The organism is Paenibacillus kribbensis, from assembly GCF_001705305.1.
GTDB classification, from domain to species: Bacteria; Bacillota; Bacilli; order Paenibacillales; family Paenibacillaceae; genus Paenibacillus; species Paenibacillus kribbensis_B.
On sequence record NZ_MCBP01000005.1, the window covers coordinates 115,344 to 346,029 of the forward strand.

The following is a 230,686-nucleotide window of genomic DNA, read 5'->3' on the forward strand; positions in this document are numbered from 1 at the left end:
AAGGCTATTTGCATACGAGCGAATCGGAGCCGATTCGTGATTAGTGACCTATCATCATCGCGGGGTCCGGATTATCCTCGCCAGCGGTTCCGTCTTCTTCCTGCTGCTTCGGTTTACGCAGAAGGAGCGACAGTGCGACACCTGCGGTCACGATGCGTACGGACAGGAAGAACGTGTCGCCGTAACCCGCGCGACGGCGTTCAGCGGATTCGATGTCCGCTCCCGCGCTTGCGGCGTGGGAAGTGATTTGCGACGTCGCCACCGATCCGTCAATATGGCGCTTTCTCGTACAAATTCGCAGGCAATGCCTGCACGAACGGCGACCAATCGCCCGTCGTGTAAAGATGGAGCCGGTGCATAGCCCGCGTACACGCCGTATAAAGAAGCTTTCGTTCATTGCCCCGGCCGTAAGATTCAGGCGAAGCATTATAGACCAAGACTGCATCGAACTCGACACCTTTGGCGAGATACACGGGAACGACCATCACTCCTTTTTCAAAGCCTGACGTCTCTTTCGTAATGAGCTGCAGACCTTCGCCTCCATGAATCCGTAACGATTCATAGGCCTCACGGCTTTCGGCTGCGGTCTTCGTAATAACGGCGATGGAATCGAAGCCCTCGGCCCTGAGCGCTGCAATGTCTGCCAGAATTTGCGCATCACGCTTCTCCCCGCCGTCCAGTCTCGTGAGAAGCGGTTTTGGGCCTCCCCTTTCAAAGGGTACAATTTCTTCCCCGCCTGAAAGCATCGATTTCGTAAATTCAACAATCTCTCTGGTTGAACGATAACTGCGTACCAGGCGGACAAGGCTTGTTTCGTCTTCGCCGAAAAGGCGGACAAGCGGCGAATCGGATGCGTCCAGACTTGTGGCTTGCATGAAGATCGCTTGCCCGAAATCGCCGAGCACTGTCATCCGGGCACGGGGAAACAGTTTTTTTAGATATTTATATTGAAACGACGAATAATCCTGACCCTCATCAACGAAAACATACCGGATGTCCGTGTTCGTCCGGACGCCTTCGATCAGTTCTTTTACATACAAATATGGAGTCGCATCCTCGTAGAATAACTCGTTCCGGAGCAGCGCTTCCTTGGTTTGCCTGCATATTTCAGGCCACAGCAGGGGGATGACGGCCCCATTCGTTTTCTCCCGATAAGCAGCTTCGTCAACAAACAATTGGCCATATATGCCTTTGATATCTACAAACAAGAGTTTCTTCACGATTTTCCTTAGCGGTTTAAAGCTTTCTTTCACGATCCTGCGGCGGAGCAGATCTTCCTCCCTCCGGGCGAAGTCAAAATCGCCTTCATCTTCCCGGCGCTTATTGTTTATTTTCTCGCGAACTACGGCGTATTGTTCCGCAACGTCGAATACTTCCTTCTCTTTATGCAGCATTCCGAAGACTTCCGCGTACTGCTCGGTGTCGAGATAATTCAACTCTTCCTCTACCCAAAGCGTGTCCCGTTCCATGCGTTCCAGCGAGACCAGTTCATTCAGCAGCCATTCTTGCAAGAGAACGACACGATTGAACAACGGCAGTGAACGGTCATAACCGTAAAATTTCGCTCTCATTTGCTCCGCGGTAATCAAATCGCGGTCCCGAAACCGAATATCGTTGAATCGCATGCCTTCCCGTCCCAACCACATTCCATAGTTCTGCAGGGCTTGCAGGAAGGCCTCGGAAGCTTTATACTCGATCCCCTGAAGACGAGCCTCATATCCCGGTGCTCCTTGTGCGGTCAGTACGTATTCGATCTGATCAAAAGAATCCTCCGGCCGTAACGAGGAACCTGACCAATAGTCGAGATATTCTTGAAAAGTCGTCTGCTGCATATTCTCTTCACCGAGCTCCGGAAGAACGGTGGAGATATAACTGGCAAACATCGGATTCGGTGAGAAAAGAACGATCTGATCGGCTCTGATCGTCTGGCGGTGTTTGTAGAGCAAGTACGCCACCCGCTGCAATGCCGCGGAAGTCTTACCGCTGCCGGCCGCCCCCTGTACGATAAGCATCCGGCTTTTGTCATTGCGGATGATGGCGTTTTGTTCCTTCTGAATGGTTGCCACGATACTCTTCATTTGCGAGTCTGCACCTTTGCCGAGCACTTGCTGCAGCAATTCGTCTCCGATCGTTTCGCTCGCGTCAAACATGTTGCGGATTTGCCCGTTTTGAATCTGAAACTGCCGTTTGAGCTCCATCATCCCTTCGATTCGTCCGCCCGGCGTGACATAAGACGCTCGGCCGGGGGAGTAGTCGTAGTACAGGCTCGCGATTGGCGTACGCCAGTCATAGATCAGAAAGCTCAATCCGTCTTCGTCGACGAAGGAAGATACGCCGATATAGATCTGCTCGCTGGGGTCCAGGCCATCCTCCTGAAAGTCGATGCGTCCGAAATAAGGAGACGGGAGTAGACGGTTCATGCTTTTCCATTGCTGTGTCAACAGCTTGTGACCGCGCTCCCGTTCGGCCAAGACCGCCGACTGCTGGTTAATCGTGTAGAAGGTCTCTTCGAAATCTTCATGCGTGCTTGTGTTGATCGTAACATCTTCCCAAAACCGCTTGCGGATGTCCGCAGCCTGATCGCGCAGTCCGGCAACCTCCGGCTCCAGTTCGGCGATTCTCGCCTGCAGCTTGTTCCTGACCCGTTCCAGCCGCTCCTGTTCCTGCTGCCAATCCTTCGTTTCCTTCATCTCTCCTTGAACACACTCCTTTTTCCGTTTTCTGGGACAAAAAAGAGCATTGACAAATCAAAGTTCCAGATGTACTATTAAAATAGGAATAAAAATGAATATATTCTTTATTTTAATTTGTCAATAACGCTATCGATTATATCATAGCGTTAATTTGTGTTCAATTTATTTTTTGTTGTTACCCTCCGACAGCGCTGAACACTGGCCCGGATTGTGGACTGTTTAAACAAACCACCGCGAAGTAACTCTCGTTAGTTCAATAAAAAAGACGCCCTCGCGCCTTCGCTTGGGCTACGTCCTCCTCATTATATTCCATTTCCAATTATTAATTGAAGTACATACGCGAGTAGCATGTATTGCTTTAAAAATAGCCTTGTTCTAATCTAAGCACTACTGGATTTAATTATTTTGGTTTTTGGTCCCCCACTCACATAGCCCTTCCAAAACAGGTAATAGTGTTTCCGCTTTATCTGTGAGACTGTACTCGACTTTAGGGGGAATTTGAGGATACTCTTTCCGATTCACCAGACCATCCGCTTCCAATTCTTTTAGCTGTGAACTCAATGTTTTATAAGTAATAGCTCCTATCTGTCTTTTCAGATCATTAAAGCGAACCGTTTGGTTTTCTGCCAGAAGGTAAATAATAACCATTTTCCATTTACCACCAATAACTGACACGGTATAACCAAAAGGTGTATCTTGAATATTTTTAACTTTACCTTTAAATTCAGCCATACTCATATTTACACTATCCTTTCGGGTAGTACCTTTCAAAAAAGTGCGTACTACGTTTTTATTTGTGTTCAGTTTATACTAGCCTTACTTTTGAAGTAAAGGAGAGAATAACATGACTAAAAAAACAATACGCCTGTTAATGCCACAATGGCAAGGGGGTTATAACCCTAACTACTCTTTTGGAGCTGAACTGCTTGCTTGGCTAGCTCCGGACAATGATCAACCCCTTATTCATGTTCCAGTTCAAGCTTATGATGGAACTCCGCTTGAAAACGAGAACGGTATGAATGGGAGAAAACAGCTAATTGAACAATTAGAGGCTGCTCAGCATATCATTAATGCTCATAAGCCAGATCGCATTGTAATGTTTGGTGGTGACTGCTTGGTCGAGCAAGCCCCATTTGCCTATTTAAACGAACGGTACGGTGGGGAATTAGGTTTAATTTGGATCGATGCTCACAGTGATCTAGTTAGATATGTGGGCTATGATAACGGACATACATTACCGCTCGGAAATCTGTTGGGAGAAGGAGATGAGGAGTTCGCAAAACATGTGAAGATACCTCTAAAACCTGAAAATGTTTTTATCGCGGGATTAGCAGCTCCTACAGAGCAAGAAATAGAAGTGATTTCAGAAGCGTTTCAAAGTCTAGGTATTGCTCCTACAGAATCAGATACAGAAGTGATTCAAAGACTAGGGATTAGAACTGCAGGAACCCAAGAGTTAACGAACAGTACTGAATCTATAAAAGAGTGGATTAAAGAAAGCGGCATTAAGCACCTGGCGATTCACCTTGATTTAGATGTGCTTGACCCAAAAGCATTTCGTTCTTTATTATTCGCCAACCCTGAAGCACCTTATAATTATTCTCCTGCGGGAACCATGCAAATGCCTCAACTACTTAATCTGATTAAAGAACTATCTGAAGAAACAGATGTAGTTGGATTAGGTATAACGGAGCATATGCCATGGGATTCTATTAACTTGAAGAATCTGCTGGGAGAGATACCTATTTTAAACCAATAAATTGACTATAAAGTAAAATCCACACCCCGAATCTTGGATGAATATATCATGTGTCTAAAATTCGGGGTGCGGCTCATTTAAGTGGTCGCTCGCTCAACTAATGCGAACTCCAAAGGATGTAATCCTTCATGAAGCCCCTCAAGGGCATTTCGAATCATAATGAACGCATTTTCCGCTTGCTTGTCAATCGGGTAATGAATGGTGGTTAAATCAAGCAAATGCGAAATTTCGGTATTATCAAAGCCCACCACTGCAACATCACTCGGTACAGAAACACCAAGCCTATGTGCTTCGGTCAAAAGCCCTGCAGCCAAGTAATCGGTAGAGCAAGCGAAGGCATCTGGTTTGTTGGGCTGTTCTCCCCACCAGTGAGCAATTTGTTCACCTGCTTCTATAGAATTCAAGTCATAAAAATGCGGGAAGGCATCAGCATCCAGATCATATTTTTTGCAAAAATCATGATAGGCCCGGATGCGCTCCTTCGTATTCAGTCCCCTCATATTCCCATATACATTCACAATGCTACGATAGCCTCTGGCATACAGATGCTCTAGCGCAAGCATGTACCCCTGATACTGATCCATAAATACGGACGGAATTGTCTCGATGTTCACACGCTGCCATGTCACAATCGGGCCATATTTGGTGTAGTGCTCAATCACACTCCACTCATTGACACGAATCATGCAAACCAAAGCATCCAGTTGCTTTCTCCGCAACATTTCCAGTGCCTCCAGCTCCCGATCCTTTACTCCATTCGTAATAAACAGCGCTATATTAAAACCATGCTCCTGAGCATACGTTGTAAAGCCACGCACAAATAAACCCAATGAATCATTAAAAGAAATTGAAATAATTCCTATGAGCTTGGTCATGCCCTTTTTTAATGAAACCGCATTTAAATTAGGAACATAATCCAGTCGGTCGATGACCTCCTGCACACGCTGTCTTGTCGGTTCACTTACGTACGGATGGTTATTAATGACACGGGACACTGTAGCCGAGGATACACCCGCGAGCTTTGCAATTTCATGAATATTCGCCACATTTCTCACCTCGTTCTTTCTATTTTAGCATGTTCGTGTTGAGCATGTTCGTGGTCCCGCCCTATAATTATCACCTTCCCCAAATAAGTTTTTTAAAAACGCTTGACCTGTAATGCATTACAGGGATTACAGTGAAATTGAGCTTAAGAAAGCGGTTTAAAAAAACATACTCAGGAGGCACTAACCATGAAAAAAGGCATAAAGATTGCAACCATTGGCGGAGGCTCCAGCTATACACCAGAATTAGTAGAAGGCTTCATCAAACGCTATGCAGAGCTTCCCATTCGGGAATTGTGGCTGGTAGACATTGAAGCAGGACGCGAAAAGCTGGAAATCGTAGGGGCTATGGCCAAACGGATGGTGAAGGCCGCAGGCATTGATTGCGAAGTACATTTGACGCTGGATCGTCGGGAAGCCTTGAAGGATGCCGATTTTGTAACGACACAATTTCGGGTAGGCTTGCTCGAAGCCCGGATTAAAGATGAAAGTATTCCGTTAAAACACGGTATGATCGGTCAGGAAACCAATGGCGCCGGCGGGATGTTCAAAGCCTTTCGTACCATTCCCGTTATCCTTGGTATCGTCGAAGATATGAAGGAACTGTGTCCGAATGCATGGCTGATTAATTTCACCAATCCTGCTGGTATGGTCACCGAGGCGGTGCTTCGGTATGGTCAATGGGATAAAGTCATCGGATTATGTAATGTTCCGATTGGCGCAATCAAGAGTGCAGCAGCCGTGCTGGACAAACCGGAAGAAGAGCTGTTCTTCAAATTTGCAGGCATTAACCACCTTCACTGGCACAGAATTTTTGACAAAACAGGGGCCGAATTAACGGAGCAAGTCATAGAAGGACTGTACGCGCCCGGCGCAAAACCGGAGAAGGTCGTTGAAAATATTAGGAACATGCGCTTCCTGTATGATCAGGTTCGTCAATTGAAAATGCTGCCTTGTCCATATCATCGGTATTACTACATGACGGATAACATGCTGAAGGAAGAATTAGAGGAAGCCAAAAACGAAGGAACTCGGGGTCAGGTCGTCAAACGTCTCGAAGAAAGTCTGTTTGAACTGTATAAAGATCCGAATCTGGACCACAAACCTGAGGAATTATCCAAACGCGGCGGTGCGCATTACAGCGATGCAGCCTGTGAAATTATTAATTCGATCTATAATAACAAAGGCACGCTGATGGTGGTGAGCACACGGAATAACGGTGCGATTGATGATGTTCCTTATGACAGCGCTGTCGAAATTACCAGCGTGATTCGCGCGCATGGTGCGGAGCCTGTAAACTTTGGCAAATTCCCACCAGCACAGCGCGGCTTGCTGCAAGTCATGAAGGCGATGGAGGAGCTGACGATTGAAGCAGCAGTCACTGGCGACTACGCAACCGCACTGCAAGCCTTCACCCTGAATCCGCTCGTTCCAAGCGGCGACATTGCCCAAACGGTGCTGGATGAATTGCTGGAAGCACATAAAGAGCATTTGCCGCAATTCTTTGCCAATAAAGCAAAGGCGACAGTGTAAATCTATAAAAGAAGTTGTCTATGCTGGACGTACGGAAAAACGGTCGTCTCCCTCCGCTTCGGATGGGGTCACGGCCGTTTTTTTGTTATCCATGTCGGATTAAATAAATATAAATTAAAAAGGCTCAAAACCAAAATCAGTGCTTGACGAAATCATCAAGTGTTAAAAATGGAAAAGCATCTGCAAGCTGTAGATCATTTCGATTACATAGCTCCCATATTAGAGGCTTTTAATCCTAAGTCTTTGTGGCATAAAAAATCCCCTCCGGCCAACAGTGTTGAGTCCATCATAGACTCTTTTTTCACTGTCTACCGTAAGGGGAAAATACCAACTTCTTTAGATGATCATTTCTTCTTTGTCTTCGTGTTAATGGTTCCGCTGTTAGATACTACGCCTGCCTTGTTTCTAGCAGTAATAGAAATCTTATAGCGCTTGTTTGCAGATAGATTGGTTAACGTATTTTCCAAATCGGTTATCCATCCACTGTCATAACCATTGTTCGTCGTAACACGGTACTCGGTTTCATTTGAGTTCCCATTCGCTGTCCAAACTACCTTAATCTTTGAAGCAGTGATGTCTTTGGTTTTTATTTTATCCGGACTGTTCGGATTTGTTACGAGAATAACAGATGACTGACTGCTGTCATTTCGGCTCCAAGCTACCAATGTATACGTGTACGTCTTTGAAGGGGTTAATCGCTTATCTGTGAACCATGTAAGTTTCCCTTTATAAATGCTTTTTCCGTCTCGTAACAATTCATAGGTGTCAGCATTTACAACCTTTTTCCATGTGAGTGTAGTACTCGTTGATTTTACCAGTTTTCTCACGAATTTGGGTGATTCTAAATTGTGACTCTTCGTTGCTATCTGAATAACTTGTGGGACGCTTTCTCCCGCATTATTTTTAGCCACCAATGAGTAAACGTAGGTGGTTGACCGCTCCAATCCAATATCGTTAAAGCTGGTGTCCACACCGCTGTAGATGATTACGCCGTCACGCTTCAGTTCATAGCTCACCGCTTGCGCAACCGGAGCCCAAATGAGAAGAATACTTCTCTCATTCCTTGTGCCAACAAAGTTGATTGGGGCCGTTGGCGGCTGCGTTACTGGAATCGATGGTGGTGGCGTGGTCGGTGGTGTGGTTGGCGCCGGATCGGCTGTCTTTACTTGCACCGATGCCGGACTGCTTTCTCCTGTTCCATTCTTGGCTACCAATGTGTACGTATAGCTCGTGGACGCCGTCAAGCCTGTATCCGTATAGGTTAGTTCGTTTCCGCTGTAGACCAGTTGACCGTCTCGTTTCAACTCGTAGCTCTCGGCGTTGTCTGCTGCATTCCAGCTGAGCTTAATGCTCGTTGTAGTGGCTGTGCCTGTCAGATTCGTCGGAGTCGCTGGAGAGTGGTGTCGCCGGGACTGCGGCGTCGGATCGGCTGTCTTTACTTGCACCGATGCCGGACTGCTTTCCCCTGTTCCGTTCTTGGCTACCAATGTGTACGTGTAGCTCGTGGACGCCGTCAAGCCTGTATCCGTATAGGTCAGGTCGCTCCCCGTGTACACCTCTTGGCCATCGCGTTTCAACTCGTAGCTCTCGGCGTTGTCTGCTGCATTCCAGCTGAGCTTAATACTCGTTGTAGTGGCTGTGCCTGTCAGATTCGCTGGAGTTGCTGGAGTCGCCGGGGCTGGAGTGGTCGGCGTTGGATCAGTCGGCGTCGGATCGGCTGTCTTTACTTGCACCGATGCCGGACTGCTTTCCCCTGTTCCATTCTTGGCTACCAATGTGTACGTATAGCTCGTGGACGCCGTCAAGCCTGTATCCGTATAGGTCAGGTCGTTTCCGCTATAGACCACTTGGCCGTCTCGTTTCAACTCGTAGTTCTCGGCGCTGTCTGCTGCATTCCAGCTGAGCTTAATGCTCGTTGGAGTGGCTGTGCCTGTCAGATTCGTCGGAGTCGCTGGAGTCGCCGGGGCTGGAGTGGTCGGCGTTGGATCAGTCGGCGTTGGATCAGTCGGCGTCGGATCGGCTGTCTTTACTTGCACCGATGCCGGACTGCTTTCTCCTGTTCCGTTCTTGGCTACCAATGTGTACGTGTAGCTCGTGGACGCCGTCAAGTTTGCATCCGTATAGGTTAGTTCGTTTCCACTGTAGACTACTTGCTCGTCTCGTTTCAACTCGTAGCTCTCGGCGTTGTCCGCTGTATTCCAGCTGAGCTTAATACTCGTTGTAGTGGCTGCGCCTGTCAGATTCGTCGGAGTCGCTGGAGTCGCCGGGGCTGGAGTGGTCGGTGTCGGATCAGCTGTTTTTACCTGCACCGATGCTGGACTACTTTCTCCGACACTGCTCTTAGCTACCAATGTGTACGTGTAGGTTGTTGCTGCCGCCAAGCCTGTATTGTCGGTAAGTTTGGATTCGCTTCCGCTGTAGACGGTAATACCGTCACGCTGCAACTCATAAAATGTAGCCCCAGCAACATCATCCCAATCCAGCGTAATAGACGAGGTTGTAGCGGTGGTTACGATGATTGCCGGAGTTGGTAATACCAATGCATTCGTTTTCTCGATTTTTTCAACCGCACTGGTTTCCCCATTTTTATTCCGGGCAATAAGCGTGTACTTATAATCGGTCAATGGAGACAACCCTGTATCTGTAAAAGTAGAATCCGCTCCTTGGTAAATGATTGAATCATTTCGTTTGAGAACATTGGTTTCTGCATTTGCAATTTTATCCCAGGTTAGTACCATTTTCTGATCTGTTTTTTCTGTGATCTGCAAGTTAAAGAGCGGAGCAGCAAAACCTGTAGCAACTCCATTATTTCTCTTGGTAACATCATAAACAATTCCCGTTGTCAACGAATCTGGGTTCCATGCCCCAATTAAACCAGCTTCATCTCCACTGAGAGATCGGTTCATATCAGACTGAATATCTTCAGCAGTCCGGGCATAGTTCCAGATACGCACTTCCGCTAACTTACCCGCGAATTTATTGTTTGAGTTGACCCCCCATCCAGATATGACGGCCATTGGAGTAACAGATTTAGATTCAGTCTGTTGCGTGAGAAATAAACTAATGGATTGTTTCTCTCCGTTGATGTAAAGCTCATTTGTATCAGCCGTTGGAACACCATTCGTGAAGACTGCTGCTACATGAACCCATTTGTTCTTCAATTCAGCAGAAGGAATTCCTAAGATACTTCCATCAGCTTGATTAAATCCAAAGTATCCATTGGCAAAAAAAAGATTAGAGACATACCAACCAAACGGCTTGACAGAATTCGTCCCATTCCAATACATCCAGAACTCTACGGTAGTCTTGGCTCCCGGTGTCGTATTAACAGGAAGATTGGTTATTTTGATTGTGTCATCTGACCCATCAGTAGTAATGAAGTTTATAGGTTCCACAGGAGTAAACGTTTTAGTTGTTGCAGGGTCAAGCACTCCATTTGCAGCACGTACCAAACTTGTTGGAATAAAAATAGGCAGTATGATCCCCAAAAACATAATTAAGGCTAAAGAAGCGTTTGCTATTTTATTGCATTTCATATTTTCCTTCCCCTGTTCCGTCTAGCATTCTCTGCAAAAACAACTCGTCGTCTATCATAAAAGTTGATGGTCGCTTGCAGTCAAGCATGTTTCAATCCCCTGACGTTTCAGTCCCCCGATGAGAGGGGCTGAGAGGGGGAAACGGTCCCGCCGAAACCATAAGACCGTTTTTTATGTTGCATATTTTAAACAAATAAAAGAATTGTTTTGGCATCCAGCTCTTTCAAAAAGATAAAGCCCTCCATCACCCTTTCGTATCTCAACCTAGAGAAGCATTTTCGAACTGCCAAAAACCCTGATAGATTGAAACAATTTTACACAGAAATTCCCCTCTCTCTTCCCGTTTTGTAAATGTTAATTTCAGATATTCCTTCTGAACGGAAAATTCGACAAAATAATCTCTTTATCATTATCGGATAAGAAATCTTTTATTTTAGGCTCAAAACCAAAATCAGTGCTTGACGAAATCATCAAGGGTTAAAATGGAAAAACATCTGTGTGGGCATACGATTTTGTTGGTCCCAAACAGCGTTACAGCAAGCTCTTTCGCTCCCGTACTGTTGAACAAGCGCTCGGTTCTACAGCAGCGCATAGCGCCCGCATGCAGCAAGCGCCGTCCAGTTCCGTACAGCGTATGCATAACGAGGCGATTCCGGCCGAGTATGAACGGATCTACGAGCAAGTGTGGGAAGAAGCGAAACAAACGCAAGATCTGGTTTTAGGCGTCGATGACTTTGCGATCAAGAAAGGCCATACGTATAACACGGGCATTCATAACCTCAAAGGCGAGACCATGCTGGACCTGCTGCCGGGTCGAAAGTTAGAGGAACTGCGGGCGTATGCCGGGAACACCCTTCATTGGATAACATTGGCGTCCTGATAAGTTAAATTTCTTTTGTCAGAACAAGAAAAGCTGCTTTCTCCAGCGTCCCCCAAGGGGTTCTCTCCCACTGGAACACAAAAAAGCTTCCTAACATGTAGGAAACTTTTTGCAGTACGTCCCAGGAGGGATTCGAACCCCCGACCGACGGCTTAGAAGGCCGTTGCTCTATCCAGCTGAGCTACTGGGACAAAATGGTATTCAATTAAACCTTATGTATTCAGTGCATTAATTATTATATCACATTTCGGGTAACTGTCAAAAGCATTTTTTCATCCTGCATGGAAACCACCGAGAAAGGAATCATTTGGACGCTAACGGGGTATTATGTACAAAAGGGCATGCTATTACAAGGAGGGGTTGATCCGTGAAGGGTCTATTGTCGTCGCTTTGTTATTTCAGCATTTTCTTTGCACCTTTTCTGCTGCCTATCATCGTGTGGATTGCAGTACGAGACGAATATGTACGGGGACATGCCAAAAAAGCCATTTTATCGCACATTTTCCCCATTATTGCGGCGATTCCGCTGTTTTATTTTATTGTAACAGCCAATCATGCGGGTTCTGTGGTCGGGTTTGTACTGCTGTTCGTAGTGGTTTATCTCGGGGTGTTTGTATACAACATCTACAAAGGGATTATGACACTGCGTGAAGCTGCGTAGCTCCAAAAAAGCCTCCTGCATTCCGCTGGTTAAGCCGGAAGTGGAGGCTTTTTCGGATTACTGATCATCAAACCTTATTCTTCCCGTTTATTTATTGCCGAAGCGTCTAGGACTTCTACGTACTTCATGTCTTACGTTTTTCTCCAGCATTTCTTCCGCAAACTCATTGTTATGAATATAACTGCTGCTTTTATTCTTCTTGTATTTCGTTTTGCCGTCTATGATTTCCCCCTCCTTTCACGCTGATTCTGCGATGATGCCGGAGTCCAGATCAACAGAAGCCGAGGCATAGCACACCAAATTCTCATCCCCCGAACTCCTTGGCAAACTCCGTACTGAGCTGCCCGTAGGAGAGCAATTCCCGTTTAAACTTGTCCCGTTCCTCACCAGCGGTAATGTGTGTGGAATCGGTAAAAGCCTTGTCTGTCACTTCTTCAAATGCGGAGTGCAGATTATTGTCGTACCAATCCAGTTCCAAATCGGCGTCATTGCGAATGATCCGTACCATGTCATAGTCATTCTGACCGTCCTGCTGATTGTTCGCTGTGATATACACCAGCAATTCCGGATCATCTGCCGCGCCGGGCCGCACCTCTACCTCTGCGCAGCGCACACCGTCAATTTCAGTGAAGCGACGGATTTTGGCGTCCTTGATGTAGTACATTGGTCTCCCTCCTTTCTTGCGAGTAGACGGGTTGCCCCATCTGTAGTTTTCGGAACGGACAGACATTTTATGCTTCTTTTCGGCATATATACTGATGAACTGGGGATTTAGTTTTTAATTCATTCCAACACTGGATGAACACGACAAAGAGAGGATGAACAGACATGTGCGGAATTACAGGTTTCATACAGTGGAACGGAGACTTAATGCATCAGTCGGAGCTGCTGCTGAATATGACGCAGACACTCTCCAATCGCGGACCTGATGCTGCAGGCACCTGGATATCCAACCCGTGTGCCTTCGGACACCGAAGACTGAGCGTAATGGACCCGGAAAATGGCGCCCAGCCTATGATTCGGCAGCTTGAGGATATCACCTATACGATTGTATATAACGGAGAAATATATAACGCGCCTGAGCTGAAAAAAGAATTGCAGCAGCGCGGGCATTTTTTCCGTACACAATGCGACACGGAGGTGCTGCTCGAAGCCTATATCGAATGGGGCCCCGAATGCGTGGACCGATTAAACGGCATTTTTGCGTTTGCTGTCTGGGATAGCGGGCGGCAGCAGGTATTTCTGGCGCGGGATCGTCTGGGCGTAAAACCGCTATTTTATAGCCACAATGAGGATGTGTTCGTATTCGGCTCAGAGCCCAAAGCGCTGCTGCAGCACCCTGCTGTCGAAGCGACCGTTGACGCCGAAGGATTGGCAGAAATTTTTATCATCGGGCCTGCACGTACCCCCGGACACGGCGTCTATTCGTCCATGAAGGAGCTGCGCCCCGGGCATACGCTGACCTACGACCGCGACGGCATGCATATTCAGACCTACTGGAAGCTGGAAAGCATTGCGCATGAGGATGACACGGAACAAACAGCGCTTAAGGTACGTGAGCTGTTGCTGGATACGGTGGAGCGGCAGCTCATTTCGGACGTCCCGGTGTGCACCTTGCTGTCTGGCGGTCTGGATTCAAGCGCACTGTCCGCATTAGCTGTCGATTATTACAAGCGTACCGGGCAGGGACAAGTTGATACGTATTCGGTCGATTATGTGGATAACGACAAGCATTTTAAAGCCCATGCATTCCAGCCCGGAGCCGATGCCCCCTGGATTCAGCGCATGGTGGATGAACTGGGCACCAACCATCACTGGATCGAATTCGATACACCCGAGGTCGTAGAAGCTCTGAACAACTCCACGCTAACACGGGATTTACCGGGGATGGCGGATGTAGATTCGTCGCTGTATCTCTTCTGCCGGGAGATTAAAAAAGGAGCAACCGTTGCCATTTCCGGTGAGGCGGCGGATGAAGTGTTTGGCGGATATCCGTGGTTCCATCGTGAGGATATGCTGAACTCAGGCACGTTCCCGTGGGCGGTCGCTCCCGATATGAGAGCCAGCCTGCTGTCTCCCGAGGTGCGTGACTGGATCAAGCCGCTGGAGTATTTGAACGACCGCTACTCTGAGGCCATAGGAGAAGTGCCGAAGCTGTCGGGGGAAACAGGTAAAGCTGCGCAAATGCGTGTTATGTCCTATTTGAACATCACTCGCTTTATGCCTACGCTGCTGGATCGCAAGGATCGGATGAGTATGGGGGTCGGACTCGAAGTACGGGTGCCGTATTGCGATCATCGGCTGGTGCAATATGTATGGAACATCCCTTGGAGCATTAAGACGACAGGCGGACGTGAAAAAGGTATCTTGCGAAAGGCGCTGGAGGGTGTATTGCCGGATGATGTGCTGTACCGTAAAAAAAGCCCATACCCCAAAACACATAACCCTTCCTATCTTGCCGTTGTGAAAAAGCAGGCGCTGGAGCTGCTGGATGATTCCTCTTCCCCGCTGCTTAAGCTGATTGATGCGCAAAAGGTGCGTGATATCGCGGCCTCGCCAGAAGCATCCAGCAATCTGCCCTGGTTTGGTCAGCTGATGTCGGGACCTCAATTGTTTGCATACCTGACCCAGGTAGATAACTGGCTGCGCACCTACAAAGTAGCAATTCGATAGGTTTACAAAAAAATGCAAAAAGTCTACCCGCAATTGATGAGCTGCGGATAGACTTTTGTTGTTATAGGCCTAATCTGATAGTTGAACATGCTACTACGAATTTTAAGCCTGCGAATTCCCCAGCTTGGTCGCCAAATTACGCAGGGCTATCCCTCGATGGCTGATAGCCTGCTTTTGTTCCAACGTCAGCTCGGCCATCGTCTTCTCGAACTCAGGCAAATAAAACAACGGATCATAACCAAATCCGCCGCCGCCTGCGGTTTCCGTTGTAATCCAGCCATCCACCGAGCCGGTCGATTCCAGCGTCTCCCCGGTCTGAGGATTATACAGAATTAAGGTACAGACGAATTGAGCCGGACTTAGCAAAGGCTGTCCTGTATCATCACCAAGCTGCTTCGATTCCAAAACATCGAGCAGCTTAATATTGTTCTCGTGATCGCTGGCACCTTCTCCAGCATAACGGGCCGAGTATACGCCCGGTGCACCGTCCAGCAAGTCCACGCACAGACCCGAATCATCGGCCAGCACGGGCAGTCCCAGCGCATCTCCGACCGCTTTGGCCTTTTTCAGCGCATTCTCGGCAAAGGTTTTGCCATCCTCAACGACATCAGGAATGTCGGGGTAATCGTACATGCTTTTGACTTCCTTGCCCAGCGGAGCAAAGGCATGTGCAAATTCACGTATCTTCCCTTTATTCTTGGTAGCGACAATGACAATCGGGCCATCCAGTCGCATTAGACTCCAGCCCCCGTGCGTCCGGCTCCGATCTTATCAGCAATCGGTCCGAGTACTTCCTTTTGACGCTCGATCATTTGTAAGATTCCTTGTTCGCCCAAGCTAAGCAGCTGATCCAATTCGTTACGGTCAAATGGACTTTCTTCTCCAGTGCCTTGCAGCTCGACATATTTGCCGCCGCCAGTCATCACCAGGTTCATATCGACTTTGGCCTTGGAATCCTCTTCATAGTTCAGATCCAGTAATGCTTTCTCACCAACAACCCCTACGCTGACAGATGCCAGAAAATCCGTAATGGGGAAAACAGGCAGCTTGTGCTGGGTGGCAATTTTATTGACCGCAATCGCTAACGCCACGAATGAACCGGTAATGGAGGTTGTGCGTGTCCCGCCGTCCGCCTGAATAACGTCACAGTCCAGCGTAATGGTCCGTTCACCAAGCGCCTGCAAATTTACAACCGAACGCAACGCTCTTCCGATCAGACGCTGAATTTCCATCGTACGGCCCGTCAGCTTGCCACGCGCGGCTTCGCGCTGATTACGGCTATGAGTCGCCCGCGGAAGCATGGAGTACTCTGCGGTCACCCAGCCCTTTCCTTGTCCCTTCATGAAGGGTGGAACGCGTTCTTCCACAGTAGCCGTGCAAATGACTTTCGTCTCGCCAACCTCTATAAAAACAGAGCCCTCCGCGTATTTATTTACTCCTGCTGTCAATTTCATCGGGCGCAGCTCATCACCGTTTCGTCCGTTAGATCTACTCATGCTTTTTCCTCCTACGTCGTATGCAACCTGTTCTTATATTGTTTATTTTACCAAAGTGTGCAGGCAAAAGCACCCCAAGGACGATTCCCCGTCCTTAAAGAGGAATTTCGTTAATGTGCTGCGGCTTGGCTACAGGTTCTCCATAGTTCTGATTATTTTGTCCAATAACACTTTTCTCGCCATTCAGTTCAATCCGAATTTTCGTTTTGGCCGCATCCCCCGAATTGTCTGCTGCTGTCAGTACGACCGATTCCAGAAATTCCGCAGGTACAGCTTCTCCCTTGGCGAACATATCATCCGAGAGTGACACCGTAATTACGTTGTCTTTGGACCGTTCTATTGATTTTAGCGCCGTCTCCCCTGTCATCACTTCCTGTAATCCGTCCTTCGTCTGCGGCCCTTGAATCAATTGATGCAGCGCGGACTGGATACGATCTTTTTCCGGGTTGACCAGCCGTGTGACGGGCACATAATATTGAACTCCGGCAGGAGATGACGATGAAAAATATACCGTGACCGGACTGGAATCCAGCGGTGTCGCACCCTGACCGACCTCCAGATTAATGCCCACTGCGCGTGTCAACGGATGATCCAGCGGCGTACCGTCAACGGGCATTTCGTTTAGTCTTTTGCCATCCATCCAAATCTGTACGTTTTTAATGTCGGGGCGGTCGGTCAGGGTCCAGGTCAAGCTTTCCATTAATTTGCGTTCTTCCTGCGGCTTATAGTTGGCAAAAGATTTGTTGAATTCAACGACAGCCAGCTTGCTGTTCTTGTCCACTGTCACACTCTTCACTTCTGTACCTTGAGGTAATACGCCTTTAAAGCCCTCTGGCAATAGTCCGGCATACGGCCCACCCTCAACCAGTGTTTCCAGCGCCGACTTGGCATCTGCCTGTACATCACCTGTAGCAATCGGCAAAGATACCGGAGCCAGCAAACCGTTATGATCTTGCAGAAAGACAGCCCTCAGCTGCCCGGTGCTCACAGGTGCTTTTCCGCTTACGGCCTTGATCATGGATTGCTCTAACGTGGACGGCGGGGGATCAATAGATGCTGACTCATTGCCGAAAAGACTGCATCCGGACAACAACAGGGGTAGCGACAGCAGCCCTGCTACAGAGGTCATACGCCATGGGTGTTTTAGGTTCATAAGTGAAGTTCCTCCCTAACAATTTTGTACAGATTGTACTAATATGTATACGAGCCCCGCGTAAAAAATAACTACTTTTTCAGCAGACTGGACACACTGGTCATAATCGCAACGAAAATCAGAATCTATACAAGGAGGGGAACTACAGCTTTATGGATAAGAAAAAAGTACCTTATAGCCTGAATAGTAAAAAGGTGGCTGACGCCACCCGTGAATTGCTGCACAAGCGTGGTGTAAGCATGACTGAAATCGCAGAGCTGGTCATGCTGCTACAGAATAAATATTACCCAAACCTGACGATGGAAGAATGCATTGAAAATGTAGACAAAGTGCTGATGAAGCGCGAGGTTCAAAATGCAGTGCTCACCGGCATCCAACTGGATATCCTTGCCGAACAGGGCGCCCTTCTTCCCCCATTGCAGGATATGATTGAGAATGATGAGGGACTGTACGGGGTGGATGAAATTCTGGCCTTCTCCATCGTGAATGTGTACGGCAGCATTGGATTTACCAATTACGGTTATGTTGATAAACTCAAACCGGGTGTGCTGGAACGTCTGAATGATAAAAGCCTCGGGCCAATCCATACGTTTTTGGACGATATTGTAGGCGCTATCGCAGCATCAGCCAGCAGCCGTATCGCCCATCGCAAACAGGAAGAGCGTGAACAGGAGCTTGGGGAAGAAAGCGCACCGAATACTACACGCTAAAGAACAACAGAGATATGCACAGCAAGAGGAGATAGGACATGGCAAACGTAGCTGAAAAAGCAAATGAAAAATATGTAATCCGCATGATGAAGGCTGATGATTACGATCAGGCTTTTGCACTGTGGAGCAGCTTGGAAGGATTGGGATTAAGCGAAGCCGACTCGCCGGAGCGAATTACACGCTTTTTGCAGGGGAATGAAGGAATTAGCTTGGTCAAGGAATTGCCCCGTTGCTGGTGAATGAAGCATTGTCTGCTTTGCTGCGAGAGGGCATAGATAAATGTCATCTTTTGGTGATGGAGCATAATGAAGCAGGGCAACGCTTCTGGTCGGCCAACGGCTGGGAGAAACGGGATGGAATTTTACTATACTCCCGAGGGCTGGATTCCCGAGGACTGGATTCCAAAGGGCTGGAGTAGCAAGCGCTTATTCATGTAAACAGGAATACCAGGTCTGATGCAGTTTAGAACCGATCAGACCTGGCACATGAAGTGTGTCTGACGTATTACTTTTGCGGTCGCAGCGTACGTTCTACAATTCCCAATGTAGCTTGACGGGAGAAAAATCTGGAAACCTGGGCGACCCAATAGTTTTGGCGACCGGATATCAGGTGACTCCTTCCCTTTTCAAATGCTTTCAGTGCGTTCTGTACCACTTTTTGAGGGGTTTCTCTGGAACCTACGGAAGCTTCATTGGAGCCCACCACATCAAAAAATGCGGTTTCAGTGGCACCCGGACAGAGGGCGAGCACATTTAGCCCCCGTTTCCGATTTTCGGCCCACAGCGCTTCGCTAAAGGAAAGCACAAATGCTTTGGTTGCTCCATACACGGCCATATACGGATCAGGCTGAAATGCGGCTGTGGAAGAGACGTTAATGAGTCCCCCATCCCGGTTGCGTAATAAATCAGGCATAAAAGCATGTGTAATATCCACTAAAGCAGCCACATTGAGCATGATTTCCTCATGCTGCCGTTCTCTTGAAACCTGTTCAAAGTACCCATAGGTAGCAAAGCCTGCATTGTTGATTAAAAGATCCACCTTAAGTTGCTGTTTTTGAACCTCCTGATGCAATATTTGTGGTGCTCCTGCTTCCGAAAGATCAAGTGCAATCACGGTTGTCCTTACGTTATATTTCGTGGAAAGCTCTTCGGCCAGCGCCTTTAATTTCGTTTCATTGCGTGCCACCAAAATAAGATTACATTTCTTGGCCGCAAGCGAATAGGCGAACGCCTCGCCAATACCGGATGAAGCCCCCGTGATGAGAGCGGTTTTGTTTGCATACATAAACATGATGATGACCTCCATAGTATCGTTGTTTTATTTCAGAAACATTGTTACCACTACTCTATAATGAACTGAAGTCATCCACTATGACGACCTCAGTACATTTCAAATCCTATACTTACAATGAAGGGGCCTTGCATGCAGCCAGCGTCTGCTTTATCGTAAATGCATAAATCTCTTGGGCCATAGCTGCATCCGAAAAATGACCTGCAAATTGCAGGTGTATAACCCCGTGTAAGGCAGACCACAGCATTCGGACGACCAGCAACGGATCTTGCTCTGCCAATTGACCCTGCTCCATAGCGTGTACGACGGTTTGCAGGATTCGGGACAGGGCCGTAGTCGTACCTTCCAGGCTCTGTTCATCCGGCTTGAAATCAGATAAGGCCCCGCCAAACATCATTTTGTAATAGGCTGAATGAAGCTGTGCAAATTCCCAGTACGCCCAGCTTAAGGCTTCCAAGTCAGCGAGTATGTTTTCGGTGACGGGTACTTGCTGAAAGGCTCCTGCCAGCAGTCGGCATCCATCCAAGTACATCTCGTTGGCCAGACCATCTTTGCTGCCGAAGATACTGTAAATAATTTTGGTTGAACAGCTTAATTTCTGCGCAACCCGTCGCACGGTCACGGCCTCAGGCCCTTCCTCTACAAGAAGGAGGCATGCGGCATCAATAACATTTTTACGGAGCAATTGCTGCTGCTGAAGCTTCACTTCCGAATAGGTTTTATAGGGCTGCGATGACTTGGACATGATTCAATACACTTCCTTTTGCTTATTAAAAGACGATGACTACTTTGAAGATAATGCCGTCCTCAATGTAAAACCTTACTCACTTTTCAGAAACATCGTTTCCTACAAGAACCATAGTATTCTAATCCTGATGGTTTGTCAAATAAAAGGCCAGGCATAATCATGGCCTGACCAAGCTAGAACTTAGTATTCTAGCATGAGGATGTCATGGTTCACGGTAGGTGCTCGCCAGCCCCCGTACGGGACTTTCACCCTAGAGATGGCGCCTATGCTGGGCGTACACAAAAAAAGCTCTGCCGACCATAAGGTTAACAGAGCTTTTTACTAATAATATTGGAAAGGAAGCTCCAGCATTTAAGACACGCTAAACCCCCTTAAAATTCCCCCTAATATAAAATCTAACCTATAAAAAATCAGGTTTATATTAGGTAGCTTTATTATTCATAAGTATTAATAAGTACTAGTTTAGAGCTATTTCCGTGAACTACTATCTCAGCTTCAGTTATTACCCCTATCATTGATTTGAAAAGCCCTCTCTGCCCTAATGCAACTGGTTTCCAACCATATTTTAAAGTGTGATTAAAAGTACCAGGACCAGCGCCTAAAGCAAAGCCTTGTGATTGAGAATCTGTAGGGCCATTTCTCATCATACCATTTTGTCCAAGTCTAAATTTTTTTGCAGTTATTGAAACTGGAGTGGTATGGTCATTTATTCTCCAGCCTCCATTTGCGCTTACTAGACTACCATACAGCACACCATTTTCATCAGTAGATTTTGCCATATAAAAAGTCGAATAAGTAGTTACTGATATACTTTCATCTGATTTTGATTCAGATCTTGAACTATCATACACTGCAGCGGCAGAAATAGCGTAGATGTTCAACTCATTACTATCATTTACATTGGAAATCCTTAACGATTGGTTAACTTCTCTTCCTACCAGCTTAGCAGTTCTGTATATTTTGACATCAAACTCTTTTCCATCAATATTGTAAGTAGACTCTGTTACAGTGTTTCCAATATCCAAGTCACTGATTCCTTTTTTAGCGCGATCAATGACTTCTTCTACATTTAAAGCTTTGTCAACCTGGTATGTAGCTTTTCCCTCTGGGTCGACTACATTAGAACTTGAGTCTGCAAAAGCAAAAGCTGGTGCTAGTAAAAGAGCGCCTACAACTGATAAAAGAATTAGTTTTTTCTTCATTAATTTTCCTCATATTGTATGTTATGATACTATTATTAAGAAATTGTATAAATAAAACAACCTTTTTGGAGGAAAAATAATGAAAAAAATATTAATTTTTGCCTGGATTATGGGATTAATGTTATTTTTGAAATTAATTAATCTATTTGATGAATATCTCCAAAATAAAATGTCAATTACTTTCAAATATCAACCGTATTTAACTTATGAGTGGATTTTATATCTATTACTAGGAATATACTTTTCGTTAATTTTCACTGGAAGTTTGAAGCTTGTATTCAAAAAAAATATTTTTATCTTTGCCTTCATCCCCTCCCTTTTAGTCATAATTTATTATTTAGCAGGAAATTATCTATCTTCAAATCTTAACTTAATATTTATGTTGTCTGGCTCCTTATTATCGTACAGCTTGTTAGGGGAAAAGAAATAACTTTCAAAAAAAGGACTCATACCAGTTCAAGAAGCTGGTATGAGTCCTTATCATTATTTCACTATGAATCTTACCATTGTTCCATCAGCATATTTATCTAGCTGATGACTTACCCATGATCCTGCCCCTCTATTATCTTTAGGGCTTATGTATCTAATATCAGCACCTGCACCACCTTCATCACACATCGGCCATTCGTCGCGGTCATATCCTTTTTTAGTGGGATAGCCCTTCAAAGACTCCCTGTTTCTGGCTGACCTAATAATACGAAAAAGAACGCAAATAAGTAGGTACACTTATCGCGCTCTGACTCATGTTAAAAATGAAGCTTGCAGCTATGTTTGCGTTTTACGATCAATAGGCAATGCCTACACGTGCATGTATAAATTCGTGACTCTTCCATTGACGATAGGTAAAATCAGCTGTATCAGCGGTGGAAATTTGTGAGCCGCCTTCGGGCAAAAAGTCTTTTTCCACACGATAAATGCCTGTCCGCGCACCGTCCGGCAGATAGGTTGGACAGACAATGGTCCAGTCCAGCGCCGAAGTACGCAGCAATTCGTACACCCGCCGGTGTTCCTCTGCCGCACGGGTACTACGTCGCCGGGTCTCAGAGGACTCATACCGATACAAGCCCGGTTCGGTGCGGCTTTGCAAAATCCCTGCTGTCCCTACCGTAATAAGACGGGCAACCGACTGCTTCTGCATGTGTCGGATCAGCAGGTCGATATTCACGGATAAGGTAGTGGTTCCATCCGTATTCAGTGCGCTGATAACAGCCGCCACTCCGCCCGCCAGCGCTCGTGCTACATCCTCGGCATCGGTAGCATCCCCTTGTACCATTCGGAGCTGTGTCCCGTATTTTAAAGCGTATTCCTCCAGCTTGTCCGTTGAACGGACAAGGGCCGTAACGGTATGACCATCCGCCAATGCATACTCCAATATATACCGCCCTACGCGTCCGGTAGCTCCCAGCAGCAGCAGATCCATAAAAGCCTCTTTCCCGGCATGCATGCCGCTTGATCATGTTGCTATGTCATGTTGCTATGTCTTGTTGGCTATATTCGGTAAACTATTCCCGGCCAAGGGCATGGAAGCGCATATTCTGCTCCGTATCGCTTATCCAAGCCCGATCACGGCGCACCAGTTCCACCAGATGAGCCAGCGTCTCCGACATAGCAAATCGCAGTTGGTGAATACCCAGCTTGTCACCGAACACGGCTATACATAGCTCGTAGGCGGTGCTCCCTTCCGGCTGAATCAACTGCTCGAACTTCTCCAGCCGTTCTTCATGATGCGCCAGCAACGCTTGCGTCCGTTCATGAAAAGTACCAAACGGATTGCGGTGCCCCGGATACGCCCATGCCACCTCCAGCTCGCCCAGACGCTGCAAGCCGTCTATATAAGACTGCAAGGGCTGGGCATCACTTCCCGGCAGCAGGCTGATATTGGGCGAAATCTGCGGCAAGACCGCATCACCGCACAGGATCACGCCGCTATTCGGCTCATACAAGGATACATGCCCGGCTGCATGTCCTCCTGTCTCAATAGGCAGCCAGCTGCGTCCGCCCAGCTCCAAACAGGCATTCTCCCTAACAGGAATGACTGTAATTTCAGGCTGTGGATTCACTTGCGCATACGCCTGCAGCATATGGGCTACCAAGTCGGGCACCTGCTCCAAAGGGAAGCCATGCCGGACAAAAAAAGCGGGAAGCGTATGCTCCATCGCAGCAGTTGATGCCTGCCCACCCCACATCATCATCGCTTCCTGATGGCTTCGAGCTGACATATGTACACGTGCCTGACTTTGCTGCTGCATCCAGCCAGCCAATCCGTAATGATCCGGGTGATGATGGGTCACCACAATGTCCGAGATATCCGCAAAGGACATCCCCAGCTGCTGGAAGACATGCACCCATTCCGCCTCTGTGTCCAAATTGCGCGGACCAGGGTCTACAATCGTAAAGCCGTGCTGCCCCTTGAGCACATAGCTATTCACCCAACGCAGCGGAAAGGACATCGATATTTTGACCTGAAAGCCTCCATCTATCCCTTCACACGGTGTAAGCTCTGGCCATTTCATGGCTTTCCATCCGCCTTTCCGTTTCAAGCCCGCATGCCGACAAAAATCATTCGGGGCGAAGCATCCTCGATATATTGATCTTCATTATAGCTTCCGTGCACCTGTTCTACAGACAGCCCGGCTTGTTCCAGCAATGCGCGGAACTTTTCATATGGATAGAGCTTTACACGCTCGTGATACACACGTGTTGATTCCTCTCCTGCGGCAGTCGTATCCAAACCAGCAGCGGCTTTAGCAGTCGCAGCCGATGCGGATGAACGAATTGCGATCTGTTTTTTCACAAATCCATCTTCAATCACCCGATGCTCCTCAATCCAATTCCCTTCATCCTCGCGTGACGAATGCGGCACCAGATGAAGGGCCACGTAGGCCGGGTTCAAATAATCTATGATAAAGCGTCCTCCCGGCTTCAATAGCCGATAAATTTCCTTTAATACTTTAAGCTGCTCTTCATCCTGCTCAAAATAGCCGAAGGAGGTGAACAAATTCACCACCGCGTCAAAGCTCTCATCCAGCGGCACCGCTCTCATATCCCCTTGATGCCAGCTTACCCGCCCTTCGGGATCAGCAGCATGCGCCTCTCTCAACAGCACACCGGACAAATCCACACCTGTCACCTTATAGCCCGCATCGGCGAGTGCAAGGGAATGACGTCCCATACCACAGCATAAATCCAATACACTGGAGCCTTGCGGTAATTTGACCCAGGAGATCATTTTCTGCACTTCCTGATAGGCTCCCTGAAAGTCGCGGTGCTTATATACCAATAAATAATCTTCCCCAAAGCTTTGTTCGTACCATTCTGCCATATCGTTTCTCCTCCATGAGCTCATTTCACTCTATTACATATTATATTAGCTTTTTCAAACTGGAAACTCCAAAGCATTACGAATAAGGATTTTGTAAAAATCCTGAATAAGGAACATGTTACAATAATCATACTTAAGCTAAAATTTTCATAGGAACTTCATACCAGCTTCATGCGATTCACTCCATTTTATCATTAAAATGTATCGTGGGAACGCCTTTTGAACGTATTTATGAAGGAAAGGAGCAGCGAATCCTCCAAATATTGACATACATAAACGGCCATTAGGTATTTTCATTATAGTTTCGGTTTCTCGGAATGGCCCGACTTACGAGACTTGGATAGATAAGGGAATGACACCTTTAGAGTGATTGTCGTATAAGAGCGGACGATTTTGGGAAAGGGGATTGGACTATGACGAAAGTGGACAACATGTTATCGATCCTCTTGGATGCTTCGCTCGGGCAAGTGGACAGGAGCAGGTGCTAAATGAGTTGTGCCAGCATTGCAGATCGAGTCGGAGCTACTGGTCGGGAAAATGGTTGAGGCCAGTGCTCGAATGTTCGCACATTATGATTAGCGCATTATGAAACGATGTTATCGGATCGCACAAAGAAGAAAGGGGAATGGACAATGAGTAAATACGCCATGTTCGGAAAATTGACAACCCACCCGGGGAAACGGGAAGAACTCGCGAAAATGATGCTGGAATCCGTAGAAACGCTGAACAATATGGAGGGCTGCATCTATTATATCTTGCACGCGGCTCAAGACGATCTGGACGATCTGTGGATCACGGAGCTTTGGGAGAGCCAGGAAGCGCATGCTGCTTCTCTGAAAAACGAAAAAGTGCTTGAACTCATCGGGCGTTGCCGCCATTTGATTGCGGAGGCCAGTACTATAAAGGTTCAGCCGCTCGGGGGAAAAGGGTTTTAGATCTCGAGGCGTGTCGGCAGGAAAACTGCTTCCCGATATATCCGCTGCGAATACAGCTAGCACTACAGGTATAAGAAGAAACAAGCTTAGTTGAGTAAAAATGCTAGGATGTCCACAGAGCATCCTAGTATTTTTATTGTACCAGTCTTTTATATTGAGCATATAAATGCACAAAACTGGAAACTCAAAAGCATTACAAATAAGGATTTTGCAAAATTCTGAATAAGGAACATGTTACAATAATCGTAATTAAGCTTAAATGTTCATAGGAACTTCATGCCAGCTTCATGCAGTTCACCCTATTTTATCATTAAAATGTATCGTGGGAACGCCTCTTGAGCGTATTTATGAAGGAAAGGAGCGGCAAAGCCATGATTCAAATTGGACTGACGGGTTGGGGCGATCACGATGACCTGTATCCGATCGGCACCAAAGCTAATCAAAAATTAAGCGTCTATGGAAGTCATTTTCCGGTGGTGGAGATGGATAGTTCTTTTTATGCGGTGCAGCCCACGGATCGCATGGAACGCTGGGCGGCCGAAACCCCTGACTCCTTTTCATTTCTCGTCAAGGCCTATCAAGGCATGACCGGACATACACGCGGCAAGCAGCCTTATTTTAAAACAACCGATGAAATGTATGAAGCCTTGCATGCATCCATACAGCCTCTCCGCGAAGCGGGCAAGCTCAAGGCGGTGCTGTTTCAGTATCCCCCCTGGTTCGACTGTACACGCGAGAATGTAGCCGTATTGCGAGACACGAAAAAAAGGATGGGAGAGGTCCCATCCGTACTTGAATTCAGACATCAAAGCTGGTTTACACCCGATTTTCGGAAACGAACGCTGGCATTCATGCACGAGGAAGGCTGGATACACAGCGTATGTGACGAGCCGCAGGCCGGACCGGGCTCTGTTCCCATTGTGCCGCAGGCTACAGACAGCAACCTGACGATCGTACGTCTCCACGGACGAAATGGTTCCGGCTGGAATCAAAGCTCTGCGCCCAACTGGCGGGAGGTTCGTTATCTGTATCGGTACAATGAACAGGAATTGACCGAATGGAGAGACAGATTGCTGGAGCTGGAGCAGCAGAGCCGTGAGATTTGCGTTATTTTCAATAACAATTCGGGAGGAGATGCCGCCGCTAACGCCAAGCAGCTGATGACGCTGCTCGGCATGGACCCCAAGCCTTTTCCACCCCGCAAACCACCTCAGGAGAATGAAGGACCGGAACAGCTTGAATTATTTTAAAGGAGGGGCGGTGGAAGATGGATCGGGAATCGCCTCCCTGAGCTTGCGCTCATTAGCCAGCAAATGCGGATCGTCAGGCAAATAACGTAAAGCGGTCCGGTTATGCTCATACGATGCGTTCAGCTTACCCAAATGGGCGTAGCAATGACTGAGCCGCACGTGGGGCAACCAGGAGTAGCATGGCCTTGGAACAGGTCTTAAATCAGTAGCATGCTGCTGCTGCTCCAGTGCTTTTTCGTACCAGTACGCCGCAGTGCTCCATTCGCTGCGCGTGAAAAACCAGTCACCGATCATGCAGCATAAATCTGCTTGCGGCACACCGTATCGGAAGGAGTGCAGCAGACTATCCAGCTGTTGCTCCGGCTTCCCGAGATGGAGATAGCATTCCGCCAATCGCGCGCAAGCGGTAATCCGATCCTCCCGGTAGCCGCTCGGCTCCGCCAACAGACGGTTGAACGCCTCTGCCGCCTCGGCATATTCCTTGCGGTCAAAGCATTCATTCGCGTGAAAATACAGCAATCGCCCCTCCAGCTTGCCACTTTCGCTGATCCAGCGGGCGAGGATACGTTGATTACGGAGCGTGTGGTTGTCCATTCGGCGGTGCGTCACAGCCACGTCCGAATGGACGATTCGTCCCGCGGGTATCACCAAATCCTCATGCAGCCGCCCTTCCCAGCGGTATTGTCGCTCCCGCTTCACGAGACGGATACGGCGTGAGGTGAACAACAGTTCACCCTGCTCCCCCTCTGCCAGATGAAGCGGCATCAACACGGCGTCGATATCCACAGACAAACGCTGCTTCAAGGAACGCAGGCGCTCACGATCGGGTCCCAGCAGTACATCGTCCGCATCCAGCCACATAATATAGGAGCACGTCGCCTGATCGAACGATTCGTTGCGGGCGGCTGCAAAATCATCGTCCCAATCGAACGTATACAGCCGATCCGTATAACGGGCGGCTATCGTCTTCGTCCGATCCGTCGATCCCGTGTCCACAATGATGATTTCATCCATCAGGCCCGCGACCGAGTCCAGACAACGTGCAAGTGTCTGCTCCTCGTCTTTCACAATCATACACAAGCTGATGGTCATCGGTCGTTCAATCATGGTGTGTTCGGTCACTTTGCACCATCCCCTCTCCCTTCTGCCTGCGCCTTGTCCATCTGTTCTGTAAGTGGATACCTTCCCTGCGAAAAAAATTGTTCCTCCATCTGTCGGATTCGCTGTACTGCCTTGTCCAGTGCAGCCTTGCGTTGGTTCATTTTACGAACATGCTGCTGCTCCACCAGACGAAACTGCTCCTCGTCCAGCTTCATCCAGCGGGTCAGATGCTCTGCCCCCGGCTGGACGTCGCGCAGTTTTTTTGGCTTTTTGCAGCCTGCGAAGCACAAATATTTGTGATGGACCTCCAGCGCTTTTTCATCAAAATAAGGATACAGCACTCGGGACAGACTTCCAGCATAATAGGTCCGCTTGTGATCGTGAAACGGATGGTATCCGTAGGGTACGGAAAGGACAAGCGTTCCTTTTTTATTCAACAACCGGTAAGCATGGGTCAGCAGGGGATGAGGATGTGCAAAATGCTCCAAAACTTCGCCTAAAATAATCGTGTCAAAGCCGCCGGGAGGACGTTCAAATTGTGAAATGTCCTTTAACTGAAAGTGAACTCTTCCCCGGACAGGTGCAGATTCCTGACGAAGTTCTTTTTTGGCATATGAAATACTGTCCTCTTCCAAATCAATAGCCGTCACCTCAAAGCCTTCCCGTCCGAGCAAAATGGACGTTATCCCCTGACTGCACCCGACATCCAGCACGGTACGGCCCTGCACATGGCGGCAAATCCAGTGGATTCTATGGCGGGTGGCCTCATGTGATTCCTCCGAATTGATCTGTCCGTAATAACGTTCATTCACCTGATCACGGTTAGCCAACAGCGGCGCCCCCTCCATCACCGGGATGACCCAGTATCACGACGTGTCCACCCGTGCAATGCGCAGTCGCATTGCGTGTGTCGAAGACCAGTGGAGCATGGTCCACCAACTGCTGGTAGTCCAGCACCGAGTGGTCTGTCGTAATGACTACGATATCTGCGCTTTCCCATAGCTGGGCATTGGCCGTCCGAGATCGGATCACCTCACCGTTCAGCTTAAAGCTTGCTACATACGGGTCGGTAAAACTTACCGAAGCGCCCTCTTCCTGCAGGTGCTCAAACAGAACAAGAGCCGGGGATTCGCGCACATCATCAATGTCTTTTTTATAGGCTACGCCCGCCAAAATGACTTTGGCCTTGTTTATAGCTTTCCCTTTCTGCGCGAGCATCGCTTCGATTCGCTCCGCGATATACATCGGCATACGCCGGTTCATGCGGTCTGCCAAATTCACGAACTCCAGCGGAAACCCATGCTGCTCGGATTTCCACGACAAGTACAACGGATCGACCGGGATACAGTGCCCACCGATGCCAGGCCCCGGATAAAAAGGCATGTAGCCAAATGGTTTGGTTGCCGCTGCATCCAGCACCTCCCATATATTGATACCCATTTTCTCACAAGCTGCTGTCAGCTCATTGACCATTCCAATATTGACGCTACGAAATGTATTCTCAAACAGCTTGGCGGCTTCCGCCACCGTTGTTGAGCTAACCGGGACGATTTGATCCAGAAAGGAGCCGTAAAAGCTTGCTCCTGCGGCCAGACAATCCGGTGTACAGCCACCGATCACCTTTGGTGTGTTGCGAATATTAAAATAAACACTGCCCGGATCGACACGTTCCGGTGAAAAGCACACATAAAAGTCCTTCCCCACCGTCCAGCCCCTGCGCTGCTCAATCACCTGCCGAATCAGTTCCTCGGTCGTTCCCGGATAGGTGGTACTTTCCAAAATCAGCAGCGCTTGTCTGCGTAAATGTGGTATCGCCTGATCAATAGCCGTTTCGATATAGGATGTATCCGGCTGATGTCCGGCTGTCAGCGGCGTAGGCACGCAGATGACGACAATATCCACATGCTCCAGCACCTTAATATCCGTAACCGGATGCAGCTGCTGACCGATCAGGCCTTCCAATGCATTATCGTCAATGTCTATGATGTACGACTGTCTTTGAAGCAGCTTGGCTACTTTGACAGGATCGGAATCCACACCGTATACATCATAACCGGCCTTTGCCATTTCCACTGCCATAGGCAGCCCTACATAACCGAGGCCGATTACCGCAACCTTTACAGTTCCTTTAGTTATTTTTTCGATAAGTTGCAAAATACCCACCTCTTTCATCGGTTACTCCGTTCCTCGAAGCAGCTCACCAAGCCCCGCACGGTCCATCAATTCAATATAATCTCCTCCTGACCGTTACGAATTGGCAGTGCCCGTTCCCAAAAATTCAGCCAACACAGTGTTCATTTCACTCTCTGTCAGCCGATCCTTGGCTGGCACTTTCTTCACCGAGGTATTGGCAGTATGAATAACGTTCACATAGTTGCGAAGCGGAATCACCTCATGCGGAAGCTCCGTTACATATCCGTGCGTACCCTTGCCGGGAATGACGATACGGTAATCATTCAGAAAATCCTTTACTTGATAGCGGAATACATAAAAGGAAGGCGAACGGTGGAATACCGGTGCCATCTGACCCTCAACCGCATCCCACAGGTATCCTAGCTGGTTCACCAGCGCGACCGTGTCTGGCTGAAACTTATAATCATGCAATTGTTGTACAAATGATCGGTGATACAAATCGTCAGAATCAATGCGGGCAATGAGCAGTTCGTCCGCGCCTTCGACATACGCCTGCATACGACGTTTGCTTTCGATGCTCGTACCGAAGCGAATGTGGTCGGGAATGGGCTCCCGCTTGGCCAGCTCCTCTTCCACGATGTCACTGCAACCGCCCGCCAGCTTGACGACAGATAGGAAATCCGCATTTGTCTGACTGAGCAAACTCCGTAGCGTGTAGGTTCTGAAGATGTCCAGTCGCTCGCTAATCCACTCACGTGTCAGGCGATTGGGATTCATCCCATAGTTATTAAAATTTATTTCAATCACAATCTTGCGGTTCATCGATCTTCCTCCCTTATAAACCTTCTTCTCTCAAGTTATGAAGACACTTTTAAAACGGCACGTACAAATACAACAGCTCTTGTAAAAATAGGTAGAATCCAAAAAGAAATAGCCGTTCATACAAAAACCTTTTCGCTTTCGACATATGATAGAATACAAAGTTCAGATAGAATACAAAGTTCAACAGGGAGGAAACATGATATGTCTAATCCAAAGTATCTGGAAATGAATGAGGTGCTACATTGCCTGAAGCTGGCACTGGATCGACAACAGCCCTTCTCGCTCATTCGTATTGGAGATGGTGAAAACTTGATTTTGTCTCAGGACACCGTCTGGCCGATGGAAAAGGTGCTGCAGGAGCGTTGGGCGGTCAAAGCCAATCTCGGTCAAAAAGGATTGTTTTTGCCGAATACGGAGTTGCGAGACGCAGTAGCTGAGGCGGTGCGTAAAGCTACCATTGCTGGCATATTGCCATATCATGATGAATCTATTAAAGCGCCGTCCTATTTGAAGCGGGAGCTGACCGACCAGGTTTTTGCTCACTATGCTCTTTCCCCCGCGCTGACCTGCCACGCCTGTCTGAATCGGTATTTGGCTGTGACACCTGCATTCTGGGACATGCTGAAAGATCGACGCGTTCTGCTGGTCACCCGGACGGCCGCTGAAGTCAAGCCTGTTCTTGAGGCCAAGCCTTACGGGCTGCATATTGCGCACATTTGCATTTCACCAATATGAACAGATGCCCGAAACGCTCCAATGGATTACATCACACAAAGATGATTTTGATATTGCGCTGTTCTCTTGTGGCGTCAATGCAGTCGTGTTGGCACAAAAAACGGCAGAATTAACTGGCAAAGTAGGTATAGACTTCGGCAAGGCGATTAACATCGTTATGTTCGGCAAAGCGAATTAATGGTTCCTTGCTTAAAAATAGACTTTGAGATTTTTCGTCACTTATTTTACAATATTATAGAAACTAGAGTTAAATTTGGAGATTATAAGGAGGATATTGGAAATGGCACATAATAAGAAGCTGAAGATATATCCACTTGCAAAAGCAAAGCATGTCAAAGTTCATGGTCGAACTACGCAAACCCTTACACCACTAACTCTGTTTTGGACGGGCAGCGGCATTGAATTAAATATCAAAGGCTCGGAGCTGTGGATTGAAATAGAGGCCGATTATCAGGTGTACGAGCAATGGATCAGTATTGTCATCAATGGTGCCCCAATGAGTCGCCTGATGGTGACCGCAGGACGGCATTGGATTTGTCTTTTGAGAGGTATGAACCCTGACACGGCCAAAAATGTCCGTGTGGTCAAGGATGTCCAGCCTATGAGTTCAGACTCGCGCTGCTTGCTGCAAATTCATGCCCTGAAGGTTGACGGAGAATTGCTGCCGGTTACAGATAAGCCCCACAAGGTGGAATTTATCGGTGACAGCATTACCTCGGGAGAAGGAACGATTGGAGCGAAGCAGGAGGAAGACTGGGTTCCCATGCTGTTCACGGCACTACATAATTATACAGCCATCACTGCCGAAGCACTGAATGCGGATTACCGAGTGCTGTCACAAAGCGGATGGGGTGTCCTAACGGGCTGGGATAATAATCCGCATACGAACATACCGGCATATTATGAGCAGGTATGTGGTGTGCTCACTGGAGAAAGAAATGAAGCATTAGGGGCATTTTCTGACCATGATTTTACCTCATGGCAGCCGGATGTGGTCGTGGTGAATTTGGGGACTAATGACGGGGGAGCCTTTTATTCTCCTGCATGGACGGACCCAACAAGCGGGAAAGTGTACAAGCAACGCTTGAACGAGGACGGCACATTCAACGAAGAAGATCTACAAGCTTTTGAAAACGCTGTCAAAAAATTTCTTGTCAAGCTTCGGACCTGTAATCCCGCCGCACATATTGTGTGGGCCTATGGGATGCTAGGTACTCCGATGATGCCAGCGATCTACCGGGCGGTAGACGCGTATAAGAAAAGAACGAGGGATCGAAATGTGTCCGTGTTCCAACTGCCTAACACGACGGAAGAAACGATAGGATCTCGCAGCCATCCCGGGCTCCCCGCCCATACCAAAGCAGCAGATGAACTGATAGGGTATTTGCGAGAGATTTTAAAGAATTAGAATTCGGGAAGCAGAATCGACTCTGGCATAGAATGCGAGATATACGACAAACGATCGTATATCCGCATTCTACATTAAGGAAATACTCGTCTGATATATTTAGAAAAACGGAGTCGAAGCGATGCCGGTGAATACCTCCGGACCATTACGAACCGTCGTCGATATACCAGAAATATAAGAAGAATATACAGTTTGTATGGCCCATGGGGCGGACAGATCCTGCGCATTAAAAGCTTGTGTTTCATTAGCCCCTGTAGCTCCCAATACCCCTTCGGCCCGATAGACGACCTCGCTCGGATCGTAGTCGGCGCCACGTACGATTTCAACCGCATACGTATCACCAAGTTCACCAACCAGCCCAATTGAACCGCTAAAGGTCACAATCGGCCCCGGTACAAGAAAGGTTCGCAGGGTAATCAAACCGAACCGCTCCGGTACAGGACCCAGCTGTATATCGGGACCCTCACCTGTTTGTGATGAATTGGTGGAGCTCCTCATATCCAGAAAAAAACCCATACCTCATCCCTCCAGATTGCAAGATACTCCATGCTATGCAAGAAATTGTTCAGCGTATTGGACAAATTAGCAATAAATCTATCAATTCGGCTTAAAATAACCGATAGTAAATACATATGAGATAAATATTAGAAATTGAATACGCACATAGAAAGCAGGGGGTTTGATGAAACAACTGAAACTACTGAAGAATTTAACATTGCGCAAAAAATTGACAGCAGCATTCCTGCTGGTCATGCTCGTACCTAGCATTATTGTCAGTTCGTTTTCCTATCAGGCAGCATATAACCAAACGGACCGTCAATTACTCGACAGTGCGACTACAAGCGTCACCGCATCTGATCGTGCAATTACCCAAACCATTCAAGCCAAAATCGCGGATATCGAATATTATTCTACTACGATAACCGTTAGTGATAGCAGTACAGAAGCAGATGAAGACATTCTCAGAAGCTTACAAGTGTATTTGAAAATGCATGCGGAAGCTACCGACATATTTGTAGGAACTCCTGAAGGTAAGCTCATCATTGGCAAATCCACAGGACATACAACCGATCCTCGTGAGCGTCCGTGGTACAAACAAGCCATTGAAAAACCTGGGCAAACCGTAGTCAGCTCTGTCGAACTCAATTCGAGCAAGGTTCCCGTTGTGTATATTTCACGTACACTTCCCGACAACAGCGGTGTTCTCGGTCTTTCTCTGAATTTGAACAACTTGAAAGAAATCACAAATTTAAAAATCGGGCAAAATGGTTATATCATGATATTGGATGGTACCAAACGTGTCGTTACCCACCCGACAGAAGTCAGCGGAAGTACGAAAATTGGTGAAATGCTGCCACAACTGTTTGCCTCCAAGGAAGGCAGCTTTGGTTATGATCTGAATGGCGTAGCCAAAAACCTGATTTTCAAAACCAATGCGCTGACAGGCTGGAAAATTGCCGGAACGATGGACCAAGCGGAAACAAGTGCCTCCGCCAAACCGATACTCGTTACGACAATCGTTGTCCTGGTGATTTCAGCCATCATTATCGGTGTACTCGCACTTTGGCTGATCAGCAGTATTCTCAAGCCGATCCAAAGATTGCGTAATTCCATGGATGCAATCAGCCAAGGTAATCTTTCCATCGATGTGGCGACTTCAAGCTCGGATGAAATTGGCGATTTATCAAGGTATTTTCAACAAATGGTGGATAACCTGCGTAACATGATTCGAGAAATTCAAGCGATGACAGGCAATTTGTCAGCCTCCTCGCAAGAGCTTGCCGCAGGGGCAGAACAAACGACCCGTGCCATCGAGCATGTGACCGTAGCTATTCAAGATGTAGCCTCAGGCAGTGAACGTCAAGTCCGCAGCGCAAAAGATAATCAGGAACGGGTTAGCAGCATGTCCGCTGACATTACAACTATGACTGCCACCATGGCTGAAATGACTACTTATTCTGCACAGGCCATTGAGGCGTCGGATGTAGGCAGTGAGCATATCGGCAATAGTGTCGTTTCCATTGACGGCATTCGCACAACGGTGGAAGAGCTCGATACGATTGTCAGCGCTTTGAGTGACCGATCCGGACGAATCGGAACGATTGTCACCGTTATAACCGAAATCGCCAGCCAGACTAACCTGCTCGCACTGAACGCTTCTATTGAAGCAGCGCGCGCAGGAGAGCACGGCAAGGGTTTTGCTGTCGTAGCGACGGAGGTCCGCAAGCTGGCTGAAAATTCGGCTCATTCAGCACAGCAAATTCGTGAACAAATTCAAGGAATACAGAGCGGTGTATCTGAGGCCCTGATCGCAATGGAATCTGCCAAAGAACGTGTAACCGAAGGTATCAATTCCATTGACCTGTCCGGTCGTTCCTTCTCCCGCATCCGTAGAGCGGTAGCCAAATCGGCGAAGCAGCTCGATAACGTTGCTGCTTCTACCGCCGGGGTTGCAGAGGGAACAGGCACAGTCGTTAGCAGCATGGAGGAAATTACGCGCATCGCTGAGGAAGCGGCATCCCATACGGAGACCGTATCCGCCGCCGCCGAGGAACAGCTCGCCTCGATGGAAGAGATCGGTTCTTCCGCTGCCGATTTGACCCGTCTGGCCGAACAGCTTCAAGATTTGTTGCACCAATTCCAATTGGATGAAACAAAATAACCGTTCCAACCGATAAATATAGAGAAAGAATCTTGATCATGAAGGAGGATTGGAATTATGGATATCGCAGCATTATCGACAGGTATGAGTCAGGCCAGCTTGGCCCAAGCCGCAAGTATAAAGGTTGCTGCTCTGGCCAAGGATCAAGCCAATGAGCAAGGGCAAGCGCTGATACAGATGATGGAAAAAAGCGCACAGCCTCATCTCGGGGGTCAACTGGACATCCGGGTGTAATTGTATCTAAATTCATGCTGAAGGGCGATTCTGCTCAGGTCTTTGACAGACCCGGGTAGAATCGCTTTTTTGATCTGCTATTTTTCGTTCAGCGCAAAACGTAGTAAACTAGACATATCGTCCACGACCTCGGTTCGGGGGATAAAGCAAAATTCGTACAATTACAAGTACAAAGGAGGATACATACTTTATGAGTTATTCCGCTTATTTTGAACAAGCCAGAGAGCAACAACTGAATGAGCTGAGGGAATGGTTGTCCATTCCGAGTATCTCCGCATTATCGGAGCACAAAAAGGACATCAACCAGGCAGCCGAATGGCTCGCTGCCAAACTGACTGCTGCCGGTCTGGAAAACGTTGAGATTATTCCAACCAAAGGTCATCCACTGGTGTACGCTGATCATTTGCATGCACCCGGTAAACCGACTATCCTTGTATACGGCCACTATGATGTACAGCCCGTTGATCCGCTTCACCTGTGGGAAACCCCGCCGTTCGAGCCATCTATCCGCGATGGAAAATTGTATGCACGCGGAGCGACAGACGACAAAGGGCAGGTATTCTTGCACATTAAGGCGGTTGAGGCTATTTTGAAGCAAGAGGGCAAGCTGCCGCTGAACATCAAATTCTGCATTGAAGGCGAGGAAGAAGTGTCCAGCCCGAGCCTGCTTGAGTTTTTGCAGACCGGAGCTGAACGTCTGGCTGCCGACGCTGTACTGGTGTCCGACACCTCCCTGATCGAAAAAGGCAAGCCTGCGATTTGCACAGGTCTGCGTGGACTGTGCTCACTGGAAGTGGCCATTCACACCGCGAATACGGATCTGCATTCCGGCTCCTTTGGCGGCGGCGTACCGAATGCTCTGCATGCTATGGTGTCGTTGCTGGCAACCCTGCATGACGACAAGGGCGGTGTTAGCGTCGAAGGGTTCTATGACGATGTTGCACCGTTATCGGCAGAGATGAGAGAAGAATTTGTGAAGCAAGGCTTCAATGAGAGCAAGCTGCAACAGGAACTTGCGCTTGATTCTCTGTATGGCGAAGAAGGTTTCAGCTTTGTTGAGCGTGTTGGAGCGCGTCCTACCCTGGAGCTGAACGGCGTATACGGCGGATTCCAGGGTGAGGGCACCAAAACGGTCATTCCGAAGGAAGCTCATGCGAAAATTACGTGCCGTCTGGTCGCGAACCAGAATCCACAGGACATTCTGGATAAAATCGAGCGTCATTTGCGCGCCCATGTTCAGCCAGGAGCCACTCTGGAAATCCAACAGGGTGAGAAAGCAAACGCCTTTAACATTGACCCGTCACACGCGTTTTTGCAAGCCGCAGCGGATGCTTTTGAAAAAGTGTACGGTGTGCGTGCTCTGTTTACCAAAGATGGCGGCTCCATTCCGATCGTGGAAACCTTCTCCCGTGTGCTGACTGCCCCGGTTGTATTGATGGGCTTTGGCTTGCCGGATGAGAACCTGCATGCGCCGAACGAGCATTTTAATTTGGAGAATTTCGACAAAGGTCTGTTAACCATTGTGGAGTTCTTGAAGTCGGTGTAAGCTGTTGCTCATCTTATGCGGTAAAAAATAGGATGCAAACAAGCATTCACGACATGTGATCCCACATGCTTCGCGAATGCTTGTTTTTGGTTAATCTTGTTTTCGATCACAGCGACTTATGTAAAACGGGTATAGCGCAGCAGACGCACCAGTTGATCCAGCCGCTCTATTTCCCGATCCCATTCGTGAAGCGGCTGCCCGGCCAAAGCAGCATTCGCTCTCAGATCACGTAGCGGGTTCATCCTGCGACCAATCAGCTTTAGCACCGTCGCCTTGCCCATATTATTGATTACCGCATATTGCGTTAAGGGATCTACTTCGATCCATAATACATGATACTGTTGAAAAAATGACAGCATTTGCTGTTTCAACTCCTCCAGTTCATCAGACTCGCCTGCGATTTGCGGATGATGATGAAAAGCCACGTAACCCATCACTCGCAAGTCACTGATGATTTGCTCCAACTGAAGCGTTTCGTTGATGTGCACACGGTTTATACGATTCCATGCATCGTTCAAATGATTTTCTGTAATGAAATTCACCCCCAATAATAAAAAAACAACCGGCTTACACGCCAGTTGTTTCCCGTTCCACAAAATACTTATTTGTCATATAATGAGCCTTGCCTCTGGAAGTGTCAACCATTCCCTTTTTACTGTCAAGAAAGACAATCTCCCGGCATTTGGTGCAGTACCACTTGGTCCGCTTAATAGGGGATTCAGTTACATACGATGTGCCACATTTACAATCTACTTTGATCAAGGTTTCTGTTGATTTGTAAGCCTGGGACAACTCTTTTAAGCCAGTATCCGGTTGTTGAATCGGGATAATGACCTCCTGATAGCTTGAATACTGATTATGCACTTTAAAATCTGCCACCAGTTCCGCATGCAGCCCAAAGTACTCTTTGCCAATCTCGGTTACAAATTTTTTGCCGATTCTGTAACACTCAAGCCATTCCTGTATCTGTTGATTAGACAAAGGTACTGTGCCCTTGATACCGCTATTTAGTGTGTAAGTCATGATGTATAAAGTATCATCTTGTCTATGTCCGTACATGAGAAGCCTCCTTATAATACACTTGATAATGTACTACAAAGCGCAAAAAACATCAATTTTATTATTTGGCAAAAGGCTATAACAGCCTAAAAAGCTCAGAGAACAGAGCATTTAGAATAAAAGCAACTGACTATTGTCAGTTGCTTTGTCTTTCCACATAGTACATGTTCGTCATATACCACGCCTTGCCTTTTTCCGTATCCACCATGCCCTTTTTACGATCCAGAAATACAATATTATTGCATTCCTTGCAGGACCACTTGGTTCTTTTGTGCGGTGACTCCTCTATATAGGAAGCTCCACATTTACATTCAACCTGAATTAACGTTTTATGCTGATTGTATGCATCTGCCAGCGGGTCCACATCTATAGCCTTGCGTTCTATCACAGGCTGTATCATGGATATGTGCTCTCTCTGCTCCGAGTATTCATTATGTACCTTAAAATCTGCTACCAGCTCAGGATTTAAACCAAAATACTGTTTGCCTACTACTGTTACAAACTTGCTGCCAATTCGATATGCTTTGATCCATTCCTGAACCTGCTTACTGGATAGGTCGACAGTTCCCTTTATGCCGCTGTTTAGCGTATAAGTCATCAAGTGTTGGTTGGGTGTCATATGTCGCCTGTTCACCTCCAATCAAGAATATACCACAGGTAGCTCTATGGAAAAGCTACTTCCTGCTACCTGAAGCATCGAGCTTTTCTGCCTTGTGATTCTTCTTCAACACCTTTATATAAGTATAACTCAAAACCTGAAATATTGGCATTTGCATTCTTAGACTACCACCAAATGCATTTCTATCCTTGTATAACTTTGTGGTACAGCCTTCTGTATTGATTATTCATGTGAGTTGCCACATGATCTAATGGTAGTTTCTTCCTTCTATATATAATACAACATTTACACACAAATTCCTACATATTTCAGCGGTTTAATATTTTATTTTTCGTCACCTTGTCAGAATAAGCCTGTTTATTTCTTTTTGTTTTGGTTCAATGCAATAACAATGGTCACGATTAATCCGATTAGCGTAACTAATAACGTACCGAACATCATCATTAATGTCAGAGCATCTTTAACCTCCACAAGTTTCATCTTTAGAATACATAGTCAATTGTTTTCGAATGCAAAAATGTTCTTTTTTAATTCATTTTCGTTTTTTTGAATTCATTCGTGTGATATATTTTCTCTTAGGGAGGCGAATCCATTTTGGAAAGAAAAAGTGTTATGGTGTATGAAGATATAAAAGAAAAATTACAATCCATAAAAACAGAGTTAGGTTTGAGTAATGAAAATGATGTTGTCAGTTATTTGATCAGTGTATATGAACACTCCGATTCTCTGCCCAAACAATCTCAAATTCAGCTCATCAAACTTATAAAATAAAGATACAAAAAAATCCTTGAGCGTATAAGTACTCAAGGATTTTTTGAACTAAACTATTGAAACGAATGGCCGTGAATGCTTTTCACTGAATCCTCATTACACATCACTTTGATATAATGGACTATCAGTATAAAAAGGTGAGGTGACTCTAATTAAATGGGAAGAGATTACTAAAACGCTCCCAGACCGTTTTGTTTTAATTGAAGCTATCAAAGTCAGTTCTAACAACCATATACGAAACCTTGAAGATATGGCGGTAATTCAGGACTACGACAACCCTCATCAAGCATGGGAAGGGTATAAACATTTTCATAAGCTGTACCCTACACGTGAGTTGTATGTCTTTCATACTAGCCGAACCGATGTGGAATTCGTTGAAGAATTCTCTTCGAAGATTCACATTCCACTTTCACCTTTAAAATAACCCCAAGCAGGTGACTCATGCCTAATCATATAAATTGGATTACCATCACGCTCTGCCCGTAGAAGCCTTTAACCCTTGAAATTCCTGCGGGCTGAGCCTATCCCAAGGGAGCGTGATGGTAATGAAACCTAATTCAAAAAATCGTAATCAAGCTTATTTTAGACACCACAGAAAGCGGGTTATCCAGCGTAAAAAACGTCTTTCAGCACAATGGGGATGGGCCATCAAATTCGACGGTGCATTCTCCAAGGGGAAAATCCATTGTTCCTGCTGGATGTGCAGTGAAAAAACTAAACGACTTGGCTATCCCAAATCAGAGCTATCAAGAATAGCTAACTGTCAGGAACAGCTTCTGGATTATGATTTTTAAACCACAAATGATCCAAACAAGCGAATGTCTAATTCTGAGACATTCGCTTGTTTTTGCGTTCATCGCAAACTCTCTATCTTCTATCCTATTTAATATCCATTCTACAAAACAAAAGCCTTCCCGACCCTCCCTCACGGTTGAAGGACCATCGAGAAGACTTTGTACCCCGCAAGGAACAAGAGGTCAGATTTTTAATTCGCCAAGCCTGATTAATTCCACGACCGCCTGTGAACGACCTTTTACGTTCAATTTTTGCATCACATTAGAAATATGGTTTCGGACCGTCTTTTCGCTAATAAATAGCTGTCCGGCGATGTCACGCGTCGTTTTGTCCTGCACGAGCAGTTCAAATACTTCACGTTCACGGTGAGTTAACAAAAACTTGTTTTTGTGGTCGTTACCCTTCGTCAATTTCACCCCTCCTTGCTCGGGTTTTGTGTGGTGTAACAAGGTTAAGGGATACAGTCAACACATTTTATGTCATGTGCTCAGGTATGGTTCAATATGCTGATAAAAATGGGCATAGGCACCTTGCTTGCTTCTTTAATGATAGGTTGAACTTTGTGTCTAAATTATGTATTGACAGGCATATGGGCCAGCCTTATGATAAGAAAAACCGCGACTGATAATCATTATCAAATAAAATTCGATATAGATATCGCGCAACAGACTATGGTTCAGGGCCAGTGTGGCCAGAAAGGGTGTCATTCATTATGAAACTACGTTATGCCGTACCGGCCGGAGTGCTGGTCTCTTCTATTCTGTTTGCAGGCTGCGGACAAGCCGGGACTGCTACTCAGCAGCCCGCTGCAGCGACCAAGGATGCGGGAGCAACAACACAGACAACGACTCCTGCAGCTTCTGCCCCCAATTTTGATCAAGCGGTAGCGGCTTACCGTACCTATGCCACCCAGCAATGCGATACGTTTGTGAAGAAGACGGAAGAATTCACGAATGCGGTCAAAGCAGGCGAGCTCGACAAGGCCAAGACGCTGTATGCTCCTGCGCGCATGTATTATGAACGGATTGAACCGATTGCGGAAGCGCTGGGCGATCTGGACCCAAATATCGATGCTCGCGACGGTGATGTGGATGCGGCGGATTGGCGCGGCTTCCACCGTATTGAAAAAACATTGTGGGAAGAAAACTCGACCAAAGGATTGGACGAGTTTGCCGACCGCTTGCTGAGTGATGCCAAGCTGCTGCGTGCCAAGGTAGAAACGGTCAACATTGACGCCAGCCTGATGGTAACGGGTGCAGTCGAGCTGCTGAATGAAGTATCTACCTCCAAGGTGACAGGTGAAGAGGAACGGTATTCCCATACGGATCTTTACGACTTCGCAGCCAATGTGGAGGGCGCCCAAAAGATATATGACATCCTGAAAACAGACCTGAACCAAAAAGATGCGGCGTTGGAAAAACAAATTGGTGAGCGCTTTGCAGCCTTGCAGCAGGAGTTGGCTCCTTTCAAGGAAGGTGAAGGCTACGTGTCGTATACAAAACTGAAGCCGGAAGAAATTAAAAAGCTGAGCCAGAACCTCGATGCCTTGGCAGAACCGCTGTCCCAAATGGGTAAATTGTTAGGAGTGTAATGATATGAAGGGCTTTAAGCGGCAAAAGGAGCAAGGATCGCAGCAGCATGCGGAATTTCATAAAGAACAGGCTGATCCGGAAAAGAAGAACACTCAACCAGATGAGGGTGAGCTGTCAGGAAAGAGTAAAACCGTATCACGCCGAGAGCTCTTAAAGCTGGCCGGGGTAGGTGGACTGGGTCTCCTGCTCGGTGGCAGCGGTGTGGGAGCTGTGCTGTCAGCCGGTCAACGCCTCGAAAGCATGATGACAGAGGCAGATACCCAGGATGTGGTCCCTTTTTACGGCAAACACCAGGCCGGTATTGTGACCCCGGCACAGGATTTCATCTGCTTCGCCGCCTTTGATCTGACGACAAGCGACAAGGCACAGGTGCGCAGCCTGTTCAAAGCCTGGACGGAAGCAAGCGCTACGATGACTTCTGGTACGCTGATTGGTAACGATAATGAAAACCTCAACCTGCCTCCTTCCGATACGGGTGAGGCGGCGGGTTTGTCTCCGTCCCGGACGACGATCACCTTTGGGGTAGGCCCATCCTTTTTTGATGGCCGCTATGGCCTGGCAGGGCTTAAACCTGCCGGATTCCGCGAGCTGCCCCGCTTCCAGGGAGATGCGCTGGATGAGCAATGGTGCGGCGGTGATATCGGGGTGCAGGTATGCGCCAATGACTTGCAGGTCGCTTTTCATGCCTTGCGTAATTTGGCGCGTATCGCCCGAGGAACGGCGGTGCTTCGCTGGACGCAGGAGGGCTTTCAGCGGACAGCACAGGCCGACCCGGCAGGCAGCACACCTCGCAATTTGCTCGGCTTCAAGGACGGTACGGGGAACCCGGACACGTCCAAGGCAGACGAGATGAAGCGGCTGGTGTGGACACAATCCAGTGACGGACCTGCATGGATGGGCAACGGCAGCTATATGGCTGTACGCCGTGTACGCATGCGGATAGAGGTATGGGATCGCTCCACACTGGGCGACCAAGAGGATACCTTTGGACGCCATCGCAGCAGCGGTGCTCCACTGGGCAAGGCCAAGGAGTTTGACAAGCTCGATCTGGCGGCTACAAGTCCGAAAGGCAAGCCGCTCACGCCTCCCACCTCTCATGTTGCATTGGCTCATGGAGACGGGAGCATGAATATTTTGCGGCGGTCTTATTCATATTCAAGTGGATTGGACAAGCAAACAGGGCAGCTGGATGCCGGACTGCTGTTCATCAGCTACCAGCGTGATCTGTTCAAGCAGTTCGTTCATATTCAGGAGAAGCTTGCACGCAATGACAAGCTGAATGAATATATTGTACACAAAGGCAGTGCGGTGTTCGCCTGCTTCCCGGGTGTATCGCAAGGCGGCTACATTGGGGATACGTTATTTTAATAGCAGGCAAGGAAGGGGATTTATGATGAAGCGGCGCAATAAAAGCTTGGGATGGGTGTTGCTGTTGACAGCTCTGCTACTGACAGTGACTCCGTTCATATCCGATTTCGGAGCGGTCGCTTTTGCACAAACAGATGCCAAAGCTGTCTCCAACGATCAGTTGATGCCTGTGGTGGGCGGAGCGCTGGTGGAAGCGGGACAAGCCCAATGGACGGAAGCCTCCAAGGATCTTAAAGAATTCCGTAACCTGTGGGAGACTGCCAAAACAAATGGCGGGGAGTCAGCCCACATCGCGGCTGTAGATCAAGCGCTTACCGACGCGGAGCAGGCGCTTGCCAGTGGTAGCGGGGAGTCAGCGAAAGCTGCATTATCCGTGCTGGCACGCTCAGTCAATGAGTATGTGACTGCTGCTGAAGGAGATCAACCAGTCCCGGCTGGAGCCACAGCAGCAGAAAAACTGCTTCCTATGGCAAAGGGTAGTCTGGCTGCGATGCAAAAAGGCGATTGGACGGCTGCCCGGGTGGATTACGACCGAATCGTAAAGGCCTGGTATCAGGTGGAAACCCCGATTCGTTCGGACAATTTTCCGGTATACAGTGCGCTGGAAACTAAAATCAGTCTCATTCGCATTTCCATGCAAGCCGAGCCGATTCGTCAAGAGCAGGCTCTTAAGGAAATGCAAGAACTGACGACCCTGCTATCCGATTATAGTCAGGGCAAGTCCGTGAACACAGGACAGGGAGCAGGTGCAGGCAATGCGGCTGCCGGAATGGAAAATGGTTCGACGGCTTCCCTAGGCGATGCAGTCCAATTGCTCGAATCCGCCCGGCAGGATGCGACAGCCAATCAGCCGGAGCAAGCGGCAGACAAAATAGGGCAGTTTATCACCCTGTGGCCTTCCGTGGAAGGACCTGTTCAAATTTCCGATCCGGCTTCGTATACAGCGATTGAAAATGAAATGACCGAAACTTCAGGTCATCTCCTGTCTTCTCCACCAAACACGGCCAAAGCGATTCAGACGATGGATCAAATGCTGGACAGGCTCCGCCCGTTGACGGAAAATCGTTCCTACACCGCCTGGGATGCCGCTCTGATTTTGCTGCGCGAGGGCTTGGAAGCCATTCTCGTGCTTGCAGCTCTGCTGGCGTATGCCAAAAAAAGCGGCGAGGCCGTGGCTGGCCGCTGGATATGGGCAGGTGCCGGCACGGGGCTGGTGCTGAGCGGAGCCTTGGCGGTGCTGTTCACCACGCTGGTGGCGGCTGCCGCCTCAGGCAGCATGCGTGAGCTGCTGGAAGGCGTCACCGGGCTGGTGGCGGTTGTGCTCATGCTGACTGTGGGCAGCTGGCTACACAGCAAATCCAACGCTGCCGCGTGGAACCGCTTTGTTGAAAACAGCGTCGGCCAAGCGCTGGCGCGTGGCAGCCTGTGGTCGCTATTTACCGTGTCTGCGCTCGCGATTATGCGTGAAGGAGCTGAGACAGCCATCTTTTATATCGGTATGGCTCCGGCCATCGAAACCTCGCAATTGCTGATCGGCATTGGCTCAGCGATGGCTATATTGGTCGTCCTGGCATTTGCAATCATCAAATTTAGCGTAAGGTTGCCGATTCGCGCCTTTTTCCTGACTGCAACTGTACTGATTTACTATCTCGTATTCCGATTTCTGGGCGAAAGTATTCATTCACTTCAGGTGGCTGGCAAGCTTCCGGGGCATACGGTCTCCACGCTTCCTTCCATTAGCTGGTTGGGAATGTATCCGACTTGGGAAACGTTTGTCCCACAAGTGGCTGTGCTGATCTTCATGGTGTGGCAGCTTGTGCGTCAGGAAATGCGCAGCTCCAAGCAGCACTAATCCAATCCATATTATTCATAATATGAAACGCCAAAACACGGGGCCGATGTGTATCGACTCCGACGGTTTTGGCGTTTTTGCATACTTACAGCATATCTTTGGTCACAGTTCATCTTAGGTTACAGCGCATCCTCGGGCAACGGAATCATGCGCTGATGATGCAGCAAATCCGTGCGGTCACCGTGTTCACGAATCACATGCACCTCCCCGCGAAAATCGAGCAACTCTGCCGGGGTAGCATGTCCCAGAAAATGCACTGGACTATAGCTTAGTCCATAAGCCCCCGCGTTTGGAAAGACGATATAGTCGCCCTCCTGAATCGGGGGAAGCTGTGCTTTTTTCACCATACAATCCTCGGGAGTACAGAGCGGGCCAACAATGCTTACTGTTTCCAGCTCCAGCGATGCTTCGATCGGATGCTCCTCTATCCGGTTTGCAGTCTCCCCTGACAGCTCAACAGTCATGGTCTCCTGAATAGGAGCGTTTCGCTGCTCCATACGCATGTTAGCACCCATTTCCCGTCCTTCACGTTCCGTCACCTGCCTGCGCATAATTCGCACCGGGTAGTTGTCCCGAAGGCGGCGGCCCCGAAAGGTAGCCGAGACATAATGATTCATGCCGCCATCAGCCACCACAAACTTCTCTCCCTTGGACTCCTTGGTATACAATGCCCGACAAACATACATGCCCGCTTGAGCAACCAGATACCTGCCGCTTTCGATAATTAGCGTAACTCCCGGCATACGGGATCGGGTCTGCTCCGCGAGTGCATTCAGCCCGTCGATGACTTGCTCCATATCCAATGGCTGCTCATGAGCAAAATAAGGGACACCAAACCCCCCGCCCAAATTTACCGTATGCATGGCAACACCATACCGGGCCTGTACCCGTTCCGCCAACTGCAGCGTATTTGCAAATGAAGCCAGAATCTGATCCGCTTTTAGCATTTGCGTACCTGTATATACCTGGATGCCTTGAAAATAAACATGTGGGCAATCCTCCAGCGTCTCAAAAAAGGAATCCAGCTGCCCTTCATCGACACCAAAGGGACGGGGAACACCGCCCATTTTAATCGTCGCCCCCGACAGATCATTATCGGGATTGATACGAACCGCAGCCCTGACAAACAAGCCTGCTTGCGCGGCAATGTCCTCCAGTAGACGCAGCTCCCGCACCGATTCGACATGAATGCAACCGATTCCGCAGGCTACCGCCTCGCTCAGCTCGGCTGCCGTTTTTCCCGGCCCGGCGTACAGCACGTCTTCCGCGGCATATCCGGCCTCCATGGCGACGAACATTTCCCCGGCCGAAGCGATCTCAACGCCGCAGCCCAACGAGCGCAGCAATCCCGCCAAGGCTACGTTGCCGTTAGCCTTAAGCGCGTAATGCACACGCACAGCCGGATGCAGCCGGGCCAACAGCGAGCTGACATGAGCATACATCGCGTCTCCGTCGTAATAATAAAATGGTGTCGGATGATTACCGAAACGCTCCAGCAAGGACTCGTCCTTTTCAACCATCTGCTGAAATCCCCCTCTCTTCGCTTTTCTTTCCTCAGCACTTTGAACATACTCATACTGCATAGATCGTCTCGCCCGAACGCGCAGCCTCATGAATGGCAGCCAGCAGTCTGACTCGCTCAGCGGCCTCACGGAACGGAATCGGCTCCGCTTCGCCCCGGATGATGCTGCAGAAGGCCTCCAACTGATTGACATAATAATTTATAGGCTCAAAAACGGTTTTCATTTTGGATGGCAGCTGATGCGACGGTCCCTCCTTTGATGCAGCCGTAGCCGTTATATTCGGCGTGATGTCCTTTACTAGTTCCGTGATTTCCGTCATTTCTGTCTTGAGTGTCATTTTATAAAAACCTAAATTTGCCCGAAAACAGTCCTGCAAGGTGACCACCGCCGAATCAAAGGTCAGTATATGAGCGCAGCGATAAGGCCGCTCGAATGAAAAGAGGGCCGACGCCTCCAAGCCGCCCGGATAACGGGCCTGTGCGTGAAATGTCCAGTCACAGCCATGGGGACCGTCGAAATCCGATTGGCTGCGGAATTCGGCCTGTTCTAATCCAACGACGGCCTGAAGCAGTTGAAGCCAGTACACGCCCAAATCCCAAAAGCATCCCCCGCCCTGCTCCGGCCGGGATCTGTAATTGTGTGCATGCCCATCCTTGGCGGGAATGCACAGACTAGTCGATATGGAGCGTAAACGACCATAGCAACCTGATTCCACGATCCTTCGCAGCTCGCGCTGCCAAGGATGATGCTGCACCATGACTCCCTCCAGCAGGTAAGCACTGCTCTGCTCAACAATCGCGGCCAAGGGAATCAGATCCGCCGTATTCAGGCATAACGGCTTTTCCACCAGCACGTGCTTGTGAGCCTGCAGTGCTTTGCCAATCCACTCGGCATGCAGGTCGTTGCTAAGTGCAATATATACAGCGTCGATCTCCGGGTCCTTCAGCAAATCCTCGGCATGCCGATAAACGACACTGACCCCAAAACGCTCTGCCATTTCTTCCGCCTTGGCAACCGTACGATTCGCGAGCGCGGTCACACGGGCCCCTGCAACGTGCCCAATCGGCTCCAGCAATGCACGTGGGGCAATGGCAGAACAGCCGATGATTCCAAAGCGGATATCTCCTACCGCAGGTTCATGTGCAGCAGCGGCGACGTTCATGACCCTTTCTCCATTCCCGATGCGCCTGCCTGCATTTGGATGCTATTCACATACGACTCCACATAGCACGGCGTCTGACTGCGCAGCTCCACGATCCTCCGATGTATATTTTCCAGTACCTCAGCACTGCCGCCATAGGTTTCCATCCACGTCTCGTAGCGCATGCCTAGTCCCAGACGTTCCCACAGATCCGCATTATGCTTCTCATGCACACCAAACGGCTCCAGCATAATAAGCGGAGTAGCTGTAGCGAACGAATCGGTCATGCTGCCTCCACCGGGCTTACTGACAATGGCTTGGACATGGCATGTTCGGTCCAGCAGGCTATGGTAATCTGACCCAACCCGATACACCGTCTCCTCGCCCGATTTTACCTCTCCGAAAGGTGGAAACGTATGCTCTCCAGCTTCATTTCGCTGCCATGTTCTCCACTGCGGGTCCATCCGAAAATAGCGTATATTGTCCCGCTGTTCATCCGGTTGATCCTGATCATACAACAGCAAATCCAGTTCCCAGCCGGCCTCTTCCAGCTGTCCAACCTTGTCACGATATGTGCCCATACCCCAGCCGCCGCCATGTACGAATAAGCGGGATTGCCGTGCTTCAAAAGGGATATAATCTACAGTCGGAATATCAATATAGTGGCTGACTCTATTCTTGTCATTTTCAAATAAAGTCGTTTCTGCACAGCCATCAGCAAAATTCGGGTTATGCTTGGCTAGATTTTTCCAGGAAGGGGGAGGTGTCGAATCCATATATACGATGTCCACATGCACTGACCCCGGCTCTCTCCGTTTGCGATACTCCTCCAGTACATACATCCAATGACCGGATAAGCATATAAAATACCGCCGATCCTCCGCCATCCATTGGTTCAGCAGTACTTCCATTGCTGCAGGGTCCAGTGAATTGCGCATATCCTGCGGCACCTTCTGTGACATTAAGGCTACAGCAAAATTGTCGTGATAAGCTTTGCGGCTTTTGTCGACCCGGAGACGGGCCGATTCCGGCAGCACATTTTCAAACACATGAATTGCCGTATCGAAGCCCAGTCTGCGAAAACCCGCTTGCAACAACAAACCGGGGGTATAAAAGCCCAGCCCGAAACCGGAACACAAAATCGTTATCTTCGTCTGCTGTTCTATACTTGTACGCATGCTCATACGCCTCCCGTTTAATTCAGCACTGTAAAATGATGCTCCGCCAAAAAACGCTCCAGCTTTGTAGTCAAACGCATTTTGTCTTCGTCCCCCGCAGCAACCAGCTCCAAATAAAGACGACCCTTTCCTCGGGTCCGTTCGCTTCCGGCAGCTTCTTTTTTACCATTTAAGCCCGGCTTAGCCACGCCATTCCCTTCTGATCCGCCATGATCGGCACTCATCCCACTCACGCGAACCTGCTTGGCAGATGATCTGCCTCCGCGCACGGTTGCATTGCTATTGCTGCTTGTTGTGCTTGATATGCTTGTATGGCCTTCAATCCTGTTTTCCCCATCTCGTCCACCTGTGTTCACATATAACGTATTGGCGCCCAGCGGCATTATGCCTTCCTCACGTTCCCCTGTGAACAGCAGTCCTTCACATTTCAGCCCTTCCAGCAGTTCCTCATAAGACAGACTGCCGTCATGGGACAGCGAATAATTCGTCAACGTGCCACGCATGTTTTTCGCTGCCAGAAAATTATCGAGCTGATGCTTGATCAAACTCATCGACTTGCGGGCGTTAATTTCGATAATCGGCTCCAGCTTCCCGCCACGGAGTGTCATGGAGTCAATGCAAACATCACCGTAATATCCATCCTGATACAACTGCCGCCCCACGTCCTGCATTAAGCTAAAATAGCCCTCGCGTTCCAGCCGTTCCATAAAAGCCTCGTCCGGCGACAAAGATTCCCGATAGGCAAATTGAGTGTTGGCCAGCCATTGCACGGATAGGATATCCACCCTCCCATCATCACCAATCGAAAATTGGCATGAAAAGTCCTGCTCTTTTTCCAAAAAAGGCTCCAGAAGGAATAACACCTGTTTGCCTTTGCGCTCCTGTCCACGCAAATACGATACGATCCGGTCCAGCATTTGTGTCGAAGTAATGTGCAGGTTTCCTTTGCCCGATACGCCAAAATCATCCTTGATTAAAAAGCTTCCATCCCGCAGCAGCTTGCGCCCCGCCTCAGCTACATCCGCAAACGAAGTCACGATATGGCCCGGATTACGCAGACCGAGGCTGCGTTTGAGATCAGAGGAATAGGTTTTGGCATTTACCTTGCGAATCGTCTCCAGCGCTGGCTGATGCAATGTGATTCCCCAGGCACGGGCAGCCTCTTCCACATGCGGCAAACCCGCAAACGGGCTGAGCACACAGCCCTCCAGTTGAGGGAAGCCCTCTCTGGCATCGGCCTTGCGGCTGCCCAGCAGCTCAAAAACGGAAGCCGCCGATACGTTGCCGCCGGCTTGCTCCATTCCGTCCGTTAAATCCCGTTCATTGACAGCCGGATGAAAGCCCAGCTCTGCGATATACTGACGATGCACGGGTGAAATCGCATAACGGGTCAATAATGCATCTCCCGGCTGACAAAAGCTGAACAGCAGTTCATCCATCGCCGCTACAATCGCTGAAGATGCCCGGTCAGGCAGAGCGGGCAGGGAAGCCAACTGGGCGTCCCGCCAGTATGCCTCCGCTTCGAACGTTCCCATATACAAATGACGCTGGCTCGGTATCGCATTCATGTCATTCGCTTCCTTTCTTGCTTCGTTATTAGCCTACTATGACTAGCCTACTATGACAGTAGCGCTACTGGCTTGCACTCGTATAATCACGCAGCGCAAACTGCCATATCAAACGGATGATCGCCAGCAGCCAGAGAGGTGCGAGAAATGCCCATACAATCAAACCGATATCCATTTTGCCGAGAATAAACATGGGGGGAAAGTTACAAATGACAAACACCGGAAGCACGAACAAGCCGATACGCTGAATCAGGTTGCTATACACGGCCATCGGCACATAGTTGGTCTCGAAAATGCTGTTGGACAGCTCTGTTACGCCGTTCGTGCGGATAATCCAAAAGGCCAGCAATTGTGGCAGCAAAAATACGGAATAGGCCGTAAGCACCCCGCATCCGAGCAACACAGCGAAGCCGCCCACGGTTTCCAAATCAAATGGCAGCCCGAGTCGAACCCAGCCAATGCCCGTCATGATTCCGCCGCCCACTACATTCGGCACGGTGTATCCCAGCTCGAATTGGCGCAGTGTCACCATAAATTGCAGCGACACCGGCTTGGTGATGAGCACGTCCAGTGAGCCGGTACGGATTTTGTCAGGCAGACTTGTAAAATTACTGTAGAACAAGCCGCTGTAAAATCCGCTCATCATCGTAAATACGCCGATATATAGCAGCACCGCATCAGGAGTCCAGCCGTTAATGTCCGTCCCGGCCCGATATGGAACCGAAGCGTACAGCAGCTTGATGAGCAAATAAGCCGTTTCAACCAGAAACGCAGTAATAAAATTAATGCGGTATTCCATCTGCGACATGACGGAGAACTGGACGAATTTACAGTACAGTCTGATGTAACGCCCAACGTTTCGGAAAACATTTTTCATGTTAGCCTCCCACCGAGACAAAGCGTTTGAGCCCGGCTTGCCACACCCAGCGTGATACGCCCGCCAGCACTGCAATCCAGATCCATTGCACGCCAATGCCTTTGGCGACTTCCAACACAGCCAGCTTACCCGTTAGCGCGTTCACCGGAAAAAATACAGTGTAGCTGAACGGCAGCAAGCTGAACAGACGGGCCAAAGCATCTCCAAAAATCGTCAGCGGGAACACGGTACCGCTAGCTACGTAAATGACAAGCGACAGCGTATAAAATAATCCCGCCGATTCCGTCACCCAAAAAGCTATGCCGCTCAGCGCGTAATAGACTACAAAATTGAGCACAAGCGCTCCCGGCAACGCCAATATGTAAAGCAGGATATTGGACAGCCCGAAGCCGATACGTCCGTCCAGACTGAGACATAGCAGCAAAATAGCAGCCGCCAGCAGTACGACTGTGGATTGTACCGCTTTGCCACCGATAAATCGGCAAAAACGGTAAGCAAAATAATGCACAGGCTGCACCATGAATTTGGCCAATCCGCCTTCCTTGATATCTGTAGCAATTTCATATTCAAAGCCCGTGGCAATCAGTTTTCCGGTCACGCCCGCCATAACGACATAGACCAGCATTTCCGGCAGAGAATAGCCCAGCACTCTTGCCTGTCCCGAAGAGCCGAATACCGCAAGCCAGAGAAAAATTTGCGTCATGATCGGCAGCATAAATCCCGCCATCTGCAGCCAATAATTGGCCCGGTATTCCATCTCGTTTTGCATGCCAAGCTGGAGCACCTTCACATATTTGTTATTTCGCATCAGCCAGTCTGCCCCCATCGTACAAATTGGCTATCCCCTCTTCCAGCGGGACATCCTCAATCGTAAAATCAACGACAGGCAGTGCATCCAAAATCTTTTTGGACCAGGTCAGAGTATCTTCTGCATCCAGTTCAAATACCGCCTCCAGTTCGGAGCCAGAGCGCAGCTTGCCGAGTCCCGCCAGCGTCAGGTTAGGTACGGGAGTCTCCAGTCGAACCTTGAGCAGTTTGCGAGCACCGATGACCTCGTTCACCTTGTGCAAATCTCCGTCATAAACCAACTGGCCACCGCTAATAATGATGGATCTGCTGCATAAATCCTCAATATCCTTCATGTAATGGCTTGTCAGCAGGATGGTCGTCCGGTGTGCGCGGTTATAGGCTTTGAAAAACTCACGAATCCGCCGCTGGGAAACAAGGTCCAGTCCGATCGTCGGCTCGTCCAGTAAAATAACCCGTGGGCGATGCAGCAGCGCAGCGATCAGCTCCATTTTCATACGCTCGCCGAGAGATAGCCGCCGCACCTGTACATGAAGCTGCTCCTCTACACCAAGCAGGGTGACCAGCTCGTCCAGCGCCTCTTTATAACGTCTATCTTCTATTTCGTAAATAAGCTTGTTCAGCTCGAACGACTCACTTGCAGGCAAATCCCACCAGAGCTGGTTTTTCTGTCCCATCACGATGGAAAACTGACGTTTAAACTCTTTTTGTCGCTTCCACGGGGTAAAACCGAGTACCGATGCTTCCCCGTCACTGGGATGGAGAATGCCGGACAGCATTTTGAGCGTCGTTGTTTTGCCCGCCCCGTTCGGACCGAGAAACCCGACAATTTCGCCTTCCTCAATGCTGAAGCTGACATTTTGCACGGCCTTCTTGGTCAGCTTTTCCCGCCTGAACAGGTTTTGTAACGATTTGCGCACGCCCGGCTCCTTTTTGTAGTACGTAAACGTTTTCGACAATTGATTCAATGTAATGGACGGCAATGAATTCCCCTCCTCTTCCCTCTGTCCGTGACACCTTGATGACATGCCTGATCCGACTGGCCCAAACGATTTAACCGAACGCTCGACCTGAACTAATCGGCTGCCTGCTCCGTTAAAACCATTAATTTCTCCAGCATATGCCGCTGTCTTTCAATCAGATTCAGAGCGCGTTCCCTAATCTCAGGTATCCGCTGCTTTCGCAGTTGGAGACCTGTTTTGTAAATATACAGATTGAGCTTATGCCAATCCGCGTACAGCGATTGCGCCAATTCAATCACATGCTGTGCCTGCGGTCCCAGCGTAGCCTGATGCCGCAGGCAATAATCAGCGGTGTAATCCGTCAAATGAAGGGCACTGCCCAATCGCAGATTGTAATAGATTTCATGACAGTACGTCCGAAAATCCTGATCCTCCATATCTGCCAACAAGCGGAAATCGTCGACAAATGCCCGGTACCCCGCATCCCCCCGCTTGACCTGCTTGCCTGTTGCAGCCTTTCCAGTCTGATTGGCCGACTCATCTGGCGAAGGCACGCCTCTCCAGACCGCTTCGTGCCCAGTCACATACTGACGAATATGGTATGCACACGCAGCATGCAACTCGCCTGGCGAAAGCCGGACAGGCTGCTCCACCAGCCATGCATACTCAATAATACCCTGCATCAAATCATCAAGCCGGGCCGGTCCCACATAAGTCATAGCCTGTCCCGAGGAATCCAGCAGGAAGCTATCATTTACCTGTGCCGTCCGCTCCCCCAGGTCCAATCCGCACAGCTCAATCACATGACCCCTTGGGTAATTTTTCACATATACATCGTGATAAGTTAAGGCCGTGCTTGACGTATGCAACATCGTGCCGTAGCCAGATGTGAGCACCCGCAGCAGGTCGGTTTCATCGCTTACGCCAGCGATCCACGGCTCCACCCGAATCACGGGTCCGCCGCTGGCCGCCATTTCTTGCAGCTGTTCCGGGTATTTCTCAGGTCCGAAGCGCTTCAAATCTCCGCTATATTCCGCGCACATGCTTCCACACAGCATGAACAGCTCGGATTCTGCCATGTTCACCCCATAGCGTCGCAATGACGTGCGCAGAGATGAATATACACAATGCTTTCCCGGAAGAGCGTTGGCTTCTTCTTCAACAGCGTGGTCAACAATGGAATCATGACGACTATCCATGCCAGATTCCTGCACAGGTCTGGTCTTCGCCGCGCCCTTATGCATATTTACCCAGCAGACGTTCAATGCCTTGCAATGTAGATAGATGCTCCAGCACCAGATCGTCGTCCTCCATCGTAATATCAAGCTCATTTTCCAGCTCCACAATCAATTCAACAGCAGATAGAGAATTCAGCCCCATGGTTCGCAGGTCCTGATCAGGAGCCAACTGTTCAAGCTCGCCCGGAGCCAGCTTTAATACCTTTTCCAGCAAGGGTACTACATGGTATACATCTGTTTTCATCTTAAATTCCTCCCGAATTATGAGCATGCCAATCCAGCGATGATCCCTTCCAACTTGTGCGCACAAGCTTCTGCTTCCTGCCAGTTGTCTGCCAAAATAAGTGTAAATATTCGGTTCACATAGCCCCGTTTTACAGGAATATCCGATAGCGTGCCCGCTGTATAAACAAACACTCCTTGAGGGCGTTCCGGTGTATAAAGCAAGCCCTCCTCCGCGAGTAACTCGCACAAGCGACTATAGGTAAGGGGTGAAGCGGTAACGTTACGATAGTAACGGGACAATGTTTTATGCTGCTCTCCCAAGACAGAGGACAGGAACGAGATGTAAGTAGACAGGGTAAATCTGCCGTTAATCTCGATCACCGGAACCAGCAACCCGTCTTCATCCACAAAACCGTCAATGGAGGCCATACCTGTATATCCGATGGAATACAGATAGGTTCCCAACTGATAGGCGCAGCGTCTCACTTCTTCCTCCAGTTCAGCGCCAATATCAGCCGGAACCTGAGACCCGATATATACGGTGCCGTCCACGTTTTGCCTTTTTAGCGAAAACATGGTCACACCGCCGCTCTCGTCGATACAGAGCTGATAGTTCAGATCCATCTGTTTGTTGTGCCAGCGCTCCACCAACCAACCGCCGGAGGACGGCGACGAACCGCCGAACCGCCGCATCACACTCAGCAGCGTGTCCAGCTTGGACAGCTCGTCCAGCATATACATGCCTTGTCCCGAGGCACCATGCGGCTGCTTGATAATCAGCTTCACAGGCCCGTCCGCCAACTCAGCCAGCCTGACACACTCTCTGCGGATCGCCGCTTCGTCTTCGCACACAGCACCTTCACTGACAGCAAAACCAAGCTTTTGCGCAGTCAGGCGACTGAATATTTTATCATTCACCTGAGCGCTGACCGAGGACGGAGCGCCGATCAGCTCCAGCCCGCAGTACTCCGCAATCGCTTCCTCCTGCGGTGTGACCGCATACGGAACGAGCCACGCTTTGGCTCCGCCGCTGCTGTGGCCTGCTTCCGCAACCGCGCGCAGTCGCGCCAAAAGCGCCTTGTCCGCCAGCACCAGCTCTGAAATCGGCGTTAGCGGGTCAGACGGCTCAGGCACCTCAATACGCGGCAGACTAAAGCCCAGCCGCTGAAGCATGTCCAGAAAAGCCTCATCCGGCTTTTCGCGAAGTACAATAACATCCTGACTTCGGCACAGCAGGAGATTCATTTCCTCCATCCGGTTTACGACCTGCTGTTCATCCCGATCCACCATCCCCCCCTTGCGGGGGGACGGATGCCATACCTGCTCTGCGCCGATATTGAACAGCCAAATCAGTACACCATGATCTCGCTCATGAGCAAGCGCTTCCACAAGATTCATCGTTTTCGTCGTCACGTTCTGTCATCCCTCTCTTCCATCCCGTAACAAACAACATTCACAGGACACTATATATATTTCAAAGAGCCTGCTCCATGCAGGTATAAGACGCTGCATTTGGAGCATACGGGCGTCAAGCCCTCGTGATTAATCTTTTGACGGGTCTTCTCATATGCATCCGAATTCCATATCTCCTCCAGACTGTGCTCACGCAAGCTTCCAATCGTGAACTCACTGAAAAATTTGCAAGGCATAACCTTCCCATCCGGCAAAATATCCGTTCTGGAGGTGAGTGCCAGGCATTGGTTGGAGCAACGGCTGACCATTTCCTCGCCATGTATAAATTTATCAATCTCCTCATAATCCAAACCGGGCTGATAGCGCACACGGATGTTCCACACCCGCTCATTGATCCGCTGCAGCTCCTGCATCAGAGGGTCGATGTTATCCGGGTTGATTTTATATTTGAAAGCATGCCAGCTACTGATATTATTTTCTTCAAGCTGTCGGAGCCAAGAGAAGTTACGTGTAAAATATTCATCCATTTTGAGGGAGGTTTCTTTGGAAATGTACCAGGGGAACGTCAGCAGCACCAGATCCAGCCTTTTGTCCTCCAGCATTTGCAGAAATTCGTACATTCGTCCGATCATGTTATCGTTAATGACCGCATGGACGGTTACCCGTCCTTTGTACAATCCCTGGTCACGCAGTTCAATCAGCTTATCCATCTGCCGCATCGTTTTTTGAAAGGTGCCTTTACCGCGAATCAGATCGTGTTCTCTTTCAAAGCCTTCAATCGCTATTAACAGCTCCAGATTTTCAGATAAATCCAAAATCCGGTCCAAATATTTGTCAATTAGTAATCCGTTCGTACAAAATGTCATTTCGCGCCGGTCTTCCGCCAGCACGTCCAAAATTTCGTCAAAACGCCGGTGAAACATCGGTTCACCGCCCCACATGTATAGCCGGGATTTGGCTTCCTTGGTCTCGCTCAAAATTTGCCGAAGCATGTCCGGGGCGAGATCCATATTTTGCTCTTCTTTATCCATTTGATGATGATAGCCTTCCTCGTTCCATTCAAAGCAGTGTGTACATCTCAGGTTGCAGCGGTTGGTCAGCTTAATGCCGATCGTCTGGGGCATGTCCGTTTTGAAAGCAGGGTCCTGGGTTGCGTTACGATAAGACACGGAAGCGTTTTTCAGGTTACGCTTGATGAGCTTGAACGCCTTCTCATCAATCAGCACATTGCTTTTGGGCTGCATGCTAACACCTCGTTTAATGGATTTTCAGGCAAAGTGTACCTAAGCCAAAGCCGCCTCTTAGACCGTCTTTATTCCTTCCGGGTGTGGCACTTGTTCCGCCTCACTGATCCCCTGTATGTAGCTGCAAAAGGCATCTACCGAGCGCAAATGTTCCAGCTCAAAGGAATCAAAATCAATTTCCACATCAAACGCATCCTCCACTTGCAGCATGAAATGAACCAACTGCAACGAATCCAGCCCAGCATCATGAATAATGTCCGAATGTCCATCCAGCTTAGCGACCAGTTCAGGATCTTCCTTGACCGCGCCGATCATTTCAATCACTCGGCTTTGCATAGCAACTCCTCCTTGTGAATGAGATTCTGTTCGTTCCGCACAACAATGCCCACTGCAAGCTCCTTGAAAAATCCCTTCACTGGAACTTTATTCAATTATACTCCTCCAATGAAGAGACAAGTCAATAGGTTGTTTTGTAAATAAAACTCGAAATATGCAAATTAATGTATGCTTGTTTCTACAATTTTTGCAGCCCATTTTTTCGTAAAATCTAACAGATATTCTCCTCACATCTCTTGCATGCAGGGCATAATTATTTTACAATATACACGAAAATGTTTTTCTTTATTTCGTTAGATATAACGATATTTTTTTTCATCAAAGCATTTTACAGCCAAAGGAGCGCAGCTCATGTCCCCTATCCTTCATACATTAGCCCATAGACTGGAGCAGCTCCCCGTACAAGAGCGCAGGCTGGCGGAATCCATTCTGCAATCCCCGGAAGACGTGCTGCACCTGGGTATTCGGGAACTGTCAGAGCGTTGTGGTGTGAGTGCGGCGACCGTTACACGGTTTTGCAAATCACTACATTTTAAAGGCTATCCTGATTTCAAAATGAAGCTGGCCGCCGAGCTGTCCCATTCAAATCGTAATGGTGAAGAATCCTACCAGGACATTGTTGCCGGGAATTCACTTTCCCGTATCGTGCAGGCTATTCAGGCAAACCATACGGCATCTATTGCGGACACAACTCGGCTGCTGGATTTCGACAAGCTGGAGCAAGCCATTACGTGGCTATCAGCCACAAACCGCATTGATTTGTACGGGATGGCGACATCCTCGATTGTGGCGCAGGATTTTTACCAGAAGCTCATTCGTATTGGCAAAAATAGCACCGCCTTCGCTGATTCGCATATGCAGATCACCTCTGCTTCCTCGCTCGGGTCGGGAGATGTCGCCTTTGCTGTCTCCTACTCGGGGGAAACCCAGGAGACGATCGCAGCTCTGCGCTGCGCAAAGGAGCAGGGAGCCAGGACACTATCCCTGACCTCCTTCGGCAACAACACGCTGGCGGGTATTTCAGATATTGCTCTGTTCTCCTCTTCGCTGGAGGAAGGAATGCGGCGAGGAGATATGGCGTCCCGTATCGCCCAGCTTCATATCATAGATATCCTGTTTACAGGTATGGTGAGCGCAGATTTTGACAAATATATTCCGAGATTGGAAGGTTCATATCAACAAGTGAGCAAGCTCAAAAAACAACCAGGGGGCCACTAAGATGAACATACGCATTTTTAACAGCCGTGAAGACCTGAACGCTACTGCCGCCGCTGTGATATCCGGCTTGCTGCTAACCAAACCGCAGGCCATGCTTGGTCTAGCCACCGGTAGTACGCCTATTGGTATTTACCAACATCTTGCAAATATGTACCGCAAGGGACAGGTCAGCTTTGCACGAGCCTTTGCTGTCAATCTTGATGAATATGTCGGCCTTTCCCAGGATCACCCGCAGAGTTATCGCAGATTTATGAATGAACACCTGTTCCAGCATATCGACATTCCCATCGCCCATACGCGCGTACCTGACGGGAATGCAATGGATTTGGCAGCAGAATGTGCAGCACACGAGCAAGCCATTCTGGATCATGGGCACGTGGATCTCCAATTGCTCGGCATTGGTCATAATGGTCATATCGGCTTTAACGAACCCGGTCGCAGCTTGACTGGGTCCACACATATTGTCGATTTGGAAGAAAGGACGCGTACGGCAAATGCCCGATTTTTTGGCCATATAGACGCTGTACCCAAGCAAGCAATTACGATGGGAGTAGGCACGATTTTAAAGGCGAAGCAAATTGTTCTGGTGGCTTTTGGTGCAGATAAGGCTGACATTATAAAGCAGGCTTTAACTGGACCCGTCACGACAGAATGTCCGGCTTCCCTGCTGCAATGCCATCCCAACGTGCTTATATTACTGGATCAGGAAGCAGGAGGTTGGTTTAATTGAACTCAGATGAATCGAGTGGCAGTATAACTCAGCTGCTGTATGGACAGGTCGTCGTCGGGAACGACATGATTGAAAAAGGGGTTGTCATCATTCAGGGGCAATCCATTGTATATGCGGGTTCAGAGGAGGATTTGCCTGCGGATTGGACATTCGTAGACAAGGCAAGTCGTACAGATGGTACAGCTGGATCAGCAAGCATGGTTCGTCTGGAAGGCGGCTATCTGCTGCCCGGCTTTATTGATATTCATGTTCACGGCGGTAATGGCGAGGATTTTATGGACTCCAATCCAAGAGTACTGGATACGATTACCTCCTTTCACGGCTCGCAAGGAACGACCGCCATGCTGGCTACCACGATGACCGCACCCAAGGAGCGCATTGACCGGGTGCTGGGTGAGGTTCACGCCTATATGGCACAGCCTATGCCCCATGCACAGTTGGAGGGCGTGCATCTGGAAGGCCCGTTCATTAGTCCGAACTGGCCGGGAGCACAAAACCCGCAACACATCGTGCCTCCGAATCTCGCGTGGATGGCAGAATGGGAGCAGCGCTACCCAGGCCTTGTTCGCCAACTTACGCTTGCGCCCGAACGGGAAGGCGCGCTGGAACTGATTACGTGGCTGCGCAGCCACGGTATTACTGCCGCTCTGGGTCATACGGATGCCACATATGAAGAGGTGGAGCAGGCAGCGGCGGCGGGCCTGAACCATGCCGTGCATGTGTTCAATGCCATGACTCCGCTACATCACCGCAAGCCGGGAGCCGCTGGAGCGGTACTTGTTGATCCGCGCATTGAAGCAGAGGTCATCGCGGACGGCATTCACGTGCATCCTGCCGCCATTTCTCTACTCGCCAAGTTAAAGCAGAATCATAATCTCATTTTGATTACTGATGCCATGTCTGCCACCGGGCTGGAAGATGGACACTACACGCTCGGTGATCTGCCAGTAATCGTGCAGGATGGTGTGGCACGACTGGAGGATGGAGTCACCTTGGCGGGAAGCACACTGACCATGATTGAAGGCTTTCGTTTTCTGGTTCAACAGGTGGGCTTGAGTATCCCCGAAGCCTCACAAATGGCCAGCCTGAATCCGGCTCAATCCCTGAACATTCACGATCGGACAGGATCGCTAGAAGCAGGCAAGCAAGCAGACATCCTGTTGCTGGATGCCGATCTAAATCTGCAAGGCGTATGGATTAAAGGAGTGCGCCAATAATTTATATCATTCCACTAAACCAAAAAGCTATCCGTCGGCGCATTCGCCGAAATGGATAGCTCTTTTTTTGGCATTATACATATGTTGTGAATTAGCGATAATTCATAGGTGCAGGTGTATGATTTTGTGGACGTGTTGGTGATGTAATTGGACGGTTTGTACCAGCCGCAGGGGTTGGAAAAACGCGTTGAATGATATCCACCAATTGGGTACTCATTCCTTTGATCGGATGACCACTTTGCACACTGCGTGCAAAGTCGGTGCTATGCTTGATAAAATCAGGGTTGGCTGATACATACACCTGTTGAATCGACGGCGCAAATTGCTTAACCTTGTGGGCAATTTTACTTTTGACCGCTTCGGTCAACGTGCTAGGCTCATACGCAGTTCGTGCACCCTGAACTGTAGTGCCATCCGTGCGGGTACCGTCCGTCAAGCCACGAATCATACCATAAGAACCTGTACCCATTGTGCCGTATAATCCGTCACCACGACGCGCAGGTGTTCCGTATCCGGTAACCCCATCTGTCACTCCGGGCGTAGTGGTACCCGTTGTATAGCCCCCGCGCGTACCATTAACGCCACTCACGCTCGGTGCATTTCTGTAATGCTGAGTACTTGTGGCGCTTGGAGTACCCACACCAGTTGCGTTGGCATGGTCCTTCAAGGAGACCGCTACATAAGCATGACGATCACCAACCAGTACGGTCGCAGATTTAACATCCGGCAACTCGGCTATACGCTTGGACAAATTGCGATCGACTTGCAAATTACGAACTGGGTGTCCGGGAACATTAGTGTTCGGGTTCAATGGCACCCCATCCACACCGTTGGACTTAACCCCATAACGGTTCACACCATCAATTCGGTTCACACCATCCATACCATAACGGTTTACACCATCAATTCGGTTCACACCATCCACACCATAACGGTTTACACCATCCAAAGGACGTGTGCTTTGCACGTTATAGCGGGTAGCGTTCGTACGGACGTTTTTCGCAGTCCCACACCCTGTCAAAGTAGCCATGCTGGCAAGTAAAGCAGCAGAAATCGTCAAACTGATGATCTTCTTAGTTCCTGGCATGAACTCATCCTCCATACATATAAAATGTGTGACGAGAATAGCATGCGCCATGAATCCTAGGGATATCCTGACTAAAAAATGACTGAAAAAATAAAATTTTAATGTAAATATGAAATAGAATTGATGATTTACCACAAGATGGCATGTATAATGAGTTGGGAAAAATACTTTATTTTACAAAAGGAGGATTCCAAGGTTGAGAAAGATCACCGTTTTGATGCTTATTTTCTTATTATCTGTCACTCTTGTCCCCGTTGGCGCTTTTGCAGGCTCCACTACACCTGAACCCCCAAAAGAAGCCGCCGGAAGCTGGGCAGAAGGCCCGCCACCTAATCGCGTTGATCCTGCCAAGCCCGCACTATTGTTTGTACATGGTTTGAACAGTAGCGCTGAAGTCTGGACCAAGAATAACAACGATATGCTTCAGCGCGCACGTGACGCCGGATACCAGACGGCCACCATTAATCTGTACGATGCCAACGGCACCTCACAGGATATGTGGGACAATGGCAAGCTTCTAGCCGACAAAATCAAGGTCATTAGTAATCACTTTGGCAAAAAGCTCATCGTCATCGCCCACAGCAAAGGTGGAGTAGATACTCAAACCGCTCTCGTATATAATGGAGCCGCCCCCTATGTACAACGTGTCATCACCCTCAGCAGTCCTCATCATGGCTCACAACTTGCAGATCTCGCCTACAGCAGCTGGGCCGGATGGCTGGCAGATATCATCGGCTCCCAGAATCCCGGCACCTCTACTTTACAAACATCTTATATGAAGTATTTCCGATCCAAGACTGATGCACTCAGCAACGCAACTACCATTCCATTCTTCACGTTTGCTGGTGATAACTGGTCCGACGGCACCGCTTCCTACATATTGGGTGGACTTTATCTCTCATCCTTTGGTAAGAATGATGGAGTGGTCACCGTCGACAATGCCAAGCTTCCCGGTGGACGTGTAGTCAAAGTCGGACCCTGGGATCATGCCAAGGTTCGTACCGGCTCCTACGTCTTCTCCCTGACCCAACCCTACCTCCAAGCGAACACTCCAGCATTGAATCAGGAAGCTGAGGCACTTTCAGCAGCATCTTCCCTGACTGCTTCTGCTTTACAATCCACCTATAGCGAGATTGACAATTCGTACTTTATCCGCGGCGGAGACTATAATGGAAAAGCCTCCGAAATCCTCACCGTTGAAAATGGTGTCAAATCCATTGATCTGGACTGGATCAGCGATAAACGTGTAAATCAGCTTGAACTGATCAAGCCTGACGGTACCAGCGAGATCATTAATCTGAAAGCAGGTTATGATAATGAAATTTTTGCTGGTGCCTGGCATCATAACGCTGTCATTCAAAATCCAAAACCGGGTACCTATAAACTGAACGCCACGCTTGCTGACCAAGGAGCGTATCTCCTGATCGCTCGCTATCATGCCGTTCAGGTGCCTGAACTAAAATACAAGCTCAATGCAGTCGGCCCGAAGCTGAATCTGGAACCACAAGATTCTAAAGACAGCACAAACAGCGTTACACAAGTCACCTACCAGGTTCAATACTACGGTGACCCGCAGCAAGGAACCACTTTAGCACCCAAGGGTTTGACGTTACAGCAAAAGACAGTCACCCCTACCGGACAAATCGAACTTTCCAAAGCGGACAAGACCGGTCTTTATTCCGTAACTTATGAAATTAGTGGCACCACGGAGGCTGGCTATCCTTACCGCCGCACGGCAGTTCAATCCATCTATATTGACGCTGACGGAAATAAGTATGTAAATTAATCTATTCTAAAATATTAAAAGCCTGAGAACGCTCCTTATCATATAGGGCTGCGCCTGTCCATGACAGGAAGCAGTCCCATATGAGCGATTTCAGGCTTTTTATCATATGTCTGATCGTCAGACTTTGCAAGCTTATAATATCCATTGTCCACCTTTTTTCTATCTGTAATTATTGCCTCTGTAATTATTGCCGCAATTCTTCGATAAAATCAGTCACAATACTTTGAACAGCATCCTCACGGGACATGCGGATATACCGGCTGGTTTTCTGAATGTCTTCCTCGAACAATTGAAGTATCCTGAACATGGCCTCCTGATCCCCACTTCGTGTTAATTTGAGCAGTTGGATGAACTCAGCATCCGAGATAATTCCTTGAGCATTTTCTTTTTCCATTTATTCACCGCCTGTTGAGATAGCTTTAGCTCTCCTGCAATCTGTGCTTCGGTTTTGTCTAGTATGTAAAGGTCAAAGATGATGGTTTTACCGATCTCAGACGGTAGAGAATTGATAAGCTGTAGAGTAAACATTTTAGAGTTTACAGAGTCTGAAAAAGATGGAGTACCGATGGCTTCGTTCTTTTCCATTACAAATTCATGATTGGTTTGTACCCGCGCACGATATTGAATCCTCCATGCAATCCGGTACAACTTCTTCCGGTATTGTTCTACCAATGTTAGCTGAGATTCACTTATGATAAATCACCCTTTCTCTTTGGATTCGGCCCTTTGAAATCCTCATATTATAGGGTAATTTGAGAACACATTTTACAACCAAAAAAAGAACATTTGTTCTTATTTATTATACTATTTTTTCATACAGTTGTATATGGTTCTTTTAATTTACCTTCATTATATACGGCTAAAAAAGGAGGGAATACATTGCAGATGGATGATGCTCTTTCTTTGGTAACCAACGTGGGTTTTCCAGCTGGACTTTGTTTTATTTTATTGCGGCACATCCTGCACACGATGGAAGAAAAATTGGATAAGCTGGATCTCTCGCTTCATGAGCTGATTCAGGTCATGAAAGAATTAAACGATAACAGCAGCCCTTCTTCCAAAAGCAGCAAACCTGATGAATAACGAACACCAAGAGGCTCCAGCCGACGATGATTCGCCGTTGGAGCCTCTTGGTTCATACATATAAGTGGGTTATCAACTCATTTTTTAGTTTGAGCCTGATCGTGTCCATTTTGTTCGATACGATTCACGTCAGACACTGACAGACCATAAGCCCAGTTGCTCTGTGGGGGTACGACCCATACAGTATCCGGGTCATTGGTAAGCGTCCAGCCCTGATAGACCAGCCCGGAATCATCCTGATCCAGCGATACGCTCAGCGTAAAGCGATGAACAGGCTTGCTCAGCTCGGAGGCTTTGCGCAGGGATTGGTTGCTAGCCAGGTTTTTGATTTGCTGCGACAAGGAGGTCGCCGTATCACTGGCTATTGACTTCCCGTTCAGCGTCCAGGAAGTAGAAGCACTGTCTCCGGCTTTGCTGTTACCGGAGGACTTGAGCATCCATGAGGCCTTCTGGCCCTCCCACTCTATTCCGCTTAGCTTGGTATCGTCCCAGTCGAACGGTGTTGTATCTGTAAAATCAGCAGTACCCAGCAGCAATCCCGAAAGTGTATCTATAGGTACGGAAGCTACCTCTTTTTTATCTGATAAAACATAAGCAGCATCTCCCGAAGGTAGCGTTTCACCAAAGGCATAGGTATGCACATCGCCCTTCTTGGTCTTGATCTCTATTCGGTCATCCGTAGCGCTGATTCCGTACTTGGCTACGTCCTTGGGAGAAGATTCCACCGTTTCACCCAGCTTCACATCTAGAATCGCGGCCAACCAATTGTCTATTGTATATCCGTTTAACGGGTAAGACTGTGGCTTGCTCATGCTCCATTTGCCATCACGTTGTGTAAGCTCCACCGTTGTGCCGTCCTTCCCTGTGATAGCAAAAGACGCAATATCTTCCCGAGTAGTCTGAACCAGTTGGCGAGCCGCCGGTGCTTGTTCACGAAAAAAGTTTTGGCTCTTGGCATAGATTATACCCGCACCCAATACAACTAACAGCAGCACTGTGGGTATCCATTTTCTCATGCTCTTCTTCGCCTCCACCATAATAAGATTCCGATTACCGCGAACAGCAACGGCAATCCGATGACGGATATGGTCAATATCGTTTTCGCTTGCGCGGGAGTCAAATAGGCTACCTTGTAATCCTGCTCCTGACGAGGCCGAATGGTGAGTCCATCCGAGTGTTCCTGCACATAATTCAGACTGTTCAGCACAAAATCCCGATTTCCTCCCGTGCTGATCTCGGTGTCGCTTAGAAGCGCAGACGTTCCGAGAATCACCGCTTTGGGCTTGCCGTCTTTCCCGTCCACCGCGTAACCCAGATCAAGCGGCCCCTGCGGGTCCTTGCCATCCTTCTGCGTTTCGTTGTTCAGCAGCCCCTGAATATTCGTTTCACCATAGCTGGCAGCAGAAGATTGTAGCAAAGACGTAGTCTTCCAATTTTTTTGCTCCTCCGCCCGTAAAGCAATAGACAGCGAAAGAACAGGGTACAGATTGGAAGCTGCCAGCTTATCGGTGATCGCATGACTACCGAAGGTAGGAACTGTCCATAAAGGTCCGAGCGTATTGGTCTGCTCCTGATCCACCACAATCGCATGCGTATCCTTCACTCCATAATCAGCCGCCAGGGCGTCAAGGTTTTTCCAGTCGGATTCCATGTTCGGATGAAAGCCCAACGCCATAAAAAGCTTTCCACCACCGTTCAGGTACGTGCGAATACTCTTCAGCTCCGTTGCGCTGATATCCCGCTGTGGCCCGACAATAGCCAACACGGATGCACCTTTTGGCACACTGCCAGCCCGATTGAGCTGTACTTCTTCTGTTTTTACATTATCCTGTGCCAATGAGCCGCTTAGTTCGGTCATTTGAGATAAAGGAATTTCCTCATGTCCGGTCAGAAAAACAACTTTCCCCTGACGGGTAGAGGACAGCCCCAGCAGTCCACTGGTCAGCTTTTCTTCACCTGTAAACTGGTATGCTCCTTCACCACTCCCCTGCGCTTGCGTAAACAGACTCCCAATATCTATTACCCGTTTCTTTTCACCCTGCACCAAAACAATAGATGCTGCGGTAACACCATATTGCTTGGCCAGCACCGGTTCCTGATTCAGATCGTATTGCTCGACCTTGAGCTTGCTGTTGCGCTTGGCGTATTCGCTCAGCATATCCGTAACATCCCGGTTCAGCTTCTGATTTTGTGAAGTCGATACGGTAAAAGCAATTAATCGTACGTCTTCCTTCACTCCCTGAATAGCCGTTAACGTCTGGTCAGACAGCGTATACTGCTTGCCTGCCGTCAAATCCAGTTGAAAGCCTCCCAGCGAACGCAGAAATAACGTCAACAAAATAAAAATTCCTACAGCAGCAACCGACAGCACTACACTGTTTGTATGACCCAGCCATTTTTTCATTGTGATTACCTCCACCGTTTCCGTTCGACGACCTGGATGCTGAACAGCAAAAAGAGTGCCGCCACCGTCACGTAATACAGCACATCGGCTCCGTTCAGCAATCCTTTGGTGAAACTGTCAAACCGTGCAGTTAGTGAAAAAGGCTCCAGCCATTGCTGAACCGTTGCAGCTGCGCCCGTTTGTCCACCAAACGAATCCAGCATCCAAAACACGAGTAAAATAATAAAACTGACAACCGCTGACATCATCTGATGCTGTGAAAGCGTCGAAGCGAACAAGCCGATCGCCATCATGGCTGCGCCCAGCATAAACAGACCGATCACAGATGTAAACACCAGCGTCCAGTCCAGCGACCCATAAAAGGACATCACCACCGGATACGCCAGACTGCATAGCACTAAAATGAGCAGCATACCCAGCGACGCCAAAAATTTACCTATAATCATTTCCGTCACACTTACAGGTGAGGTTAGCAGCAGCTCATCTGTCCCCTGCCTGAATTCCTCTGCAACCAGGCGCATCGTGAGCAGCGGAACGACAAACACCAGCATGGACAGCGTATCACCAAGCACTAACCGATAGTCCAGAATACTCGGCTGATACATGACAAAATTCGTATAAAAGAGTAACCCCGTCAGCAGCATGTACACCGCCAGCGCAAAATACGTCGTGGGTGTCCACAAATAGGCCTGCAGCTCTTTTTGACAGACCGCGAACAAACGCCTCATGACTGATTACCTCCTGTATTCTTGTCTTCTCCGGCCTTGTCATCACTGGACGCAGACTCTTCATGATCTGCCTTAACGTCTGTGGATGCCGTATTCTCCGTGGAGGATAAATCATGAACCGCTTGATCCCCGACCTGACCTGCCCCCGTCTCGCGAGTTGTCAACTGCTGGAAGATATTTTCCAGGCTAAGCATCTCTTTTTTCATCTCGAATATCGGAAGCTTCGCCTCAGACAGCACATAAAACAGCTCCTCGCGGAAATCCTCATTGGAAGCGCCTGTTAGTAACACCTCAGTCAAATCCTGCTCTCCTATAGTCTGCTTCATATCTGCTTGAGGCAAGGCAGATGCTAATGGCTCGATCTCTACTTTTCCCCAAGCCTGCAAGACATTCAGCACTTGCTCACGATTTCCTTTGACTTCGACCTTTACCTTAAATCCATCCTCCATCGAATCGCCGAGTGCATCAGGTCGCCCATCCAGCACCAATTCACCCTCATGGATGATGAGAACCCGATTACATAAAGCATCTACCTCAGGCAAAATATGCGTGCTGAGCAGTACCGTATGATTTTCACCAATCTCCTGAATAAGCTGACGAATCTCCAAAATCTGATTAGGGTCCAAGCCTGAGGTTGGTTCATCCAGCACCAGCAAATCCGGGTTATGAATAATCGCCCCCGCCAGTCCCAAACGTTGTTTATACCCTTTGGACAAACTGCGAACCAGTTGTTTTTCACGCCCGTTCAGCCCCAAACGGGAAATCATCTCCGAAATACGAAGCTTCTGCTCTCGCGCAGGTACGTCCCGAATACTGGCTACAAATTTTAAATAGGATTGAACGGACATGTCTCCATACAAAGGCGGGGTCTCCGGCAAATAACCGATTTTGGAACGAGCCTGTCTGCCCTTATCCTGAATCGGGATGCCATCAATCGTAATCACTCCCTCGTTCGGCTGGAGATACCCCGTAATCATGCGCATCGTCGTCGTTTTCCCCGCACCATTTGGTCCCAAAAAACCGACAATTTCACCGCGCTGCATTTCAAAATCCAGCTTATGTACGCCCCGGTTGCCCTCATACCACTTGCTCACCTGTTGCACCTTGAGCACACGTTTCACCCTTTCTTTTATCGTATTATAAAATCTTGCTCCCCTACACACATGGCAAAAGAATCCCACTGCAACAGCGATTGGAAGCCCAAAGCCTTCGCGCAGCGGTCTCCACCTGCTACTTCCCACCAAAATGTTGCACGAGTGGCGGAGCGGTCTCCACCTGCTGCTCCCCACCAAAATGTTGCACGAGTGGCGGGTAGCAGCGGAGCGGAGATTTTGAAGCTGGAGAAGCGTTAGCGGTCGCCTTTGCTGGGGGATTCTTACCTCTTCATGTCTTATTTAATCAAAGAAGAATCCCACTGCAACAGCGATCGGAAGCTCAAAACCTTCGCGGAGCGGTCTCCCCCATCTCATGCCACACTTTTAAATTCTAATAATAAGCCCACACATATAGCCTTAGCTTAATGTCACTTAAATAGAAGCTTAAAAAAATATGTCTAAAATGTGAATACGAAAATACACTTTTGGCTTTGTTAACTTGTCCGATTCGCTATAGCATGGATACGCATCTACTATCATTACATCGTATGAGGGGAGTGTACAAAAAGCGATGAGCGTATTATTTACCAATCTAATCTCAAACGTTGACCTTGAAATCGGATCAGCCCTCTTTTGGAGCTCTGTCAATGGACGTTATGTTTCCATAGCGGCCTTATGCACATCCTCCTTTGATACCGCCGTGTTCTTAAAATGGCATATATTAAGCCTTACAGTATGCAAGAAAACAGCGGCTTTGATGTCATTTATCAAAACCGCTGCTTGGCTAACTTAATATGATTTAGACGCAATGTATCTTCTGCCACAACAACGGTTTTTTTATTTACCGAAAGGCAGATTATATTTATATATTTGGGTACTTGTTTGGTACTTGATTATTGGAATGGTATTTGTAATTCCGTCACGAATTTATTGTAATCATTTGTCATCCCAGTATCAATTATGGTAATTTCTACAGAATCCCCTTTAATTTGAAAGCCAGAATCTTTAAGATAATTTAGCAGCAAAGTGTAATACGGCGAAGCATCCTCATGAGTGCCCCTATATTGAACAGTTGCATAAGAGCCTTCCGACAATACGCTATCTTTATCTTCGAAACCTTCCTCAGCCTCAACGACCACAAAAATAGATGAAAAATGTGTAAACTGTCCTTCGATCAAATCCTGCTGGCTAACAGATACACCAACTTTTCCAAGAAAAATGGCATCATCTAGACAATGCTCTTTACTTAAATCCCGAATAAGAAGTTCTAAATCATCAGCAAGGGTGAATTTTTTCTCTAATAATACAATCCCTCTTTGTGGTAAATACTTGACTATGATTTGACCATATGATGCTGATAGAGCGGTTTCTATCTGTTCAATACGGTTTGTAATTTTCTTTTCAATTTGTGCTAATTGCTTTTGCTTTTTTAAGACACTCTCACGCTGCTCCATAAAAATAGACAAAATGGTATTCACATCTTTTTCATCAAAAAAATTAGATATTTTTTCTAGTGGCACATCTAAAGCACGCAAATATTTTATTGTATTCAAACGCTCAAACTGATTTGTAGAATAGTAGCGATAATTTGTATCTGGATTTACATATTCTGGTTTTAGGATACCGAGTTCATTGTAATATCGAAGTGTGCGGATATTCATGTGAAAGAGCCGGGCCATTTCTCCAATGGTTAAAAGGGCCTTTTTGCCAGATCCTTTATGATCTTTATCTGACATTCTTCAATACCTCCTTGCTTATAAAGCTATTATAACAACATTACATTGCGCCACCGCGCTCATGCTTTACCTCATATCCAGCCACAGCCATTGCATGGAAGAATGCCTTCATATCCGGCGGCTTTTCTGCAGGAAAAACATCAATTTGTGCCTTTAGGCGCTCTTGAAATATCGGCTGCTTATTGCCGCCCTGCCATTGTCCGTAGTGCTTGAAATTGCCTTTGCTTTTCAGTTTCGGATTGGCGATATAGGACAGGACGTTTTCAAGGCATATTCTATCAGAAAGCCTCCGAAGGGCAAAGCAAGAACACCAAAAATTATTGCGCGTAGTTGCCATGCGCAGCCCTCCTTTCTGCAAAAAAACAACTTCGGTACAAGTTGACCACTTGACCCTCTAGCAACTAGAGAGTTTAAAATCTTTATAGTTACTTTTTTGAAAGGAGAACCTTAGTGATTGGAACATTTGTAAATATCGGCACAATTCTTGTGGGAAGTATAGTGGGTAGTGTAATAAGAAAAGGACTTAAAGAAAAATATCAGAACATTCTTTATGATGCAATGGGACTTGCAGCAACAGGTCTGGGCATACATGCTGTCATAAAAAATATGTCCAACAGCACCTATCCTGTTTTGTTTATTGTAAGTCTTGCCATTGGTGGCATTTTAGGTACGGCTATAGAACTGGATGGCAAATTTAATAAACTCGTGGAAAAATACTCCAAAACTGATCTTGGACAAGGTTTATCAACAGCTATTATGCTTTTCTGCCTTGGAACCTTGTCTATTCTCGGACCGATTGAAAGCGCACTTCATCAGAACGACACTTATTTGTTTACTAATGCGGCATTGGATTTAGTTACTTCTCTTGTGTTGGCTTCAACTTATGGAATAGGTATTGCCTTGTCCGCATTGGTATTGTTTATCTGGCAGGGGAGTATTTTTCTTCTTGCCCATCAAGTTGCACCATTCCTTACACCTGAATTTATGACGGAAATTTCCATTATTGGAGGTTTTCTTATTTTGGCTTCCGGGTTATCTATATTAAAAATCAAGTCATTTCGAACATTTAATCTATTGCCATCTTTGCTAGTTCCTGCTGTATGGTTTTTGCTTATTCATTTATTTTAGGAGGTTTTTATGAAATTCTTAGTAGAAGACAAGGTTTTTGAAACACTTGATACAGTTTGTTTTGCCGTTGTAATTGCACATGGAATAGATAATACTGTGCAAAATTTGAAGATTCAAAAGCTTTTGGAGGAAAATATGCTTTTGTGTCAATCCTCTCTTGAAGGAGTGAATGTGAAAGAAATAGAATCGGTATTATGCTACCGAGAGGCTTTCCGTAAACTTAATGTAAATCCAAATAAATACATGTGTTCTATCGAAGCATTATTGACGAGAATATCTAAGGGGAAAGGTATACCAAACATTAACACGGCAGTTGATTTGGGCAATGCCGTATCACTTAAATATAAAATTCCGATTGGTGCACATGACATTGATACAATGAATGGAGAAATGACTTTGCGCTTTTCAGAGGGGCAAGATTATTTCCTTCCATTTGGTAGTACAGAGATTGAGTCGGTAGATAAGAATGAAATTGTGTATGCTACTGGTAACTCAGTGAGAACGAGAAGATGGACATGGAGACAAAGTGAAGAGGGAAAAATCACTACTCAATCCAAAAATGTTTTCTTTCCGATTGACGGCTTTTCTGATACCAATATGGATAACATGCTTTCTGCTCAAAAAGAACTGGGCAATATGCTTAAGTATGAACTTGGTTGTAATGTGAGTATCGGATGGGTGGATGCTAAGAATAAAAGCTTTAGCATAAATGCTATTTAAGTTTAGTGTGAATTGGCACAATGAGCAATGGCAGAAGGCTGAATACTGGCTATACCGTGCCATTGCGGAAGCACCGCATTTACGTGAGCCTTATACGGAAATGGCCTGCCGTTGCATGATGAACTCGCTAGGTGTGAGGTAACTTCCCCACCGCCCTCATCGGCACGAAGCGCCAGGGAAGCTCACTGTCTTCGAGCTTCCCTGGCGCTTCGTATACATGCCATCCGATTTGACTTCGGTTCGTCCTCTCCAAATGCATGGACTCTATCTAATATTCAATAAGCGATCTCCAGCTTGAATAGCAGTTGTATTTTCCACTTTGATATCCGTGTACACGGCTGTATTGGTTACAATGACAGATGTGGTGGTATCATATCCCTCATCTGCTATAGCCTCTGGATCAAATTCAACCAGCTTGTCCCCTTTTTGAATGGTATCCCCTTCAGACACAAAAGAAGTGAAATGCTTACCTTTCAGGCTCACCGTATTAATTCCGATGTGAATGAGCAGTTCGACGCCATCCTCAGAAATAAGTCCAATGGCATGCTTTGTTTTGAAAACAGTAACAACCGTTCCGTTAAACGGCGCATAAGCCGCCCCATCTTTCGGAATAATGGCCGCTCCCTGACCCATCGAACCGCTGGAGAAAGCCTCATCATTTACTGCGGTTAAAGGGATCAATTCACCGTTTAGAGGACTGAATACCACTTTTTCCTCCGCTTTGCTTTCATCTGCAACCTTAATCTCAGGCGCAGGTTTAGCATTTTTATAGCCGAAAAGATAGGTCAGGATAAATGCGAGTACAAAAGCCACAACCAAAGATATGATAAAGCCGATGAAACCTGCATCTATACCTTTTGGATTAATGAACAGCGGAATACCAAAAACCCCGCCTGAGGCAAAACCATATGCCGTTGATCCCAGAAAACCTGCTGTGGCTCCCCCTATACCTGCGGCAATGGAAGCTAAAATAAACGGTTTTTTGGCAGGTAGCGTAACCCCGTAAATAGCTGGTTCCGTAACTCCCATCACCCCCGCAATTGTAGCAGAAGTGGCAATAGGTTTTAATTTAGGGTCACGTGATTTCAAAGCAATGGCAAAGGCCGCACCGGTTTGAGCAAAAGTAGTACAGAACAACATCCCGTTAATCGGATCAAACCCGTTCGTAACTACATTATTCAAGAGAATTGGAATAAACGCCCAATGCAGACCGAAGATAATAATGCCCTGCCAGAACCCGGCCAGAACGAGACCAGCCACAGCCGGACTTAAATGGTAAATCCACATGGAGCCATTAGCTAACCCATCGCTGATTATAGTTGCTATCGGCCCGACAGCCAGAAAAACAATCGGTGATATGATGACCAAGGTCAGAAAAGGCACAATGAACATTTTAATGGAGGCAGGTGCATACTTGCTTATCATTTTTTCAACCTTAGCTGCCAAAAATGCTCCAATAATGATAGGTACAACAGAAGAAGTATAATTAATCAGAACGACAGGTATGGTCAAAAAGGAAAGCGCCGTTTTATCCGTAAAGGCGGCAGTCATGGTCGGATACACCAAGGCGGCCCCCAAAACAGCAGACAGGTACGGGTTTCCTCCAAATTTTTTACCTGCTGAAAATCCTAGAATAACCGGAAAGAAATAAAACATAGCGTCTGCTGTCGCATATAAAATTTTATACGTGCCCATCTGATCCGTCATCCAGCCCAGGGATGTGCATAAGGCCAACAGTCCTTTTAGAATCCCCACAGCGGCGAGCACACCAACAACGGGCATGAACACGCCTGAGATGACATCGACAAATCGGCTGAATAAACTGGATTTCTCATTGCTTTGCTCTTCTTGATTCGCCTGATCCGGCTTTACGCCCATCGTCTCCAAAAGAGCTTCATAAACCTTGGGGACCTCATTACCAATAACCACCTGGAATTGGCCGCCGCTTTCTACGACAGTAATCACACCGTCAATCTGCTTGATTTGTTCCTTATCAGGCAATTGATGATCCTTCAGTTTGAATCTCAGCCGAGTCACACAGTGAATGACACTGTTTATATTTTCGTTTCCCCCAACCGAGTTTAGCACTTCTCTAGCCGTCTTTTTGTAATCCATCATGATCACTCCTTCATGGATGCGTTTTCTATTTTCTTATTGGTGATATTCGGGCTTGCAATCGCGGCAATAATGATGGCGCTTATGCCACCTGCAAGCTTACCCACGATCATGGCTGTTTTATTTCGTTCCGATGATCACAACATCACTTTCAAAATTATGCATATCTATGACGGATTGATCAGCCTGGACATATACCTCCGTTTGTGCAAACCGTCTCTCCGCTAAATCAATAGTTGTAAACTTGTAGTCCTGCACGTTGATACTTAGTCGCACCTTCGTGTTGACCGGGATATACAGGACGATGGTATTCTCGTTCCCCGCCGCTCTGATCTCCTCTGTCTTGTTTAAAACAATATCCAGCGGCTTCATGCCGATCAGGTTATACATTTCAAACAAATATTTTATAAAGGAATAATCCCATGCGCCCTCAAAACGCAATGCTGTTCTCCAATCATAGGGACTATCAAAGCCCTCCCCTTCTACAATGCCGAACTTCTTGCCTTTTTTATGCCAGCTCCAAATCCCGTGCGCTCCGTAGGTGATTCCCGCTCCCCCGCCTGCAAGAAGACTTTGCCATGCCGCTTTTCTGGCATCCAGCGCAGTGTATCTACCATACACATTGCGGCTGTAACTGATCTGTTCATAGCAAGGTTCTCCATTGATGATCGGGCGTATTCCTGGCTTATGATAAAAGTGCTGGGCAATCTCGTGGGCTACATGTTGAAACTGGGAATTATGTCCTGATTGATACATATAAAATCCAAGACCCTTGTGTTTTTCAAAGATTTCAGGAATTTCCCTCAATCTTCCTTGGATATGCAGTGTAGTTAAGCTTGCCGGGCTTAATTGCTGTACCGTTTCCAGCGCCTTCAAATAGTACGCATTCGCACGTTCTGTAGGAAAATCAGTATCCCCGCTGATCAAATATACAGGCTCGAACCGGGAATAGCGGTTTACAACATACGTTACATAGCTTTCAACGCAATCCAGCGGCATTTTATTGTCCTTTTGGAACATTTCAGCCCATGTATCCGGCACATAGTTACACCACAGAAGCACCAAAGCTGGAACAAATCCGCGCTCTACAGCCATCTGTATCATGATTTCTGCCCGGTCAAAATAGGCCGCGTTTAATGTGTGGTAGTCAAAATCTCCATTTTCCAGTAATGCAAACGGCTGCAGATTCAAATCCGATTCACTTGCGTCCCATTGTCGGAGCATATTGAATTGCAAAACGTTGAAGCCCTGCATCTTTCGATAGTCCAGGTAATCGCTCCACTCTTCAATCGTCGCGTTGGTAAACGCGCTCCAGACGGTATCCGCCAAATAAAAGAAAGGCTTGTCCTCTTGTGTAAAATATCTTTGATTTTCAGCAATACTTAAATTCAAATAAATCACCTTTCCTTTCTTGCCCTAAGCCTACCCACTAACAAAAAAACTAAATAACGATATTAATTTAGATGGTAACACATAAAATAAACTAAATTAAAGCGCTTTACAATTGAATACTACCATTACAAATCATAAATGGTCAACTCATTTTTATAACTATCTTTATTTAGTTTAGTTTAGTTTATAAAATGAAATTTACATTAAAATAATGTTATACTTTATATAGTTTAGTCCAATAGGAGGTTACACGTTGAAAATTGATGATATTGCCAGACTTGCCGGTGTTTCAAAATCGGCCGTCTCTCTTGCTTTTAATAACAAACCCGGTGTTAGCGAAGAAACCAAGGAGCATATTTTAAAAATTGCCCAAGAGCATGGATATAGACCACGGACCATGAAGTCAAATAAAGAATTCACTAAAAATCACCATGTGATTCGTTTTGTTGCATGCAAAAATACAGGTATCGTGACCGAGCAATACGAGTCACTTCCTTTTTTTAATGAATTAATTCATCATATTACCAGTCAGGTGAGAAACCATGGAAATACTCTTATTTTTTCGTCTTTTGATAGTCACAGCCTTGAAGAGGAATTGTCTGCCCTGGAAAAGGATCAGCCCTCCTCAGGAGTGCTTCTGCTGGGCACCAATTTAACTTCCGAGATTATTCATTCTATACAATCCATTCATACCAATATCGTTATTCTGGATACTTGCTTTGAACACATCGACGCCAGTTTTGTATCCATTAATAACTATCTTGGCGGGTACCAGGCAGGCCAATATTTAATTCAGTCTGGACACAGACAAATAGGATACGTGCAATCCAGTACCAGAATCCTTAACTTTAAGAAACGAAAGGAAGGATTTATGGCGGCTTTAGAGGAACATGATCTTTCCATAGATGATAGTCTAACCTTTAATATGCATCCCATGCTTGTGATGTCACAGGATTCTTTCAAAGCAGCTATTCAAGAATTAACGGAGCTTCCTTCGGCCCTGTTTTGTGAAAATGACTACATGGCGATTAGCGCAATTAAAACGTTTCAGGAAATGAATATTCGAGTACCTGAGCAAATTTCCGTTATGGGGTTTGATAATATTCATGAGGCCAAGGTCATCAGCCCTGAGCTCACTACCATTCATGTGAAAAAGGATGTTTTGGCTCAGACAGCTGTAAGCTTGCTTATGGAGAAGCTCAATCAAAACCAGGAGCATCATACGCAGGTGCTGGTGAATACCGAGGTCATTGAGCGAAAATCTTGTTTAGCCACTCAATGGAGCTTTTATCAGGAGAGGCGTTATGATTCATAACTATGTATAGTGGACATGCCTTTGCTTGCTTGTCATCAATCTGAATGAACCGTATAAATAATAAAAAGAGGCTGAATTTTATCGTTCAGCCTCTTCCTGATTCGCGCGCTTAATCACTACCTTCCTTTTTCTCCTGAACCCATGCTGCTCGCATACGTTTCCTTTAGACCGGCAGAGATGCCGTATAGCGGCTCCCAACGAAGCCAATGGCGGGCGACTGCGTTACTAAGACAACTATAGTGAATATCTCCCGCCCGTGCAGGTGAATATACGGGGCGGACGGACGAACCGTGCAGCCTTAGTAAATCATAAGCCAGTCGATTGATGGATGTCGTTCTCCCCGTACTTACATGTACCGTGCGTTGATCAGCAGCACGTATAGCCGCCATATTCGCTCTGACTACATCCTTGACGTACACAAAATCGCGGGTTTGTGTTCCGTCTCCGTGAATGAGCAAGGGGCTGCCTTTTTTCAGCCTCTCCATAAAAAGAGCGACTACGCCCCCCTCTCCCTTCGACGCCTGACCAGGACCATACACATTTCCGTAACGCAAAATCGTATAGTTCATACCGTACAAGCGATGAAAAAGCCGAATGTACGACTCTCCGGTCAGCTTGGACAACCCATAGCCCGAGATCGGCTCCGTGGGATCGTCTTCCTGAATACATTGCTTTTCCAGTTCTCCGTATACGCCGGATGTAGACGCAAATATAAATTTGGCTACACCGGCTTCATGACAAACCTGCAACAAATGAATCGTCCCCAGCACATTCACATCCGCATCCTCATCCGGTCGGCAAATGGAATGCTGCACATCCGCCTGTGCCGCCAAGTGAAACACAATATCCGGACTTTCCCGAATCAGCAGCGTCCGGGTTTCGGAGCTGCGAATATCCCCAATATGCATGACCGCGCGCGGGTCCACATTTGCGGCATTCCCGGTCGTCAGATTATCCAGCACATGCACTCGAATGCCCGAATCAGCAAGCGCACGCACCAACTGGGAACCGATAAATCCAGCTCCTCCGGTGACTAAAGCCTTCACGAGCGCACCCTCCTTTTATACCTGAACGGGTCGGCGCTTGAACCTTACCAGCAACTACGGAGATAGATGCATCCCGCACGTTGTTTATGCCAGTATGACAGGCCCATATGCTGCTATCCCCTCTCGCACTATGTTATGCGTTGCTCCATAGCTTGGCGCAGGCGCAGGCGCAAGCACAAATAGATACCTAAAACGAGCTTGCATGCGTACAGGCGTCTAGATAGAGGAAAGTGCAGAATTGAAGAGAGTTCCCTTATATAAGACCAGTCCAAATCGAGCTCTGTTGAATATGAATACAATAAAGAAAGGAGGAGAAACTCGTATGAAAGTTGTTGTAACGGGTGGAGCCGGCTTTATCGGATCTCACCTGGTCGAAGAACTGCTTGTACAACACGCGAAAGTGCATATCATTGACAACTTCTCAACTGGTCTTCACAGTAATGTTCCAATGAATGCAGTAGTTCACGAGGTTGATATCAATACCCATGAGGCCTGGCAAGTCATCATGCGTGAAAAGCCGGATATTGTGTTTCACCTTGCCGCACAGGCCGAGGTTCATCGTTCGATGCTGGAGCCAAAATTTGATGCAGACGTAAATATTTCCGGGACAGTGAATATCCTTGACGCTTGCCATGCGTCCTCAGTTAAGCATATTGTATTTTCTTCTTCTTCAGCGTTATATGGCAATTTGCAGCGTTCACAGCTTTCTGAGGACGATCCTATTCATCCCGCTTCCTATTACGGACTTTCTAAATGGGTGGGTGAGAATTATCTTCGTTTATTTTATGAGTTACGCGGACTCTCTTATACCAATCTGAGATATGCCAATGTATATGGACCACGTCAAACAGTAAAAGGAGAAGGATGTGTGGTAGCCCTAATCATACAAAAGCTACAGTCTGGGGAAACATTCAATGTCCATGGAGACGGCAAACAAACACGTGACTTCGTATTTGTGAAAGATGTTGTACAGGCAAATCTCTCCTCAGTTAAACTAGGTAAGCAGCAGACATTGAATATCGGGACTTCCAGTAGCACTTCAATTAATAGACTGATTGAACTGGCTGAACAGCTCCACGGATCAAAACTCCCCACAGCTCACACCTCTTCCAGACCAGGGGATATCCGGCACAGTTGTCTAGATAACACTAAAGCACGCCAACAATTGAAATGGAGACCCCAATTCAATATGATTGAAGGTTTTACAGAAACATATCATTATCATATTTTCAATAAATAGAAATAATACTATGTACCATTAAAAAATGCCTTTCGTAAGCTAAATAAGCAAACCGGAAAGGAATGAATTACATTGCTGCCCAGAGTTTCGATCATTATCCCCTTTTACAATTGTCCTTATATCAGTTATTCCATAGAAAGTCTGCTTGCTCAGACTTATCCGAACCTTGAAGTTATCGTTGTTGATGACGGTTCAACAATCCACACCGATAAACTCCAACCTTATCTGAGTTCAATCCAATATATTGGTAAACAAAATGGCGGCACTGCCAGTGCCGTTAACCACGGATTTCATTTGGCCAGTGGCGAATATGTCGGATGGCTCTGTTCCGATGATTTATTTTACCCGGACAAAGTGTTGAAGCAAATGACATTTATGCTCACTCACCAGCTTCATGTATCCTTTTCCAATAGTGACTACATTAACCCGGATGGAACAATTGCATCTGCATTGTGGCCAAAAATAACAAGCCAAGCCGACCTTTGCCGACGCTTTCAATTCCAAAATCCCCTTAACGGCTGCGCGGTGATGATGAGAAAAGAAGTGTTGGCGCATGTTGGCATGTTTGATCCAGGCCTACCCTACACACACGATATGGATTTATGGATTCGTATCCTGCTTGCAGGCTATGAAATGGGCTATCTAGATGAATCCCTAAATCAATATCGGGGGCATCCCAACACAGTCACGAATCGCAAGAGTGATCATGTATTGGAAGAATTCCAATTCCTGCTTCACAAGTACCATGACCAGCTCCAGCAACGTATCGTTCGTCTTGAAAATCCATAAACAACAGGAGTATTTGCACTTCTTGGACCTTCATTGGAATAACCTTTTGGTTTATCCGATCAGGTTCAGAAGTGTTTTTTTATGAAAATCAAAAAAAGCCCGCACCTGACAACAATAGGCACCGGCTTGCGATGTAGTTCATATGATGCGTTCCCTTTTGCCCAGTGTCTCACTCAACCAACCTCACGTGCCATACTAGTCAAGTGTTCGGCGTAAGCATGAAGCGAAAAATTTGCCACAACATGTTTTTGCGCCGTCTGAATAATATAATCCCTGACCATCTGATTATTCATTAAATCCAATGCTTCATTTACAGCTACCGTGACCTGTCCCAGCGGGTACAATTTACCTGTTTGTCCGTAAGTTATCATATTGATCACTCCGTCTTTTTCGGAAGAAAGCACCGGACAGCGGCAACTCATCGCTTCAAGAACAGAATAAGGGGCCCCCTCTTCCTTGGATGTAGAGATCAGCAACCCCCCTGAGTCCCCAATCATTGAATAATGTTCCATCATCTGGACATGAGGTACGTTATGGCGAAGGGTGATATGAGGGGTCAACCCAAGCTGATCCATGGTTTCCAAAAAGTTTTTCCGTTCACTTTCTAGAGTAAAGGTCGGATCTTCATATATCCAGAATTGCAAATTCGGCTTATGTTGTAGAAGATAATGGCAGATCACGAGAAACTCGCGCCAGTTTTTATTGTCCTCTGCCCTGCCGATCCATGCAATGATCGGAGATGACTGCTTAGGAAGCTCTTTATACGTAAAATGTTCAGCGTCAAATGGGTTATTAAAATAAAATTTGGGGATTTGTGAAAAAAATTCTTCATATAAAGCACTGATATGCGGGGTACAGGGATTCAATAATCCGGAGGCGTAGGCAGCTACACAAGCACTGGCGCCTGACAAGGCACTACGTGCGGCATTTTTCGCACCATACCCTTGAACTTCTAAAATAAGCTTCCCTGTATATCCGAGACATCGAAACCGTGGGAATGCGGTATGGTCTGTTGTCACAACAATGAAGTCATATCCATTAGTATTCAAAATTCCACGTATTTCTTCATCACTATTCGTAACAAAAACCTCATGATCTGTATTGTTATGCAGAGCGGGACTGGGAGAATAATATAAGCAGTGGCCTTCATGACCGTACATTTTCAGAGCTTGACAGCGATAACGATTAAGCGGATCGATTCCCCCGCCGGATAAGTAAAATACAAATAAAAATTTCAAAAGATTCTCCCTCGCTTTCTTCTACAACCTATTGATCCAGGAGTACAAAGTCTTGTTCTGTAAATACGGCAACAAGATTTCCTTCATTTTTTGCGTAAACAACCATTACCGTTGAATCAGGCTGATTTATATTCGTGATGACTTCGAGTCTAAACGGCAGATAACTGGTTCTAACATCGTTAATATTGATCGTGGAACATACGAGCGGTACTGTTTTGATCTGATTAAGCGACAGGTGTACTCTATCGTTTCCACAATAGCCGATCATTAATGCTTCATACACTTTGGAGCCCGGATTTTGAATAACAACATCCAAGCTGTTAATGTACCTCGAATCTATACGGGCATTCGCATCTGCTACTAATTGAAAAACCGACAAATACCACACCCCCCTTTCTTGGGAATACTAATTTATATGAATAATGAAACCAATAGGTTTGGACCTTTAGTTATTTCTTTATAGAAAGGCACTCAACCATACCTTCTGAGCTTAAAAACATATAGTGTTATGAATAGCTATTACACAGGAAATGAGGAAATAATAAATGAAAATATTACTAGCAACAAACTGGCTTCTTCCTCACTTGGGTGGAGTCTCAAACTATATGACGATAGTCAAGAAAAAACTTGAAGAAATGGGACATGAAGTGGATTTGTTTGGAAAAAACAATACAGATTCATACTACATGTTAACTACAGGAGAACAATTGAACAGGTTCGATCATCTTCATCCGATGCTGGAAGCCAAGACTAAACCATTGTATGAGCAGCTTTTTAAACATAGGTTGGATTCCATTTTCCACATTGAGGTAGAACGATTCGTGCTGGAATTAACGTTAGCCTACCTTGACTTGCACAAATATGATCTGATTTACAGCCAGGATGTTATTGCAACCTATGCCTTGTCACGAGTAAAACCCCAAAAAACCCCTTTAATCGGTTCTGTCCACGGGGATATTGTAAGAGAGGTATCGTTTGTTTGGCCTCCAGAGGAATTAGAAAAACAAAATGGACTGTTGTTAAAATATTACTCCTTCCTGGAACAATTGGGTGCCAAGTTTGCTGATCAAACCATTGTTTCCTGTAACTACATGAAGAATAGTTTGGTCAGCAAACATGCTGTAGCTCCTGAACATATTCGCGTTGTTCCACTCGGATTAGACATATCTGATTTTTACGCGAACATGCAACACCCCGTTCCTTTTTCCCCTCCCAACGGCAAAAAAGTGATTTTGTTCGCTGCAAGGATTACTCGCTTAAAAGGACTTGATATTCTTATCCATGCGTTATCCTTGTTGTCTAACGTCCGTAATGACTGGGAATGCTGGATCGCGGGTGACGGCGACGCGACAGAAGAGATGCAGCAACTTGCATCACGTCTGAGCCTGAACCAGCAAATTCGTTTTCTAGGGAAGCGAGACGATATTCCTGCCTTATTGAATAAAACTAGTATTTTCCTCCTGCCTTCTCTTCATGAAATACTGCCTTACTCCGTAATGGAAGCTCAATTGGCAGGAAAAGCAGTGATCGCAACGAATGTTGGTGGGGTTTCTGAGTTAATCCAGGATGGTATTACCGGTCTTCTGGCTCCAGCTGGAAATAGTGAACTGCTATTTAATCATTTAAATACACTACTTAATCATGATCGACTGCTTAATGAGCTTGGTCATAATGCCAAACAGCATGCCTTACACAAGTATTCTGCCGATATGCTGGTCCATAATTTGACGGAAGTGTTTAATGAGGTTCTGCATGTCCAATAATTAATGAGGGAGAGATATCGATGAGTGATTCCTATAAAGTCATTTCAGATTTATACAACATTCTGTTTGTTAAGCCAACATCTGATATTGATTTGTTAGTAGATTATAAAATATGGAATAGAATTAAACAAAATCTTCCTGATTCCTATTTTGTACCGGATCAAACGACCCTTTACTTTTTAAATAACTATTTAAACCATTGACTTAAAATGCGGCAGAGCTCCCTGCACAATTAGTGAAAAAAATGCACACCCAGCGGATTGTATGTCGGGCGTGCATTTTTTCCTCTTACCGTCCACTACTTTTGGCTAAGCAATTGCTGAAGTGGCTCACGGTATCTGGCTTGCGTTATCGATATTTCCTTTTCAATAGCCGAACGATACTGTAACGTTCCCATGCCGTTATGCCATCTGTAAGAAGTCAGCGATTCGTTCAAGAATGGAATGTCGTACCCGTTCAACATGACTCTGAGCCACATATCCAAATCATGCGTATAGGTCAAATATTCATCAAACAATCCGATATGGTTAAACAGTTCCCTCTTCATCATAACCGTACACCCATTAATCGGGTTAGCCAGCAGAAAACAGCGAAGAAAATCAACCGTGGTTGAGAATGACGGTGCGACGTTATTCTCAATTAACTCACCGCGATTGTCGATATAGTTGTAATTTGTGTGGGAAATGTAAGCGTCCCGTTCCAACATGAAATCAATTTGATGAGTGATTTTATCTTTATGAAACAAATCATCCGAACTCAGCCATGCAATGTAGTCACCCGAAGCATGGCGAATTCCATGATTCAGAGCACTCGCCGTACCTCCGTTCCTCTTCCCTAGATAATAGATATGGGAAAGATAAGGATCAAGTCGTTCAGCATGGGCTGTTGAACCGTCATCTACAACAATGATCTCCAATTGGGAATATGTCTGGTTAAGGGAACTTTGGATCGCCTGTTCAATATATGGACAATTAAAAAATGGGATCACAATTGAAACTGTCGGTTTCATACGCTCCCTTCCTCTCTCCGGAAATATTGAACAATGTCGTAAAGTGATGCCGTAAGCGGAATTTGTGGCTTCCATCCCCATTTTTCAAGCTGATCCGCTTGGTATGACAATGGCTTCTCCAAAAGCGTAAGCGGTTCAGACCCCCATTCCACCGAAACAGTCTCTTTTGCAAAAGACAGCAGCTTATCAGCGACATTACCAAGACCGGTTTCCGTTCCTGAGCACACCTGGTAAATCTCTCCTGGCTCTCCTTGGCGCAACAACAGATCGTAGGCACGAATAGCGTCGCGTACATCCAGAAAATCCCGCTTTTTTGAACGTGAGGACACTGTAAAGGAATGAGATTCTTCTCCTCGCTCGCAGCGTACAATATACCGGGCAAGCAGAGCACAAAATCCGGTAGACGGACCCGGTCCTATTAAATTGGACGGCTCAGCCAGTATCACTTGTTGCCCAAACAGTTCTTGCCAGGAAAGTGCTGCCGCTTTCTGAAGGCTTTTGCTTAAACTGTAGGGATGAGACGGTCGATAAGGAACAGTCAATTCAAAACTAAGGCGAGATCCCACAATAACAGTTCGGCAGGCAGGAAACATACGAAGAGCGTCCAGCAGATACAAAGTAGAAAGTATATTCGTCTGCATATAAAGCAACGGCTGCTCCCATGAGTCGGGTACGGAATTTTTACCGCCCAGATGAAGAACATAGTCGGGTGCAGCACATTCTAAAACCTCGCGAAGACGTTCTTTGTCTAATAAATCTCCCAGATAAGTTTCGATACCCTGCGGTAACGTGTCGTCTACTCTGCGAACAAAGGCTGCAACTTGCAGCCCTTGCTCCACAAAATATTGACATGCATGCCTTCCTGTAAATCCCGATGCCCCAGTGATCAATATCGTTTTTTTAGAATCGGGTATTATTGCATCCATGCCCACAGCTCCTTCAGCATTTGCTCATAAACCGGCACAGGATAAGAGACGTCTTCGCGTATTGATACCAACGAACGATCCTGGACTGGGACATCGACGGGAACGACAGTAATATCTTTCAGATCCCAAATTTGCTTGATGAGAAGCAGCAAATCATGTTTACAGATCGGTTCAGGATGAAACAAATGAATCAGACCGGAAATCGGACGCGTCATAAAAAATTCCACCGCTTTAGCCAGTTCCAACGTTGTGACCCCATTCCAAAAAACACGCCGATACCCTGTAACTGGACCTTTTTGCTGCATAAACCATTGCATAAGCCCGATACCTTGCTTCCGAATCTCCGGACCGATAATCGAAGTCCGGATCGTCAGATGTCCCGTTGCCTGAATCTCACCCAGCGCTTTCGTAGATGCATAGATACTTGTTCCGTCAGTGACGTCATCTTCCCGGTAATGGCCACGCGTACCCTCGAATACACAATCCGTACTGATGTGTATCAAGCGCGCTCCAAATTTATCCGCCGTATGGCGCAATACGTGGGGCAAAAGGCCATTGATTTGGTAAGCTGCGATTTTATTTTCTTCGGCCTTACGATTCAGCACACCAGTAGCATTAATAATAATCTCTGGTCTGACAGCCTCCACGAGCTTTTCGACCATAAAGGAATCACTTGCTTCCAACACCAAGCCCTCCGAATCAAGTGTATTCCGGGTTGTGTAGAAGACTGTATATTCAGCGTTTTTTTTAAAATAATCTACCAATACATGGCCTGCCATGCCGTTGCCACCCAAAATGAGAAGCTTCATTTTATGAACCCCCCGCGTTGGAGGATACTTCGAATTTCCTCTTTCGACATCAGATTAAACTCCGAGCTAAAGCTGCTGAAGGACACCGGACAACATTGCTTGTAGCGCTCCTCCAATTCCGGCATATTCAGCATGGGGAGAATAATAAGATACTGCTCGTCATATACGACAGTCGTCTTGCTTTCAAAATCACTCATTAAAATTTCATGAATTTTCTCGCCAGGGCGAATGCCTCTCTCGATAATCTGCACATTTTCTATACCACTATCTTCTATTAGCACCTCTGCCAGATCGACAATTCGGCAGGTAGGCATGGTCATGATAAAAATTTCACCACCGATACTTTCCACCGACGCCTTAAACAGTAGACTGATCGCATCCCGTAGAGTCAGGAAAAAGCGCGTCATATTCATGTCTGTGATCGAAACCTTGCCCTTCTGGCGAATCTGGCTCTGAAACAGATGCACCACGCTACCGTTTGTGCCCAATACATTACCGCCACGCACTGTCACGAACCGTGTATCACTATTCAGCAGATTGGCGTAGACAATCAGCTTTTCTCCAATCGCCTTCGTCATGCCGTAAAAATTGGACGGATTCGCGGCTTTGTCAGTCGATATATAAATAACTTTCTTCACCTGATTGGCAACAGCGGCTTCGATCACGTTTTGGGTGCCTACGACATTGGTCTTGAGTGCTTCATAGGGCTGATCCTCGCAGACAGGCACGTGCTTGAGAGCTGCCAAGTGAAACACATAGTCCACACCCTGACAAGCGGTAAGCAGCGCGTCTTTATCCCGAATATCTCCAATACAGAAGCTGAGTCGTTCATCTTCAAACTGTCTGTTCATGGCAACCTGACTCGATTCTCCGCGTGAATAAATAATGACTTCTTTGGGGTTACGCGGCAGTAGCTGGGCAACCAGCTCATGCCCCCAGGAGCCGGTACCGCCGGTAACCAAGATACGTTGGTTTTCAAACATGCCGTTTCCCTCCAAGCAGAAATTTAACTACTTTATCTGACACATCCTCCGCCAGATAGCCTGCGGGACACTGCCATTTATGAGGCATATCAGTCATTAAGGCTACTGCGTTCGCTATAACCTCGCCATCCAGCCCGGATACGATATTGCTACCGCAATCTACCGTTTCCGGCCGTTCTGTCGTCCGGCGCATCGTGACCGTCGGCACGCCCATGACGCAGCATTCCTCCTGTACGGTGCCACTGTCCGTTAAAGCGCAGCGGGCATGCCGCTCCAGCAGCACGAAGTCAAAAAATCCGAACGGTTCGTGGAATTCCACCAGCGGATCAAGCTGGATCGGTGGATGGCTTGCAATTCGGGCGGCGGTGCGAGGATGAATACTGCAAATGACCCGCTGACCGGATTGCCGGGCTACCCGGTTAAGACCATCCAAAATAGCCAGCAAATGCGGCGGATGGTCGACATTTTCAGCTCTGTGGGCAGTAACCAGGAAATATTCCCCCGACGACAGTCCGAGTTTATTTAAAATGTCGCTGCCAGACACCTCTTTCTCATAATGCTGCATTACTTCGTAGATCGGATTCCCCGTCAGTATAATTCGTTGACTCGGATAGCCCTCCCGTAGGAGATGCTGCTTGCTTTGCTCCGTATACGGCATATTAATCGTAGAAATGGCGTCAATGACGCGGCGGTTCTTCTCCTCCGGCACATCCAGGTCATAGCAGCGGTTCCCTGCCTCCATATGCACGACCGGGTAGCCCATACGTTCCGCAAGCAAGGCACATAAAGCACTGTTCGTATCACCAAGCAGCAGCACATGATCCGGGCGTTCCTTGTTTAAAATGTCCTCCATCTGCGAATACATGGCAGACAGCTGTTTGCCCAGCGTCCCCGCCTTTTCCTGAAGCACATAATCCGGGGCTCGCAGGCCCAGCTCGCGAAAGAATTGCCCGCTCAGGCTTTCCGTGTAATTTTGGCCCGTATGCACAAGCACATGTTCATCTGCATAACGGTCCAGCTTCGGAATGATCAGGCTGAGTCGTATAATTTCCGGTCTTGTGCCGAGCACGGTCAATATTTTCATGGTTTTGGAACCCACCTTTGCTGTCGTTGTTTCATTAAGCTGTGGAGTTCAATGGATGAGATTCATTCAGCAGACTGGCTATGCTCCAGTTTAACGTTCAGTTCAACGGCCCGGTGTACGTTCGTTCACCCGGACCGTTGTCTTGTACGCCGTCCAGCCTTGAGCGCTAGTCGCTTCCGCTTGTGCGGATACAGATGCCTCGACGCAGGCTTGAGCTTGAGTTTTCGTTTGAGCTTCCGCTTTAACCTGAGCTTCTGTCTGGACTTGGATTTCGGCAGAAGCCCTGACAGCGGAGACCAGTGAATGCGGTGGCCCCTGCCGTTGCTACTACTGCTACGCTTACGGCTCCTACGATTGCGTAGTCTGATATGCCTGCGGCCCTTCGGCCATCTTGCGCGCATACTACGCTTGCTGCGGCGCGGTTCTGGCTGTGACTCAGGCAAAGGAGGAGCTGGTTGCGGCAAGCCCTGAATGGCCGCATATTCGATTGGCGGCAGCCCCAGCACAGGCAGCTGACAAACCACCGATTCGGGAAATTCTCGAATTGTGCTGGTAAACGCCTCGGGTATAGCGATGACCTGACGCAGCCCTTCGCCTTCCCTCGTCCATACAGGTCCACCCGGCTGCTGAATCAGCGGAAACCAATGCGGATGATGGCACACCCATTGACTAACCATGACATGTAAGTTGCTTCGATAGGAATCGGGTCCGTATACACGCATGGCCGCGCTGTTATTACGTACACCAATTCGTTGTATTTCTTTAGGATGATCGAGCAGATAGCCCACTTTTTGCGCCAGCATGTCGCTGTTCCCCGGCTCCACCAAAAAATCCGTATTTCCGGTCGCCTCCATCAATTCGACCAATCCGCCCTGCGCAAAGGCTACAACAGGCTTGCCGTAAACCAGCCCTTCCAGTGCCGTCAGACCAAAACCTTCCTCCACCATACTGGGGATCACAACAATATCCATCGCGCTATAGGCAATCGACACAGACTCCTCGAATGAGTTGAACTGAAAGCGGCGACTATAACGGGATTGGCGGATCAACGAGACGCATTTTACGTAATATTCCGAGTCTACCGAGCTGCCGATAATCCAGAAACGACAGCGCGAATGGGTTTCGCACAGCTTTAGAGCCATCTGGACAAAAGGCAGCAGCCCCTTGGCTTCGTAGATAAAGGAAGAAATATAACCAATGCAAATATGAAAATCCCGCAGCCCCAGCTTTTCACGTTTTCTTTTACGTTCCAGTGCATGCTCCTTGGGAGGCGGCATATCCATATCCCGGCAAGGTGACAACACCGTATGCGGGCGTGTCAGCCCCCCGCCATACAAAGGACGCATAACGGCTTGTGAAATGCCGATGACCCATTGACTGTAACGATCAATGATGGAGACAGAAACTGGCGTATGCTCGTTCTGGTTGATGACCTCGGTTATTTTCCAGATCACCGGAATATGAAGCTCTTGGGCAGCCATCGCAGGCATAACGTTCACACAGGTATTGACCAGCACCACATCAGGGCGAGCTTGCTGTAGCATTTGGAGCAGCGGTGCATACGCAACATGGTTTCGCAAATTCTCCGCATCCTGCGCCAATCCCTCATATGGGGTATACATGCCGTGCAGCATGAACAGATTCTGAATCTGAACAGTGATCCCGCGCTTGCGGGCATACGTGGTCAGCCGCCCTTCACCGGGTGTTACCAGAATGCAGTCGAAGTACGTACGAATGTCCAAACAAAATTGCAATAGCAGCTTCTCGGCTCCCGTAATACTACGGACGTTGCTGACATGGCTGAATAGCATCATTTTCGGCTTGATCGGAGTTCACCTCCTCTAAAATAGCAACCAACAGATGCTCGAATGGTATTATGGAAATACAATCGACAGCAGTCGGTCTATCCGGTGACCATAGGTGTGTTCCCGCAGGGTTCGTTCCAGCGCACGCAAAGCAATCTCACGGCGCTCCTTTTCATGCGATAAATAAAACTCAATCTTCTCCAGCAATTCCTGCTGGGAGCTGTACGTTTCAATCTCTTCGCCCGGTTTGTAAAAACGAGCCAGATCATCCCTTGTATCCGTCAGCTGCAAGGTGCCGCAGGCACAAATTTCGAATGTGCGCAGATTCGGGGAAGCCGCCGGGAGTTTCAGCGCGTTGTTGTTCACGGAATCATCCTGATGAGAGCGATGAAGATTAATCATGATTTTGCTGCCGTTATACAAATCATTGGTCTCGTTCGGAGACATCCAGCGTCCCACCTCAATTTTGTCACCATACGACTGATAATCAGGCAGACGGTCCCACCAGATTCCGTTGATTTTAATGTTGCGTGCCGCGAGCTGGGGCATAATCGGATTAAAGAAATAGATGCGATTCCAATAAGCTGAACCGGTAAAGCCAATTTCATGTCTTGCCGAAACGGGTGAGCTAAGCGGAAAATAGTGAGTTGGGAAAGCCCCGAAAGGCAAATAGTGTACAGACGAGCAGCCCAGCTGACGGTACAGCTCTAAGCAATTCATTTCCAGCGTGAATACATGATCATAATGCGGAACAATTTTGGTCGTCGTATCGGTGTAATAAGGATCATCCGTTAGCCAGATAGCGGTTGTGATGCCCAACTGGCGCACCGCTGCAACCTGCTCCATTGGAAGATCCATCCCGTCCAGTGCCAGCATCAGATTCGGACGGAGCTGAGCGGCAATATCTCCTACCGGCTGGCGCGGGTCCGTTACGCTAACCTGAGCCGTCATGCTTTGCAACGTGTGAATGACTGCCTCATCCAGCGGAGAATACGGAAGGCCTTTGCCCGAGACGACATACAGTACATGGATTTGTCGAAAAGGGAACACTGCTTTCGTCCGGGCCACAATCGCGTTGGCACGTCCGCGCAGATATCCTTCGTCGTAGCCGTCATGGAGCCCCGCAGTTCTCCCCTTTTCCCAGGAGGCTGCCGCCGTCTGATGAACAGCCGGGTCATACGGTCCTGTCGTAGATATCGTCATCACTTTCACTCCTCACTGTATTTGGTGTTTACTTTAGGCCATCGCCTTGTCCAGCAATTCTCCTATACGATTCGAGTACATATGCTTTTGCATCGTTGTATGCAGCGCGCGCCAGGCCATGCGTTCGCGCTCCCAGTCATGCTTGAGATAATAGTCCAGCTTGACCTGAAGCTCCTCTGCTCCAGAGTAGGTTTCGATGTCATATCCTGGTCGGTAATAACGGCTCAGGTCCTTCCGAATGTCCGTCATCTGAAGCGTACCGCAAGCCGCAATTTCGTATGTCCGGGGATTGATGGACTCCGCTGACAGCTGATGTGTATTCCGGTTATCTAGTCCGGGGTCTGTCGGGCGGTGCATATTGATGACTATTTTGGAGCCGTTATAGTATTGAGCGGTCTCCTCCGGCTCCATAAAAACCGGACGGATAAAACGTTCCAGCACATCTCGGCGAGTCAGCCGATCCCAGCTTCCACCTACAATCAGCACTCTTTTGTCCGCCAGAAAGGGAGCGAGTTGGTCAAACAGCTTCACACGGTTCCAGAAGGCATTACCGATGAAGCAAATATCATGCTGATGCTCCCGCTCCACCCGCCGGGGATAAAAGATGCGGGCTGATGCTGCAAGCGGCAAATAGTGTACCCTCGCTACTCCCTGATCGCGATAAAGCTGCAAGCAGGACATTTCGTGCGTAAATACGACATCGTAGGATTGACAGATCAACGCTGTATCCTCCGTAAAGTAGGGATCGTCTACAAACCAGATGGCCGTCCGAATGCCCAAGGCTCGTATTTGCTGCACCTGCTCCAGATGATCCTCCGGAAAAATATGCAGCCCGTTCATGACCAGCACGAGGTTGGGACGATGGACCTTGGCGTCAGCCAGCATCGTGGCGGGCGTACCGATAACGAATGCACTGCACATTTGGTTTAGTGTGTCTTGCACACCCGTGTCTATAGCTGTGAAGCCTTGCGGAATGTATAACACTTTCAAAGGGCGAACAGCAGGCTGTATTGCCACGACCTGTGACAGAGCAGCCGTGCAACCGCCCATTCTGCGTCCTTCCCGGTAGCCGCATCGGTATGCTTCGCGTTCATTTCCGCTTCGTTGATCGTTCACATCCTTCACCCTGTCCTGTTGTAGGATAAACTTCTGTCACTCCTAAACTATATGCGGAGGAGTCAAACGCATCATGGACGACTGCCACTGCCCGGACAAAATTGGCGTTTGCCTGTCCAGCTACCAAACCACAGACACCCCCGAAGCTGTTAGCCTGGGGGGAGTGATATTCAATGATCCGTACTATTTACTGAGCCTTGTATGCGATCTGGTGACCATCTTCATAGCCTTTTGCAAAGCCGGAATTGAACCCTTCGTTGTATGCTGCATCATAACCCTGCTGATACGCCTGCGGATCATGCTCCAGCCGGGCAGGCCCGGGCTGTGGATTTTCCGCAGCAGGGGCTACTGCTGGGTTGTGAGATTTTTTGCGCCGTCGCATCAGATGACGACTTCTGCGTCTGCGTATTGAATGAAGTCCTCTTCTACGACGTCTTAGAGCAAGCAGGCGTCTTCTTCTCCGTTTTAATCTGCGAATGCTGGAACGACGGGCATCTCTGCGTCTTTTGCGGGCTTTGCTCCGAGTGATGCGTTCCCATCTTGTACTCATTTTCATCCCTCCTCTGCTTTCTCGTGATGGCTTCATTTTTTTGAACAGAGATATGGAGCCACGGCTGCGTTGGTTTCCCATATACCTGCCGCCTTAATGGAATACCTGCCAGCATTTGCGTGATTTTTCCCTGGTAGTTGCTGAGTATCCGAATGGTCTCCTCCAGACGGGTAGCCGACATATCCGTATGGGGCGTTAAGTCCGCAAGACTGCTCAGCATCCGGGCGACGGCGTGCTGGCTGGCAGCAATAGACTCCAGCATATCCAGCTTGATCTCGCGTTCACGCCTCATGCTCATTAGCTCATATCTCCCGAGCCCATTCCTCCCATCATCCCTTCCATTCCGCCACCCTGCTGCTCATCCTGATCCAGCAATGCCTTGAGATTGCTGCAAAGTCCAGTCTGAAGCCGGGTGAGTCCCTCCAGCATTTCCACCATCTGCTCATGAACTTCCAGTGGCCGTCCCAGCTGCTCTTCATCGGTATCAAATGCGTTGGGCGCCAGATGGTTCAGCGCCCAATTACGCATCTTTTCCGCTTCGACCGCCTTGGCCTCCAGGATCATGGACACGTTTCGTTGCATCTTGGAAGCTGCATCCAGCATATGAATCATTGCTTTTTCCCTACTCATGTGTTCACTCCCTACCCTCGGTTGGTACGTTACTCCTCTTCCGGGTATGCCGTCTCTTTCACGACACGAACGAGCATTTCAGCCATTGCTTCCTGAAGATCGGCAATACCGTTCAAGTAGGCAACAATGCTTTTGTTTACTTGTCCCGAGCTTTCCAGAATGCCCGGAATTCCGTCAAAACGCGGCTCCTCATCAGGCAGTTCATGTATGATCTGCGCCATACGCACGACCACCTGCCGTTCCGCATCCAGCAGCCTTGACATCTGCTGCTGTGAATGCGAAATATGAACTAGCAAATCATCTACCTCGTTATGCATAAGCCCCTCCTTTATGTGCTCCGCCTTGCGGAACCCACGAATCCTACGGGCTTTCCGCTACTACAGCGTATGCCACAGCGAGTAGTCGGTTCCGCCTAAAAGCGCCTATTCCGATCATTACAGATGCCCGTGCAGTACGGGTGGCGCAATAATAGGCCGCTCCTCCACCAGCGCGGACAAATCTCCGGGGGACAACAACTGAATTCGGTAGTCAGCCGCCCGCCAGCTCATGGCTGCATAGGGGGTGAGGAACGACCTTTTCCAGCCGTTCCCGATTTGATACAGTTGTCTGCCTTCGGCATACAGTACCTCAATCCATTGCCTGCGTTGAGCCGGAATATTAAACGTAGGGAGCATGGGCATGTTTTCCGGTTCGCAAGCCGCCAGCACAGGAATGGGCTCCTCCGGCGGTACAACTACAGGCACTTCCGTATCACTGGAAACCATGACCTCCGGCTTCGGTACCAGGGGAAGTGCCAACAGATCAAGCTGGGATATTCTGACGGGAGTTACGTATTCACCTCCCGCAGCACGAACTCTATACAGAAAACGCCTTCTTCCCGGCTCTAACCGAAATACTGCACCGGATGGTCCTTGAACGAGCGCTCCGACGGGATAGAAGCTTGCCGCTGACACACGTCCTTGCTCGCCAGATGTTACCTGCCCATCCGGCTGCGCTGCGCCGATTTTCTGACTGTGGAGCAGCTTATTCATGTCCCCCCACTTTTGGACAAAAAAGGATCGGTTCTGGCTACTCTCCTCCATTGAACCGCTTTTTCCGGTCGACTGGAGAAAAGCATAGGCCGTATCCCGATCACTTTCTGCGTAATGGATAAAAGCATCTCCGGCAATTGCCATACGTATCCCCAACAAGCGAACACGCAGCAGCCAATCTTCAGCGGCTTCCTGACCACTGTGACAGCCTTCGTCCCAGTATCCTGTTTTTTCCAGTGTTTCTCTGCGCAGCAGCAAACAAAATCCGGCCAAGCTCTCGGTTTCTCGCCATGCGCCCGGGTTGGAAATATTGTAGGTCTTGGCAAATGGATATGCTTCATTTTCGTTTATATAAGGAACCTCAATCTGCTGCGCTCCGAATGGACCATTCGTTACAGGCCCGACGACCCCCAGCCGCGGATCGCTGTACAAGCACTCCAGCAAACGATCCAGCCAGCCGGGAGTCACCATAACATGTGGGTCCAGTACCGCAATGGTTGTGCCTTTTGCCATCATCAGTCCCTGATTCAGGCTGCCCAGCATATGAACATCCTTTTTTAGCAGCGCATAACGCACAGCGATGCTTTTACGGAGCAAATAGGTGCGTGTTCCGTCCGTCGAGCCGGAGTCCACCACAATAATTTCATGAGGATGGCTCGTATACTCCTCAATACGGTGAATACATGCTCGAAGCTGATGCAGCTGATTGCAGGACGGAATGATAATGCTGACGCCTTCAAACACTTTGCCGAACGAAGCCTGGCCAAATCTGCTGCCTTGCTCCTGACCCCTTTTATATCCTGCCCAATAGCCTTTCTTACCGAGCCGCTTGCTGTGTTTCCTTCGTATACTCAGGCGTTTCATGCCGTTCACTCCTCCGGGTGGCATTATGCCTATACTATATGCCTGGCCCGGCCTGATGGTGTTTCATTGAGATCAGGGCAGAAGCCCTTTCATTTTTATTCCAGCCTCCTGCAGGGAATCGAAGGTTCCTGCATCGCTCCAGTATCGCCGTAAAATATCATATTCCAGCTTGCCCTCAGCGGCATAACAGTTGTTGACGTCCGTGATCTCAAGCTCACCGCGTGCCGAAGGATTAATTTGCCTGATCTTATCGAATACGGCAGTATCGTACATGTAAATACCAGTAACGCAATATTTGGATTGGGGATTTTCTGGCTTTTCTTCAATTTTTGAGATGCTCTCCGGCCGCTCGGGATCAAACACCGGTACTCCGTAACGGCGGGCATCTGCCACCTTTTTCAACAATACTCTGGCGCTCCCCGGTGGCTGCTGCTTGAATCGTTCGATGACAGGGCCCAGGTCCTCCTTGAACAAATTATCCCCCAGCAAAACAGTGAATTTTTCTTCTGGCTGCATATAGCTTCTCGCCAGATCGAGTGCTTCCGCAATGCCGCCCGCCTTTTCCTGAATCCGGTATGTCAATTGGACACCATAATCTCTGCCGCTGCCCAAAAAATCGGTATACAGTCCAGCCGATTGTTTGCCAATAATGATGAGCATATCGGTGATTCCTGCCTGTCGCAGTCTTTCGATACCATACACAATCATGGGATATTTGCCGACCGGAAGCAGATGCTTGTTGAGTAATGAAGTCAACGGATGAAGGCGCGACCCGGTTCCTCCTGCGAGAATAACCCCTTTCATATCTTCCCTCCTCCTTCGACAGCATGTTCAGCGTGTAATCCCTCAACGTTTCCAGTTTCGATAAACATTCTGGGATCTATGCCCCATTTCTCCATAAACAAACGATAGTTCCGCTCGATCAGCTCTTCGACCCAGGAAGTGTCCACGCGTGAGAAGCTGGCATTTCCCTGGTGGTAAACAAAACAGTCCTTACACATCAGCAGCTTATAGCCATGCACGCGTGCCCGCAGACAGAAATCATCATCCTCATAATGTCCGGGACTGAACCGTTCATCAAGCAATCCGATCCGTTCCACCAGCTGACGCCGGAACAACATGCAAAATCCGACCAATCGCCTGACCTCCTGCCATCTGGACGGATTACTTGTATTATTTTGCTCGGCAAACCGTCTGCAACTGGCGAAATCCCCTGCCAATCCGTGAATCTGCTGAATACCGCTGACATAATTGGTCACCGGTCCCACCAGTCCCACCGTGCTTTCGCTCTGTAATGCAGCCAGCAGATTGGATAACCACCCGCGCGTAACCGTCACATCATTATTCAATATGACAAGCTGGTCACCCGAAGCCAGACGGAACCCTATATTGCAAGCTACCGGAAACCCCCGGTTTTCGGGGAGGCGTACGCTGATCAGCCGCTCCGCTTCACAAAAAGCATCCGTCCCGTCATTTGAAGCGTTATCTACTACAATGATTTCATAAGGTACATTTACCGTATGTGTCCGAATCGCCTCAATACATGGCTTGAGCAGATGCAGGCCGTTATAAGTCGGGATAATAATGCTCGTCACACTCATCGTGCATTCCTCCCTTTGGCAACGTCTGCCCGTGTAGGAACGGGACCAAACGGAGAAGTACCGGCTACCTTCAATACCGCCGTCAGCGCCTCCGCATGATCACCGACGATCAATTGCTCCATAGCGTTTCCTTTGCCGGTATTGAAGGTCCGCTTGCGGTTCGTTTTAATGACGTCGACCGAGTGTACGGCTGCCACCATCATGCCGTGCAGCACCGCCATGGCATGGGCCTTTGGCGGGACAGCGAGCATGGCCGGCCCAAGCAAATCCAGCGAGCGTCGCGACAAGGCGTGCGGTACAGCAGTCAATGAGTTTGCTCCAAGATCCAGCCTGCGCAGTATGCGGTTCAGGAAGCCTTTGCACCGTGTTACGCTGTCCTGCTGTGCATAGGGCGGCAAATGTCTGCCCAGATCGTTAAGCGCCACATCCGTTCCCTGATCAACCGCGTGGAGAAAAGGGAGCAACTCAGACGCTGGAATCGGCAAATCTCCGTCCACAAACAGCACGATATCAGCTTGCGTCATACGCGCGCCTACAGCACGCCCGACATCATGCCCCAGCCGATCCGGTATGTTGACGAGAGTCGCGCCAGGATGATGCTTCGCTACGATGGAGCGAGTGTCGTCCGTACAGCCGTTCAAAACGACAATGATGTCCTTAAGCGGAAGTTTTTCCAACTCACCCAATACCCGGTCAATTGTCGACTCCTCATTACAGACACTGACCACGGCTGCTGCTGTTCCTTGCAGCAGAATGTCCTCAGGAACTTCCTGTATCTGGGGCCGGCTCACTTCGGTCATTTCCTTTCCCCGAGGTGCGGGTTTCCTCACCCTGCGGCTGTGTATTGTATGCGTCGACCCTTGTCTGCGCTGTACACGTCTGATCCCCCGGCTTGGGTCGTCACGCTTCCCTCTGCGATACTCTCTGCTCACGGTTTCACCTCGTCTCTGATCCGTTTGCGTTTCAAATCGGTGAATCCCGCACGTGTCCCCAGATGTGATGTAATCCAGGCAATAGCATCCAGATGATCCTGTACAATCACATCCACCAGCGGGTCCTTTCCGTCTTGTTTTTTGCGTGTTGCATTCATTCTACCGACAGCTATTCCATATACAGTCACCACTCGCAACCCGGAGACGATGGACATAGCTTGAAATAAAGGGGGTTTCTCCAGTGACTTTAGACCTATTTTTTTCAAGGCCCTTTGACTTATGGCATGTGGAATACCCGTCATGGATGCCCCTCCTAAATCAGCACGGTTCGACAAAATATTCAATACATGCTTTGCATCAACCACCGGATGTACAGACGTACGATTCACGGGTCCATGGTAATCATTCAGCACAATATCCGCTCCTGCGCATATAGCCTGTATGAACGGTCGGAGTCTGACGTAGGGAATGACGATATCTCCATCCAGAAAAAGAAGTACCTGCCCGGAGGCTGCCTCCGCTCCAATCCGACGGCCCACATCATGTCCCAGCGGTTCCGGGAAGGAAATTACACGCGCCCCCGCCGCCGCTGCCACCTTCGCCGTCCTGTCGCTTGATCCGTTCTCGACCACGATAACTTCGGTATGTGGGTGGACACGGCGTGCCTCACGAATAACAGCTCCGATCGTTTTTTGCTCATTCATGGCAGGGATAATGACAGATACGAGCAATTTGCCGCTCGCTGATGGTTCAGATGGCCGCTCCTCACCTGTCTGTGTGCCTTTTTTCACGCCCGGTTCCTCCTCCATGACAGGACTTATCGGGTTCATATGCAGCTTGGGTACTCTTACCGGCAGCCACATCTTTGAGTAATGATTAGCACTGGAATGCCGCCTGCGATTGAGCTTGAATCCACCTCTTCTCTGCTTCCTCATGCTCCCGTCTCACCTCCCTTATTGCTGTATAGATGGACAGCGTGATTAGGACAGTTCAACATAACCTATGCGGTCCAAATACCGTGTGTAACGGCAAGCGTGGAGTCTTTTCGACAAAGCAATTTTCGACTTTTTTTTACAAAACTTATTATTCCTATTAAATAAATCGGTTATTAGGGTCTAAAGATTCATTTTGGATAAATTTGTGACATAGATCTTCTCGTCCGTCATTCTCTGTGCTAATATCAGAGCCAGATGATGGGAGTTCAATAAATCAGCATTTGTTTTTTTTGCATAAGGAAACTTTTTTCCATTATCCACTATTATTCCACTTTCTAATATACGACAGGAAAGGAGGAGTTTGTCACCTTTTTAGGCTATATGCTTCACCTGCAGTCCCCCTCTTTTCACTCACGCTTCATGAAAAACTTCACGAAAAACACACTTCGGTATTTCTCTTCACGTTCCATTTTCTTCATGTTCCAGACGACAACACGACTTACCTAATTTGGCGTAATGCCTAGTCAATGCAGGATGATTCATCCTGACACTAATCGGGGAGAGTGAATGTTAATGAAAAAAGTATGGGTTTCGCTTCTTGGAGGAGCGATGTTATTAGGGTCTGTAGCGTCTGGTGCATCAGCAGCGGAGAGTTCCGTTTCGGGGCCAACTCAGCTTACGCCAACCTTCCATGCCGAACAATGGAAAGCACCTTCATCGGTATCGGGTGACGACATCGTATGGAGCTATTTAAATCGGCAAAAGAAAACGTTGCTGGGTACGGACAGCACCAGTATCCGTGATCAATTCCGTATCGTTGATCGCACAAGCGACAAATCCGGTGTGAGCCATTATCGGCTGAAGCAATATGTAAACGGGATTCCCGTATATGGAGCTGAACAGACCATTCATGTGGGCAAATCCGGTGAAGTGACCTCTTATCTGGGAGCCGTGATTACTGAGGATCAGCAAGAAGAAGCTACGCAAGGTACAACTCCGAAAATCAGCGCTTCTGAAGCGGTCTATACCGCATATCAGGAGGCAGCTGCACGGGTCCAAGCCCTCCCTACCTCCGATGATACGATTTCTAAAGAGGCGGAGGAGCCAAGCAGTGTAAGCAAAGACACTTACTCCGAAGCAGCTAACAACGAAAAAACGAGTTCTATTGAAAAGGACAAGCTCAGTCTTGAGAAAGCAGAGCCCAATTCCATTGCCAAAATCGCCAACCTGCAGCCTGAGGTAGCTCCTAAAGCTGAGCTGTATTTCTATGCTAAGGGTGATGCATTGCAGTTGGTTTATGTGACAGAGGTTAATATTTTGGAGCCTGCGCCGCTGCGTACACGCTACCTCATTGACGCCAATGATGGCAAAATCGTATCCCAGTATGACATCATTAATGAAGCGACAGGCACAGGTAAAGGTGTACTCGGTGATACCAAATCATTCAACACTACCGCTTCCGGCAGCAGCTACCAGTTAAGAGATACGACTCGTGGGAATGGAATCGTGACTTACACGGCCTCCAACCGTCAAAGCATCCCAGGCACGATCCTGACCGATGCCGATAACGTATGGAATGATCCAGCCGGCGTAGATGCCCATGCTTATGCAGCCAAAACCTATGATTACTATAAGGAAAAATTCAATCGCAACAGCATTGACGGACGCGGCCTGCAGCTCCGTTCGACGGTCCATTACGGCAACCGCTACAACAACGCCTTCTGGAACGGCTCCCAAATGACTTATGGTGACGGAGACGGCACCACATTTATCGCTTTTAGCGGTGATCCCGACGTAGTTGGTCATGAACTCACACACGGTGTTACGGAGTATACTTCGAATTTGGAATACTACGGAGAATCCGGTGCGTTGAATGAGGCCTTCTCGGACATCATCGGCAATGATATTCAGCGTAAAAACTGGCTGATAGGCGATGATATTTATACGCCAAGCATTGCGGGTGATGCTCTGCGCTCAATGTCCAACCCTACCCTGTACGATCAACCAGACCACTATTCCAACTTGTATAAAGGCAGCTCGGATAACGGTGGCGTTCATACCAATAGCGGCATTATTAATAAAGCCTATTATCTGCTGGCCCAGGGCGGTACTTTCCATGGCGTAACTGTAAGTGGAATTGGCCGCGACGCTGCTGTCCAAATCTACTATAGTGCCTTTACGAACTACCTGACTTCTTCTTCCGACTTCTCCAACGCACGCGCTGCTGTTGTACAGGCGGCAAAAGATCTCTATGGTGCGAGCTCGGCACAAGCTACCGCAGCTGCCAAATCTTTTGATGCTGTAGGTGTTAAATAAATCAAATACATGATCCCCTCAATGATCCTCGTCCATAGACCTTTGTCGTTGTGCAACTGTCATCTGCCCCTGCGCATACAATGGACGACTTAGGGGTGCAGTGTACAAGTCTGTACCCCTTCCCCCTTATGTATATGGCGTCCCCTCAAAGGGACGTCCTTTTTTTGTCTATAGCATCTTTCGATCATTATCGACTAAATAAGACAAATAAAAATCAATTTAGGGACTTCAGACTCATTTTGGAGTAATTTGGAATAAACCTCTTCTCGTTCCACATTCTCTGTGCTAATATCAGAGCCAAGACGATGTAATCACAAAAAAAAATAAAACTTTTTTTTGCATAAGTTTGTTTTTCCATGGTGATCTCGTTTTAGACAAGCAACAAAATAACAGGCAACAAGACCTACATAGATGGCAACCATGCCAAACAAAACAGGATACGATTGATCCTGACCTACACTTGGGAGAGTGATTTTAATGAAAAAAGTATGGGTTTCACTTCTTGGAGGAGCGATGTTATTAGGGGCTGTAGCACCAGGTGCATCAGCAGCAGAGCATTCTGTTCCTGATCCTACTCAGCTAACACCGACTTTTCATGCCGAGCAATGGAAGGCTCCTTCCACGGTAACCGGCGACAATATTGTCTGGAGCTATTTGAATCGACAAAAGAAAACCTTATTGAATACAGACAACACCAGTGTCCGTGATCAGTTCCGCATCATTGATCGTACAAGCGACAAATCCGGTGCAAGCCATTATCGACTGAAGCAGTATGTAAACGGGATCCCCGTATATGGGGCTGAACAGACCATTCATGTGAACAACGCCGGTAAAGTAACCTCTTATTTGGGTGCCGTCATTTCAGAGGATCAACAGCAAGACGCGACCGAAGATACTACTCCAAAAATCAGCGCGACTGAAGCCGTTTATACCGCATATGCAGAAGCCGCTGCCCGGATTCAATCCTTCCCTTCCATCAATGATAGCCTTTCTGAGGCTAGTGAGGAACAAGGCAGTGAGATTCAAAGCAGTGAGATTCAAAGCAGTGTAAGTAAAGATACTTACGCAGAGACATATAACAACGTACTTTTAACGCCAACTGACCAAGCAGAGCAGAGTTCCATTGCCAAAATTTCTAATCTGGAGCCAAGTGTAGAACCCAAAGCAGAATTATACATCTATCCTGATGGTGAGACTACACGGCTGGTTTATGTAACAGAGGTTAATATTCTTGAACCTGCGCCTCTGCGCACACGCTACTTCATTGATGCGAAAACCGGCAAAATCGTATTCCAGTATGATATCCTCAACTACGCGACAGGTACTGGCCGCGGCGTGGATGGTGTAACCAAATCGTTCACGACTACGGCTTCAGGCAATGGGTATCAGTTGAAGGACACAACACGCAGTAAGGGAATCGTGACTTACACCGCTGGCAATCGCCAGACGACGCCGGGTACGATTTTGACAGATGCGGATAATGTATGGAATGATCCCGCAGCTGTTGACGCGCATGCCTACGCAATTAAAACCTATGACTACTATAAGAATAAATTCGGTCGCGATAGTATTGATGGACGTGGTATGCAAATTCGTTCAACAGTCCATTACGGCAAAAAATATAACAATGCCTTCTGGAATGGTTCCCAAATGACCTACGGAGACGGGGACGGGTCCTCATTTACCTTCTTCAGCGGCGATCCCGATGTCGTGGGGCATGAACTCACTCACGGTGTCACCGAGTTTACCTCCAATCTGGAGTATTACGGTGAATCCGGTGCGCTGAATGAAGCCTTCTCGGATATTATCGGCAACGATATTGATGGCAGCAGCTGGCTCCTTGGCGATGGTATTTATACGCCTAACATTCCGGGCGACGCTCTGCGTTCCCTGTCCGATCCTACAAGATTTGGCCAGCCGGATCATTATTCCAATTTCTACCCGGACCCTAACAATGATGATGAAGGCGGCGTCCATACGAATAGCGGTATTATTAACAAAGCCTATTATTTGCTGGCACAGGGCGGTACGTCCCATGGTGTAACGGTAACCGGTATCGGACGCGAAGCAGCTGTATTCATTTACTATAATGCCTTTACCAACTATTTGACCTCTACCTCCAACTTCTCTAACGCACGCGCTGCTGTTATACAGGCGGCCAAGGATTTTTATGGTGCTGATTCGCTAGCAGTAACCAGCGCTATTCAATCCTTTGATGCGGTAGGAATCAAGTAAATGATATCCTGTGTTCCTCGCAATTGCTCCTCATCCAATAGATAGACACCTGCTACACAGCCCTCACTTGATCCTGCTCATAAGCAGTCAACAAAAATGGGGGTGCAGTGCAAGTCTGTACCCCTTCCCCCTATATCTAGGGCATCCCTTCTCAAGGGTTGCCCATTTTTTTCTAAACCTAGAATGGCTATGCGAAAGTTAGCCCACCTCGTATTTTTCGATAGATTTCGACCATATACGACATTTCCATTAACATTTTGGGACTAATGAATCATTTTGGTGAATTCTGTAAAATCAATCTTCTCGTTCGACATTCTCTGTGCTAATATCAGAGCCGAGACATGAAAGACCTACATACATGACGTAATATCTATTCAAATCGGGTATTTTTATCCCACATTATCTAGGGAGAGTGAGTATTAATGAACAAAGTATGGTTTTCACTTCTTGGAGCAGCGATACTATTAGGTTCTGCCGCTCCTGGAGCCTCCGCAGCTGAAAATGCTGTTCCCGATCCAACTCAATTTACACCAACATTTCAAACGGTAAGCTGGAAGTCTCCTTCATCAGTGACTGGTGACAACCTGGTCTGGAGCTTTTTGAATCGACAACAGAAAACGTTAATGAGCTTGGACAATATCAACAGCGGCACCAATGTCCGTAAGCAATTTCGCATCATGGATCGAACTACTGACAAATTTGGTACAACACATTATCGACTCAAACAGTATGTGGACGGAATTCCCGTATTTGGAGCCGAACAAACAATTCATGTGAACAAGTCCGGTAAAATTACCTCTTATTTGGGAGCTGTCATTTCAGAGGATCAGCAAGCCGACGCTAAAGAAAACACAACTCCAAAAATCAGCGCTACTGAGGCCGTATATACCGCCTACGAAGATGCAGCTACACGGATTCAATCACTTTCTTCTTCCGTCAATACCGTTTCTGAACCTGTCGAGAACACAAGTAATGTAAGTAAAGACACTTACGAAAAAGCATCTAACAATGAATTATCAATTTCTATTGATAAGGAACCATTGGAAGTGGCAGAGCCTTCATCCTCATCTATTGCCAAGATCGCCAATCTGGAACCAAGCGTAGATCCTACAGCAGAGCTGTACATCTATCCCGATGGAGACACAACTCGTCTCATTTATGTAACTGAAGTTAACATTTTGCAGCCTACTTTACTGCGCACACGTTACTTCATTGACGCTAATGACGGAAAAATCGTATACAAATATGACATCCTTAACGAAGTAATCGGCAAAGGACGCGGTGTATTTGGTGATACCAAAACATTTGAAACCACCGCTTCAGGCAAAAAGTACCAGCTAAAGGATACTACACGTGGTAAAGGCATTTTAACTTATAACGTTCACAACACCGAGACGCTTCCCGGCACCCTGTATACAGATTCAGATAACGTATGGGAAGATCCGGCTGCGGTAGATGCCCATGCTTACGCGATTCGTACTTATGATTATTTTAAAGATAAATTTGGGCGCGACAGCATTGACGGGCATGGCATGGCCATCGCCTCGGCCGTCCATTACGGTCCAAAGAACTACAATAATGCCCACTGGGGCGGCACGCATATGTTATACGGAGATGGAGACGGCACCACATTTGCTCCTTTTAGCAGCGATCTTGAAATTGTCGCCCATGAGCTGACGCACGGCGTAACCGAGCATTCATCCGGGCTGGTGTATTTCGGTGAATCTGCTGCCCTGAGCGAAGCCATCTCGGATATTATCGGCAATGACATCGATCGTACCAATTGGAATTTTGGCAAAGTCGCTTATACACCTAACATTAAGGGTGACGCCATCCGCTCCCTTTCCGATCCTGTCAAATACGGTCAAGTAGATCACTACAGCAATTTTTATCCTGATCCAAATAACGAGGATTATGGCGGGGCCCACATCAATAGCGGTATTATTAATAAAGCCTACTATCTACTGGCACAGGGCGGGACCTTCCATGGAATCAAGGTAGATGGAATCGGACGTGATGCTGCCGTATATATCTACTATAATGCGTTTACTAACTATTTGACTTCGACCTCTAACTTCTCCACCGCGCGTGCTGCCGTCATTCAGGCGGCCAAGGATAGCTACGGTGAGGATTCAATAGCGGTTACCTCTGCCATCAAGTCCTTTGATGCTGTAGGTATAAAATAAGTTGGTTGAACACATCTCCTCAGATATTACAAGTTTACCCCCTTCCTCCTTATATATACGGCGTCCCCACAGCGGGACGCCTTTTTCTGCCTTCAATATCCCATCGCAATCCACAGGATCACCCCTTCACATGTCGGACCCGAATGTTCGCGTTCCACAGTAAGTACCGCTGAATGCCTCTGACGTTTTGTGACAGCTACCATCACCCCCGACACACTTGCATTGGCTGTGACTACATATTGGGTATTTATAAATGGCTTTTTGAAGACAATGCTCACTTCATCCCTGTCCGTTGAGGCGGGCAGGTGAAAAGGAATGTTGCCAAATTGAGACGAAGCCCTCTCTGGATCAGAAGCCTCGTCACAGGCCGATAATCCGTCTTGAATTGCATCCACTCTCAATTGTTCGTCAGCGTGGATACCTGGATCGGCATCTTCTCCAGGCAAGACCATTCGCTGCTTAGAGCGATGTCTTCCTTCTGCAATGTGGATACTGGTAATGGAACAATCGAGTAACGATTCTTGCTCTGCCCGACCTTCCGTCGTGATCAACGGAAGATCGTTATCCGTCCGGATTTCCGTATCCGAATCAGGTACAGACAACAGCAGTACAGATGCCCGATTCATCAGCATCGCTTCCTCCAGCGTCTTGGGCAGCTTATGCTTCTTCCTGGCCACTTCTTCAACAGCTTGAACCGAGGGTTCCGTTTCTACGGATGCGGGTACTTCTGCCCCTCCACGCTGTATCAGTCTATGAATGCCAGAAGTCGAAGCCGTTTTATCCTTGCTTACACGGGGGGAGGGGGCCGCATTGGGAAGGTTGCGCCGCGCTGTTTTTTTATCCTTATGACCATGGTTCGTACGATGATTCATGGTGACCGCTCCTTTGGCACAGGAGTGAACCAGCGGTCGCTCCGCTTCATTCACCCGGCTGGGAATCATGGCTAATGCCTATAAGTTAGCCTATGCACATAAAGGCGCCCACGTCACTCGGTTACACAGTCCAGCATCATTTGCGCCCATCGCTGTGCTGAATGCTGCCATAAGAACCGTCTTCGCACCTCGCCAAGCCCGGCTTCTCCCATCCGCCGCCGCAAGTCCGTCTGTCGGAGCAGTCTGATGATGGCCGCAGCCATTTCCCGCTCCTCGGGGGATGGATCAATAAGCCAGCCCGTCTCGCCGTGTTGTACAACCTCCGGAATGCCGCCGATACGGGAAGCAACCACGGGCATTTCTGCCGCCATAGCTTCCAGATTGACCAGCCCGAAGGCTTCATCCTCCACCGAAGGAACGACAGCCACGTCGGCCAACTGATAGAGCGAGGCCAGCGCCGGATGGGGAACATAGTCCAGAAATTGGACGTGCTTTCCCAATCTTAGTTTACGCATCAGCCGATGCAACGAAGCCGTGTACGGTGTGAGACGGTCGTGACCGTAAAAGGCGCTGCCTGCAATGAGCAGCAGCACATCCGGGCACGCGCGAACGACTCGTCGCAGGGCCTTGAGCAGCCGGTGAACACCCTTCCCCGGCATCAATCTGCCTGCGTATAGCACGATTCGTCGGCCTGGCCAGCCGAAATCGTCCAATCGCGCCGCTCTGACCGCTTCTCCTACCGGAGTCCAGCGTGGCAGAAAATCACCCGGATGAATGCCCAGGTTGTTTACGACGATACGTTCCCTAACAACAGCGGGACTGTTGGCGGCGACGATGGCCCCCAAATAGGCGCTGTTCACGACGATCCGATCGAGCGGCAGCAGCAGTCTGCCTACGTCCTCCCGTTTGAGATGGGGCTCGCGGATAAAAGTGGTCGAATGCAAAGTCAGCACCACTCGGCTATCAGGCAAAGCCTCGCGAATGGCATAAGCAGCTTTCGGGCGGTTGTGTACATCTACTACTGCAGGTGACCATCTCTTCAAGTCAGCAATTACCTTGGGAATATAGCCTGCCCCTTGCGTATAACGCATGCATGGGACTCCGTCCACGTCTCCATGGTCCGGTGTCTCTGCTCCCTTGATCCCATAGATCTGTGCCTGAAGCATATGACTGGCTAGAGGGACCATACAGGCAATAACCCGCTCCACAGAGCTGCTGCGGGGCGAAGGTATAACAAAAGAACCCGGTGTAACGACCGCTACCTTGGGCCTCTGCATCCATCCTTCACCTACCTCCCTCTCTTATTCCAACACGCTTCAACACTCATCTAGTATCATATCGTCTCCTTTCCTGAAAGGTGCCTGATTTCTCACTTTGGGCATACCGAAAGGCTAGCGTCCATGCCTGGCCAATCATTGATACATATGATGGACTAGAATTACAGTATGGTCAGTTGGAATGACTATAAGGAGGGCGGACATACTCATGTTGCATGTCGGCGTCATGCTCAACCCGGCAACCTACCGGGGCATTCCCGCCATGAAGACGCGATATGAATCCATCGCCAATTACGAGGACGCAGGGTTAAGTTATGAGCTCACCCCCTGCTTTCTTCGTCTGGAGGATATTCATATAGTGACCGGAACATGCCGGGCTTTTGTTAAACACGGCAACGAGTATCGGCAGATGATTCTTCCGTTGCCGCCAGTCATCCACAATCGGACTCTTTATCGGCATAATGAAAATGCCAGCGATATCAATAGGCTGGTACAACAGGGAATCTATATTTTTAATGAACAAAACCGTTTCCGCAAGGACCATATACACGCGATTTTGCAGGAAGACCCATTGCTACGCATCCATCTCCCCAAAACATTGCAAGGCAACCTGTCTTCAATCCATTCTCTGATGGAGCAAACCGGGGATGTTGTAATTAAGCCCAGCAGCGGTAGTGTTGGCAAAGGAATTATGCGTCTGCGGCATTCCCGTGGGCACTGGACCCTGCAATGCACTCATCCCGCTAGACCTGAGCGCTGGTCCACGCTACGCTTACATGTCGGAGAACTGCCTTTATTTCTGCACAAGCGACTGCTGCATGTGCCTCACATCGTACAGGAAACCATACCGCTTGCTTTATATGACAATCGTCCCTTTGATATTCGTGTGACCGTTCAGCGTGGATATGGCGGCATCTGGGGGGTGACAGGCATGTTTGCCAAAATTGCCCCTTCCCACACCTTTGTATCCAATGTGGCACAGGGCGGTATAGCCCGTTCCTTACCAGAGGTGTTGTCACAGGCACAGGCGGCTCAAACCTCGAATATAACCCGTTTGATGAATGAGCTGGAAAGACTCTCGTTACAAATCGTTCACCGACTGGCACAGAGCCTTCCCCGTCTCGCTGACGTCGGTTTGGATCTGGGAATCACCCAAGAGGGCAACATTTTTTTTATCGAGTGCAACGGTCGCGACCAGCGCTACGGCTTCAGTCAGGCTGGCATGAACAATGTCTGGAAAGAAACGTACACTCAGCCAATGGCTTACGCCCGTTGGCTTCTTGAACGGATGCCTTCAGCAGACACCGAACGTCCACTCGATCGTCCACTGTATTGATTTACGTCACATTCTGTGTCAATATAGTTCAGAGCGGCCGGACAGGTTCCGGCCAAGACGGCTCGGAAATGAACAGGGGGATCTGAAATGGCAAAACAGTGGCTGCGGCTCATGACCGAGCTATCATCGCGCAAGTGGGTGTGCCGGATTGTGGGCTCCTTCGCGCAAAGCGGTGCAAGCCGACTTTTTATCCCCACCTTTATACGTACGTACCAGATCCAGACGCATGAGGCAGAACAGGAATGGAAAGCATACCGTTCTCTGAACGCCTATTTTACACGCAAATTGAAAGCGGGCATGCGCCCGATTGATACGAACGCCGAGGTGATGACCAGTCCGGTGGATGCACGGATTACTTTCACTGGGCCAATTACGTCTGGCACTCTTTTGAATGTCAAAGGACAGGATTATACGCTGGATGAGCTGCTTAACCGCTCGCCGCGTCTTGAAAAGTACACACACGGCTATGCTTATGTGCTCTACCTCAGCCCGACAGATTATCATCGTATTCATGCGCCGGTATCCGGTACACTGGTGGAGAAGGAGCATCTGCGCGGCAAGGTATACCCCGTAAATGACTTCGGTTTGCAGCATATGAGGGGGGTTCTTAGCCGTAATGAACGACAGATTACGTACATTGCCCACGAATATGGTGAGGTGGCCCTCGTCAAAGTTGGCGCGATGAACGTGAGCAGCATCAAGTATACGGATGATCAAGCCGTTTCATGGAAAAAAGGCGACGATCTCGCATATTTCGAATTTGGATCAACCGTCGTTCTATTGACTGAAAACGGGACGTTTGAGCCAGACCCCGGGTTGAAGCTGGGCGATGTGGTAAAAATGGGACAACGTCTTGGTTGCTTCCGCCATGATGCTAAAGCGTAACCGGGTTTACCGCCAGTGCGTTGCAGCTACCTATACAATAAGGACCCGGCATTACTGCCTGGGTCCTTTTCGTTTTATCTTTTTATTTCAGGATTTTTGCAAAATCCTCATTTGTCAAACGATAGTGACCAATATGCCCGAATCTGAAACAGCTCGTCCACCGTCATGGCTCTACCTGATCTCGGACGGACTTTTCCCTGTATACTGCTTGAATTGACGGCTGAAGAAAAAGATATCACGGTATCCCAAAGCCTCTGCTACCTCGGTCACATTCATTCCGGCATGCAGCAAAAGATGCTGCGCGCGCTCAATCCGCATACTGATAATATGAGATTGCGCGGAAACGCCCAGCAGTTCCTTGAATTTAATTGAAAAATAACGCGGCGACAGCCCTGCCCGTGCCGCCAAATCCTCGACACGATGAGGAAGCCCCGGATGCTGACGCACATAGTTGGCCGTTTCCCGAATGACCTCGGTGAGCTGGTTGCTGGCCTGCTGCTCCTGCGGCACCTTACGGTCGGCACGCAGCAGATGAATCATCAATTGCTTCAGGATCAGCCTGCCTTCCTCCTCAGCTCCGTAAGCACGCTCCAAGCGCAGACGGACATATCTGGCAAGCATATGCTCCACCTCGAACGTTTCCTCCAGCATACGGTAGCTTGCAGGGATGAGCTTAGGCTGCTCGGAAAGATCAAAATGAATATAAGTAAGTATAAGCGGCTTTTGCGGGTTATGAGTGGCACGGGTATCGTCCCCGGGCTTGAACAGGAAACAGCTGCCCTTGCTCACCGAATAGGCTTCCCCGTTTAATACAACCGTCCCTTCTCCGCTCCATACATAAAATAAATCATAGTTTGGCATCGGCTTTTCGCGCACCTGCCATTTCCAGCCCGGCTCGCACACAATTTTGGCAAAGGCGGGCAGCAGGATAAACGATGACGCAGACGTATCCAGCAACATCTGCACCTCCTTTTGCTATTCTTTGGATGTTCTCTATCCCGTTAAATAATAATATAAGCGCAGCGCCGCCAATACGCAAAAAATTACTAACAGTTGGCATGAAGCTGAATCAGCTTGCGAGCAACAGCGGTCAATAGCTGTATAAAAGGAACTTGCCGAACTGCGCGAGAGCTTGATAAAATATAGCCGTCGTTAAGTGCTTTTTTAGTGTCCTTGGAACATTCAGGCATTGCGCCGCATGGATCCGCCAAGGGGCTCGCTAGCGACAGCTCAGCGGCTTACCTTTGACGAGCGGACATACCACCACTCTCTCCGAGTCTTAGGAGGACTGGTACCGTCGGGAGCAGGATTGCAAAGAACAGCATCCTTTGCGCCTCCCCGAAGCAGACGCGAAGAAGCGATTTGTTCCAGGTTGTCATCAAAAAAGAATGATTCACAGACAACATTTGTATATCAAAATCGGGTACTGGTACCTCAGGGAGAGTGTGGCATTCATGCTGGACAAAGACACAACTGATCAACAATTAGCTGTTTTATCAACCATTCAAAACAATTTAGGTATGATCATGTTTGACACGCAAGGACAAGTCACTTGGTCCAATGAACTTTTTGCTAGTGCAATGGGATATAAGGTTGATGAAATTGTTGGTATTCATCACAGCAAGCTTTGCTTGCAAGAATTTGTATCCAGTCATGCGTATGCTGACTTATGGAGTAATTTGCGTCAAGGAAGAGCCTTTCAAGATAAAATTGTACGGGTTACAAAGAATGGAAGAAAGTTAACACTAGAGGCAACTTATATGCCTATCTTTAAAGAAGATCAAGTCCAAGCAGTCATCAAGATAGCAACTGACATCACGAAACGCGAAACCGTTCTTCAGGAAAGTACGGCAGAGTTGATAGCTATGGTGGAAGAAATGACTGCTAACACTGATGAGGTATTGGAAGCTTCGAAGCTGATTGTAGACCATATGGCGAAGCTGAATACGGAATCTGCAGTAGTCAGAGATCAGCTCAAAAGTATCCAATCAGTCACTAGTGTTGTCAAGGATATTGCTTCTCAATCTCATTTGCTGGGTTTGAATGCCGCCATTGAAGCTGCCCGAGCCGGTGAACATGGACTTGGCTTTGAGGTGGTTGCCAATGAAGTTAGAAAAATGGCTGCCTCCAGCAAACTATCTGCAGAAGACATCTTCATTCAAATCAATGAAATTGCAAAAGCAATGTCGTCGATGATGCAAAAAATTGAAGATATCACGGATCAGATTTCCAACAATTCGGATGCTATGAGTGAATTAAAAAAAGCCTATGATCATATCGCTACTACCACAGAAAATTTGGCATCCTCAATTTAAGTCGCTTACTTTCAGTTTCTAAAGGATTTAGCTACCACCCTTCGACGGAACAACTCCAGTTGTTTTTACGTCCCCTTAATGCTTTTGCGTGACGCTTACCGAGTGTAATGCTATAATATGTAATCAAAATGACTTGGAAGGATGAAACGGGAATGAATCCACTGGTAGCACAGTTAAACCAAAACATTCAAACAGGCAACGAGCATGTATATCAAATGCTTTCCCTTTTGGGTAAAGAAATTTATTTTCCAAAAGAAGGAATTTTGAGTCAATCTGCCGAAGCCGGAAAAATGGCCAAAAAATATAATGCTACGATCGGTATTGCTATTGAAGGCAATGGTCCTATGCATTTGCAGGTTATTCAGGAGAAGCTGTCTGCTTACAGTCCCAAGGATTTATACCCCTATGCTCCCCCTGCGGGCAAGCCTGAACTGCGCAGCGTATGGCGCGATAAAATGCTGAAGGAAAATCCTTCACTGGCTGGAAAAATCTTCAGCCTTCCAGTAGTTACGAACGCGCTGACTCACGGCCTGAGTATCGTTGCCGACCTGTTTACAGATGAAGGGGATGCTGTCATTTATCCGGACAAAAACTGGGAAAATTATGAGCTGACATTCGGGATTCGCCGTCATGGACGCTTGGTGAATTTCCCGTTGTTCACGGAGGACAACCGTTTTAATAGTGAGGGGTTGCGTGATGCGCTGCTCGCGCAAAAAGAGTACGGCAAAGCGATCGTTGTGCTGAACTTCCCGAACAATCCAACTGGCTATACACCGGGCGCCGAAGAGGGTAAAGCAATTGTTGCTGCCATTCAGGAAGCCGCAGAGGCGGGCATCAATGTGGTGGTGGTGACAGACGATGCTTATTTTGGTCTGTTCTTCGAGGACTCCCTGCATGAATCGCTATTTGGTCAGTTAGCTGGACTTCATCCGAGAATTTTACCAGTCAAAGTCGACGGAGCCACCAAAGAAGAATACGTTTGGGGTTTCCGTGTCGGATTTATTACCTTCGCTTCCGAAAATCAGGATGTGCTGAACGCGCTGGAGCAAAAAACACTGGGGATTATCCGGGCAACGATTTCGAGTGGCCCTCACCCGTCCCAAACCTTCGTACTGGATGCCCTCAAATCCCCGGATTTTGAGCAGCAAAAGAAAGAAAAGTTTCAAATTATGAAGGGACGGGCCAATAAGGTCAAAGCATTGCTGGATAGCGGAAAATACAGAGATGTATGGAGCTACTATCCTTTCAATTCCGGTTATTTCATGTGTCTCAAGCTGAACGGCTTGTCCGCCGAGCGGCTGCGTACACATTTGCTGGAGCAATATGGAGTTGGAACGATTGCGCTGGGTGAGCACGACCTCCGGATCGCATTCTCCTGCATCGAGGAAGAGTACCTTGAAGACTTGTATGACATTATTTACCGTGGTGCACAGGATTTGTTGAACGCCTGATGATAGCGGGTTAAATGTATAGCTTAATGAAGCGGTATGCCGAATGTTGCGGTGTACCGCTTTTTTTGGAGATTATCCTTCAGCAGCGAGCAAGGATTCCTGAGCCAGCGGCAGCAGGATGATCACCTCGGTCCCGACTCCCGGCTCACTCTCATAGCGTATACTCCCGTTCATTGCTTCAATGATTCGAAAGGAGACGGCCGTTCCCAGCCCCGTCCCTACCTCTTTAGTCGAAAAAAACAGAGTCCCAACTCGCTCCAGGTGCTCCTGGCTCATACCTTTGCCATTATCCCTAATATTCAGACACGCCTTCTCTTCCTGAATTGCCAGCGTTATGTATACCCTGCCTCCATCTTCCGCAGCCTCAATCGCATTTTTCGTCACATGTACTAACGCCTGTAACAGCTGGTTGCGATCCGTATGTACGTATATTTCATTCCTTAGCTCTGTATATAGTCTTACCCCTTGCTTGGTTGCCATCGGCTTTAGAAGCAGAACAATCTGTTGCACCATGCCCGACAGATCCATCAGCTCTGTTTTGCCAATCTGAGGCCTGGATAAGTTCAAATAATCGCTAATAATTCTTTCAGCCCGATCTACCTCTGCCAGTGCCAAAGCAATATACCTGCGATTTTTCCCTTCCAGCCCTGACTGAACCATTTGCAGGAACCCTTTAACGACGGTCAGCGGATTGCGTACTTCATGGGCCATAGAGGCTGCCAGTTCACCTAACGTATTGATGCGCTCGGCATGTCGAATCTTTTTTCTCATGTCTTCCCGTTCCAGACTAAACTCCATCCAGAATGAGGAGGCTCCAATGCTAATAAATTGGATCATTCCAAAGAAGAAAGCAGCCTTGAGCAGCTCGATCTCATCCTTCTCCAGTCTGCCATTAATCCAGGAATGTAGTAAAAGAATGATTAGCATGATAACATTGATCCAGATCCCCACTAGCATATTCATGCCTACCCGCAAAAACATCCCCTTGAGCTGCATAAACCTTTTTCTCACCAAGAGAGGACCCAGATAACACAAAATCATGCTGAGAAGCCCCACTTGCATTGACTCAGGACCTACATACATACGAGCCATCACCATCACCGTTATATTCAGCACCCCTGCCTTTGGGCCAAAATATAACACGGAAAGAATTAAAGGAACATACCGGAGATCCCAATATAAGCCATACCAAAAGTACGAAAAAATAAGGCACAGCACAGAAGACACACCCAGCACCCCTCCCATAAGCAACGGGGCATGTTTCATATGTCGATGATCCGACAAAGCGCTATATACCAGCAACGGTACAAACACAAGAAATATGTTTACGAGCAGCTTATCTACCAGCATCTCGTCTTTCCCACTTTCCAAGTGATAATGATTACATACTTCTTCTATTCTCGATAATACGTGTCTTTTCCTTTCTATACTCCCGTATCTGATAAAAAATATAAGGCGATTCGGTAACCTATCCGAACATTGGCCCACGCCATCCGGGAAGCCGCTTCATAAGATACGGTGTATCCTTTATCACAATGATCGAGAGGAGAATCGGCATGGGAGCAGAAGAAACAAGAGGCGGTTACGGCGGTTACGGTGGTCACGGCGCATTCACAAGCACAGGAACCATATTGGTATTGTTCATTTTATTAGTTATCATCAGTAAAACGATCTTCATTTAAGCAGACGGGGATCTGCACCCACAGCTAACGATAGCAGCAACCGCACAAAAAAAGGCTAATCCGCAAACAGCCCCTGCTGCTTGCGAATTAGCCATTTCTTTGTTCATTGGGATCAAATCACACTTCTTCCTCATCTTGTCCGTCCAAACGCCATTTTTTCGCCTGTGTTCCCCGGATCAGAAACACCACAACAACTCCGCCAACCAGCGTCAGCAGCGTAGACAGTAGATCCTCAGTTCCTTTCGCCAGAAAAGGAAGCCACAGGACTACGGCAGCGGGCAACGTCAATCGGACGACAAAGTCCAGAAAAGACGCACGGCGATGATGTACAGGGATCGGATATAGCTGAAGCCATAACGAATCCTTGTGATACTGCCTGAGCGAAGTGATTTGCACGCCAATGAGAAATATAAAAAATAAATACACCGCAATGCCAATCCAGCTCGTATGGGTGATATATATAATTAACAGACCCAAAATACCTAATCGAATGACAATACCTGCGGGTTCTGTACGTAAAAACGTCTTAAACAGCAGGTAGCGATACGCTCCCTTTCTGCCCCACGGTATGTTTCCCCCCAGCCAGGAAAGCCAGCGGCGCGGAGTTACTCTCTGCGTAAGGGCAGGTACATCGACGAACCAGCCTAAAGTGCGCATCACCCGAGCGGCCTGCATGCTTTCTGTCCGGATCATCTTTTCCCAAGCTACTAACAGCTTGACCGGAAAACGCAGGACAAGCACGTAGACCACGCTGACCAATACGATAAACGGCAAGCTGCGCAGCGGAGGCTGCCACATCCATGCGGCTACCATCAGCACAGCCAGCACCCACCGAAGCAGACGATAGCCTGCGCTGGCACCAACCGATACCATGCGAAGCTCCTGCCAGCCGCCATAGCTGAACAGCAGCTTCAACAGCACGAACAGCAGCAGGGTCAACAGCAACGGCTTAGGTGCGGCATCACTGCGAATATACAGGGGCCACGCGATAATGGACAGCAACAGCAGACCGAATATTTTATACACCACGCCCCGAATGCGGCTGGCCTTAAAATAATGCTGCATCGCATATTCCTGCGGACGCAGGAAGACAATATCCGCCGCGTTCAAATACGTACGAAAGCTCGCATGAGCAATCGGAATAGCTACAATCAGCATGATCCAGCGGATGGGCAAATCCGGTGGAGTATGCATCAACAGCGACGTGTACCATGCAGCAAAAGCAATCAGCGCAAAGCCGAAGACCACCGCCAATCCGCTCTGAATGACATAGCCCAGATAGGGCAGCACCTGTCCCCAGAACGCAACACGTCTTTCTTTATGCAGACGTTGCAAGTCCATGCTCATTCCCTGCCCTGTACCAGCTCATAAAATGCATCTTCCAGCGGCATGCCCGGCTTACCCGCCTGTGCTGTCACTTCGTCCAGCGTACCCTGTGCAATGATGGCACCCTGATGAAGCACAATGAACCGATCACAATAATTTTCAATCGTGGACAAAATATGAGAACTGAGTAAAATGGATGAGCCTGAACGCTTCATTTCCAGCATAAAGTCAAGCAGGGAACGAATACCCAGCGGGTCCAGACCCAAAAATGGCTCATCAATGACATACAACGGCGGTCCCGCTAAAAATGCGCACATAATCATGACTTTCTGACGCATCCCTTTGGACAGATGCATGGACATGCTTCCGCTCTTGTCCCGCATACGGAACAGATCCAGCATCTGATTACTGCGTGTACGAAAATCCGCTTCACTGACTCCGTAAGCCCTGGCGGTGAACTCCATATGCTCCATCACCGTCATTTCGGGATACAGCTCTGGAGATTCGGGTACAAAAGCAATAGCTCCCTGATATTGCTCGGGATTCTCCTCCTGCTTATGTCCCTGCACGCGAATTTCTCCGGCTTGTGGTGTCATCAGGCCCAAAATATGCTTCATGGTCGTACTTTTTCCGGCTCCGTTCAAACCGATCAGTCCCACCATTTCGCCCGGCTTTACATCGAGTGAAATCTGATGCAACACCGGGCGCTTGGCACTGTATCCGCCGGTCAGTCCGTTAATTTGCAATACAGGCTGTTGTTCCATGGCTCCCCCTCTTCTCCCTTATCCGTTCGGTCCTTATTCGTTCGGCTTCGACCCTTTTTCCTTCAGCCATCTTGGCGCACCCTTGTTTTTACGCTCACGCTCGCGTTGTGCTTTTCCTGCTTTGGACAAGGCTGCTCCTTTGCCCTTGCCTGGAGCCGAACCGGTTGCGGCAGTCCTGCCGGGACGTCCATTCTCACCACGAGCAGGTGCCTTGCCGCTTTCCACTGCGTCAGAAATCATTCTCGCCTCGGATGGCCTTACAGGCGGACGCTTGGCATCCACCGGACGCGGGACAACAACACGTCCTCCATGCAACGCACGCTCTGTGATGTTAATGTCCAGTTCACGGGAGAACTTGCGCATAATGAACGTTTCGCGCTCGGTAACAACAGACACAACCAGTCCTTTGCGTCCCATCCGTCCTGTACGTCCCGCGCGGTGAACATAGGCTTGACTGTCCGTTGCCGGGTCAAAATGAATGACCATTTCCAGTCCCTCAATGTCCAGACCACGGGCTGCCACATCGGAAGCGATCAGCACCTTGAGCTTGTCCTCCCGGAATCGGGCCAGCACGTTGCTGCGCGTGACTTTATCCGCATCACCATACAGGGATGCTGTAGTCAGTCCCATATGATTGAGCTTGGCTTCAATCTCCCCGATCGCATTCGTTGTATTCACGAACACCAGCGCTTTTCTCGGATTAAAATGACGCACCAGACGGCGCAGCATATCCACCTTATCCCGCTCTTCGGTTACAAAATAATAATGCTCCAGTCCACTGGCTGTCTTCTGATCGGGATCAATACCGATTTCCACATAATCATTCATCTCACGCTTCGCCAGCGCTTGAATCTCATCGTTCAGCGTTGCCGACAAAAATACCAATTGACGATCACGCTGGGCAGTGCCCAATATGTTCTTCACATCACCTGCTCCGCCGAGCTGGAACATCTGGTCCACCTCGTCGATGACGATGGTTGTTATGTTGTGCATTTTCAGCTTTTTCGCAGCAATGAGTTCTCGTACACGTCCTGGTGTGCCGACAACAAGCTGCGGATGATCCTTTAGCTTCTCGATCTGGCGTTTGATGGCTGCTCCGCCAATCAGGCCAAGCACGCGGATTCCGCGATGCTCTCCGTAACGCTGACCCTCACGCACAATTTGCATCGCCAGCTCCTGACTTGGAGCCAGTATCATCTTTTGCGTAGCCTTTTTCTGCGGGTCAATCGCTTGCAGCAGCGGCAGTAAATAGGCCAGTGTCTTTCCTGTGCCCGTCTGCGAGCGCGCCAATACATGCCTCCCCTTCATAATTTCGGGTATAGCCTGCGCCTGCACCGGCGAAGGCTGTGTAATTTCATGCTCAGCCAGTTTGGTCAACAGATCTGGTTCAATGCCAAGCGATTCAAAATTCAATGTCATGAAAAGGTCCAACCCCTATACGTAAATTCGTTACTCTCCATTATATGCGAAAATAGCCCTGTTACCAAATCACAAAAATAAAAGATGTCCCTCACCATACCCATGGCTTTTGGGACATCTTTTATTTCTTGTTCATTACACCATGACCCAGCCTGTCGGTCAGTCTGGGAGCAAGCTGATACAGCTTGAGAAAAGGAGATACCCACCGCGGCAGATTAACCTCTTCCCTGCGAAGCTCTATTGCCCTTACAATGTGCTGTGCTACCTTATCCGGCTTAAGCATAAACCAACCTACATTACGAACATATCCGCCTGAAGGATCTGCAAGCTCAAAAAACGGCGTGTCAATCGGCCCGGGGTTTATCGTCGTTACGGTCACGCCGCTCCCGCGCAGCTCTTGCCGAAGCGCATTGCTGAACCCGAGCAATGCATGCTTCGTCGCTGTGTAGGAAGTCGATTTGGCTGTCCCGATTTTCCCGGCCATAGACGCTACATTGACAATCTGCCCGCTGCGCCGCTCTGTCATTTGCGGCAGAAACGCCTTAATGCAGCGAACAGCTCCCATGTAGTTCACGTCCATCATTCGTTCAAACTCCGTCAGGTCTGTTTCATGAAAATACTCAAATTTTCCGTAACCCGCATTGTTGAGTAAAATATCGACCCGTCCGTACTGCTCCAATATACGGGCAGCAACGGTTGCCACTTGCTCCTGACAGGTGACATCCAGTGGAATCAACTCATGCCTGCCGCTAATTGTCGCAGACACTTGCTCCAGCCGCTCCTGCGAGCGTGCTGTCAAAATAGGGATCGCGCCCTTGTCGCTCAACAACCGTGCACAGAGAGCGCCAATCCCGCTGGATGCCCCTGTAATAACAGCTACCTTATCTTGCAATATACTCACGGTCATCCCTCCATATTAAAGAAAACCTTCTTCTTTAATATTAAGAGATCATGACCTGAATATCCATCTCACCGATTCCTTCCACAGTAAGCGGAATAAAAAGGGCACGCTGAGGTGCAAAAGTAGTCAGGTTTTCCGATTTCATGACTTGCGGAGGCGTGATGTCTACGACAATTCCCTGACTGGACAAAATCGTACTGGCATTACCACTAATCATATTGCCCAATTCGGAAATTGCACTTTTTCCCATCTCGTCAATTTCAGTCAAGACAAATCCGCCCATCATCGCTGAGACCATACGTAGCGCCACCTGTTCATTCAGACCGAACACAATATTTCCGCTAAGCTGTCCGGTCATTCCGATCAGAATCCAAATATGGTCATCTACCAGCTCGACATTTTTCACACCGAGATCTCCGGGTGAGGGAGAGACTTGGATCAGTTGTTCAATGACCCGTCGCGCCGACTCCAAAAAAGGATTTATCACTTCTGCCTTCACGATCATTGCGCCCCTTTACGATGGGCTTTTAGACACACAACAAAAGTCCCATTTTAATTAGAATTTTTAATTCAAATAATGATACAAAACGAGTCGACCCTCAACAAAATACTCTCTTTATCACTTATCGACAGCTTCCCGGCAATTTTTTATAGCCAAATCACAAAAAATGTGAATATTGTCCTATATCTCACTTCCTATCGGAATTAAGCTAATTATTTTTGATGTATATCAGGACTTTAGTCTTTATTTTCCAATATACCATACTTCACCGTGCTCTGCTTTGATTCATTGCCCTTCCTGCCCGAATAACCTATAATCTAATGAAATAAAGCATATCGACGGTTTTACATATGAACAGGTGAATTGGCTAAAAATATTCAGTCTATACAGCTGCGACAGAATTAAGAAAAGAGAGGAGGAACTTCATGAACATCAGTCAACTTGAAACACTTATCATGATTTCCAAAACCATGAGTTTCCGAAAAGCCGGAGAACTTCTCAATTTAACGCAGCCCGCGGTGTCCGCCCAGATCAAAAGCCTGGAAGACGAATTCAAAACCATTCTGATTGACCGCAACCAGCCCGTCACCCTGACCGACCGGGGAACTGTCTTTTTAGAGCACGCCGAGCGCATATTGGAGATAGTCGAGGAATTACGGCAGAAATTGTACGATCTAAACGAAACGCCGCAGGGGCATATTGCGCTGGGTACGACCACATCCATCGCCATTCAAATTTTACCGCGCGTGCTTTCCTACTTTCAGGATCAGTTCCCGCTCATCAAAACCTCCATTCAATCTATGGCCTCCTCCATGATCTATCAGCAGGTGGAGAACGGCCTTATTGATGTAGGTATCGGCTATCTGATCGAACGGAATCCGAATTTGAGCACTTCAGTTCTGTACTATGATTCCTTTGAGCTTGTCGTGTCCCCTACTCATCCATTGGCCTCCCAACCGCACGCTACCATTGAAGCCCTTCGGGAAATCCCGCTTATTCTGCTCTCACCCGATACGGTAGGACGGAAATTCGTGGACGATGTATTTAAAAAGCACCAGATCGTGCCTCACGTCGTGATCGAGTTGTCCAGCAGTGAGGAGGTCAAACGGATGGTCGAAATTAATCTGGGCGCTGCCATTATCTCCAGACTGTCGGTCACTTCCGAGCTACGTACAGGCACATTAAAAATGATTCATATTCCCGAGCTGGAGGTTAGTCATCCGGTAGGAGTGATTTATAAATCCGGCCGCTATCTAAACTCAGCCATGCAGCAATTTTTAAGTGATCTCAAGGGGATGCCAGAAACGAATTTTACCAGTTCTGAATAACGTAATTCGCTATGAACACCATACGGAATATGAACCTTGATTACGAAAGGAAGAAAGGCTATGAAATTTGATCTACACACCCATCATTTCCGTTGCGGTCATGCGGACGGCAACATTCGGGATTACATTGAAGCCGGCATTCAGTCTGGCTTGCAAGCGATTGGCATTTCGGACCACTCCCCTTTCCTGGGCAGCGAGCAGGATCAGGCTTTTCCGAAGATTTATATGGCAAAATCTCAGCTTGCCGAGTACGTTGAAGAGGTGCAACAGCTTAAACAGGAATACGCAGGTCGCATTGACGTCCTGCTCGGATTGGAGACCGATTATTTTCCTGATTATGCGGAGCTGTATCGTTCCACGCTGGCTCCATATCCGTTTGATTACCTCATTGGGTCGGTCCACAGTGTTGAAGGGGATAGCATTTTTAACCGTAGCCGTTGGAAAAAAATAAGTGATGCTCGCAAAATCGAGGTCAAGCAGGCCTACTATTCACTTATCCAGGAGTCTGCGCGAAGCGGGATGTTTCAGATTTTGGGTCATATTGACGCGATGAAGGGGAATTTTCCGGCCTTTTCAGATATTCCTGCTGATGAGGCGATTGATGAAACCTTGCGGGTGATTGCAGAATCCGGCGTGGCCATTGAAATTAACACTTCGGGTAAAACCAAGCTGAGTGGCGGATGGTACCCGTCCGCATCTATTTTAGAAAGAGCGCACCATTTTGGCGTAGAGGTCACCTTTGGATCAGATGCCCACAAGCCTTCGCGTGTAGGTGAGGATTGGGACGAAGTGAAGGCGATGCTGAAGGATATTGGCTTCCGCGAATGGGTTTATTTTAAAGAAAAACGTAAAATTTCTGCGACCCTTTAATGGCGCTTTAAGCTCTATTTAGGGTGAAGATCGCCGCTCCGCAAATCATATGATCTTACGATCGCTGTTGCAATGGAATTCTTGGAAATTGTATATTATAAAGTAAGAATCCCATTGCAAAGGCGAACGCTTGCGCTTCTCCAGATTCAAATCCTTCGCTCCGCTACCAACCACCTTAAACCATACAGCTCCACTATTTTAAATAAACGACATCTATGTGTGAGGAGAATTACATATGCATTTAGAAAATCCAATGGACAAGCTCAAAAAACTAAAGTATGACATCACACGTTTTATGTTAATCTATAAATTCGCACTCGACGAAATGGAAACCAAGATTGAAATATTAAAACAGGAATTTCAGACCCTGCATGATTATAGTCCTATTGAGCATACCAAATCACGGCTCAAATCCCCTGAGAGCATTATGAATAAAATGCTTCGGAAAAATAGTGAGCTTTCCCTCGATGCTGTCAAAAATCAAATTAAGGATATCGCCGGACTGCGTATTACCTGCTCTTTTATTTCTGATATTTATGATGTTAGCAACATGCTTCAGAGCCAAAATGACTTGAAGGTGCTGGAAATCAAGGATTACATCAAAAATCCCAAACCAAACGGCTACCAAAGCCTGCATTTGTTGATCCAAGTCCCTGTATTCATGTCAGATTGTCAGGAGCTGGTCTGTGTAGAGGTACAAATTCGAACGATTGCGATGGATTTCTGGGCAAGTCTGGAGCATAAAATCTTTTATAAATATAACCAGTCCGTTCCCGAAAGCCTGACACGTGAATTAAAGAATGCGGCAGATTCTGCTAATGCGCTTGATCTCCAAATGGAACGGCTGCATCGTGAAATCAAGGAGATTAAAGATGCGAGAGGTGAAGAAGACTCCATTGAAGAGCTTCGGAAGATCATGATTAATAATCAGCAAATTGCGGTGCCAGCCAATTTCTTGAAGCTTCTCGGAGAGTAAAAGGATAGGTTTCGTTGGTGATCCACCGCTACGCGAATGATTTGATCTTACGATCGCTGTTGCAACGGGATTCTCTGGATTTTATAAGCCCTTTAAAGGGGAGAATCCCATTGCAAAGGCGAACGCTCACGCTTCTCCAGATTCAAATCCTCCGCTCCTCTGCTAACCGCCTCTTAGCTCTCTTAAGCATATCCCACACCTCTATAATATGGATTTTCAATAAGCATCTGTAGGCTGATCCAATCGCCTGCAAGTGTCTTTAGAAACAGTTTGCCGTTAATTAATCTTCCTGTCCTGTACATACACACTCCTCCTTTGCAAAACAGTTAATAGCCAGATATATGATGGTCGACTTCATCCTCAGCTCTTTCAATCGCTTGAATTAAAGTCATTTCAGGCACACCCTGTTTGTATTGAATAGCCTTCTCACATGTACCTCCTGCCCCTGCCCACTCCCAATACAGATGAATGTCTACGGACTCCAGAAAATATACAGATAATGCTTCAACAGGATTTGCGGCATACAACTCCGTAAATTCCTCGTCTGTAAGCCGATGATGCCGAAGATATTCACTTTTCATGTTGCAGAGTAGATTAAAAGTGTCTTGTTCGTTAATATAAATAGAGCGGGCAATGAACTCATTGCGCCTTTCAACCGAGTTCAGTATGATTTGCATAGCATTACGGATGTGCTCATCTTCGGAACTGATATGAAACATTTGAATGAGATCGTTCGTGGTCAATTTGGGATTAAACTGGGCTGGCTCTATAATTCGTGTCCACACATTATTCTTTTCTTTCTCAAATACTTCAATAGCGTCTGAGACATTATAGCCAATCGTTTGCCATTTACGGTTCAGAGCATCGGTGATGTGATAATAATGTATCTCTTTTTCATCGTTTCCCTCTTTTTGTGGCCAAACTGGTTCCATGCGAACGATGTCCAGAATGTGTTGTTTGTTGATTTTAATTCCTAGTGTGGTCATATGTATCTCCCCCGATTCTTTTTTGGTAAAATGGCAACAGCAAAGCCAAGGATATGATGCATATCCCCTAGTTAAAATAAATAGTATGTAAATCATTTTTATACGTTCCTTAGTATATACTATCGATAGTATAATGTCAATGGAGGTTTTAAGTTTGCTGAAGGTTAAATTAAAGCTACATATCGTTATGAAAAATAAGGGCATTACTCAGACAAAGCTGTCTCAATTAACAGGAATCCGCCAAGCTACGATTTCGGACATGTGCCGTAATGCAAGACAGGAAATTAGCTTTCCCGTAATCGAAAAAATCGCTCATGCTCTGGAAATCACAGACTTATCGGAGTTAATCCAGTTAGAAGAAGAAAACTGATTCCTCATGTAAAATTATTATTTACAACAGATCTCGGAGGCATCTATTTAATGTTAAAAATCAAAATTAAACTCAAGGAAGTTTTAAAAACAAAAGGGATCACCCAAAAAAACTTAGAAGCTATGACAGGGATACCCCAGTCCAGAATATCTACTCTTTGTAGCGGCAACCGACAAGAAGTTAACTTACTCATGCTTGAAAAAATCGCCCATGCTTTGGAGATCACAGACTTATCAGAAATTATCCAGTTAGAAAAAGAGAACTGATAGCTCTTAATTCAAGCCAGGAGATAATCTAATATGGAACTGGTCATAAAACTTAAAGACGTCATATGAATCATAGGGATCGCCTGTAATCGCAGGTAGCTGCAATAGAAACACAAAAAAAGAGGACCCGAAGCTTCGGGTCCCAGCAACATTTATTATTCAAAAGGGGGTCATGTCTGTATTGTACCCGTCCTGTGTTAGAGTTGTTTTGCAGTTATGTTTCATCTTTGTAACAAAATATCCCTTTTCCATTTCTACGCATAATCCCCTTGGGTAATCGAAAACACCAATACATTGGGCACCTCTCCTGAAGGATCATAGGAACGAATGATGCGGAGCAGACGCAGCTTATTTTTGACAAGCACACGCACGGAAGCCTGATTATCCTCTTGGCAACGACCTTCAATTCGCTTGAGTTTCAAAGACCCGAAACCAAATTTCAGCATCACTTCCACGATCTCTGTAGCCAGTCCCTGTCCCCAGAATGGACGATCTAAAATATAGCCCAGTTGTGCCTCACCTGTACCCTCATTCCATTGCTGAAACGAAGCGATACCAAGCAGCTGTGAAGGGGTAACGCCTGTATTTCTTCCATGCCATTCCACCGCAAAGTGCAAGGAATCCAAAGAATCCCCAGCTACTTTGATTTGGGCAACCAGACGTCGCATTCGCGCGTAGACAGGCTTGCGAATTCGATTCACGTATCGGATGACTAAAGGATCGGACAGCATCCGCTCCAGTGCAGGATAATCCTCCGCTCTCAGCTGGCGCAATCGGACACGATGGGCGTAAAGCTCCGGTAGCCCTGAACGAAGCATTTCTTTAGTCAGCACACTGATCCCTCCTGCGGATGGATTGGCTTGTTGGAATGAATGTTCTCCACACTTAATCCAGGTCCTGAATTCCCCGATAAATGCCTGTGCGCAACTCACGAATATAATACGACAACGAAGGGACATCGGCTTCCTCCGCTTGCTTGACCGCCAGCTCTATATCGTAAGGTACGCGTACAAAATGAATGGAAAAAGGGGTAGCTTGTTCTTCTCCCAGGTTTCCTTCCAGAATACAGTACGAAGCCTGGGTGACATCCAGCGGATTCCCGACACTCCCGACATTAAATAGCGTCTTCCCCTGGAAATGCTGAATAAAGGCATTATGTACATCTCCATAGCCCACCACATCCGGGGCAAAAGCATCTCTTCCATTCTCCTCAGCCAACGGGTCAAACATGGCTAATCTTTTTTCCGGCTCATCCCAAGGCTGCACACGGTGATACACGCTTTGGGGCGAAGCATGGACCAGACGGATACGACGACCGCTCATCCTGAAATCATAATGAAACGGTAACTGTGCCAAATACTGTACTCGTTCTGTACCCAAGCGCTCGGCTTGCCAGCTAAAATTGAGATCATTGGTAATGCTGACCAGTTCATCCCAATTTCCCCGCACGACAACTTCACAATGTTGACGGACTGCATCCAGAACCTCACACGGACTAGGCCCTTTGCCGATCAGATCCCCCAAACAAAACACACGGCCAATGCCTCGGGAAGCAATATCCTCCAGCACCGCCTCACAGGCAGGCCAATTGCCATGAATATCCGAAATGACAGCAATACGCTCCATCTGAGCCTCACTCCTTTGTCCGAAACAGCTACATCCTTTACTATATTCAAGCCTTCCTTGTGCAGCTCCAAGCATATACTGGTGAAGATAAAAAATATAATGGCCTATTGACCAGATTTTAGCGTAATGACACTAAGCTCTGGTCTGCACAGCACACGAATCGGCAGCTTGGTCATGCCAACCCCTCTGCTGACATAAAGCGGCATCCGGTCCGCCCCTACATGAAACAATCCCTGAATGTACTTGCGTCCACCCGGAGGCGGCATCGCTGCTCCGATGACAGGCAAACGCACCTGTCCTCCATGCGTATGCCCCGACAGTTGAAGGTCAAAGGACATTCGCGCCGCCACATCCGCATAATCCGGCTCATGCATCAGCAGCAGCTTGCACATTTCAGCGGGGAGTCCATGAATGGCACGCCGTGGATTAGGTTTTCCCATGATGTTATCCTCTAAACCAACCATCGCCACACGCTGTCCCGAGCGCTCCACAATCACATGTTCGTTCCTCAGCAGCGTAAATCCGGTCTTCGGGTATAATTCCTGTACTCCGGCTGGCAAGCCTCTATAATCATGATTGCCCAAAATGGCGAATTTACCAAGAGTCGCGTGCATGGAAGCCATAACCGGAACAGCAGCCTTCATGGATATTGCATAGTCATCCACAATATCACCTGTAAAACAGAGCAAATCCGGCTCCAGTCCGGCAATCCGGTCCGCAAGATCGCGCAGATCCTGCTCATCCATATGAAAACCCAAATGTACATCACTGAAATGTACAACCCTGATACCGTCAAAAGCAGCCGGCAGGCGGGGCAGAGACAAGGTGAAGCGTGTAATCTCCAAATGATTAGGCTCCCATAAGGAAGCGTATCCTCCAGCCAAAAGCGCGGTTCCCGCTGTGGCTAAAGCCGCTTTTTTCAAAAAACGGCGGCGGGAAGGATTGGCCGGCTCATTTGAAGTGGGACGCCGCGAAGAACCGGGAGGGGTTGCGGCCTCATTGTACGGACCATCCTGACTCTCGCGGCGGGTTTGCGGCGTTTTCTCCATATGCGTGTCCCCTTGCTATTTATTCCTCTAGCTCACTATTCTGTAATTCTTACTTCCCTCGAAACTCTAACGATTAGTGGACAACCACGGTACCGCATAGTCTACCAAATCGCGTTGCCTCGCTAAAAAGCATGAAGCCTCTCCGATGTTGACCCGCGTAAAGCACGTAGGGCAATCCCGTTCAAAATCATACCCCAGCTGCTCAAAATCATCTGAGGTAATATTAAAGTCCTCAAAAGTAACCCACACTTTGGCTCCATCCACCATCATAGGAGCTTGATGCGTGATTTTTTCACGTCCGTTATACGCTGCTCGATATTCCGCTAAATGCAAAGACGTATTGCTGTCATGTCCGCAGCCCAGCAGCAGGACGTAAGCATCAGCCTCGTACAGCTTCCCCAGCGGTGAGTACTCACCCAGCCCAAAGTCGAGCTGATGATCTGACAGCAATTCCGAAGCGGCAGGTCCACGCGCCGCCAGGGAAACGTGCGGATGCTCGCTGCGCTCTGTTCCCGGCAGACCACGGAATGTTTCTACAATAACACCCATCCCCCCGGTCAGCGTCCAGGCCGGATCATAAGCGGGCATTTCCTCACGCACAAGCTCCCACCACGACTCATCCAGAGGCGGGTTCATCCAGGTCGACGGATCAGTCAAGTCATGAGACTGTGTCGGCATGACCAGCGTCCCTTCCGGGCCAATCGCTTCCGTTAATGCCGCAAGAATGGCGGAGGCCCCGCCTGGAACAAAGCGCCCGAAGCTGCGCATCGAAGAGTGAACAAGCAGCTTCATGCCGTTCCGAACTCCCAGCTCCTGTAAGCCCTTCATTACATCCGACCTGGTAACAGGTCGATTCGTTATCGTTTGCACAGTCACCTGCCCAGCCTCCTTTTCTCCAAAAACGATACACAATACCATAATTATACCATAAGTGCTATATTACTCTCCTCCCTCATGCTCCCCTCCATCTCTTATGAACGCAAAAAACAGGCTTTCTCCGATTGGAAAAAGCCTGTTTTGGTTTTGATGACATCTTTGCTGGCTCGCGCTATACAGTCAACCAACGCTTGAACATATGCTTGGTCGTTTGCTTGTTCATTTCGGCAATGGAGGTTGTCAACGGAATGCCTTTCGGGCAAGAACGTACGCAGTTTTGCGAATTACCACAGCCCTCCAGCCCGTCGTCCGTCATCAATGCATCCAGCCGCTCCTCCTGATTCATTTCCCCTGTCGGGTGGCTGTTAAACAGGCGAACCTGAGATATCGCCGCAGGTCCAATGAACGTTGTCTTCTCGTTGACATTTGGGCAGGCCTCCAGGCAAACCCCGCAGGTCATGCACTTGGACAGTTCATACGCCCATTGACGCTTTTTCTCCGCCATTCTGGGGCCAGGGCCCAGATCGTAGGTGCCGTCAATCGGAATCCATGCTTTGACCTTCTTGAGTGCGTTAAACATCCGGCTGCGGTCGATGATCAAATCCCGCACAACCGGGAATGTGCTCATCGGTGCAATCGTAATCGGCTGCTCCAGCTTATCAACAAGCGCAGCACAGGCCTGACGCGGCTTGCCGTTAATCACCATCGAGCAGGCTCCGCATACTTCCTCCAGACAGTTCGACTCCCAGCATACCGGGGCAGTCTCTTTACCATGGCTGTCTACCGGGTTGCGCTGAATTTCCATCAGCGCGCTAATCACATTCATGCCCGGGCGATAGGGTAATTCGAATTCTTCCGTATATGGACTGGCATTCGGTTCATTCTGACGGGTCACAACGAACTTCACTGTTTTATTCGATTTCACTGCTTGCTCCGACATCTAAAATACACTCCCTTCTATTATTTGTTCTTGGAATAATCTCGAATACGCGGCTTGATCAGCGAAACATCCACGTCTTCATATGAAATTTGGGGTCCTTCCGGTGTCCAGTCCGCAATCGTTGTTTTCAGGAATTCCTCATCGTTACGATCCGGGAAGTCCGGCTTATAGTGGGCTCCGCGGCTTTCATTGCGCAGCAGCGCCCCCTTGGTCATCGCTTCAGCCAGCTCCATCATATTCCACAACTGACGTGTAAACGCCGCACCCGCATTGTTCCAGCGCGAAGCATCATTGATGTTGATGTTGGCATAACGCTCCTTCAGCTCTTTGATCTTGTGGATCGTAGCTTCCAGCTTGTCGTTATAACGAACGACAGTCATATTGTTCGTCATCCACTCGCCCAGCTCTTTGTGAAGAACATAAGCATTTTCTTTTCCGTTCATATGCAAAATACGCTCGTACTTCTCCGTCTGCTGATTTACCGCTGCGTCGAACACGGAGGAAGCTACATCCTGGGTGGATTTTTTTAAGCCCTTGATGTATTCCACAGCCTTCGGTCCAGCCACCATCCCGCCGTAAATAGCTGACAACAACGAGTTCGCACCCAAACGGTTGGCTCCGTGATACTGGAATTCACATTCCCCGGCGGCAAACAGCCCCGGTATATTCGTCATCTGATTGTAATCGACCCACATGCCACCCATTGAATAATGCACAGCCGGGAAAATTTTCATCGGGATTTTACGCGGATCGTCACCCACGAATTTTTCATAAATTTCAATAATACCGCCCAGCTTCACGTCCAGCTCTTTCGGGTCCTTGTGAGACAGATCGAGGTAGACCATATTCTCGCCATTAATGCCAAGTCCTTCATCGACGCATACGCTGAATATTTCACGTGTCGCAATATCGCGTGGAACCAGATTTCCGTAAGCCGGATATTTTTCCTCGAGGAAATACCACGGCTTGCCGTCCTTGTACGTCCAAATACGACCGCCCTCACCCCGTGCCGACTCAGACATAAGACGTAGCTTGTCATCCCCCGGTATAGCCGTCGGATGAATCTGGATAAACTCACCGTTCGCATAGCGTACACCCTGCTGATATACCGCACCGGCAGCCGTACCGGTATTAATCACAGAATTTGTGGTTTTACCGAAAATAATGCCAGGACCACCCGAGGCCAAAATAACGGCATCCGCCGCAAAAGTTTTCACTTCCATCGTGCGCAAATCCTGCGCACAAATACCTCGACAGATACCTTCATCATCCAGTACCGCCTGTAAAAACTCCCAGTTTTCATATTTGGTTACCAAGCCATCGGATTCCCAGCGCCGTACTTGCTCATCCAAGGCATACAGGAGCTGCTGACCTGTCGTCGCTCCAGCAAAGGCTGTCCGATGATGCTGGGTACCGCCAAAGCGACGAAAATCCAGCAATCCTTCCGGTGTCCGGTTAAACATGACACCCATACGGTCCATGAGATGGATAATCCCCGGAGCCGCTTCGCACATTGCTTTTACCGGAGGCTGGTTGGCCAGAAAATCCCCGCCATAGACCGAATCATCAAAATGAATCCAGGGTGAGTCTCCCTCGCCCTTGGTATTTACTGCCCCGTTGATGCCGCCTTGAGCACAAACGGAGTGGGATCTTTTGACCGGAACCAAAGAAAATAAATGAACGTGGACTCCTGCCTCTGCCGCCTTGATCGTAGCCATCAGACCCGCCAGACCGCCGCCCACGACAATAATGTTGGATGCTGCCATTTCTGCTCACTCCTTGTTTTCAGGATTTTAGCCAAATCCCTTTACGATTGGAAATAGAATCTGCAAATGATGTAATACAAACGATGTATAGTGTAAATTCATTTTTTACAGTAGCTGTTGAATAGCGCTGCTTTGTATCAAAGCGGTAGCCGTTTCCTGGAATTCCGCGCTGCGGAATGCCAACAGGGAAGCGATAAAACCGAGGGATACCACCACGAACAGGGTCATGCAAATATAGGAGGATACCTTTTGCGCACGTGGTCCCACGGTGATGCCCCAACTGACCATAAATGCCCATAGCCCGTTAGCAAAGTGAAAGGATGCCGAAACAACGCTGATTAAATACAGAATAAAATAGACTGGGTTCGTTACAATGCCGTGCATTACACCGCCCAGCTCCTCATGTGTTACATTACCCAGAGCCACCTGAATACGTGTATCGAACACGTGCCAGATAATGAACACGAACGTAATGACGCCGGTAATACGCTGGAACAGAAAGCGCCAGTTACGCGAATAGCCAAAATTTTTGACATTCGGATCAGCCTGATAAGCAATATACAAGCCATAAATTCCGTGGAACAATAATGGCAAGTAGATGAATAACGTTTCAAGTACAATCACCAGCGGCAAACCATTCAGGAAGGCCACACTGCGATTGAATCCTTCCTTGCCTCCCTCCACTGCAGTGAAGTTCGTCACCAAATGCTCAACAAAAAAAAGAGCCAGCGGGATGACGCCAAGAAGCGAATGCAGCTTTCTGGAATAGAATCCTTTCATCTAGGTAATGCTCCCTTCTCCAATAATAGCGTTTTCAATAGTAGAAATATAACATATAGAATGACAGTTCCCGACAGGAAATGTCCAACAAGGTGTCCCTTATAAGGAAAATCAAAAGTGTGAACATCTTGTGTCGCTTTTATGTTACTCCTTTTCGGCTTATAATGGAATTGCAATATACGTATTAATTATTATGTCTTTTTTGCATATAGAGAGGAAGTGAATGATATGTTTGAGGATTTGAACGCCTTTGCCGTCATTGTCGAGCAATCCAGCCTGAATAAAGCCTCCAAACTGCTTAATCTGTCCCAGCCCGCCCTGTCCCGTAAAATCGCCAAGCTGGAGGAAGAATTGGGTGTGCATCTCTTTGATCGACGGGGCAAACGGCTCGAAATTACGTCAACCGGACGATTTGTATATACCTTCGCGCTGGAGCAACGGCAACGACAGCTCCGCTTTTTGCAAAAGCTGTCCCGGCACAAAAACGAAGCCCAAAGCATGCTCACCCTGGGCGCAAGTCTCACGACACTCCAAACAACGCTGCCCACCCTCGTCGAAGCTTTCATGAGCAAGCATCCCCAAACCGAGCTGAAGTTACTCACAGGCAAAACCCATGAAATCGTCGCTTTTGTACGCGACAAAAAAGCAGACGCCGGTGTTGTCGGGTCTGCCATTCATGAGGCCGGACTGCGTTGCATTCCACTATTTGACGATCATTTGGAGCTGGTCGTTCCGATAGGACATGAATTAACGGCCAAAACAGGAACGGCCTCGATGAAAGACCTGCAGGGTTTGCCGATGATTATTTTCTCCAAAGGAACCTGGTATCGCAGCTTGATAGATGATTTGTTCCAGCGCAGCGGCATCATGCCCGATATCCGTATGGAAATCGACTCCTTCGAGGCCATTGTTCGCTTGCTTCCAACCTGTAAGGCTTCTGCGTTACTGCCCAAATCCTATTTGCGCAGCGAACTGCTGCGGGATAATGGACTCACTGCGCTGTACTTGCCGGACTTGAAGGAGACACGCCGAACGACGTCTCTCATTTATTCAGAGGCGGCAGATCTCAGCTCGACAGCGCGAAGCTGGATTAGCGAGACACGCGCGTCGTTTGCCGGCTATCGTATGGTATAAGAGGGTTAGCCTTCTTCATTGACGTTAACGACCTCATCCTCAAAGCGGGCGATATTGTCATTAGAACCGATGATGACCATAATATCGTCCGCTTTTAGCCGATCCATAGCCGTTGGTACAATGAGAATACCGTTCGCCGTATGAAGCGCCACGATACTACAGCCAAAGCGGGTACGGGCATTCAGCTCTGATAACGTTTTGCCATTGAGACATGCAGGTACATTTAGCTCCACAATGCTGTATTCTTTGGATAGCTCCAAATAGTCGAGCAAATTAGGCGTAACCAGTTGATGGGCCACCCGTATTCCCATATCCCGTTCAGGATAAATGACACGGTCCACACCGAGCTTTTCCAATGCCCGTCCGTGCAGCACAGATATCGCTTTGGCTACGACTTTTTTTACACCCAGCTCTTTCAGCAAAATGGCGGTTAGAATGCTTACCTGAATGTCATCCCCAATAGCAACAATACCGCAATCGAAATTACGGATACCTAGTGACCGCAACGAATCCTCATCGGTAGCATCCGCAACAACAGTATGCGTCAGCAGCTCACTCATACTGTCTGCAACGTCCTCATTCCGGTCGATGCCAAGTACCTCGCATCCCATATCCACCAATTGCAAAGCCAGGCTTGAGCCAAACCGTCCCAAGCCAATAACTACAAACTGCTGCGTTTTCATATCTACTCGAAAACTCCCCTATCCTATAATCATTTTGCCTTCCGGATGCCGATATAATTCCTTACCCTTTTTGGGGCCTAGTGCATAAGCCAGCGTGAGCGGCCCGAGTCTACCTGCAAACATCGTCAGGGTAATCACCAGCTTGCCGACAACTGTCAAATCAGGTGTAAGCCCCATCGACAATCCGACCGTTCCAAAGGCAGACACCGTTTCGAACAAAATCATCAGAAAATGATGATCTTCGGTGGCAGACAAAATCATTGTTACTCCGATCACGAACAACAGTCCCAACAGAGTAATGGTCAAAGCCTTGTAAATTCGTGCTTGCGCAAGCCGATACTTGAACAATACAATGTCTTCCCGACCTCGCAGCATGGAAAACACCGCTCCAACGAGCAGCGCGAACGTGGTCGTCTTAATCCCGCCTCCCGTGGAGCCAGGGGAAGCCCCTATGAACATCAGTATAATGATAAAAAACTGCGTGGCCTGCCGCAGGCTTGCGATGTCCAGCGTATTAGCACCAGCGGTACGAGGGGTTACCGACTGGAATAAAGATCCCAGCAGCTTGCCTCCCCAATCGAGCGAGCCTAAGGTTCGCGGATTCGTAAACTCGAAAACAAAGATAACAAGGGTTCCGACTACAATCAGTGCAGCCGTCATGCTAAGTACCACCTTGGTATGCAAGGTCAGTCTCTGGCGTTTGCGATATTCTGCCAGATCCGACATCACCACAAAGCCGATGCCTCCCGAGATAATCAAAAACATAGCGGTAAAATTAACGACGGGATCATATACATAACCTGTCAGGCTGCGAAAGTGACCGAATAAATCGAAACCAGCATTGTTAAACATGGAGATCGCATGCCAGATTCCAAAATAAATTGCCCTGCCTACAGGCATATCAAAGGACCAGCGAACCGCAAATATCGTAGCGCACACGCCCTCAATGATCAGTGAATACAATAACACCTTACGGATCAAGCCGACGATCCCCTCTACAGAGGTCTGATTCATCGCCTCCTGCAAAATAAGGCGCTCCCGCAAGGAGATGCGACGCTTGAACACCAGCGCGATCAGGGTGGCCATGGTCATAAAACCGAGACCGCCGACCTGAATGAGCGCAGCGATCACCACCTGACCAAAGGTTGTAAAAAAAGTTCCCGTGTCCTTAACGACAAGCCCTGTGACACAGGTCGCGGAAGCCGCTGTAAACAAAGCGTCTATAAACGCAAGCGGCTTCCCCGTTGTATTGGAAATCGGCAGCATTAACAATAAACTACCTATAAGTATGATAGCGGCAAAGCCCGCAACAAATATCCGCGGTGGAGAAAGCCGAAGCCAGCCGGCATTGGGGTTCATGATCATCACTTCTCCTACTTGATGAATTATGAGCATGGAGACCGCTTCGGGTGCAGATTATTCCTCCGATTGCTGTTATCCCCGGATTTTTTGATTGTATAACCCCTTTAAAGGTTAAAATCCAGTGATAAAGGCAAACGCTGTCGCTTCTCCAGAACAATTCTGCCCCCTCCGCTACTGCCAGCCCATAAAATCACCAATCTCTTTTCAGTTTCTTTCGTCCGTTTCTTTTAGAGAAAACAGAAAAGTATCCGCAAAGCAGGATACTTTTGCCTTTCAATACTCACTACCTTATGAAACGTTTGATGACTTTAAGGCGGGCAGCAGCGCAGCGGTCCATTTGAATCTGGAGAAGCGGTAGCGCTCGCCTGAAAGCTTTCCGCAGGAAAGCTCGCTTCGTAAGCATAAACTGACTTTGAATTTTAACCTTATCAGGGTTTATCTAATCCAATAAAATTCAAAGTCAACAGCGATCGGAAGATCAAATGGAACGCGTAGCGTCCTTAACTCAGCAAACTTTTACTCACACTTTTATACACACAAAAAAAGACACCGGAAAACCGAGTGCCTGACTGGGTCCCTGTCACAGCCTACGAGGTTAGCTGACGGATTCGGGCAGCACAGTATGCCCTATTCACACGTCCGGTGCGAGACCGGCTGTAAAATTCACCCCAGTAACATGGTTCCCCCGTTTTCCTATGGAAATTCGGCTCAAATGTATAGCGCTACCTATTGATTTTATAGGCATTGCCTCAAGATTATAATCCTTCTGTATCCAGATCACAAAACCGATTTCGTCGAAAAAACGTTAATTTGGCTTTATTTTGCGAATAGGCAGCGTTTAATCGCAGTTTATCTTATTTTATTGAAACTTTAGGATGCTTTCACTCCATTTTCATGAATATCACAGCTGTGTTGGCGGGAACCTGTGCAGTATGATATCTTTAATGGATGCACTTATTTACAGATTAAGGAGGAAACTCATGAACCGTATCGGGAACCCGGTCGTGCTCTCGGCCAACTTCAAAAGATTAGGCTTGTTGGGCGGGATTGGCCTGATTTGCTTTTTTATCTTTCAATTGCTGATTCCCTCGCTTAGCAATCCAAGTTCAGAATCATTGATGAACACAGCGACAATCACCAAACAAGAAGCGGTTAACAACGCATTAGACTTCGCTCGCTCCGAGCTGGGCTATACTGAATCACCGCCAGAAATGCCTGTCGTCACCTATCAGGCTGAAACGGATTTGTACGGTTATTTATCCAGAGAAAAACTGCTTCCACAGTACGATCGTACATGGAAAAAAAGCTACCCTTACGAAACTTTTCGGGTCGATCTCCCAGACCCTTCCACGAAGGAGAAATTGCAAATTCATGTAGATTTATCGACCGGCAAAGTCGTTAGCTTTAAACGAATGACCTCCAGTACCAATTACGCACAAGCCGATATTTCTACGGATGAGCAAGCACGCAGCAGGCTTGTTCGTGCGGCTGAGGGCGACATGACGCTTGAAGCAAAAGAGCAGGCAGCGGCCGTATGGGTCAAACGCTTTGGCTTTAAGCCTTCGGACTTGAAGCTCGTGACCAACGAAGGGGAGGGTGGATTAAAGTATACCGTGGACGGAAAACAAATCGGCTCCTCGGTACTTACACTGGCGTTTACTTTTGAAGACGGGGATGTTCGCTCGTTTACACAGAGCTTTTCTGCCCCATCGTCCTATACCGATTATGTCAAAAAGCAAACCTACTGGGCCAACTGGATGACCTATGCAGGCTATGCCTTGTTTACCTTCGTATTGGCCGTACTCGCGATTGTCTACGCGTCTCTCACACGACGCCACACTTCCTTTGTACGCGGCATTGTTTTGTCCGTTGTGTATTTTGTTGCTACTATGGCAGGGACCTTGAACATGCTGCCTTTACTGCAAGCAGAAGCAGGCAGCCGGGGAATGCTTATATTTCTCATGGTTTTCCAGGTTGGTGTTTCCTTCGCTATGACCGTAGCACTCTACTTCTCCCTGGTCGGCGGTGACGGGCTTATGCGTCAGATTGGACTGAATACATGGCCACGTGCCAAAGAGCCGGGCTACGGGCTGTATGTGCTTCACAGTATGTATGTTGGTTACCTGTGGGCCTTTATTTTACTTGGAGTCCAATCCATTTTGTTCTTTGTGCTGGAACGTACCTTCAATACGTTCTCCACAACAGATGCCACGCAATCTCCTTACAATATGGCTTATCCATGGTTATTGCCCATTATGGCCTGGATGGCTGGTATTGGAGAGGAGGCCGTATACCGTCTGTTCGGTATTCCAATGGTCAAAAAAATAGTGAGGAACACTTTTGTCGCTTGCCTGATCACCACGCTCATATGGGCACTGGGGCATACACTGTATCCGATCTATCCGGTGATTTCCAGACCTATTGAGCTGACCTTCCTCGGATTGCTGTTCAGCTTTGTGTTCCTGCGTTACGGCTTTATCGCTGCCATGTTCAGCCACGTTATTTTTGACAGCATTCTCATGGGCTTTAGTGTGATGAGTTTGGGAGATACCGTGAACCTGAGCGCAGGTTTGTTCTGGATTTTACTCCCGGCCATTGTAGGTTACGTGATTTACTGGTTTAGTCCCAAAAAGCCTAATCGTATCATGTTTGAGCCCCTAAAAAAAGAGGAGCCGTATACTACGACTCCTCCTCCCGAAGGGCAGCTATAATTTGCCGCGCAAGCTTATCACCAATAGAGAGAGGCCGGAAGTCTTCGACGCTGGCCTCTCTTATTTTTTTAAGGGACCCAAAATGCTTAAGCAGCAGCTTGCGCCGCTTCTCGCCAATGCCCGGAATAGAGTCCAAACGGGACGTTATCATGGACTTGCCGCGTTGCTCCCGGTGGAATGTAATCGCAAAACGGTGAACCTCATCCTGAATCCGTTGCAGCAGATAAAATTCTTCGCTATTGCGAGCCAATTTCACAGCCTCATTGGATTCTCCCACCAGTAGCTGGGAAGTTCTGTGTTTGGCATCCTTCACGAGACCACACACCGGAATGAATAAACCCAGCTCATTTTCCAGTACATCAGCCGCCGCCTTAATTTGCCCACGTCCGCCATCGACAACAATCAGATCAGGGCGCTCCAGATCTTCCTTCAGCACACGCTCATATCGACGCCGAATAACCTCACGCATCGTTTCATAGTCATCCGGCCCCTGCACAGAACGGATTTTATATTTCCGATACTCTTTTTTGGCAGGCTTGCCGTCAATGAACACAATCATGGCTGATACAGGGTCAGAACCTTGTATGTTGGAGTTATCAAATGCCTCCACCCGATGCAACCGATCCAGTCCTATCGCACGCCCCAGATTGCTCGCAGCCTTGGATGTCCGCTCCTCGTCCCGTTCGATCAGCTTAAACTTCTCATCCAAAGCGACACGGGCATTTTCCGTCGCCATCTCGGTCATTTGTTTTTTCAGACCACGCTGTGGTACAAACACTTTTACATCCAGCCATTCAGCCAGAGCAAGGGCTGCCGTAGCCGGTTCCTCCAGCCCGCCGGAGAGCTGGGCTTCTGTTTCTGGATCTGCCTCCGCATAAGAAGCTCGTTCCTCAGCCACCAGCAATGCACCGGCAGGACGCTCTGCAGAATATTCTGCATTTTGCGCATCCTGATCCGTCTGCTTTACCAGCTTGGGTGTATCCGGCAGCAAAATTTCCTGTGGTACTGCCGGGTTGTCACTGTAATATTGCGTCACATAGGACATAAAATCGCTGTAAGCCTCGCCGTAGAAAGGAAAAGTCGACATATGCCGCTCGATCATTTTACCCTTGCGAACATATAGGATCTGCACACACATCCAGCCCTTGTCTACCGAAAACCCGAACACATCTCGATCCTTGGCATCAGAGGTTGTGATTTTCTGCTTTTCCATCATGGCGTCAATACTGATAATCTGATCCCGCAGCTCCTTGGCACGCTCAAAGTACAGCTCCTCTGCGGCCTCCTGCATTTTACGCTGGAGATCTTTTTTAATTTCCTCATGTCCCCCGCTCAAAAAAGAAGCGATCTCCTGACCAATCTGGTCATACGTTTCCTGATCAACTTCTTTTACACAGGGTCCCAGACATTGATGCATGTGATAATACAGGCATACTTCCTTGGGCATCACACCGCATTTGCGTAACGGATACATGCGATCCAGCAGCTTCTTCGTCTGATGTGCCGCGTAGGAGTTGGGATAAGGCCCAAAATATTTTGCTTTATCTTTGAGAACGCGCCGGGTCACCTCCAGCTTGGGGTGGGCCTCGTTCGTAATTTTCAAATACGGAAAGGTTTTATCATCCTTCAACAGCACATTATAGCGCGGCTGATATTTTTTGATCAGGTTACACTCCAGAATGAGCGCCTCCATATTACTGGCTGTTACGATATATTCAAAATCACGAATATCGGCAACCAGTCGCTGCGTCTTGCCATTATGGCTGCCTGTAAAATAGGAACGGACCCGGTTTTTCAACACTTTGGCCTTGCCGACATAAATGATGGTGCCTTCTCCATTCTTCATCAGATAACAACCCGATGCATCCGGCAGTAACGCTAATTTATGCCGTATGTTCTCCAGCGCCTTCTCCTGATCGTGCAAGTCCTCCGTAAAAGATTTCATCCGCCCGGTTCCCCCTTCCATCCTTAAATGACTGCTTAACTACGATATCAATATAATTATACAGGAATAATACGCAAAAAACGCCCCCGGTATATACAACCGGAGGCATTGACCATTCACGGCCGATCCCCAGACCCCCGCAGGAGCATGGGTCACATGCAATGATTATTGGTGTTTGGTAAGCATGTTTTTCAGCGCTTCTTTCGAGTTCAAACCTACCACTTTATCAACAGGCTGTCCGTCTTTGAAGACGATCAGAGTAGGAATGCTCATAACGCCGAAACGAGAAGCGGACTCTGGGTTTTCATCCACGTTCACTTTCGCGATTTTGACGCTGTCGCCCACCTCTGTGGACAGATCCTCCAGAATTGGAGCGATCATTTTGCAAGGACCGCACCATGGCGCCCAAAAATCAACCAAAACGGTTCCTGTGCCTTCGACTTCTGCGTTGAAGGATTGATCGGACACGTTAACAATTGCCATTGTATGTTCCTCCTTTATAGAAAAGTCAAGATTATTATAACCTGTAATGTCTTTTTCGACACCTATTAATTATATCACAATAGTTTTTTAATTGTAAGATATCAAAATAGCAGACGGATGCCTCTTTACCCCCGCTGGTTTTTCCCCTTTACGGTAATGATATCAACAAAAGGACGAATCCGGTCCATCAAACGTTGTCCCTTGTACATTTCCTCCCCATCCTTGCTCGTAAAGCTGAGATGCTTCTCCAGCCCTTCTAACGTGTAATTGGAGGTATAAAAGGTGGGCTTGCGGTTCATTCGGTAATTCAAAATAGAGCCCATCACATGATCCCGTACCCAGGGGCTTAAATTTTCGGCCCCAATATCGTCAAATACGAGCAGGTCACAATTTTTTAGCATTTCGGTCGTTTCCTTTAATTTTTGCCCATCCTGAATCATGGACTTTAAGTCCTCTACAAAATCAGGCATATACACGATCACACCGTTCAGCCCATACAAGGCCAGCTCGTGCAGTAAGTATCCCATTAAAAAGGTTTTTCCCGTACCAAAAGTACCTTCCAGATACAGTCCTTTTTTTAACAAGCCCTGACTTTTGGTTTCTTCAATATAGCGGAATACCTGATTAACTGCAGGCACCCGTTGCAAGTCCTTGCGCGCAATTTCAACGGCATTATATCCTTCCAGCAGCGCGCGCTCATCCACATAAAAGCTTTTAATTCGCTGACGCACCCGTTGTTCATGTTGGGCAGCAACCAGCTTGGCGCACGGGGTCCGAATGTCCACGATTTCCGCTGTTCCATTCGGATATTCCACACCCAACTTGCAAAAGTGGCCCTGAAAATCGTTAGGACACCGTTCCAGCCCCGGGCAATTGTCACAATTTCGACGATCCCGGGCATACTGAAAAAGCATGCTCATATTGAGCCGCAATTGCGCTTCGTCCACATCAGGATGCGCAGTGCAAAATTCCTGCACCAGCGGATCATTAAGTACCTGATCGGCCACATTGCGCGTGCGCTGGCGGAACGAAGGGTTCTGCATCTGCTGTAGCAAATCGCCCAGTGATTCCAAGAAACACTCCTCCTTTCTAAAATGTGCAGAGTTATGGGGGGAGAGACGCTTCGCTGATGGATCATTCTTACGATCGCTGTTGCCACCAGATTTTTTCTATCGTAATAGAAATTTAAAGGTAAAAATCCGGTGGCAAAGGCGAACGCTATCGCTTCTCCAGAACGATTCCATCCGCTCCGCTGCCGACCGCCATAAAGTCGACACATTATTGAATTGGCTTTGCTTAATAATTTTATAAAACCTAAATATCAAAATAACCGCTACACCTTTTTCTGTTTACCCGATTGCATACGCTCGGCCAGGCGTAGCAGTTCGTCCAGTTCTTCCTCGGATACGGAATCCTCGGAAGGCTGGTCCTGTACGATCGGAATGGATGGCTTGGCAGAGCCACTATTTTTGCCATACGAGCGGGAGCGGCCACCGCCGGAAGAAGAAGCAGCGGACTGTTTTCCCTTTACCTTGGCTTGATCCCGTATATATTGAACGGCCTTTTCATAAGTATTTACCTGCTTTAGCAGCATATTGGAAGCAACGGCCTCGACAAAATTGCGGTTGATCCGTTGATCACTCCCCGACACGAGCAGAGACATCAAATAATGAATGAGCACATTGATGACTTCACCGGGCAGCTTATAGCTGATATCAATTTTTTCGAATATATCCAGCAGGTTACCGGGAACCGTGCCGGGGAAAAAGGTTTGCAGCAATCGGCGATAAGGCTCGTTACGCAACATCATATTATATTGGTGAATGTCACATTTGGCTGTGAACTGTGGTGGCACCTCTACATAAAATTCCATTTCTACCGCCTGCTCTACGGGTGGCTCTTCAGGAGGGGAAGCTTCCCTCTGACGTAAAGCGACCACCTTGGCGGCCTGCACCTGCTGTTCCTCCTGACGCTTCCGCTCCTGTCTGGATTGCTGGCTAGCGCGAAGCTGAAGCTCGTCGAGCAGCAAATCGCCTGCTTCGGTAAAAATACCGTCCTCATCCAGCAATCGGCTGATGTCCTGTACAGATAGACCAAATTTGCGGACAACGTAATTCACCATGCCTAACTGCTCATGCTCAAAACGCAGACGCTCCACGTGCTTGCGATTGACGGATTCACGCGGAAAACGGAGAATGATGTCAGCATAGTTCAGCGCTTCCTCCGACTCTGACGTTAATGCCCCAGTCTGACGGCCTGTGGACACTTCGGACAGCGCCTGCTCCAGCTCATAATCTATAACATGGGTGTTCAGCTCAAACAGCTCATAAAACGGAACCGAAATATTCTCTTTATTATAGGAAGATTGCGACCATTCGCTAGATTCCCTGCTCCACAGCGACTCTCTCAGAGAAAGCACTGCAAACTTGCCGATTTTGTCTCTGAGCAAAAGGGTGAGGTGCTGCGTTCTGAAAAATTCGGCAGGTGCGAGCGGCGGCTGCATCTCATATTCATACATATAGTCGTCCGTTTCCGGTGCATACAGCCTGGACGTCTGCAACAGACCGACAGCCTCCAGCTTGGAGGTCTGCTCAATCAAATACTTGCGTCCCTTCTCACTCGGCTCCAGTCCCAGTGTCAGAAAAAGTCGACGCTGCTGTTCCAGAGGCGAATAACCAATCTGTCCGGCTGGCACATGCTGGAACAACAGTCGATATAGACTGACCGCAAATGCACCTACCATCGGCTGATAGACGCTTCCCAGCATCAATTCATCCAGTGCGCTCAAGCCAAACTCCCGATAAACGCAGTAGCGGTGGTTCTCAGTATAGTGCAGCAGGTTTTTCATCCGCATCCCAACATTCTTCCTTTCCTGACATAACGGTTTCCAAGATGTTTTTCTATTCTATCATACTTGCCCTCTGCTGGGACGAACAAAATAAGGGCAATTGTTCTCCATTTTGGCAGCCGTATTCGTCTGTGTTCTCCTTTTTTCGCGAATACTAACTATTTTATGACTTTGTGACCTGCATCACGGCAAAAATAAAATTCTTCACACTTCTTTCATTGGTGAAAAGCTTTACTTTGAGCTACAATATAATGGTTAAGCATCACGGATTGCATACAGGAAGACCTATTGAAGTACACATCATTTCGGCAGTGCCGATTATCATTTACAGATTGCAAAGGAGTGTAGATCGTGAATCAACATCAACCTCAACAACCCCCAGCAACACCCAACGAAGTAGCCTCCACACTGGAAGGCTGGTATGCGCTTCACGATTTTCGGTCCATCAACTGGACGGCATGGAAAACGGCAGACGATGAGGAGCGCGCCGGAGCGTTGGACGAGCTTCAAGAATTTATGAAGGAATGGAGCGTTACCGAGGAAGCGGGTCTGGGTAGCTCTGCTGTCTATACGATCGTTGGACAAAAGGCCGATTTCGTTATGCTGCACCTGCGTGAAACGCTGGAAGACCTCAATAAGATGGAAAATGATTTTAACAAAACAACCTTCGCCAAATATACAACTAAAACCTACTCTTATGTGAGCGTGGTGGAGCTGAGCAACTATTTGAGCAATGATGAAGATCCAATGCAAAATCCGCAAATCGTCGCTCGCTTGAAACCTGTTTTGAACAAGGCTCGTTATATTTGTTTCTATCCGATGAACAAAAAACGTGATCTGGACGACAACTGGTACATGCTTTCGATGGACGAGCGTCGTACCCTGATGCGCAGCCACGGTTTGATCGGACGCAGCTATGCCGGCAAAGTGAAGCAGATCATTTCCGGTTCCGTAGGCTTTGACGATTGGGAATGGGGCGTTACACTGTTCTCCGACGACGCCCTGCAATTCAAGAAGCTAATCTACGAAATGCGTTTTGACGAAGTGAGTGCCCGTTACGGTGAATTCGGCTCCTTCTATGTCGGCAGCGTGTTGAACGAAGAAACATTCGAAGACATGCTGAAGCTGTAAAGCACAAACGTCAGCACTAATCGCAACATACAATCAAGGATTCCGTGAACTACCGCTTCGGAGCACGGAATCCTTTTTTTATAGCCTCAAAGTCCAAAAAAAGAGAAGGAGCCCCCTTATTGTAGCACAGGCTCCACCACTACAGATGTATCCTCGCTTTTCGCCAGCTTTCTTTTCTCCAATGCGATTTGAATAAAAATAAGAAGCAACAGACCACTTAACAAGATCAAAAAGCCGCCAAGCTCAGGAATAAAATATTTTAGACTTCCCCCTTTAAACCCCAGTCCTCTCAAAAACTTGAAATGCCAGGTCAAAGGAAGAATATTACTAACATATTGCAGCGATGTGGGCAGCATAGCTACTGGCAATTGAGCACCGCTAAGCAAGAACGAAGGCAATATAATCAGCATGAGACGCGGAGAAGCTTTTCCCGGATTCGCCGCATTCCACCCCAAAGCCATCGCAAACAAGCTTAGACTAATCGTGTACAGTAGAAACGGAATACTGATCTGCCATACATTCGCTTCAAACCGGAGTCCGCCGATCTGCTTAAGCAAACCAATGGACAAGTAAAAGGACACACATCCTACTAACGCATACGGTAGCACCCTTAGAATCAAACCGTACGAATGCTGTAGCTCCTCTTTTAATCTGCCTTGCTCCCGCAAGCGTGGGACAATGGTCAGTGCAGAAGCACCAATCAGTGAAATCATGACCGTATTGATGAATCCCATAACCGAGGTCATTAAAGTAGCATTGGTGGGATTATACAGCAGACGCTGCTGGAGTAGCATGTTGGAAGTAAGTCCTGTTACCTGGCTGTCACTCATCCCCATGCCCTTTAGTCCACCACCAGCCAGTATTGCATTTTCCGTGGCAATGATCTCTGTGACCGCCGAGCGCAGATTCCCTGTGGCCTGACCTACCGTGTTATCTACATAAAAGCCGATGTTGCTCTGAACTCCCTTAAGCCTATTTTCCTCCAGACCTGCCGGAAGATAAATCACTGCAAAAAACTTTTCATTATATAGGAGTAAATTCGGATCGCTTTCATTCTCTTGTACATAACGTACGTCAATATACTGGGATGCATCCAATTTATTAATAAGCTGTCGGCTATAATTACTATGATCTAAATCGACTACAGCGACAGATGCATCATTCAGCTGATTATTTTTGAAAACAAACCCGAAGACTACCGCCACTAGAATCGGGACAAGCAGCAGTACGAACACCATCCTGCCGCTGACCAATAGCTTCCATTCTTCTATAAACGCCTTCATTTCGTCACAACCTCTATCGTCATTCCAGGTAATAATTCAGATGTTCGTGGGACATCTACCCGCACTTGAAAGGAACTTATATCCGACAAACCTTTATCCCGACTCATTCTCATGTTGGTATACTGCGGAGCAGAGGTGATGTATCTCACCTTGCCCTGAATGTCTTTGTCTAAAGCAGCGACATGCGAAGTCACATTTCCCCCTGCTTTAAACTGCGAAATGGAATCCTCATCCACATAAATATCGTAGTATAGCTGGTTGGTTTCAATAACGACGCCCGTTGCCCCCGTAGCAACGATTTCTCCCATCTTGGGTACAATGCGGGACACTTTACCGTCTGTAGATGCCTTCAGCACCATACGTCCACGCTGCAATTCCAAGGTTTTGAGTTGAACGCTTATTGCCTGCTTTTGTTGAGCCAGAAGATCTACATTGTATTCACTATTCTTAACATCTTTTCGCGTTTGCGAGGTTTGATTCAGGGCTTCCTTGGCCTTTTCTGTTTTGATACGAGCCTGCTGACGTTCCTCAGCGGTTGCACCTGCCTGCATTTTGTCCAAAGCGGTTTGCTGCTGGGCGATACCATTTCGAGCAATGTCAGTTTGCTTGCTGGCGGCAGTAATCTGATTGTTCGCAATCTCAACCTGATCCTTAGCCGTAGCTAACGCAATTTGGGCATTATCCAGTTGATTTTTGGCATTATCCAGTTCTGCTTTGGTTCCGGCACCGGCATCGTACAACGCTTGGACACGGTTGTAATTCACTTTGGCCAAGTTAAGAGCCTCTTGCCTGGATGCTACTGTTTTTTGTGCAATCTCCGCATTTGTTTTGGCTGTCTCCACTCCTGTCAGAGCTGCATCCAACGATTGTTGTGCTGCTTCAATCGCCAGCTTTTGTTTTTGAATGTCCTCTGCACGTGTACCTTGGTTTAATAAGGATTCTCCGGTCTGCGCAGCCTGAATATCCAATTGTCCCTGCTTTTCTGAATTCGAGATTTTCTCTGACTGATTTTGCAATCCGTCTTTGGCCTGCTTTATTTTCACATCAGCCTGCGCGATATCTGTTTTTAATTTCTCAATTTGCAGGTCCAAGTCCACAGGATCAAGGGTCATGAGCACATCTCCTTTTTTCACTTGTTGTTCCTCCTTTACCTCAATGGTGTTCACTCTTCCCCCTACGCCCTGAAAAGCAACATTTACAGTATCTGCGGTAAGCAGTGTGTTTTTATGTTGGGCTGCCATACTCACAGCATCCTTACCGCTCATTGCCATCAGCGTACCTCCAGTACCTAATGCGACAACCAGTAGAACGTACACGATGATCTTTTTATTCATTGCATTAAACTCTCCTTCATGATGGTTTAGCAAATGATAGTTTGAAAATAATAGTCAAAAAACAAATAAGAAGTCTGATAGTACGATGTCTAACTATTTAAGCCAGGAAATTTTTCATTCCTGTTTTATCCGTTCAAGACCTGAGGAAAACTTCTGTAATAACGTAGCAAAAAGAATATGATCTTCCTGCGTAAATTCATTCAGCAAATCTGAAAAAAGCTGAATGAACACTGGGATTCTTTCCGTCATTAACTGTTTTCCTTCACTAGTCAAGGAGATCGCGGTCATACGACGATCCGTCAGCGTACTTCTTCGGATAATTCCGTCCCGTTCCAACTTGTCAATTAGGCTAGTTACAGTTGAACGTGTGACTCCTGAAAACTCAGCTAGTTCAGATGGAGTTAACGAACGGTCATACAAAAACAAAGGCATTAATATTTTCAGATTTCCGATGGATAGCCCGTATTCGGACAGTCTGGAGGATACTCCATTGTACACCTCGTGAGCTGTCTGTACGAAAAGCACTAACGTATTCAATGATTGGGAGTCCATATCTGGAAACTTTTCTGCCAATAAGTTTATTTTCCTGGGATCAGCATTGATGTTAAAATCAGAATTCAACGTGAAGGTCCCCCTTTGTAATTTGTGACCAAACTATACGCCGCCGTATAGTTATAAGTCAATACTTTTTTTGATTACCTCTACTTAAAAAAGGTCTCCAAGCTCCTGTACAGAAGTCATGGAAACCTTTCTACCTTAGAAAAACCGTCCCTTTTTCAGTACTAGCGGAATCCCGCCAATGATGAACAGATAGCGGAGATCAACGATTTTTTTCAGCTGTGCTGCGATCCAGCCTTTTATTTTGCGTTTGCCCACCACTGCGACAGCCTCGCCTTTTCCAAGCGAAGCAACGGTCCCTTTATTGGAAAATACGAACTTGTGCAGCTCCTTTTTGCGGAGGGTGGCTGTCAGATTCTTGGCACAGAGCACCCCTTGCTGCATCGCAATTTGCGCAGTAGGTGGATAAGGTCGGCCTTCAGGATTAAACATCAAGGAGCTGTCCCCGATAATGAAAATGTCATCGTGACCCGGCGCACGTAGAAAATCGTCGATTTTCACCCTGCCACGCATCACTTCGAATCCGGCCTTCTCAATCAATCCGTTTCCACGGATACCTCCTGTCCAGACCACCGTGCAGGCTTCGATTTTCTCGCCCTCACCCACGATTACGCCATCCTCCAGGCATTCCTTAATGGGAATACCGATGCGGAAGTTAACCCCCTTGCGCTTAAGAACATCCATTGCATATTCCACCAGCTCAGGGTCAAATCCCGGCAATGCCGTAGGCGCCGCCTCGACGTTAATGATTTGAATCCGGTTAAAATCAATGTCATAAGCTTTAGCCAGCTGTGACAGGCGATCCGCCAGCTCTGCAACGAACTCGATGCCGCTGAATCCAGCGCCACCTACAACAAAGTTTAGTCGGCCAGGTTTACCGTCATTTTTGTAGAGAGCCAACTGGTATTCAATATGCTCACGAATCAGGCGAACGGAGTTAATACTGCGGATTGTCAGTGCGAACTTATCCATCCCTGGAATACCGAATGTTTCCGGCTCCCCACCCAGCCCGATAACCAGGTAATCGTAAGACAACGAACCATCCTCCAGCACGATTTTTTTCTCCTTTGGAATGATTTCCTTCACTGTTCCTTTGACTAAATCGACCTTGAACTCATCGATCAGCTGCGCAATCGGAATCCGTGAATGTTCAATCGTATCCGTGCCTGCCGCTGGCATATGAAGATGTGTCGTAATATAGTGGTAATCATGTCGATTAATTAGTGTGACGGTCGCCTCATTGTGCTTGAGCTCTTTTTGCAATTGCTGAGCCGTCAATATACCGCCATAGCCTGCTCCAACAATCACAATTTTGGGAATAATACTCATATGCCTACCCCTTCCGGTACATAATCATTAAATATTGACATCTTTTCTCTTAAAACGGTATTTATACGCAGGAAGTGTTCACTAAATATTAATCGCTTTACCTTTGCAAGTGGAATCCGGCAGTTTATAATAAGAAGCAGTGAATCATGCATCCGATGGCTATTTAAACCTCTATACGGCTGATTCAATATCCATAATTCATACCATAATCCCTTTCGGAGGTGTTTTTAGAGTGACAGTACAATCCACAGGTACGGAACTCCGCGACCTGATCATTATTGGCGGTGGTCCAGCCGGTATATTCGCCGCTTTCTACGGGGGAATGCGTCAGGCATCCGTCACCTTAATTGAAAGTATGCCCCAACTGGGCGGCCAGCTTGCAGCCCTGTATCCTGAAAAATATATTTATGACGTCGCTGGCTTTCCTAAAGTGACCGCACAGGAACTGGTCAACAATCTGGTTCAGCAGATGAATCACTTCAATCCAGAGGTACAGCTGGAGGAGAAAGTCGTATCGTTAGAGAAAAAGGACGAACGCCACTTTATCATTAAAACAGACAAAGGCGGCGAGTATCATGGTAAAGCGGTTATCATTACCGCTGGTGTGGGTGCTTTTGAGCCACGCAGACTGGAACTGCCGCGTGCAGATCATTTTGAAAAAACGAACCTGCATTACTTTGTCAGCGATCTGAACAAATTTGCAGGCCGAAAAGTGCTAATCAGCGGTGGCGGCGACTCTGCAGTCGACTGGGCACTTATGCTGGAACCGATTGCAGAACAAGTTACATTGATTCACCGCCGTGATAAATTCCGTGCGCATGAACACAGTGTAGAAAACCTCCTCGCTTCCAAGGTAAATGTCATTACACCAACAGAAATTACAGAGCTGCATGGGGAAGATACCATTACCAAGGTCACGCTCGCACATGTAAAAACCAAAGAGACTCAGGAAATCGAAGTAGACGATGTCATCGTTAACTTTGGATTTGTCTCCACACTTGGCCCGATTGCTGAATGGGGAATTGAGATCGAAAATAACTCTATCGTGGTCGATTCCCGCCAGGAAACCAATATTCCCGGCATTTTCGCCGCAGGGGATATCACGACTTACCCAGGCAAGCTCAAGCTGATTGCTGTCGGCTTTGGTGAAGCACCTACGGCAGTCAACAACGCCAAGGTCTATGTAGATCCGGACGCCAAGCTGTCACCGGGTCACAGCAGTAATATGAAATTGTAGTTTATTTTAGACTATGACAAAAAAGGGTATTTTACTCCAAATTTGAATCGTTGGAGTGAAATACCCTTTTTCACGGTGTGCCTATTCGTTGCAGTGATTGTCTGTAAAGTCATCCGAACCCTGAATGGCCTTACAGTCGCAGTACGAGAGCTTGGTCCGGTCTAATGAAGGACTACGGCTTTATTCATCTCTAGATTTCTTTTGTGAATTTCAGCCAGCAACAGTGCAATGAAGTCACATTCAAGTTTAAGCTCGATTGCCATCTGATAGGAATCCAAAAGCATTTCATCCGTCAGCATAGCCATCCTCGACACAACCTTTCCTTTTATTTCAAAATCTATTCTATCAAAATACTAAAAACGGAACAAGCGTTCTGTTATCCACAGTCAATTGTGGAAATCCTGTGTATAAATTGTTGGTAAGTGTCGTTAACCCATATATGTAACAGTGGATAATGTGGACAATACTTATACACAGAATTTTGACGCCTAAATGCAAAAAAATATTTTCATAGTTTGTACAAATTTATTATATTTGACGTCTTGTTAAAACATCTTATTGGGGCCTTGTGTTTACCTCCAAAATCCATACCCGTCCATTGGGATCAAGTCCATAATCAAAGCCCAATTGCCCGATCCCCGGAAACCTTCTTTCCAGTATCGGAATACACCGCAGGGTGAGATTCACGATTTCCCGTCGTTTTCGTCTAGCTAACTGCCGGGGATATATCGTCCGAAGCGCGGTTGTTCCCCTTAATAACTTTCCGCCTTTGCACAAATTCGTAATGACCAATCCGGGACGGGCCTGACGTGCGACCACTGCGCGAAAAACCCACTTTTGTCCTGCTTTTACCACTTTGACCCGATAATCGACAGGTCTGCCTTGAATGCTTGCCAATGGAATGCCTTGCTGAATGAGATACGGACGCTGGAGCCGGAGGCTGCTGATTTCAGCCGTAAGCGCTCTAAAATGTCTGAACCGATACGTCTGCTCCATACGTGTGCAGGTGTATTCCCTACGCTCCTTTGCTACACGCATGACTCCGTTTCCTCCGCCTCCCTTCACGGGCTTTATGAATACAAAAGCATGCCGCCGCAGCATCATGCGTAGTTCTTCCTCGCTATACAAACACGTTTCCGGCACATAAACGGCGGTATATGGATGGCGGAGCAGCGCCTTCGTCTTTAACCACTTGCTTGCAAGTTGTCTCATCAATCCTCTCTCCTTTCGCCGTCAGCTATACTTATACATACTCAACAGGGATGCGCTATTCTTGGATGATTGTCTCCAGACGCATATCATTTCGACAAGATCACTGCAGACGGTAGCATGCACCGGACATCACTGGTACAATGACAATAATCTGACTACTATTTGCCCGGAGCAGCGGATTTTACCTGCAAATTGTTTTTTTCGACAAGGAGGTTAACGCATGAACAGCAAAATTGGCATCATGGACATTGGCTCCAACTCCATACGTCTGGTGATCTATGAAATGACAGAGACAGGAGCCTACCGGATTGTCCAGGAATGCAAAGAGGCTGCCCGACTAAGTGAAAAGGTTGGGGCCAACGGTCGTATGGAACGGGAAGCGATTCGAAGCATCGCTCCACTACTGCGCCAATTCATGACGGTATGCCGTATGCACGAGGTTGTTCGTATGCGTGCAGCCGCGACAGCCGCGATCCGCAATGCGGTCAATTCGGACGAAATTGTTCAATGGATTGCGGAGGAAACAGGCTTAACGCTTGAAATACTGAGCGGGGAGCAGGAGGGCTATGCCGGTTTTCTGGGGGTGGTCAATACGATGAATATAAACGACGGCATTATTATTGACATCGGGGGCGGAAGTACCGAAATTACATTGTTCCGTGAGCGGAAGCGGCTGCATACCGTTTCGTTTCCCTTTGGTGCGGTCAATATGAATTGGCGTTTTGGACGGGAAGTCAAGAATGGGGAATGGTCTCCCCAGCAGATCGAGGAAATGGAGAGCTTTGTCCGTTCTTCACTGCAAAACCATGATTGGATATTTTCCAATCCAGGCCTGCCATTCATTGGTCTGGGCGGCACCCTGCGCACCTTGGCTAAAATCAATCAAAAACAGCAGGATTACTCGCTGCCTGTCACACACCATTACGAAATGACGGCAGCAGACGTCAATTATTTTTATGAAACTCTGCCCCATCTCCCTTATGAAAAACGAAAAAAAACAGCCGGCCTGTCCAAAGACAGAGCCGACATCATTGTACCTGGACTCATTATATTAAAAACGATATTCGAGGCTGCTCAAGGCATCGCGTATTTGATCAGTGGAGCGGGCCTGCGGGACGGTCTGTTTCATGAGCTGGTCAATACCGACCAACCTGTGGTAGCTAATCCGCTCATCACCTCCATACGCAATATCTTGTCGTTCGGTGTCCCGGTTAGCGAAGCACACGTCCGACGTGTTCATGAGTACGCCGTGCTGCTTTATGACACATTGACCGACACAGCATCCGCAGCGATAGACAAGCGCTTGCTGCTGACCGCGGCTACTCTTTACAAGACGGGAGCTGCCTTGAATTATTACCATTTCCGCCAGCATTCCGTATTCTGGATACTGCATGCAGGCATAGGCGGTTTATCTCACCGGGAAACGGTACTGGCCGCGCTGATCGCTGATTACCATCCCAAAAATCGGACGCCCCGTCTGTTACATACACATAGCGACATTTTGGAGCCTTCGGATGAAGAACGCGTGCATCGGCTCGGTTCCCTGCTCCAGCTCGCAATCGGTATGGATCGGAGCGAATCCGGCATCATTACCAGCATCCATCCCACGACAGGAGACGATGCACTGCATATTCGTCTGGAAAGTAAAAGTGAACCGATTCTGGAACAACGGGAGCTGGTGGCTGTCGCTAAAGATTTTCAAAAGGCCTGGAATCTTACGTTGTCGTGGTCCATTCTTCCTTCTTCCAGTTTTTAACCTTCATCGCTTCGGATTGGCTCCTGATGGGAGCCTCTTCGTCGTTTCTTGCCACAAATTGATAGCTGCCATTAGGCAAAAGCTGCCGTGCCTTCACATTATCGGTCAAGGATAAATGTAAAATATCCGCCAGCATTTCTTTGATTCGGTCATCATAAATCGGGCACATTAGCTCAATTCGGCGAGTCAAATTGCGAGTCATCCAATCCGCGCTGGACAGGAAAAGCTCCGAATTGCCTGCATTTTCAAAGTAGAACAGCCTGGAATGCTCCAGGAAACGGTCAACAATACTGATAACCCGAATGTTCTCGCTAAAGCCCTCCACCCCGGGACGCAAACAGCAGACCCCTCGAATGATTAAATCAATCTTCACACCTGCTTGTGAAGCCGCATATAGTTCATCGATCATTTCCTGATTGGATAAAGAATTGATTTTGGCAATGATACGGGCCGGCTTGCCTGCAAGTGCTTGCTCCGCTTCCCTGCGGATCAGCTCGAACAGCTTATTTTTCATTCCCGTCGGAGCTACCGTGAAAGCCTGCAGGGTCTTGAGCGCCGAGAAGCCCGTAATTTCATTGAACAGATCAGAGGCATCCTCGCCCAGCACCGGGTCTGACGTGAATAACCCGATATCCGTATATACGCGAGCCGTGCTTTCATTGTAATTGCCAGTTCCCACATGCACGTATCGTTTGAGCACGTTACGCTCGTGACGTACCACGAGAATGATTTTGGCGTGCGTCTTCAAACCGACCAGTCCGTACACCACATGACAGCCTGCTTTCTCAAGCGTACGCGCCCAGGCAATATTACGCTCCTCATCAAAACGGGCTTTCAGTTCCACCACCACCGTGACCTGCTTGCCTGATTCGGCCGCACGTGCCAGTGCCGGAATCAGCCTGGATTCCCCGTTGACCCGGTACAGAGTCATTTTGATGGCCATCACATCGGGGTCCTCTGACGCTTCAATAATAAAATCCGTCACCGCATCGAATGATTCATACGGATGATATACCAGCACGTCCCGTTTGCGAAGTACGTTGAAAATATCCTCTTGCGGAGGCAGCTCTTCCGGATACAACGGTTTGATGGGTGGAAACTTCAGATGCGAATGCCCCTCCAAGTGATCGGCAAAAGACGATAAAAACGTCAAATCAAGCGGCCCGTCCATCTCGAACATATGATCGAACAGCTTGAATTCACGTTGAAGCTCCGTGAGAGCAAAGGGATGAATCCCTTTTTCCACTTCCAGTCTTACTGGCGCACCGCGTCTTCTGCGACGCAGCTCTTTTTCAATCTCTTCGAGCAAATCTTCAATTTCTTCTTCATTAATGGACAAATCGGAATTACGCGTAACACGAAAGGCATGAACCGCCTTCGGAACATATCCCGTGAAAAGCGTTTGTATATGATGCTTAATAAGCTCTTCAATTAAAATAAATGATTTCTTCTTACTGTTCGAACGCAGCGGAACTGTAACAACACGCGGAATATTGGAAGGCACCTGCACAATGGCAAAAAGCGGTTTATCCTCCTCGGTATCCCCAGGACGTTTCAAGACAACTGCCAGATATACGTATTTATTGTGAACCAATGGAAAAGGACGGCTTTGATCAACCGCCATCGGCGTTAGCACCGGAAATATAATGTCATGAAAATAAGCATCCAGCGACTTGCGCTGTGTCGTATTTAAATCTCCATATTCAAGCAATAAGAGTCCTTTTTTCGTCAAGAGGCGAGAAATATCGCGATAGGTCCGATATTGTTCGGATACCATCGAGACGGTGCGCTTCATCAGGCGTTTGTACAAACCGGAGGGGGTATACCCGGTAAAATCCTTTTGCATAAAACCAGCCTTGATCTTCTCTCTCGTTTCTGCTACCCGGACGGCCATAAACTCATCCAAATTACTAGACACAATCGCCAAAAATTTGGCTCTTTCCAGCAACGGTGTATCTGCATCCTGAGCTTCCTGAAGCACACGGCGGTTAAATTCAATCCAGCTTAAATCCCGATTAAAATAACGTTCTGACCCGGCTTTATCCTTTTTCTGACTCTCTATCAACATATGGCCTCCATCAATTCATGCAGTATAGTTATCCTTTTATTGTACTATTAGATGAAACGCACTAGCATCACAGCTGTGTAAACGCAATGTAAAATGTGTGTAAACGCAGCAAGATGTTGAAAAGGTCAATCGGATGCTTTACAAAAATAGTATTAAGGGGTACAGTGTTTACGTCTGTTTCATAGAGTAGAATGATAAAGCGTATTTTTTCAACCACACTCAATTGCTGATTTTTAAATGGCATCCTATAGGGAGGATTTTCGTTATGGAACCCAAGAAAACGCCACGCGTACTGCAAAAAAACATCGAATTTTTCACCGCAGCGCTGTCTCAACACCTCGTTTCGGTCTGGCAAGAAGACCCAACGGGCGTATACTGTGAGATCGGCTGTGGATATATCGAGTTGTTCAGCAGCGAGATGATTCGAGTGCGCAATCAGGATGGGACCCCAAGCCATTATGACCGCAACATTACCATGTTTCAGTTGATCACGAAGGATCAACCGATATAATTATTATATGCTATGCCTAAGCGGTTCTTCCAGATTAGAATTGTTTTTATCTTAAAGATAATGCATATCCGCAGGCCAATCATTTAACCAGCTGTGCTGCTGGCTTTCATATCTGCCAAAGCTGGAAGTTTCACTTAAAAAGCGCCATAGAGCGCTTTTTTTGTCGACTTTTTTTGAACATCGTTTCAAAAAGCAGTATGATAAGGGAGCATATTACCTACATTTAAAGGGGAATCAACCGATGGAGCATATAACATCAGATGGACGCATCCTGGTCATGACCGCGGTTGAAGGCGAACGGGAGGCCGTGTTGCGCGGCCTGAAAGGCGATACTCGCTTTGCGGTTGAGCTGGCAGGTGTGGGCGCTCCATCTGCAGCGGCTTCAACCGCGCTGGCGCTGGCTGCTGGCGGCTTCCGCCTGGTCATCAGCGCCGGGATTGGCGGCGGCTTCACCCATGCCGCTGCGCTGGAGAGCGTCGTCGTAGCTGACGCGATCATCGCCGCCGACCTGGGGGCCGAGACGGCAGACGGCTTCAGCAGCGTGGACGAGCTCGGCTTCGGCTCCAGCCGAATCGCCGTGAACACTGCTGCCAGCCAGCGGATCGTTCAGGCATTGCGCGCCGCCGGACAGACAGCTGTCGCCGGACCGATCCTGACCGTGACAACGGCCACAGGCACGTCGTCAACCGCGGAGCTGCTGGCTAGACGTGTTCCCGGAGCTGCTGCCGAAGCGATGGAGGGCTACGGCGTAGCTGTGGCAGCGAGCAAGCTGGGGCTGCCTGTGATGGAAATCCGCACGATTTCCAATGCCGTCGGTCCACGTGATCGTGCAGCCTGGCGAATCAAAGAGGCTTTGCAAGCGTTGGAAGCCGCATTTTCTACATTAACGGAGGTTATATAGATGCAAATTGCTTTTTCACCTTGTCCCAATGACACCTTTGTCTTTCATGCCCTGGCGCATGGATTGATTCCGGGCGCACCCGCGCTGGATATTACCTTTGCCGATATCGACATCACCAATAATCTGGCGATCACACCAGACGGACTGGATATTATGAAAATCTCGTATGCCGCACTCCCTTGGGTGCTGGATGAATATGCTCTGCTGCCTTGTGGTGGCGCACTGGGCCGGGGTTGTGGGCCGCTCGTGCTGACCAAAGAAGGCTCTACGGCGGAAGGCCCGGAAGCCTTGTCTGGCAAGCGTGTAGCCGTACCCAGTGAACGTTCAACCGCCTACCTGCTGTTCCGCCTGTGGGCAGCCAAGCATGTGCCGGGGGGTGTAGGCGAAATCGTCGTCATGCCGTTTGACCAAATCATGCCTGCTGTCCGGGACGGGCATATAGATGCCGGACTGGTTATTCATGAAGCACGCTTTACATATCCATCCTACGGACTCAGCAAGCAGGTCGATCTGGGCAACTGGTGGGAAGAAGATACAGGACTCCCGATCCCGCTCGGAGCGATTATTGCCCGTCGCAATCTGGATCTGGATGCGATCACAGACTGGATACGCGCCTCTGTCGAGTACGCGTGGAAGCATCCTGAAGCTTCCCGCGAATATGTATTGTCTCATGCACAGGAGCTATCACCGGATGTCGCCCAGTCGCATATCGACCTGTACGTGAACGATTTTACCGCCAATCTGGGCGACAGCGGTTATGCTGCCATCGAAGCCTTGCTCGGACGTGCCGCACAGGAAGGGCTAGTGCCTTCGTTTGATTTGGCCAAGCTGCGCCTTGCCTCCACAATCCGCTAAAACCTATAAAACCTCCCGAACGAGCACATGCCTATCCATGCGCCCAGTTCGGGAGGTTTTATCATTTCTTGCTAATGCGAATTTTCATTTTAGACTCGTATGAATCCTATCCTTAGTTCTGTTCTTGCTCCACGACCTCAGTCTTAAATACATTATCCAGCTTGGTACCCAATCTTTTCACCAGCGGCACCTTGATATCCCGACTCAGTTCCTTGAAAAAAGCGTCCATGTCACAATTAATCTTATCCAACACAACCTTCACAGTGCCCTCTGCCAAAATCTGCTCGTTTAGCTCTTCCGGTACCGTAACCGAGATATCATACTTCTTGCTTAACGTTTTAATGTAGCGGGAAAAGATTTCGATAAGCTCCTCATTGTTGAAATTCTCAACAGCAACTTGCCCTTTGTTCGTAAACTTCAAATTCACTCTCACGTTAGCACTTCCCCTTTTCCTTTTGACCATTTATTTTGGATAAACGTTGAACCGTGAAGCGGCTCTTCAAAGAAAGGGCCTTACCGATCGTTCCAGACTCTTGTCCTTTGATATACTAAGTATAACACATTAAGTCCGTTTTCATTTCCCAACTTGTCGTTTTATGATAAAAAATGATACATTTTGCGCATTTTCAGCATAAATCATTACATTTCATTCCAAATAATAATAGGGAATCACACAAAAATATACAAGAAAACGCCTATCTTGCAAAAGAAAGACGTTTCCGTATAGAGAGCTTATGTAGTATGCCTCACAGAGGTTTCGTACATTCCCAACCGTGTGAACGATACTCACGCACAGCATCTCGTATATCCTCAATATCATCGGTATGCAATAAAACGGCAGGTAAAATGACCCAATATTCATTTTCCGCCAGATCAATAAATACGTCCTCGACGTCATAATATTGCATATCTCCAAATGCCGTATCTCTGATTTTCTGTCCAACCAAAGGAGTAAACCGGGAATCGAATGTTTTCATCACCTTTGTGTATTCCTTCACTCCCGTTGCTACGATCTGCTGTGAAATAATAACGCTCAATGCTCTGCTACCTCCCTGACCTAATAATGCTCATTATAACCTTTCCTCAGACCTTCTACAAAACCTTGCGCAAAAAGAATAGTCATATTTTATTTGATAAACTAGCATATTATTCCTGATTCCGTATCTCTATGCCTGGGTACAGGATTGCGTTTCATCAGCCTTGGGAGTTTTTCGGCTACCTTGTTTTCTCGGCGAAGCCGTATTTACCAGGTACACGCTGCCTGCAATCAACACCAAGCCCGCGACAAAAGTCAGGGTAAGCGATTCCTTGAGCATCATCATACTAAAGATCGTAGACAGCACCGGTATCAAAAACGTGTATGAGCCGACGGTTCCTGCATCTCCATTATCGATCAGTTTAAAATAAATCATCCAGCCCATTGCAATCACGAAGATCGAAATAAACGATAAGATTGCAATAAAAGAAGTTGTCCAGTGGATATCGCTCCATTTCTCTGTCGCAAATCCAACGCTATTAAGCATGATGCCCCCCAGAATGAGCTGCATCGTCACCGCCCAGATGGAGTCCAGCTGCTTGCTTTTTTTCTTCATGTAAATGGTTCCCAGCGCCCAGCACAGTCCCGAGGCCAGCCCCAACACGATCCCCAATACGGACAAATGACCTGCCATGCCGCCAGAGCTAATCACGATCACCCCGCCAAATCCAAGCACCAGTCCGATGACCTTCATTGGAAACATACGCTCACCCAACCACAACCAGGAGAACAATCCCAATAAGATGGGCTGGAGAAATACTAAAGTAGAAAATAACCCGGCAGGCAAATAACGCAACCCTATCGTCTGCAAACCATAGTAGCCTGCAATATTAAATATCGCCAGAACGAGGTACGTCCATGCATTCTGTCTAAAACGCAAGGTTTCCTGGTGACGCAAAGCGAATAATAGCAAAATCAAACCGCCCAGCAAGGTGCGCATTCCCGAAAAGAATAGCGGCGGTGTATCTGGCAAAGCCAGCTTGGTCAACGGCCAGTTGATCCCCCACACCATTACTAATATCAATACAAGCCACAGCGTAGCTTTTGGCGTTAATTTTTTCATAGATGTCTTCTCTCCTCTGGCATTTTCATCGTTCTTTGCTTACGGTTATAGATATCAAGCCCGTTTGCAAAGCTTCACTTTACTAGCGTATACTGTGAGCACCAATAAATAAAATGAATGTTTTCGATAAGGGAGATAACTTTTCACTTATGACTATTACCCAGATCATGATCTTCGTTCGCGTAGCTGAAACGCTAAGCTTTACCCAAACTGCTCATGAGTTGCATATGACGCAGCCCGCTGTCAGCCATGCGATCGCCAGTATCGAAAATGAACTGGATGTCCAGCTATTGCTGCGTGATCGCAAAAAAGGCGTACTCCTAACCAATATCGGGCACAGGATACTGTTGCAATTTCGTGTGATGCTGCAAAGCATGGAAAAGGTACAGCAGCAGGTGGCTGCTGAAAAAGGGCTGGACGTTGGCACGATCACCATTGGTGCCTTTCCCTCAGCCTCAGCCTATTTTCTGCCTCCCATCATCCATCATATTCGCCAGCATTATCCGAACCTGGTTTTTGATCTGCACGAAGGCTCTACGAATGAGGTCAAGGAATGGGTGCATACCCGGGAAATCGAAGCGGGTATCATCCTGCTGCCTGATCCACAAGTGGATGTCATCCCCTTATGCCAGGATAATATGGTCATCCTCCTGCCGGACGGTCATCCCATGCAAACGCGCGACAAAATCGCCATTCGAGACTTGAATCAGCAGGATATGATCTTTTGTAAGGGTGGACATGAAGTTGCCATTATGGAAGGCTTTGAACGTGAACAGAGCCAGCTGAAGGCACAATTCATCACTCACAATGTCAGTACCTTGGTCAGCATGGTCCGGCAAGGGCTGGGCATGGGGATTGTTTCTTCACTCTCCTTGTCCACATTCCCCCATGATCTGACCGTCAAGGAAACCACACCGCTGATTACACGCGAGATTGGTATCGCTGTGCCTTCTCTTACTAATGCTTCTCTCGCTGTACAGTTATTTATCCGCACCGCGCAGGAGTTGTTTGTGGATGTAGAAACTTAGGAGGTATCTTTCAATATGCAAAAAGGTGCTGGCTCCTTGCACAATCACAGGAGCCAACACTTTCAAATAGGTATCTATTATTTGGTCTGATTATATTGTTGAATTGCCCCTGTACTACTGGCGGCGGCTTCATCCAAAGCATCCTGAGGCGTTTTCACACCATTAAGCACTTCTTCGATGGCATTAGACATAAATTGACGCTGTTCCTGGAAAACGCCCATGACTGCCCCTTGATTGGCAAAGTTCGATTGCGTTTCATGAATTTGGTTAATGGCCGTCTTGAATTGAGGATATTTCTTCAAATTGTCCTCAACACTTTGCTCCTCATAAGCTGCTGTCGTAATCGGGAAATACCCTGAATTGACGCTCCAGTAAGCTTGCACTTTAGGAGATGATAAATACTTAATAAACTCCCAAGCAGCATCCTGCTCCTCTTGTGACTTATTGCCCAAAATCCAGTTGCTCGCTCCCCCCACAATCGTTCCTCCTGCCTGTGAAGGCTCAGCTTTCGGCAAATGGCCTGTACCCACCTCAAACTTGCCGCCTACCGTATTCACAATACCGCGTAAAGCGCCTGTCGAGTTAAGCAGCATGGCGGCTTGACCTGATGTAAAGACCATTTTTGCATCATCCGCAGTTCTTCCATAATTGTGAGCCAGCTTACCATCAACCAATGTTTTCCACCAGGTTAATGTTTTAACTCCTGCTTCTGCATTGGCAAGAGATTGGGTTGCCGGGGAAGTACGACCATTGTCATGATCAACGTAGTCCGCTCCTTGCACGGCAAAAAATTGCTCCATGAACCAAGGTTCAATATACAATGACAAGCCCGTGATTCCTTTAGCAGACAGCTTTTGCGCTGCTTTTGTTAATTCATCGAAGGTAGTTGGCGGCTTTTCCGGGTCCAGTCCTGCGGCCTTAAACAGATCTTTATTGTAGTAAAGGATCGCCGTTGAGGAGTTAAACGGCATAGAATAGAGCTTATGATCTATTTTGTAATAGTTTAAAATATTGGGTTCCATTTTCGAAATATCATATTTCTCCTTATCAATATAAGACTGCACCGGTACGGCTGCACCTGAATCAATCATAAACCGGGTTCCGACGTCATTGACTTGAACCAGGGCAGGACCTGTGTCGGAACCGAGGGAAGCTTTCAACTTATTAAGCGATTCATCATAATTCCCCTGAAATGTAGCTTTGACCATAATCCTGGATTGGGAAGCATTAAAATCACTGACAATTTGATCGATCGCCTTCCCATTATCCCCACCCATGGAATGCCACCACGTAATGGTAATTGGCTTCGTATTCCCTTCACTGCTGCCAGAAGCTTTTTGGTCATTACCGGAACCCTCCACGCCACAACCCTGTACGATCAACATCATCACTAAACTAATGATCGTAGTCAGTGACTTCCACTTCATATTTTTTATCATATCCGCTTCTCTCCTTTTGATTGCTTGAGGGTGAACGATTTATCATAAACCGATAATATCGGAGATTTTGCTGCCTCCTGCTGTGTGGCTAACCCTTCAGAGAACCCAGTGTCATGTTGCCGACAAGCTGTTTCAAGCCAACAATGAGCATAATTAAAGGCGGTAAAATCATCAGAACGACACCTGCCAGCACTAAATTCCATGATGTGAAATCCTCGGATTGAAGCATGGTCACCCCGATTTGGACGGTTCTCATCTTTGGTTCATTCGTTATCAGTAACGGCCAAAGATAGCTGTTCCATGCCCCGATAAAACTGTACACACCCAGCGTTGCCAGCGCAGGACGGGAAAGGGGCAGGACAATATTCAGAAAGATTCGAACATGCCCGTAACCATCGATTTTGGCAGCTTCCAGAATTTCGTTAGGCAGCTGTAAAAAAAACTGACGCAGCAAAAATGTACCGAAGCCTGTTGCCAAAAACGGTATAATCAGGCCTTGATAGGAGTCAATCCATCCCCAACTGCGGATCATCATAAAATTAGGAATCATGGTTACTTCCCAGGGAATCATCATTGTCGCCAGAAACAGAATGAAAATAACCGTTTTACCCGGAAAACGCACAAACACAAAGGCATAGGCTGCAAAGCTGGCTGTCAATAGATGCCCGATTGTAATCGCAATGGAAACGACAAAACTGTTCATTAGAAATTGGGCAACAGGCACCAATGAAAAAACCGTTTTATAGTTATCCAGATACAGACTCGATGGTACAAGCTTGGGCGGAAATGAATCTATCTCTCCAGCAGTCATTAAGGAAGCTGCCAGAGCATAATAAATGGGATAAATCATCATTAGCGCCAGTAAGAGAAGAACCGCTACCCTAAAATAATTGTGCATTCTGCTTTTCATGAATAATGAACTCTCCTTGCGCCAAGCCGAAACTGAATAAGTGTAAACACGAGAATAATGACGAACAGAATCATGGCCTGGGCACTGCCGGAGCCAAAATGGTAGTTTTTGAACGCTTCCTGATATAAATCATAAACAAGCACATTTGTGGCGTTTACTGGCCCGCCCTGCGTCAGTATGTTGATTTGCCCAAAAGCTTGCAGTGAACTAATGAGTGACACCACACTAACGAAAAACAAGGTTGGCGACAATAAAGGTAATGTTATTTTAAAGAAAGTACTCCAGGCTCCCGCACCATCCATCTTGGCACTCTCATATAAGTCTTCCGGTATACCTTTAACCCCGCTCAAGATAACGAGATAAACAAAACCCATATTCATCCACACGGTCATCATAGATACGGACAACATGGCATATGTCGGGTCTGTCAGCCAACCGATGGGACGGATGTGAATCAGACCAAGCCAATAATTGAGCATGCCCGCAGTAGGGTGAAACAGGATTTTCCAGATCACGGATGCCATTCCGACAGGCATAGCAATCGAAATCGCAAATATGAACTGGAACACAACATTCAGTACGTTTTGTCCTTTGGTTAATACAGCTAACAACAAAGAAATCACAATGACTGCCGGGATCGTCAATAAAGCAAATTCACATGAGTTCAACAAGCTTTGGTAAAAATGTTCCGATTTAAAGACCGTAATATAATTTTGGAATTCGACGAACGAAGAAATGCGGCCGATGGCATTGGTACTAAATAAACTTAAATAAATGGATTTCAAAAACGGGTAAAACAAGAAAATGCTAAATCCCAACAAGGAGGGCAGAATGAACCCGAACCCGATCATCGATTCAACCATTTTATGGCGATACTTACTCAACCGCTCACCCCACCTGTAAACTTTTTTAAACCGGTTCATATTTTTGATGAAGATGTTCAAACAATTCATCCGGGTAATCTGTCTGAATCATATTGGCTCCCTTGGAAAAATTCCAATCCCAGCCCAGCACAGACCCGGATAAGGCAAGCTGATCATCATGTCCTCCACACAAATGGCCCCACATCGTATTGATCCAAATTCGGGCTTTCCCTCTTAGCAATTGCAGGGTCTCCTCCGAAATGATATGGCTGTTGTCATGTTCGAATATTAGCTCAAAGGCGTCCGGCTTAATGTCCTCCGTCCAACGGGGCAATTCTGCAATAATATGCCGGTTACTCTCCTCGATAATTTGCATATATTGAGGCCGTACTGCCTTGCCTTCTAAAAATCGCTCCACCTCATCTGCATCTGCAGTGCTTTTGAATAATCCTTCTTGAAGTGTGCCTGTTTCTTGTAACAGAGCATAAACCTCTTCTCGCAAGCTCCAACATTTATCCAAATTAATCATAACCTTGTCCTTGGCCAGCAACATCGCCTCTCTTAATGTAGGAACCACCTCATCCGTCAAGGCCACTCCCTCTCCGCCTTGTCCTTCCTTTAAGCGAAACTCACGAATTTGCCGGAAAGTAAGCTCATCTATGCGGCCCGATCCGTTCGTCATCCGGTCAATCCTCTCATCGTGCATAAGCACCAACACGCCGTCCCTTGTTTTCTGAACATCCACCTCAACAACATCAATGCCGGATTCATATGAGAATCGGATGGAATTCAGTGAATTTTCCGGCGCTCTCCTCCAGTGCCCGCGATGAGAAACAATCATGTGACTTCCGTTCGGATTACTGAAATTTTCTACTATCTCTTTAAAAGATGGCTTCTGTGTATTCATATGACTCATTCAGGTATAGTCTCCTCTTCTCGGTACTCCTTATTTATTAAGAGCTCGAATGATTTCCTCATGCAGCGGACTCCCGGCGGCAACCAGTCCTCCCTTATAAACTCTATTGATTTCATTGCCTTGCAAATCCGTAAATTTACCACCGATCTCTTCCAAGATGATTCGGCAGGCGGCATAATCCCATGCATTCACCTCAGCCTGGACATACCCTCCCAGCATTCCGGTCATAACGTCGCACAACTCTATGGTTGTCGCACCGTAGCTTCTGACGCCCCTCGCTTTGCCAGTAAGGATATGGAGCGGCTCCCAGCGGCTCATCTCCAGCAGATTTTGCCGAGGTGCATTAACCACGAGCAATTCTGTTTCGATTGAGCTGCTTTTGAGCGGCCCAAGTTTATTCTCGTTTAAAAATGCCCCTTCTCCGTGAAAGGCACAATAAAAATGGTCTGCCATCACATCATAAACAATGCCAAATATCCCTTGATCCCCATTGCACAAAGCGACTGAAATGGCAAAATCCTTTTTTCGGTTAATAAAATTAGTTGTTCCGTCAATCGGATCAATAATCCATAAATACGGACTATCTGAGAGACGATTGCCGATGTTTTCTTCGCCCAAAATATTATGATCCGCATAATATTGCTGTATGTTGTTTACGAAAAAAGCCTCCACTTCACGATCAACTACGGTAACCAAATCTGCATGATTTTTTTTAACCTGGATATGAATCGTTTGCTCCATTCTTTTCAAAATGAGGCTGCCGGCCTCTCTTACCCATCCCAAAGCCTGCTCATATATCTGCCGGTCTGTGTCCATATTCCCTCTCCCTCTTTCATGTATATTGAGTAATATAAAAACTGAATAAAGTAAATATTTCACTCAATATCTGATAATCATATTACTGATAGAATGTAATAAATAATGCAATCTATATTAAAATTCATGTTAATTCAAAAAAATTTGTTTTTTAGATTGTCAAATTTCAGTAAAACGAAGTACAATCAATTATAATATTAGTGATTATTTTAGTAATTTATTCAGGAGGAACTTCTATTGGCCACGATTAAAGATATTGCTCGTTTGGCGGAGGTATCTGCTACTACAGTCTCACGAATCCTCAATCAGGACCCGACTTTTAGCGTCTCGGGCAAAACCCGTGACAAAGTGCTTGAGGCCGCCAAACAACTTGAATATAAGACCATTGTCGAAAGGTACAACCAAAAATATTATCGCTTGGCCCTTATGTATAAACCTATTATTTTTCACAACCACATCGAAAATGACTTCCACTTCTCCATCAGGAGCGGGATCGATAAGTATTGTTCCCAGCACGGGATTGACATGGTCAACCTGTTCAACAATTCCAATGTGAAATTTGAAAATTTACAAGGGGCTATCATTCAGGGGAATTATTCAAACGAAGAAATCAAAGAGATGACCTCTATGCTGGATACCGAGCATCTTTTAATTATTGGCAGATGCCCGGATGACAACAAATACGATAGTGTCTGGTTTGACGCGAGACGTGCTATACATTCTGCTCTGGATTACCTTGTCAGTCTTGGACATACGGAAATTGGTTATATTGGCGGGGATGAGAACGAGGACGTTGATTTGGACGAGCAGCGGGAGCAAATTTTTCTTCGCTATATGCAAAAGCATTTCCAAAAAACACCTCGAACTTTTGTAGGAGAGAACAGCCTGAAAAATGGCTATGCATTAATGAAAAAAGCTTTTGAGACGGAACCGCTGCCTTCTGCTTTTTTTATAGCTAATGACCCTTTGGCCTTAGGGGCTCTGGAATACTTAAAAGAGCACAATATCACGATACCGGATGCCTTTAGCATCGTCAGTTTTGACGGTCACCAAATGACGCAGTATACAACCCCTGCGCTCACAACCGTGCAAATCAGAACCGAGTTTATGGGCATCACCGCAGTACAAACCTTAATTGAAAAAATAGATGGTGTACGCAGTATTTCCAAAAAGGTACTTCTTCCGACTCAATTAAGAATAGGAGAAAGCTGTACTCCCCGATCCTGAAAATTTACAATAACTGTTTCTTCACTCTTTTTGTCCACATTTCCCCACGGTCTGACCGTCAAGGAAACCACACCGTTGTTAGGCGTTGGTAACGCCGTGCCATAAGACTAACGCCATTTGTAGAAAAAAAAATAGCGCTATGCTATACTATAAATAAAGCTGTACCACGTAATACGTGTCATATAGCCTATGGCATGTGGGTAAAATAAGAATAGCCGCGATGGTTGCACATCGCGACTTTCTGACAAAGGCCGGTGGGCGACCACGGCGAGAGTTTCATACTAGGTACGAAAAATCACCGGATAGCTAGGCGCCTAACCTATTCCCGGTGGTTTTTCTTGTCTTTACGTGATTGTTTCCAGGCTTGGACCAAAGTCTTTAGGCCAGTAGTTATACTGACCAACTTTAGCACAACGTCAAGAATCTTCACGATTAGATCAAATGACACGGCGTCACCCCCTCTCGGGCTAGCTTCGCCGCATCTTCCCCACCGGTTAATTTGTCCAAATCATTATAGCATAATTAGGAAAATTGGAATATAGAGTAGGAATAGCGAGAAGAACTACTAGATGTGTGGTGTCACTTTGTGTTTACAAGGTTAAGCTCGATATGGGTTCGACCGTGCAACCATAGCAGTTCGTCTAGTAAAAATGTCAACCCATCCTTACTGCGCAAACGCTCAATCAACTCTGTAACGACTTCGACAATCTCACGTTGCACATTCTTCGCTAGTTGAAGGCCGCCACTGTCTCCATCCACATAAAGATGTGGATGATCCAGTTGGTCTATCTTTCGTACATGTCGCAGACACAACATCCCATTTTCCAGATAAAAGAAATAGCTACGATCAAACAGGACCCCCTCAAATAATTCATACATATAAGGATCATCATCAGGTCCATATACCATGGTAGCTCTTTTCAATTCAACCGATTCGGTCATATAATCCCTCTCCTTCTGTATTCAAGAATTTTTTTAAAATAAAGGACTTCCTTTATGTTTATATGTATTTAATGTACAACTTCTTATACATATAATACACTTTCGTATTATAATTTTCAACACTTATCGAATAAAATGTACGCATTATTGTAATTTAGGTTTGATTTCTCTAAGATTTAAGTACATATAATAAATAAAGGGGGATTGCTTATGGGATTGAAACCAAGTTATAAACCAATGGAAATCACTCTAATTAAACGAGATAAAACACGAACTTACCTTCGTACTCAATTAGGAATATCACCATCCACTTTGGCGAAAATGTCTAATGGGGAATTTGTAGCCATGAGTGTCATTGCACGGATTTGTGAGGAATTGGACTGTAGAATTGAAGAGGTTGTTGAATTTATAAAAGAACAACCATTAGATAAAGAGAAAGAGCGCTAATCCGTTTAGGGATAGCGCTCTTTCTTTTCAACTTAATATTGATTTACTCTACTTGTTGGAGTTGACTTTTGATCAGTTTTGTAAGCTTCTTGTTTGCCTTTGTTGCTACTTCATTGATCAAATTAACGAGTTGCTGCAAGGCTACAACCCAGTCCAAGGTGCCGAATTCATCACACAACAAATAAAACAAACCGCCAAGAGTACGCTGATCGGTACTTTGCCGATGTTGCCACGCGAGCAGAATATATCGAGAAAATACTCTTCTGTATGGTAGTGTATTGCTGGACACAATCACTATACCAAACGAAGCAGTGTTTTCCTATTTTTGCAAGAGATAGATAATTATCCTGTTACAGCTTATTTATCAAGGGATTAAAGAAACAATTTCGCGCTGCGAAGTTTGAGTTCATACACATCAAAATCCCATGTTTTCTTGAAGAATCTTCACCAAAAAAGTTTGACAAGATCAAGATATTTTTATATAACTATACTAGATATAACCATTGTGGTTATAGGTTAAATTAAAATTTGGGAGGTTAATATGAAAATCACAAATCATTTTATCCCCGTTTTTACCAATCAACTGGATACAACCGTTGCTTATTATGAATCTCTTGCTAACCGACCTATGGATCGAAGATGGGATATTCCCGAAGCTGGCTTGTCTTTAGCCACAGTATATCCTTACGTTATCGTATCTGGAAGTCCGGAGGCCTTGGAGCCTGCTAGATCACTCCGTGCCGTAGTGTACGTTGATTCCATGAACGAATTGAAGGACGGATTAAAACAGCAAAATACCCTTATAGTAAGGGATCAGCATGGTCCTATTGGTCCAAGCATTTTTGTACAACATCCCGATGGCAGTTTTATTGAATATGTAGAGCCTGCACAGGCTACTGTTTGACTGGCGTAAATTTAAAAAATGTAAAATAAAGCTGCTCCACGGCACGTAGGGAGCAGCTTTATTTTACATTCGCTTTTGCCCGTAATTGCTCAACAATTTGAGCCAGGGTAACGAAAGCCAGTTCATTCTCCATTGCCATCTGCGCATGAGAGAGTTGTGGTACAAGAACCGATTCAATGTTCATTCCTACAGAGCAATTGGGATCAGGGTCCTTATGAAAATTGAAAAGCTGGTTTCCTTCCACGGATTCGACCGCCCGATAGATATCCAGTAGGGTTAATCTTTCGGGAGATACTCGAAGGGAGGCCCCCGCAACTCCAGATTTTGTTTCAATATACCCTGCTTTTTTGAGTTGGGCCATGATCCGTCTAATTACAACAGGGTTACTATTGATGCTTCGTGCTATTCGATCGCCTGTACTATATAGCGGGTCCAGCGTGATCATCGAGAGAATATGGACTGCCATCGAAAAACGACTGCTAATTTTTTTCATCTACTCACCCTCTTTGCTACACAGTATAGTTCCAATTAAAGAACAGGTCAATCGACAAACTTTTCAGTAGGTAAACAAGAAGCTTTCAAAACTGATCAAAAGTCGACTCCAACAATGGATTGCCGATTTGCCCAGTTATCTCAAGGCTTACCTGTCTATTTCTAGCTGCGAAGTTTGAGTTTTTAAGGGCAAAACGCTAAACCATAAACTCTCTTAAGTAAAAACGGTGTTGTTTTTTAATATTTTCTCGCTATAACGGATGCCTGATGTCTACTTAGTGAGGCAACGTATTTTTGAAAGAATCGACGCTAAAAATGTTTTGAATTTCGACATATATTCTCAGATATATACAAAATTTGTTGATATATGCCATTGAAATTATTGACAGTTACATAATCTCAATGTATTGTATAGAAAATAAATACATTTTTCTTGGTTTCTCTATTACTTGGGATCAATTTCCGGGAAGCCGTTGCTTCTTATTTATTCTCATCTAAGAATGGACAGGCCTCTTTGGAATGGATTCATAATAATTCTTTGGAAGGAGGAATCCATAAAGCCGCTTGATGATGACGTCTCAAACTACTGAAAGCGTTATCAAAACTAGAGTTAGAAGACCCCTGGAAGTCCTATTAAAAAATGCAAGGAGGAGTAGAAACATGACAATCCAGACTTTTGTGAATCATCGTAAGTTATCTATGAAATGGTTTATTTTCTCGACAGGAGCCCTGTTTCTGATGCTGGCGGGTTCGCTTGTTTTTGCGGAAAGCGCTTCCGCTCATGGGTATTTGACGGACAGCCGCGCTCATCTATGTTCCACGAGCCAAAACACCAATTGCGGGCAAGTGAGATGGGAGCCTTTTAGTGTGGAAGGGCGGGGGGATTTCCCTGAGTTCGGCGTTCCTGACGGCAAGATCGCCAGCGGCGCGAAATTTTTAGAACTCGACGAGCAAACGGCGGATCGCTGGACCAAGGTAGATATGGTAGGCGGGGAGCATACGTTTCATTGGAAGCTTACAGCCAATCACAGCACGAATACATGGGATTATTTTATTACGAAAAAAGACTGGGATCCCAATTCCCCGTTAAAACGAGAGGATCTTGAGTTATTCTGCCGTTATATAGATGACGGTGCGATTCCGCCAATCGACACTTATAACGATTGCTTTATTCCGAATGACCGGGAAGGATATCACGTTATCGTTGGCGTTTGGGATATCGCGGATACGGAGAATGCCTTCTACCAAGCGATGGATGTTGAACTCAGCATCAATCCGTCGGCACCGACCACGCCCGACAAGGGTTTCCCTGGAGATCCTAACCGTTTCGGAAAGTACCTCGTCTGGAATACCATCAGGGTCTATACCGAAGGTGAAATCGTTCTGCACAACGGGCAATTGTGGCAAGCTCTGTGGTGGACCCGTGGACAGGAACCGGGAACGACAGGACAGTGGGGTCCGTGGAAGCTGATCGGCGACGTGCCGCCCGATGAGGAAGGCAGCGCGGAATTGGGCAGCGCATAACGGCGAAAGTATTTTTCAAAAACGAAGAGGCGGTTATCAAGATTACTAGCAATCCAATAAGTAACTTTTTGTGAAATGAGACCCTCACCATCATATATGGTCTGCAAATTTTACAAAATAAAATCCTTTTGAAACTATGTTGGGTATCACACATAGTTTCAAAAGGATTGGATTGTTACTTTTACTCATATATTAACAAGGCTCTTCGCTTGGCTTCCCAGCATCATCACGCGTACGGAAGCTTGAACCACAGCCACATGTAGCTACGGCATTCGGATTATGAATCGTGAATCTGGCGTTAGGCTAACGTTCGGCCAAAACCGCGTCAGATCAACGTTTTTGTGCGTTGGACGGGATTGTTAATTCGTATGGCTACTTGTTAATCACACGCCTCTACAGCGTATAATCACGTTAATCGTATTCTACCCCAATGGTTGGCGGAACGCAACGCCTATAAACGAAGAAAAAGCGCCTGCCTCCGGAGAGACAAGCGCTCTATTATTTTCCGAATTTAATTTTGATACGCCGAAATTTCGTACACCAGATTCCGGGCCGCACGCAGGGGCGCTTGGGGGTACGGCTCTCGCTATCTCCACGCAAAAAGACGCTTATTCAATCGCTTTTGATAGCGTAAATAAGCGTTATTTTCGACTTGAGTTACTATGCGCGAATCTCGGCGTCCTGCCTGGTGATTTGATTGAATACATACCGGAAGATAAAAAAAGTACCAAGGTGAGCCGCTAATATGCGGCTCTTTTTTGCGTGGATTTATCGAAAGATTCGTTAAGGCATACTAGCCGGAAAACATTGTAGTTCTACATGCTTGACCCAAGTAATTCATTTAGATATAATGCTATTAGTTATTATCTAAAGAATAAATAACTAGAATACTAGCAAGAATAAATAGATTATGGAGGTGCTATTTTTGAAAAAGCCCACGCCTGAGTACATTAGAGATACTGCTGTATCTATTTTGCAAGATTACGATATGGGAATAAAGCAGTCGGACCTCTGGAGAGAAGTTGAGACGTTTTTATCCGAATCTGGTTATGAAATCACTGACCATACACTCAAGAACGCACTTTGGGACCTAGAAAAGCAACGACCGGGGGAAGTTTTGAAGATTAAAAAGTCAGCCAAAAATGTAGAGCTGCATCCTTTAGTCAATAATTCAGATGAACAAGACGCTTATGACGAAGCATGGGATGAGTCGCTACAAGATAGAGCAATAGGATCATTAATAAACCTTTCAGGCATGGTAGCAGAAATAACGGTTAGGATTGATTCTTCAAGTATCCATTCTAAATTAGGTGAAACACAAGCTCTTTATATGAATGAATACCCTCCTGAAGTAATTGAGGCAATTACAACTCTTGGCATAGCGCTTGACCTCATGGAAAAAAGCAAAAGTGCTTTCAAAAGTATAAGACATGTATGGGCTCTAGATTCACGGAAGGTTAGTTTACAAAGGAGGTGATAACAATATGAATGTATATGAATCGCTTGCAATCATGCTACAGTTTGGACTTGTCATAATTGGTGTACTTACACTGGCACAGAAAAAGCGATAGCCTCCCCGCCATGAGCTGCTACCGCGCAATACTTACAGTTTCAATAATAACCGTTTAGCGTAATTTCCCGCAAGACCAGGCGCAGCCCTCCGAGGTTGCGTTTTTACGTTTGTGCGCGGACAAAATAAGAACCTTAACCCTATAGGCTGCGATTCTTTTTGTTTCCTGAAGCCCGCGCATCAAATGTTATCCCAACGATCCGTAAGACGGGCGGCTCTGTCGCGACACAAAATTATCAGCTTCTAAAATCAAGAAAAGCCCGTAATCCTCTGCGTTGAGGACACGGGCTTTTTGGGTTAAAAACTTGTATGCTTAACTCTCCATTGCTCCAACTTGATATTGAGCCAGAAGGAGTAGATACCAAACGTGACGATGCACAATAAGAGCCATTTAATCCAATTACCAAAAAGTTGCGTAGCAGTCCCGTCGAACTTTAGTCTTCTTCCGTTAATCACAGTGTGTTCTATCTTCCAACGGTATAGCATCGTATGCGCCCACGGATAACAGATGCCAAGGGTAAACGTAGTAACTATCCACCCTAGGATCACCCATCCGATGTACTGTGCCAGTCCGCCATCGAACACCGAAGCTGACTGCCGCGACTGATCAGGCACCCACTGCCCTTGGTCCTCAAACCCATAACTACTTAATTCCCCCACAAAATACACCCTCTCAACTAATATAGACATATTTTACTATGGAAGCTGTCTGTAATCTAGTATATTTTTCCTATAAACGAAAAATAGCGACCCACTACGCAATATCGCGCAAATGGGTCCGCTTGTCCTCGTCTTACTTCGTCGTATCTTCCGTCTTCTTAAACGTCGAATACACGCCGGTTCCGATCAGCGCGTACGAAACGGTATCAACGCCGATTTGCCACATGCCGAAGTCGGGCGCAACTATGTACTTTTCGAGAATTTGGTATGCAAGGCCGACGACCGCTGCGATAAATAACGGATTAGTTAGGCGGTTCTTCATTAGTTAACTTTTTATATTAGCTAAATAATCTTTTTTACTATCTTACTAACTAATTGATTAGATAATGATAATGACAATTGGGATGAAATTGTGTAAACTAAAAATGTAACGTATTACAAAAAGAAAAAGGCCGCTATTATCGCAAGACATAGCGCGGCCCTATTTAATCCAACCTTTTTTCACGAAAAATAGCCGTTATCTTTGGTCGGAAGCGGGCTATTTTTCGCGTCTTATTACAATGACGAGAGCAGCAAACATTATCATTAAAGACAATGATTCATATACGGTCATAAGCGGTCACCTCCTGGGTAGCCGCCTTTTGCTATGCCTTGCTTGCCTAATTATACAACACCTCCCCTCTCACTGCCTACTAATTTGTACTCTCATACAAAAACGCCCACCTCCGAAGAGATGAGCGCCATTATTAGACTCGCTTCTTAATAAAACGGGAGGTAGGCGAATACTCGTCGTGACTCCGCCGGATATCACTCGTATCCATCTGAATATACCGCCGCATTGTCCGTATGTCTGACCATCCGCCCATTTTCTGCACGGTGAACGGGTCAGCCCCGTTAAGTATCATTGCGCGAGCCCAGGTATGTCGGTACACGTGCGCAGTCATCTTCTTGCCGGCTACGCCCGCCTTTTCTCCGTAATATTTTAGCCGTTTATTAAAGTGACTCGCTGTTACGGGGTCACCGAAGCAAAACATGAATATCCGGTCCGTCGTGAAGTACTGGCGGTTTTCCTCGATTAACTGTAATAACAATTTTGCCACATGCGCGGATATAGGGACCATCCGAGGCTTACGGTTTTTGTTCACTTCACCGCTTAACGTAATAAATCGCGTCTGAAAGTCTATGTCTGATATCCGTAGACTAAGCATTTCAGATACGCGACAGCCGGAGTCAAGTAATAGCGCGATCGCCACGTAATCCCGGTATCCAACGAAATCGCGCTGATTAGGCTGCGCAAGTATCGCCTTTACTTCGTCGTCAGTCAGACAATTCGTGAGGTCAACGTCCTGACGCAACAATCGTACTTTAGCGACCGGATTAATTTCGATGAGTTCATCGCGTTCCATCTGATTAAATATCGCCTTTAACGTACGAAGACGAATGTTGACCGTTGTATCAGACAGTCCGACGGGTTGATTCTCCGTAGGAATGAACTTATGACCGGAGTAACGCACCTTATCGAATTTCATGTACGCAACATGATCCCGAATTATTTCCGTCGTGATATCCTCGACGTATTGAATATCTGGATATTTCTCACGTAGCCAATCGACAAAATACCCGTAGTGCTTCGCGTAGTCCTTGAGCGGGCGTTCGCGTAAACCCTCCGACTTCTTCGCACTTATAACGAAGTCGATCGCCTGCTCTAATGATAATTGCGGATATTCCCGCGCTAACCTTCCGCCAGCCGGGACCCGTCTTTCACGTTTCTTTAACGCCATAATAAAGAAGACCTCCACATAAGTATAGTACGTGACTATACCGCTGTAGAGGCCGTAATCCACAACCCTAAATCGCATGTTTTGGGGTTGTTAACGTTCATCATGCGGGATTGTTAACGCTCAAATTCCCGCTTACAATCCGAAATCCCGAACACCTGTTCCGCCAGGCTACCGTATCGGCCTCCGAACAGATCATCGGAAGACAAAACGTTGACGTAGCGCGGAATTAACAAGGCTCTTCGCTTGGCTTCCCAGCATCATCACGCGTACGGAAGCTTGAACCACAGCCACATGTAGCTACGGCATTCGGATTATGAATCGTGAAGCCGCCCGACATTCCGGACTCTTCAAAATCGATTTCCAGACCGTCCAGGTAGCGGATGCTTTCCTTTTCCACCACAACTTTCATATCCTGTACGTTCATATATATATCCTGATCTGTCTCATTGTCGTCAAAGCCCATGGCGTACGAAAATCCGGTACAACCGCCTGGCGTAACACCCAGACGCAAAAACATATTCGGCGTTTCCTGCTGCTCCAGCATTTCCTTCAAGCGTTCAGCAGCGGAATCGGTGATATTAATCATGGCTCCATCCTCCTCTTTTACTTCATGTTCCCCTTCAGTATACTCCACTATTGACATGTGCTCAAGTCATGGAATGTCCATGCCTTACGGGTTAAAAGACCTGATTTTACACTCATTTGTATTGATCACCTGTGTGGTGAGGTTTATAATAGATGAAGAGTGTGTAAAAGAAACTGTCGGAAAATTGTCAATTAAATGGCGTTGTTTTAAGACATCCGTCATTGTTGTAGCCTGGCATTGTAATATTTTTCACATATCCTACATCCGCGCTGCCGGGTTCGCACCGACGGAACGGGACATCCTGTGTGCATCAAGCGCTTGGGCCGCTGATTATAGCGGACAGCCTCGCACAGAGCAACTTGAAGGAGGAATGGGCATGTCCACATTAGTTACACCTTTTACAGACCGCAGAATGGCGGAGATTGTAGAAAAGGTACAGAACGGTATTCGTTTGAACCTTGAAGACGGTATATATTTATATGAAACTGACGATATCCTCACACTGGGTCAGTTGGCTAACGAAGCTAATTTACGTAAAAATGGGAAAAAGGTTTATTTTATTGAAAATATGAGTCTGTACTTCACTAATGTATGCGAAGCGCGCTGCGCGTTCTGCAATTTCCGTAAGGACCAGGGGGAGGACGGCTCTTATACATTGTCAGGACAGGAAATGATTGATTATGTTGAGCAGCATATCCATCCTGGGGTAAGAGAATTTCATATTGTTGGCGGTCATAATAACCATGTGCCTTTCCAATACTATGTAGACTCATTGAAGGCGCTGAATGAAAAGTATCCCCACGTTACACTGAAAGCCTATACTGCGGCAGAAATTGACTTTTTTACACGCATTAGCGGCTTGAGCATCAAGGAAGTGCTTCAGGAGCTGCAAAAGGCTGGACTTCAATCCCTGACCGGCGGTGGCGCGGAAATTTTGTCCGACGAATATCGGAAGAAAATGCGTGTCACAAAAGCCAACGTGGATCGCTATCTCGAAGTACATCGCACGGCTCACAATCTCGGTATGAAAACTCATACGACCATGCTGTACGGTTCGGTCGAAACGTACCAGGATCGTATTGAACATATGCTGCAAATTCGTGAATTGCAGGACGAAACGAACGGATTCATGGTATTCATCCCATTGTCCATGCAGCCAAAAAGCAAAAATGCCAGCATTATGCGCCGTAATTCCGCTTATGAGGATCTCAAAACCATTGCGATCAGCCGCCTGATGCTGGACAATATCAATCATGTCAAGGCTTACTTCATTAATATTGGCCCGCAATTGACACAGGTCGCGCTTACGTTCGGCGCCTCGGACGTCCATGGCACGATTGTGCGCGAGCAAATCAGCCATGCCGCAGGTGCGTTGACCCCTGCCGGATTGACCCGTAAAGAGCTGATTTGGCTGGTTAAAGGTGCAGGACGTATCCCGGTAGAACGGGACACCTTCTATAACGAAATCGAAGTTTTCAACTAATCGAGTTTCTCGACGAACTCCACAAACACGACGAAAAAAATTCATTTTGGATTCAGATTTCCCGCGAGCATTTCTTCCCCATTACTCACACCATGCAGCGTCAAGCTGCCTCGGAATACTCCGGCCCTGCCTGCCACAGGCGGACCGGACTCCGGGTATTATAACAAGGCTCCAGACCATTTGCCGGGGACACGGCAGCGAAAGGACGGCGGATTTTTGATGAAAAATTTCGTTATTCTGGGGGGCGGCTACGGCGGTCTTACCATTGCCAAAGAATTGCTGGACAAACATATTCCTGACGATGTTCAAGTTATTTTAGTGGACCGGATGCCCTTTCAAGGCTTGAAAACAGAATACTACGCTCTCGCAGCGGGGACGGTATCTGATTTTGATTTGCGGGTGCATTTTCCCAATGAGCAACGCCTGATCCGTAAATACGGAGAAGTCACCTCGATGGATTTGGAGAATAAAATCGTCCATTTTCAGGATGGCGAGCCTTTGCTCTATGATCAGCTTGTGATTGCGCTAGGCTGTACGGACCGCTTTCACAATACACCGGGGGCTGAAGAGTATAGCTGCACGATCCAGTCTTTTAACCATACCCGTCAAACGTATCTGCGCTTGAATGAAATCAAGCCTTATGGGCATGTTCATATTGTAGGCGGTGGTCTGAGCGGTGTTGAAATTGCTGCGGAGCTGCGTGAAAGTCGTTCGGATTTAAATATTACCATTATGGATCGGGGCGAGCGGGTGCTATCGGCATTTCCGCAACGTTTGTCTGCCTATGTACATGCCTGGTTCAAGGAGCATCAGGTTCATGTACTGAATCATGCTGCGGTTTGCCGTATTGAACCGGGCGCTATCCACAATCATAACGAGCAGATTGTAACGGATGCGGTTGTATGGACAGCCGGGATTCAACCGGTAAAAATGGTGCAGGATTTAGCTGTTCCTAAAGACCCTCAGGGCCGCATCGTGCTCAACGAATATTATCAAATACCGGATCATCCCGAGGTGTACGTGGTCGGGGACTGTGCCAGTCTTCCTTATTCGCCAAGCGCCCAGGCGGCAGAGGTGCAAGGGGAGCAGATCGCACACATTGTACGCGACCTGTGGAAGGGCCAAACGCCTCACCCCCATCCTCTGAAGCTGCGCGGCACATTAGGCGCACTGGGCAAGAAAGCGGGCTTCGGCTATGGCTTTATGGGCAGCACCTCGTTACGTGGACGAGTACCTCGCCTGCTTAAAAGCGGTGTGCTCTGGAAGTCCAAACGCCATTTTGGCTGACCGATTGGCTATATAAAACACAAGAAGACCCGCTTTCCAGAGCAGGTCTTCTTGTGTTTCTCAATCCAAATCAAGCTGATCCCATTCCTCGGCTTCCTTGATCTTGTTTATAATCACTTCATACAGCAGCTCTGCTGAATCCGCAGAAACAATCTCACCGTTAACCATTGCATAGGGTTCGGCGTTGCACTGACCACAATTGCTAAGGCAGCCGTATTCGATTACATCATAATCCGGATTTTGCTCCAGCCTGGACATAATTCCATCGGTGCCAAAATGCATATTGCTGGTGCAAAATTCGATGATAGGTCTTAACATTTTTTCACCTGCTTTGGATGACGGGCATTTTAATTTGGCCCGCTTTGTAATATAATAAATAAGGTATAGGAAAGGAGTTGAATTCTAATGAGTGAAACACAAAGCGTTCAAATGTATGATGAAGTAGCAGATGTACTGGATAAGCTCCGTCCGTTCCTGCAACGCGATGGCGGCGACGTTGAGCTGGTTGACGTTGAAGACGGCATCGTTAAGCTGAAACTGGTAGGCGCTTGCGGTAGCTGCCCAAGCTCCACTATCACGCTGAAAGCAGGGATTGAACGCGCTCTTCTCGAAGAAGTCGACGGCGTCCAAGAAGTGGTACAAGTATTCTAATGCTTGTTGCATAATGATCAGGAGAGTCTTGACTTCGGTAACGAAGCTCAAGACTCTTTTTTATGTGATGCGTCTACCGGAATCTAGCGCTTAAATGGTGGGCCGAATCGGGTCCAACCCTCCCGACACATCCATAATATTGCCTGTTATAAAATCCGAATGCTCCTCACACAAATAAGCGATCACTCGCGCAATGTCCTCTCCACTTCCCGGACGCCCACGCGGTGTCTCTTTATCCTGCAAGCCGATGACGTCGGCAATAGACATTTCCTTATTCGCTCCTCGAATATCCCCGGGACAAATCATATTCACCGTAATGCCATATGGTGCTTCCTCCACAGCCAGTGACTTTGTAAAAGACACCAGCCCGACCTTGGCGGCTGCATAGACAGCACGATGCGGCCAAGCCCTCGCTTCTCCAGCATGACCAAAGCCAAAATGAATAATACGTCCCCATTGCCGGCTCCGCATATGAGGCAATACCAGATGATCCAGCAGCATGGTGCCGACCAGATTCCCCTGTATCATGGCATGAATCTCGGCTACACTGTAATCCGCAAACAGACGACGCTCGCGGATGAACGGTCCGGCATTGTTCACCATAATATCTACACCGCCCAGCCGATCCTCGACTTCGCCGATCAGCCTCATGATATCCTCTTGAATGGAGATATCTCCTTGTAAAGAAAGGCAGCGTACTCCTTTAGACTCGATCACCCGCTTCAGTTCTTCGGCTTCAGCTTGGCTATGCACATAATTCAGCGCAATATCACAGCCTTCATCAGCCAGACGCAGAGCGGTCATTTTGCCTAATCCTTTGGCACTGCCGGTTATGAGTGCGACTTTGTCTCTCAACAGTTTTCCTCCTCTTCACAGAGAACGGTCAACCCCAAGTATAAAATATTTAGGCTTCGCCTACAACTCCAGGCAAAAAAACCCCAGTCCTCTTGTTCAAGAGATCTGGGGTTTCAGTCAACGCGTTTTCTTCCCTACTTAAAATGCCGGGATGATCGCGCCTTGGTATTTGTCTTCAATGAATTTTTTAGTTTCCGGGGATTGCAAAGCCTTGATCAGCTTTTGAATCGCTTCGGAATCTTTATTATCAGGACGTGCGACCAAAACGTTAGCATATGGAGAATCCTTATCTTCCAATGCCAGTGCATCTTTGGTTGGGTTCAGCTTCGCTTCCAGAGCATAATTCGTGTTGATCAGCGCAATGTCCACTTCAGGCAACTGACGTGGCAGCATTGCCGCTTCCAGCTCTTTGAATTTCAGGTTTTTCTTATTTTCAGTAATATCTTTTACTGTAGCTTCGATGTTGCTTTCGTCTTTCAGCTTGATCAGTCCTTGTTTGGCTAACAACAGCAATGCACGACCTCCATTGGTTGCATCGTTCGGAATAGCTACTGTTGCGCCATCTGGAATTTCATCAAGCTTTTTATATTTTTGGGAGTAGATGCCGAATGGCTCCAGATGAACCGCGCCTACAGATACCAGATCCATTTTGCGCTCTTTGTTCATCACATTCAGGTAAGGTACATGTTGATAGAAGTTAGCATCCAGCTGCTTGTCGAACAATTGTACGTTGGGTTGAACATAATCGTTGAACTGAACGACTTGAAGACGAATACCCTCTTTTTCCAACTGAGGCTTGATCGCTTCCAAAATTTCCGCATGTGGCACAGGGGAAGCGCCCACTTTCAGCTCAACTTCGCGTGGTGCGCCGCCTGTATTTCCAGTCGTTTTTGATGCATCGGATGTCGTGCTCTTCGTGCCGCAAGCAGCCAGCACCGCAATTAATGTCAAGCTTAATACGGCCAATACCCATTTCTTCATGTTATTACCCCTCCAATAGTTTGTAATGTTCAGGATTCAGATGCCTGATCAATAAGGATATCTATATGGTTTCCCTATTTTCGAGTATAATGCCGTACCAGACGGTCCCCTGCCATTTGCAGCAGTTGTACCAGTACGACCATGAGCACGACGGCAACGATCATGACAGCCGTTTCATAACGGTAGTAACCGTAGTTGATAGCCAGCGTACCCAGACCACCGCCCCCGATCATACCGGACATCGCCGTATAGGATACGAGTGTAACGACGGTAATGGTTAATGCAGCGAGCAGTCCCGGCAGTGCTTCACGCAACAGCACCCGGCGGATGATTTGCCCAGTTGAAGCGCCCATCGCTTGCGCGGCCTCAATGACACCCTTGTCCACTTCACGCAGAGACGTTTCGACAAGACGTGCGAAGAAAGGAGCAGCCCCGATCACCAATGGCGGAATCGTACCCAGCACCCCGGTTGAGGTGCCTACCAACGATCGTGTAAAAGGAATAAGTGCAACGATCAAAATGATAAACGGTACGGAACGCAAAATGTTAACGATGAATGATAGTACAATGTATATCACTTTCATCAAAGTCAGCGAGGAGCGGCTCGCCAGGAACAATAATACGCCAAGCGGCAAGCCAATAATCAGGGTGAACAGCGCGGATGCCCCAAGCATCTGAAGGGTCTCCACCGTAGAATTCCATAGTTCTTCCCAACTCACTTGCGAAAAATCAAGTTCGCTCATTGTCCGATCACCTCCACATCAAGTCCTTGCCCGGACACTTCGCGCAACGTATGCTCAATATCCTCCTGATTTCCTTCAAAACGAACGATGAGCTGTCCATACGGTACGTTTTTGATGGTGGAGATCGTTCCCTGCAAAATCGCAAAATCAACGCCGGTATGACGGACCGTACGCGATAGAATCGCATCATATGTTATGCTGCCCAAGAAGGAAATTCGTACCACCTGCGCCGATTCACCGCCACCTGAGGCCGCAATTGCTGCTTGCAGCTCTTCGGCATGCTCAGACTCCCGTTGGATAAAGTCCTTGGTTACCTGGTGCTGTGGCTTCAAGAACACTTCCGCCACCGGACCTTGCTCCACAATGTCACCCTGATGAATCACACCAACTCGATCACATATGCTTTGAATGACATGCATTTCATGCGTGATCAGTACGATGGTCAAATTAAAGCGCTGGTTAATATCCAATAGCAATTTCAGAATCGACCCTGTGGTCTGTGGATCAAGTGCCGAGGTAGCCTCGTCGCACAGTAACACTTGAGGATCACTGGCAAGCGCCCGCGCAATGCCTACACGCTGCTTCTGTCCTCCTGAGAGCTGTGATGGATATTTTCCACTGTGTTCTTCCAGACCCACCAGCTCCAGCAATTCTCGTACTTTCTTGTTCAACTCCTGCTTGGGCGTGTTCACCAGACGCAACGGAAATGCGATATTGTCATATACCGTCGCCGACGATAACAAATTAAAATGCTGAAAAATCATTCCGATTTTTCGGCGCTGCTTCTGTAGCTGGGCTTGACTCACGGTGGTGAGGTTTACACCGTCTACCCATACTTCGCCTGAAGTGGGCCGTTCCAATAAATTAATACAGCGGATTAGCGTGCTTTTCCCCGCTCCGGAGTGACCAATAACTCCAAATATTTCTCCACGTTCTATAGAAAGGTTCAACCCGGACAGCGCACTAACGCGTCGGTTCCCTTTGCCATAATGCTTGGTTAACTGCTTAAGCTCTATCAACGTGCTGCGACCCCCTTCACTTTCCTTACCCCTTTTATACAAAAAGAGCCCCTTTCACAGAATGAAAAGGGCCCCGCCATGCGAACCTTTTCTCATCTGTCAAAACCGCTATAACTCTAGCGGTTTTGTAGGAATTAGCACCATCATGTTCCCTCCCGGTGTATTATACCGGGAAAGAACGGGTTGCCGGGCTTCATCGGGCCAGTCCCTCCACCTCTCTGGATAAGAAAAATATGTTAAACTCCAGCTTTAGCTGTCCGTTAAGTTTATATTAAAATCATAATTCAAGCATTTTTCTGAAACTAGGTTCCAGTATAGATAGTTTACATAGCTTTGTCAAAGGATATTTTCTAACATCATTATGGACGCACTGCCCGATTCCCCCATTGTTTCACCGTATAAGAAAAAACGTGGGACAGTGATCGGCACACCATTTCCAAGCCCTGCTGCAAATCCTCCAGATGATGATCCAGATCTTCGAGTTGTATCTTGCCGTACAGAGCACGATGCCTTTGCCAGAGATCATCCTGCATTTCTGTATTCATATAGTGTATCTCCGTATTTCGCCGCTTACGCAGCCGATTGATGGCATCGGTGTATGTGTTCTTAATATCATTTAAGTTATCGGTCAATACAGGATGCATTTTGAGATACTTGAGCTGCCGCAACACGGTAAAATACGAATAATGTGCCTTATACTCCCCTGTTTTTAAATCATACAGATCATTCATCCAGTTCCCCAGCTTATCCAGAATGGAAAATACTCGCACAAATCCATCCTTATAAAAGAAGACATACAATGCATAATCGGATTTTTCATCCTCGCTCATATCCTCTGCGTATCCAGCCTTCACTTTCATGCGGAAAAAGGCGGCAGCATGATGGCTCTGCTCCAGCTCATCCAGAGAGGACATCAGACCGCGTGTCAAAATATCCGCCTTACGAAAAGCGTGGGTCGGATCACCACTGGCCTGAATTTGCCGCTCCAGCAGGTTTAACATGTCTGACATGCTATTCATGGCATCCAGCAGGACGCCCTTGCTCACACGTGGCGGCTCACCCAGCAGCTTGCGTATCATGCTCACGCCTCCTTATGACTGTAAAATCCGGTTGTTCGATTCATTAGGGCGTCAAGCGAAATAACTCGTCCACCGTTGATCCACAAGCTTAACAATATCCTCACGCGGCAGCACTTCATCCGGGTAGCCCGGCTTCATACGCGCATCCACTACAATCGGCAGCTTATAGTTCAGATGATGCAAACGCACCTCGCTGTCGGCATACATATCTGTAGCCGGGTTAAAACGCGTAAATACCGTCCACAAGAACGAGGCTTGTGAGCGAACGACTTCCGTGGCATCATCCACGATAAAGACGAGCGGCCATTCTTGCTCACCCGCAGACAGACGTTCCAATACACGCGCCGCCAGTTCAGGCTCTTGCTCAAAGGTCGCCCCTGATACAACAAGGCAGCCTCCGCAATACGGCTTAATTTGGCGAATACCTGGCAGGTCTCCTCCCTTATAGGTACGAGGTAATTCACGTATTGGCTCGCCTACACCCATCAAGATCGCCTTACTGCCATGATTCAGCTTGCGGCCCGTATAATCGAGCGTATCGTGGGACGTATGATTGAAAATGAACAAATCCCTTGCTGGATTGAAGCGCTCCAGAATCGTTTCCAGCAGCAGGTTAAAATCGGATAAATCAATGACCCGGTCTGTCAGCATCAGGAATTTGGTTAATGACAATTGGCCTTGGCCCAGAATGGTAAAGCCGGATACCAGCGCTTCCCGAGAGTAGCTTTCACGCACGACGGCCGCTGCCAGCGCATGTACGCCCGTTTCCGCATAAGCCCACAATGACTTGACGGAAGGCATCACAAGCGGATAGGCAGGCGACAACAGACGCTGTAAAAATTCACCGAGATAGTAATCCTCCTGGCGTGGTTTACCTACAATCGTTGCCGGATAAATGGCATCCTTGCGGTGATACATATGCTTGACATGAAATACTGGGAAATCATGCTGTAATGAATAGTAGCCAAAATGATCGCCAAACGGTCCTTCCGGACGGCGTTCATGAGGCGGAACATAACCGCTGATCGCAAATTCGGCCTCTGCCGGAATGCGATGACCACCGAGCGGGTCTTCTGTCATTGGCAGCTTGCCTCCCATAATGAGCGAAGCGAGCAACAGCTCAGGCAGGTTCTCCGGCGCTGGAGCAATCGCGGATGCAATCAAAGCGGGCGGACCACCGATGATTATCGTCGTAGGCAATGGCTCATTGCGCAGCTCGGCTTCATGATAATGAAAGCCGCCGCCTTTATGAATTTGCCAGTGAATTCCTGTGGTCTGATCATCATAAATCTGAATACGGTACATCCCCAGGTTATGATCCTTTGGATGCCCCGGCTTCTCGGTATATACGAGCGGAAGCGTAATGAACGGCCCCCCATCCTCATGCCAGCTCGTCACTCTAGGCAGTGGAGCCAGCGGAGCATCTGTCCGCCTAACACCTAATACAGGAGCCTCGCTATGGGATACCGTTTTCAGTCCTACTTTTAGCATGTCCTTAATCAGGCCACGTTCATTCCATAAAGCTTTGGGGGTAGGTGGAAGCAAGGTTTTGGTCGCTCCAACAATCGCATCCATCAGTTGCTCCGGACGAGGACCAAAAGCCATATCTACACGTCGATTCGTACCAAACAGATTACTAGCTACAGGAAACGGGGTTCCTTTTACATTTGTGAACAGCAGTGCCGGTCCTTCTTCCTCAATGACTCTCCGATGGATCTCGGCCAGCTCCAAATAAGGATCGACAGGCGCTTCTATAATTTTAAGATGATTTTCTTTACGCAGCGCTTCAATAAATTGGCGCAAATTCTGGTAGATCAACTGGACGACTCCTCCTAAGCAAATCAAGCCCTCGAGAAACTCGTGGGCCTGGTTTGTTTCTTATATGCTATTATACGTGTTTGAACCCCTCTTGGGCAAAATATCGGCTTTACTATAATCTATGAAATGCTTAGGTACGTTGTGCTTGGGTCGGAACAAGCTTGCGATCCGGCGACAATTGCCATACACGATAACTCAGATAAGCCAAAATGGAGAACAACGATGCAATCACCAGCATATGTCCCAGCACGACAAACATGTAAATTTCAGGTCTGGTAACGTACAGCAAGCTAATTCCAATAATGACCTGAAGTGCTATTAACAATACCGAAACAACACCCAATACACGTATATCCCGGTGCTTCGGGTGATAGCGGTATGAGTAGTGACCCACGGCCAAAATAATGACGAACAGCAGACCGGCTGTAATCTGATGGAGCAGCAGCGGAGATATAAAGCCCCCGATATTTACAACCTTCTGGATGACTGAGTGACTGAGCAACGCCCCTGAATAGATGGCAATATAGGTATAAATCGTCGATAGCCATATAAAGTTACGAAAACCTCGACTGACAGGTCCAGGGATCAGACGTGGGGTGTGACGTGAATCCGCATGCTCCTGCCAGGCTCCCAGCGTCATCATGGTCGCACTGGCAAAAGCGATAAGCGCAAAGCCAAAATGCAGTCCCATCACTGCAGCCGATTGGGAAAAGACGACAGCCAACGCCCCCATCGCTCCCTGTATGATGACAAACATGAGCGTTAACAGCGAGAATAACTGTAAATCCTTCCGATGCTTCATAAACAGCAAAAAGCCGACAAAGGAGGCGACAGAAAGCAGCCCGGCCATAGCGCTAACAGAGCGGTGAGAGAACTCAATAATGGATGCGATTGTATGTGCCGGAACCAGCTTGCCGTTACAAAGCGGGAATTCCCGTCCACAGCCGAGACCCGAATCCGTCCGTGTCACGACGCCTCCACCGAAGGTAGCTAAAAACATGACAATACATGTTACGAGTGCCAGCCACTTTAATATTCTGATTTTGTTATTCAAAGAACTCACCCGTATCCTTCCAAATATAATATTTATTCACTTCATATGTTGTGAAATAATCACTTAAAGTAATTATAACTGATATATTGTTCCTTGACATACGCGTTTTGTTGACAAAATGTGAACGTGTCCGTAAGAAAACCGCCTCCTTTGGCAGGAAGCGGCTTTCTATTTGTCCTGATGATTAAGGATTCCCTTCGGAACCATCATACATGTACAGCATCCATTATTTTGCGAGATTAGCATGTACTTCTACAGCCCGGTCCAAAAATTGCTCGATTTCCTCGCGCGATTTGCGCAGTTTGTTTACCAGACGCACCAGCTCTCGCCCTTCGCTGTAAGCAATAAAGCTGGGAATACCCAATACATTCTGCTCTTGGCTGACGCTTTCGGCCTGCTCTACATCAATTTCAATTAATGTAAGCTTGTCTGCATAGTGTTGCTCCACATCAGGCATAAATGGATCAATAAAATGGCAATCCCCACACCAGTCCGCCTTAAACACGGCCACCGTTACGCCGGGAGTTGATATTGCCTTATTAAAGTCTTCATGAGAGACGATTTTTTGCATGTATTATTCCTCCTCTAATTTCGGTTGTAAAAATACTTACTTATCCTATTGTAACGCCAAAAAGCGCTTTTGATAAGATGAGTAAAATCTTGGGCATACTAAAGCATATAACGAAGTGAATCTGAATACTGCGAAAGGAGGTTATCTAGACATGTCTCTCACGGAATGGTTGCATGCAGCCACAAAACAGCTTCAAGGAGGGCTAAAGCTACTCGGTTCTGTTCCGCGTGTTGCGGAAGAAGCTTGGGAGGGTAAACGGGCAGCCTGGACCGAATCCCGCAAGCTGCGTTATCCATTACGTGAGCTGCCGTGGGATTATCAAGCCGCACAAGCTGCAATGGATGAAGCTGAAGCACTCATGCTTACGAACGGACCGGCTACGAGGCCTTCTTCGTTGAATATGCCTTTATGTGAAATAGACTGTGAGCTGCTGGAGCGAATCAAGAACGATACCGCACAGCAGAATCGCAGCAACATCACACGGACTGCCGCTTACCTCGAATGCTACCGCGGCTATCCGGAATTGCATTGGGCGCTGCTGGCTCATCTGGTTTCCCGCAACGGCGGTTACAATATGACCGATCTCAAAGGCAGTCTGATTGGTGACCTGTTCAGCGAACAGGAAAAGGAGTGGCTATATCGGCTGCTGGAGCGCTGTAACGCTCTTATTTTTCAGGATGCTTATCCGCAGCTCCAACTGTACATGCACAGCCGCCATTTGGGCCGGAGTTGCTTTCATTTATTACCCTATTTTCACGTATCGCCTTTCATGAAACCCTTTTGGGAGCGCTTCTGGGCTTGGCGGGATAGCTCTCTGTTGACCGTCGCTCTCATTATTAACGAACAAAACTATATTGAGGGTCGTGTTGTGAAGGACCCGTATTTTCAAAAGTTTGTGATGCACAAGCCGGGCTTTTATTTGCATGATTGGCTTCAGCTCAACCAGATTATATTTCCACTTGGGCTGAATGGTGGACTCGCCGGATTGGTGATGGAGCGTTTTGGTCATCTCGACGAGCGAATCGGCTTTGGGAAAAGTCTCTATGCCATGCTGTTCGGTCACCAGCAGGTGCTGGATCAAGTGTCAGCCTTCGTTACCAGCGTGCCGCATACCGGTTCACGCAGCGACTATTGGCCCGGACTGTTCACCTCGTATGAACAAAAAGCGTTGCACACTCTGGAAGAGAGCGCAACGCTTTTAGCACATGAATGGCTGCCGCCGGGACAACGCCTGTACAGCCCGGAATTGAACGCCGTCTGGTCGGATACGGCTTACGATCCAATTCCCCGTTACGACTGGTTTCAGGACGGCTCCACGCTCGGGCATCTGAGCGAGCCAAGACGACCGCTGTTATTTGCGATGCGGCATGAGCATCGCCATGGCATCCAAAAAACAGCCATGGCCCACGACACCCATGCCAGCCTCCGGCCTTTCCACTGAGAAAGCTGAAAGCTATCTAGGCTTCTTTAGCCTTGTTGTTCTGAAGACTGACGCTGAAGACGCATCAGCGGACGCAGTATCTTTTGCAATATGCGCGGATAATTGCCCAGCTCGTCCCTGCGAAGCACGCCCAGCACAACCAGCAGGGTCAGGTAGCATACCAGTACAACCCCTCCAGCGATACAGCAAGCGATGAAGAAGGCTACGCGTGCAGGTATCAGATGCACCAGTAGAATGCAAGCTTCATTTACACCGTATCCGATAGCTCCAGAGACTACGACTGCGGTCAAAAAGCCTGCCCAGCGACGGCCCATGATGGAGAAGGAAACGATCCCTTTGAGTACACGCAAATTCAACAGTGTAATCACGAGGAAACATAATCCGGTCGCGCCAATGATGCCGTAAATTCCAAGCCAGCCAGCCAGCAGCCAGCTTGCCACAAATTTAACCACGATACCAATCATAACATTAACCATTGAAATACGCGGCTTGCCCATACCGATCAAAATCGAGTTGGACGTCATCATCGTAATCTGGAATATCGTTCCGAGTGTCAAAACGGCGATAATCCCGCTGCCACCAAGCGAGCTGAACAGTAAGCCATTAATGGAATAGGCGGTTACACATAAAGCCAGTACAATTGGCATTCCAGTCAAAATCGAGATACGCAAGGCCAGCGTCATCTGATTTTGCAAATGGCGTTCATCCTTGCGGGCAAAAGCCGCCGAAATGATAGGGATGAGCGATTGGCTGAGCGCAATGGCCAAAATCGGCGGAATCCCCGCCACACTTTGCGCCCGAGACCCTAGGTAACCCAATTGGGTAGTAGCCATATCCAGTCCAATCTGGCCGGACAGCAATCTCACCACAATCGACGTATCAATAAAATTGACCGCCGGAACGGTCAGGGACGACAATACAATCGGGATGGACAGCGTAAAAATGTCTTTGTAAATGCGCATCATCGGCAGCGGAGAGCTTTCCTCCTGGAATTGCTCTTGCCGATCCCGGCGATCCTGACGACGCAATTTCACTGTATAGTACAGCATGACCGCCAGAGCGCCAATACTTCCCATGACACCCCCAAAGGATGCCCCGGCCGCAATCTCACGGTCTCCATAACCTAGCTTCAAAATAATAAAAGCGAGTAAAATAGCGGTCGCCACCCGTGCAACCTGCTCCACAATTTGTGATATACCGCCTGCGGTCATATTACCCCGACCTTGAAAGTACCCGCGCATCATGGCAATGGCAGGAAACAGCAGCAAGGCTGGTGCCAAAGCCTGAATAGCCAAAGCGGACTGCGGAACCCCTGCTACATGCTCTGCAAAATAAGGCGCTCCAAAATACAGCACCACTGTGATGATAATGCCCGCCGCGGCCGCGAATAGCAATGCTGCATGATACACCCGTCGCGCTTCCGCAGGTCGATCCAGCGCATAGCGTTCTGACACCATTTTGCTTAATGTGCTAGGAATGCCGGCTGTAGCCACTGTGAGCAGCATCAAATATGCGTTGTTCGCAATGGTAAACGAGGCGTTCCCCACGGAACCGAGCAAATGCTCCAATGGAACACGCTGCACCAGACCAAGCACTCTGGCCACCAGGGCGGCAGCGGCTAAAATAAGCGTGCCTTTAAGGAATGTTTCTTTATTGGACAAAATGCGTTCCCTTCTTTCTTGCTGTTCACATGCATGCAAAAGCTCCGCAAAAACAGTCATGGCCTGAGCCATCACCGGTGCGGAGCCGCATGTCGATTCTGTCTCTGCAAATCATAATAACGAGCTATCCGTTATAACACCCAAATCAAGAATACTATAATCATAGCAAGCTGCAAAATCACTTTCATTACGGTACTGGTAAACAGTCCCAATACGGAGCCGAAGCCCACTTTTATGGCTCGATCCAGCGGGGCTTTGCCTATCAGCTCACCCAGCACAGCGCCGATAAATGGTCCCAGAATCAGGCCGAATGCCGGAATAACGAAGGGACCAATAATAATCCCGACCGTGCTGAGGGTCGCCGACAGACGCGAGCCGCCAAATCGCTTGACTCCCCACGCATTAACAGCATAGTCCGCAACAAAAAGCGCAACGACGATGAGTGTTTGTATAATCCAAAACAATGCATTATATGAAGCAAACGAGAAAAACCAACCGTATACAAAAAAAGCAAAATAGATGGCGAGCGCCCCCGGCAATACGGGATATACCGCCCCGGCCATGCCAACAATGAACAGCACGACAATAACAATCCAGCCTATAACGTCCATGGGCCTCCTCCTTCTTGTCCATTCATCCTGTATGCAGCCTCATGCGTTCTATTAAAACGTTCTATTCAACAAGTATATAATTGCGGATCACTTCTGCGATGCCGTCGTCATTGTTGGAGGCCACGACCAGATCAGCCGCTTCTTTCACCGTGTCCTGAGCATTGCCCATCGCTACACCCAGTCCGGCCGCTTGAATAACAGCCAGGTCATTCAGACTGTCGCCAACTGCGACCACCTGTTCCATGGTAATTCCCAGCAGATCGCACACTTCAGCGATTCCACTAGCTTTTGATATGCCAGCCGGGTTAATTTCCAGATTCGTCATCGAGGAGTTGGAAATTTCAAGTCCTCCCATATCCTGAAGCTTGAGCAAGATTTGATGGCGAATTTCGTCATTTTCCGTATTATAACCGAATTTGAGCCATTCCTGTGTGTCTAATGTATCTGGCCAACGGTCCCTGTTATATAATTCCTCCGTTGAGTAAGCCCAAAACCAGGAGTCTGTTTCTACAGCAATCTGGTGCATCTTACGAACAAGCTCCCGATCAAGCAAATAACGGCGCCACAGCTCATGAGGTGATTTCCATACCTCACCGCCGTTTACCGTTACCATCGGTGTATCCAAGCCGAGCTGCTGACCATAGGGCAGAGCATGCATCGCCGCTCGTCCAGTAGACAAGCATACATGAATCCCCTCCTGAATCGCCTTGTTAATCCAGTTAATCGTATCCAGGGTAATCTCATGATTATCGTTCAGCAGAGTTCCATCCATATCGAGCGCAAGCAGTTTGTATTTATAATGTTTCTCTCCCATGGTTTCTCTTCCTCCTGTATGTCCCATATGTCCAACGACATTTTACCATGAAAAAGAGAAGCCCACAAAAAAATTCAAGCCCTTACTTCGATGTCTGCGGCTTTTTTGGGATACTATCCAGTCCGTATACCTCGTCATATGCATCAAATATTTTACGCGCCACCGGTCCTGCGCTCGTCGCGCCAAAGCCCCCTTCGGGAATAATGACAGCTACGGCCAGCTTCGGATTTTGCCGCGGTGCAAAAGCGATGAACACCCCGTTATCTTTAACCGCACGTCCCACTATCTGCTCAGAAGTCCCTGTTTTCCGGGCATAATCATACGGAAATCCGTTAAATGCTTTAACATCCGTAGCCATGCCGTGAATGACCGTATTCCAATACGTTTCTGAAAAAGCGACCTCATTCAGCACCTTCGGCTTCCATTCACGCACGAGATTCCCTTGATCATCTACAATCTTACTGACCAAATGTGGCTGCATACGCTTGCCCTTTGTTGCCAGTACAGTCGTATACTGTGCCAGCTGCATCGTCGTGTATTTCCCTTGTTGACCGAAGGACGCCTGCACCAATCGCGTCAGCGCACTTTCCTGCTTGCTCATATACTCAAGTCTGCCCGCCCATTCCCCCGGCAAATCTACTTCAGTCGGCACGCCTAATCCGAATTCCTTCATATACTTGTCCCAAACATCAATACCCTGATGCACTCCTGTATTACTTCCGTACTTGGTATACAGCGGCTTGCCAATCATATCCACCATGAACGTATTGGATGAGAATTCTATGGCTTTGCTAGGGGTCAAACTACCATACACGTGCCCACTCGAATTACCGACCCGGCTGGATTGGTTTTTACCATAATATGCGCTCCCTGTATCCAAATAAGTTTGTCCGGGTGAAAACAAGTTTTCCTTCAACCCGATCAGCACCGTGAGGGGTTTAATGGTTGAACCCAGCAGCACGGAGGACTCCGGGTGCGGACCCGACTTTCCACTCGGTACAGATTTAATCGTTCCATTCCCCATTTTGTGCTGAATTTCGTCATATACCGATGGCGATGTACCTCCGTTCTTCCATACATTAGGGTCATAATCCGGCATACTGGCCATCGCTACGACATTTCCTGTCTCGACCTCCATCGCTACAGCAAAGCCCGTAGTGGCATCTTGGTGGAGCTTCCCGGATACCGTATGAGTATGAAGCCAGTGAAGCTGATCCATAATAGCTTGCTCGGTTTTTTGCTGAATTTCCTTGTTGATGGTGGAATAGAGATGATGTCCTTTTTTCGGAGGGGTAATGGATTCTACGCCCTCCGGCATGCTGCGCGGATTGACTTCCACCGTTTTATAGCCGTTTTTTCCTCTCAGCTCGTCCTGATACTGTAGCTCCAAGCCATCATATCCGACCGTTTCACTTTCCAGGTAAACTTGTTCCGGTCTTAGAACCTCCGAATTGGCTTGGAAAAGCTCTTTATATTTGGGCCGGTTCGTACGGGCACCTTTGAACTTGTACATATATCCAATCGCTTGCACCGCTACCCGATCCGGGTCATAGTGACGGACGCTCTCTTCTACGATCTCCACACCGGGAAATTCCTTTTTGTGCTCCAGAAAATATGCGATTTCCTCCCGGCTTAGATCAGATTTGATCAGACGGGGGGTAAAGCCCCTATATTGGCTATAGTCCGGGTCCAGACGCTTCTTAATTTCAGCTGCATCAAGCTTCTCCCCCTCTTGATATCCCAATTTATTTAATTTGGCAGCAAGCTTATCAGCAAAAGCATTCAGTTCAGGAAGCAGCTTTTCCCCAGGCTTACGGCCTTTCTCTGCACGCTTGCTATAATCCTGTGACAAGGTCACATACAGAGATTGTACCGGAGTCGAATACGCCAGCTTGACCGTACCCGTAGAGTCATAAATCGTCCCACGACTGGGAGCTAGCGGGACATTTTTGGTATTTACAGACTGCTGTAGCCCCTTCAACTCCTCGGATTGCACAAACTGCAGTACAGCCAGTCTGGTAATGATAAGGGCAAACAGCACAAAAGCACTGAAAAAAACAAGGTTCGTTCGCAAGGTCGTCCGCTTTTTTTGTGTCTCTTCGTTCTCTTCATTGTTTTTCTTTTTAAATGAAAATTTTTTATCCAAACCACTTTTGTTCATACTGGCTGGTCATTACTCCTTTCTACTCGATCTCACATTTTGGTCTCATATTCCTGATCCTACCATAATTCATGTAAATAACGATGAAATTGGAGATGACAATTTTGTAAGAAATTATATAAGAATAACAAAAAAACTTCCCTTAGCACAATGGCTAAGAGAAGCCCACAAAAGAATTCAAGTCCTTACTTCGATGTCTGCGGCTTTTTTGGGGTACCATCTAGCCCGTATACCTCGTCATATGCATCAAATATTTTACGTGCCAAACATTTTCCCTTTTTTTAGTTGTAAAAATATCCCCTTCAAGCTCGCTCCATCCACATAAAACCGTATGGACTTCTTTGAGTGGCTATTACTTGAAGAGGACAATTTAAAACTCATCTGAACAGCGGTAAACTAAAATAAACAATTACTTGAGATTGACTGGGTTAATGAAATAAACAAACAAAAAAATCGTTAAATTAGCTATACAAAAGATGCTTTTTTTGACTCCCGCCTTTTTAAACAATGTGACGTAACTGAAAATTAATAGAAAAGCGCTCATAGAGACAAATAACAGCGTTATGATTAGAATTATTACAAAGAGATTTTCTTCCCCAATGAGGTCAGGAGCCGAATATTTACCCATAAAAAATCCAATATAATAAATACAAGTAGACACCATTATGATTTGATAAGGTAGCAATAATGCCAAAATAACATGAATAAGAAAACTCAGATATAAATATATTTTGTTCATTTGTCTCCCTTCCAGTTATTCTACAGCCTGTTCCCGAATAATTTTGTTATATTTCTCAAAAAGTAAATAGGTTTGATAAACGAGGTTGCCGTAATTCACTGCTGAATCACCCGTACCATTATATCTTGTGATAACACTTTTGGTTTCAGCTTCTCCAAATTCGTAATAATCCCTACTTAATCCAACTTTATTTGCAGCCCTAATCAGTACTAAAGCACAAGTGCTCACATTAAAGTTATTATCAGTATGAAGCTTATCCCAAATATAGTCCATATCCTTCCAATTGTCTATGTCATAGACTCGATCAGTAACTATACCAATCCCTACAGCAAAGTTAATGGAATCAATGGCAGTTGCTGCGAATATCTGGCCTAGACCGGTGCTAGCATCTTCCTTTATAACTAGTGGAGGAGTCGGTGCTGGAGTAATAATTTTAACAGCGGTGGGCAAAGCATCCCACGCTTCATAACTTTTTTTATAGCCATAATATTGAATCACCAATCCATCAGCCACAGTATCATCCGCGCCTTCAGTACATAACTCTCTCATTAATACACATTGTATCAAAGCCTTTCTTATACTATAAATACGACTCAAATTCGTAATTAAACTATCGTGCTCTAATACTATTGACAAAGCCTTAGCTGGACTCCGAAGTGATTTTGCCTTTTGTACAGCTGTTAATTGTTCATCAGCTAACTTTATTTGTGCTTCAGTCATTGCGTCTCTGTATTCAGCCAAGAAGTAAGAATCATCTAGGGGAATAGATGTTGGAACTGACACTTTTTTAACGCCCATATCCCGGCCTGATTGAATATTGTTGTCAATCTCGATAGCTCCGTCCTCTGTCCCAATTTTAATGGTAGAAATTTGATCGAAAGCCCAATTTGCAGGAAGATTATACCCGAGGTTTCCGCTAAATCCTGTAGACATATCGCTAACAAAGCTAGTAACAGCATACCCTGCTTTAGATACGCGACTACATACATTCCTTGGTCCATAAATACCAATGCGGTATTTCCCCCCAAGTCCCTCCATTTTATTATGGAGAGCTTGGAAATGAGGAAGAAGGTGACTGGTGACTTCTCCATCTACTGCGTCATAGTCAACGGCAAAATAGATGATGGTTCCAGGTTCAAAACCATAATTGTTAGCTGCCACTAGTGCTCGTCTTGCATCGATTGCACCCTGAGTTGCACTAAAATAGCTCAAAGAATTGGCCGAGTATTGAAAAATTGGGAAAACTGAGAGCCCAGCTGCAAAGATTGTATCTAGCTCTCCTTCTTTAATTTTCTTTGAAAGTTTTGAGGTTTCAACAATATAACGACCAACTGTGGTATATCCATTGTTCTTAAGAGTCTGAGCCCTAGCAGGAGTAATAGTTGTGATGCAGTCGCAAGCGGTCCCTTTCCGGTTTTTATCACCTGTACTTACTAGTAAAGATGCCCATGTTTGCTTTCCAGCAGCACCATCAGCAGTCAGTTTAGTAAATTTTTGAAAATTAGTTACTGCAGTTTTGACACCTTGATCAAAAACTCCATCAAAACGACCTGGATCGTACTCATTAAAATATAGTGCGTATTGCAGTAGTGATACAAACTTGGTTTGTGTGCTTCCAAGAGATAATGTTGGACATAGTGAAGTTGTGGAAGGACCAAACGAGCCATTGGGTTCGGGTATCCCTTCCTCAACTTGTAATGCGTAAATTAATGCTTTATTTGTTGAACGTGCATATATCCCGTCGCAAGGAATTAATCCTAGTGGTTCAAAGAGAGTTCGATAGTAATCTCTGTTAAGTCTTTGTTGAATTTCTCTAATCTTTGGATCTCCTATGTTAACAAATGCATCCATGTTTAATAGCGCCTTAAAAATCATAGGTGTTGCAATTCCATCTGGAACAGCTAATCCAGCATCTGATTGCAATTTTGATATTGCAGTTTTCGTGCCATTGCCAAAGGTGCCAGTAAATCCCCCAGGATTATACCCCTTACAAAATAAAGCTCCTTGAAGAATTCTTATTTGATTGGAGACTGAGCCGTTTGTTGAATCAGAGTTAACAGAAAGCGTAGGACAAAGCGAAGCAGTGGCAGGACCAAAGCTTCCTGTCGGAGATGAAATTCCTAATTCGATTTGCAGTCCCCAAATTAAAGCTCTGATTGTACCTCGCCCTGTACGTCCGTCTTCTGTAATTGAATTAAATCCAGATCTACCTTGATAAGTTTTGTTAACCCATTGCTGAACTTTCAATACCATTTCATCCATAATGATAACCTCTTTTCTTATTAAATATCGTTTCTAATAATTGAAATAACAACATCAAAAAAAGTAGTACACAATGTTACGAAACCAATTACTGCTCATTGGCCTAGGGATAATAGTAGAAAATGGTGTATCCCTGCACTATTTTCTACTAAGACAACATTGTTATTGAATATTATATAATGTAACGTAATGATACGCAATATAAAATATTACTCGGGCCAGCACCCTTCAGAAAAACCAAACTTTCTATGTGGTTTTGAAAAGCCGCTTCCCGTCATGGTAAGAAAAAAGCATGTATCACGAAATCAAAAAAAATACTTGTGATTTGATAATATGTGCTCAAGAACATCTTATAATGTAAGAGGACTACATCATTCTCTTTGGCAAGCTGGCTTAACAAGGTAACCAACTTCACACAACTTATAGAATAGCTCCCATAAACCAGTTTTTTAGGCATCCTGCTGTTTTTTGAACTAAAAATTACATTATAAACAATCCGTTACAGTGATTTCAAATGATTTTTCACAGAAGAAAATAAGCAACAACAACGTTTAATCAAATTACTACTTCTCACTAAATCCACTACTCCTCAAGAAGAAGCAGAATTCAGGTTTAACAGGTTTTGAAACCGAAATCTACAGATCATTGGTATAAACCGTTATATGAGCTTGGTTAGCGTATCAATCGCTTTTAGACCGATTGTGAAGAGACACTTTTGAAAGTAAACTTGCTATTTATTTTGTTAGCCCTTTATATAGTAAATAATCCGTTGATAACAAACATACGTTCGTATATAATTAACTTAGTAAGTGAAATAAATACTTATAGCATGTAAAACTATGTAGAAGGAGAGATATAACTGAGAATGAACTATATTTCACTCAAGGAAAGCCTTATTTCACTTCAAAACCTTCCAGATTCTCCGCTTTCTTCACATGTCCTTGAAATCGTTAATACTGAGCATACAGATTCCAAAATTGTCTTGGAAGTTCTGGATGAACCTGAGCTTTTTAGCTTACTTCTAGTAACAACTAATGCCAAAGAGGATTATTGGAACATGCACCTTTTTTATATGGATCAGGTCGAAAAAAATAACGACCAGTATCGCTATCATTCTTTTTCTATCACCGAGAGCATTTACCTACATAATTGTTTTACCAGACTGTTTAAAGCATAGAGAAGCAGGACTCATTTAGAGTCCTGCGCTGTACCTTTTACTCTTTGATATTCCTCTTCTATAATTCTAGTAAGCAACTCAGTAGCGGTAATCCCCAGCTTCTTGGCAGCCTCTGCTAACTCCTTCTTAATATATGCCGGCACATCATAATGAAACTTAACTTTATTCCCATAAGCCATGTTTTTTTCCTCCACATTCCCCTTAGTTGTTATTCATTACTTCATGATACTTCTGATCAATTAAGCGAATTAACAACTGGGTTGCCGAAGTTTCCTGTAAATTCGCACATTCAATGAGCTTTTCTTTCGTCTCTGGTGCAAATTCATATGGCAATTTAAGCTTTGGCTCTGACATTCGGCCACCCATATTTTTCTCAACTTGGACAGCTTTAGTGACCAATAATTCTAAGGAATTTTCCTCAGATGTATTCACTTCCGTGTATTTCTTAAGTACTCTGGATAAATATGATTTTATCGCCTTTTGATTGTCCTCATCCAATACAATGGACAAGTTATTATCTTGTACATGCAGTTCACAATCAAAATTATTTCCAAATAGATTGATATTGTATTTCATACTTATACTCCTTTTGCTAAAGATTAAGATTTGTTAGTTATAGTATATTTTGTTTCGTTATGTTACGCAATATTTTATAAAAATATATCTAAATAGAATATCTTGATCCTTCTTAAAAAAAATATTTGATTAAGAAACACCAAAAAGGAGGGAGAACGAAGAAAGTAATATTCCATACAATGAGGATACCAGAAGATTTATCTTAGATTGGTCAGAGAAAGCAGGACGTGATAACTAAACTAAAAGGTAGACATGAAGAACCGATTTGCGTTATGCGTGATGAAAATAAGTTTAAAAAAATCAAAAATATCCCCTCCAGTCAGCAACGTTCAAAATTTTTCCCGTTGTTAACTGTGGGGATATTACTAATGCACATTATTTTAGTATTTAAAACAACATATTTCCACACCACTAAATTGGTTAAAAAAATATTTTATGGAATTAAAAATCCATGAAATCTGTCAATGATAATCTACATAAAAGGTTCCTTTTGCATTATCTGAACCCGGAGTAACACTTACTTCAAAGTAACCATAAAGACCACTGAGAGTAACGTTATTATTATATTTTGAACCATTTTGTAAAGTGTAAGTCGTCCATGGACCATGAGACGTAGTATCTCCTACTTTGTAAACTGCAACACTAAGCGCGTAATCCCCGCCTTGAGTATTTGGAAAAGTATGCACTGTTATTTTCCCGTTACAATAAATCGGAGCAGATCTTTCGTTCCAACTATACGATTTCGTAGTTCCCATTGTATGTATTAAGTGATTTTCTTGTGTAGGAACTTTAGAATAAGCATCAGATGTTACAGATGTCTCTGCATAGGTTGAAGATGTTACAGAAGCATCCGCATAAGCTGAAGATGTAATTGCTAAAAATAAGAGACACGCCACTCCCGAGACTTTCACTTTTTTATCTAGCATATAAAAACCTCCTTGTTTATTTAACTGCAACTTGATTTTACAACTCAATGCCTCAAAAAGAATTTATGTATATATATCATTTTCTGTTAATATTATCATTTCAATGTCTTTTTCTATTAATCACTAAATATGCATTTTCGCTCCAAAGAGATCAGAAGCAACAAATCTTCAGATTCGACTTAATAAATTCGAGAAAAGATATTCCTATATATATTTTCGGCTCTCTAAAGTCTCCTTGTCAGGAATAGTACGTGCGATATAGTATATAACTTTCTTTAATAATATCCAGCGGCCCATCATTTTGAAACAAATGAAGGGCCGCCATTCTTGAAAGAGCTAAACGATCTGCTTGATTTATCAAACCTCACGCTCATTGTTTTTCTCCAGATTCTCATTCCACTTTCCATCAGACAAACCTTACGACTGTTGAACTAATTCTCATTGGGGTACTTAGATGTAATGACTTTCATTCAATACGCCCAAGCCACAAATTACTTTATTTACTTTTCAGTCTTACTTTCCATTATTATCGGTTGAATCCAGTTTTTTCTTTGGAACACCGTCCAGACCGTATACTTCGTCGTAAGCATCAAAAATCTTGCGTGCTACAGGTCCTGCGCTCCAAGCCCCGAAGCCTCCTTCAGGAATGACAACCGCTACGGCCAGCTTCGGATTTTGTCGTGGAGCAAATGCAATAAATACCCCGTTATCCTTCAGCTTGCCGCCTACGCTTTGTTGCGATGTACCCGTTTTGCGGGCAAAGTCATAAGGGAAACCATTAAATGCGCTGACGTCTGTCGCCATCCCGCGTATAACTTCATTCCAGTAAGCGTCCGGGAAGTTCACTTCATTCAACACCTTAGGCTTAATGGTTTGAACTACATTGCCGTTGGTATCTTTAATTTGGCTGACCAAATGCGGCTCCATCCGTTTGCCCTTGTTCGCAATCATCGCTGCATACTGGGCAAGTTGCATAGGAGTATATTTACCTTGTTGACCAAAGGATGCATAAGCCAATTTGGAAAGTGCTGACTCTTTTTTGCTCGTGTACTCCCGCCATCCCCGGAACTCACCGGGCAAGTCTACTCCAGTGGAAACGCCTAATCCAAACTCCTTCATATAACGGTCCCATACGTTAACGCCCTGATCTTCTGCGGCATTATTGATGTATTTGTTATATAAGCGCTTGCCCACCATATCGACCATAAAAGCATTGGAGGAATGGCGAATAGCGGTAGCCGGGTCCATTGAACCGTACACATGACCAGATGAGTTACGCACTCGTGAGGAGTTGTTACGTCCGAAATATGCCGCTCCCGTGTCTTGATAGTACGTATTTGTTGTAAACAGTCCTTCTTCCAATCCAATAAGAACAGACAGCGGTTTAATAGTTGATCCAAGAAGCACGGTAGAATCTGGGTGCTGTCCAGGTTGGCCAGAGCCAACGTTCTTAATTGTACCGTTTTGATACACATGTTCAATCTCTTTATATTTGTCCTTAGAAATATTTCCAGTTTGCCAATAATTCGCATCATAGTCCGGCATGCTAGCCATCGCTACCACATTCCCCGTATCCACTTCCATAGCAACCGCAAAGCCTGTTTTGGCATAAGGATGCGTACTGCCTGATACAGCATGTGAATGGAGCCATCTCAATTGATCCATAATGGCGTTTTCCGTTTTAACCTGAATCTCTTTATTAATGGTGGAATAAATGTTGTTTCCCTTTTGCGGGGGAGTAACAGAATCTACACCTTCCGGCATATTGCGCGGATCAATCGGGATGGTTTTATATCCATTTTTTCCTCGTAACTGTTCCTGATATTGATATTCCAGTCCATCAAAACCAACAGATTCATTATCCATATAAATAAGTCCTGGGTCATTTTCAGCTGACATGGATTTTTGAATATTCTTATATTTAGGCAACGATTCACGCGCACTTTTATAGCTTTTAATGTAGCCAACCGTTTGGACAGCCACCGTATCAGGATCATAATGGCGTACCGTTTCCTCAACGACATCCACGCCTGGAAACTCGCTCTTATGCTGCATGAAATAGGCAACTTCTTCTTTGCTGAGATTGGTTTTAATCAGACGGGGCGTAAAGCCGCTAAACCGCTGATAGTTCCGGTCCATCTCGTCCATAATTTGCTCCGCTGTCATTTTCGGCTCATTTTTATCACCATATTCAGCAAAGCGATTTGCCAGCCTTTGCGTCATATTCTCCAGCTCAGGCAACAGCTTTTTATCAGGATCACGTGATTTCTCCAAAAGGTCGCTGTAGTTTTTGGAGAGTGTGATGTACAGCGATTGTACAGGTGTAGAATACGCCAGCCTGTTCTGCCCGGTTGAATCGTAAATCGTTCCCCGAATCGGCGTGAGCGGTACATTTTTGGTCACATTACTGGCCTCTTGCTGTTTAAGCTGGGGGCCCTCCACAAATTGAAGTATCGCCAATCTTACGATAATGACCGTAAATATAATGAACGAGCTGAAAAAGAACAGGTTGATCCTGAAGCTGAATCTTTTTCGGTCGGACGACTCGTTGTCTTTTCCCTGCTCGTTGTCCATCTTTCTCATGTGCCCTTCTCCACTCCTTTTAAATCACTTTATCCTTAATATGTGTCTGGGCAAAACCAGGCGGATTAAACCAGTTCCCGCTTTGTGCCCAGGTCGGGTCTAACGGTACCCACTGATCCTGACCGCTTAAATACACTTCATTCCAGGCATGTGAACCATAGCCGCCTTGTCCGTTGTATCCCAGTCCGGTCACCACCTTGACCTGAAGTCCCTGGGATCGGGCCATCATTGCATACAAACGGGCATAATCAATGCAGACTCCCTTGCGTGTATCAAACGTGTCTCTGGGGGTCTGCTCATGCCACTCGCCACGCTGTTCATAGGCTTCTACCTTACCGTAATCATAGCTGATGCGGGTGCCTACCCACTCATACAGCGCTTTGGCCTTTTGCTCGTCACCTCTAGCCCCCTGTGTAATCTTAGCCGCAGCTTGATTGATATCGTTCGGAATTTCACGGTCGATTATTTCGTATTTACGCTGCATGATGCCGTTTAATTCCTTGGTAACGGCCTGCGTAAATACGGGCAGTTTATCCTTAATCAGAGTACCGGATAACGGTTCAATGACCGATTGCGCTCCCTGCTTATAAATCGGTGAAGCCTGCACATAGCTGCTGAATCCACTGTCCGGGTATAAGCTTACACCTATGAACAACAAGGCTATAACCATGATGGCGCGTGCTCCGCCGATCACCGTACCAATCCCGGCCCCGGCCACCCTGCTGAAAAAGCCTGATTTTTTTTGCTGCTCACGAACAGGGGAATCCGACCTGCCACCTACTACCAGCACATAAATCGCACGCAGTACGAATTGAGCGATCGCATAACTGAGCATAAATAATACGGCAAACCGCAGTAGTGGAAAGCCCTCTAACCCTGCCACAAGCGTATAATAAAATTGCTCGATCCCGCTTAGTCCTCGCTGCGGCAAATGCTCCATATAATCCGCCAGCCATTGCTGCACCTTCGGTGAAAGCCACATGGCCAACCCAAGCGAGCACAAAATACCCGCCACGGTGAGTATGCCATCCACGATGAGACTAAACAGCGCACCTACAGATCTGGAAGCTCCTCGCCTCCACCCCTGTATCAACGACAACAGTACGATGGCGATCAGAAACACCGTTACGCCATTCCAATGAAGAACAGACTCCAGCCAGGATGGGTTCATTGTGCTCCTCCTGTCTTACGGCGACTGCGGCGACTGTGTAACAGCCAAGCCTTTCGCGCTTTCGATATATTTCTTGACCGTATCGCTCATACTCCACTCGCCCAGCGACATTCCCTGATACCATACCTTGACCTTGTCACCCTCAAACGGACCTTTTACTTCCAGATTGGAGCTGGTTACCGAAAATGTACCATCCCCGTTGGAGGTGTATTTTGCGTTCTGGCCCTCTTTTATCATCATGTTCAAAGCCTCGCTCTGAACCTTGTTAATCGCATCATCCTTTGCCTGAGTAACTACCTTGCCGACCTGCTCAAAGGAAATACCACTGTAAATTAGCAAGCCTGCAACCACAACAATGACGATCAGCCATTTTACAAGAGTTTTTACAATATTCAATATGACAAACAATAGGACAAGCCCAATCAATATATACAGCCAGTTATCCTGAACGATCTGCCAATTATGTTGCAAAAACTCTGTCCAGACGTTCTTATCCATTTCGCTACACTCCCGTTTTCAACTGCATGATTCAAATTGCAAAATTGTCTCTGTAATTATACATGATTCCATGATGTCCTGTCAGCTTAGCTCTTTCCCACTGCATATTCATTCAAATCTTGTCCGTACAAAATGGTCTATGTTCGTCCACTCCCGCGTACAACTTAGGAAGGGCCGATACGAACCAGTATGAAAATTTACATTAGGGAAAGGGGGTTATCCACTTGAAAACAGCCCTCTGGCTGTATCTCTTTTTGTTTATTGCCTTTTTTGACCTGCATGCACAATATCCGATTCTGACACCATTCGCTATTTCCCTGGGTGCAGCACCTACCTTTATCGGCTGGATGATGGGGATTTATTCCCTGACTCACCTGCCTGGTAATTTGATGGCCGGCCCCATGGTCGACAAGCACGGCAGCCGCCGATATATAATGTTCAGCCTGACAGCCGCAGGTATCATCCTTATCATTCAATCGTACATCCACACCCCGTGGGAATTACTTTTTCTGCGTGCGATTAGCGGTTTTGTGCTGGCCTTTTTGTCCCCGGCCTGTCTGGCTATGTTGGCACAGCTATCCGATCATCCAGTTACACAGGGCAAATATATGTCAGGACACGGCGTCGTCCACACACTGGCCTCTGTCCTGTCTCCAGCAGCGGGAGCGTTCATCGTAGCCAGCTTCGGCTTTAGCGAGACGTTCAGCTCTCTTGGCATCATTCTCGTAGTCACAGGACTTATGGCGTATTTCACCTTGCCTAAAGCGGCGCCTGCTCCACAGGCCCAACTATCTGACGGACAAACGGCACCTGCTCCATTGTCCGGGTCACAGCCACTTTTACCATTCAATTGGCGTTATCTGTTCCTGCCTTTTGTTTTGGCGTGCGCGCAAGGCATTTTATTTTATGAGATCCCATTGCGGAATAACGGTTCTGCGTCCATGATGTCCACCGGATTGCTCTTTTCCATCATCAGCTTGGGAGCGCTCTGTACGCTCAGCCTGCTTTTTCTAAACAAATATTCACCGATGGTGCGGCTGATTTGCGGCATTATTCTAATGTCCCTAAGCTTCTACGCACTCGCCATCGTACCCGAAGCGACAATTGGCATCATCCTTTTTATTTTAGGAACAGCCAAAGGCATCATTTTCCCTGCACTTGCCTCTCTATTTATACGGCTTGGGGGTACGAGGCTAGGTAAAACCTTTGCACTGCAATCTATTGCAACATCCATCGGCTCCTTTGCCGGGCCCGTCCTAGCGGGTCAGCTGCCGGATTATCTGTCTCCTTTTTTTGTCGCATTCTTAATTCTAATGCTCGGTTTGCTGCTTATTCCTGTAAAACGCCTATCTTCGACACCGCCATTATCTGCCCCCGGACCCTATCATTCCAGCTAATTTAAGATACGGCTACCTCTACAGCCCAAAATGGTGCTCCAGAGGGCAAATGCACAGTACCTGATATCCCTACCAACATAGACTAATTTGACTGAACAGATTATTAAAAAGGGAGGTGCTGCCCGTGAGCCACTGTCATCCTTGTCATGTTTTAGGAACCTCAACCGGCACTATTCTTGTTCTCTATATTCTTCTCGTCATCATTCTCCGTACTTGCTGGATTTAATATCTGAATTGCCCTAACATGCCGTCATCATATCCATGCCTGCCACTTCTGGCAGGCTGTTTTAGTGTTTTTTGCATGAGAACCTCATTTGGAGCTACACTATACACATATTCATTCATTTCCCGGGGAATTTCGAGCACAGGCATCAAGCAGGGGGTGGCAAGATGGCAATTACCGTCATTGTCGAAGGAAAAAATGACCGCAGTAAACTTCGCCGATTACTTGATCCGGAGGTTCACATTTTGTGCACCTTCGGTACATTAAACACTACTAAACTGGAATCCCTCCGCAAGCATGTCAAGGATGACGAAATATACTTATTTATGGACAACGATAGCTCCGGGAAAAAAATACGGGGTGTGCTTGCAGACACTTTTCCTGATGCACATCATATGTATACCCGCAAAGGATATGCCGGCGTTGAAGGCACTCCAGATGAATATGTGATCGCTCAATTGGAAAAGGCAGGGCTGGAGGAATATATTTTATATCCACCTGTCCTGTAGTCTAAAAAACAAATATAGCTGTCCGCAGGCTGCTTTCATGCCTGTTGGACAGCTATAGGGTAACCCTGACAAATGATACTAACCATCATGTTAGAACTTATGAACCGTATCAACGATCATCAGCAGGAAGCTGAGTGTCAGATGATTGATGGAAAAGAAAAATACTTTTTTAGCCCAGGAATCTGTTTCTTCTTCCTTAATCGTAAAACCTTTAAAGGCATAAAATGCCCAAAGGACAGACAATAATACGGACACAATCATGAAAATCATACCGGCATACCCATAAGCGTACATAAGAATGGGTACCGGAATCAACAACACAATATAAGGAATCATTTGAATCTTAGTTCGATGAATGCCCTTCACGACTGGCAGCAATGGAAATCCTGCTGCGCGATACTCCTCAACTCGGCGAATCGCAAGTGCCCAGAAGTGAGGGGGTTGCCATAAGAACAGCAGTGCGAATAAGAGCCAGGCGCCCATGTCAATACGACCGGAAGCAGCCACATAACCGATCACAGGAGGCATCGCACCTGAAATACCGCCGATGGATGTACTCCATGTAGACGATCTTTTTAACCAAAGTGTATAAATACCGACGTAAACGAACATGCCAAGTATGCCCAGTAGCCCTGCCTGGATACCAGAGAAGGAGAACAGCACAGTCAGCCCGGCAATACCCAAAATAATAGCGTATGACAACACCGTTGTAGGGGTCAAACGCCCTGTTGGCAATGAGCGATTACGTGTACGTTCCATCTTCATGTCCAACTCACGATCAAAAAAGTTGTTAAAGACACACGAAGAGGCCATAATCAGCATCGTGCCTAAAAGTGTAAGAATTAGCTTTATATAGTCAACGTCCCACTGTGAAGCCAACCAGAATCCACCAAAGGCTGCAACCAGATTTGTACGAAGAATGCCTGGCTTGGTGACTGTAATAAAATCTTTCCATGTGCCCGCTTTACCGGGTGGTTTAGATTTTACAGAGTAAGTAGCCGCCTCTGAAGAAGCCTTATAACTAATGTTATCCATTGTGAGTAACTCCCCCTTAGAGATATATGAATTCGGGAGTAAGTTGAACTCCGATATAAATTTTATCATACACTCCCCCTAAAAAGTTTGACAGAAAACGCACAAAACGTTCACAATTGGGCTGCAAATCGCCTCTGCTGATCGTTTACAGTAAATTTGGGTAGTAATAAGACAGGATACAATCAAAAGGAGCGACAGATATGGATACAGCCACACACTTTGTCATGGGAATCGGGTTGGCCGGGCTGGCCTACACCGATCCTGCCGTCGCCGAAGATCCAAAGTTGGCGGCAGTCATTCTGATCGCTACGGTCATAGGGTCACAGGCTCCGGATTTTGACACCCTGTTTCGGTTGAAGAACAATGCAGCCTACATTCGCAATCACCGTGGACTATCACATTCCATTCCCTTCTGGTTAATATGGATCTTGTCCATAACGGGACTGATTTGCCTTATTTTCAGGGATGTGTCCGCAGGCCATGTAGCACTCTGGGTAACGATTGCCGTCTGCCTGCATGTGTTCACCGATTTGTTCAATACGTATGGGACACAGGCATTCCGACCTTTTACGGACAAGTGGATATCATGGAATATCATCCACATCTTTGATCCCTTTATTTTCGGTACCCATGTTGCTGCGATTATGCTGTGGATCACCGGATTGGTTCCATCCGCTCCCTTATTTATTACACTGTATGTCGCTCTCGTCTTGTATTACATTTGGCGCACCTGGAGTCATTTCCGTCTCAAAAATAGGGTACGTGATATGGACAACGAGCGCCGGCAGGGAGATAACTATTATATCATTCCCACGGTTTCATGGAACCGGTGGCATGTGGTAAAAGCACATCTGAATGGAAGTTATGACATAGGCGGATTAAATGGAAAACATTTGTTTTGGACGAAGCATGTGGTTCCATCCACACACCCGGCCGCAGAAGCATCCAAGTCCTATCGCGATGTGCAGGCATTTCGTTATTTTTCCTCCTTTGCCGTTGCCGAGGTGGAGGAGGTGGAGTGGGGCTACATTGTGCGGTGGGCGGATGTAAGGTATCGTCACCGAAAACAATATCCATTCGTCGCTGTCGTCGCGATGGATAAGCAGTTCGGGCTGATCAATAGTTATATCGGCTGGCTCAGTCATGAAAAGATGCAAAAACGTCTCTCTCTGCATACGAATTAAAAAATGCTTGTTAAGTAAACACCAAGCATGGTGAACGACAAATAGCAAGTCTCCTGTGATCCTGGAGCTTGCTGTTTGTTGTTTGTCGAAAAAATCATACCCTCATGAAGAGCTAGATGAAAGCGCCCTCTTGACGAAGCGGACTTGCGTGATTCACAATGGTCATAAGCCATGCGCGCAAAAAATCCGGAGCATGATTGCTCCGGATTTTCTTCATCACAGTTGCTCATAATACAGCTTCCAAGATGGAGTGTTTATGTGTATTACTGCATACGGCTATTGCCCGACAAGGATTGCTCTGCTTGTTGGACCAGCTTTTTCGTGATGTATCCCCCAAGTGATCCTGTTTCACGGGAAACGACATTACCATAGTAACCGTCCTGAGGGATGGTGATGCCCAGTTCTTGAGCGGCCTCATATTTTAATTGTTGTAAAGCGGCGTTGGCCTGCGGTACTTGCAGGTTGTTTGAACGACGTCTGCTCATATTTGAATCTCCTTTCAGTTCTTTGTGAGTGAGGTTCATTGCAAGCTTGCAAGATTATTATGGCTCGCTTACACCTGCTTATTCCTGAAATTCAACATTCGAAGCTGGAGGTTTTTACCATGAGCAAAGGTTTATCCCTGTGGTTCGCCGTTTCATCCATTGTCCTGCTGACAGCAGCCGCAATATCGATCAGTTATTCCGCATGGCTTGCTATTTTACTCGGACTTTTTTCTGTAGGCAACATCGGCTGGGGCTTCGTGGTCAAGGCCCGCCAACGCCGCTCCTAGCCGATCCTATCACGCACCTGATTGCGTTGGCTGCCGGATGCTTTGACTATGTGTACTTTTAGCGTAGTTGGGGTAAAAAGCCCATGCGCTCTTTGACCGCAGTCAGCGTGACTTCAGCGGCTTCTCGCGCACGCTCTGCGGATTGAGCCAAAATACGTCCAATCTCACCGGATTCCCGGATGTCATGGTATCGCTGCTGAATTGGCTCAAGTGTAGCTACAACAGCCTCTGCCAGTTCTTTTTTGAACGTGCCGTACATTTGACCTTCAAAGCGATCCTGTACTTCTTGGAGCGACAAGCCGGAGCACTGGCTATAAATGCCCATCAAATTGCTAATTTCCGGTTTACCTGCCGGATCATATCTAACCTCACTACCAGAATCGGTAGTAGCGCGGCTGATCTTTTTGCGAATGACTTTTGGTTCGTCCAGCAGAGCAATATAGCTGCCAGCATTCGGGTTGCTCTTGCTCATCTTTTTGGATGCATCATCCAGGGACATAATTCTCGCCCCTACTTCAGGAATGTAAGGTTCGGGAACCGTAAAATAATCTCCATAGCGGTGATTAAAACGACCTGCCAAATCACGTGTCAGCTCCAGATGCTGTTTCTGGTCTTCACCTACCGGGACAAGATCCGCATTGTAGAGCAAAATGTCCGCTGCCATCAGCGACGGATATACAAACAGCCCCGCTCCTACGGAATCCTTGCCAGCCGCTTTGTCCTTGAACTGGGTCATACGTTCCAGCTCGCCCATATTCGTCAGTGTCGTCATCAACCATCCCAATTCAGCATGCTGAGGGACATGGGATTGTAAGAAGACGTTGGATTTCTCCGGATTAATGCCCGCTGCGATAAACAATGCTGCTACCGCCTCAGACTGCTCGCGCAATTGAGCCGGTTCCTGCGGTACGGTAATCGCATGAAGGTCTACAACCATAAAGTAACATTGGTGATCCTCTTGTAATTTTACAAAATTTTTCATTGCACCGATGTAATTGCCCAAAGTAAGTTGTCCACTGGGCTGAATGCCTGAAAGTACAGTTTTCATGTTCATCATTCCTCCTGAGATTTAGTTCATTTTGAACGCAAAAAGGCCCCGCATCCTCAAGGGACGCGAGACCGTGGTACCACCCTTATTCATTGCCGCCAGCCTAACACTTGTCGGGACTATGTTCATGGCTGCCTGCAATCTTAAAGCTCCGTTAACGGGGAGCAATCGGCCGTCATACTGAGAATGGTCAAATCCTGTTCTGTACGGCACTCCAAGGTCCATTCAGCAATACAGGCTCACCGATTCTCATCCACCACCGGCTTTCTGAAGAGCTTGTGCAAAGCTTACTTGTCCTCATCATCGTGTTTCCATGTCATTACTTTCTAAATTACATTTAATGATAATTCCGTATAATGTTATTGTCAAATGACGATTGTGCCCTGCGATCAAAAATCTGTTATCATAATGACACAAAGCTTCAACCGATTATAGTGGACAAAGGAGCATGGAATATGAAACAAGTGACCAAAGAACACTGGAACGGTTACGACACGTATGTTTTACATAGCCCTGAACTGGAAGTTACGATGATCCCTCGCCTCGGGAATAATATTATTTCAGTGCGTGATCTGAAGCTGAACCGGGATATCGTACGGCGTCCCGGCGAGGAGGAATTGGCTTTTTATTTACAAAAGCCTTATCATTTTGGCTTGCCGATTTTGATCCCTCCCGGCCGAATCCGCAAAGGACAATTTGAGTTTGACGGTGTTTCATATCAGTTTGACCGAAACACGGCCAACGACAATCATATACACGGCCTGCACCGCAATCAATCTTGGCGCTGCAGTGATATTGAAGAGGATGAGGAAGGTTGCAGCGTAACGACCGAGCTTCTGACAGAAAGTGATCCGCACTGGATCGAGCAGTTCCCCACTCCTTTGCGTCTGGAGATGACTTACCGCTTGCAGGGTTCTGTATTAAGTCAAACGCTGCAAGTAACGAATCTGGGGGGAAAAGCAGCACCTTTTGGCTTGGGATATCACACCTGGTTTATGGTGGACGGAGAACCTGAGCGCTGGCGCCTGAAGCTGCCTGTGAACGGAGTATATGAGCAGGATGCTGAACAGCTCCCTACGGGTAAAATTACTGCTTTGGATGATTTGGAACAGCTCTCTTCGGGGCTCTCTCTGAAAGGAACGAATCTGGACACTCTGCTGCGGGCATCGGAAGGTCCTGCTGAAGCTCTATTGACTCGTGATGACGGTTATCAGATTCGCTACACAGCGGATGAGCAATACTTTAAGTATTGGGTGTTGTATACCAAAGGCGAATGCGATCAATATCTCTGCATTGAACCTTATACCTGGCTGTCTGATGCTCCTAATTTATCTGATCCTGTCGGAGAAGGTGGATTGATTCGTCTGGAGCCTCAGCAATCCATCAACCTCAAGACTCAGATCCACATACATCAACCATAATTCTCCTTTTTATACTTTCCTTCCTTTGGCGCATATTTTCATAACACTGTCGCATACTAACCTCATCACAGCCGAAGGAGGTGACTACACATGTATGAGGCCAATCAAGGCAGAGGACGTCGCACCAACACTCTGGTCGTTCCTCAAGCCAACAACGCACTGCAACAATTGAAATATGAAGCTGCGCAAGAACTGGGCATCACCATTCCGGCAGACGGTTACTATGGTGATATGCCATCCCGTGAGGCTGGTTCTCTGGGAGGCTATATCACTAAACGCTTAGTACAGCTGGCCGAACAGCAATTATCAGGTCGTTCAGGTCAATAAGCGTCATTATTCCACATGAGCATTCCGTTCATTGTATTTTAACAAAATGCGTGTTATGACGGGCATATAACAAAGGCGGTCTTCCTATGGAAGGCCGCCTTTCCTTTTTATTCTTTTATGGATGATTATTCCGAATTGGCCGCTCGATCCCGATATGTAGGCTTGTTGTAACGGATCATGAGATTCGCCATGTTATAGTTCGATTCCAGCGTGGCATCCACCAGAATGATCCCCTGTCTGACAGCAAAATCAAAAGCAATCTCACCGTGAGTCCAGCTGCGTTTGTGATCTAACGTTTCCAAGGCCATATGGCGAAAATCCTCACGATGCTTTGCAGATAATCCCGGCTCTACAGCTGCAAATGTACCTCCCTTCCCTGCAATCGGATTATGTCTGATCCCAAATTTTCCAATCACATTGTTGCGTATTTGCACAAATACGATGCCTGACGACAAACCCGCCAGTTCATGATCCAGTTCTTTAAAAACGATATCCAGCTGCCTTATCAAAGACAATTGACCTAAATCTTCTTTCATAAAAACCCCCCTATATACCTGTTTTGAAATTTTTAATAGGTCTTACGACTCAATTATATGTGAATATTTTTAACGTTACAATCAAAATCAACATAAATGGGCATTTATAACTATTATCTAAGTATATCCACTAATTTAAATTTCGCTAACAGGTAATATCAATAACACTTCGACATATTGTGACGTAATTCTTCATCTTCTGCATTGAATACAAAAAAGGCCTCCCTTGCGGGAGACCTGCTTGCAGGGTATTTCTGTTAGTCTGTCATTTGCAAAAATTGCTCAATGTCCTGAACGGTAACTTGCGCAGCATTACGCCAGAAGTCAGATTGTGTTAGATCAGTACCCAAATGCTTGGATGCCAGTTCTTCCACCGTCATGCGACCTGTATCACGCAGTAAAGCATCATATTGATCGGCAAACCCGTCTGAATTCTTTTTCGCAAAAGCGTAAATCCCCGCACTGAACATGTACCCGAATGTATACGGGAAATTGTAGAATGGTGTGTCCGTAATATAAAAATGCAGCTTGGACGCCCAAAAATGAGGGTGTACCTCATCCAGAACACCGCTGAATGCTTCACGCTGCGCTTGCTCCATTAACTCGCTTAGCTGCTGCGCTCCTACGACCCCTTTTTTCCGCAATTCGTAAAACCGGGTTTCAAACAGGAAGCGGGCGTGAATGTTCATGAAGAAGGCTATTCCGCGCTGGATTTTGTCCTCTAGCAAAGCTACCTTCTCCTGACCTTCGGCGGCTTCCAGCAAAGCATCCGACACAATAAGTTCTGCCAGCGTCGACGCTGTTTCAGCCACATTCATGGCATAATTTTGATTCAACGGATGTAATTCATTCATTACATGCTGGTGATAACCGTGTCCAAGTTCATGGGCCAGTGTCGAAACGTTGGATGGTGATCCGGCATAGGTCATAAAAATACGGGTCTCTTTGCTAAGTCGCAAGGATGTACAGAAGCCACCAGGACGTTTTCCTGGACGATCCTCTGCCTCGATCCAGCTTTTCTCAAAAGCCATTTGGGCAAAATCAGCCATTCTTGAACTGAATTTGCCGAATTGCTCAACAATCGTAACGGCTGCGTCGTCGTATGGGATTTTAGTGGTCGATGTTCCCAGTGGAGCCTCAACGTCATGCCAGGACAGCTTCTCTAGCCCCAGCAATTTCGCCTTCCGCTCCAAATATTTGACCAGAATAGGCTTCGTTTCATTAATAACCTGCCACATGGTATCAAGTGTTTGCGCTGACATACGGCTGATTTCGAGCGGCTCCTTAAGCACGTCTGTCCAGCCCCGGTTTTCATATAGCTTGAGACGGAAGCCTGCCAGGTGATTCAGCGTATCCGCACAGTAATCCTCCACCTGAGTCCATGCCGCTTCCCAACGTGCAAACACATCCTGACGCACGCTGCGATCCGGTTCATCCAGTTTATTAGCCGCTTGCCCAACAGACAGGTTTACGATCTCGCCATTCTCTGGTACAGGAATCGTCATATTTTTGACAATCGTATCATAAAAGTCGCCCCAGCCATGGTAGCCGTCCACACCCAAATCCAATGCCAGGCTCTCCAGCTCAGGAGCCATTTTCTCACGCGCTTCATTCCGGTATTCAGTCAGGACAAAAGAAATCGGCTTGATAGCTTCACGCTCCATCCACTTCTGCCAAATGTCTTCACTGGTTTGTGCCAGCAGGTTCTGGAAAGATACCAAAGCACTTTTCACCTGTGCGTACAGCGTATTCACGCGTGCCCCCAATTGAACAGCAAGCTTGTCGTGCTGGTTTTGAGCAGTGAGACAAGAAACAAAGGAACCCGCCTGCGACGCGCCATTAAACAGCTCCTGCATGCTATTCAGCACACTATCCAGATGCTCGGTATCCAATACCGTCTGTGGTACCTTCGCAGCTTTAAGCTGAGATTGCAACTGCTGAACTTTGCCCTCCAATTCCTCCAAAAATGCATGAAATGAAGCAGAGGAGGAGCCTCCACTGAATATAGATTCCAGATCCCATGTTTGCTTTAACGGTGTTTTCATAATTGTTCCACCTTTCTTTTTGGCGAATTCATGTGGTTTCATATACAATAAAGCTACATCGTGATGATAAAATCACTACAATTGGGAGGAATACAGGATGAGACCTTTACAAATTTCGCCGGAAACGGCTGTGAAATTATCCGAAAAGCTTGGCATTCCGCTGGAACACCTTATGCATACACCCCAGCACATTTTGATGCAAAAGCTGGCCGAACTGGCTAAAGAAGAAACCACTGACCCGAACGGCGGAGAGTCGGACAAATCATGATCCCTTTTCATAAAACCTGGCCTTACGACATTGTCATGGGGGACGTTTATGTACAGTCTTGTCCGTTTTGCGACCATGAGAATGTGTTGCTACCCCTGAAGCCAAAAGAGCTTAAGCTCATCCATGAAGGAATGAAAAAGCTGCTTGTGTTCCCATGCTGCCGTAACAGGATAACTTTGGTGGATTGTGATGCCGATTATTTGCTGTCAGATACCACACTCCGCCATCATTAATTCATGAGGCAGTTGGCAGTTGCAAGACAAGATAACCCGTTTTACAAACAAGGTGTGAACCATGAGCCTGAAGCGGCCATAGTACACACCTTTCTTTTCTTAAGAAGAGCTTGCGTCCTGCATTTCCTCCGGCAGACTGATGTCCTTAGCCAGCATTTGCTCCCGCAGTACAGCCCATTGTTCACGGGAAGCCCGGATCATGGCCGCATCCATAATTTTCTTATCATTAATAACACGCGAAAACCAGCGTACCGCTTCGTGAAAATTACCTGTACGCCGATGCAATTCTCCAATCAGATAGAGCAGCTTGGCATTATTCGCTCCGACACCTTCCAGCTCATAGACCCGGATGTAAGAATCCAGACTAAATTGGAGAAAACGAAGCTCCTGCTCCTCATTTCCACGGTAACGGTACATCCATGCGATATGCTGCAATAGACTAGCTATGACCCGTTCCTTTTCTCCGATAACCTGCGCACAGAGTAGACCCAGTTTATATGTTTCTAACGCATCTTCCCAGCTACGGTGACCGCTATATTCACGAGATTGCCACCGATTACCAATTTTGTCCTTGAATAGCTTGGTTTGCTGATCACTTAGCTGAACGGTAGAATGCTCTGTCGAGGTAAATCCGCAATGCGGACAAACCCGTACGACGTAAAAGTCGGGATTTTCATTTTTGTAATACGCACAAAAGTCTGAATCCGTACGAATGGCCTTTTTCAGGCTTGGTCTGACACGAGATGTCTGAAATTCCTGTTCACAATGCGGACAAACGATACTAATCTGATATAACGGTTCAATTTCCAATGTGTTTACAACCCTCTCCCAAATTCGGAAATTCCCGTAAGCTTACGGGGTATTTACAAAATGATGCGCAGGACCGGACAAACGATTAAGTATGATTGAACGAAGCGGCTCCTCAATGCCCGCATCCGTTAACGCCCCCGCCATACAAGACAACCATGCCTCTGCTCGCTCCTCCGTTACGGGAAACTTCATATGTCTGGCACGTAACATCGGATGACCATATGCATCGGAAAACAGGGACGGACCTCCAAAAAACTGGCTCAGGAACATGAACTGTTTTTCCTTTACCGGTTCCATGTCTTCAGGGAACAGTGGACTTAACAATGGATCTTTATACACTCTCGGGTAGAAGGCCTCAATAATAGCACGAATACCTTCCGCACCCCCAAGATTGTCATAAATGCTCAGGCTAGGATTCACTTTTCCCCCAACTTTCTATGCTATGGTAATAAATATACACCCGTATTATAACAAAAAACAAAAAATGACGCTAAAATAAGCGTCATCTTATCATTTGAACATATAAAAAATATAACTAATAGCTTCGCCAATCCTCTTCACCGGGATGGACGCGAGAGACACGAATGACATACACAAAAGCACATACGAGCAAACCGGCAACGATACTCATCCTGATCACTCCATCCTTAAGGTTATGGATCGTTGTTTTCCTATTTTAACATACTCTTTACAAAAATACAGCTTTTCATGCAATCGCTTTCTTTACTTTTTTGTACTCTTTGTCCTTCCCCGACATAGGAATAATAGTACAACTCCAAAGGAGGGGCCTCAATGTCGCTGTACCGTCGTTACTCGCTTCCTTTGCTCATCCTTATACTGGTATCCCTATTTGTGCTTATGGCCGCGTATCCGCAGTCTTCGCTGAATGCCGGGCTTCGTGGTCTTGCCATCTGGTGGGACGTGCTGTTCCCTTCTTTATTCCCGTTTTTTGTGATTTCCGAGCTACTCCTTGGTTTCGGAATTGTTCATTTCATTGGTGCGCTGCTAGACCCGCTGATGCAGCCTCTATTCCGTGTACCTGGCTGCGGAGGCTTCGTCGCTGCAGTCAGCTGTGCATCCGGCTACCCGATAGGGGCCAAACTAACAGCCAAGCTGTGGGAACAACGATGGATTACCCGCATTGAAGGAGAGCGTTTGGTCGCATTTACAACTTCCTCTGATCCCATCTTTCTGATCGGTGCGGTTTCCGTTGGCTTCTTCCATCAGCCAGAAATTGCACTCGTACTGGGTGCAGCCCATTACGGTGGTGTGCTGCTCATCGGCCTGCTCATGCGCTTTCATGGTACCCGTTCAGGGGATTCTGATATTAGCAGGCAACCTGCACCAGCGTCCGGTAGTACCTCGGATGTAAAGACAAGCACGTCCCCTGCACGGCAGCCCGGGCAGCTACGTCAAGCCCTGTATGCCATGCATGCGGCGCGCTTGGAAGATGGGCGTCCGTTTGGCGAGCTGCTCCGTCAGGCGATTGCTTCCTCTCTACGCCTTATTATTGTCGTAGGGGGGCTGGTTGTATTCTTCTGCGTTACTCTGGAGGCTTTGACGAACTCAGGTTTAATGAGCGGCCTTCGTATGCTTACGGCGAGCTTATTGACTGCATGCGGTCTTCCTCCTACGTTAACGGAGTCTATTGTGGGCGGTATTTTCGAGGTCACCTTAGGAGCACAAGCCGCAGGTGAAGCCACAGGAGCGGCGTTGCCGTTCAAAGTGGCCGCAGCAGCTTTTGTTCTCTCCTGGGGGGGGCTGTCCGTTCATGCGCAGGTCGCAAGTATTTTAAATATGACGAATCTACGGTATATGCCGTTCTTGCTCGCACGGGCTGCACACGGTGTCATCTCGGCATTGCTGGCTCTTCTGTTATGGCGCCCGCTAATGGGCCAAGGAAGCTCGCCCGTGTTTCATCCGATATATGACATCATATGGTCCCCCGGCTTTTCGTCTACCATGCTGTTGCAAAGCCTTCTGTTCCTGGCCTGCATGCTGACAGGGATGCTGGCTCTCTCCTGCTTGAGCGTCGGTACAAGTCACTTATTCGCGTGGCTGAAAAGAACATACAGGCAATGAACGATTGTGTTCTTGCTCATAATTGATTATGATCGGTATATACCCATGACAAAGGAGCTTTTCATCTTGAGATATTATGTTCTGGACCGCGGGGATCAGCATTCCATGGACTTGAGCCAGCAATTTCACCGTCTTGCCCAACAAAAGAATTTCAAGCTGGATGCCGAATCGCCGGAAATCGTCGTGTCTATTGGAGGCGATGGTACGATGCTTCATGCGTTTCATACCTTCATCGACCGAATTCCGGATATTGCCTTTGTTGGTGTACATACCGGTCATCTGGGCTTTTACGCTGATTGGCGTGCGGACGAGCTGGAGGAGCTAATCGACCTGATGAGCCAAAGCAGATCTGAGGGGTTGCTTAACCCTAGAATCGTCAAGTATCCGCTGATTGAATTGGAGATTCACAAAAAGTCTGGAAATGCCTCTTTTATCGCCTTGAATGAATTCACGTTAAAAGGCGTAGATGGTACTGTTGTTGCCCAGGTAGATATTAACGATATTACTTTTGAAATGTTCCGTGGTGACGGCATATGCGTTTCGACACCCTCCGGAACGACTGCCTATAATAAAGCACTCGGTGGAGCGATGGTTCACCCCACCATTGAGGCCTTGCAATTAACGGAGATCGCTTCCATTAATAACCGGGTATATCGGACCCTGGGATCGCCCTTGCTCCTGCCCAAACACCATCATTGTGATATTTTTTCGCGAAAAGAACAGCGTCTTTTATTGACTGTGGATCACCTGAACTTTCCTGTGGATGATCTGATCTCTGTTCGCTGTCAGGTCTCAAGTCAAAAAATCAGCTTCGCTCGTTATCGTCCTTTTCCCTTTTGGGATCGGGTACGCAACGCTTTTCTCAACTAAAACCTGTAAAAGAGCCGAAGTCGGCTCTTTTTTATTGGATTTATGCAAAATGCTCTATTACAAACAAAACGGTTCCTGAAACTCAGGAACCGTTTTGTTGTGGAGCTATGAATGTTTTATTCTTTTTGCTGATCTCAGCTTTTTCGGCTCTGACAGCAGCCCCCGCCTGACGTTGGCCTTCGGACTCACGCGAAACACGGGATTGACGCCCCTCCCTGTTTTCCTTGGATTGACGCTCAAAGCGTGATCCACGGGATTCCTTTTTGTCGAAATTCCCTTGCTGCTGACGTTGTCTCCGTGGCTCCCGAGCCTGCTGCCCTTCTCCGGGATTGCGTCCATCCTTTGCTTCACGCGGTTCTCTCGGCTGACGCGATTCACGGTTTTCACGTGGCTCACGCTGCCGGTTTCCTTCACGACCTTCTCTGGGTGGACGACTTTCCCGAGCTTCACGTGGCTGACGCTCACGTGCTTCCTGGGCTTCCTTCGATTCCTGACGTTGCAATTCGCGTGGTTCACGGACTTCTCGTGATTGCTCCGTTGGCGGCTCCTCCATTATCGTGGAATCCTGCTGCGATTGCGTCCATTCCCGTTCTACAGCTGTATGTTGCAATATTTCTTGCTGCTCTTCCGTTTCTAACGTTTCCGCTTGTTCCTTTTGAGCATCTACCAGCTGTTGGATGTCTGGGGCAATAGATTCATCATTGCTTCCGTTCTTGTTGAACACTTCACGGCTTTTTTGCAACACAAAATAAGCACAACCGAAATTGCAGTATTCATTAATGTAATCGTCCAGTACCACTATGGATGTGTCCTTATTTGCTTTGGGGTGTCCTTCTCTATAAAAACCCTTCAGACGCAGCTGATTGTAGCCCCAATCACCAATAATATAATCATAGCGATCCAGCACTTCACTGTATCGATCACGAAATGCTTCGGGATTCCACCCGTTCTTGTGATCCTGCAACACTTCATAGTTTTTACCACCGATTTGAAACAAGCTAATCTGACCGCCTTTCCCGGATCAAGCCTGCGAAAGGGCGCTTTCTTCCTTATGCTGAGCGGCGGACTTCACCTGCTCATGCGCTTGGTAGGAGCTGCGGACCATCGGACCGGATTCGACGTGGCTGAATCCCCGCTGTAATCCCTCTTCCTTTAACTTCGCAAAATCTTCCGGTGGATAATATTTTTGCACATACAAATGCTTCTCGGACGGTTGCAAATATTGTCCAATTGTCAAAATATCACAATCAATTTTACGCAGATCATCCATGGCTTGCAAGATCTCGTCCCACTCTTCTCCGACACCCAGCATGATGCTTGATTTGGTCGGAATGGACGGATTCAATTGCTTCGCACGTTGGAGCAGCTCCAGGGAGCGGCGATATTTCGCCTTGGCCCGTACTTTATCCGACATGCGCTCCACGGTTTCAATATTATGATTCAAAATATCCGGCTTGGCATCCATAACGATCCGCAGCGATTCAATATCGCCCATAAAATCGGGAATCAATACTTCTATACTGCATAAAGGTACTCGGCGGCGAATGGCCCGAACCGTTTCTGCAAATATAGTAGCGCCCCCATCCTTCAAATCGTCACGAGCCACGCTGGTTACGACACAGTGCTTCAAGTTCATGTTTTCAGCTGCTTCCGCAACGCGTTCAGGCTCCTGCAAGTCCAGTTCCGTAGGCATCCCCGTGTTCACTGCGCAAAAACGGCACGCACGCGTACAAATATCACCCAAAATCATAAATGTCGCTGTCCTGTTGGCCCAGCATTCATATATATTAGGGCATCGTGCCTCCTCACATACGGTATGTAATGTCTTGGAACGCATCATGCTCTTGATATCCTGATAGTTGTCGCCTGTCGTAAGTTTAATACGAATCCAGTCGGGTTTTGCTTCCTTCACTTTTCTAGACAATGGCATAGACCTTCTTTCTGATGAGCTTAAGCTTTCATTGCCATACATTATAACATGAAAGCGATGGAAAAACCTCCATTCATTGTTCCCTTTTTGATATGACATTGATGCCGGAAAAGTAAATTCTTGATATGGATAAAAGTAACGGTTATCGCTCAATCTAAACTAAAGCGCTTCTGCTCATGCCATGGATTGCGGGGCTAGAATTTACCTGGGCGATTCAAGCCCTCTAAAGGAGGTCGGTTCACGTGTCTTACCCTATACGGACAGCCCGCGCTGTCCGTCTGTTATCGCTGCTGTTATGCGCTATTACACTAACAACATCCTGTCCGCTTCCTGCTCACGCCTTTGACGAGGACTTACAGCCATCGTCTTCCCGAAGTACCCCGAAAGCTAAAGTGAATGCTTCACAATCTCTAGCCACATTGTTTACGTCGAGGCTTGCTTTATATCAATCCATCGAAGCACTGACAGGAATTCCTTGGTACAGGCTGGCTGCAATCGATCAATATGAACGAACACTTACAGTGGCCCATCCCAAAGACCGCAAGCATGCGGAACGGATCACGGGTATTTTTATTACGGGACCTATCTGGTCCGGCCTGATGAACCCGGATTCAGATGATCAAAATCCACGCTCCATTGAGATATTTTCCGGGCTGGGACAAGACGGTTCAGGCGACGGGATCGCTGACCGCGATAATGACAAGGACTCGCTGTTCAGCATGGCTTCTTATCTTGGGAAATATGGGAACAACGAGGATGAATTTGGTATTGCCGTATGGGAATACTACCATAACAGCCGCGCAGTTCAAAGAGTTCAGCAATTTGCCAAGCTGTATCGGACATATGGCAAGCTGGATCTGAACAGTCAAGCTTTTCCGCTTCCTTTAAGCAGCATTTACAGCTATCGCAGCACTTGGGGAAGTCGTCGCAGCTGGGGCGGTTATCGCATACATGAAGGAACTGATCTGTTTGCTGGCTACGGAGTTCCGGTTCGCAGTACCTGCTACGGCGTAGTCGAAATGAAGGGCTGGAATCCATTCGGAGGATGGCGGATCGGCATTCGCGATCTCAACAATCGCTATCACTACTATGCACACCTTTCCGGCTTTGACAAAACCGTACACAAAGGAGATATCGTTACACCCGGTCAGACGGTTGGCTGGGTCGGAAGCTCGGGCTATGGAAAGCCGGGTACCCAAGGCAAGTTTCCACCGCATCTGCACTATGGTATATATCGGGACAATGGCTGGACCGATTGGTCGTTCGATCCGTATCCGTTATTAAGAAAGTGGGAGCAAACCGAGCACAAGGCGCTCAAAACAGAGCAAGGAAAAGGGACCTCCTCGTAGGGTCTCTTTTGCTTTTTCCGAGAATCTCACATCACTCCCTTCAGCTTTATGGCGTTGGAGACTGACGGATGGGATTTTCCTCTTCCTGTGCAGCTGGAACACTCTCTATGACTGAATCTGTAGCGCCGCCGCTCTCTATCGTATGTGAAGGCAGCGCCAGCTGCGGAGCAGTTGCGCCATTTTTACCAACGGGCTTGCCCTGATTGTCATAGTAGTACATCGGAACATTGCCCACCACCAGCAAATAAGATACCGGGATTTCCGTCTCCACAATCTGAGGCTGCATCTCAAACGGGATCACTACAGACACCTCTGTCGTAATCCGAATGTACACTTCCACCAGGATCATGTTGATGCCTGCATCCTGTTGACGGGTATTCAAATCCACCTTGATGGCTCCATGCGGCTCCACCTTTAGAGGGATCTTCGGGCCATACGCTGCCAGCAGCGGGCTGCCCAATGCCTGACCAATTGGAACGCTCTCATCAAAATGGCTCATACTGTCCATTGTTGCCTTGACCGCTTTGAGCGTATCTGACGTAATTCTCATGTGCTCCGCATAATTGAGAACAAAACCGGACGTTCTCCCTTGTGCATCCGTTCTCCATTCGATCAAATTATCAGCCGTCTTGCCCTGTTCGACCTGTGCAGTTATGGCTGAATTGATGGCCTCTGTTGCCATTTGCTTGACCCGCACTTTTGCCAAATGCATCATGGGCGGCTTCAAATGCTGCTCCACATAAGCAGCCATCTGTATGATCCCTACCAACAGCGCAAGTACCACAATAAAAAATACTCTGCGTCTGCCACGTCGCCTTCTGTTGGGTGCGCTGTGCCATTGCGGTCTTCTCATCATCCGATCCCCCCGCAGCGATGAACTTACCCTACAAGGATATGCGAGGAATACACGAAAAAGAAGCCGCCCGTCCGGCAGCTCCTGTTGATAGAAAAAATATGTGATTGCTGTGATTATTAATAAGAGTCCAACCGATTACTTGAAAATGTGATCAATCTTGTCGATATCCGCCTGACTCAGCTGAACATTTAGCGTTTTCAAATTCTCCAGCACCTGCTCCGGCTTTTTCGCCCCTGGAATGAGAGCATCAATCGAATCGCGTGTCAAATACCATGCCAACACAACATGAGCTACCTCAGCATTCAATGCATTGGCAATCTGCCGCACCTGCTCCACCTTTTCCAGATTGCGGACAAATATTTCTCCCTGGAACAATGGACTTTTCGCTCTGATGTCCGTGAAGGTTGTGTCCTTCGTATACTTCCCACCCAGCAGTCCGGCTGCCAGCGGGAAATAAGGCACAAATGAAATGCCATTAGCCTTGGTATAAGGCAGCAGCTCCTTTTCTGCTTCCCGTTGGAGCAAATTATATTCGGATTGAAGGACATCCACATAGCCGTCGCTATTCGCATCCTTCAACTGTTCAATGGAGAAATTGGATACGCCAATCGCTTTAATCTTACCCTCGTCCTTGAGCTTCTTCAGTTCTCCGACTGCTTCTGCCTTCGGCGTTGCTTCATCCGGGAAATGAATATAAAACAAATCAATATAATCCGTTTGCAATCTTTTCAGACTGGATTCGACAGAGTTACGCAAAAATGCCGGCGAGTTGTCAAAAACAACCTCTCCGTTCACAAATTTGTGTGCTCCTTTGGTCGCGATCACGGCTTCATCACGATTGCCACGTTCTTTCAATACCTCGCCAATCAACCGTTCCGAGTGTTCAGGTCCATAAATAAAAGCCGTATCCAGAAAATTGATGCCGTTATCCAAAGCTGTGCGAACGACCTCTTTGCCCGTTTCATCGTTCAAACCGGAAAAAAGATTATGTCCGCCCACCGCATTTGCACCCAAACCGATTTGTTTTACATATAGATCTGTTTTGCCAATACGCACTTGCTCTGCCACTTCACGTCATCTCCTTTTCGAAAGTTACTTCCATTTTAAAATTAGATTCCAAAAAAAGCAAAGTGCGTACCCGACTGCTGCTCCTATCCTTAAATAAGCAGCCAATCCTATTTTCTTTTTCGCTTCATACTGCGCATGATCGTTTTTGTTGCCTGATCCACCCGGTATGATTCGATGATCTTTTGCAGAGCTTTATTGAACGTAAAATCGTCCAGTATGTTGTTCTGCAAATAATTCATCGTAATCTCCGGCAGCTTGATATAGCAGATGGATATCGCCCATGCTACCGCCATTTGTACATAGTAATCCTCACGATGAGTCTGATCCAGTAATTCAAGCACCTGGTTAATATACGGTTCCTCAATATAAAAATTGAGAAGCATAACCACGCCAAACCGAATTTCATATTCTTTTTTGGAGAATAGATAGGGCTGTATAAACTCCCATACCCGTTCCTTATGATTTTTCGTAAACTTCAATCCGGCACAAAAGCTGTCGCATACGGACCAATTATCAATTTTAGGCACAAATTTGGCGACATAACTTAACGCTTCCTCTCTATCTGTTTTCACATAGCCAATAACCATACCCTGCAGCATCACTTCCTCGAAGTAATCACTTCCAGCAATTTCCAGGTAGAGACGCCAATCTCCTTTGGCAATATCCTGTGCCAGCTTGCGCAGCACCGGAAGACGTACGCCCAGTACATTATCAATGGTCGGAAGCAATGCAGCCGTGAACTTCTGAAAGTCCGTATCCACGTACGACAGTATTTGTTCTCTGATTGTTTTTTCCAATCGGCTCCACTCCCTGATCCTTAACTAATGAAATGAAATGCTCCACAAATAAATCGAGGCCACCGATCCATAGGGCGAATAGACTCTTCTATACTCCTCGAACTGCCCTCTGGTAATCGTATCCAGATTATATAGCTTCATCATTCCCCGCCGAATAGCGATATCGCCCCAACTGACGACGTCCGGGCGCTCCATGCAATTAATCAGCATCATTTCGGCCGTCCAAGGTCCTATCCCCTGCAGTGAGGACAGTTTTTGGATCACCTGCGTATCGGAGAGCTCATATAATTCCTGCAAATCCAGCAAGCCCTGCTCTATCGTTTGGGCTATGTTCAGGATACATACGGCCTTTTTCATGGTAATGCCACAGCTTTGAATATCCTCGGCCGACTGGATGGCTATATTTTGTGGAGTCATCGCACCTAACTTCTCCTGCATTCTTTTCCATATGGTTTCAACCGCCTTGGCAGAAATAAGCTGTCCAACAATGGCATGAACGAGCGCAGCGAACAGATCGGGAATGACCACCCGTTCTACTTTGCCTATTTGCGCCATAGCTGCGCCAAGTATGGGATCTGCGTTTTTCAGATAATGGACTTCCTTTGGCCCATAGTCAAAGTTTTTGGTCATTACAGTTTGCATGAGTTCTCCCCTTTTCAACTCAAATCAGGGTTCAAATCCTTCCTGGCTCACGTAGAGCTGTTCTTCAGGGAAAACATGGAGGAAACGCTCATAAACCGTTTTGTAAGCTGCCGGGTGATACCATTCTTCCAGCCCCAATGACTCGTACAACGCACCCATATTTAAGCTTCGTGTCCGCCTTCCTCCACTGCCGTCTCCCATAAAATAATCGTCAATACAGACACGATTGACCAGAGGCAAAAGCTTGTCGGCAAAATGTTCGCTGCTTGGAAGCATGGGAGCGATTGTGGCCTGCGCTGGTACTCCTGCTTCTTTTAACAGTTGCAGTGTTTTGAAACGGGCCTGAATGGGAGGCGCATCCGGTGTGAAATGCTTGCGGATATCCTCACGGTCTGTTTCTATAGTCATGCTCACCCTTACGCGGTCCTCCAATCGGAGTAGCCAATCGATATCCCGTCGTACAAGTGGACTGCGCGTCTGCACCAACAGGAAATCCGGCGGATCTTCCACCATCACCTTCAGCAATGAACGGGTCACCTCTTCCTTATATTCAACAGGTTGATAAGGGTCCGTGCTGGACGACATAAAAATCGTGACTTTACCTTTGGATTTGGCCCTGCGAAGCTCCTTGCGAAGAATATCTGCAGCCTGATTTTTGATATCTACCCATGTCCCCCAAGCTTCCTTCCGGAACGTAGAGACTGGCAATTGACGCACATAGCAATACGAGCAGCCAAAGGTACAGCCTGTATACGGGTTCAACGAGTGTGTATACCCCGACAGGAAGCCTGTCCCTTTATTCAAAAGGGTCCTGGGATTTTTGTACAAATACTCATTTTTCATTATTCGCCTCGTTCAAGTTGCAAAAGCTTTACTTTCATGTCCAAACCGCCACGATATCCGGTCAAAGCCCCATTTTTGCCGATAACCCGGTGGCACGGAATGGTAATCAAAATCGGATTAGCACCGATAGCAGCTCCCACCGCACGAACAGATGCAGGCTTTTGTATAGCGTGGGCAATATCTGAGTAGGATTGTGTTTCCCCATACGGAATGTCACTCAGCGCCTTCCACACCGCCATTTGAAACGCAGTTCCTTGAAAATCAAAAGAAATGGTAAAGCTTGTGCGTTCTCCTTGGAAATATTCAATCAACTCCTTGGCATAGGGCTGTAAGAACGCAGCCTCTTCAACTAAAGAACTGCCGGGAAACCGATTCCCTGCCCATGAAATCAATTCCACTACAGGTTGATTGGGCGAGCCTACATAACATAGTCCTTTAGATGTAGCTGCAATATATAAATTCCAATCCTCATGGGTCAATAATGACCAATAGATCGTCTTATTCGTTTGATTTTCCATGCTGTATACCTCCATTTTGTGCTTCTTGGGATTTGAGCTGACGATATTGCATGGGAGTGCAGCCCATATTCTTTTTAAATAACGTAATAAAGTAAGGGGTATTGGACAAACCTACGCTCTTTCCCACTTCCGCCACCGACTTATCCGTGCCAATGAGCTGTTTCCTGGCTTGCGCCAATCGGGTTTGTTGAATATATTCCATCGGGGTTATATGCATGATCCGCTTGAAGGTACGATGTAAATGATAGGGGCTTCCATGACTCATTTCTGCAAGAATGTGCAATGTTAAATTTTCCATATAATGAGAATTCACATATTCTGTAACCCATGCTATCCATTCATGATCAGGCAGATGCTGTCCTGTTGGTTTGCACCTTTTACATGGACGAAATTGCTCTGCCAAAGCCTGCTCTGCTGTTTTAAATACACGAATATTTTCTCTTTTCGGAGGACGGGATTTGCAGGAGGGACGACAAAATATGCCTGTTGTCTTCACAGCGTACCAAAATACGCCGTCATAAGACTTGTCATTTTCTACAATAGCTCTCCACATATCGTCAGTTATAGACAAATCAGATGTTCCCATTCAATTCACCTCTCTTGTACAATGTGGCCTCCCACATATTCATGTCAGGTTCTTGCAAAATCCTCATGTCTAAATTATAAACCAAATAGTGAACATATGTACCCCTCTTGGAATGTAAAGGCAAGATAACGAAAAAAAGATGACTCCAATGGAGCCACCTTAGACTTGATCTTACTTGTCTGTCTTCCTTAGACTTGAAGCCTGCCCGGTTCAGCGGTAATCGTCAACTCATCTGCAGGCTGGCGGTATTCCTTTGACCAATACTCGGCATTGGGAATCCCAACCTTCTCCGGGTCGAACACCGGGTCTAGCCCCTGCTTTTGCTGCCGTTCGTAATCCTTAAGCACACGGAAGGCAGGCTTGGCCAGCAGAATCATGGCGATTAGATTTACCCAGAGCATAATACCGACACCCATATCCCCCAAGGTCCAGGCCAGGGCTGATTCCTTGACCACCGTTCCGTAGAACGTCGAGCCCAGGATAACCAGCTTTAGGACGAGCATGGGCCATTTGGCCTTGTGGTCGGCAACGAGATAGGCCATATTCGTTTCTGCAATGTAGTAATAAGAAATAATGGTTGTAAATGCGAAAAAGAACAATGTAATCGCCAGCAGACTGGAGCCGAAGCCCGGAAATACCGACTCAATAGCTGCCTGCGTATATTGTGTTCCCTCTTCAACACCGGGAAGATTGTGCACAATAAAATCGCCGCCAGGCCCCTTTACGTTATACATGCCTGTAAACAGGACCATAAAAGCCGTAGACGTACAGACCAAAAAGGTATCTACGTACACGGAAAATGCCTGAACCAGCCCCTGCTTTGCCGGATGAGAAACTTCCGCGGCAGCTGCGGGATGCGCACCAGAGCCTTGTCCGGCTTCGTTGGAATAAATCCCCCGCTTTACGCCCCAGGCAATCGCCGTCCCCGCCATACCGCCGAACACAGAATCCACGCCAAAGGCACTGCGAAAGATCAGTGAAAATACGTCAGGCAGCGCAGTAATATTCGTCATCATAATATAGAAAGAAATGAGAATGTAGCCGAGTGCCATAAACGGAATGACAACCTGAGCGACATTGGCAATCCTTTTTACACCACCAAAAATAATAAGCGCCAGCAAAACGACCACTAGAATCCCTGAAATTTTCATATCCATACCAAATGAACTATGGAATGCCACAGCAATCGAGTTCGATTGGGTTCCCGGCATAAGCAAACACATAGCCACCAACGCGACAACCGCAAAAATGACGGCAAACCATTTTAAGCCCGTTCCTTTTTCGATATAAAAGGCTGGACCGCCTCGGTACAGACCATCACGCTTTATCTTATATACCTGAGCCAGTGTGGATTCAACAAAAGCCGTAGCTGACCCGATAAAAGCCATGACCCACATCCAAAATATCGCTCCTGGTCCGCCCATGCCGACAGCCAAAGCAATACCTGCTATATTCCCCGTCCCTACACGCCCCGATAGAGCCATTGTAAAAGCCTGAAAAGAAGATACTCCTGCCTCAGAGCTTTTCCCTTTAAATACCAAACGAATCATCTCTTTAAGATGCCTGATTTGCAGGAATCGAGTCATGATTGAAAATAACAAGCCCACGCCCAAACAGACATATACCACCGGATTACTCCAGATGATGCCATTCACTGCTTCTGCCCATTTCTCTAACATTCCTTGCTTTTCCCCCTGATCAGTCAATAAATTCCTGGTCTATATTTCCAGAAAATTTGCATAATTACAAAAAAATTATAGATTAGATTGTGTCACCATACAAGTTAATTTAATTGACATATTGTCAATTTCAAGTGGACTTATCAGCTACATCAAATGACGACAAAAAAGCTCTGATGATCCGGAATGTGGATCATCAGAGCCTTGTCCTTAAGATATTCAGGCGCTGCCCTCTTTTTCATTCGAAGCACTAGACAGTTTCAACAGCGGGGTCTGCTCCGCTACATGCCCTTGAGGGATTGGAAGGATTTCAGTATATTCGGAAGAATTCGTAATGATAACTGGCGTAATCGTAGGATAACCCTCTGCCCTGATTTGCTCAACATCAAACTCGAGCAGCAGATCTCCCGCTTTTACCTGATCGCCTTCTTTGATATGGGAAGTAAAATGTTTACCGTCCAGCTTGACCGTATCTACTCCGACGTGAACCAGAACTTCTGCACCATGGTGCGAAACAATCGCAAGCGCATGTTTTTTCTTGAACGCTACAGTAATGGTTCCGTCGAACGGGGCTACAACTCTGCCCGTTGTCGGTTGGATAGCGATACCTTTACCCATAGCTTCCGAAGCAAATGCAGGATCGGGAACCTCCGACAGAGCGAGCACAGTTCCTTCAATCGGGCTAAGGACCTCTTCATTAGAAACAGCAGCCGTAGGAGTGGATTCTTTAGCCGAATTATCAGTAGTTTCCTCTTCTTCTACCGGATCTTCAAATCCTAAAATATAGGTCAAAATGGCCGAAACCAGAAATGATACCGTAATCCCTAAAATCAATCCCGGGAAGCCTTGTCCGCCAGGACCGTAAAAGATTGGCAAGGTCAGCAATCCAGGTGCGCCGGAAGCAAATGCCTGCGTTCCTGCTTGACCGATAATCGCACCACCGATAGCACCGCCGATAACACCGGCAATAAACGGACGCTTCAGCGGCAGCGTAACCCCATAGACGGCTGGCTCCGTGATGCCGAACAACGCGGTAAGTGTAGCTGAGCCTGCCAGGGTTCTCAGCTTTTTATTTTTAGTCTTCAGCATGACACCAAATGCTGCGCCGGTTTGAGCAAAGATGGAAGCAGAAGCAGAAGGCTTGATTCCGTCTCTACCGTTAACAGCAATGTTGTTAATAAACACAGGTATA

229 protein-coding genes, 1 tRNA gene, 6 pseudogenes, 2 riboswitches and 1 other annotated feature (1 of these 239 running past the window's edge) are annotated in these 230,686 nt (G+C 47.2%); of the genes and pseudogenes, 81 read left to right on the forward strand and 155 right to left on the reverse strand.

From position 1 onward, the window contains the following. Positions 1–40: 40 nt before the first annotated feature. From BAZ21_RS11465 to BAZ21_RS11475, 3 genes are all read right to left on the reverse strand, one after another. A complete protein-coding gene (locus BAZ21_RS11465) occupies positions 41–262 on the reverse strand; it encodes a hypothetical protein (RefSeq protein ID WP_068500223.1) in 222 nt (73 codons plus the stop codon). A 7-nt stretch (positions 263–269) separates the two neighbouring features. Further along, positions 270–2,690 (reverse strand): RNA polymerase recycling motor HelD, encoded by a 2,421-nt coding sequence (gene helD, locus BAZ21_RS11470; protein WP_068500226.1) that lies wholly within the window; start codon positions 2,688–2,690, stop codon positions 270–272. Positions 2,691–3,089: 399 nt separating this feature from the next. Continuing rightward, positions 3,090–3,431, reverse strand: coding sequence for a winged helix-turn-helix transcriptional regulator (locus BAZ21_RS11475; protein ID WP_007431783.1), 342 nt, complete (start codon positions 3,429–3,431; stop codon positions 3,090–3,092). A 106-nt stretch (positions 3,432–3,537) separates the two neighbouring features. Between BAZ21_RS11475 and BAZ21_RS11480 the strand changes: the two genes are divergently transcribed. Next, positions 3,538–4,452 (forward strand): arginase family protein, encoded by a 915-nt coding sequence (locus BAZ21_RS11480; RefSeq protein ID WP_068500229.1) that lies wholly within the window; start codon positions 3,538–3,540, stop codon positions 4,450–4,452. Positions 4,453–4,529: 77 nt separating this feature from the next. Here BAZ21_RS11480 and BAZ21_RS11485 read toward each other — a convergent pair whose 3' ends face one another. Beyond that, positions 4,530–5,498: a LacI family DNA-binding transcriptional regulator gene (locus tag BAZ21_RS11485; protein WP_068500232.1), complete on the reverse strand. Its 969-nt coding sequence runs from the start codon at positions 5,496–5,498 to the stop codon at positions 4,530–4,532. Between the two features lie 186 nt (positions 5,499–5,684). On the opposite strand from BAZ21_RS11485, the gene BAZ21_RS11490 reads away from it, so the two are divergent. Continuing rightward, entirely contained in the window at positions 5,685–7,028 is a 1,344-nt protein-coding gene (locus BAZ21_RS11490; RefSeq protein ID WP_068500235.1) for a 6-phospho-beta-glucosidase, read from the forward strand. Positions 7,029–7,372: 344 nt separating this feature from the next. Here the strand turns inward: BAZ21_RS11490 and BAZ21_RS11495 are convergent, their stop codons facing one another. After that, positions 7,373–10,564: a fibronectin type III domain-containing protein gene (locus BAZ21_RS11495; RefSeq protein ID WP_068500238.1), complete on the reverse strand. Its 3,192-nt coding sequence runs from the start codon at positions 10,562–10,564 to the stop codon at positions 7,373–7,375. 496 nt (positions 10,565–11,060) lie between these two features. Here BAZ21_RS11495 and BAZ21_RS11500 point away from each other — a divergent pair. Further along, positions 11,061–11,408, forward strand: a pseudogene (locus BAZ21_RS11500) (transposase); the annotation flags it as partial. Between the two features lie 153 nt (positions 11,409–11,561). Here the strand turns inward: BAZ21_RS11500 and BAZ21_RS11505 are convergent. Continuing rightward, positions 11,562–11,635, reverse strand: a tRNA-Arg gene (locus BAZ21_RS11505). A 176-nt stretch (positions 11,636–11,811) separates the two neighbouring features. Here BAZ21_RS11505 and BAZ21_RS11510 point away from each other — a divergent pair. After that, a complete protein-coding gene (locus BAZ21_RS11510) occupies positions 11,812–12,105 on the forward strand; it encodes a DUF4870 domain-containing protein (protein WP_068500244.1) in 294 nt (97 codons plus the stop codon). Positions 12,106–12,409: 304 nt separating this feature from the next. Here the strand turns inward: BAZ21_RS11510 and BAZ21_RS11515 are convergent, their stop codons facing one another. Continuing rightward, positions 12,410–12,769: a hypothetical protein gene (locus BAZ21_RS11515; RefSeq protein ID WP_007431790.1), complete on the reverse strand. Its 360-nt coding sequence runs from the start codon at positions 12,767–12,769 to the stop codon at positions 12,410–12,412. 164 nt (positions 12,770–12,933) lie between these two features. On the opposite strand from BAZ21_RS11515, the gene asnB reads away from it, so the two are divergent. After that, the gene (gene asnB, locus BAZ21_RS11520; protein WP_068500246.1) at positions 12,934–14,778 is read left to right on the forward strand and encodes an asparagine synthase (glutamine-hydrolyzing); all 1,845 of its coding nucleotides are present in this window, start codon (positions 12,934–12,936) and stop codon (positions 14,776–14,778) included. A 102-nt stretch (positions 14,779–14,880) separates the two neighbouring features. Here asnB and BAZ21_RS11525 read toward each other — a convergent pair whose 3' ends face one another. The 3 genes from BAZ21_RS11525 to BAZ21_RS11535 all read right to left on the reverse strand — a co-directional run bounded on the left by BAZ21_RS11525 (position 14,881) and on the right by BAZ21_RS11535 (position 17,427). Next, the gene (locus tag BAZ21_RS11525) at positions 14,881–15,513 is read right to left on the reverse strand and encodes an XTP/dITP diphosphatase (protein ID WP_068500248.1); all 633 of its coding nucleotides are present in this window, start codon (positions 15,511–15,513) and stop codon (positions 14,881–14,883) included. After that, positions 15,513–16,274: a ribonuclease PH gene (gene rph / locus BAZ21_RS11530; RefSeq protein ID WP_068500251.1), complete on the reverse strand. Its 762-nt coding sequence runs from the start codon at positions 16,272–16,274 to the stop codon at positions 15,513–15,515. Before rph ends, BAZ21_RS11525 begins: the two co-directional genes overlap by 1 nt. Before the next feature lie 94 nt (positions 16,275–16,368). Beyond that, the gene (locus tag BAZ21_RS11535; protein WP_068500254.1) at positions 16,369–17,427 is read right to left on the reverse strand and encodes a GerMN domain-containing protein; all 1,059 of its coding nucleotides are present in this window, start codon (positions 17,425–17,427) and stop codon (positions 16,369–16,371) included. Between the two features lie 152 nt (positions 17,428–17,579). On the opposite strand from BAZ21_RS11535, the gene BAZ21_RS11540 reads away from it, so the two are divergent. Genes BAZ21_RS11540 through BAZ21_RS30215 form a run of 3 tightly spaced genes read left to right on the forward strand, consistent with a single transcriptional unit; the run spans position 17,580 to position 18,555 of the window. After that, a complete protein-coding gene (locus BAZ21_RS11540; protein ID WP_068500257.1) occupies positions 17,580–18,137 on the forward strand; it encodes a phosphatidylglycerophosphatase A family protein in 558 nt (185 codons plus the stop codon). 38 nt (positions 18,138–18,175) lie between these two features. Further along, positions 18,176–18,376 carry a hypothetical protein gene (locus BAZ21_RS30210; protein WP_373441554.1) on the forward strand — a complete coding sequence of 67 codons (201 nt, stop codon included), beginning with the start codon at positions 18,176–18,178 and terminating at the stop codon, positions 18,374–18,376. After that, a complete protein-coding gene (locus BAZ21_RS30215) occupies positions 18,367–18,555 on the forward strand; it encodes a hypothetical protein (RefSeq protein ID WP_373441555.1) in 189 nt (62 codons plus the stop codon). Before BAZ21_RS30210 ends, BAZ21_RS30215 begins: the two co-directional genes overlap by 10 nt. Before the next feature lie 86 nt (positions 18,556–18,641). On the opposite strand, the gene BAZ21_RS11550 is transcribed toward BAZ21_RS30215, so the two are convergent. From BAZ21_RS11550 to BAZ21_RS11560, 3 genes are all read right to left on the reverse strand, one after another. After that, complete coding sequence (locus tag BAZ21_RS11550) at positions 18,642–19,427, reverse strand: SDR family NAD(P)-dependent oxidoreductase (RefSeq protein WP_068500260.1); 786 nt, start codon at positions 19,425–19,427, stop codon at positions 18,642–18,644. Between the two features lie 112 nt (positions 19,428–19,539). After that, positions 19,540–20,172: a TetR/AcrR family transcriptional regulator gene (locus BAZ21_RS11555; RefSeq protein WP_068500264.1), complete on the reverse strand. Its 633-nt coding sequence runs from the start codon at positions 20,170–20,172 to the stop codon at positions 19,540–19,542. Between the two features lie 437 nt (positions 20,173–20,609). Further along, positions 20,610–21,377, reverse strand: coding sequence for a hypothetical protein (locus tag BAZ21_RS11560; protein WP_068500267.1), 768 nt, complete (start codon positions 21,375–21,377; stop codon positions 20,610–20,612). Between the two features lie 79 nt (positions 21,378–21,456). Between BAZ21_RS11560 and BAZ21_RS11565 the strand changes: the two genes are divergently transcribed. Then, entirely contained in the window at positions 21,457–21,807 is a 351-nt protein-coding gene (locus BAZ21_RS11565; protein WP_068500270.1) for a hypothetical protein, read from the forward strand. Positions 21,808–21,860: 53 nt separating this feature from the next. Here BAZ21_RS11565 and BAZ21_RS27860 read toward each other — a convergent pair. The 4 genes and pseudogenes from BAZ21_RS27860 to BAZ21_RS11580 all read right to left on the reverse strand — a co-directional run. Continuing rightward, positions 21,861–22,055 (reverse strand): annotated as a pseudogene (locus tag BAZ21_RS27860) (NucA/NucB deoxyribonuclease domain-containing protein); the annotation flags it as partial. Positions 22,056–22,161: 106 nt separating this feature from the next. Beyond that, positions 22,162–22,797, reverse strand: coding sequence for an NAD(P)-dependent oxidoreductase (locus tag BAZ21_RS11570; protein WP_068500271.1), 636 nt, complete (start codon positions 22,795–22,797; stop codon positions 22,162–22,164). Between the two features lie 82 nt (positions 22,798–22,879). Beyond that, on the reverse strand, positions 22,880–23,890 hold the full coding sequence (locus BAZ21_RS11575) for an MBL fold metallo-hydrolase (RefSeq protein WP_068500913.1): 1,011 nt from the start codon (positions 23,888–23,890) through the stop codon (positions 22,880–22,882). 23 nt (positions 23,891–23,913) lie between these two features. Continuing rightward, a complete protein-coding gene (locus tag BAZ21_RS11580; RefSeq protein WP_068500274.1) occupies positions 23,914–24,699 on the reverse strand; it encodes a class I SAM-dependent methyltransferase in 786 nt (261 codons plus the stop codon). 632 nt (positions 24,700–25,331) lie between these two features. On the opposite strand from BAZ21_RS11580, the gene BAZ21_RS11585 reads away from it, so the two are divergent. Next, a complete protein-coding gene (locus BAZ21_RS11585) occupies positions 25,332–25,634 on the forward strand; it encodes a putative quinol monooxygenase (RefSeq protein WP_068500276.1) in 303 nt (100 codons plus the stop codon). A 371-nt stretch (positions 25,635–26,005) separates the two neighbouring features. After that, complete coding sequence (locus BAZ21_RS11590; protein ID WP_068500278.1) at positions 26,006–26,884, forward strand: DUF72 domain-containing protein; 879 nt, start codon at positions 26,006–26,008, stop codon at positions 26,882–26,884. Here BAZ21_RS11590 and BAZ21_RS11595 read toward each other — a convergent pair. The 4 genes from BAZ21_RS11595 to BAZ21_RS11610 form a co-directional block, all read right to left on the reverse strand. Next, positions 26,876–27,991: a tetratricopeptide repeat-containing glycosyltransferase family 2 protein gene (locus BAZ21_RS11595; protein ID WP_068500916.1), complete on the reverse strand. Its 1,116-nt coding sequence runs from the start codon at positions 27,989–27,991 to the stop codon at positions 26,876–26,878. The two genes, BAZ21_RS11590 and BAZ21_RS11595, sit on opposite strands and share 9 nt — an antisense overlap. A gap of 11 nt (positions 27,992–28,002) precedes the next feature. Continuing rightward, positions 28,003–28,815, reverse strand: a complete 813-nt coding sequence (locus tag BAZ21_RS11600) for a class I SAM-dependent methyltransferase (RefSeq protein ID WP_068500281.1) — start codon at positions 28,813–28,815, stop codon at positions 28,003–28,005. After that, entirely contained in the window at positions 28,808–30,157 is a 1,350-nt protein-coding gene (locus BAZ21_RS11605; protein ID WP_068500284.1) for a nucleotide sugar dehydrogenase, read from the reverse strand. Before BAZ21_RS11605 ends, BAZ21_RS11600 begins: the two co-directional genes overlap by 8 nt. Positions 30,158–30,232: 75 nt before the next feature. Further along, positions 30,233–30,940: a glycosyltransferase gene (locus tag BAZ21_RS11610; protein ID WP_068500287.1), complete on the reverse strand. Its 708-nt coding sequence runs from the start codon at positions 30,938–30,940 to the stop codon at positions 30,233–30,235. A gap of 201 nt (positions 30,941–31,141) precedes the next feature. On the opposite strand from BAZ21_RS11610, the pseudogene BAZ21_RS11615 reads away from it, so the two are divergent. Both BAZ21_RS11615 and BAZ21_RS11620 read left to right on the forward strand, forming a co-directional pair. Beyond that, positions 31,142–31,853: pseudogene (locus BAZ21_RS11615) on the forward strand (GT-D fold domain-containing glycosyltransferase). A 102-nt stretch (positions 31,854–31,955) separates the two neighbouring features. Next, positions 31,956–33,083 (forward strand): SGNH/GDSL hydrolase family protein, encoded by a 1,128-nt coding sequence (locus BAZ21_RS11620; RefSeq protein ID WP_068500292.1) that lies wholly within the window; start codon positions 31,956–31,958, stop codon positions 33,081–33,083. A 99-nt stretch (positions 33,084–33,182) separates the two neighbouring features. On the opposite strand, the gene BAZ21_RS11625 is transcribed toward BAZ21_RS11620, so the two are convergent. Beyond that, positions 33,183–33,599: a hypothetical protein gene (locus BAZ21_RS11625; RefSeq protein WP_068500295.1), complete on the reverse strand. Its 417-nt coding sequence runs from the start codon at positions 33,597–33,599 to the stop codon at positions 33,183–33,185. Between the two features lie 166 nt (positions 33,600–33,765). Between BAZ21_RS11625 and BAZ21_RS11630 the strand changes: the two genes are divergently transcribed. From BAZ21_RS11630 to BAZ21_RS11640, 3 genes are all read left to right on the forward strand, one after another. Next, a complete protein-coding gene (locus tag BAZ21_RS11630; protein ID WP_068500298.1) occupies positions 33,766–35,745 on the forward strand; it encodes a methyl-accepting chemotaxis protein in 1,980 nt (659 codons plus the stop codon). A gap of 57 nt (positions 35,746–35,802) precedes the next feature. Continuing rightward, a complete protein-coding gene (locus tag BAZ21_RS11635; protein ID WP_068500300.1) occupies positions 35,803–35,979 on the forward strand; it encodes a YjfB family protein in 177 nt (58 codons plus the stop codon). A 190-nt stretch (positions 35,980–36,169) separates the two neighbouring features. After that, positions 36,170–37,525 carry a dipeptidase gene (locus BAZ21_RS11640; RefSeq protein WP_068500303.1) on the forward strand — a complete coding sequence of 452 codons (1,356 nt, stop codon included), beginning with the start codon at positions 36,170–36,172 and terminating at the stop codon, positions 37,523–37,525. A 116-nt stretch (positions 37,526–37,641) separates the two neighbouring features. Here the strand turns inward: BAZ21_RS11640 and BAZ21_RS11645 are convergent, their stop codons facing one another. From BAZ21_RS11645 to BAZ21_RS29585, 4 genes are all read right to left on the reverse strand, one after another. After that, positions 37,642–38,073, reverse strand: coding sequence for a hypothetical protein (locus tag BAZ21_RS11645; RefSeq protein ID WP_256020663.1), 432 nt, complete (start codon positions 38,071–38,073; stop codon positions 37,642–37,644). Between the two features lie 19 nt (positions 38,074–38,092). Then, positions 38,093–38,584 carry a hypothetical protein gene (locus tag BAZ21_RS11650; RefSeq protein WP_007431810.1) on the reverse strand — a complete coding sequence of 164 codons (492 nt, stop codon included), beginning with the start codon at positions 38,582–38,584 and terminating at the stop codon, positions 38,093–38,095. Between the two features lie 136 nt (positions 38,585–38,720). Beyond that, the gene (locus tag BAZ21_RS11655; RefSeq protein WP_068500308.1) at positions 38,721–39,203 is read right to left on the reverse strand and encodes a hypothetical protein; all 483 of its coding nucleotides are present in this window, start codon (positions 39,201–39,203) and stop codon (positions 38,721–38,723) included. A 357-nt stretch (positions 39,204–39,560) separates the two neighbouring features. Continuing rightward, positions 39,561–39,674: a putative holin-like toxin gene (locus BAZ21_RS29585; RefSeq protein ID WP_232289129.1), complete on the reverse strand. Its 114-nt coding sequence runs from the start codon at positions 39,672–39,674 to the stop codon at positions 39,561–39,563. Positions 39,675–39,797: 123 nt separating this feature from the next. Between BAZ21_RS29585 and BAZ21_RS28965 the strand changes: the two genes are divergently transcribed. Together BAZ21_RS28965 and BAZ21_RS11665 are read left to right on the forward strand one after the other, a co-directional pair. Further along, positions 39,798–39,974 (forward strand): hypothetical protein, encoded by a 177-nt coding sequence (locus tag BAZ21_RS28965; protein ID WP_157136339.1) that lies wholly within the window; start codon positions 39,798–39,800, stop codon positions 39,972–39,974. Between the two features lie 545 nt (positions 39,975–40,519). Continuing rightward, on the forward strand, positions 40,520–40,768 hold the full coding sequence (locus tag BAZ21_RS11665; RefSeq protein WP_068500311.1) for a hypothetical protein: 249 nt from the start codon (positions 40,520–40,522) through the stop codon (positions 40,766–40,768). Between the two features lie 183 nt (positions 40,769–40,951). On the opposite strand, the gene BAZ21_RS11670 is transcribed toward BAZ21_RS11665, so the two are convergent. Further along, the gene (locus BAZ21_RS11670; protein WP_007431813.1) at positions 40,952–41,179 is read right to left on the reverse strand and encodes a helix-turn-helix domain-containing protein; all 228 of its coding nucleotides are present in this window, start codon (positions 41,177–41,179) and stop codon (positions 40,952–40,954) included. 302 nt (positions 41,180–41,481) lie between these two features. On the opposite strand from BAZ21_RS11670, the gene efeO reads away from it, so the two are divergent. Genes efeO through BAZ21_RS11685 form a run of 3 tightly spaced genes read left to right on the forward strand, consistent with a single transcriptional unit; the run spans position 41,482 to position 45,581 of the window. Continuing rightward, complete coding sequence (gene efeO, locus BAZ21_RS11675; RefSeq protein ID WP_068500314.1) at positions 41,482–42,360, forward strand: iron uptake system protein EfeO; 879 nt, start codon at positions 41,482–41,484, stop codon at positions 42,358–42,360. 4 nt (positions 42,361–42,364) lie between these two features. After that, on the forward strand, positions 42,365–43,729 hold the full coding sequence (gene efeB / locus BAZ21_RS11680) for an iron uptake transporter deferrochelatase/peroxidase subunit (RefSeq protein ID WP_068500318.1): 1,365 nt from the start codon (positions 42,365–42,367) through the stop codon (positions 43,727–43,729). Positions 43,730–43,754: 25 nt separating this feature from the next. Further along, complete coding sequence (locus BAZ21_RS11685) at positions 43,755–45,581, forward strand: FTR1 family iron permease (RefSeq protein ID WP_068500926.1); 1,827 nt, start codon at positions 43,755–43,757, stop codon at positions 45,579–45,581. 119 nt (positions 45,582–45,700) lie between these two features. Here BAZ21_RS11685 and BAZ21_RS11690 read toward each other — a convergent pair whose 3' ends face one another. The 12 genes from BAZ21_RS11690 to BAZ21_RS11745 form a co-directional block, all read right to left on the reverse strand. Beyond that, positions 45,701–47,101, reverse strand: coding sequence for a diaminopimelate decarboxylase (locus BAZ21_RS11690; protein WP_068500929.1), 1,401 nt, complete (start codon positions 47,099–47,101; stop codon positions 45,701–45,703). A gap of 52 nt (positions 47,102–47,153) precedes the next feature. Beyond that, positions 47,154–48,266 carry a Gfo/Idh/MocA family protein gene (locus BAZ21_RS11695; protein WP_068500321.1) on the reverse strand — a complete coding sequence of 371 codons (1,113 nt, stop codon included), beginning with the start codon at positions 48,264–48,266 and terminating at the stop codon, positions 47,154–47,156. Next, complete coding sequence (locus BAZ21_RS11700; RefSeq protein WP_068500323.1) at positions 48,263–49,423, reverse strand: UDP-glucuronosyltransferase; 1,161 nt, start codon at positions 49,421–49,423, stop codon at positions 48,263–48,265. The genes BAZ21_RS11695 and BAZ21_RS11700 overlap by 4 nt, the downstream gene beginning before the upstream one ends. A 17-nt stretch (positions 49,424–49,440) precedes the next feature. Continuing rightward, positions 49,441–50,991: a hypothetical protein gene (locus BAZ21_RS11705; RefSeq protein ID WP_068500328.1), complete on the reverse strand. Its 1,551-nt coding sequence runs from the start codon at positions 50,989–50,991 to the stop codon at positions 49,441–49,443. A gap of 64 nt (positions 50,992–51,055) precedes the next feature. Further along, positions 51,056–51,868, reverse strand: a complete 813-nt coding sequence (locus BAZ21_RS11710; protein ID WP_068500331.1) for an ABC transporter permease — start codon at positions 51,866–51,868, stop codon at positions 51,056–51,058. A 1-nt stretch (position 51,869) separates the two neighbouring features. After that, on the reverse strand, positions 51,870–52,694 hold the full coding sequence (locus tag BAZ21_RS11715) for an ABC transporter permease (RefSeq protein ID WP_256020681.1): 825 nt from the start codon (positions 52,692–52,694) through the stop codon (positions 51,870–51,872). Then, the gene (locus BAZ21_RS11720; RefSeq protein ID WP_068500338.1) at positions 52,666–53,658 is read right to left on the reverse strand and encodes an ABC transporter ATP-binding protein; all 993 of its coding nucleotides are present in this window, start codon (positions 53,656–53,658) and stop codon (positions 52,666–52,668) included. The genes BAZ21_RS11715 and BAZ21_RS11720 overlap by 29 nt, the downstream gene beginning before the upstream one ends. Positions 53,659–53,750: 92 nt before the next feature. After that, complete coding sequence (locus BAZ21_RS11725) at positions 53,751–54,881, reverse strand: hypothetical protein (RefSeq protein WP_068500339.1); 1,131 nt, start codon at positions 54,879–54,881, stop codon at positions 53,751–53,753. Further along, the gene (locus BAZ21_RS11730) at positions 54,874–55,119 is read right to left on the reverse strand and encodes an acyl carrier protein (RefSeq protein WP_068500342.1); all 246 of its coding nucleotides are present in this window, start codon (positions 55,117–55,119) and stop codon (positions 54,874–54,876) included. Before BAZ21_RS11730 ends, BAZ21_RS11725 begins: the two co-directional genes overlap by 8 nt. Before the next feature lie 17 nt (positions 55,120–55,136). Beyond that, the gene (locus tag BAZ21_RS11735; RefSeq protein ID WP_068500345.1) at positions 55,137–56,513 is read right to left on the reverse strand and encodes a preATP grasp domain-containing protein; all 1,377 of its coding nucleotides are present in this window, start codon (positions 56,511–56,513) and stop codon (positions 55,137–55,139) included. Between the two features lie 50 nt (positions 56,514–56,563). Then, complete coding sequence (locus BAZ21_RS11740) at positions 56,564–57,757, reverse strand: radical SAM/SPASM domain-containing protein (RefSeq protein ID WP_068500348.1); 1,194 nt, start codon at positions 57,755–57,757, stop codon at positions 56,564–56,566. Between the two features lie 57 nt (positions 57,758–57,814). Next, positions 57,815–58,093: an acyl carrier protein gene (locus BAZ21_RS11745; protein ID WP_068500351.1), complete on the reverse strand. Its 279-nt coding sequence runs from the start codon at positions 58,091–58,093 to the stop codon at positions 57,815–57,817. Positions 58,094–58,444: 351 nt separating this feature from the next. On the opposite strand from BAZ21_RS11745, the gene BAZ21_RS11750 reads away from it, so the two are divergent. From BAZ21_RS11750 to nagA, 3 genes are read left to right on the forward strand one after another with little or no spacing between them, the layout of a single operon-like run. Next, on the forward strand, positions 58,445–59,311 hold the full coding sequence (locus BAZ21_RS11750; protein ID WP_068500355.1) for a MurR/RpiR family transcriptional regulator: 867 nt from the start codon (positions 58,445–58,447) through the stop codon (positions 59,309–59,311). A gap of 1 nt (position 59,312) precedes the next feature. Further along, positions 59,313–60,041 (forward strand): glucosamine-6-phosphate deaminase, encoded by a 729-nt coding sequence (gene nagB, locus BAZ21_RS11755; protein WP_068500358.1) that lies wholly within the window; start codon positions 59,313–59,315, stop codon positions 60,039–60,041. Continuing rightward, positions 60,038–61,258, forward strand: a complete 1,221-nt coding sequence (nagA, locus tag BAZ21_RS11760; RefSeq protein WP_068500361.1) for an N-acetylglucosamine-6-phosphate deacetylase — start codon at positions 60,038–60,040, stop codon at positions 61,256–61,258. Before nagB ends, nagA begins: the two co-directional genes overlap by 4 nt. Before the next feature lie 91 nt (positions 61,259–61,349). Here nagA and BAZ21_RS11765 read toward each other — a convergent pair whose 3' ends face one another. Beyond that, the gene (locus tag BAZ21_RS11765) at positions 61,350–62,345 is read right to left on the reverse strand and encodes a YhcN/YlaJ family sporulation lipoprotein (protein ID WP_068500364.1); all 996 of its coding nucleotides are present in this window, start codon (positions 62,343–62,345) and stop codon (positions 61,350–61,352) included. A gap of 196 nt (positions 62,346–62,541) precedes the next feature. Here BAZ21_RS11765 and BAZ21_RS11770 point away from each other — a divergent pair, with 196 nt between their 5' ends. Further along, positions 62,542–64,131 (forward strand): esterase/lipase family protein, encoded by a 1,590-nt coding sequence (locus BAZ21_RS11770; RefSeq protein ID WP_068500368.1) that lies wholly within the window; start codon positions 62,542–62,544, stop codon positions 64,129–64,131. A 184-nt stretch (positions 64,132–64,315) separates the two neighbouring features. Here the strand turns inward: BAZ21_RS11770 and BAZ21_RS11775 are convergent, their stop codons facing one another. Together BAZ21_RS11775 and BAZ21_RS30100 are read right to left on the reverse strand one after the other, a co-directional pair. Further along, positions 64,316–64,525, reverse strand: a complete 210-nt coding sequence (locus BAZ21_RS11775; RefSeq protein ID WP_068500372.1) for a helix-turn-helix domain-containing protein — start codon at positions 64,523–64,525, stop codon at positions 64,316–64,318. Further along, positions 64,462–64,824 carry a hypothetical protein gene (locus BAZ21_RS30100; protein ID WP_084011599.1) on the reverse strand — a complete coding sequence of 121 codons (363 nt, stop codon included), beginning with the start codon at positions 64,822–64,824 and terminating at the stop codon, positions 64,462–64,464. The genes BAZ21_RS11775 and BAZ21_RS30100 overlap by 64 nt, the downstream gene beginning before the upstream one ends. A gap of 186 nt (positions 64,825–65,010) precedes the next feature. Between BAZ21_RS30100 and BAZ21_RS11780 the strand changes: the two genes are divergently transcribed. Beyond that, on the forward strand, positions 65,011–65,214 hold the full coding sequence (locus tag BAZ21_RS11780; RefSeq protein WP_068500375.1) for a hypothetical protein: 204 nt from the start codon (positions 65,011–65,013) through the stop codon (positions 65,212–65,214). A 77-nt stretch (positions 65,215–65,291) separates the two neighbouring features. Here BAZ21_RS11780 and BAZ21_RS11785 read toward each other — a convergent pair whose 3' ends face one another. The 4 genes from BAZ21_RS11785 to BAZ21_RS11800 are packed head-to-tail and all read right to left on the reverse strand — an operon-like array spanning position 65,292 to position 69,458. Next, on the reverse strand, positions 65,292–66,230 hold the full coding sequence (locus BAZ21_RS11785) for a DUF4340 domain-containing protein (protein ID WP_068500377.1): 939 nt from the start codon (positions 66,228–66,230) through the stop codon (positions 65,292–65,294). Then, on the reverse strand, positions 66,227–67,618 hold the full coding sequence (locus BAZ21_RS11790; RefSeq protein ID WP_068500379.1) for a GldG family protein: 1,392 nt from the start codon (positions 67,616–67,618) through the stop codon (positions 66,227–66,229). The genes BAZ21_RS11785 and BAZ21_RS11790 overlap by 4 nt, the downstream gene beginning before the upstream one ends. Positions 67,619–67,623: 5 nt before the next feature. Further along, on the reverse strand, positions 67,624–68,346 hold the full coding sequence (locus tag BAZ21_RS11795) for an ABC transporter permease (RefSeq protein WP_068500381.1): 723 nt from the start codon (positions 68,344–68,346) through the stop codon (positions 67,624–67,626). Beyond that, the gene (locus BAZ21_RS11800; RefSeq protein WP_068500933.1) at positions 68,343–69,458 is read right to left on the reverse strand and encodes an ABC transporter ATP-binding protein; all 1,116 of its coding nucleotides are present in this window, start codon (positions 69,456–69,458) and stop codon (positions 68,343–68,345) included. Before BAZ21_RS11800 ends, BAZ21_RS11795 begins: the two co-directional genes overlap by 4 nt. A 51-nt stretch (positions 69,459–69,509) precedes the next feature. Between BAZ21_RS11800 and BAZ21_RS28480 the strand changes: the two genes are divergently transcribed. Continuing rightward, the gene (locus BAZ21_RS28480; RefSeq protein ID WP_141694966.1) at positions 69,510–69,698 is read left to right on the forward strand and encodes a hypothetical protein; all 189 of its coding nucleotides are present in this window, start codon (positions 69,510–69,512) and stop codon (positions 69,696–69,698) included. A gap of 635 nt (positions 69,699–70,333) precedes the next feature. Here the strand turns inward: BAZ21_RS28480 and BAZ21_RS11805 are convergent. Both BAZ21_RS11805 and BAZ21_RS11810 read right to left on the reverse strand, forming a co-directional pair. Next, positions 70,334–71,176: a MerR family transcriptional regulator gene (locus BAZ21_RS11805; RefSeq protein ID WP_068500384.1), complete on the reverse strand. Its 843-nt coding sequence runs from the start codon at positions 71,174–71,176 to the stop codon at positions 70,334–70,336. A gap of 40 nt (positions 71,177–71,216) precedes the next feature. After that, positions 71,217–71,513 (reverse strand): hypothetical protein, encoded by a 297-nt coding sequence (locus tag BAZ21_RS11810; RefSeq protein ID WP_068500388.1) that lies wholly within the window; start codon positions 71,511–71,513, stop codon positions 71,217–71,219. A gap of 113 nt (positions 71,514–71,626) precedes the next feature. Here BAZ21_RS11810 and BAZ21_RS11815 point away from each other — a divergent pair, with 113 nt between their 5' ends. Genes BAZ21_RS11815 through BAZ21_RS28970 form a run of 3 tightly spaced genes read left to right on the forward strand, consistent with a single transcriptional unit; the run spans position 71,627 to position 73,166 of the window. Further along, positions 71,627–72,304, forward strand: a complete 678-nt coding sequence (locus tag BAZ21_RS11815) for a DUF554 domain-containing protein (protein WP_068500392.1) — start codon at positions 71,627–71,629, stop codon at positions 72,302–72,304. Between the two features lie 9 nt (positions 72,305–72,313). After that, on the forward strand, positions 72,314–73,024 hold the full coding sequence (locus tag BAZ21_RS11820) for a B3/B4 domain-containing protein (protein WP_068500396.1): 711 nt from the start codon (positions 72,314–72,316) through the stop codon (positions 73,022–73,024). Beyond that, positions 73,014–73,166, forward strand: a complete 153-nt coding sequence (locus BAZ21_RS28970; RefSeq protein ID WP_176718142.1) for a hypothetical protein — start codon at positions 73,014–73,016, stop codon at positions 73,164–73,166. Before BAZ21_RS11820 ends, BAZ21_RS28970 begins: the two co-directional genes overlap by 11 nt. Before the next feature lie 122 nt (positions 73,167–73,288). Here BAZ21_RS28970 and BAZ21_RS11825 read toward each other — a convergent pair whose 3' ends face one another. Together BAZ21_RS11825 and BAZ21_RS11830 are read right to left on the reverse strand one after the other, a co-directional pair. Further along, entirely contained in the window at positions 73,289–75,139 is a 1,851-nt protein-coding gene (locus BAZ21_RS11825; RefSeq protein WP_068500401.1) for a beta-glucoside-specific PTS transporter subunit IIABC, read from the reverse strand. Positions 75,140–75,259: 120 nt separating this feature from the next. Next, a complete protein-coding gene (locus tag BAZ21_RS11830; RefSeq protein WP_068500405.1) occupies positions 75,260–76,540 on the reverse strand; it encodes an apiosidase-like domain-containing protein in 1,281 nt (426 codons plus the stop codon). 244 nt (positions 76,541–76,784) lie between these two features. Between BAZ21_RS11830 and BAZ21_RS11835 the strand changes: the two genes are divergently transcribed. Continuing rightward, positions 76,785–77,846, forward strand: coding sequence for a LacI family DNA-binding transcriptional regulator (locus BAZ21_RS11835; protein WP_068500408.1), 1,062 nt, complete (start codon positions 76,785–76,787; stop codon positions 77,844–77,846). Positions 77,847–77,962: 116 nt separating this feature from the next. Here the strand turns inward: BAZ21_RS11835 and BAZ21_RS11840 are convergent, their stop codons facing one another. Further along, on the reverse strand, positions 77,963–78,892 hold the full coding sequence (locus tag BAZ21_RS11840; RefSeq protein ID WP_068500410.1) for an NAD-dependent epimerase/dehydratase family protein: 930 nt from the start codon (positions 78,890–78,892) through the stop codon (positions 77,963–77,965). Between the two features lie 322 nt (positions 78,893–79,214). Between BAZ21_RS11840 and BAZ21_RS11845 the strand changes: the two genes are divergently transcribed. Together BAZ21_RS11845 and BAZ21_RS11850 are read left to right on the forward strand one after the other, a co-directional pair. Continuing rightward, on the forward strand, positions 79,215–80,132 hold the full coding sequence (locus BAZ21_RS11845) for an NAD-dependent epimerase/dehydratase family protein (protein ID WP_068500413.1): 918 nt from the start codon (positions 79,215–79,217) through the stop codon (positions 80,130–80,132). Between the two features lie 72 nt (positions 80,133–80,204). Beyond that, positions 80,205–80,921, forward strand: a complete 717-nt coding sequence (locus tag BAZ21_RS11850; RefSeq protein ID WP_068500416.1) for a glycosyltransferase family 2 protein — start codon at positions 80,205–80,207, stop codon at positions 80,919–80,921. A gap of 173 nt (positions 80,922–81,094) precedes the next feature. Here BAZ21_RS11850 and BAZ21_RS11855 read toward each other — a convergent pair whose 3' ends face one another. Further along, complete coding sequence (locus tag BAZ21_RS11855; RefSeq protein WP_068500419.1) at positions 81,095–82,159, reverse strand: glycosyltransferase family 4 protein; 1,065 nt, start codon at positions 82,157–82,159, stop codon at positions 81,095–81,097. 28 nt (positions 82,160–82,187) lie between these two features. Further along, positions 82,188–82,538, reverse strand: coding sequence for a hypothetical protein (locus tag BAZ21_RS11860; protein WP_068500421.1), 351 nt, complete (start codon positions 82,536–82,538; stop codon positions 82,188–82,190). A 166-nt stretch (positions 82,539–82,704) separates the two neighbouring features. Between BAZ21_RS11860 and BAZ21_RS11865 the strand changes: the two genes are divergently transcribed. Together BAZ21_RS11865 and BAZ21_RS11870 are read left to right on the forward strand one after the other, a co-directional pair. Further along, on the forward strand, positions 82,705–83,922 hold the full coding sequence (locus BAZ21_RS11865; RefSeq protein ID WP_068500423.1) for a glycosyltransferase family 4 protein: 1,218 nt from the start codon (positions 82,705–82,707) through the stop codon (positions 83,920–83,922). Positions 83,923–83,942: 20 nt separating this feature from the next. After that, the gene (locus BAZ21_RS11870) at positions 83,943–84,125 is read left to right on the forward strand and encodes a hypothetical protein (protein WP_068500425.1); all 183 of its coding nucleotides are present in this window, start codon (positions 83,943–83,945) and stop codon (positions 84,123–84,125) included. A 95-nt stretch (positions 84,126–84,220) separates the two neighbouring features. Here the strand turns inward: BAZ21_RS11870 and BAZ21_RS11875 are convergent, their stop codons facing one another. From BAZ21_RS11875 to BAZ21_RS11955, 17 genes are all read right to left on the reverse strand, one after another. Continuing rightward, positions 84,221–84,931: a glycosyltransferase gene (locus BAZ21_RS11875; RefSeq protein WP_068500427.1), complete on the reverse strand. Its 711-nt coding sequence runs from the start codon at positions 84,929–84,931 to the stop codon at positions 84,221–84,223. Then, positions 84,928–85,857 (reverse strand): NAD-dependent epimerase/dehydratase family protein, encoded by a 930-nt coding sequence (locus tag BAZ21_RS11880; RefSeq protein ID WP_068500430.1) that lies wholly within the window; start codon positions 85,855–85,857, stop codon positions 84,928–84,930. The genes BAZ21_RS11875 and BAZ21_RS11880 overlap by 4 nt, the downstream gene beginning before the upstream one ends. Further along, entirely contained in the window at positions 85,845–86,666 is an 822-nt protein-coding gene (locus BAZ21_RS11885) for an SDR family oxidoreductase (protein WP_068500434.1), read from the reverse strand. Before BAZ21_RS11885 ends, BAZ21_RS11880 begins: the two co-directional genes overlap by 13 nt. Then, positions 86,663–87,649 (reverse strand): polysaccharide biosynthesis protein, encoded by a 987-nt coding sequence (locus BAZ21_RS11890; RefSeq protein WP_068500437.1) that lies wholly within the window; start codon positions 87,647–87,649, stop codon positions 86,663–86,665. The genes BAZ21_RS11885 and BAZ21_RS11890 overlap by 4 nt, the downstream gene beginning before the upstream one ends. Further along, on the reverse strand, positions 87,642–88,733 hold the full coding sequence (gene wecB / locus BAZ21_RS11895; protein WP_068500440.1) for a non-hydrolyzing UDP-N-acetylglucosamine 2-epimerase: 1,092 nt from the start codon (positions 88,731–88,733) through the stop codon (positions 87,642–87,644). The genes BAZ21_RS11890 and wecB overlap by 8 nt, the downstream gene beginning before the upstream one ends. Positions 88,734–88,858: 125 nt before the next feature. After that, positions 88,859–90,547 carry a glycosyltransferase gene (locus BAZ21_RS11900; protein WP_068500442.1) on the reverse strand — a complete coding sequence of 563 codons (1,689 nt, stop codon included), beginning with the start codon at positions 90,545–90,547 and terminating at the stop codon, positions 88,859–88,861. Positions 90,548–90,607: 60 nt separating this feature from the next. After that, positions 90,608–91,741 (reverse strand): CgeB family protein, encoded by a 1,134-nt coding sequence (locus tag BAZ21_RS11905; RefSeq protein WP_068500444.1) that lies wholly within the window; start codon positions 91,739–91,741, stop codon positions 90,608–90,610. Positions 91,742–91,774: 33 nt separating this feature from the next. Beyond that, positions 91,775–92,866 carry a CgeB family protein gene (locus tag BAZ21_RS11910; protein WP_068500447.1) on the reverse strand — a complete coding sequence of 364 codons (1,092 nt, stop codon included), beginning with the start codon at positions 92,864–92,866 and terminating at the stop codon, positions 91,775–91,777. Positions 92,867–93,044: 178 nt separating this feature from the next. Then, positions 93,045–93,239, reverse strand: a complete 195-nt coding sequence (locus BAZ21_RS11915) for a hypothetical protein (protein ID WP_068500450.1) — start codon at positions 93,237–93,239, stop codon at positions 93,045–93,047. A gap of 43 nt (positions 93,240–93,282) precedes the next feature. Beyond that, a complete protein-coding gene (locus tag BAZ21_RS11920) occupies positions 93,283–93,705 on the reverse strand; it encodes a hypothetical protein (protein WP_068500454.1) in 423 nt (140 codons plus the stop codon). Next, a complete protein-coding gene (locus tag BAZ21_RS11925) occupies positions 93,705–94,037 on the reverse strand; it encodes a hypothetical protein (protein ID WP_025716719.1) in 333 nt (110 codons plus the stop codon). The genes BAZ21_RS11920 and BAZ21_RS11925 overlap by 1 nt, the downstream gene beginning before the upstream one ends. A gap of 29 nt (positions 94,038–94,066) precedes the next feature. Further along, complete coding sequence (locus BAZ21_RS11930) at positions 94,067–94,354, reverse strand: nucleoside-diphosphate sugar epimerase (protein ID WP_068500457.1); 288 nt, start codon at positions 94,352–94,354, stop codon at positions 94,067–94,069. Positions 94,355–94,471: 117 nt separating this feature from the next. After that, on the reverse strand, positions 94,472–95,932 hold the full coding sequence (locus BAZ21_RS11935; protein WP_068500461.1) for a glycosyltransferase family 2 protein: 1,461 nt from the start codon (positions 95,930–95,932) through the stop codon (positions 94,472–94,474). Positions 95,933–96,004: 72 nt separating this feature from the next. Then, positions 96,005–96,736, reverse strand: a complete 732-nt coding sequence (locus tag BAZ21_RS11940; protein ID WP_068500463.1) for a sugar phosphate nucleotidyltransferase — start codon at positions 96,734–96,736, stop codon at positions 96,005–96,007. Continuing rightward, a complete protein-coding gene (locus BAZ21_RS11945; protein ID WP_068500466.1) occupies positions 96,733–97,533 on the reverse strand; it encodes a glycosyltransferase family 2 protein in 801 nt (266 codons plus the stop codon). Before BAZ21_RS11945 ends, BAZ21_RS11940 begins: the two co-directional genes overlap by 4 nt. Further along, positions 97,530–98,465: a glycosyltransferase family 2 protein gene (locus BAZ21_RS11950; protein WP_068500469.1), complete on the reverse strand. Its 936-nt coding sequence runs from the start codon at positions 98,463–98,465 to the stop codon at positions 97,530–97,532. The genes BAZ21_RS11945 and BAZ21_RS11950 overlap by 4 nt, the downstream gene beginning before the upstream one ends. Further along, entirely contained in the window at positions 98,462–99,400 is a 939-nt protein-coding gene (locus tag BAZ21_RS11955; protein WP_068500472.1) for a glycosyltransferase family 2 protein, read from the reverse strand. The genes BAZ21_RS11950 and BAZ21_RS11955 overlap by 4 nt, the downstream gene beginning before the upstream one ends. A gap of 573 nt (positions 99,401–99,973) precedes the next feature. Here BAZ21_RS11955 and BAZ21_RS11960 point away from each other — a divergent pair. The 3 genes from BAZ21_RS11960 to BAZ21_RS11970 all read left to right on the forward strand — a co-directional run bounded on the left by BAZ21_RS11960 (position 99,974) and on the right by BAZ21_RS11970 (position 106,137). Then, positions 99,974–101,716: a M4 family metallopeptidase gene (locus BAZ21_RS11960; protein ID WP_068500476.1), complete on the forward strand. Its 1,743-nt coding sequence runs from the start codon at positions 99,974–99,976 to the stop codon at positions 101,714–101,716. Positions 101,717–102,193: 477 nt separating this feature from the next. Then, a complete protein-coding gene (locus BAZ21_RS11965; protein WP_068500479.1) occupies positions 102,194–103,951 on the forward strand; it encodes a M4 family metallopeptidase in 1,758 nt (585 codons plus the stop codon). A gap of 422 nt (positions 103,952–104,373) precedes the next feature. Next, positions 104,374–106,137, forward strand: coding sequence for a M4 family metallopeptidase (locus BAZ21_RS11970; protein WP_068500482.1), 1,764 nt, complete (start codon positions 104,374–104,376; stop codon positions 106,135–106,137). Positions 106,138–106,229: 92 nt separating this feature from the next. On the opposite strand, the gene BAZ21_RS11975 is transcribed toward BAZ21_RS11970, so the two are convergent. Further along, positions 106,230–107,009, reverse strand: coding sequence for a WIAG-tail domain (locus BAZ21_RS11975; protein WP_068500484.1), 780 nt, complete (start codon positions 107,007–107,009; stop codon positions 106,230–106,232). 113 nt (positions 107,010–107,122) lie between these two features. Next, positions 107,123–108,286 (reverse strand): glycosyltransferase family 4 protein, encoded by a 1,164-nt coding sequence (locus BAZ21_RS11980; protein ID WP_068500487.1) that lies wholly within the window; start codon positions 108,284–108,286, stop codon positions 107,123–107,125. Positions 108,287–108,494: 208 nt separating this feature from the next. Between BAZ21_RS11980 and BAZ21_RS11985 the strand changes: the two genes are divergently transcribed. Together BAZ21_RS11985 and asd are read left to right on the forward strand one after the other, a co-directional pair. Further along, on the forward strand, positions 108,495–109,622 hold the full coding sequence (locus BAZ21_RS11985) for a YheC/YheD family endospore coat-associated protein (protein ID WP_068500490.1): 1,128 nt from the start codon (positions 108,495–108,497) through the stop codon (positions 109,620–109,622). Between the two features lie 87 nt (positions 109,623–109,709). After that, entirely contained in the window at positions 109,710–110,507 is a 798-nt protein-coding gene (gene asd, locus BAZ21_RS11990) for an archaetidylserine decarboxylase (protein ID WP_068500493.1), read from the forward strand. A 171-nt stretch (positions 110,508–110,678) separates the two neighbouring features. On the opposite strand, the gene BAZ21_RS11995 is transcribed toward asd, so the two are convergent. Beyond that, on the reverse strand, positions 110,679–111,464 hold the full coding sequence (locus BAZ21_RS11995; RefSeq protein ID WP_068500936.1) for a helix-turn-helix domain-containing protein: 786 nt from the start codon (positions 111,462–111,464) through the stop codon (positions 110,679–110,681). 497 nt (positions 111,465–111,961) lie between these two features. On the opposite strand from BAZ21_RS11995, the gene BAZ21_RS12000 reads away from it, so the two are divergent. Both BAZ21_RS12000 and BAZ21_RS12005 read left to right on the forward strand, forming a co-directional pair. Next, positions 111,962–112,822 carry a methyl-accepting chemotaxis protein gene (locus tag BAZ21_RS12000; protein WP_068500496.1) on the forward strand — a complete coding sequence of 287 codons (861 nt, stop codon included), beginning with the start codon at positions 111,962–111,964 and terminating at the stop codon, positions 112,820–112,822. A 152-nt stretch (positions 112,823–112,974) separates the two neighbouring features. Next, positions 112,975–114,273 carry an aminotransferase class I/II-fold pyridoxal phosphate-dependent enzyme gene (locus tag BAZ21_RS12005; protein ID WP_068500498.1) on the forward strand — a complete coding sequence of 433 codons (1,299 nt, stop codon included), beginning with the start codon at positions 112,975–112,977 and terminating at the stop codon, positions 114,271–114,273. Between the two features lie 72 nt (positions 114,274–114,345). Here BAZ21_RS12005 and BAZ21_RS12010 read toward each other — a convergent pair whose 3' ends face one another. Beyond that, on the reverse strand, positions 114,346–115,623 hold the full coding sequence (locus tag BAZ21_RS12010) for a sensor histidine kinase (RefSeq protein WP_068500502.1): 1,278 nt from the start codon (positions 115,621–115,623) through the stop codon (positions 114,346–114,348). A gap of 206 nt (positions 115,624–115,829) precedes the next feature. On the opposite strand from BAZ21_RS12010, the gene BAZ21_RS29365 reads away from it, so the two are divergent. Beyond that, positions 115,830–115,955 (forward strand): YjcZ family sporulation protein, encoded by a 126-nt coding sequence (locus BAZ21_RS29365; RefSeq protein ID WP_218061422.1) that lies wholly within the window; start codon positions 115,830–115,832, stop codon positions 115,953–115,955. Between the two features lie 117 nt (positions 115,956–116,072). On the opposite strand, the gene BAZ21_RS12015 is transcribed toward BAZ21_RS29365, so the two are convergent. The 5 genes from BAZ21_RS12015 to BAZ21_RS12035 form a co-directional block, all read right to left on the reverse strand. Further along, positions 116,073–117,296, reverse strand: a complete 1,224-nt coding sequence (locus tag BAZ21_RS12015) for an ABC transporter permease (protein WP_068500941.1) — start codon at positions 117,294–117,296, stop codon at positions 116,073–116,075. Positions 117,297–117,298: 2 nt separating this feature from the next. After that, a complete protein-coding gene (locus BAZ21_RS12020; protein WP_007431889.1) occupies positions 117,299–118,045 on the reverse strand; it encodes an ABC transporter ATP-binding protein in 747 nt (248 codons plus the stop codon). Positions 118,046–118,078: 33 nt separating this feature from the next. Further along, positions 118,079–119,464 carry a DEAD/DEAH box helicase gene (locus tag BAZ21_RS12025; protein WP_068500505.1) on the reverse strand — a complete coding sequence of 462 codons (1,386 nt, stop codon included), beginning with the start codon at positions 119,462–119,464 and terminating at the stop codon, positions 118,079–118,081. Between the two features lie 121 nt (positions 119,465–119,585). Beyond that, positions 119,586–120,365 carry an SDR family NAD(P)-dependent oxidoreductase gene (locus tag BAZ21_RS12030; RefSeq protein ID WP_084011603.1) on the reverse strand — a complete coding sequence of 260 codons (780 nt, stop codon included), beginning with the start codon at positions 120,363–120,365 and terminating at the stop codon, positions 119,586–119,588. Between the two features lie 40 nt (positions 120,366–120,405). After that, positions 120,406–120,864, reverse strand: a complete 459-nt coding sequence (locus BAZ21_RS12035; protein WP_068500943.1) for a chemotaxis protein CheX — start codon at positions 120,862–120,864, stop codon at positions 120,406–120,408. Between the two features lie 428 nt (positions 120,865–121,292). On the opposite strand from BAZ21_RS12035, the gene BAZ21_RS12040 reads away from it, so the two are divergent. The 3 genes from BAZ21_RS12040 to BAZ21_RS12050 all read left to right on the forward strand — a co-directional run bounded on the left by BAZ21_RS12040 (position 121,293) and on the right by BAZ21_RS12050 (position 124,041). Beyond that, entirely contained in the window at positions 121,293–122,195 is a 903-nt protein-coding gene (locus tag BAZ21_RS12040) for a LysR family transcriptional regulator (RefSeq protein ID WP_007431893.1), read from the forward strand. A gap of 60 nt (positions 122,196–122,255) precedes the next feature. Then, entirely contained in the window at positions 122,256–123,065 is an 810-nt protein-coding gene (locus BAZ21_RS12045; RefSeq protein ID WP_068500509.1) for a histidinol-phosphatase, read from the forward strand. Positions 123,066–123,300: 235 nt separating this feature from the next. Then, a complete protein-coding gene (locus tag BAZ21_RS12050) occupies positions 123,301–124,041 on the forward strand; it encodes a GTP pyrophosphokinase (protein ID WP_068500512.1) in 741 nt (246 codons plus the stop codon). A gap of 326 nt (positions 124,042–124,367) precedes the next feature. Here BAZ21_RS12050 and BAZ21_RS27870 read toward each other — a convergent pair whose 3' ends face one another. Beyond that, positions 124,368–125,027 (reverse strand): hypothetical protein, encoded by a 660-nt coding sequence (locus tag BAZ21_RS27870; protein ID WP_084011605.1) that lies wholly within the window; start codon positions 125,025–125,027, stop codon positions 124,368–124,370. Between the two features lie 154 nt (positions 125,028–125,181). Between BAZ21_RS27870 and BAZ21_RS12060 the strand changes: the two genes are divergently transcribed. Beyond that, on the forward strand, positions 125,182–125,397 hold the full coding sequence (locus tag BAZ21_RS12060) for a helix-turn-helix domain-containing protein (RefSeq protein ID WP_010347876.1): 216 nt from the start codon (positions 125,182–125,184) through the stop codon (positions 125,395–125,397). A 50-nt stretch (positions 125,398–125,447) separates the two neighbouring features. After that, positions 125,448–125,663, forward strand: a complete 216-nt coding sequence (locus BAZ21_RS12065) for a helix-turn-helix domain-containing protein (RefSeq protein ID WP_068500515.1) — start codon at positions 125,448–125,450, stop codon at positions 125,661–125,663. Positions 125,664–125,917: 254 nt separating this feature from the next. On the opposite strand, the gene BAZ21_RS12070 is transcribed toward BAZ21_RS12065, so the two are convergent. The 7 genes from BAZ21_RS12070 to BAZ21_RS12100 form a co-directional block, all read right to left on the reverse strand. After that, complete coding sequence (locus BAZ21_RS12070; RefSeq protein ID WP_068500519.1) at positions 125,918–126,496, reverse strand: GNAT family N-acetyltransferase; 579 nt, start codon at positions 126,494–126,496, stop codon at positions 125,918–125,920. Between the two features lie 52 nt (positions 126,497–126,548). Continuing rightward, on the reverse strand, positions 126,549–127,289 hold the full coding sequence (locus tag BAZ21_RS12075) for a metallophosphoesterase family protein (RefSeq protein ID WP_068500522.1): 741 nt from the start codon (positions 127,287–127,289) through the stop codon (positions 126,549–126,551). A 104-nt stretch (positions 127,290–127,393) separates the two neighbouring features. Beyond that, positions 127,394–128,338, reverse strand: a complete 945-nt coding sequence (locus BAZ21_RS12080) for a metallophosphoesterase (protein ID WP_068500525.1) — start codon at positions 128,336–128,338, stop codon at positions 127,394–127,396. 66 nt (positions 128,339–128,404) lie between these two features. Further along, a complete protein-coding gene (locus BAZ21_RS12085) occupies positions 128,405–129,214 on the reverse strand; it encodes an aminoglycoside N(3)-acetyltransferase (RefSeq protein WP_068500950.1) in 810 nt (269 codons plus the stop codon). Positions 129,215–129,386: 172 nt separating this feature from the next. Then, entirely contained in the window at positions 129,387–130,154 is a 768-nt protein-coding gene (gene sdhB / locus BAZ21_RS12090; RefSeq protein ID WP_010347871.1) for a succinate dehydrogenase iron-sulfur subunit, read from the reverse strand. A gap of 20 nt (positions 130,155–130,174) precedes the next feature. Next, the gene (gene sdhA / locus BAZ21_RS12095; RefSeq protein WP_068500528.1) at positions 130,175–131,920 is read right to left on the reverse strand and encodes a succinate dehydrogenase flavoprotein subunit; all 1,746 of its coding nucleotides are present in this window, start codon (positions 131,918–131,920) and stop codon (positions 130,175–130,177) included. A 105-nt stretch (positions 131,921–132,025) separates the two neighbouring features. Next, the gene (locus BAZ21_RS12100; protein ID WP_068500533.1) at positions 132,026–132,700 is read right to left on the reverse strand and encodes a succinate dehydrogenase cytochrome b558 subunit; all 675 of its coding nucleotides are present in this window, start codon (positions 132,698–132,700) and stop codon (positions 132,026–132,028) included. Between the two features lie 228 nt (positions 132,701–132,928). Between BAZ21_RS12100 and BAZ21_RS12105 the strand changes: the two genes are divergently transcribed. Then, complete coding sequence (locus BAZ21_RS12105) at positions 132,929–133,834, forward strand: LysR family transcriptional regulator (protein WP_068500536.1); 906 nt, start codon at positions 132,929–132,931, stop codon at positions 133,832–133,834. A gap of 5 nt (positions 133,835–133,839) precedes the next feature. Here BAZ21_RS12105 and BAZ21_RS12110 read toward each other — a convergent pair whose 3' ends face one another. Both BAZ21_RS12110 and BAZ21_RS12115 read right to left on the reverse strand, forming a co-directional pair. Next, on the reverse strand, positions 133,840–134,517 hold the full coding sequence (locus BAZ21_RS12110) for a potassium channel family protein (RefSeq protein WP_068500539.1): 678 nt from the start codon (positions 134,515–134,517) through the stop codon (positions 133,840–133,842). 18 nt (positions 134,518–134,535) lie between these two features. Then, complete coding sequence (locus BAZ21_RS12115; protein ID WP_068500542.1) at positions 134,536–135,876, reverse strand: TrkH family potassium uptake protein; 1,341 nt, start codon at positions 135,874–135,876, stop codon at positions 134,536–134,538. Between the two features lie 573 nt (positions 135,877–136,449). After that, positions 136,450–136,598, reverse strand: a riboswitch (cyclic di-AMP (ydaO/yuaA leader). 261 nt (positions 136,599–136,859) lie between these two features. Here BAZ21_RS12115 and BAZ21_RS12120 point away from each other — a divergent pair. Next, positions 136,860–138,590 carry a CPBP family intramembrane glutamic endopeptidase gene (locus BAZ21_RS12120; RefSeq protein WP_068500545.1) on the forward strand — a complete coding sequence of 577 codons (1,731 nt, stop codon included), beginning with the start codon at positions 136,860–136,862 and terminating at the stop codon, positions 138,588–138,590. On the opposite strand, the gene uvrC is transcribed toward BAZ21_RS12120, so the two are convergent. The 4 genes from uvrC to BAZ21_RS12140 all read right to left on the reverse strand — a co-directional run bounded on the left by uvrC (position 138,559) and on the right by BAZ21_RS12140 (position 143,872). After that, entirely contained in the window at positions 138,559–140,535 is a 1,977-nt protein-coding gene (uvrC, locus tag BAZ21_RS12125; protein WP_068500547.1) for an excinuclease ABC subunit UvrC, read from the reverse strand. The genes BAZ21_RS12120 and uvrC overlap by 32 nt on opposite strands. Positions 140,536–140,700: 165 nt before the next feature. Next, complete coding sequence (gene trxA / locus BAZ21_RS12130; protein ID WP_007431909.1) at positions 140,701–141,018, reverse strand: thioredoxin; 318 nt, start codon at positions 141,016–141,018, stop codon at positions 140,701–140,703. Positions 141,019–141,143: 125 nt separating this feature from the next. Beyond that, positions 141,144–142,091: a primosomal protein DnaI gene (dnaI, locus tag BAZ21_RS12135; RefSeq protein ID WP_007431910.1), complete on the reverse strand. Its 948-nt coding sequence runs from the start codon at positions 142,089–142,091 to the stop codon at positions 141,144–141,146. Between the two features lie 260 nt (positions 142,092–142,351). Further along, a complete protein-coding gene (locus BAZ21_RS12140; protein ID WP_068500550.1) occupies positions 142,352–143,872 on the reverse strand; it encodes a DnaD domain protein in 1,521 nt (506 codons plus the stop codon). Between the two features lie 345 nt (positions 143,873–144,217). Here BAZ21_RS12140 and hemQ point away from each other — a divergent pair, with 345 nt between their 5' ends. After that, positions 144,218–144,997 carry a hydrogen peroxide-dependent heme synthase gene (gene hemQ / locus BAZ21_RS12145; protein WP_068500552.1) on the forward strand — a complete coding sequence of 260 codons (780 nt, stop codon included), beginning with the start codon at positions 144,218–144,220 and terminating at the stop codon, positions 144,995–144,997. Between the two features lie 116 nt (positions 144,998–145,113). Here hemQ and BAZ21_RS12150 read toward each other — a convergent pair whose 3' ends face one another. From BAZ21_RS12150 to BAZ21_RS12165, 4 genes are all read right to left on the reverse strand, one after another. Continuing rightward, positions 145,114–146,280 (reverse strand): ABC transporter permease, encoded by a 1,167-nt coding sequence (locus BAZ21_RS12150; protein WP_068500554.1) that lies wholly within the window; start codon positions 146,278–146,280, stop codon positions 145,114–145,116. Further along, on the reverse strand, positions 146,277–147,614 hold the full coding sequence (locus BAZ21_RS12155) for an HlyD family secretion protein (RefSeq protein WP_068500557.1): 1,338 nt from the start codon (positions 147,612–147,614) through the stop codon (positions 146,277–146,279). The genes BAZ21_RS12150 and BAZ21_RS12155 overlap by 4 nt, the downstream gene beginning before the upstream one ends. 114 nt (positions 147,615–147,728) lie before the next feature. After that, on the reverse strand, positions 147,729–148,235 hold the full coding sequence (locus BAZ21_RS12160; protein ID WP_068500560.1) for a MarR family winged helix-turn-helix transcriptional regulator: 507 nt from the start codon (positions 148,233–148,235) through the stop codon (positions 147,729–147,731). Between the two features lie 135 nt (positions 148,236–148,370). Then, entirely contained in the window at positions 148,371–149,561 is a 1,191-nt protein-coding gene (locus tag BAZ21_RS12165) for an NAD(P)/FAD-dependent oxidoreductase (protein WP_068500564.1), read from the reverse strand. A gap of 232 nt (positions 149,562–149,793) precedes the next feature. Between BAZ21_RS12165 and BAZ21_RS12170 the strand changes: the two genes are divergently transcribed. Beyond that, on the forward strand, positions 149,794–150,798 hold the full coding sequence (locus BAZ21_RS12170) for an NAD(P)/FAD-dependent oxidoreductase (RefSeq protein ID WP_068500567.1): 1,005 nt from the start codon (positions 149,794–149,796) through the stop codon (positions 150,796–150,798). Between the two features lie 161 nt (positions 150,799–150,959). Here BAZ21_RS12170 and BAZ21_RS12175 read toward each other — a convergent pair whose 3' ends face one another. Both BAZ21_RS12175 and BAZ21_RS12180 read right to left on the reverse strand, forming a co-directional pair. Next, positions 150,960–151,103 (reverse strand): sporulation histidine kinase inhibitor Sda, encoded by a 144-nt coding sequence (locus BAZ21_RS12175; protein ID WP_084011609.1) that lies wholly within the window; start codon positions 151,101–151,103, stop codon positions 150,960–150,962. Positions 151,104–151,353: 250 nt separating this feature from the next. Beyond that, complete coding sequence (locus BAZ21_RS12180; protein WP_068500570.1) at positions 151,354–152,010, reverse strand: YheC/YheD family protein; 657 nt, start codon at positions 152,008–152,010, stop codon at positions 151,354–151,356. A gap of 220 nt (positions 152,011–152,230) precedes the next feature. Here BAZ21_RS12180 and BAZ21_RS12185 point away from each other — a divergent pair, with 220 nt between their 5' ends. Further along, positions 152,231–153,766: a Ppx/GppA phosphatase family protein gene (locus BAZ21_RS12185; protein ID WP_068500573.1), complete on the forward strand. Its 1,536-nt coding sequence runs from the start codon at positions 152,231–152,233 to the stop codon at positions 153,764–153,766. Here BAZ21_RS12185 and ppk1 read toward each other — a convergent pair. Then, on the reverse strand, positions 153,726–155,834 hold the full coding sequence (gene ppk1, locus BAZ21_RS12190; RefSeq protein ID WP_068500576.1) for a polyphosphate kinase 1: 2,109 nt from the start codon (positions 155,832–155,834) through the stop codon (positions 153,726–153,728). The two genes, BAZ21_RS12185 and ppk1, sit on opposite strands and share 41 nt — an antisense overlap. A 265-nt stretch (positions 155,835–156,099) precedes the next feature. Here ppk1 and BAZ21_RS12195 point away from each other — a divergent pair, with 265 nt between their 5' ends. From BAZ21_RS12195 to BAZ21_RS12205, 3 genes are all read left to right on the forward strand, one after another. Next, positions 156,100–156,345 carry a hypothetical protein gene (locus BAZ21_RS12195; RefSeq protein WP_007431922.1) on the forward strand — a complete coding sequence of 82 codons (246 nt, stop codon included), beginning with the start codon at positions 156,100–156,102 and terminating at the stop codon, positions 156,343–156,345. Positions 156,346–156,586: 241 nt separating this feature from the next. Beyond that, entirely contained in the window at positions 156,587–157,246 is a 660-nt protein-coding gene (locus tag BAZ21_RS12200; protein ID WP_068500579.1) for a futalosine hydrolase, read from the forward strand. Beyond that, entirely contained in the window at positions 157,247–158,101 is an 855-nt protein-coding gene (locus BAZ21_RS12205) for a 1,4-dihydroxy-6-naphthoate synthase (RefSeq protein ID WP_068500582.1), read from the forward strand. It abuts the gene before it with no gap. A gap of 112 nt (positions 158,102–158,213) precedes the next feature. Here BAZ21_RS12205 and BAZ21_RS12210 read toward each other — a convergent pair whose 3' ends face one another. The 3 genes from BAZ21_RS12210 to BAZ21_RS12220 form a co-directional block, all read right to left on the reverse strand. Further along, a complete protein-coding gene (locus BAZ21_RS12210; RefSeq protein ID WP_007431945.1) occupies positions 158,214–158,534 on the reverse strand; it encodes a hypothetical protein in 321 nt (106 codons plus the stop codon). 313 nt (positions 158,535–158,847) lie between these two features. Further along, positions 158,848–159,138 carry a hypothetical protein gene (locus BAZ21_RS12215; protein ID WP_068500584.1) on the reverse strand — a complete coding sequence of 97 codons (291 nt, stop codon included), beginning with the start codon at positions 159,136–159,138 and terminating at the stop codon, positions 158,848–158,850. 129 nt (positions 159,139–159,267) lie between these two features. Continuing rightward, positions 159,268–160,200 carry a DMT family transporter gene (locus BAZ21_RS12220; protein ID WP_068500586.1) on the reverse strand — a complete coding sequence of 311 codons (933 nt, stop codon included), beginning with the start codon at positions 160,198–160,200 and terminating at the stop codon, positions 159,268–159,270. A 149-nt stretch (positions 160,201–160,349) separates the two neighbouring features. On the opposite strand from BAZ21_RS12220, the gene BAZ21_RS12225 reads away from it, so the two are divergent. Beyond that, positions 160,350–161,228, forward strand: coding sequence for a LysR family transcriptional regulator (locus tag BAZ21_RS12225; protein WP_068500589.1), 879 nt, complete (start codon positions 160,350–160,352; stop codon positions 161,226–161,228). Between the two features lie 77 nt (positions 161,229–161,305). Here BAZ21_RS12225 and BAZ21_RS12230 read toward each other — a convergent pair whose 3' ends face one another. The 5 genes from BAZ21_RS12230 to BAZ21_RS12250 all read right to left on the reverse strand — a co-directional run bounded on the left by BAZ21_RS12230 (position 161,306) and on the right by BAZ21_RS12250 (position 166,172). Beyond that, a complete protein-coding gene (locus BAZ21_RS12230; protein ID WP_444939611.1) occupies positions 161,306–162,664 on the reverse strand; it encodes an ABC transporter substrate-binding protein in 1,359 nt (452 codons plus the stop codon). Between the two features lie 91 nt (positions 162,665–162,755). Beyond that, on the reverse strand, positions 162,756–163,577 hold the full coding sequence (locus BAZ21_RS12235; RefSeq protein ID WP_068500595.1) for a carbohydrate ABC transporter permease: 822 nt from the start codon (positions 163,575–163,577) through the stop codon (positions 162,756–162,758). Continuing rightward, positions 163,574–164,461, reverse strand: a complete 888-nt coding sequence (locus tag BAZ21_RS12240; RefSeq protein ID WP_176718146.1) for a carbohydrate ABC transporter permease — start codon at positions 164,459–164,461, stop codon at positions 163,574–163,576. Before BAZ21_RS12240 ends, BAZ21_RS12235 begins: the two co-directional genes overlap by 4 nt. A 25-nt stretch (positions 164,462–164,486) precedes the next feature. Continuing rightward, entirely contained in the window at positions 164,487–165,356 is an 870-nt protein-coding gene (locus tag BAZ21_RS12245) for a glycerophosphodiester phosphodiesterase family protein (protein ID WP_068500600.1), read from the reverse strand. A 30-nt stretch (positions 165,357–165,386) separates the two neighbouring features. Beyond that, a complete protein-coding gene (locus BAZ21_RS12250; RefSeq protein ID WP_068500602.1) occupies positions 165,387–166,172 on the reverse strand; it encodes an inositol monophosphatase family protein in 786 nt (261 codons plus the stop codon). Between the two features lie 237 nt (positions 166,173–166,409). Between BAZ21_RS12250 and BAZ21_RS12255 the strand changes: the two genes are divergently transcribed. Next, positions 166,410–167,399: a LacI family DNA-binding transcriptional regulator gene (locus BAZ21_RS12255; RefSeq protein ID WP_068500604.1), complete on the forward strand. Its 990-nt coding sequence runs from the start codon at positions 166,410–166,412 to the stop codon at positions 167,397–167,399. A gap of 579 nt (positions 167,400–167,978) precedes the next feature. On the opposite strand, the gene BAZ21_RS12260 is transcribed toward BAZ21_RS12255, so the two are convergent. Then, a complete protein-coding gene (locus tag BAZ21_RS12260; protein ID WP_068500607.1) occupies positions 167,979–168,341 on the reverse strand; it encodes a hypothetical protein in 363 nt (120 codons plus the stop codon). A gap of 210 nt (positions 168,342–168,551) precedes the next feature. On the opposite strand from BAZ21_RS12260, the gene BAZ21_RS12265 reads away from it, so the two are divergent. Continuing rightward, positions 168,552–168,788: a helix-turn-helix domain-containing protein gene (locus BAZ21_RS12265; protein ID WP_068500610.1), complete on the forward strand. Its 237-nt coding sequence runs from the start codon at positions 168,552–168,554 to the stop codon at positions 168,786–168,788. A 43-nt stretch (positions 168,789–168,831) separates the two neighbouring features. On the opposite strand, the pseudogene BAZ21_RS29590 reads toward BAZ21_RS12265, so the two are convergent. Further along, positions 168,832–169,047: pseudogene (locus BAZ21_RS29590) on the reverse strand (IS4 family transposase); the annotation flags it as partial. 282 nt (positions 169,048–169,329) lie between these two features. On the opposite strand from BAZ21_RS29590, the gene BAZ21_RS12270 reads away from it, so the two are divergent. Further along, positions 169,330–169,692 carry a hypothetical protein gene (locus BAZ21_RS12270; RefSeq protein WP_068500614.1) on the forward strand — a complete coding sequence of 121 codons (363 nt, stop codon included), beginning with the start codon at positions 169,330–169,332 and terminating at the stop codon, positions 169,690–169,692. Between the two features lie 58 nt (positions 169,693–169,750). On the opposite strand, the gene BAZ21_RS12275 is transcribed toward BAZ21_RS12270, so the two are convergent. Further along, entirely contained in the window at positions 169,751–170,185 is a 435-nt protein-coding gene (locus BAZ21_RS12275; protein ID WP_068500616.1) for an Rrf2 family transcriptional regulator, read from the reverse strand. Positions 170,186–170,844: 659 nt separating this feature from the next. Here BAZ21_RS12275 and BAZ21_RS12280 point away from each other — a divergent pair. Next, positions 170,845–171,708: a lytic polysaccharide monooxygenase gene (locus BAZ21_RS12280; protein WP_068500619.1), complete on the forward strand. Its 864-nt coding sequence runs from the start codon at positions 170,845–170,847 to the stop codon at positions 171,706–171,708. Positions 171,709–171,900: 192 nt separating this feature from the next. Here the strand turns inward: BAZ21_RS12280 and BAZ21_RS29595 are convergent. Beyond that, positions 171,901–171,999 (reverse strand): annotated as a pseudogene (locus BAZ21_RS29595) (iron-sulfur cluster assembly accessory protein); the annotation flags it as partial. Between the two features lie 634 nt (positions 172,000–172,633). Here BAZ21_RS29595 and BAZ21_RS12285 point away from each other — a divergent pair. Continuing rightward, entirely contained in the window at positions 172,634–173,185 is a 552-nt protein-coding gene (locus tag BAZ21_RS12285; protein ID WP_068500622.1) for a hypothetical protein, read from the forward strand. A gap of 7 nt (positions 173,186–173,192) precedes the next feature. Beyond that, the gene (locus tag BAZ21_RS30220) at positions 173,193–173,279 is read left to right on the forward strand and encodes a putative holin-like toxin (protein ID WP_373441556.1); all 87 of its coding nucleotides are present in this window, start codon (positions 173,193–173,195) and stop codon (positions 173,277–173,279) included. A 296-nt stretch (positions 173,280–173,575) separates the two neighbouring features. On the opposite strand, the gene BAZ21_RS12290 is transcribed toward BAZ21_RS30220, so the two are convergent. The 5 genes from BAZ21_RS12290 to BAZ21_RS12305 form a co-directional block, all read right to left on the reverse strand. Further along, entirely contained in the window at positions 173,576–173,893 is a 318-nt protein-coding gene (locus BAZ21_RS12290) for a DUF898 family protein (RefSeq protein WP_068500958.1), read from the reverse strand. A gap of 178 nt (positions 173,894–174,071) precedes the next feature. Continuing rightward, entirely contained in the window at positions 174,072–174,260 is a 189-nt protein-coding gene (locus BAZ21_RS12295; protein WP_068500626.1) for a hypothetical protein, read from the reverse strand. A gap of 216 nt (positions 174,261–174,476) precedes the next feature. Further along, positions 174,477–174,551 carry a putative holin-like toxin gene (locus tag BAZ21_RS30225; RefSeq protein WP_220124463.1) on the reverse strand — a complete coding sequence of 25 codons (75 nt, stop codon included), beginning with the start codon at positions 174,549–174,551 and terminating at the stop codon, positions 174,477–174,479. 133 nt (positions 174,552–174,684) lie between these two features. Then, complete coding sequence (locus BAZ21_RS12300; RefSeq protein ID WP_068500629.1) at positions 174,685–175,719, reverse strand: tyrosine-type recombinase/integrase; 1,035 nt, start codon at positions 175,717–175,719, stop codon at positions 174,685–174,687. Positions 175,720–175,945: 226 nt separating this feature from the next. Beyond that, positions 175,946–176,305, reverse strand: a complete 360-nt coding sequence (locus BAZ21_RS12305; RefSeq protein ID WP_007431955.1) for a HesB/IscA family protein — start codon at positions 176,303–176,305, stop codon at positions 175,946–175,948. Positions 176,306–176,681: 376 nt separating this feature from the next. On the opposite strand from BAZ21_RS12305, the gene mqnE reads away from it, so the two are divergent. Together mqnE and BAZ21_RS12315 are read left to right on the forward strand one after the other, a co-directional pair. After that, complete coding sequence (mqnE, locus tag BAZ21_RS12310; RefSeq protein WP_068500632.1) at positions 176,682–177,788, forward strand: aminofutalosine synthase MqnE; 1,107 nt, start codon at positions 176,682–176,684, stop codon at positions 177,786–177,788. A 219-nt stretch (positions 177,789–178,007) separates the two neighbouring features. Next, positions 178,008–179,075, forward strand: coding sequence for an NAD(P)/FAD-dependent oxidoreductase (locus tag BAZ21_RS12315; protein ID WP_068500638.1), 1,068 nt, complete (start codon positions 178,008–178,010; stop codon positions 179,073–179,075). 60 nt (positions 179,076–179,135) lie between these two features. Here the strand turns inward: BAZ21_RS12315 and BAZ21_RS12320 are convergent, their stop codons facing one another. Beyond that, positions 179,136–179,393: a YuzB family protein gene (locus tag BAZ21_RS12320; protein WP_068500643.1), complete on the reverse strand. Its 258-nt coding sequence runs from the start codon at positions 179,391–179,393 to the stop codon at positions 179,136–179,138. A gap of 87 nt (positions 179,394–179,480) precedes the next feature. On the opposite strand from BAZ21_RS12320, the gene BAZ21_RS12325 reads away from it, so the two are divergent. Next, positions 179,481–179,726 carry a NifU family protein gene (locus BAZ21_RS12325; RefSeq protein ID WP_013311836.1) on the forward strand — a complete coding sequence of 82 codons (246 nt, stop codon included), beginning with the start codon at positions 179,481–179,483 and terminating at the stop codon, positions 179,724–179,726. A gap of 90 nt (positions 179,727–179,816) precedes the next feature. Here BAZ21_RS12325 and BAZ21_RS12330 read toward each other — a convergent pair whose 3' ends face one another. The 8 genes from BAZ21_RS12330 to BAZ21_RS12365 all read right to left on the reverse strand — a co-directional run bounded on the left by BAZ21_RS12330 (position 179,817) and on the right by BAZ21_RS12365 (position 187,846). Next, positions 179,817–180,581 carry an SDR family oxidoreductase gene (locus BAZ21_RS12330; protein WP_068500646.1) on the reverse strand — a complete coding sequence of 255 codons (765 nt, stop codon included), beginning with the start codon at positions 180,579–180,581 and terminating at the stop codon, positions 179,817–179,819. 138 nt (positions 180,582–180,719) lie between these two features. Then, entirely contained in the window at positions 180,720–181,562 is an 843-nt protein-coding gene (locus BAZ21_RS12335) for a MetQ/NlpA family ABC transporter substrate-binding protein (RefSeq protein WP_068500648.1), read from the reverse strand. A 74-nt stretch (positions 181,563–181,636) separates the two neighbouring features. After that, complete coding sequence (locus BAZ21_RS12340; protein ID WP_010346659.1) at positions 181,637–182,305, reverse strand: methionine ABC transporter permease; 669 nt, start codon at positions 182,303–182,305, stop codon at positions 181,637–181,639. Continuing rightward, positions 182,302–183,324, reverse strand: a complete 1,023-nt coding sequence (locus BAZ21_RS12345; protein ID WP_068500651.1) for a methionine ABC transporter ATP-binding protein — start codon at positions 183,322–183,324, stop codon at positions 182,302–182,304. Before BAZ21_RS12345 ends, BAZ21_RS12340 begins: the two co-directional genes overlap by 4 nt. 89 nt (positions 183,325–183,413) lie before the next feature. Continuing rightward, a riboswitch (SAM riboswitch) is annotated at positions 183,414–183,553 on the reverse strand. Between the two features lie 130 nt (positions 183,554–183,683). Next, positions 183,684–184,403, reverse strand: a complete 720-nt coding sequence (locus BAZ21_RS12350) for a Cthe_2314 family HEPN domain-containing protein (protein ID WP_068500653.1) — start codon at positions 184,401–184,403, stop codon at positions 183,684–183,686. Positions 184,404–184,454: 51 nt separating this feature from the next. Then, positions 184,455–186,221, reverse strand: a complete 1,767-nt coding sequence (locus BAZ21_RS12355) for a UbiD family decarboxylase (RefSeq protein WP_068500657.1) — start codon at positions 186,219–186,221, stop codon at positions 184,455–184,457. 130 nt (positions 186,222–186,351) lie between these two features. After that, complete coding sequence (locus BAZ21_RS12360) at positions 186,352–187,284, reverse strand: COX15/CtaA family protein (RefSeq protein ID WP_068500664.1); 933 nt, start codon at positions 187,282–187,284, stop codon at positions 186,352–186,354. A gap of 217 nt (positions 187,285–187,501) precedes the next feature. Next, positions 187,502–187,846 carry a thioredoxin family protein gene (locus BAZ21_RS12365; RefSeq protein ID WP_068500668.1) on the reverse strand — a complete coding sequence of 115 codons (345 nt, stop codon included), beginning with the start codon at positions 187,844–187,846 and terminating at the stop codon, positions 187,502–187,504. A 151-nt stretch (positions 187,847–187,997) separates the two neighbouring features. On the opposite strand from BAZ21_RS12365, the gene BAZ21_RS12370 reads away from it, so the two are divergent. Next, the gene (locus BAZ21_RS12370) at positions 187,998–189,287 is read left to right on the forward strand and encodes a DUF2515 family protein (protein ID WP_068500670.1); all 1,290 of its coding nucleotides are present in this window, start codon (positions 187,998–188,000) and stop codon (positions 189,285–189,287) included. Positions 189,288–189,313: 26 nt separating this feature from the next. Here BAZ21_RS12370 and BAZ21_RS12375 read toward each other — a convergent pair whose 3' ends face one another. The 5 genes from BAZ21_RS12375 to BAZ21_RS12400 form a co-directional block, all read right to left on the reverse strand. Further along, positions 189,314–190,948: a putative polysaccharide biosynthesis protein gene (locus BAZ21_RS12375; protein ID WP_068500961.1), complete on the reverse strand. Its 1,635-nt coding sequence runs from the start codon at positions 190,946–190,948 to the stop codon at positions 189,314–189,316. Between the two features lie 131 nt (positions 190,949–191,079). Beyond that, the gene (locus BAZ21_RS12380; protein WP_068500674.1) at positions 191,080–191,559 is read right to left on the reverse strand and encodes a DUF456 domain-containing protein; all 480 of its coding nucleotides are present in this window, start codon (positions 191,557–191,559) and stop codon (positions 191,080–191,082) included. Between the two features lie 61 nt (positions 191,560–191,620). Then, positions 191,621–192,373, reverse strand: coding sequence for a Cof-type HAD-IIB family hydrolase (locus tag BAZ21_RS12385; RefSeq protein ID WP_068500676.1), 753 nt, complete (start codon positions 192,371–192,373; stop codon positions 191,621–191,623). An 82-nt stretch (positions 192,374–192,455) separates the two neighbouring features. Further along, a complete protein-coding gene (locus BAZ21_RS12390; RefSeq protein ID WP_068500679.1) occupies positions 192,456–194,534 on the reverse strand; it encodes a peptidoglycan D,D-transpeptidase FtsI family protein in 2,079 nt (692 codons plus the stop codon). Between the two features lie 754 nt (positions 194,535–195,288). Then, positions 195,289–197,535, reverse strand: coding sequence for a glycoside hydrolase domain-containing protein (locus tag BAZ21_RS12400; protein ID WP_084011613.1), 2,247 nt, complete (start codon positions 197,533–197,535; stop codon positions 195,289–195,291). 865 nt (positions 197,536–198,400) lie between these two features. Between BAZ21_RS12400 and BAZ21_RS12405 the strand changes: the two genes are divergently transcribed. Beyond that, on the forward strand, positions 198,401–198,712 hold the full coding sequence (locus BAZ21_RS12405; RefSeq protein WP_068500689.1) for a hypothetical protein: 312 nt from the start codon (positions 198,401–198,403) through the stop codon (positions 198,710–198,712). 11 nt (positions 198,713–198,723) lie between these two features. On the opposite strand, the gene BAZ21_RS28975 is transcribed toward BAZ21_RS12405, so the two are convergent. Both BAZ21_RS28975 and BAZ21_RS12410 read right to left on the reverse strand, forming a co-directional pair. Beyond that, positions 198,724–198,891: a hypothetical protein gene (locus BAZ21_RS28975; RefSeq protein WP_176718147.1), complete on the reverse strand. Its 168-nt coding sequence runs from the start codon at positions 198,889–198,891 to the stop codon at positions 198,724–198,726. A gap of 22 nt (positions 198,892–198,913) precedes the next feature. Further along, positions 198,914–199,288 (reverse strand): hypothetical protein, encoded by a 375-nt coding sequence (locus tag BAZ21_RS12410; RefSeq protein ID WP_068500691.1) that lies wholly within the window; start codon positions 199,286–199,288, stop codon positions 198,914–198,916. 272 nt (positions 199,289–199,560) lie between these two features. Here BAZ21_RS12410 and BAZ21_RS28485 point away from each other — a divergent pair, with 272 nt between their 5' ends. After that, on the forward strand, positions 199,561–199,743 hold the full coding sequence (locus tag BAZ21_RS28485) for a hypothetical protein (RefSeq protein WP_218061423.1): 183 nt from the start codon (positions 199,561–199,563) through the stop codon (positions 199,741–199,743). A gap of 6 nt (positions 199,744–199,749) precedes the next feature. Here the strand turns inward: BAZ21_RS28485 and BAZ21_RS12415 are convergent, their stop codons facing one another. The 4 genes from BAZ21_RS12415 to BAZ21_RS12430 form a co-directional block, all read right to left on the reverse strand. Next, positions 199,750–200,214, reverse strand: coding sequence for a hypothetical protein (locus BAZ21_RS12415; RefSeq protein WP_068500696.1), 465 nt, complete (start codon positions 200,212–200,214; stop codon positions 199,750–199,752). Between the two features lie 513 nt (positions 200,215–200,727). Continuing rightward, positions 200,728–202,797, reverse strand: coding sequence for a peptidoglycan D,D-transpeptidase FtsI family protein (locus tag BAZ21_RS12420; RefSeq protein WP_068500699.1), 2,070 nt, complete (start codon positions 202,795–202,797; stop codon positions 200,728–200,730). Positions 202,798–202,816: 19 nt separating this feature from the next. Next, positions 202,817–203,968 (reverse strand): transglutaminase domain-containing protein, encoded by a 1,152-nt coding sequence (locus BAZ21_RS12425; RefSeq protein ID WP_068500702.1) that lies wholly within the window; start codon positions 203,966–203,968, stop codon positions 202,817–202,819. A gap of 15 nt (positions 203,969–203,983) precedes the next feature. Then, positions 203,984–204,466, reverse strand: coding sequence for a hypothetical protein (locus BAZ21_RS12430; protein WP_068500705.1), 483 nt, complete (start codon positions 204,464–204,466; stop codon positions 203,984–203,986). Positions 204,467–204,690: 224 nt separating this feature from the next. Between BAZ21_RS12430 and BAZ21_RS12435 the strand changes: the two genes are divergently transcribed. The 3 genes and pseudogenes from BAZ21_RS12435 to BAZ21_RS12440 all read left to right on the forward strand — a co-directional run bounded on the left by BAZ21_RS12435 (position 204,691) and on the right by BAZ21_RS12440 (position 206,595). Beyond that, positions 204,691–205,863, forward strand: coding sequence for an MFS transporter (locus tag BAZ21_RS12435; protein WP_068500708.1), 1,173 nt, complete (start codon positions 204,691–204,693; stop codon positions 205,861–205,863). 157 nt (positions 205,864–206,020) lie between these two features. After that, positions 206,021–206,089, forward strand: a pseudogene (locus BAZ21_RS30230) (YjcZ family sporulation protein); the annotation flags it as partial. 164 nt (positions 206,090–206,253) lie between these two features. Continuing rightward, positions 206,254–206,595, forward strand: coding sequence for a toprim domain-containing protein (locus BAZ21_RS12440; protein WP_068500710.1), 342 nt, complete (start codon positions 206,254–206,256; stop codon positions 206,593–206,595). A gap of 90 nt (positions 206,596–206,685) precedes the next feature. On the opposite strand, the gene cyoE is transcribed toward BAZ21_RS12440, so the two are convergent. Beyond that, on the reverse strand, positions 206,686–207,630 hold the full coding sequence (gene cyoE, locus BAZ21_RS12445; protein ID WP_068500713.1) for a heme o synthase: 945 nt from the start codon (positions 207,628–207,630) through the stop codon (positions 206,686–206,688). Between the two features lie 200 nt (positions 207,631–207,830). Between cyoE and BAZ21_RS12450 the strand changes: the two genes are divergently transcribed. After that, positions 207,831–208,814, forward strand: coding sequence for a metal-dependent hydrolase (locus BAZ21_RS12450; RefSeq protein ID WP_068500716.1), 984 nt, complete (start codon positions 207,831–207,833; stop codon positions 208,812–208,814). 263 nt (positions 208,815–209,077) lie between these two features. Here the strand turns inward: BAZ21_RS12450 and BAZ21_RS12460 are convergent, their stop codons facing one another. Further along, positions 209,078–209,299 (reverse strand): alpha/beta-type small acid-soluble spore protein, encoded by a 222-nt coding sequence (locus BAZ21_RS12460; RefSeq protein WP_068500723.1) that lies wholly within the window; start codon positions 209,297–209,299, stop codon positions 209,078–209,080. A 59-nt stretch (positions 209,300–209,358) separates the two neighbouring features. Here BAZ21_RS12460 and BAZ21_RS28490 point away from each other — a divergent pair, with 59 nt between their 5' ends. Further along, positions 209,359–209,586 (forward strand): hypothetical protein, encoded by a 228-nt coding sequence (locus BAZ21_RS28490; protein WP_141694969.1) that lies wholly within the window; start codon positions 209,359–209,361, stop codon positions 209,584–209,586. Positions 209,587–209,644: 58 nt separating this feature from the next. Here the strand turns inward: BAZ21_RS28490 and trpS are convergent, their stop codons facing one another. After that, positions 209,645–210,634, reverse strand: coding sequence for a tryptophan--tRNA ligase (trpS, locus tag BAZ21_RS12465; protein ID WP_007431987.1), 990 nt, complete (start codon positions 210,632–210,634; stop codon positions 209,645–209,647). A gap of 56 nt (positions 210,635–210,690) precedes the next feature. Further along, positions 210,691–210,947 (reverse strand) — a binding site (T-box leader). 142 nt (positions 210,948–211,089) lie between these two features. On the opposite strand from trpS, the gene BAZ21_RS12470 reads away from it, so the two are divergent. Beyond that, positions 211,090–212,055 (forward strand): aldose 1-epimerase, encoded by a 966-nt coding sequence (locus BAZ21_RS12470; RefSeq protein WP_068500726.1) that lies wholly within the window; start codon positions 211,090–211,092, stop codon positions 212,053–212,055. A gap of 90 nt (positions 212,056–212,145) precedes the next feature. Then, positions 212,146–212,382 carry an alpha/beta-type small acid-soluble spore protein gene (locus BAZ21_RS12475; RefSeq protein ID WP_068500729.1) on the forward strand — a complete coding sequence of 79 codons (237 nt, stop codon included), beginning with the start codon at positions 212,146–212,148 and terminating at the stop codon, positions 212,380–212,382. A gap of 125 nt (positions 212,383–212,507) precedes the next feature. Here the strand turns inward: BAZ21_RS12475 and BAZ21_RS12480 are convergent, their stop codons facing one another. Both BAZ21_RS12480 and BAZ21_RS12485 read right to left on the reverse strand, forming a co-directional pair. Then, positions 212,508–212,918 (reverse strand): O-methyltransferase, encoded by a 411-nt coding sequence (locus BAZ21_RS12480; RefSeq protein ID WP_068500733.1) that lies wholly within the window; start codon positions 212,916–212,918, stop codon positions 212,508–212,510. 257 nt (positions 212,919–213,175) lie between these two features. Continuing rightward, positions 213,176–214,963, reverse strand: a complete 1,788-nt coding sequence (locus BAZ21_RS12485; RefSeq protein ID WP_068500736.1) for a M3 family oligoendopeptidase — start codon at positions 214,961–214,963, stop codon at positions 213,176–213,178. A 97-nt stretch (positions 214,964–215,060) separates the two neighbouring features. Here BAZ21_RS12485 and BAZ21_RS27895 point away from each other — a divergent pair, with 97 nt between their 5' ends. Continuing rightward, complete coding sequence (locus BAZ21_RS27895; protein ID WP_007431992.1) at positions 215,061–215,231, forward strand: YycC family protein; 171 nt, start codon at positions 215,061–215,063, stop codon at positions 215,229–215,231. Continuing rightward, entirely contained in the window at positions 215,228–215,464 is a 237-nt protein-coding gene (locus tag BAZ21_RS29370; RefSeq protein ID WP_068500739.1) for a hypothetical protein, read from the forward strand. The genes BAZ21_RS27895 and BAZ21_RS29370 overlap by 4 nt, the downstream gene beginning before the upstream one ends. Positions 215,465–215,563: 99 nt before the next feature. On the opposite strand, the gene BAZ21_RS12495 is transcribed toward BAZ21_RS29370, so the two are convergent. After that, positions 215,564–216,274 carry a DUF2225 domain-containing protein gene (locus BAZ21_RS12495; RefSeq protein ID WP_068500743.1) on the reverse strand — a complete coding sequence of 237 codons (711 nt, stop codon included), beginning with the start codon at positions 216,272–216,274 and terminating at the stop codon, positions 215,564–215,566. Between the two features lie 42 nt (positions 216,275–216,316). Beyond that, positions 216,317–216,694 (reverse strand): globin domain-containing protein, encoded by a 378-nt coding sequence (locus BAZ21_RS12500; protein ID WP_068500745.1) that lies wholly within the window; start codon positions 216,692–216,694, stop codon positions 216,317–216,319. Between the two features lie 372 nt (positions 216,695–217,066). Here BAZ21_RS12500 and ylbJ point away from each other — a divergent pair, with 372 nt between their 5' ends. Further along, positions 217,067–218,356 carry a sporulation integral membrane protein YlbJ gene (gene ylbJ, locus BAZ21_RS12505; RefSeq protein WP_068500748.1) on the forward strand — a complete coding sequence of 430 codons (1,290 nt, stop codon included), beginning with the start codon at positions 217,067–217,069 and terminating at the stop codon, positions 218,354–218,356. 66 nt (positions 218,357–218,422) lie between these two features. Then, complete coding sequence (locus tag BAZ21_RS12510) at positions 218,423–219,226, forward strand: NAD kinase (RefSeq protein ID WP_068500750.1); 804 nt, start codon at positions 218,423–218,425, stop codon at positions 219,224–219,226. A gap of 82 nt (positions 219,227–219,308) precedes the next feature. Here BAZ21_RS12510 and BAZ21_RS12515 read toward each other — a convergent pair whose 3' ends face one another. Together BAZ21_RS12515 and lipA are read right to left on the reverse strand one after the other, a co-directional pair. Further along, complete coding sequence (locus tag BAZ21_RS12515) at positions 219,309–220,223, reverse strand: YutD family protein (RefSeq protein WP_068500753.1); 915 nt, start codon at positions 220,221–220,223, stop codon at positions 219,309–219,311. 24 nt (positions 220,224–220,247) lie between these two features. Further along, positions 220,248–221,150, reverse strand: coding sequence for a lipoyl synthase (gene lipA, locus BAZ21_RS12520; RefSeq protein ID WP_068500756.1), 903 nt, complete (start codon positions 221,148–221,150; stop codon positions 220,248–220,250). Positions 221,151–221,398: 248 nt separating this feature from the next. Here lipA and BAZ21_RS12525 point away from each other — a divergent pair, with 248 nt between their 5' ends. Further along, positions 221,399–222,505: a M23 family metallopeptidase gene (locus BAZ21_RS12525; protein ID WP_068500759.1), complete on the forward strand. Its 1,107-nt coding sequence runs from the start codon at positions 221,399–221,401 to the stop codon at positions 222,503–222,505. Between the two features lie 46 nt (positions 222,506–222,551). Here the strand turns inward: BAZ21_RS12525 and yunB are convergent, their stop codons facing one another. The 9 genes from yunB to BAZ21_RS12570 form a co-directional block, all read right to left on the reverse strand. Then, complete coding sequence (yunB, locus tag BAZ21_RS12530; protein ID WP_068500763.1) at positions 222,552–223,361, reverse strand: sporulation protein YunB; 810 nt, start codon at positions 223,359–223,361, stop codon at positions 222,552–222,554. Positions 223,362–223,496: 135 nt separating this feature from the next. Next, positions 223,497–224,429, reverse strand: coding sequence for an aldo/keto reductase (locus BAZ21_RS12535; protein ID WP_068500767.1), 933 nt, complete (start codon positions 224,427–224,429; stop codon positions 223,497–223,499). 107 nt (positions 224,430–224,536) lie between these two features. Then, complete coding sequence (locus BAZ21_RS12540; protein WP_068500771.1) at positions 224,537–225,226, reverse strand: DNA alkylation repair protein; 690 nt, start codon at positions 225,224–225,226, stop codon at positions 224,537–224,539. A 24-nt stretch (positions 225,227–225,250) separates the two neighbouring features. Beyond that, positions 225,251–225,868, reverse strand: coding sequence for a DNA-3-methyladenine glycosylase family protein (locus BAZ21_RS12545; RefSeq protein ID WP_068500774.1), 618 nt, complete (start codon positions 225,866–225,868; stop codon positions 225,251–225,253). 24 nt (positions 225,869–225,892) lie between these two features. After that, positions 225,893–226,711, reverse strand: a complete 819-nt coding sequence (locus BAZ21_RS12550; RefSeq protein ID WP_068500776.1) for an SPL family radical SAM protein — start codon at positions 226,709–226,711, stop codon at positions 225,893–225,895. Next, positions 226,711–227,229 carry a methylated-DNA--[protein]-cysteine S-methyltransferase gene (locus BAZ21_RS12555; protein ID WP_068500778.1) on the reverse strand — a complete coding sequence of 173 codons (519 nt, stop codon included), beginning with the start codon at positions 227,227–227,229 and terminating at the stop codon, positions 226,711–226,713. The genes BAZ21_RS12550 and BAZ21_RS12555 overlap by 1 nt, the downstream gene beginning before the upstream one ends. Continuing rightward, a complete protein-coding gene (locus tag BAZ21_RS12560) occupies positions 227,210–227,815 on the reverse strand; it encodes a bifunctional transcriptional activator/DNA repair enzyme AdaA (protein WP_068500781.1) in 606 nt (201 codons plus the stop codon). The genes BAZ21_RS12555 and BAZ21_RS12560 overlap by 20 nt, the downstream gene beginning before the upstream one ends. Before the next feature lie 188 nt (positions 227,816–228,003). Then, positions 228,004–229,494 (reverse strand): alanine/glycine:cation symporter family protein, encoded by a 1,491-nt coding sequence (locus tag BAZ21_RS12565; protein WP_068500784.1) that lies wholly within the window; start codon positions 229,492–229,494, stop codon positions 228,004–228,006. A 219-nt stretch (positions 229,495–229,713) separates the two neighbouring features. After that, positions 229,714–230,686 carry the 3' portion of a beta-glucoside-specific PTS transporter subunit IIABC gene (locus BAZ21_RS12570; RefSeq protein ID WP_068500787.1) on the reverse strand. The gene runs 917 nt beyond the window's last position, so 973 of the gene's 1,890 nt are visible here — the last part of the coding sequence; its start codon lies off the right edge, out of view; it ends in the stop codon at positions 229,714–229,716.

What these genes read in the sequence shown, in the direction of transcription:
- BAZ21_RS11900 (WP_068500442.1), bottom strand. Translation starts at nt 90,547, where the DNA reads ATGATGCTATTCAGCCATGTCAGCAACGTCCGTAGTATTACGGGAGCC.
- BAZ21_RS12400 (WP_084011613.1), bottom strand. Translation starts at nt 197,535, where the DNA reads ATGGATGAAATGGTATTGAAAGTTCAGCAATGGGTTAACAAAACTTAT.
- BAZ21_RS12550 (WP_068500776.1), bottom strand. Translation starts at nt 226,711, where the DNA reads ATGAAAAATGAGTATTTGTACAAAAATCCCAGGACCCTTTTGAATAAA.
- BAZ21_RS12545 (WP_068500774.1), bottom strand. Translation starts at nt 225,868, where the DNA reads ATGCAAACTGTAATGACCAAAAACTTTGACTATGGGCCAAAGGAAGTC.
- BAZ21_RS11635 (WP_068500300.1), top strand. Translation starts at nt 35,803, where the DNA reads ATGGATATCGCAGCATTATCGACAGGTATGAGTCAGGCCAGCTTGGCC.
- BAZ21_RS11620 (WP_068500292.1), top strand. Translation starts at nt 31,956, where the DNA reads ATGGCACATAATAAGAAGCTGAAGATATATCCACTTGCAAAAGCAAAG.
- BAZ21_RS11945 (WP_068500466.1), bottom strand. Translation starts at nt 97,533, where the DNA reads ATGAGTGTGACGAGCATTATTATCCCGACTTATAACGGCCTGCATCTG.
- BAZ21_RS11980 (WP_068500487.1), bottom strand. Translation starts at nt 108,286, where the DNA reads ATGCAGAGGCCCAAGGTAGCGGTCGTTACACCGGGTTCTTTTGTTATA.
- sdhA (WP_068500528.1), bottom strand. Translation starts at nt 131,920, where the DNA reads ATGGCAGCATCCAACATTATTGTCGTGGGCGGCGGTCTGGCGGGTCTG.
- BAZ21_RS11690 (WP_068500929.1), bottom strand. Translation starts at nt 47,101, where the DNA reads ATGGTTGAAAAGGACGAGTCCTTGCTGGAGCGTTTCGGTAATCATCCG.
- BAZ21_RS12270 (WP_068500614.1), top strand. Translation starts at nt 169,330, where the DNA reads ATGAAAATCACAAATCATTTTATCCCCGTTTTTACCAATCAACTGGAT.
- BAZ21_RS12275 (WP_068500616.1), bottom strand. Translation starts at nt 170,185, where the DNA reads ATGAAAAAAATTAGCAGTCGTTTTTCGATGGCAGTCCATATTCTCTCG.
- BAZ21_RS11700 (WP_068500323.1), bottom strand. Translation starts at nt 49,423, where the DNA reads ATGCGTACAAGTATAGAACAGCAGACGAAGATAACGATTTTGTGTTCC.
- BAZ21_RS28975 (WP_176718147.1), bottom strand. Translation starts at nt 198,891, where the DNA reads ATGGCTTATGGGAATAAAGTTAAGTTTCATTATGATGTGCCGGCATAT.
- asnB (WP_068500246.1), top strand. Translation starts at nt 12,934, where the DNA reads ATGTGCGGAATTACAGGTTTCATACAGTGGAACGGAGACTTAATGCAT.
- BAZ21_RS11880 (WP_068500430.1), bottom strand. Translation starts at nt 85,857, where the DNA reads ATGGATGCAATAATACCCGATTCTAAAAAAACGATATTGATCACTGGG.
- BAZ21_RS11565 (WP_068500270.1), top strand. Translation starts at nt 21,457, where the DNA reads ATGAAAAAAATATTAATTTTTGCCTGGATTATGGGATTAATGTTATTT.
- ylbJ (WP_068500748.1), top strand. Translation starts at nt 217,067, where the DNA reads ATGTCGCTGTACCGTCGTTACTCGCTTCCTTTGCTCATCCTTATACTG.
- BAZ21_RS11715 (WP_256020681.1), bottom strand. Translation starts at nt 52,694, where the DNA reads ATGGGGGCAGACTGGCTGATGCGAAATAACAAATATGTGAAGGTGCTC.
- BAZ21_RS12065 (WP_068500515.1), top strand. Translation starts at nt 125,448, where the DNA reads ATGTTAAAAATCAAAATTAAACTCAAGGAAGTTTTAAAAACAAAAGGG.
- BAZ21_RS12155 (WP_068500557.1), bottom strand. Translation starts at nt 147,614, where the DNA reads ATGAATAAAAAGATCATCGTGTACGTTCTACTGGTTGTCGCATTAGGT.
- trxA (WP_007431909.1), bottom strand. Translation starts at nt 141,018, where the DNA reads ATGGCAATTGTTAACGTGTCCGATCAATCCTTCAACGCAGAAGTCGAA.
- BAZ21_RS11740 (WP_068500348.1), bottom strand. Translation starts at nt 57,757, where the DNA reads ATGCAGCCCAAAAGCAATGTGCTGATTGATGAGAAGGCGTTCAAGCTC.
- BAZ21_RS12075 (WP_068500522.1), bottom strand. Translation starts at nt 127,289, where the DNA reads ATGGAGCGTATTGCTGTCATTTCGGATATTCATGGCAATTGGCCTGCC.
- BAZ21_RS11775 (WP_068500372.1), bottom strand. Translation starts at nt 64,525, where the DNA reads ATGGAAAAAGAAAATGCTCAAGGAATTATCTCGGATGCTGAGTTCATC.
- BAZ21_RS11495 (WP_068500238.1), bottom strand. Translation starts at nt 10,564, where the DNA reads ATGAAATGCAATAAAATAGCAAACGCTTCTTTAGCCTTAATTATGTTT.
- BAZ21_RS11540 (WP_068500257.1), top strand. Translation starts at nt 17,580, where the DNA reads ATGGATAAGAAAAAAGTACCTTATAGCCTGAATAGTAAAAAGGTGGCT.
- BAZ21_RS30220 (WP_373441556.1), top strand. Translation starts at nt 173,193, where the DNA reads ATGAATGTATATGAATCGCTTGCAATCATGCTACAGTTTGGACTTGTC.
- BAZ21_RS12485 (WP_068500736.1), bottom strand. Translation starts at nt 214,963, where the DNA reads ATGAAAACACCGTTAAAGCAAACATGGGATCTGGAATCTATATTCAGT.
- BAZ21_RS28490 (WP_141694969.1), top strand. Translation starts at nt 209,359, where the DNA reads ATGGCTCGCTTACACCTGCTTATTCCTGAAATTCAACATTCGAAGCTG.
- BAZ21_RS12430 (WP_068500705.1), bottom strand. Translation starts at nt 204,466, where the DNA reads ATGGATAAGAACGTCTGGACAGAGTTTTTGCAACATAATTGGCAGATC.
- BAZ21_RS11870 (WP_068500425.1), top strand. Translation starts at nt 83,943, where the DNA reads ATGAGTGATTCCTATAAAGTCATTTCAGATTTATACAACATTCTGTTT.
- BAZ21_RS11525 (WP_068500248.1), bottom strand. Translation starts at nt 15,513, where the DNA reads ATGCGACTGGATGGCCCGATTGTCATTGTCGCTACCAAGAATAAAGGG.
- BAZ21_RS11920 (WP_068500454.1), bottom strand. Translation starts at nt 93,705, where the DNA reads ATGAGCATGAGGCGTGAACGCGAGATCAAGCTGGATATGCTGGAGTCT.
- BAZ21_RS12340 (WP_010346659.1), bottom strand. Translation starts at nt 182,305, where the DNA reads ATGAGCGAACTTGATTTTTCGCAAGTGAGTTGGGAAGAACTATGGAAT.
- BAZ21_RS12325 (WP_013311836.1), top strand. Translation starts at nt 179,481, where the DNA reads ATGAGTGAAACACAAAGCGTTCAAATGTATGATGAAGTAGCAGATGTA.
- BAZ21_RS12460 (WP_068500723.1), bottom strand. Translation starts at nt 209,299, where the DNA reads ATGAGCAGACGTCGTTCAAACAACCTGCAAGTACCGCAGGCCAACGCC.
- BAZ21_RS12100 (WP_068500533.1), bottom strand. Translation starts at nt 132,700, where the DNA reads ATGAAAGGATTCTATTCCAGAAAGCTGCATTCGCTTCTTGGCGTCATC.
- BAZ21_RS11610 (WP_068500287.1), bottom strand. Translation starts at nt 30,940, where the DNA reads ATGAACCGCAAGATTGTGATTGAAATAAATTTTAATAACTATGGGATG.
- BAZ21_RS29370 (WP_068500739.1), top strand. Translation starts at nt 215,228, where the DNA reads ATGATCCCTTTTCATAAAACCTGGCCTTACGACATTGTCATGGGGGAC.
- BAZ21_RS11655 (WP_068500308.1), bottom strand. Translation starts at nt 39,203, where the DNA reads ATGACACCCAACCAACACTTGATGACTTATACGCTAAACAGCGGCATA.
- BAZ21_RS12300 (WP_068500629.1), bottom strand. Translation starts at nt 175,719, where the DNA reads ATGGCGTTAAAGAAACGTGAAAGACGGGTCCCGGCTGGCGGAAGGTTA.
- cyoE (WP_068500713.1), bottom strand. Translation starts at nt 207,630, where the DNA reads ATGGATAACATTAGTTATAAGGCTTCTTCAGAGGCGGCTACTTACTCT.
- BAZ21_RS11710 (WP_068500331.1), bottom strand. Translation starts at nt 51,868, where the DNA reads ATGAAAAATGTTTTCCGAAACGTTGGGCGTTACATCAGACTGTACTGT.
- BAZ21_RS12165 (WP_068500564.1), bottom strand. Translation starts at nt 149,561, where the DNA reads ATGAGTATTATTCCCAAAATTGTGATTGTTGGAGCAGGCTATGGCGGT.
- BAZ21_RS11885 (WP_068500434.1), bottom strand. Translation starts at nt 86,666, where the DNA reads ATGAAGCTTCTCATTTTGGGTGGCAACGGCATGGCAGGCCATGTATTG.
- BAZ21_RS11785 (WP_068500377.1), bottom strand. Translation starts at nt 66,230, where the DNA reads ATGAGAAAATGGATACCCACAGTGCTGCTGTTAGTTGTATTGGGTGCG.
- wecB (WP_068500440.1), bottom strand. Translation starts at nt 88,733, where the DNA reads ATGAAAATATTGACCGTGCTCGGCACAAGACCGGAAATTATACGACTC.
- BAZ21_RS12370 (WP_068500670.1), top strand. Translation starts at nt 187,998, where the DNA reads ATGTCTCTCACGGAATGGTTGCATGCAGCCACAAAACAGCTTCAAGGA.
- BAZ21_RS12380 (WP_068500674.1), bottom strand. Translation starts at nt 191,559, where the DNA reads ATGGACGTTATAGGCTGGATTGTTATTGTCGTGCTGTTCATTGTTGGC.
- BAZ21_RS12250 (WP_068500602.1), bottom strand. Translation starts at nt 166,172, where the DNA reads ATGGACACAGACCGGCAGATATATGAGCAGGCTTTGGGATGGGTAAGA.
- BAZ21_RS11705 (WP_068500328.1), bottom strand. Translation starts at nt 50,991, where the DNA reads ATGAATGCGATACCGAGCCAGCGTCATTTGTATATGGGAACGTTCGAA.
- BAZ21_RS28480 (WP_141694966.1), top strand. Translation starts at nt 69,510, where the DNA reads ATGGCAAAAGAATCCCACTGCAACAGCGATTGGAAGCCCAAAGCCTTC.
- BAZ21_RS12450 (WP_068500716.1), top strand. Translation starts at nt 207,831, where the DNA reads ATGGATACAGCCACACACTTTGTCATGGGAATCGGGTTGGCCGGGCTG.
- BAZ21_RS11605 (WP_068500284.1), bottom strand. Translation starts at nt 30,157, where the DNA reads ATGAAAGAGGTGGGTATTTTGCAACTTATCGAAAAAATAACTAAAGGA.
- BAZ21_RS12475 (WP_068500729.1), top strand. Translation starts at nt 212,146, where the DNA reads ATGTATGAGGCCAATCAAGGCAGAGGACGTCGCACCAACACTCTGGTC.
- BAZ21_RS12200 (WP_068500579.1), top strand. Translation starts at nt 156,587, where the DNA reads ATGGAGCATATAACATCAGATGGACGCATCCTGGTCATGACCGCGGTT.
- BAZ21_RS11805 (WP_068500384.1), bottom strand. Translation starts at nt 71,176, where the DNA reads ATGTCAGATAAAGATCATAAAGGATCTGGCAAAAAGGCCCTTTTAACC.
- BAZ21_RS11925 (WP_025716719.1), bottom strand. Translation starts at nt 94,037, where the DNA reads ATGAGTAGGGAAAAAGCAATGATTCATATGCTGGATGCAGCTTCCAAG.
- BAZ21_RS12280 (WP_068500619.1), top strand. Translation starts at nt 170,845, where the DNA reads ATGACAATCCAGACTTTTGTGAATCATCGTAAGTTATCTATGAAATGG.
- BAZ21_RS11890 (WP_068500437.1), bottom strand. Translation starts at nt 87,649, where the DNA reads ATGTTTGAAAACCAACGTATCTTGGTTACCGGCGGTACCGGCTCCTGG.
- BAZ21_RS12140 (WP_068500550.1), bottom strand. Translation starts at nt 143,872, where the DNA reads ATGCGGATGAAAAACCTGCTGCACTATACTGAGAACCACCGCTACTGC.
- BAZ21_RS11975 (WP_068500484.1), bottom strand. Translation starts at nt 107,009, where the DNA reads ATGAATCATCGTACGAACCATGGTCATAAGGATAAAAAAACAGCGCGG.
- BAZ21_RS12195 (WP_007431922.1), top strand. Translation starts at nt 156,100, where the DNA reads ATGGAACCCAAGAAAACGCCACGCGTACTGCAAAAAAACATCGAATTT.
- BAZ21_RS11960 (WP_068500476.1), top strand. Translation starts at nt 99,974, where the DNA reads ATGAAAAAAGTATGGGTTTCGCTTCTTGGAGGAGCGATGTTATTAGGG.
- BAZ21_RS11555 (WP_068500264.1), bottom strand. Translation starts at nt 20,172, where the DNA reads ATGTCCAAGTCATCGCAGCCCTATAAAACCTATTCGGAAGTGAAGCTT.
- efeB (WP_068500318.1), top strand. Translation starts at nt 42,365, where the DNA reads ATGAAGGGCTTTAAGCGGCAAAAGGAGCAAGGATCGCAGCAGCATGCG.
- BAZ21_RS11935 (WP_068500461.1), bottom strand. Translation starts at nt 95,932, where the DNA reads ATGAAACGCCTGAGTATACGAAGGAAACACAGCAAGCGGCTCGGTAAG.
- helD (WP_068500226.1), bottom strand. Translation starts at nt 2,690, where the DNA reads ATGAAGGAAACGAAGGATTGGCAGCAGGAACAGGAGCGGCTGGAACGG.
- uvrC (WP_068500547.1), bottom strand. Translation starts at nt 140,535, where the DNA reads ATGAAATCTTTTACGGAGGACTTGCACGATCAGGAGAAGGCGCTGGAG.
- BAZ21_RS12410 (WP_068500691.1), bottom strand. Translation starts at nt 199,288, where the DNA reads ATGAAATACAATATCAATCTATTTGGAAATAATTTTGATTGTGAACTG.
- BAZ21_RS12425 (WP_068500702.1), bottom strand. Translation starts at nt 203,968, where the DNA reads ATGAACCCATCCTGGCTGGAGTCTGTTCTTCATTGGAATGGCGTAACG.
- BAZ21_RS11810 (WP_068500388.1), bottom strand. Translation starts at nt 71,513, where the DNA reads ATGGCAACTACGCGCAATAATTTTTGGTGTTCTTGCTTTGCCCTTCGG.
- BAZ21_RS11930 (WP_068500457.1), bottom strand. Translation starts at nt 94,354, where the DNA reads ATGCATAACGAGGTAGATGATTTGCTAGTTCATATTTCGCATTCACAG.
- BAZ21_RS11650 (WP_007431810.1), bottom strand. Translation starts at nt 38,584, where the DNA reads ATGTACGGACATAGACAAGATGATACTTTATACATCATGACTTACACA.
- BAZ21_RS12335 (WP_068500648.1), bottom strand. Translation starts at nt 181,562, where the DNA reads ATGAAGAAATGGGTATTGGCCGTATTAAGCTTGACATTAATTGCGGTG.
- BAZ21_RS12295 (WP_068500626.1), bottom strand. Translation starts at nt 174,260, where the DNA reads ATGAAGAACCGCCTAACTAATCCGTTATTTATCGCAGCGGTCGTCGGC.
- BAZ21_RS12480 (WP_068500733.1), bottom strand. Translation starts at nt 212,918, where the DNA reads ATGAAAGAAGATTTAGGTCAATTGTCTTTGATAAGGCAGCTGGATATC.
- BAZ21_RS11590 (WP_068500278.1), top strand. Translation starts at nt 26,006, where the DNA reads ATGATTCAAATTGGACTGACGGGTTGGGGCGATCACGATGACCTGTAT.
- BAZ21_RS11790 (WP_068500379.1), bottom strand. Translation starts at nt 67,618, where the DNA reads ATGAAAAAATGGCTGGGTCATACAAACAGTGTAGTGCTGTCGGTTGCT.
- BAZ21_RS12470 (WP_068500726.1), top strand. Translation starts at nt 211,090, where the DNA reads ATGAAACAAGTGACCAAAGAACACTGGAACGGTTACGACACGTATGTT.
- BAZ21_RS12110 (WP_068500539.1), bottom strand. Translation starts at nt 134,517, where the DNA reads ATGAAAACGCAGCAGTTTGTAGTTATTGGCTTGGGACGGTTTGGCTCA.
- BAZ21_RS30210 (WP_373441554.1), top strand. Translation starts at nt 18,176, where the DNA reads ATGGCAAACGTAGCTGAAAAAGCAAATGAAAAATATGTAATCCGCATG.
- BAZ21_RS12225 (WP_068500589.1), top strand. Translation starts at nt 160,350, where the DNA reads ATGACTATTACCCAGATCATGATCTTCGTTCGCGTAGCTGAAACGCTA.
- BAZ21_RS12315 (WP_068500638.1), top strand. Translation starts at nt 178,008, where the DNA reads ATGAAAAATTTCGTTATTCTGGGGGGCGGCTACGGCGGTCTTACCATT.
- BAZ21_RS11915 (WP_068500450.1), bottom strand. Translation starts at nt 93,239, where the DNA reads ATGCGACGGCGCAAAAAATCTCACAACCCAGCAGTAGCCCCTGCTGCG.
- BAZ21_RS12415 (WP_068500696.1), bottom strand. Translation starts at nt 200,214, where the DNA reads ATGCTAGATAAAAAAGTGAAAGTCTCGGGAGTGGCGTGTCTCTTATTT.
- BAZ21_RS12245 (WP_068500600.1), bottom strand. Translation starts at nt 165,356, where the DNA reads ATGAGTCATATGAATACACAGAAGCCATCTTTTAAAGAGATAGTAGAA.
- BAZ21_RS12305 (WP_007431955.1), bottom strand. Translation starts at nt 176,305, where the DNA reads ATGATTAATATCACCGATTCCGCTGCTGAACGCTTGAAGGAAATGCTG.
- BAZ21_RS12010 (WP_068500502.1), bottom strand. Translation starts at nt 115,623, where the DNA reads ATGCTGGTAGATAAGCTGCTCGTAAACATATTTCTTGTGTTTGTACCG.
- BAZ21_RS11985 (WP_068500490.1), top strand. Translation starts at nt 108,495, where the DNA reads ATGTTGCATGTCGGCGTCATGCTCAACCCGGCAACCTACCGGGGCATT.
- BAZ21_RS11480 (WP_068500229.1), top strand. Translation starts at nt 3,538, where the DNA reads ATGACTAAAAAAACAATACGCCTGTTAATGCCACAATGGCAAGGGGGT.
- sdhB (WP_010347871.1), bottom strand. Translation starts at nt 130,154, where the DNA reads ATGTCGGAGCAAGCAGTGAAATCGAATAAAACAGTGAAGTTCGTTGTG.
- BAZ21_RS11795 (WP_068500381.1), bottom strand. Translation starts at nt 68,346, where the DNA reads ATGAGGCGTTTGTTCGCGGTCTGTCAAAAAGAGCTGCAGGCCTATTTG.
- BAZ21_RS11585 (WP_068500276.1), top strand. Translation starts at nt 25,332, where the DNA reads ATGAGTAAATACGCCATGTTCGGAAAATTGACAACCCACCCGGGGAAA.
- BAZ21_RS11665 (WP_068500311.1), top strand. Translation starts at nt 40,520, where the DNA reads ATGAAACCTAATTCAAAAAATCGTAATCAAGCTTATTTTAGACACCAC.
- BAZ21_RS12235 (WP_068500595.1), bottom strand. Translation starts at nt 163,577, where the DNA reads ATGAAAAGCAGAATGCACAATTATTTTAGGGTAGCGGTTCTTCTCTTA.
- efeO (WP_068500314.1), top strand. Translation starts at nt 41,482, where the DNA reads ATGAAACTACGTTATGCCGTACCGGCCGGAGTGCTGGTCTCTTCTATT.
- BAZ21_RS11965 (WP_068500479.1), top strand. Translation starts at nt 102,194, where the DNA reads ATGAAAAAAGTATGGGTTTCACTTCTTGGAGGAGCGATGTTATTAGGG.
- BAZ21_RS11550 (WP_068500260.1), bottom strand. Translation starts at nt 19,427, where the DNA reads ATGTTTATGTATGCAAACAAAACCGCTCTCATCACGGGGGCTTCATCC.
- BAZ21_RS12320 (WP_068500643.1), bottom strand. Translation starts at nt 179,393, where the DNA reads ATGTTAAGACCTATCATCGAATTTTGCACCAGCAATATGCATTTTGGC.
- BAZ21_RS12440 (WP_068500710.1), top strand. Translation starts at nt 206,254, where the DNA reads ATGGCAATTACCGTCATTGTCGAAGGAAAAAATGACCGCAGTAAACTT.
- BAZ21_RS11955 (WP_068500472.1), bottom strand. Translation starts at nt 99,400, where the DNA reads ATGAGGAAGCAGAGAAGAGGTGGATTCAAGCTCAATCGCAGGCGGCAT.
- BAZ21_RS12205 (WP_068500582.1), top strand. Translation starts at nt 157,247, where the DNA reads ATGCAAATTGCTTTTTCACCTTGTCCCAATGACACCTTTGTCTTTCAT.
- BAZ21_RS11845 (WP_068500413.1), top strand. Translation starts at nt 79,215, where the DNA reads ATGAAAGTTGTTGTAACGGGTGGAGCCGGCTTTATCGGATCTCACCTG.
- BAZ21_RS11580 (WP_068500274.1), bottom strand. Translation starts at nt 24,699, where the DNA reads ATGGCAGAATGGTACGAACAAAGCTTTGGGGAAGATTATTTATTGGTA.
- BAZ21_RS11765 (WP_068500364.1), bottom strand. Translation starts at nt 62,345, where the DNA reads ATGCCAGGAACTAAGAAGATCATCAGTTTGACGATTTCTGCTGCTTTA.
- BAZ21_RS12405 (WP_068500689.1), top strand. Translation starts at nt 198,401, where the DNA reads ATGAACTATATTTCACTCAAGGAAAGCCTTATTTCACTTCAAAACCTT.
- BAZ21_RS11820 (WP_068500396.1), top strand. Translation starts at nt 72,314, where the DNA reads ATGAAATTCTTAGTAGAAGACAAGGTTTTTGAAACACTTGATACAGTT.
- BAZ21_RS28485 (WP_218061423.1), top strand. Translation starts at nt 199,561, where the DNA reads ATGCGTGATGAAAATAAGTTTAAAAAAATCAAAAATATCCCCTCCAGT.
- BAZ21_RS11640 (WP_068500303.1), top strand. Translation starts at nt 36,170, where the DNA reads ATGAGTTATTCCGCTTATTTTGAACAAGCCAGAGAGCAACAACTGAAT.
- BAZ21_RS11940 (WP_068500463.1), bottom strand. Translation starts at nt 96,736, where the DNA reads ATGAAAGGGGTTATTCTCGCAGGAGGAACCGGGTCGCGCCTTCATCCG.
- BAZ21_RS11515 (WP_007431790.1), bottom strand. Translation starts at nt 12,769, where the DNA reads ATGTACTACATCAAGGACGCCAAAATCCGTCGCTTCACTGAAATTGAC.
- BAZ21_RS12565 (WP_068500784.1), bottom strand. Translation starts at nt 229,494, where the DNA reads ATGTTAGAGAAATGGGCAGAAGCAGTGAATGGCATCATCTGGAGTAAT.
- BAZ21_RS12385 (WP_068500676.1), bottom strand. Translation starts at nt 192,373, where the DNA reads ATGGGAGAGAAACATTATAAATACAAACTGCTTGCGCTCGATATGGAT.
- BAZ21_RS12080 (WP_068500525.1), bottom strand. Translation starts at nt 128,338, where the DNA reads ATGGAGAAAACGCCGCAAACCCGCCGCGAGAGTCAGGATGGTCCGTAC.
- BAZ21_RS12350 (WP_068500653.1), bottom strand. Translation starts at nt 184,403, where the DNA reads ATGATACGCAAGCTGCTGGGTGAGCCGCCACGTGTGAGCAAGGGCGTC.
- BAZ21_RS29365 (WP_218061422.1), top strand. Translation starts at nt 115,830, where the DNA reads ATGGGAGCAGAAGAAACAAGAGGCGGTTACGGCGGTTACGGTGGTCAC.
- trpS (WP_007431987.1), bottom strand. Translation starts at nt 210,634, where the DNA reads ATGAAAACTGTACTTTCAGGCATTCAGCCCAGTGGACAACTTACTTTG.
- BAZ21_RS27870 (WP_084011605.1), bottom strand. Translation starts at nt 125,027, where the DNA reads ATGACCACACTAGGAATTAAAATCAACAAACAACACATTCTGGACATC.
- BAZ21_RS12015 (WP_068500941.1), bottom strand. Translation starts at nt 117,296, where the DNA reads ATGGACTTGCAACGTCTGCATAAAGAAAGACGTGTTGCGTTCTGGGGA.
- BAZ21_RS12175 (WP_084011609.1), bottom strand. Translation starts at nt 151,103, where the DNA reads ATGGCTATGCTGACGGATGAAATGCTTTTGGATTCCTATCAGATGGCA.
- BAZ21_RS11625 (WP_068500295.1), bottom strand. Translation starts at nt 33,599, where the DNA reads ATGGGTTTTTTTCTGGATATGAGGAGCTCCACCAATTCATCACAAACA.
- BAZ21_RS12005 (WP_068500498.1), top strand. Translation starts at nt 112,975, where the DNA reads ATGAATCCACTGGTAGCACAGTTAAACCAAAACATTCAAACAGGCAAC.
- BAZ21_RS27895 (WP_007431992.1), top strand. Translation starts at nt 215,061, where the DNA reads ATGAGACCTTTACAAATTTCGCCGGAAACGGCTGTGAAATTATCCGAA.
- BAZ21_RS11570 (WP_068500271.1), bottom strand. Translation starts at nt 22,797, where the DNA reads ATGGATCTGCTGCTGCTGGGAGCTACCGGACGCGTAGGGCGGTATATA.
- BAZ21_RS12000 (WP_068500496.1), top strand. Translation starts at nt 111,962, where the DNA reads ATGCTGGACAAAGACACAACTGATCAACAATTAGCTGTTTTATCAACC.
- BAZ21_RS11730 (WP_068500342.1), bottom strand. Translation starts at nt 55,119, where the DNA reads ATGAAAACAGATGTATACCATGTAGTACCCTTGCTGGAAAAGGTATTA.
- BAZ21_RS12150 (WP_068500554.1), bottom strand. Translation starts at nt 146,280, where the DNA reads ATGAAGGCGTTTATAGAAGAATGGAAGCTATTGGTCAGCGGCAGGATG.
- BAZ21_RS12105 (WP_068500536.1), top strand. Translation starts at nt 132,929, where the DNA reads ATGTTTGAGGATTTGAACGCCTTTGCCGTCATTGTCGAGCAATCCAGC.
- BAZ21_RS12260 (WP_068500607.1), bottom strand. Translation starts at nt 168,341, where the DNA reads ATGACCGAATCGGTTGAATTGAAAAGAGCTACCATGGTATATGGACCT.
- BAZ21_RS11970 (WP_068500482.1), top strand. Translation starts at nt 104,374, where the DNA reads ATGAACAAAGTATGGTTTTCACTTCTTGGAGCAGCGATACTATTAGGT.
- BAZ21_RS12185 (WP_068500573.1), top strand. Translation starts at nt 152,231, where the DNA reads ATGAACAGCAAAATTGGCATCATGGACATTGGCTCCAACTCCATACGT.
- BAZ21_RS11535 (WP_068500254.1), bottom strand. Translation starts at nt 17,427, where the DNA reads ATGAACCTAAAACACCCATGGCGTATGACCTCTGTAGCAGGGCTGCTG.
- BAZ21_RS12040 (WP_007431893.1), top strand. Translation starts at nt 121,293, where the DNA reads ATGAACATCAGTCAACTTGAAACACTTATCATGATTTCCAAAACCATG.
- BAZ21_RS11595 (WP_068500916.1), bottom strand. Translation starts at nt 27,991, where the DNA reads ATGATTGAACGACCGATGACCATCAGCTTGTGTATGATTGTGAAAGAC.
- BAZ21_RS12560 (WP_068500781.1), bottom strand. Translation starts at nt 227,815, where the DNA reads ATGGGAACATCTGATTTGTCTATAACTGACGATATGTGGAGAGCTATT.
- BAZ21_RS11750 (WP_068500355.1), top strand. Translation starts at nt 58,445, where the DNA reads ATGTCCCCTATCCTTCATACATTAGCCCATAGACTGGAGCAGCTCCCC.
- BAZ21_RS12020 (WP_007431889.1), bottom strand. Translation starts at nt 118,045, where the DNA reads ATGGAACAACAGCCTGTATTGCAAATTAACGGACTGACCGGCGGATAC.
- BAZ21_RS11865 (WP_068500423.1), top strand. Translation starts at nt 82,705, where the DNA reads ATGAAAATATTACTAGCAACAAACTGGCTTCTTCCTCACTTGGGTGGA.
- BAZ21_RS28970 (WP_176718142.1), top strand. Translation starts at nt 73,014, where the DNA reads ATGCTATTTAAGTTTAGTGTGAATTGGCACAATGAGCAATGGCAGAAG.
- BAZ21_RS12555 (WP_068500778.1), bottom strand. Translation starts at nt 227,229, where the DNA reads ATGGAAAATCAAACGAATAAGACGATCTATTGGTCATTATTGACCCAT.
- BAZ21_RS11695 (WP_068500321.1), bottom strand. Translation starts at nt 48,266, where the DNA reads ATGAACGTCGCCGCTGCTGCACATGAACCTGCGGTAGGAGATATCCGC.
- BAZ21_RS11685 (WP_068500926.1), top strand. Translation starts at nt 43,755, where the DNA reads ATGAAGCGGCGCAATAAAAGCTTGGGATGGGTGTTGCTGTTGACAGCT.
- rph (WP_068500251.1), bottom strand. Translation starts at nt 16,274, where the DNA reads ATGAGTAGATCTAACGGACGAAACGGTGATGAGCTGCGCCCGATGAAA.
- yunB (WP_068500763.1), bottom strand. Translation starts at nt 223,361, where the DNA reads ATGATGAGAAGACCGCAATGGCACAGCGCACCCAACAGAAGGCGACGT.
- ppk1 (WP_068500576.1), bottom strand. Translation starts at nt 155,834, where the DNA reads ATGTTGATAGAGAGTCAGAAAAAGGATAAAGCCGGGTCAGAACGTTAT.
- BAZ21_RS12220 (WP_068500586.1), bottom strand. Translation starts at nt 160,200, where the DNA reads ATGAAAAAATTAACGCCAAAAGCTACGCTGTGGCTTGTATTGATATTA.
- BAZ21_RS12390 (WP_068500679.1), bottom strand. Translation starts at nt 194,534, where the DNA reads ATGAACAAAAGTGGTTTGGATAAAAAATTTTCATTTAAAAAGAAAAAC.
- BAZ21_RS12180 (WP_068500570.1), bottom strand. Translation starts at nt 152,010, where the DNA reads ATGAGACAACTTGCAAGCAAGTGGTTAAAGACGAAGGCGCTGCTCCGC.
- BAZ21_RS11725 (WP_068500339.1), bottom strand. Translation starts at nt 54,881, where the DNA reads ATGCATAAGGGCGCGGCGAAGACCAGACCTGTGCAGGAATCTGGCATG.
- BAZ21_RS12120 (WP_068500545.1), top strand. Translation starts at nt 136,860, where the DNA reads ATGAACCGTATCGGGAACCCGGTCGTGCTCTCGGCCAACTTCAAAAGA.
- BAZ21_RS12420 (WP_068500699.1), bottom strand. Translation starts at nt 202,797, where the DNA reads ATGAGAAAGATGGACAACGAGCAGGGAAAAGACAACGAGTCGTCCGAC.
- asd (WP_068500493.1), top strand. Translation starts at nt 109,710, where the DNA reads ATGGCAAAACAGTGGCTGCGGCTCATGACCGAGCTATCATCGCGCAAG.
- nagB (WP_068500358.1), top strand. Translation starts at nt 59,313, where the DNA reads ATGAACATACGCATTTTTAACAGCCGTGAAGACCTGAACGCTACTGCC.
- BAZ21_RS11905 (WP_068500444.1), bottom strand. Translation starts at nt 91,741, where the DNA reads ATGACGATATCTACGACAGGACCGTATGACCCGGCTGTTCATCAGACG.
- BAZ21_RS11630 (WP_068500298.1), top strand. Translation starts at nt 33,766, where the DNA reads ATGAAACAACTGAAACTACTGAAGAATTTAACATTGCGCAAAAAATTG.
- BAZ21_RS12045 (WP_068500509.1), top strand. Translation starts at nt 122,256, where the DNA reads ATGAAATTTGATCTACACACCCATCATTTCCGTTGCGGTCATGCGGAC.
- BAZ21_RS11575 (WP_068500913.1), bottom strand. Translation starts at nt 23,890, where the DNA reads ATGAAATGGCCAGAGCTTACACCGTGTGAAGGGATAGATGGAGGCTTT.
- mqnE (WP_068500632.1), top strand. Translation starts at nt 176,682, where the DNA reads ATGTCCACATTAGTTACACCTTTTACAGACCGCAGAATGGCGGAGATT.
- BAZ21_RS12115 (WP_068500542.1), bottom strand. Translation starts at nt 135,876, where the DNA reads ATGAACCCCAATGCCGGCTGGCTTCGGCTTTCTCCACCGCGGATATTT.
- BAZ21_RS12050 (WP_068500512.1), top strand. Translation starts at nt 123,301, where the DNA reads ATGCATTTAGAAAATCCAATGGACAAGCTCAAAAAACTAAAGTATGAC.
- BAZ21_RS11825 (WP_068500401.1), bottom strand. Translation starts at nt 75,139, where the DNA reads ATGGATTACAAAAAGACGGCTAGAGAAGTGCTAAACTCGGTTGGGGGA.
- BAZ21_RS11875 (WP_068500427.1), bottom strand. Translation starts at nt 84,931, where the DNA reads ATGAAACCGACAGTTTCAATTGTGATCCCATTTTTTAATTGTCCATAT.
- BAZ21_RS11560 (WP_068500267.1), bottom strand. Translation starts at nt 21,377, where the DNA reads ATGAAGAAAAAACTAATTCTTTTATCAGTTGTAGGCGCTCTTTTACTA.
- BAZ21_RS12265 (WP_068500610.1), top strand. Translation starts at nt 168,552, where the DNA reads ATGGGATTGAAACCAAGTTATAAACCAATGGAAATCACTCTAATTAAA.
- BAZ21_RS11745 (WP_068500351.1), bottom strand. Translation starts at nt 58,093, where the DNA reads ATGCAAAGCCGAGTGATTGAAATGATCGGCGCGGTCAAGGAAGATCCT.
- BAZ21_RS12025 (WP_068500505.1), bottom strand. Translation starts at nt 119,464, where the DNA reads ATGACATTGAATTTTGAATCGCTTGGCATTGAACCAGATCTGTTGACC.
- BAZ21_RS12365 (WP_068500668.1), bottom strand. Translation starts at nt 187,846, where the DNA reads ATGCAAAAAATCGTCTCTCATGAAGACTTTAATAAGGCAATATCAACT.
- BAZ21_RS11475 (WP_007431783.1), bottom strand. Translation starts at nt 3,431, where the DNA reads ATGAGTATGGCTGAATTTAAAGGTAAAGTTAAAAATATTCAAGATACA.
- BAZ21_RS11490 (WP_068500235.1), top strand. Translation starts at nt 5,685, where the DNA reads ATGAAAAAAGGCATAAAGATTGCAACCATTGGCGGAGGCTCCAGCTAT.